The following is a 182,106-nucleotide window of genomic DNA, read 5'->3' on the forward strand; positions in this document are numbered from 1 at the left end:
CCCTCAACCCCGGCCCCGCATCCTCCAGCACCACCCGCGCCCCATGCGACTGGGCAATCTCCGCCACGATGGCCAGCCCCAGCCCGCTGCCGCCGGTCGGCGCATCGGCCACCCGATAGAACCGGTCAAACACGCGCGCCCGCTCCTCAGCGGGGATCCCCGGCCCGTTGTCGCTGACAACCAGCTCAACGGCGCGCCCATCGGCGCTGCGACCCACCAGCACATCGATACGGCTTCCGGCAGGGATATAAGCCAGCGCATTGTCCAGCAGGTTGGTCAGCAGGATGCGCAACGCATCCACATCTCCACGCACCACCACCGGCGACGTGTCCTTGCTGCCGTCCAGCCCAAGGTCGATATTGCGATCCAGCGCTGCCTGCGCCATGTCCGCGACCACGCTTGCGGCCAGTTGATGCAGCTCCACCGGTTCGTGCCGGGGCATGGCTGCGCCCGGCTCCTGCCGTGCCAGCGTCAAAAGCTGGGTGACCAGGTGGGTCAGCCGCTCCAGCCCCTGGCGCAGCTTGCCGATGGCTTCGTCACGCGCTGCGCCGTTGGCGGCGCGCTCCACCAGCTGTGCCTGCAACTGCAGCGCTGCCAGCGGCGTGCGCAGGGCGTGCGCGGCGTCGGCGACGAAGGCACGCTGGGTGTCGATGGCGTGCGAGAGCCGCGCCAGCAGCTGGTTCAGCGCTGCGCTCAGCGGAGCGATCTCGTCCGGCATCTGGCGCACGGCCAGCGGCGCCAGTGTGTTGGCGTCGCGCGCGCGCACTTCGGTGGCAATTTCGCGCAGCGGGCGCAGGCCGCGCCCCACTGCCATCCACACCAGCCAGCCCAGCAACGGCAGCAGCAACAGCAGCGGCGCCACGGTGCGCAGCGCCATGCGCGCGGCCAGCGTGCGCCGGGCGCTCATCGGCTGCGCGATCTGCACCACGGTTGGCCCAAGCTGCATGCTGTACAGGCGCCATTCGCCCTGCTGCGTGGTCACGTTGGAAAAGCCCAACTCCGCACGCGCGGGCAGCGCCGGGTGCGAATGCGACAGGTACAGGCTGCGGCCGGAGCCGTCCCAGATGTGGATGACCACATCCTCGTCGGCGTGCGTCAGGTCGCCGGGCGCGCCCAGAAAAGGCGGCGCCACCGGGTTGGCGAACTGGCTGGGCAATGCCGCGGCCATCTGCTTCATCTGGTAGTCGAACAGCGCGTTGGCTTCCTGCCGTGCCTGCCCGTAGATCAGCGCCGTGGCGACGGCGATGCCGGCAAGCAGGCCCGCGGCCAGCCACCACAGCAGGGTTCGCTGGATGGAGCGCATCAGGGGGTGTCTCCTTCGCCCACGGATGCTGCATCCCCATCGAGGCGCGGCACCACATAGCCCACGCCGCGGATATTGCGAATCAGCGCCGCGCCGAACTTCTTACGCAGCGCGTGGATATAGACCTCGACGGTATTGCTGCCGACTTCATCGTCCCAGCCGTACAGCCGCTCCTGCAGCTGCGGCACCGACCAGACCTTGCCGGGCCGCGCCATCAGCGCGGCCAGCAGCGCGAACTCGCGCGCCGACAGGCGCACCGGCTCGCCGCGGTGGGTGGCCTCGCGGGTAGTGGGGTTGAGCACGATGTCGCCGTAGCTGACCAGCGGTTCCGCCCGGCCGGCGGCACGGCGCGCCAGCGCGTGCATGCGCGCCGCCAGTTCCTGCAGGTCAAAGGGCTTGACCAGGTAATCATCGGCGCCGGCATTGAGCCCCGCGACACGATCCGCGACGGCATCGCGCGCGGTCAGGATCAGCACCGGCGTCGGCACGCCGCGCGCGCGCAAGCTGCGCAGCACGTCGAGGCCCGGGCGCCGCGGCAGGCCGAGGTCGAGCAGGATCAGGTCATAGCACGCCTGGCCGTGCTGCGCGGTGCTGGCCGCGGCCAGGCCCGCGTCGCCGTCGCGCACCCAGTCGACGGTAAAGCCTTCCTGGCGCAGCGCCAGCTTGACGCTGTCGCCGATCATGGCGTCGTCTTCCACCAGCAGCACGCGCATGGCTATGCGTTCCGGCCGCGGCCGTCGAGCTGCTCGGCCAGTGCGCGCGCCAGTCCCGGCAGCGCGGGGTGGCTGGCGGTGATGACGTGGACCGGCACGGCCTCCAGCCAGCCGCGCATGCGGCCCTTGGCGACAAAGCGCTCGGCGAAGGCCGAGGCCTGCAGCGCAGGCACGAAGCGTGGCAGGATGCCGCCGCCCAGGTAGACCCCGCCACGTGCGCCCAGCACCAGGGCGATGTCGGCCGCAACCGAGCCGAGCAGGCCGAAGAACACCGCCATGGCGCGCTGGCACAGCGGGTCGTGGCGCTCGAAGGCGCCGGTGGTGACCTGCTCCGGCAACAGCGGCGCGAGCAAAAGCGTACCCGTTTCTGCGGCCAGCGCGGCATGGATATGCGACAGGCCGCTGCCGCACAGGAGCCGCTCCGCCGACACCCGGCCAACGTTGCGATGGGCGGCGCGCCAGGCGATCCATTCGTCGTCAGTGTCGGGCATCAGCTCGATATGGCCGCCTTCGCCGGCCAGCGCCACGGCTGCTCCGCCCGGCGCCGGCACCAGGCCGGAAACGCCCAGCCCGGTGCCCGGCCCGACCAGCGCGAGCGGCGCGGTGCGCACCGCGGTGCCGGCACGCACGGGCACCAGCCCGTCGGCAGGCAGGTACGGCAGGGCCAGCGCCAGCGCGGTGAAGTCGTTGATGGCCACCAGCGTCTGCAGCCCGAGCGCGCGCCGCATGCCGTCGATCGAGAACGACCAGTTGTGGTTGGTGAGCCGGACCTGGTCGCCGGTCACCGGGTTGGCCAGGCCGATCGCCGCGTGGCGCGGCACCGGCTTGCCCGACGCGGCAAGTCCGTCGAGGTATTGGCGCAGGGCTGCTTCGAGTGACGGGAAATCGGCCACCTTCAGCGCGGTCACCGGGCCGATCCGCATTGGTGCGGTTTCCAGTGCAAAGCGCACGTTGGTGCCGCCCACATCGCCGAGCAGGCGGGGGAAGTCAGCGCAGGAGGATGCAGTGGTGGCCATGGTGTCGGGTAGCGCTCCGCTTGGGAATCAGTCTGTCAGGTCTTGAACACGTCAAGCCCGTGCCGGTGCCGTGACAGCACCAGGCTGACCGGCAACGACGGCACAGGGCCCTGCAGCGCGCGTTCGAGCACCTCGGCCTTGGCCGCGCCCGACACTGACAGGAACACGCGCTCGGTGGCCAGCAGCGCCGCCAGGTTGAGCGTGATGCGGGCATGCGGCGCGGCTGACGGGCGCGTGATCACGTAGCCGGGCTGCGGCTCGCTCAGCGCGCCCTGCAGTTCGGGCGCATCCGGGAACAGCGAGGCGGTATGGCCGTCCTCGCCCATGCCCAGCACCACCACGTCTGGCTGGCGGAATGCGCTGTTGGCGCGCGCCACCGCCTGTGCCGGCGCGGCAGCGTCCTGCGCATCGGCAATCAGCGGCACGAAAGCGGCACTGGCAGCGGCCTCGCGCAGCAGGTGCGCGCGCACCAGGGCGGCGTTGCTGTCGGCGTGCTCGGGCGGCACCACGCGCTCGTCGACCAGCGTGATGGTCACCGCTTCCCAGCGCACGTGCCGGTGGCGCAGCCGCTCGAACATCGCCACCGGCGAGCGTCCGCCCGAGACCGCCAGCACCGCCCAGCCCTTGACGCGGATGGCCAGTTCCAGCGCATTGCCGATGGAGATGGCCAGCGCCTCCGCCTGGTCCATCGGGGTGGGATGCTCAAACACGCGCATGATGGTTTCCTTTGCGATTCTGCGAGCGCATGGCTCAGGCTTCCTCGTGCCACAGCCCGCCGTCGCGCGACATCAGCGCCGACGACGCGGCCGGTCCCCAGGTGCCGGCGGTATAGGGCTTGGGCGGCACGGTGCTGGCATCCCAGGTGTCGATGATGGGTTCGACCCAGCGCCAGGCCTGCACTTGTTCATCGCGGCGCACGAACAGGCCCAGCCGGCCGCGGATCACGTCGAGCAGCAAGCGTTCGTAGGCGCCGGCGCGGCGCACCTTGAACGAGTTGGCAAAGTCCAGGTCGAGCGAGGTCGGCGTCAGCTCCAGCGTGTCGCCAGGCTGCTTGACCAGGCAGTACAGGCGGATGCTTTCTTCCGGCTGCAGCTGGATCACCAGCCGGTTCTGCGGCGACAGCGTCAGCGGCCGCGGGAAGATCGCGTGCGGCACGTCGCGGAAATGGATCACGATCTCGGCCACGCGCGACTGCATACGCTTGCCGGTGCGCAGGTAGAACGGCACGCCTTCCCAGCGCCAGTTGGCGATCTCGGCCTTGATCGCGACAAAGGTCTCGGTGCGGCTGTCGGGCGCGATGCCCGCTTCTTCCAGGTAGCCCGGCACCGGCTTGCCGCCGATGGCACCGGAGCGGTACTGGCCGCGCACGGTCTTCTCGGCCACGTCCTGCGGCGTGATCGGCTTGAGCGCCTTCAGGATCTTGATCTTCTCGTCGCGGATGGCATCTTCGCTGAGGCTGGCCGGCGGCTCCATCGCCACCATGCACAAGAGCTGCAGCAAGTGGTTCTGCACCATGTCGCGCAGCGCGCCGGTGCGGTCGTAGAAGTCGCCGCGCGTTTCCACGCCGAGCTCTTCGGCGATGGTGATCTGCACGTCCTGCACCCACTCGCGCCGCCACAGCGGCTCGAACAGCGCGTTGCCGAAGCGGATCGCCATCAGGTTCTGCACCGACTCCTTGCCGAGGTAATGATCGATGCGGTAGATCTGCTCTTCGGCGAAGAACTTCGCCACTGCCGAGTTGATTGCCTCGTTGGATTCGAGGTCATGCCCCAGCGGTTTTTCCAGCACGATGCGCACGTTGGGCGCCTGGCGCGTGTTCAGGCCGGTGCGTGCCAGCTGCTCGCAGATCGACACGAACAGGTGCGGCGCGGTGGCGAGATAGCACACCACCACTTCAGGCTTGCGTGCCAGCACCTGCTCCGCGAGCGCATCGAAATGCGCGGGCACGCGTGCATCGGCCTGCACGTAGACAACGCGCGCGCAGAACTTGTCCCATGACTCGGGCGGCGCATGGGCTAGCCCGGGGCGCACGGTCTGCTCCAGCGAGGCGAGGTAGTCCGCGGTCGAGAGCAGCTGGCTGCCGGTGGCGAGGATGCGTGCGGCCGGATGCAGCAGGCCGGCGTGGTGGGCATCGAACAGGGACGGCAGCAGCTTGCGCCGCGCCAGGTCGCCGGTGCCGCCGAACAGCACCATGTCGAAATCAGGCATGCTCACCCTGGACTCCTTTAGCGATTTGAGGACCCGCCATGGAAGGCGCGCGGTGTGGCCAGTTTACGTGACTCGCCAGCGCTTGGCGAGGCGCAGGCCGCAGCACTTGCTTGGCAAAGGCATGACCGGAGCGCGAAGCGTACCCGTTTCTGCGTGTGCTGCGCAGTGGATCGTGCGGTACGCGGCAAAGTGCGCTAGGCTGAAAGCTCCCCCGCAGGAGAACCCCATGCCACGTCATCCAGTGCTCGAGCGGGTCACCGCCCGCATCGTCTCCCGCAGCGCCGCCTCGCGCCAGGCGTACCTTGACCGCACCCACGCCATGGCCGGGCAGAAGGTCGAACGCGCGCAGCTTTCCTGTACCAACCTGGCCCATGCGGTGGCTGCCATGCCAGACGCCGCGAAGATCCGGCTGAAGGCCGACGAGCGGCCCAACCTGGCGATCGTCTCGGCCTACAACGACATGCTGTCGGCGCACCAGCCGCTGGCGGCTTTCCCTCAGTGGCTCAAGGAAGCGGCGCTCGAGGCCGGCGGCACCGCGCAGTTTGCCGGCGGCACGCCCGCGATGTGCGACGGCGTCACGCAGGGCCAGGACGGCATGGACCTGTCGCTGTTCTCGCGCGATGTGATTGCGCTGGCCACGGCGGTGGCGCTGTCGCATCAGATGTTCGATGCCGCGCTGTACCTGGGCGTGTGCGACAAGATCGTGCCCGGGCTGGTGATGGGCGCGCTGTCGTTCGGCCACCTGCCGGCCGTGTTCGTGCCGGGCGGGCCGATGACCACCGGCATCAGCAACGACGAAAAGGCGCACACGCGCCAGCTCTACGCCGAAGGCAAGATCGGCCGCAAAGAACTGCTCGAGGCCGAGACCCGCTCCTACCACGGCCCCGGCACCTGCACCTTCTACGGCACCGCCAATTCCAACCAGATGCTGATGGAGATGATGGGCCTGCACCTGCCGGGCACGGCCTTCGTCAACCCCAACACACCGCTGCGCGAGGCGCTCACGCGCGAGGCCGCGCGCCAGGCGCTGAAGCTGGTGCACGGCGGCGAGCGCTATACGCCGGTGGCCGAGGTGCTGGACGAGCGCGCCTTCGTCAACGGCATCGTCGGGCTGCTGGCCACCGGCGGCTCCACCAACCACACGCTGCACCTGATCGCGATGGCGCGCGTGGCCGGCATCGTGCTGGGCTGGGACGACTTTGACGAGCTCTCGGCCGTGGTGCCGCTGCTGGCGCGCGTGTACCCGAACGGCAAGGCCGACGTGAACCAGTTCCAGGCCGCAGGCGGGCTGCCCGTGGTGATCCGCGGGCTGCTGTCGCTGGGCCTGGTGCATGACGACGTGACCACCATCGTCGGCCGCGGGCTGCAGGACTACACGCGCGAACCCGTGCTGCGCGACGGCAAGCTGACCTGGATCGACGGCCCGGCCGCGCCGCTCGACGACAGCATCGTGCGCGCCGCCGACGCGCCCTTTGCGCCGGACGGCGGCATCAAGGTGCTGGACGGCAGGCTGGGCCGCGCGGTGATCAAGACTTCTGCGGTCAAGGCCGAGCACCAGGTGGTGGAGGCACCGGCGATCGTGTTCGAGCATCAGGACGATGTGCTGCACGCATTCAAGCGCGGCGAGCTGGAGCGAGACTTCGTTGCGGTGCTGCCGTGGCAGGGCCCGGCCTCGTGCGGCATGCCCGAGCTGCACAAGCTCACGCCCACGCTGACGGTGCTGCAGGACCGCGGCTTCCATGTGGCGCTGGTGACCGACGGGCGCATGTCGGGCGCGTCGGGCAAGGTGCCGGCGGCTATTCACGTCTGCCCCGAGGCGCTGCGCGGGGGCGCGATCGGGCGCGTGCGCAGCGGCGACATGATGCGCGTGGATGCGCCCGCGGGCGTGCTCGAGGTGCTGGTGCCGGATGACGAATGGCAGGCGCGCGCGCCTGCCCGTCCGGACCTCAGCGCCAATCGCCACGGCGTGGGCCGCGACCTGTTCGCCACCTTCCGCCGCCATGTCAGCACTGCGGAAAGCGGCGCCTGCACGCTGTTTTCGGACGAGGACGACGACAACAACGCACCCGTGCTCGGCTAGCCCAGGTGCTGCACCGGCTGGCGCGGCGCCGCGCCGGCCGGGTGCGGCGCGCTCGCCAATGGCGCACTGTCGGCCACCTTCACCGCACCCGGCACCGAGGCGGCGCCCGGCACGTGCAATTCCTGGATCGGCACCGCCAGCTTGCTGCCGGCTTGTTCCAGCACATGCTTGATGCGCTCGTAGAACGCGAAACGCACGTTCCAGTAGTCGTCATTCGAGGTCCAGTAGCGCACGTTCAGCGTGATGCCCTGCTGCGTGTAGTTGACCACCATGGTCTCGGGCCTGGGTTCGGCCAGCAGGCGCGGCTCGCGCGCGAGCATCGCGCGCAGCGCTTCCAGGCTGCGCTGCACATCGCTGTCGAAGGTCACCGTGGCCTCGATGTCTGCGCGCCGCGTGGCGTTCTCGCTGTAGTTGGTGATGGCGCTTCCCCACAGCTTGCCGTTTGGCACGCGCAGGCAGACGCCATCGAAGGTGGTCAGCTCGGTCATGAAGAGGCCGGTCTCGCGCACGGTGCCGGCCACCCCCTGCGCATCGATGTACTGGCCGACGCGGAACGGCCGCAGCAGCACCAGCATGATGCCGGCGGCAATGTTCTGCAGCGTGCCCTGCAGTGCCAGCCCGATGGCCAGGCCCGCGGCGCCCAGCATGGCGATGATGCTGGCGGTCTGCACCCCGAACTGCGACAGCACCAGCACGATGGTCAGCACGCGCACCATCCATTGCAGCGCGTTGGCCAGCAGCGGGCGCATGGTCTCGTCCACGTGCGTGCCGCTGAGCGCGCGCCGGGCGCCCCGGGCCACGCGGGCCGACAGCCACCAGCCGGCCATCAGGATCAGGATGGCTGCCAGGCAGTTCATTCCCTGGTTGATGGCGAACTGGACCAGGTAAGTCCAGCCCGCCTCCAGCTTGTTCGCATCGATGAAGTTCAGGTCCATGGGAGCGGCTCCGTTTGCGGTTGTTATGGAGGAGACAGGCGGTGCTGCGTACCCGTTTCTGCGTGCGGCAGCGGGCTGCCAGATCGCCCTCAGGCGCCTGGCGGGGAATTTCCCGCTTGACAACTTGCCGCACGTTGCCAGCGCGATGTCGGACGATCACCGACAATGCTGGCACGGCAATACAGTGAAGGGGACAAGCAAGGCGGGATTTGGTTTCCGGCGATTGCGTCACGCGGTTGCGTGCAGGCGCGCCAGCCCTTGTGCAATCAAGGCTGGCGGCGGATCAGAAAAATCCGAGCGAGGGAGGAACCAGGGGCAGCCAGGCCAGGCTCGGCGCGGCGGGCCGGCTGTGCGGCACAACTTTCAGCGACGAAAGTTGGCGAATAGGGGTCGGCGATACCGCCATCCGGGCATCGACAGGGACGCAGAAACGGGTACGCTCCCTGCCCTGCCCCGGCAATGGGTCAGGCCGGATGATCGTGCAGCCGGTCGCGTGCGGCCAGCGCAGGAAAGAACCGCATCCACAGCGCCACCACCAGCAGCGTGCCGACGCCGCCCAGGATCACCGCGCCCACCGGGCCCAGCAATGCCGCGGTGACGCCGGACTCGAACTCGCCCAACTGGTTCGAGGCGCCGATAAACACCGAATTGACGGCGCCCACGCGCCCGCGCATGTCGTCCGGGGTGTCGAGCTGGACCAGCGTGGAGCGCACCACCACGCTGATCATGTCCGACGCCCCCAGCACCACCAGGGCCACCATCGACAACGGCAGCCAGGTCGATACGCCGAACACCACGGTAGCCACCCCGAACAGCGCCACCGCGCCGAACATGATGCGCCCGGCGCGCCGGTTCAGCGGATGGCGCGCCAGCCACAGCGCCATTACCAGCGCGCCGACCGCCGGCGACGAACGCAGCAGCCCCAGGCCCCACGGCCCGGTGTGCAGGATGTCGCGCGCGTAGATCGGCAGCAGCGCCACGGCGCCGCCCAGCAGCACCGCGAACAGGTCCAGCGAAATCGCGCCCAGCAGCACCGGGCGGCTGCGGATATAGGCAAACCCGGCAAACACGGTGCGCACGCTGACCGGCGCGGTCAGGCGCTGCGCGGCCTGGCGCAGCGTGATGCCGCTGACCAGCACGGCGGCAATGGCAAAGAGCGTGGCACTCAGCCCATAGACCACGCCCGGCCCGGCCACGTAGGCAAAGCCACCAATTGCCGGGCCGATGATGATGGCGGCCTGCCCGGCGGAGCTGGCCAGCGCCACCGCGCGCGGCAGCTGGCGCGGCGTCACCACGCTGGGCAGCAGCGCCTGCAGCGTGGGGGTCTCGAACGCGCGCGTGGCGCCGATCAGCGCGACGAAGACAAAGATGTGATGGCTGTCGATCCAGCCGCTCAGGCTGGCCACGGCCATGCCGGCGGCCAGCAGCGCCTCGATCGCCTGGCAGGTGCGCACGATGCGGCGCCGGTCGAAGCGGTCGGCCACGTGCCCCGACATCAGGATCAGCACCACCGACGGCAGGAACTGCACCAGCCCGACCATGCCGAGCATCAGCGGGTCGCGGGTAAGGTCGTACATCTGCCAGCCGACCGCCACCGTAAAGATCTGGTAGCCAATCGTGGTGCACAGGCGCGCGAACCAGTAACGGCGGAAAACGGCGTCGCCGAAGACGCTGTCCGGCGCGGCGGCCTGGACGGTGGCTGGGGAAGACATGGATGCGGGAGGGAGGCGGAGATGGCTGCGCACCGCACAGCGCCGCCGTGCCGTTGAGGACGCCACGACAGCCTTTGCAGTGCACAAAGGCAAGATTCTAAAGCGCCTGCTGAATACCTGCATACAGATGCCCACACGCGCACACCTATCGAAAAAAATGTTAGTAATTCACCTCTTTTAGGTGTCCGGATGTCTGCACATTGATGCACATAAACCACAATTCCGGGCGGCGGGTGCTGGCCGTTTCGCTTCTGAGAATCACTCGCATTTATAATCTCGGCCCATTGGCGCGGCCGCCCACGACGTCCTTCCCCTTGGCTTGCGGAACGCGCTGCTTCTCAGGAATCCATCTTGCAGCCCGCTTTCCGCCTTTCCGGGGGTGCCATCGGCGCCGCCCTGCTGTTCGCCCAGTTTGCCGCCCTGCCGGCCCACGCCGCTGATCCCGCGCCTGCCGCCAACCCCGAAGCCACGCTGAACGCCGTCACCGTGGTCGGCAACTGGCTGGAGAACGCCAACGAGGCCAAGGTGCTGGAGCATCCCGGCGCGCGTACCATCGTCGACCGCGAGACCTTCCAGGAAGCCGGCGCCAACAACGTGCGCGAGGTGCTGCGTCGCATCCCCGGCGTGCAGGTGCAGGAGAACAACGGCACCGGCGGCAGCGATGTCTCGCTCAACGTGGGCGTGCGCGGGCTGACCTCGCGCCTGTCGCCGCGCTCGACCATCCTGATGGACGGCGTGCCGCTGGCAGTGGCGCCCTACGGCCAGCCGCAGCTGTCGATGGCGCCGTTGTCGCTGGGCAACCTGGAAACCATCGACGTGGTGCGCGGCGCCGGCTCGGTGCGCTACGGCCCGCAGAACGTGGGCGGCATCATCAACTTCGTGACGCGCCCGATACCGAAGACCTTCGCGGCCGATGCGTCGGTGTCGACCGACATCTACAGCCACGGCGGCAGCGTCAAGACCAACCCGACCGCATTCATCGGCGGCACCAACGACAACGGCCTGGGCGGCGCGCTGCTGTACTCGGGCATCCATGGCAACGGCTATCGCGAGAGCAACGACCACGTCAATATCGACGACCTGATGCTAAAGGGCGCGTACCGGATCTCGAAGACCGATGAACTGAGCGCGGCCTTCCACTACTACGAGGGCAGGGCCGGCATGCCCGGCGGCCTGACTTCGGCCCAGTATGCGGCCGACCCGTTCCAGTCGGTGCGGCCCTACGACAATTTCGACGGCCGCCGCAGCGACTTCAGCCTGAAGTACAGCCACAACGACAATAACCGCAAGTTCGAGGTGCTGACGTACTACACCGACAGCTTCCGCGGCAGCAACATCGAGCAGCAAGGCACCGGCACGCAGGCCAACCTGCGCCGCCTGACCGCGGCCCCGCGCAATTACCACACGTTCGCGTTCGAGCCGCGCTACTCGCAGCTGTTCCGCGGCGAGAGCATGAGCCACGAGGTCAGCGTCGGCTACCGCTTCCTGCGCGAAGCCAGCGACGAAAAGGCATCGCGCACGCTGTTCTACACCCCGGGCACCATCGATCCGACCACGCTGCGCTCGCCGGTGTACCAGTCGCGCACGGGCGGCACCACCGCCAATGCGGTCTATATCGACGACACCATCAACGTCGGCAGCTGGACCATCACGCCGGGCCTGCGCTATGAGTTCATCCGATCGTATGTGACCGACAACTTCACCGGCGCTCGCAATGACGTCTCGTCCAACGAGCCGCTGCCGTCGCTGGCGGTGATGTACCACGTCAGCGACCAGTGGAAGCTGTTCGCCAACGCCGGCGTTTCGTTCGGCCCGCTGCAGTACTTCCAGATCGCGCAGACCACCAACGGCCTGACGCCCGAGAAGGCCAAGACGTATGAGGTCGGCACGCACTTCAACGCCAACGGCTGGGGCGGCGAGCTGACGCTGTTCAATATCGATTTCGACGACGAGCTGCAACTGCGCGGCGGCACCGGCGGCGCGCCGGACGCGTGGACCAACCTCGGCGCCACCACCCACCGTGGCGTGGAATCGTCGCTGCGCTATGACTTCGGCGCGCTCGACAAGTCGCTGGCCGGCCTGTCGGCATACGCCACCTACACCTTCACCGAAGCCACCTACAACCAGGGCAACTTCGCCGGGCGCGACCTGCCGTTCTATTCGCGCCACGTGGCCACCGTAGGCATGCGCTATGCGCGCAACCGCTGGGCACTCAATGTCGATGGCTTCGCGCAGTCGAAACAGCGTTCGCCGGGCGATCCGAGCACGTCGACCAACTACCAGACGGCGGAAAGCGCAAACGGTGCGCTGGGCGATATCCCGGGTTATGCGCTGCTGAACATGCGGCTGGGCTATGACTTCGGCAAGTCGGCGCAGAATCTGAAGGTGGCGGTTGGGGTGAAGAACGTGTTCGACAAGCGCTATTTCACGCGCTCGACCGACAACAATGCGGGCAAGTATGTGGGGATGCCGCGGACGTTCTATATCCAGGCGTCACTGGCGTATTGAGGCGAAATCAGGCTGAGGGGGTGCTCCCCTCAGGTAGCAAAACGGCTCGCAGTTGCGAGCCGTTTTTGCTTTTGCAGCTTTAGTACGCGATCAAACGATCTCGCGCGTCTCCATGAACTGCAGCTCCGGGAACCGCTCCTGTGTCAGGCGCAGGTTCACCATGCTCGGCGCCAGATAGACATGGTCGCCCGCGCCATCGAGCGCCACGTTATGCCCCGCCTTGGCGATCAGCTTCTCGATCTCCGCGGGCGTGCCCTTGAGCCAGCGCGCGGTCGCGCATTCATGCGATTCGAAAATGGCATCGACGCCGTACTCGTGCTCGAGCCGGTGCGCGACCACGTCGAACTGCAGGATACCGACCGCGCCCAGCACCAGGTCGTTAGAAGCAAGCGGGCGGAACATCTGTGTGGCGCCCTCCTCGGCCAGCTGCTGCAAGCCCTTCTGCAACTGCTTGACCTTGAGCGGGTTGTTCAGGCGCGCGCGGCGGAAGAACTCTGGCGCGAACGACGGGATGCCGGTGAACTTGAGCGGCTCGCCCTCGGTGAAGACATCGCCCAGGCGGATGGTGCCGTGGTTGGGCACGCCGATGATGTCGCCGGCATAGGCTTCTTCGGTGGTGTTGCGGTCCTGCGCCATGAAGGTGATGGCGTTGTTGATCGCCACGGTCTTGCCGGCGGACACGTGCAGCAGCTTCATGCCGCGCTCGAAACGGCCCGAGCACACGCGCACGAAAGCGATGCGGTCGCGGTGGCGCGGGTCCATATTGGCCTGGATCTTGAAGACGAAGCCGGTGAACTTGGGCTCCTGCGGCTCAACCACGCGCGAATCCGTGTTGCGCGCCAGCGGCGGCGGCGACAGCTCGCACAGCGCATCCAGCAGCGACTGCACGCCGAAGTTGTTGATGGCCGAACCAAAGTAGACCGGGGTCTGCTTGCCGTTGAGGAACGCGTCCTTGTCGAAGGTGTGCGAGGCACCGCGCACCAGCTCGATCTCGATGCGCAGCTCTTCGGCCTGGCTGCCCAGGATGCGGTCCAGCTCCGGGTTGTCCAGCCCGTCCAGGATCGCGGCCGTGCCCTTCTCGCCGTGCGGATCGAACAGCTGCACCTTGTCGTTGATCAGGTGGTACACGCCGCGGAAGGCCTTGCCCATGCCGATCGGCCAGGTCATCGGCGCGCACTGGATCTGCAGCACCTCCTCGATTTCGTCAAGCAGCTCGATCGGCGAACGGCCTTCGCGGTCGAGCTTGTTGATGAAGGTGAGGATGGGCGTGTCGCGCAGGCGGCAGACGTTGAGCAGCTTGATGGTCTGCGCTTCCACGCCGTTGACCGAGTCGATCACCATTACCGCGGAGTCCACCGCGGTCAGCGTGCGGTAGGTGTCTTCAGAGAAGTCCTCGTGGCCCGGGGTGTCGAGCAGGTTGACGATGTTCTCCTGGGCCTTGCCATCGGCGGTCTCCCGGCGGTAGGGGAACTGCATCACCGACGAGGTCACCGAGATGCCGCGCTGCTTTTCCAGCTCCATCCAGTCCGAGGTGGCGTGGCGGTCGGCCTTGCGCGCGCGCACTTCGCCCGCGACCTGGATGGCGCCGCCGAACCACAGCAGCTTTTCGGTCAGGGTGGTCTTGCCCGCATCGGGGTGGGAGATGATGGCAAAGGTGCGTCGACGCGCAATTTCAGAAACGAGCGAGCTCACGGCAGCGGAGTTTGACTGGGAAATATTGGATGGCCCGGCGGGCGGCCGGGCCAGGGCCGGCAGCGCCCGCAGGCGATGGCGGGGCCGGGCTCTGCGGGCACGCGAAGGGAATGGGGCGCTATTTTACCGGTTTTGGGCACCGCTCCGGGTTTGTGGCGCCCAGGTGCGGCAAGTTATTCCGCCAGCTTCTCTGCCGGCTTGCCGCGCAGGCTGCCGAACTGCAGCGCGTACTGACGCGTCAGTTCCGCGCCGAAAAAGAAGATCTGTGCCGAGTAATACACCCATAGCATCAGCGCCACCACCGAGCCCGCGGCCCCGTACGAGGAGGCCACGGCGCTGTTGCCCAGGTACAGGCCGATCAGCCGCTTGCCGATCGAGAATAGCAAGGCTGTGATGACCGCGCCCATGGTGACGTCGCGCCAGGCAATGCGCGCATTGGGCAGCATCTTGAAGATCACCGCGAACAGCGCCGTCACCACGGCAAAGGAAAAGGCGGTGGAAAGCACATCGGCCACCGGCGCGAACCACGATTGCGTCCACAACTGGCCCCACAGGCGCTCAACCACGGCCAGCGCCGCATTGACGATCAGAGACACCAGCAGCATGAAGGCCAGCACCAGCACCAGGCTGAATGACAGCAGGCGCGTGCGCAGCAATTGCTGCCAGCCCGCCGTCTCGGGCACCGGCACATGCCAGATGTCGTCCAGGCTGCTCTTGAGCTCGGCAAAGGCACTCGTGGCGCCCACGAGCAGGATGCCCGTCGCCACCAGCGCCGCCATGCCGCTGCCGCCAGCGCGGTGCGTAGCCGCCAGGATTTCCTGGATGGCCGTGGCGCCCTGCTCGCCCACCAGGCCTTCAAGCTGCGAGAAAATCTCGCCGCGTGCGGCCTCGGCGCCGAAGAACAGGCCGGCGATCGAGATCACCAGCACCAGGATGGGCGCCAGCGAGAACAGCATGTAGAAGGAGAGCGCCGCCCCTTTGCTGGCCGCCCGATGCGCGAACCAGGAGTTGATGGCGGCAGCGACCACGCGCAGGGTGCGTGCGCCGGTATGGCGGTCCGGCAGCCAGTGCGGGCGATGCCTGCGGTGATGTGGCGCCGCGCTGCCGGCGGAAGAGGACTGGTGTTCGGTATTGTCGGTCACGGCCAGGTGCTGGCGCGATGCGCCAGGCGGATCGCGTGTGCGTTGCGCATGCCTTCGGGGCGCGGTCTGTGCGGCGAAGGCCCGTGCGTTCATCATACTGCGCATTGCGCGCTGCCCCAAGCCGGCGCAGGGAGGCAACCTGCTACAGTAGGACCAGGCACACCTGCCGGCGCAACCCGTGCCTGCGCGCCGGCGCAAGGAGGCACCGTGACCTGCAACCTCCGCACGCGCCCTGCGGCCGTGCTACTGATCATCGGCATGCTGGGCTGCGCCGGCTGCGAACGCAGCCAGCCGGGCCCCAAGCCCATTTCCGGCGCGGCGGCCAGCGCCACCCCGGCCGCGCCCGCCACGCTCAATCCTCCCGACACACCAGCCGCGCCGGCATCGGGGCAACCACGCTGACGGCACCGCAGGACACTGACCGGGGCGTACCTGTTTCTGCGTGACCTATCGGCGGCCGGTGCAGGTGTTGCCGGGCCGCGTCAACTGCAACGCCGGTTTCAGGCGTGCAACGCGTTGCAAGAGCGCGCCTGCGGGCCTAGCGCAGCGCGTTATCCCGCACCCCGCGTACGCAACGGGCACCCGGCGCCGCACCAGCGCGGCCACCACGCGCGCCGCCGCGCGCATGGCGCGTTGCAGCGGCGAAACCGATTGGTCTGCCACCGCGCCCCAAGGCCTGCCCGCGCTCGCCCCTCATACCGCAAACCCGCGTGGCATAAGCCTTTGCGGCCCTTGGCACACTTGTCGCTCAGGCAAAACAGGGGCACATGGGCCCGTGCCCATGGAACCAGCCATTGCATGCAGGAGAAAACCCAGACATGCGTCATCCGCCATCACGCATGACGGCGCGCCGGCGCTCCTACCGGCTCGCGGGTCCGCCGCCGTCGGTGGTGGACCTGCTGTCGTCGCCACTGCTGCCCCATCCGCGGGCGCGTACGCCGCCCGCCACGCCGGCCGCGCAAGGCGCTGGCTGCGCAGCGACGGCCAGGCACGGAGTTGCCAGGGCTGCCTTCCGGCGCCACGCGGGCAAGCGGCGCGCGTGACCGCAGGCAGCATTGGCAACGCAGGATGTCGCGGCAGGCTGGCGCCGCGAACGGAATGATGGCGGGTACGCGAGCCAGCGTGCCCGCGCGGATTTGGTGCTCCGTCCCCCGGCGGGCACCGTTTTTTCCACAGGGAGGCACCCGCCATGACAGCCGGAATGCTTGCCGCCACGGTGCTGGCGGTGTTCTCAACCAGCGCCGCGGCGGCAAGCTATGCCTGGTTCGACCGCCCCGAAGCGGCCAGCGCCGACAGCCACGCGGCGGTCAGCAATGATGTTTACGTGCGCGGCTTTGGCTGGGCCTGGGGGGAACTGCAGCTATCGCCGGACACGCCGTCCGGTGCCGCCACGTCAACGCCAGGGCGGCAAGCGCGCGACAAGCCGGAGCGCGGCGCGATCGTGCCGTGGCGCCAGCATGACGAGAACGGGCCGCCGCGCCAGCCGCGCGGCAAGCTCAGCATGAACCTTGCCACCGAGCTGATGGATGCGGCCAGCGGCGAGTCCGGGGCCAGGCGGCCCCTGGCAGTGGTGCGCTGACGTGCCGACGGGCACGAGGAAAGGCGGAGCCGGCGGGCGGACGTCGCCTGTTCCCCTTTCCTGCGGCGCCTGGGATTGCGTCCGGCCTCCGGCAACCTGCGCCGGCTTGCCGCTTACTCGCCCGCAGTCGCCTGACTCTCCACGCGGATGTTGTGCTTGTGCATGAGCCGGTACAGCGTCACGCGCGAGACATTGAGTTCGCGCGCGGCCGGCACCACGTGAAAGCCGTGGCTCGCCATCACGGTGCGGATGGCCTCGCGCTCGGCTTCTTCGCGGATCGCGTCAAGGGTCTTGCGCGGCAGCTCCGCCCCGCCGTGCAGCTGCAGGTCTTCGGCGGTGATCTTGCGGTTGTCGGTCATCACGATGGCGCGGCGCACGCGGTTGATCAGTTCGCGCACGTTGCCCGGCCACGCGTACTGCATCATTGCCTGCGTTGCGCAGGCCGAGAACCCGCGAATGCGCCGGTGCGCCTCGTGCCCGTGTTCGGCCAGCACCGCGTTGGCCAGCTGCAGGATGTCCTCGCCGCGCTCGCGCAGCGCCGGGATGGTCAGCGTCAGCACGCATAGCCGGTGGAACAGGTCGGAACGGAAGCGCCCGTCGGCCTGTGCCGCCACCAGGTCCACGTGCGTGGCCGAGATGATGCGCAGGTTCAGCGGGATCGACTGGTGCCCGCCCAGGCGGGTGATCATGCCCTGCTGCAGGAAACGCAGCAGCGCCACCTGGCTTTCCAGCGGCAGGTCGCCGATCTCGTCGAGGAACAGCGTGCCGCCCTGCGCCTGCTCGATCCAGCCGATCTTGCGCTGGTTGGCGCCAGTGAACGCGCCCTTCTCATACCCGAACAGCTCGGACTGCACCAGGTGCGAGGGAATCGCACCGCAGTTGATGGCAATGAACGGTCCCTTGCGCCGGCTCGAGGCATCGTGGATCGCCTGCGCGGCGAGTTCCTTGCCGGTGCCGGACTCTCCGGAAATGAACACCGGTGCCTCGTTGTGCGCCACCTTGGCCAGCGAGCGGAACATCGCCCGCATCGCCGCGCACTCGCCGATCATGGTGCCGCGCGAGGCGGTCTCCTGCGGGCGCGTGCCGTGCAGCGACGCCATGCCCTGCGCATGCTTGAGCGTGTAGAGCAGTTCAGGCATCGAGAACGGCATGCGCACGTAGTCGACGCAGTAGTCGCGGATCAGCCGGCGCACGCGCTCCTGCGCCAGCATTTCATCGGAGGTGATGGCCACCCACGTAATGTGCAGGTACTGCAGTGCCTGTTCGAGTTGCGCGAACTCGGCATCGCTGTAGTCGGACTGCAGGTCGATCACGCCTGCCATGGGCGGGCAGGCCCGCACCACGCGTTCAAGGTCGCGAATCTGCTGGATCCGGCGGATTTCCCATCCCGTGGCTGTGCCAGACGGGTCAAAACCAAAATCTTCATGACGCGACACGACCACGATCTGTGCAGTGCGTGACGCCTTGCACAGTCGGTCCATCACGATCTCCCGGACGTTAGGCTTGTTCTTGGTTCGGGCACCCGTGTCCGCCGTCGCGGCCTGCAGCCGCGGCGGACGGTGGGGCTGAACTGGCTGCGGGCACGCACCCGCGCGCGACGTCGGTATCACGAGCTGGACAGACTGCGGAGTTGCTCATCGGGCGCGGCAAGATCGTCCGCACCCACCTGGAGCTGAGCGCGGATACGCCGCCGCACAGCCTCCTTTTCACGCATCAACTCCAGGCGCGGCGCCTGCTGCGACTGGCCGGAGTATTGGTAGTAGAGCGTCTTGTAGGTCTGTTGGCTCAGGATCCATTCCTGCAACAGCGTGCGCTGGCGTGTCAGTTCGCCTTCGAGCAGGCGATGGCGGCGCAGCAGGTTGGCCACGGCCGCGCGTGCGCTGTCGCTGAGTTCGCTGTCGTCGGCAAGCAGGGCGGCCACCTCGGCCGTCGCGCCATCTTGGACGGTCCGCTTGCTGGGTGCTTCGCCTGCGGCTTCCCCCACGGCAGCCCAGGCATGATGGATGGCTCGGATGGAGCGGTTATTAGTCTCCCTGACAGGCCCGATAGCGGGTCGCCGGATCTCTCCTGCGGTCATGATAATCCCCGTTGAACAACATCCCCCGGCACTACACGTCTGCGGTTACCACTTGTCAGTCTTTGAACTGGTTTTTTGTCTGCGTGGCGCGCGTGTTTCCCGCACGCTCCCGGATGGTGGCTATGCCGCCTTGTTAACGGTCTGGACCGAAATGTCCACCGACTGGCGAACGGCGCTCAAGCGCTCTCGGTTGGCTCCGGCATCCTGCCGCATGCACCGGAGTCAAGAAGGGGCGCCTTGCCGCGCCCCTCTTTGCCACGTCTATAGTTCAGTGCATTTGGGGCACTTTGTCCAGCCCCGAGTGGGTGACTTACAGCCAATCTCATACTTTGGTATGAGGCCGCGCGCACACTGGCCGCCGGCCCGCGACCGCCACATTCCCAGCGGCCGATGTCTGCATGCATGCTACGCAGAAACGGGTACGCTTTGACACCCCCGAACGGGTGATGGCAGCACCGTTGCGCGGGAATGGCAAGCCGTGCCGCATGCCGCGAGGGCGTGGCGGACTGTCACGCAGAAACAGGTACGCCCGGCCGGTGGACCCGCTCGCGCCGCACGCAGAAACGGGTACGGCTGGCGGGTGTCGGACGGCGCTACGGCGCCCGCCCGGCATCACGATGCCAATATCATGACAGCAGCGCACCATGGAAAAAGGGCGGCCCTGGCCGCCCTTCCTTCATCCCATGCCGGCTGGCGCGCTCAATGCCCTGGCAGGTAGTAGAACTTGAAGATGAACACCGCCGCGATGATCCACACCATCACGGGCACGCTGCGTGCGCGGCCGGTCAGCAGCTTGAGCGCCGCGTAGCTGATAAAGCCGAACGCAACGCCGTTGGCGACCGAGTACGTGAACGGCATGCCAAGCGCGGTCATCACCGCGGGCACGACTTCGGTGACGTCATTCCAGTCGATCTCCAGCAGCTCGCGCAACATCAGACAGGACACATACAGCAACGCCGGCGCGGTGGCATAGGCCGGCACCGTGCCGGCCAGCGGCGCGATGAACAACGCCGCGAGGAACAGCACGGCCACCGTCACCGCCGTCAGTCCGGTGCGCCCGCCCGCCTGCACGCCGGATGCGCTTTCAATATACGCCGTGGTGGAAGACGTACCGAGGAACGAGCCCGCCATGATCGCGGTGCTGTCGGACATCAGCGCCTTGTTCAGCCGGTCCATTTTCCCGGCCTTGAGCAGGCCCGCGCGGTTGGCAACGCCCATCAGCGTGCCGGTGGCGTCGAACAACTCCACCAGGAAGAACACCAGCACCACGTTGATGATGCCGATCGACAGCGCGGCGGATATATCTAGCTTGAACAGCGTCGGGCCGAGCGACGGCGGCGCGGAGAACACGCCGTGGAAGGTATTGCCGGCAAACGCAAAGCTCAGCAGCGTGGTGAGCAGGATGCCGATCAGGATCGCGCCCTTCACCCGCAGATGATCCAGTGCCACGATCACGAAGAAACCGATGATCGCCAGCACGGCCGAAGGCTGGTGCAGGTCGCCGATGGTCACCAGCGTGGCCGGGCTGGCGGTGACGATGCCGGCGTTCTTCAGGGCGACAATCGCCAGGAACAGGCCGATGCCCGCGGTGATCGCCACCCGGATCGAATGCGGAATGCCATTGACGATCATCTCGCGCACGCGGAACAGCGTGACCAGCAGGAACAGGCAGCCGGAGATAAAGACCGCGCCGAGTGCCGCCTCCCATGCAAAGCCCATGCCCTTCACCACCGTATAGGCAAAGTACGCGTTCAGGCCCATGCCCGGCGCCATCGCGATCGGGTAGTTCGCGTAGAAACCCATGATCAGCGTGCCGATCGCCGCGGCCAGGCAGGTGGCGACGAACACCGCGTCTTTCGGCATGCCCGCATCGCCCAGGATCGACGGGTTGACGAAGATGATGTACGCCATCGTCAGGAACGTGGTGACGCCGGCGAGGATCTCGGTGCGTACATCGGTCTGGTGTTCGCGCAGCCTGAACAGGCGCTCGATCAGCGAAGGCGCGGCCTGTGGCTTGCCGTGCGGCGGATTGGCGGTTGACGTGCCCGGCTTGGAAGCGGGTTCCGGCATCGACATGACTGGTCTCCTGATATCGTTATCGTGTGCGCGGCGACAACAACGGCGCGGCCGCAGGTGGCTGGCTTCGGCCTGAAGCATCCCGCGACGCCCCGCTGGGCGGCAAGCGTACTCTGGTGCAGGCCGGCCCGCTTCGCCATGGCACAGGCGAATAAGCGATATGCAAAAGGCGTGATGATCCCACAGCGCGAACCGCTGAATCCAGCGCCGCCACGGGGGTGCTCCGGGGCGTCCCCGGCTTGACGCTTGCGGCAATCCCCCGTATAAAGCCGCCTAGATTCAAGCGACGAGGCAACAGTTCATTCGTTAGCCACCGTCTGGTACTTCGGTTGTCCATGGTGTCCTTTCCTTGAGTTCCCCGTGTCGGATGACGTTTTCGTCATGCGATGTTTTTTGTCCTTTTTCTGGAAAGCAAATCATGCAAACCGGTATCGTCAAGTGGTTCAACGACGCCAAGGGCTTCGGCTTCATCAAGCCGGACGCGGGTGGTGACGACCTCTTCGCCCATTTCTCGGAAATCCGCGCCGACGGCTTCAAGTCGCTGCAGGAAAACCAGCGCGTGCAGTTCGAAGTCAAGAATGGCCCGAAGGGCCTGCAGGCCGCGAACATCACCCCGCTGTAAGCATTGACTGCCGGCGCGCCCCGCGCGCGCCGAACAGCGTAGAACCCCGCCCATGGCGGGGTTTTTTGTTTTCAGGCGCGGATAGCGCGATTGGCGGTGCTGGCTGCGCCACCTTCATCACATCCCGGCCCCCCGCCGCTCCCCGCCTGCCCCGGTCATGCAGACCGCCAGGCGCTCCGCTCCAGCCCCCCGCATGCCCATGCCGCCGCCAGCCGGCACGCCTGGCCTTGCGCGGCGCACTTTCCCGCTCACCATCCAGCCTTGCGCTCCACGCAGAATCGGGTACGCCCTGCTGCACCGCACGAGGTCAGGCACGGCCCGTGAGCCTCGCAGAAATGGGTACGGTCTGTCCTGGCAGGCCTGCTTGCGCTGGGCAGCGGGTACGCAGAAACAGGTACGCCCTGCGGCACTGGGGTCTTTCCAGGAGCCTTCTGGCACGCAGAAGCGGGTACGCCCAAAAATTTTTTTCGAATTGGATTCGGCCGATGGCAGCGGTTCTCCGGCCCGCATTCCTCCTACATATCCACAAAGCCGGGCCAGGCCGACGACGCAGAAACGGGTACGGCTAATGTTGCAACGCAATAACCATCGGAAGCCCTGAGGCTGCCGGCACCTCTCGCAGAAACAGGTACGCCCACGGGCACAGGCGCACCACTCAACGCCACGCAGAAACGGGTACGCCAACGACATGCAAGGCGGGTGGCTACCCGGCCGAGCTTCGGCATCCATGATCTGTCTGCGCAGAAACAGGTACGGCGCGTAGCGCCGCGAGTCTCCCGCGTATACGTTGAGTGTGAGTGCTAGCTTTTTCTGCAACTCTCATGTAGAATGGAAACTTGGTGATAGTTCCGTCAGAACAGCGCCATGGGTCTGCGCAGAAACGGGTACGCATGACCCGGAAGAGCCCGGCAGGAGATACGCAGAAACGGGTACGCTTCGCGGCGCACCAGGGTGCCAGGGTCGGCACGCAGAAATGGGTACGCCGCAGAAACAGGTACGCTGGGGCAGCACGGCAGCGGCCTTTCAGGCCAGCGCAGAAACAGGTACGGTTTCAGGTCTCGGAACGCAGAAACGGGTACGCCTGGCGCGCAAAGCGCCCGTCAGCAGCCCGGCAAGTGAACCAGTTTCTGCGGGGATAACCGGGCTCTGGCCGTACTTTCTGCGGGAAAGAGGCACTGGAACCCTCGCAAGCCGCGTATACCTGGCGCTCGCTCGCAGAAACGGGTACGGTTTGAGGAGTGGCCGCTGTGGAAAAGGCTGTGGAACCTGCAAGTTATCCCCGCAGAAACCAGTTCGCCCCACCCGCAGATACAGGTTCGGCTTGCCGCAGATACGGGTTCGGCCCTTCGCAGAATCGAGTACGGTTGCCCGCAGAATCGGGTTCGGCGGGGTTGGTTTTTCCCTTACGAATCAAGGCGCTGAACTTCACGTATACGGTTTACAAGTAGTTAACCCGTATCGGTATCGTTTACTGGTAGTGGATGGCTGGCGAACCGTGGACAACCCTGGCGGGTTGCCCACCGTCCGCCACCATGCGACCAGTCGTGAGATTCCCAGCCGGCAGAAAACAGGGCGAGCAACGCAAAGGCTTTGCGTACCTGTTTCTGCGTGACAACCTTTGCGGCTTCGAGTACAAAGGCGGGTAATCCGAAGCACGCCAATATGCCCATCAAACGCTCCCCGGCCACCACGGGGGATCGAAGCGTCCTCGACCTGGACGCCGAACCCTCCCGCATCATTGTTCCCGGCAACGAGAACAACCTGGTTCCGTCCGAGAAATTCCAGCGTCTGTTCGACGAAGCGCAGGCCATGGAGCGTGAAGACGCCTGGCAAAGCGGTGAAGTCGGCTTCCTGAGCCGCGCCAGCGTCCAGGTAACGCTGCCCTACCGCGCGCCCAAGGGCGCGCCGCCGGTATGGACCCGCACCAGCGGCAATATCTCGCTGATGATCCAGCCTGGCTACTTCACGCAGCAACGTTCCGAACGTGCCACCAACGGCCGCCAGAAGCTGGTGTCCGAGACCGTCTCGCTGGGTTACCCCTATGGCTCCTATCCGCGGCTGATGCTGGCCTGGATCGGCAAGGAGATCATGGCGAAGAAAAAGCGCGGCGAATTCACCGGCACGGTAGAGGACCGGCGCATTTCGCTGGGCAATTCGCTGTCCGAGTTCATGTACAACCTCGGCATTCCGATGGCCACCGGCGGCAAGCGCGGCACGATGACGCTGGTACGCCAGCAGATGATCCGCCTGTTCTCGGCGACCATCGCCATCGTGCAAAACAAGTCGACGCCGAGCCAGAACCAGAACCCCAACCACGAGCCACTGTCGATCGATCGGGTGGGCTACCTGCTGGCCGATCAACTGTCGACCTGGTGGGACCCCATGCAGCCTGGTCAGGGGTCCATGTTCGAGAGCTTCGTGGTGCTGTCCGAGCCGTTCTTCAACGAACTGGTCAACCGCCCCGTACCGGTCGACATGCGCGCGCTCAAGGCGCTGAAACAGTCGCCGTTCGCGCTGGACGTGTATTCGTGGCTGACCTACCGCTTCTTCACCATCCAGCGCCGCACGGAAATCCCGTGGGAAGCGCTGCAGATGCAGTTCGGCACCGAGACCGAAAGCGAGCGCAAGTTCCGTGCGCTGTTCCGCAAGGCCCTGAAGGATGTGCTGGTGGTGTATCCTGGTGCCAAGGTCGATGCGGATTCGTCCAAGGCGCTGATCCTGCAGCCTTCCCGGACCAGCGTGCGCAAGCTGGGCTGATTTGCCAGCTTCCCGCCCGGGGAAATCCGCGCACGCCGTTGCACGTGCTCTCGGGACGGCATCAGCAGGTCCGGGCGCGCCGGAACTGAGGCCGGACACCATGTCCGGCCCCCGAATGCAAAAAAGGCAAGCGTTGAACGCTTGCCTTTTTTGTTTGCCCGCCGCGGACGGATCCGCAACGGGCGGGGTCAGCCGAGGCTGGTCAGGCCGGCTTGATTGCCGAAGCCTGCAGGCCCTTCGGGCCTTGCTTGACTTCAAACGTCACGCGCTGCCCATCCTTCAGGGTCTTGAAGCCCGAGCCCTGGATTTCCGAGAAGTGCGCGAACAGGTCTGCACCACCGTCGTCCGGGGTAATGAAGCCAAAGCCCTTGGTCTCGTTGAACCACTTGACCGTACCGGTTGCCATAGGAATTTCCTTTTCGAAGCAAGTTCTTGTACACAACGCAAACAACCGTTCAAGCACGTTGAGTTCTCGTAGATACCGAACGGAAGCCGACGAGGTTGACACGACTTGACTCGACTGTAGCGCGCATCATAACCACTTTGGATTGCGGTGTCATGTGCGGCGTAATGCGCACTATAGATACTTTAGGCACATCCCGGGCTGTTTTTCAAGCAATTTTACGGTACGGCTCGTTTCCGGCTGCCAAATGGCGGCCTCTGCTCTCTGCATCGGCAACATATATTTTGTAAATTTGGAAAACGGTTGAAGCATCACGTGCTTTTGGCTACAGTTGCGCCTTAAGAATCAACCGCGCTTTCAGCGCTGAAAGAGAGGTCGCAGTGCCAGCCAAAATCATCACAGTCTTTAACCAGAAAGGCGGTTGCGGCAAGACTACGGTCAGCATGCACCTTGCTGGGACGCTTGGCCTGCGCGGCGCGCGCTCGATGCTGGTCGACATGGACGAGCAAGGCACCGCCACTCGCTGGGCGGCGCAGGCCAGCGACGAGCGGCCGTTCCCGGCTTCCGTGATTGGCCTGGCGCCCTCGGGCGGCGCCATGCACCGCGAGGTCCGCAAATTCGTCCAGGATTATGACTACATCGTCGTGGATTGCCCGCCGGCGGTGCATTCGGCAGCGCCCTCGAGCGCGCTGCTGATTTCGGACCTTGCCATTATTCCGGTGGTGCCTTCGCCGCCGGATCTGTGGGCGGCGGTAGCGGCCAAGACGCTGGCGCAGCACGCCCAAGTCCAGAATGAGTCCTTGCTGATCCGTGTGATGGCCAATATGGTCCAGCGCCGCGTCTCGATCGCGCGCCAGGCCATTGAAATCCTTGGCGACGACGGCGACGTACCGCTTTTGAATTCGATGATCGGGTCGCGCTCGGCATTCCGGGAATGCCAGGCGATCGGCTGCACCGTGCACGGCGTTGCCGGCGCACGCGAGGCGGTGCAGGAGGTCGACATGATGGTCGACGAAATACTGTCTTTGATTGAGCACTAGGTATGGCTACCAAACTGAAGAGCCTCAAGGCTGGCATGCTGGCCGGCATGGCGGCCGAAAAGACCCGCAACGATACGCTGGACCGCTTCGCTCGCGCGGAAGCGGCCATTTCCCAGCATCCGAATGGATTGCTGCAGGGCAGGGGAGCCGATGGCGCGCCCGTTTTCAGCGCTGAAAGTCTTGGCGAAGCCGCCGCGGGCCGGCAGCTGATCAGGATTCCGCTGGAGCAACTGCACGACAATCCTCTCAACGCGCGGCGCCTCTACGATCCCGCCGTGGTGCAGGAGCGGGCGGCATCCATTGCCACGCACGGCCAGAAGACCCCCGGCCTGGCCGCGCCCGATCCGGCGCGCCCCGGCCATTACATCCTGATCGACGGTCATTACCGCAAGCGAGCTCTGGCGTCTGCCGGCAAGCTCGAGATGGAATGTTTTGTCGAAAACGACCTGAGCGACCTGGACTTCTACCGGCTGTCGTTCATGCTCAACGAGCAGCGCTCGGACCAGTCAGCGCTGGACAATGCGATCGCCTGGCGCCAGTTGCTGGACGAAGGCAAGGTCCAGAAGGAAGAGGAAATCTGCGAGCTGACCGGCATGTCGGCCGGCACCGTGAACAAGACGCTGGCGCTGCTGCGCCTGCCCGAGTCCGTGCTGGGCGTGATGCGCGAGCGCCCGAGCGCGATCGGCATCGCCGCGGGCTATGAGCTGACGCTGTACTGCAAGCTGGCGGGCGAGGAGCGCACGCGCGAACTGGCGGCGCGCATCATCAATGACGGCCTGTCGAGCCGCGAGGTTGAAGCCATCCGCAAGCACGCGCAGGAAGGCAAGGCGCGCAAGGTCAAGGAAATCAGCCGGCAATACAAGATCCGGACCGACAGCGGCCAGTTGCTGGGCACCATCAAGGAATGGGACTCGGGACGCGTGATGCTGGACGTGCAGCTGAGCGACCGCAGTGCCCGCGAGGCGCTGGTCGAGGCCCTGAAGGCCCGCTTCGGGCTGGACAACACGCTGCTCTGAGCCGGGCAGGCAAGCCATGGCGCCGCTGCGGCAGCATTGCCGCGGCAGCGCTCAAGCCAGCAGGTCGCGCGGCGAGCGCGCGCCAAACTCCGGATCACAGGTCTTGCGGTAGCGCTCAAGCATGCTGGACAGCAGGGCATGCAGGCCACGCACCGAGTAGCCGGCCAGCGGCAATGCCGCCAGCTTGCGCTGCGCGCGCCGGGTCGGCGGCGCGGCCGGTGGACCGATCAGCGAGGCGTCTTCTGTGCCCGCACCGTCCCACTGGAGGTTGCGGTCACGCCAATGCCGGGCCAGCGCGTGCTGCGTGGCCAGGCCAAAGCCGGGCGTTCCGTCTGGCACAATGCTTTCCACACCGTCTTCCGGAACCCGCGCAGGCTGCTGCATCGGCGCCAGCGAACGCCGCGTGACCGAGGTCAGCCGGTCCAGGCTGAGCCGGTGTTCCCGCAACAGCAGGATTGCCGCATGGGCGGTCCGGTAGCGCTGGCCATCGTCGTCGCCGCCCCGGCGTTCCAGCCATGACAGGAAGGGAGCCAGGCTGGCCTCGGGAACCTGCAAGGTGTCCGGCCGCGCCGCCTCCGTTGCCGCCGAGGCATCGGTGCCGTCCGGGATCCGGGCTGGCCAGAGCGCTGCGCCCGGGTAGCCGTTGGCATGCATCCAGCGGAACAGGGCGGCCAGCACCCGCATGCTATGCCGCACGCTTGCCGGACTGAGCGGGCCGGTGAACGGACGCCAGCCGGCCAGGTGGCGCGGTGCCCGCGGTCCGCACCAGCGGCTGCCCGGTTCGGGCTGCGCCAGGAAGCCCAGGTAGGCCCGGCGGTCGTCCAGATCGAGCTGCGACAGGCCCTTGCGCCGCTCCAGTGCTGCCCATAGCAGCAAGCGCTCCGCCTCCTTGCGGTAGGCCGAGAACGTGCTGCCGCTGTCGCCGGCGGCATCGCGCAGCCAGGCCTGGACGACGTCGAGGCCCTGACTGTACGGGCAGCTGGCGTCAGCGGCTAACGCGGGCGACGCGGTCATCCATTCCAGCGGCAACGGCTGGCGCATCCCTGGTCCCAGCCTGCCTCGCTCGAGCAGAGTCCGGTTGCCGACGTGCGCGCCCAGCAGCGGCTTGCCGTCCGGGTCCCGGAAGGCAGCACGGTTCTCGCTGAGCCAGCGGTTGACGGCCGCGCCGGCAAGCGCGCCAATGCGCGGGACGGCCCGCCACCAGGCGCTGCCGCGTCGGTTTGCAAGCTCAAAAAGAGAATTAAGGGTCACAATTTCAGCCTTGCGCAAGCGTCGCGCCAAGGCTGGTGCAAACCACAACTCCACGCCGTGCTGGGGGCGCGGCGCCGCCGTACCCAACCGTTCGAGCTCAGCCAGCGCGTCGACGCGGCGATCCATGCCGCGGTTGGAGCGGCCAGGGCCGGCCAGCAGCAGTTCGGCCAGGTCCGCCCGTCCGTGCAGGTGCGCGAGCTGGACCATCCGGTCGCGCAGGGCAAGCAGGATCCGCAGCGCAGACTCGGCCCCGGCTTCGTCGTCATCGGCTTCGTCGGCCAGGTAGCGGGGCACCACCATGGCCGCCGGCATGCCCTGCACATAGGCGCGTACCGCCGCAAATTCGCTGCGGGTGAGGCTGACCATCATCATTCCAGGAATCATCGGCAGGTATGCGCTGAATGGCTAACTTCTTGATTTATAAGGCACTTGAAGCGAGCGAGAATTCATCCGGCCCGAAATGCATAGATAAATACAATGCCGATAATTTTATGCGCGTTTTCACTGGAAAGTCATCCCCGCTGCCCTTGTGGCATCCGTATGCTGGTGTCAGGCAGTGCTCGGGGAAAACCCGCCGCAGCGCACCATCACCTTGCATTCGACCTACGCGTTTCATATGCTGCAGGTCAGGAGTTATAAATACTTAGATCAGACTTCAGTCGCATCTAAGACTCTTTCTACATAAGCGTCTTAACACGCAAAACGGGGCGATCCGGTATCTCCACGGGAAGGACGGACCTGCAGCCTGACGGGAAGGCTGCCGGGCGGTCTGGAGCGATGGCGGATCGTATGGAAGTGCAACCGCAAGATAGCGGAGCATTTCCGACAAGCAAGCGCGGATTGTCGCAGGGTCCGAACTTGCCGCAATAATAAGAGAGCGGCCATGGCCACCATCCTCTTGATCGAGCCTCACCCCCTCCTGCGCCTGGGTCTGCGCCATCTGCTGGCCCAAGCACATATTCCTGGTGACCTGATCGATATCGATCCCCTCGCCCCAGTCGATTCAGATTTGTGGCTGTACGATGCCGACCTGCTGATCTATGGCCTGCCAGCCGATCACGCCGGCGGCTGGGCCATGCTGGAGGAACTGTGCCAGCGGCTACGCCCGCAGCGCGTGCTGGTCCTCGGCGATCAGGCGGCCCCATTGCTGCCGGATGCAGGCTTGCCTGACCCGGTGCGCGGCTGCGTGGCCAAGAGCTGCAGTGCGGATGCGCTCGATGCCGCGGTGCGCCTGGTGCTGGCCGGCGGCGAGTGCTTCCCGGCGCGTGCCCAGGGCAGCCACCATGCCTGGCAATCGGAACTCGATGCCGGCCATGCCCCGGTGGCAAGCAGCGCAGGGCAGGGCGAGGCCCGGGTCGTGGCGCTGCGCGCAGGCATCGGCGAGGCCGTGCTCGAGCATGCGGTGCCCGCGCCCCAGCGCCATTTCCAGGCGCACGCGACGTACCACGAAACCCCGTCGGCCGGCGCGCACCTGCTGAACATCACCGAACGCCAGTACGAAGTGCTGGCGCTGCTGGCTCGGGGCTATCCCATCAAGACGGTCAGCCGCATGCTGAATATCTCGGTGGCCACCGCGAAGACGCATGCCTGCACGCTGTACCAGCGCCTGCACGTACGCAACAAGGGCGAAGCCGTCTACGTTGCCCTGCAGAAGGGTGCCACGCTCAACTGGGCCGGGCCCGCCACGCCCGTCAATCCGGTGACCCGGGTGCCGGCACCTGATCCCACCTGCCAGGCTGCGTGACGGGTGGCGGCGCGGCGTTCACGGGTCGCGCCTCATCCTTCTGGCGTGCGGCTCTCAGCCAAAAGCATGAGGCAATGGCGGCGGCGGCTTGCTACCTTGTGATGAAAGGCATCTGCAGACACTTTTTCCGGCGGCCGGCGCTGCCCTGATGCCCTGCAAGGCGGGCCGCCCCGCGGCCCGGATCCCGACCCGGTGGCAAGCGCATCTGCGGCCCGGGCCAGCTGCCAGACCGAGTCAATGCCGACCTATCTCATCGCCAGCAATGAAATGATGTGCCGTGTCCTGGCGCGTCGCCTGAACGCACTGGACGTGCCGCAGCCGATCACGTGGCGCACGCCGCAGTGGCTGCATGAATCGGCGCGCGCATCGACGCAGGCTTCGTCATCGGAGCCATCGCCGGACCCGGCCGATATCGCGCTGATCGATTGCAGCGCACTGGAGGGCGACCCGCGTGCGTTGCTGGACCAGCTGCAGGCACGCCTGGCGCCACGGCGCTGGCTGGTGCTGTCCGATCGCCTCGATGCCTCGCTGATGCTGCATGCCGCGCTGCTCGGTGCCAGCGGGTGTCTCGCGCTGCCGGCACCGGTTGAACTGGTCTGCGCCGCCACCGCGCTGGTGTGGGCCGGCGGCCAGTGCTTTCCGCGCATGGCGCTGTCACTGACGGGCGCCAACGGGGCCACCGCCTCCCTCCTTTGAGCGAGCAGACCTACATCCACCGTAGGAGTGCGCATCGCACCTGATTGCCTATGCTTGATTCGCCCGGAGGCAGAAGCCAGCCCAGTTTGCAGGCAGGCCGCCCTGGGGAAGTAAGGGGGTCATATGGAGGCCGGACTGGAATTCCTCGTCGTTCGCGGCTTTGCTGTGCGCGAAGGCAGAGGCAAGTGGGCGTGCTGCTTCGAGATCAGGCTGGCTGCCAGCCTTGACCATGGTTGCCACGCGGGTGCCAACGAGGGCAGCGATGAGCCGCTGCTCTATCGCGGTGAACTGCACGGGCGTCAGTTTGACTGCGAGCTGGCCGCCGCCGACGCGGCCCGCGCGGCCGGCGAGCGCGAAGCGCGGCTGCGTGTGGAAAGCCTGAGGGCGCTGATCATTGCTCAGCATCGGCATCGCGTGCCGCCACCACTCGTGGCCTGAACCAGCAGGCATCCAGCGAGAATCAGGCACAGTGGCACCCGGCGGCCTCGCCGGGTGCCACTGTGCCTTTGTCATTCTCTTCGTCGTCGCGCAGCTTGCCAAAATGAAAATCGCCCAGTTGGGGCGATTTCATGGCAAGGTATTTGCGGAACAGGACACCAGCCGGCGAGCCAAAAAAGAAGCCCGCCGACCGGGGGACCATGCGGGCTTTGAAGGCGTGCGGGCCATACTGCCCGCCCACACGTCTCCTTGACGATAACCAATCAGTTCGCAGTCCTCCATCAACCAGAAGCACCATGCGCGCATATTTGCGGCTGAGTGCCCCCCTGAACCGCCTGAACCCTTTGCGGGTTTGTGCGCCGTCCAACAGACTGGCCAGAACCGCGCGCGCCAAGATCGCCATCATGGCCAATGGCAGCAAGTATCTGGCTCGGGTTCAGGGGGAGACGGAAAAATGACTGGTGTCAGCGCTCGGCCTGCCGTATCGCTCGTCAGGCACGCGCGCGGGCCCGGCATGGGCCGTCCGTACCCGCTCATGAAGCGGCATGGCAGGCGCGGAGGTCACTAGTGCACGGCGACACCAGGATGCGTGGACGGGGCGGACCAGGATTGCGCGGCGGCAATCCGGTGTGGTCGCACGTCAACTGCCATATCGACCTTTGGATCGAGCTGCTGCACGGGCTGGACCTGCCGCCGGTCGCGGCACTGGCCTGCGCGGTGCGGCAGGACTTCGAGGCCGACCACTTCACGCAGTGCCGCTTTCCGGATGCCGACCTGGAGCGGCTGTACGGCCTCACCGTGCACGCCCTGACGTTCTACGACTCGCTCGAGTCGCACGTTGCGGCACAGACCTCGCGCGGCCATATCGTCGTGATGGAGCTGGACAGCAGCCAGCTGCCGCCACCCCGCGGCGCCGGCTACCTGCGCCATTGCATGCCCACCTGCATTGCCATCGATGTGTTGATCCCCGAAGCCGGCGCAGTCGGCTACTACCACTCCGACGGCTACCACACCGCGACCGGCGAGGACTACGCCGCCATCATTCGCCTGGCACCGGGCGTGCGCAGTGCCGACGCGCTGCCCTTCATGCACGCCGATGTGGTCCGCCGCAACGGACATCCGCACGCTGCCGAGACGCTGCTCGAGGCCTCGCTGGCATTGCTGCGCTTTCACCTGGGCAACCGTCCGCGCGAGAACCCCGTCACAATGTTTCGCGCGGTATTTCCCCAGCATCTCGAGCGGCTGATGGCGCGCGGGGAACCGGGCTTTCACCACTACGCGTCGGGCGTGCTGCGCCAGCTCGGCGCCAATTTCGAGCTGCTGGCGCGCTACCTGCGCTGGCTGGTGATGCACGGGCAGGAGGTGCCCGAGAAGGCGGCACAAGCCTGCTACACCATGGCCTCGGAGGCGATGGTGATGCAGTTCCGCCTGATGCGCGCGGTCATCAGCCGCAAGCCGGACCGTTGCGAAGACTGCCTGGACCAGCTCGAAGCCTCATACCTGGCCAGCGTGCCGTTGCTGGCCGCGCATTTCGGCGAGTTCAAGCCATGAGTCGGCAGATCCTGCCTGCAGCGGGCAACACTTGGCTGGTGTGCCGCCTCCGGCGTCTGGCACAGAACCGGTTCGATCCGGCGCCGGGGGCAACCCGGTGCATCCGCCTTTTGCACGATATCCCGGGTCTCATGCCGACAGCGGAGGGCATGCCATGCATCCAGCCTTGCGTGCCTGCCGTGACTGACTAGCCCGTAACAGCTTCCATCTGCCGTGCCGCCTCGCCTCGTATGGCGGCGGCGGACATCGCAGCCGCCGCGGCGCATGGCGCCCTTGTCAGCGCCCGCTTCACTCTCGCCTTTCCGTCCAACCTCCCGATGGATGACCGTTCCCCAGCCGTTCGCCTACTGTCGGAGCGCGCTGCCATGACGCTAAATAGAGGCACTGGCTTGCAAAGAGCGCCGCACCTGGGTCGGCGGCGCAGCCAGCCGGTTCTCGGAAAGCAGTCGTGCCGAGCCAGGCCGGCAGAGCGTTGTTCCCGGACTCGGGATTGGACAGGGGGTACGAAAATGATTACGCATCGATCGGATCTGCATGTCAATCACCTGCTCAGCGCGCTGCCGCGCGGCGAGTGGGAGACGCTGGCGCAGCACTTCGAGCTGGTCCGTCTGCGCGCCGGCGAACTCCTGACTGATTCCGGCCAGCGCATCGTCCATGTCTATTTCCCGACCACCGCGGTGGTATCGCTGCTGTCGCTGCTGGAGGACGGCGCGACGGTCGAGATCGCCGCGGTCGGAAACGAAGGGCTGGTCGGCATCCCGGTGGTCACCGGCGGCGACACCATGCCCAGCCGGGTGGAAGTGCGCAGCCCCGGAATGGCCTATCGCATTCCCGCGCGCCTGCTGCGCGGCGACCTGCCGCGCCTGCCCACGCTGCAGCGCGTGACGCTGCTGTACGTGCAGGCCATGCTCACGCAGATCGCACAGACCGCGGCCTGCAACCGCCACCACTCCCTGAACAAGCAACTGTGCCGCTGGCTGCTGCTGGCCATCGACCGGCTCAGCTCCAACGAGCTGGTGATTACCCAGCAGGTCATCGCCAACATGCTCGGCGTGCGCCGCGAAGGCGTGACCGAAGCGGCCGGCAAGCTGGAAGACCTGGGCCTGATCCACCACAGCCGCGGCCATATCACCGTGCTTGACCGCTGCGGGCTGGAGAAGCATTCGTGCGAGTGCTACAAGCTGGTCAAGCGCGAGTATGACCGCCTGCTGCCCGCGCTGGCCAGCGCCTGAGCGGCACGCTTCGGCGCGTGTGGCCTGCGAAGCGCGGCGTGCATACGCCGCGCCGATCCCATTTGAGGAGCTGTAGTCGTGAGCAGACTGTCATATGCCGGTGGCCCGGCTGAGAGCGCCACCCCGCGCCGTGAGGCCCAGCCGGGCGTCACGCAGGCGCGCGCGCTGATGGACCACCTCGGCTGGATTGCCGCGGCTGGCGTGGCCGGTGCGGCCGCAGGCTTGCTGGTGGCGCTGTCGGCGCCGCCGCAGTATCGCGCGCAGGCGCTGGTGCAGGTTGAGGGGCGCGATGGCGGCATGCGCAGCGTCGCCCAGATGCAGGGCCCGGCGGCCTTCGACGCAGGCCTGCTCAAGAGCCGCGCCGTGGTCGGTCCGGTGGTGGAGCGGCTGCGGCTCGATATCACCGCGCAGCCGCTGCGTGCGCCGCTGCTGGGCGCGCTGGTCCAGCGCTTTTCCACACCCGGCCAGCCGCGCGGCACCTGGCCTGCCAGCCTGGGCTATGCCTGGGGCGGCGAGCGTCTGGTAATCGCCAGCATGACCGTGCCCGAGGCGCTGGTAGACCAGCCACTCACCTTCGAGGTGCGCAGCGACGGCCGCTACCGCCTGATGCAGCAGGACACCTTGCTGCTGGAAGGGCGGGCCGGCGAGACTGCGATGGCCAACGGCATTGTGCTGCGCGTGGACAAGATCGAGGCCGGGCCCGGTACGCGCTTCCAGCTCACGCGGCACGACCTGGCCCGCACCGCCGAGTCCGTGCGCCGCGGGCTCACGGTGGAAAGCGAACGCAGTGAAACCCCGGCGAGCCTGGGCGGCGCGGCCGACCCCCTGACCGCGCCGGGCGGCACCGTGCGCGTGAGCTGGCAATACCCGGACCGCCAGCTTGCCGCCCAACTTGTCAACGGGGTCACGCGCGCCTATATCGACGGCCAGACCGACAAGCGCCGCCAGGACGCGGCCGGCACGCTCGCGTTCCTCTCGGGCGAGCTGCCGCGCGTGCAGAGCGAACTCACGCGCGCCGAAGAGGCGCTCACGCGCTACCGCGCGCGCACGGGTTCGCTGCAGCCCAGCCGCGACGCGCAGTCGTTCCTCAGCAACAGCATGGAGTACCAGCGCCAGATCGCAGCGCTCAAGCTTGAGCGCACGCGGCTGCTCCAGCGCTTCACGCCCGAGGCCAACGAGGTCCGCACCGTCGACAGCCAGATCCAGCAGATGACTCGCGAGCGCGCGGAGATCGACGCGCGTATGCAGACCCTGTCGGCCTCCGAGCGCGAATCGGTGGCGCTCACGCGTGACGTCAAGGTGGCCGAGGACATGTACATGTCCTTGCGCAGCAAGGTCGAGCAGCTGTCGCTGATGCTGTCCGACAGCTCTACCCAGATGCGCGTGGTCGATGCCGCGATCGCGCCGGTCACACCGGTCGGTCTCGGCGCGTGGCCGTTCGCCTCCGCCGGCGCCTTGCTCGGCCTGTGCCTGGGCGTGGCCGCGATCAACCTGCGCCAGCGCATGCGCCCGTCGGTGGCCAGCGCCGCCGATGCGGAACAGCGCCTGGGCATGGCCATGCTGGGCGATATCGCCTTCAGCAACGAGCAGACCGAGCTGGAACGGCTGGTCGAAGCCAAGCGCCGCCTGGGCATCGCCTCCGGCTTTGTGCTGCCGCCCAATGTACGCCTCGGCCGGCCGGAGTCTGTCACCAGCGTGATCGACGCCGCCACGGCCGCCGCGCCCGAGGACGAACGCGCGCGCGCCGAACGGCTGCTGCGCCAGGGCCTGCACGACCAGTTCCTGCTGGCGCGGCGCGCCCCGCATTCGCTTGCCGTGGAAGGCCTGCGCACGCTGCGGGCGGCGCTGCATTTCGCGTTGCGCGATGCACCCAACTGCGTGGTTGCGGTGACCAGCCCCGCCGCCAGCGCCGGCAAGACCTTCGCCGCGGTTAACCTCGCGGTGCTGTTCGCCGAAGCCGGCCAGCGCGTGCTGCTGGTCGACGCCGACCTGCGCCGCGGCCGCGTGGCGGACTGGTTCGACCTGCCTGCCGAGCCCGGGCTGGCAGAAGTGCTCGCTGGCCGCAGCGCGATCGCCGAAGCGGTCAAGCCGAGCGTGGTCAATGGCCTGTTCCTGCTCAGCCGCGGCGCGGTGCCGGCCAATCCGTCCGAGCTGCTGATGCTGCCCGCGCTGGCGGAATCCCTGCGGCTGTGCGCGGGGCGCTTCGACCTGGTGCTGGTGGACACGCCGCCGGTGATGGCGGTGGCCGATGCCACGCTGGTGGCCAACCTGGCGGGTTCCACGCTGGTGGTGGTGCGCGCCGATGTCACGGCGACGGCGCAGGTCGATGAAACCCTCAAGCGCCTGGCGCACGCCAATGCCAGGCTGGCCGGTGGCATCCTCAACGGTGTCATGCCCCGGCGCAGCAACCGGGCGGACTTCAATACCATCAATCCTTATCTGGGGATGCCGTTGCCACGAGCGGTAGCGAAGCCTCCCGCATTGGCCGGTCAAGCCGATCGGGTAGGGAAAAACTGACGCATGCCAAAGCACGCCAGAAACCGCACCGCCATTTGTGTGGGTGTACCTGTTTCTGCGAGCGTTTGGCGGACGTTCTGAGCACACGCATTGGTGTGAAAACGCACTGATGCGCGTGCGACGTTCAGGCTCAATAGGTCACCAAGGCGTTGTACCTCAACCTGGAGCCCACCATGCGAGCAGCGATACGCACCATACTTTTGGAAGTGGCCCGACTTGACGTACCAGTTGAATCGCTGGACGACCAGGCCGATCTATACGAAGCGGGACTGTCATCACTGGCAACGGTGCAAGTCATGCTCGCGATCGAAAATACCTTCGGCATCGAGATACCTGACCGCATGCTGACTCGCCAGCTGTTCCGCAGCATCAGCACACTGGCTGCGGCGACCGAGCAGATCAAACAAGAGCAGGAGGCGGCATGAGCCCGGTCCTCGCCAGCGTCGAGCAGGCCTTTCCGCGCGCGGAGACTGCTGACGCCGCACACTTGCTGGCCGGAGCGCGCCTGGCCGCGGCAGAAGCAGCCAGGCATGCAGACCAGGTCGACGCCGATGCGTGTTTTCCGCACCAGGCGTTTGCAGTCTTGCGTGAGCAGAGGTTGCTGGGCGCCATGGTGCCGCCAGCCTGTGGCGGTGATGGCGCGTCGCTGGAAACGATCGCAGCGGTCTGCCGCGTGCTGGGCGGTGCCTGTGCCTCGACGGGAATGATCTACGCCATGCACCAGATACAGGTGGCATGCCTGGTCAATCATGCGAGCACCAGCTCGTGGCACGCGCAGCTATTGCAGCGCCTGGCCAGCGAACAATTGCTGCTGGCTTCGGCCACGTCCGAAGAGGCGATTGGCGGTGCCTTGCGCAGCAGCGGCTGCGCGGTCAACGCCGATGGCGGCAACCTGTACTTGCTCAAGATGGCTCCGACCATTTCCTATGGCGCCCATGCCGACGGGATCCTCGTCACGGCACGCCGCCATCCCGATGCCTCGCCATCGGACCAGGTCATGGTAAGCGTGCTCAAGCCAGACTACGTACTGGAAAGTCTCTCCACCTGGGATACCCTGGGCATGCGCGGCACCTGCAGCAATGGATTCCGGCTGGAAGCCCGCGGGCATACCGATCAGATCCTGCCCGTGTCGTTCGGCGAGATTGCCGACGTCACCATGACCCCCGTGTCGCACATCTTGTGGTCTGCCCTGTGGACCGGTATCGCCGCGGATGCGGTTCAGCGCGCCAAGGTGCTGTTCCAGGGCCAGGCGCGCGCCCGGCCTGGCACGCTTCCGCCCTCGGCTACGCGCGTGGCCGAAGCGGTTGCCATTATCCAGATGCTGGAGGGGCGGCTGGAACTGGCGTTGGCTCACCAACGCCAGCGTCATGCAAGCCAGAGTGTGTCGGCAATTTTCAACCTGGCGGCGGAAATGAACGGGCTCAAGACCAGCGTGTCGTCGCTGGCGCTCGAAGCGGTGCAAATCGCGATGCTGGTCTGCGGCATGGCGGGCTACAAGCATGGCACGCCGTTCAGCCTGGGACGCCACCTGCGGGATCTGTGGTCCGCCCCCTTGATGATCAACAACGATCGCATATTGACCAATACCGCCAATCTGCTACTGGCCGACCGGTCCGCCTGAGGAGCCGTCCATGGACGATACCAGCAACGCTTACGTGCCAGGCGACGACGCATCCGTTGCCCCGGGTGACCATTCTGCCATGGCCAGGCCGGCGCAGGATCCTGACACGGGCCGCCGTGCTTACCGGCAGGCGCTGATTGACGCCCGCGTGCTCTTCCCCACGACGGTCGACGGCATTTATGGTCGTAGCGGACTGTTCGAGAGTATTGCCGACGGCTTGAACTACGCGATCAGCAAACTGGGCGCCGACCAGGACGCGGAGGTGATGCGATTTCCTCCTGCCATGCCGCGCAAGGACTTTGAAGCGAGTGAGTATCTCAAGAGCTTTCCCCAGCTGGCAGGGACGGTGCATTGCTTCTGTGGCGGCGATCGCGAGCATCACCGTCTGCTGGCGCGCCTGGAGCACGGTGAGGAATGGGCCGATCAGCAGCAGCCCACCGATGTGGTGCTGGCGCCGGCGGCGTGCTATCCCGTCTACCCCGTGGTGGCCAGCCGCGGTCCGATGCCTCGGGAAGGGCTGGTGGTTGACGTGTTGACGTATTGCTTCCGCCATGAGCCTTCGATCGACCCTGCACGCATGCAGATGTTCCGCCAGCGCGAATATGTCCGGCTCGGCACGGCCGAGCAGATCGTGGAATTCCGTCGACGATGGATGGAGCGTGGTACGCAACTGGCCAGGCTGCTTGGCTTGCCGCATGAGGTTGACGTGGCGAACGATCCGTTCTTTGGGCGTGGCGGCAAGATCGTGGCCGACAGCCAGCGCGAGCTAAAGCTTAAGTTCGAGTTGCTGGTGCCGATCAATGATGGCGCGCCACCCACGGCTTGCATGAGTTTCAACTACCACATGGACCATTTCGCGCACGCGTGGCCGTTGCGTACTGTGGACGGCGCGCCGGCGCACACCGGCTGCGTGGGCTTTGGCATCGAGCGCCTGACGCTGGCACTGCTGCGTCATCACGGCTTCAAGCTGGCGAACTGGCCCCAGCGGGTGCGTGACGTGCTCGGAGGTATCTAGTACGTGCCAGCACGGCGCGACTGGACGACTTTACGTGCCGCATCCGTTCGGCCAATGAGGTGCCGTGACGGCGGATGCGGCCGGGGCCTTGCCCGGCGCGGCCGTCCCGGGCTGTCACGCGTGCTCTGCCATGCTGGCGTTCCGGTCCTGTCAGGTTTTCTCAGGGAAGGCAGTCCATGAAGGCGCAAACTAACGCGGACACGGGCACTTCGGCGTCCGCTCGGCAGGCATCGCCTGGCAGCCGTCCCGGCGTCGCCATCGGCAGTGCCGCGCTCGGCGGCGAGTGGGCCTGGGTGCAAATGCCCGCCGGCGTAGCCGATAGCCCCGCCGCACTGGATCCCGCCGCAGCCTGGTTGCCAGCACCCGTGCCCGGCACGGTAGCCAGCGCCCTGCGCGCTGCCGGGCGCTGGGACGACTCGGCGCCGCCGCCACTGCACCTGCATGATCATTGGTATCGCGTCAGCTTTGCCGGCCGTGGCCGCCGCGTGCTGCGCTTTAACGGGCTCGCCACGGTGGCCGAAGCCTGGCTTAACGGAAAGCTCGTGCTGAGCGCGCAGCATATGTTCGTCGCGCATGAGGTCGAGGCCGATCTGGATGACGACAACCTGCTGTACCTTTGCTTTCGCGCGCTCTATCCATGGTTGCGCAAGCAGCGCGGGCCCGTGCGCTGGAAGCCGCGAATGATCGTGCCGCCGACGCTGCGCACCGTCCGCACGACGCTGCTTGGCCACATGCCGGGGTGGTGCCCGCCGGTGCATGCGGTGGGTCCCTGGCGCTCGGTGGAATTGCTCGACCCGGCCAGCGACGACATCCTGCATGGGGTGCGCGCTGACCTGTGGGGACAGGTGCAGGGCGATCTCGGTGTCATCACGCTGCGCCTGCATTTTCCAGCGTCCGCGCCGGCTTCGGGATCGTTCGAAGCCAGGGACGCGGAGGGTTGCGGCTATCCCGGCTCGCTGTCGCGCGTTGACGATCACACCTTGGTGGGCACGGTGCGCATGGAACACCCCAGGCTGTGGTGGCCGCACACGCATGGCGAACCTTGCCTCTACGGCGTCGATGCGAACATCGAGGGGCGCGCCATCGACTGCGGCCGGGTGGGCTTCCGCACGGTATCGTCGGATCGTGCTGGCGAGTCCGGGCACTTCGCACTGTGCATCAACGGCGAGCGGGTGTTTTGCCGCGGAGCCTGCATCTCAAGCCATGACCTGCCCGGCCTGGCAGACACCGATGAAGCGTCCAGGCGTTGGCTGGCGCTGGCACGCCAGGGCGGTATGAACATGGTGCGAATCAGCGGCGTCACCTGCTATCCGGGCGAAGCGTTTTACCGAATTTGTGACGAACTTGGCTTGCTGGTATGGCACGATTTCATGTTCGCCAATTTTGACTATGGCGGCATCGGGCCTGGCATTGGCCTTACCGATGACATCACGCGTGAAGTCAGCGACTGGCTGACATCAACCCGGGCGCATCCGAGTCTCGCGGTGCTGTGTGGCGGGAGCGAGGCGGAGCAGCAGGCCGCGATGCTGGGCGCGTCGCGCAGCAACTGGAAGCAACCGCTGTTCGATGAACTGATTCCGGGCCTGGTTGCAGCCCATCGGCCGGACGTGGTGTATGTCAGCAATTCGCCGACCGGCGGCAGCTGGCCGTTCCAGCCCGACACGGGCGTTAGCCACTACTACGGCGTCGGCGCCTACCAGCGACCGTTGGCCGACGCACGCCTGGCGCAAGTGCGCTTCGCTTCAGAATGCCTGGCCTTTGCCAATGTGCCCGGTGACCGCACGTTGACGGAGTACGGCTTGTCTGCGCCGCTGCACGCGCCGCGCTGGAAAGCCGCGGTGCCGCGCGACGCCGGCACGCCGTGGGACTTCGAGGATGTGCGCGAGCACTACTTGCGTGTGCTGTATGACGTGGATCCGCCGCGCCTGCGGTATGAGCAGCCCCGGCGCTACCTGATGCTGTCGCGCGCCGTGGTCGCGGACGTCATGACCGAAGTCTTCAGCGAATGGCGGCGTGTCGGGTCGAGTTGCTCGGGTGGTCTGGTCTGGCAATTGCAGGACCTGATGCCTGGCGCCGGCTGGGGTATTGTCGACGCGTGCGGCCGTCCCAAATCGGCCTGGTATGCCTTGAGGCAAGTCTGGCAGCCGCTGCAGGTACTGATTACGGACGAAGGGCTCAACGGACTGCACTTGCACGTGCTCAACGAAACGCCGCAGCCACGTGCATTGTGGCTGGAGCTGGATTGCCTGCGCGATGGCGAGGCGGTGGTGGCGCAGGCTCGGCACAGCCTGTGCCTGCCGGCCCGCAGTGCCGAGCGTGTGGAGGCCGCTGCGTTGCTTGACCGCTTCTTCGACCTGACTTATGCCTACCGCTTCGGCCCCCCGACTCATGATGTCGTGGTGGCGACACTGTTTGCCGTTGACAGTGGCGAGCCACTGAGCCAGGCCGTCTATTTGCCCGACCGCCGTGCCGCGGCGCTCAAGGCGCCCAGCTTGCGGGCACAGCTTGAGCAAGCGGAAGGTGAGTGGTGGCTGACCGTGTCAACCCAGCGCTTCGCTCGCTGGGTGCACATCGAGGATCATGCCTACATTGCCGCCGAGAACTGGTTCCACCTTGCGCCGGGCAGCAGCCGGCGTGTCCGCCTCGTGCATGAAGGCAAGGTGGGGGGGCATGCTGTTCCGCCGCCTTCAGGCGAGATTTACGCTGTCAACGCGGAACATTCGCTTGGTTATGATGGTTGATTTTGGCCAATCGGATCATTGTCGACGCCACCGAAGGCAGTGATCAGGCCTTCCATGGTCCTGTCATGGCAGGTTTCCAGTGTATCCAGGCAGTCCGTGCATGGATCGGCGCGGCGGCGTGCCACCGCACGCGCCAGTCGGAACTGCAATACCTTGCTTTCTGTCGCGATGGTCCGTGCGGCGTTGATAGCGACCATGGGCACCTCGCGTCCCTGCTCGCGCAGCCAGCACAGCCAGTGGTGCAGCATCTCGAAATTGGCGCCGAGCTGACGCGGGAAATTGAAGGTGTACAAGTGGAAATACGCCTCGTCACGTGCCAGCAGCGCGTCCATATGCTTGCCGAACACTTGTCGCCAGCGTCCCACCGGATTGGCTGCAGGGCGCCGGGCCAGGTGGTAGTGCATCAACGCGACCGAGGCGTCGACCAGCGCGGACGACTCGAGCGATGGCCGCGCGCGCTTCGCGCATTCGGCATAAGGGAACAGGATATTGCCATTGCCGCTGAGTTCAGGCAAAAGCCGCAGCAGGCCGCGATAGTCTTCATCCTGCGCGCTGTGATAGCCGAGACTGTGGTAGTACCAGAGGCGCTGGACCTGGCTGTCGATACGGTCGATGGCCACGGTGGTCTTGACGTGCTCGCGCCGGTACGCGGTGGCGTGCGTGTCGGGCAGGTAATAGCTGTCGACCTCAAGCAGTACGGTGTGACCGCGTTCGACCTGGGCCAGGACGTGCGCCTGGAGCGTGTCGTAGACGGCCATTTCCTGCACGACGGTTCCGTACAGCGTCTCCAGATCCATCTGCGGGTACTTGAAGAAGGTGAAGTGATCCCCTTCAAAGTCCTGGGCAACCGTGAACGGAAGTCCCGCGCGCGGATCGAGCCCCCAGCCATGCAGCAGTTCCACCCAGAGGTCGATATAGCAATTGGTTTCCTGCCAGATGGCATCGGCGCCATGCAGCAGGTGGCGATGCGCGATCGCCGCGGGGGTAGCGTCGACTCCGCCGCCACCCTCGCCGCATGCTGTGGTTGCTTTCATTTCGGTTCTCCGGACCTGTCTCGCCCCAAGGCATCGCCTGCTTGCCTGCGCGTCGACGTTTACTCTAGCGGGAGGGCTCCCATCTCTCGGTGCGCTCTCCAACAGAATCGGAGGCTTGCCCCGTACTCCAGTGTATGGTGGCGAGGCGCCAGAGCAACGTGACCGGGGCCTGTAGCACAGGCCACTCGCACCGGCAATTTGCGTTCCGTGCCCGCCATCACATAGCCGCGCTACGCATGCTTCTCACCTTGACTATATTGAGCCAGTGGAGGCGTGCAGTCAGCGCTCGCGTGCATGGCCGAAAACCAGGCCAAGGCGCGGGCGCGGGATGCGGCCTCTGCCTGCAATGTTCACACCTTCCCCGGGCATCCCTCCATGCGGCGACGCGGTGCCCACCTTCATCGTCTGAGGCCGGATTTCAACGGCAGGATGAACCATCATGAAGCGCATCTTTGACGTCTGCCTGGCCTCGCTGGGCCTCCTGCTGCTTGCCGTTCCACTACTGTTCCTGGCTTGCGCAATCCGCCTGAAGCTGGGCAAGCCGGTCTTCTTCCGGCACGTGCGGCCAGGGCTTCACGGCGAGCCATTCGAGCTCCTCAAGTTCCGCACCATGACTGACGCCCGCGGCGAGGATGGCGAGCTGCTGTCGGATCCCGAACGGCTGACGAAATTCGGCGCATTCCTGCGCGCCACGAGCCTTGACGAGCTGCCGGAGCTCTGGAACGTCCTCAAGGGTGACATGAGCCTGGTGGGCCCGCGTCCGCTGTTGGTGGAATACCTGCCGCTCTACTCAGCCGAGCAGGCGCGCCGGCATGACGTTCGTCCTGGCATCACCGGGCTGGCGCAGATCAGCGGACGCAACGCCATCAGCTGGGAGGAGAAATTCAGGCTGGACGTTTGGTACGTCGACCACGTATCGGTGTGGCTGGACGTGGTGATCCTGTGGAAGACGGTCATCAAAGTGCTGGCACGCGACGGTATCAGCGCCGCGGGAGAATTCTCCGCACCCCGGTTCCGGGGCAGCAAGCGCAGCATGCCGGATGTCGATGCCGCCTGACATCGCGGTAACCGACATGCCTGGAGACGCAAGGGGCATCGGCGCTTCCATGAGCCGGCCGACGGTGCAGAAGCCCTGGTGCAATGCCGCTTGCCTGCTGGCTTGCCGGGGTTCATCCGAACGCCTCTGCGTCGCGACGCGGCTACCCCTCATCACTGGTCGCGAATGCGGCGTGAGGTAATCTGCTGAGCCCCGTTAGTGATGAACTGCCGGTCTTTGGTGTTGACCGAAACGCCGGTATGGGAGTCCACGACGCATTCCGCGCCGATTCTTATGCCCGGGTATAGCGTCGCACGTGTACCCAGGAAGCAACCAGGTCCGATCGCGGTGTTGCCATTGAGCACGGCGTGCGGAGAAAGCACCGAGCATGCGCCCACGCGAGCACCGTGGCCGATCCCCGAGAAGACATTGGCGAGCACGCCGTCTTCCACCACCGCGCCCCGGCTGACGACGGTGAAAGGAAAGATCAGAACCCCGATGCCCAAACGGGAGGAAGGCGAGATCAAGGCTTTGTCATGCACATAGAGCGGGACCGTGATCCCGTTCTGCAAGAGCCACGACAGTACCTCCTGCCGCGCTTGCGGGGAACCGATCGCGACCAGCACAGCCTGACCCGGTGCCGGGCGGAACTGACGAACCGGCCCCAGATTGGGCGCATTGACGCCGTCCGGAACTTTGCCCGGGCTGTCGTCAATGAAGCCCGCTACCGTTGGCCCGCCGCGCAGTGCTTCGTCGTGCAGATAATCATAGAGTTCCACCCCAAGGCCGCCAGAACCGGCAATCACGACGGAGGAGATGGCAGGCGCGTCAACAAGTGGCATGGCTGATTGAATCCTGGAAAAGCTAAGCTGATGCCGATGATGGTGGCCGAGGCGGCTGAAGGGAACGGTGGCGCCAGTACGGAGGCAGCCAGTACCGGCTGCCACCTTTATCTAAGCTTGCTTGGTCGGTGCATTGCCGTACTCGGCGAGATAGCGATACTTGCCGAAGTAGTTGTGGGCCCGATACCAGCGTCCCTCGATCACGAGCCCATTGAACAGCACGCCCTTGACCTCGGCGCCTGCCTGCTGGATGGTTCGTTGCGCCGCGACCAGCTCGCCGACGGTAGTCTTCTCGGCGCGCGCCACGAGGAACACGGCGCCTGCCTTGCCAGCCAGGATGCCGGCGTCAGCGGCCGCGAGCACGGGCGGCGTATCGATCACCACCAAGTCATAGCGCGATTTGAGTTGCGCAAGCAGGGAATCCATGCCCGGGCTCAGCAGCACGTCCGCCGCGTGTGTGGGGGGCGCGCCAGTCGGGATAAAATCCAGGCCCGGCGCCACCTGCCGCTGTAACACCCGATCCAGTGGGGCGCCCATCAGCAGTTCGGTCAGGCCTGGGCCGCGCTTGGCATCGAAGGGGTAGTGCAGTCCGCCCCGGCGCAGGTCTGCATCGATGAGCACCACGCGGTGCCCGGCGGCGGCAACCGCGGCGAAATTCGCGCAGATGAAAGACTTGCCGACGTCCGGCGCGGGGCCGGTGATCACTACCGTTTGGTTGCTGCTACTAGCCAGGGCGAATCGCAACGCTGTGCGGAAGCTGCGCAGACTCTCTACGGTCGGGTCGCCCGGCTGTTGGTTAGCCAGCAGCCCTCCGCCTCCGGACGGCTCCAGTGACTGATGCTTGCTGAAGGGGATAGTCGAGTAGACGGTCATGCCGGTCCGTCGCTCGATTTCGTCCGCATCAGCGACGCCGCCATCGAGCAAGTGGCGCAGGATGACCGCCAGCAGGCCGGCGAGCAGGCCAATGACCAACGATACTCCCGACATCAGCGCCCGATTTGGATATGCTGGCTTGAGCGGTACCTCTGCCGGGTCGACCATTCGCGCGGTTCCCACCTTGCTAGCCTTGATCAACTTAAGCTGCTGGACTTCGTTAAGAAGCGACTGGAGCAACTCGGTGCTGACCCGGACGTCGCGCATCAGGCGCAACACGTTCTGCTCCACACCCGGCAGCTGCTGGATTCGTCCTGATACGCCATTATGCTGGGCGGTCAGGCTGGCAATCTGGTTATCGATGAGTTCGATGGCCGGATGGTGAGCGGTAAAGCGCGAAGCCAGTTCCTGCCGCTTCTGCCGCAATTCCTGCAGCTTCGTCTGGATCTGTACCGATTGCGCCAGAATCAGCTTGGACTCCTCGGTCAGGTCGATCGTGCCGCCCTGGTTGCGCACTGCGTTGTATCGGGTCTCGGCCGCATCGACCTGCCGCCTGAGCTCCGGCAACTGCTGCTCCAGAAATGCCAGCGACTTCTCAGCTTCCGCGGCCTTGCGGCGGGCGTTTTGGTCGACATAGGCATTGCCAATCTCGTTGAGGATAGCTGCAGTCATGGCCGGTGAGCTGCCTTCCAGCGACACCCCAATCACGCCGCTTTCCTTGCCACGCTCGCTGATCATCAGCCGCTCCTGGAGCTGGTTGATGGCGGCACTGCGGGGCAAGCGACGGAGTACGAACCTGCTGCCGGGGCGTCCATCGAGCTGGCTGACCAGCAGGGTAACCGGGCCGTTTCCGGTGGCGATCGTCAGTGTCGTTCCGACGTTGCCGGTGGCTTCTGCACTGTCGCCAGCGAACCGCACCCGATACTGGTTGTCACCCAGCGCGGTCAGCGTGATCTTGCGTTCCTCCATGGGGATTGGCACATCGAGCCGGGGTACCGTGATCGACTCGCGTCCCCAGGTGAAGCCGCCCCATCCAAACAGCCCCGGGTTCGACAGTTCCGGATTCAAATTGGCGATTGCAGCGCCAATCAGGGGGAAGTAGCGCGGTGCGGCGTCGATATATAGGTGCAGGCTGTCAACCGCCCTGCCGACCACCATACGTGAGCGCAAGAGCTCGATCTCCGCAGAAGCAGCGGCCTTGACGTCTAACACCGGTGAGATGCTGGCCGCCAGTTTGCTGGCGGCGTTTCCGCTGGATTCCTCTACTTGCACCATCATGTCGGGGCGATAGACCGGCTTGGCCAGAAGGGCAAACATGAGGCCCCCCCAGATGACTAGTCCGGCCACAGTCAGAAAGGTACGGCGATAGCGCACCAGCACATCGAGATAGGCCGTCAGATCCACCGCCATACCGCGATCGTCCGCGTCAGCGATGACATTGTCCCGCGTACTGACCGTCTTCATGATGCCTCTCCTTGACTATCGGCCGACGCTTTTTCCCCCAGCCGCGTAGACCACGACGCGATGCCCTGCATGATCAGTTCCAGCACGATAACGAATATGCCCGGCGAAGAACCGTATGGATCCGGCACGTCCGTGTGCATGGATTCGCAGCTCTTGTGCGTTCTTCCGCATGCCTGCGGGTACATCCGCGCGAGCTCGTCGCGTTGCGCGCTTTCCATCACCGGAATCGGATCTGCCGCCACGAGCGCCTCATCGAGGCGCGGGCGCGATAACTGGCGAAATCGTATCCATCGCACGCAAGCAACCAGATAGCGCGGGTGCGCCAACCGGCGGCGCGAGCCACGCAGCAGCCGGATCGCATGCGAGCCGAACGCGCGCGGCAGGCAAGCCGCCATCGGGCTGAGGCAGACGTTGCCGGTGCAGACGACCAAGATTGAGCGAGCCATCTCGCGCCCCGCTATCTCAGCGCGCTCGTAGCACTGAACACTGGCTGCGTACTCGGAATCAGCTGGTTGATCACGCGGCTCCAGCGGACCACCTGACGTGCGTCTACATAGACCACGTCCTTCGGTTCCAGCTCGAAACCCTCGGCGATGGCCAGCGCTGCAGGCGAATTGCCGTCCAGGTGGAAGATATTGGGTTCGCCATCGCCGGCCTTGCGGATCACGTAAATCTGCTCCGCATTGGCCGAACTCGGATTGACCCCCCCGGCATCGCCAAGCGCCTCGTTTAGTGTCATCCGCCCATTGCGCATCAGCAGGGAGGTTGGGCGCACCACTTCGCCGGTGACGAAGATCTTGTTGTCCTCGCGCTGTTCCACGCGGACGATATCGCCGGAGCGCAGCAGGATGCGGGCCGGATCGATACCCTTGGCCAGCAGCGCAGGGATATTGACATACCAGCTGCGCTCGCCACGGGTAACACGAATGCGGCTGTTGTCGCCAGTCTGATTCAGCACGCCGCCCGCGCGGTTGAGCGCTTCCACCAGCGTCATGGGCGCATCGTCAATGGCCTGCATGCCAGGCGTCTTGACCTCGCCGTCGACATAGACGCGCTGGCTGCGGAAGCCGAGCACGCGAACCGTCATCTGCGGATCCCTGACCACCCGCGAAAGCACACGCGCCATCTGGTTGCGAACATCGTTTGCCGTTCTGCCGGCCACCTTCATGACGCCCGCGTAGGGGAACTGAATATCGCCCTGCGCGCTGACCACATAGCCAGGCACATTGGAGCCACCGCTCGACGTCGGGATCTCAAAGGCGGCGCCGATGCTGTAGGTCTGGGTGGGAAAGACCAGTTCCGGGTGATCCCATACCACGACCGAGATGATGTCGCCAGGGCCGATCCGATAAGGCTGCGGCGTCGCGAACAGTTCCGCGACTCCCTCGTTGTCCGTACGAGCCTTATTGCGCTGAGCTTTCACCAGATCGAGGGTGATCGGTGTCACCGTGGGTACGACATCGGGCCCGATCGCACTCACTACCGCGTTGTTGTCGAAGTACATCCCCGGCGATGCGGCGCAAGCCGTCAGCAGACCTGTAGCAACAACGATCGCCAGACTGGAAAAGACACTGTGGCGATGGCTAGCAAAGGTCAGGGAATGCATGCGCCAATTGACTGTTCTCACGGCGGTCTCCTTGCTGATAGCAGTGGACATCGCACCGGATATGCCATGTCCCCCGACGATTGCATCATAGGTAGGGCTGCTGCCCGGGTTCGGTGCGTTGTCGCACACTGAATGCGACAGCGGATCACGCTAATCCTCGCAGTGGGGAGCCGGCTAAACAGACAGACCCATCCATCCCTGGCAAACTCGCCCGGGGGAAAGCGTGGAAACCCCTGCTAAACGAAGAGGGGTCAGGCCAAAGAGCCGATATCGGTTGACTAGCCTGACCGTGGCAGTATCTGATGCCGCCGGCGCTGTTCGAGGCATTGCACGGTTTCGATGAGCGTTTCTTCGTCTATAAATCCGCGCCCCGGGCACCTGGAAGGCCACTGGAGACTTCGCCCAGCGCGGGACATGCGAAGGTAAAGCAGCACGTGCTGGGGCATCTTTGCCACATGGAATCCTGGTGCTCAGGCTCGCTTCGTATTTGTGCTGTACTTGCTGATGTAGCGATACTTGCCGAAATAATAGTGCGACCGATACCAACGGCCTTCGACGTTCAGACCGTTAAACAGAACGCCCTTGACGTCGGCTCCCGCCCGCCGGATCTCCCTCCGGGAGGCGAGCAGCTCATCGATGGTCGTACTGTCGGCACGGGCGACAAGGAACACCGTGCTGGCCTTGCCCGCCAGGATGCCGGCATCGGACGCCGCCAGTACGGGCGGCGTATCAAGCAGCACGAGGTCGTAGCGCGACGTTAGTTCCTCGAGCAGCGCGTCCATTCCCGGGCTCGACAAGAGGTCGGCGGCGTGGGGCGGCTCCGTGCCGGTGGAGATGAAGTCCAGCCCTGGTGCCACCTCGCGCCGCAGCACGCGGTCCACTGATGCGCCCATCAGCAATTCTGTCAGTCCGGGGCTGCGAACTTCGTTGAAGCGTTGGTGCAATCCTCCGCGGCGCAAGTCGGCATCGACCAGCACCACGCGGCGGCCTGCGGAGGCAACGGCCGCGAAGTTCGAGCAGACGAAGGATTTTCCGACACCGGGCGCCGGCCCCGTGAATACCACCACCCGATTGTTCCTGCCGGCCAGCGCAAACTGCAATGCGGTGCGGAAGCTGCGCAAGCTTTCTGAAGCGGGGTCATCCGGAAACTCGCACGCCAGCAGGCTGGTTGCCTCCTTGCCGGTTGGCTCCAGGCGTGCCTGCTGCGCGCTGAAAGGAATGGTGGAGTATACGGTCATGCCGGTCCTTTCCTCGATCTCGTCCGCATCTGCCACGCCACCATCCAGAGCCTGGCGCACGATGACCAGCAGCACACCCGCCACCAGACCCAGCACCAGCGAAATCATCACGATCATTTCCCGGTTCGGTCGTACCGGCTTGACCGGAACCTCCGCCGGATCGATCAGGCGCGCATTGCCTACCTTGCTGGCCTTCATCAGCCGAAGCTGCTGCACATCGTTGAGCAACGACTGGAGCATCTCCGTGCTGACCTTGACGTCACGCATCAGTCGCAGCACGTTTTGTTCGACGTCCGGCAGCTTCTGAATACGGCCGGAAACGCCGTTGAGCTGAGCGGTCAGGCTGGCAATCTGGTTGCCGATCAGCGCGATGGAAGGGTGCCTGGGCGTAAAGCGCGAAGCTAGTTCCTGACGGCGTTGCCTGAGCTCCTCTAGCTTGGTCTGGATCTGCACCGATTGCGACAGGATCAGCTTGGATTCCTCGCTCAGGTCAATGGTGCCCAGCCGATTGCGCAGGGCGTTGTACCGGCTTTCCGCGGTTTCCACCTGTTGCTTGAGTTGAGGAAGCTGCTGCTCGAGGAAGGCCAGTGACTTTTCGGCTTCTTCACCCATGCGGCGAACGTTTTGATCCACATAGGCGTTTCCGATCTCGTTAAGGATGGCCGCCGTCATCTCCGGTGAGCTGCCATCCAGAGACACGCCAATGACGCCGCTTTGCTTGCCGCGTTCGTTGATGATCAACCTGTCCTGCAGTTGCGCGATGGCGTCGTCGCGGGGCAGCCTGCGCAGCACGTAGCGGCAGCCGGGCTTGCCGTCCAGCTCGCTGACGAGGATCGTGACAGGGCCTGCCGCAGTCTCTATCGACAACGCCTGCCCCACCGTGCCCGTCGCTGACGGGCTGTCGCTTGCAAATGCCACCCGATATTTTCCACCGCCCAGCGCAGTCAGCATGATCTTGCTGCCTTCCATCCTGGCAGGCACTTCGAGGTGCGAAACCGTGATCGACTCTTGGCCCCAGGGGAAGCCTCCCCAGCCGAACAGGCCTGGGTCTGACAACCCGTGATTGAAACTGGCAACAGCGGCGCCCACCAGCGGGAAGTAGCGCGGAGTTGCCTCGATATAGAGCCGCAGGCTGTCGACGGCCTTGGCCACCACCATGCGCGAGCGCAGCAGCTCGACTTCGGTGCTGGCCGCGGGCTTGGGATCGAGCGCCGGTAATGGGCTGGCACTGAGCGTGGCAGCGGCGGTAGCGCCATTGGACTCCTCCACCTGCACCACGAAGTCGCTGCGATAGATCGGGCGCGCAAAGATTGCATAGACGATGCCGGCGCCGGCCACCACCACCACCGCTATCGCTAACGTCCAGCGGTAGCGCACCAACACATCAAGATAGGCCGTCAGGTCAACCGGCTTGCCATAGGCGTCCTGACCGTCGGGCATGGTATTGCGTGTACCGGTCGTCATGGTGCCTCTCCATCGGCCTGTGCGGATGTTGCAGCCTCAATCTGTGCCGACCACGCTTCGATGCCTAGCTTGATCAGCCCCAGGACGATGTTGAACATACTGAGGGAGCAGCCGTACGGATCCGGCACATCCGCAGGCACAAATTCGCAGAGGCGGTATGTCTTTCCCCGGGCTTGCGGAAAGAGCAAGCCCAGTTCCGTGCGCTGTTCGTTGTCCATCACGAGGACCAGGTCAGCAGCTGCCACCATGATCGCGTCGACGGCGCGCGCACGATGGCTGGCGAGATCACAGCCTTCATTTGCCAGCAGCCTGATTGCATGCGGGTCGGCACTCGCGCCAAGCGGCGGCGCGAGTCCTGCCGAGGCGATCTTGCAGCCCGGCAAGGCGCGCTGGAGCAGGCACGCTGCCATCGGGCTGCGGCAAACGTTGCCGACGCAGATGACAAGGATGGACTTGATCATGCTATCGCGCCTGTTAGACGAGACGACCGGATGATGTGGCATGGCAGAGCCATCTAGTCCTATCTCACTTGAGTCCTTCCCTGCTGGGATGGGTCTCATAGCAGTCTCCCTTATGGGGACACGACTGGACATGGTGTCCCATGCATGTCTGTGCCATTGCATCGTAGGGAGGCGCGGACCATTATTCGGTGCGCTCTCACACACTCATTCGCCGCCAACGGATGGAGCAGACAGGCTGCATTTTGGCACCTGATGGGAAGCTCAGCCCAAAGGATGAGAGCGTAGTGGGCGGGGCATGTACATGCGCTCTTCCGCAGGCGTGCAGCATCGCATTCAGCCTGTAGAACAACAGCCAAGGGAGGTGTCGTTATCAGACTCCAGTTTGGCGGTCAGGCCTCAAGTTGTGCTACCAGCCGATTGTCCTCGCTGGCTGGCTCGGGAATCTGCGGCCGGACGGTGCTGATGAGGCGCCCTAGGCCATGATTTCCCGAATTCACTGAAACAGCCCGAGCTGCGGACGCATCGGCCGATTTGCGATTCGCCCGGTCCAATTAAAGGCGCGGCGCGCCCGCCATCCATCTGGTGTTCTGTACGCCAAGACACGAAGCCCCGCGCACAGAGCGCTGCCTGCCCTGGATAATCCTTCAAAAGTCCGCTCCTCCATGCCACCCCCGTCAGGCTCACTCACCCAGGAGATTACGGTCATGGACCTCAGTCACGCCCAAATCGCCATCATCGGCCTGGGTTACGTCGGCCTGCCGCTTGCGGTGGAGTTTGGCAAGCAGCGACCTGTCCTGGGCTTCGACATCAATACCGTGCGCATCGATGAACTGCGCAGCGGCCGGGATGCCACGCTGGAGGTCAATCCGGATGCCCTGCGCAGCGCACGCCACCTGCGTTACAGCAGCGACCCTGCGGCCCTGAAGGACTGCCAGGTCTTTGTCGTCACCGTACCGACGCCGGTGGACAAGGCCAAGCGCCCGGATCTGACACCGCTGATCCTGGCGAGCGAGGCAGTAGGCCGCGCCATGGCACCCGGCGCCGTGGTGATCTACGAATCGACCGTCTATCCAGGCGCCACCGAGGAAATCTGTGTGCCGGTGCTGGAACGCCACAGCGGCCTGAAGTTCAACGTGGACTTTTTCTGCGGATACAGCCCGGAACGCATTAACCCGGGCGACAAGGAGCACCGGCTGCCGGATATCCGCAAGGTTACCAGCGGCAGCACGTCCGAGGTCAGCGAGGCGATCGACGAGCTCTACCGAAAGATCATTGTGGCCGGCACGCACCGGGCGAGCAGCATCCGCGTGGCGGAGGCTGCCAAGGTCATTGAGAACACACAGCGCGACGTGAACATCGCACTGATGAACGAGCTCAGCCTGCTCTTCCACAAGTTGGGAATCGACACCCTCGAAGTGCTGAAGGCTGCCGGCACGAAGTGGAACTTCCTGCCGTTCCGCCCAGGCCTGGTTGGCGGGCACTGCATCGGCGTCGATCCCTACTATCTCACGCATAAGGCGCAGGAGGTCGGCTATCACCCTCAGGTGATCCTTGCCGGAAGGCGCATCAACGACCGGATGGCCATCCACGTCGCCGACGAGGTGGTGAAGCTCATGTTGCGCCGGGGTATTCCGGTGCTCGGCAGCCGCGTCCTTGTGCTTGGCCTGACTTTCAAGGAGAACTGTCCGGACGTGCGCAACACCAAGGCGGTGGACATCGTGACGACGCTGCGCGGCTACAACGCCGAGATCGATGTCTACGATCCCTGGATCAACGTCGAGGAAGCCGAGCAGGAATACGGCCTTGCGTGCCTGCGCGAGCCCCCTCGGCACGACCAGTACGACGCCATTGTGCTGGCTGTCCCCCACCACCAGTTCGTCACCATGGGCGTGAGGGAAATCAGGGCCTTTGGCAAGCCTCATGCAGTGCTGTTCGACGTGAAAGGGATTCTGCCGAGGAGCGAAGTCGACGCACGCCTGTAGGAACACCTGGCAAGCCGCCGGAACCGGTGCAGCAGAAGAACAGCCTATGGAAGCCGACACCTATACGCAACTCAAGGTCCGCCTGGCTGCCACGCCATGTACGTGGCTTGTCACCGGCGTCGCCGGATTCATCGGCAGCAACCTGCTGGAAACACTGTTGCGGCTAGACCAGCGCGTTGTGGGCCTGGACAACTTCTCCACCGGCCACCGGCGCAATCTCTGCGAGGTCGAGGCGCTGGTGTCGCCCAGGCAGTGGGCCAAATTCCAGTTCATTGAAGGCGATATCCGCAACTTCGAGCATTGCCGCAGCGCCATGCTATTTCGCGAGCCCCAACCCAAGGGGGCTGCCGCCGACCTGTACCCGGTGGATTTCGTGTTGCATCAGGCGGCTCTCGGCTCCGTGCCTCGCAGCGTGGAAGATCCTATCTCCACTCACAGCGTCAACATCAGCGGCTTCCTGAACATGCTGGTCGCCGCCCGCGATGCCCGGGTCAAAGCCTTCGTCTACGCGGCAAGCAGCAGCACTTACGGCGACCACGCGGGCCTGCCGAAGGTCGAAGACTGCATTGGCAAGCCATTGAGCCCCTATGCCGTCACCAAGTATGCGAACGAGCTGTATGCCGACGTCTTTAGCCGCTGCTACGGCGTGCATGCCGTCGGACTGCGCTACTTCAATGTGTTCGGGCCGCGCCAGGACCCCAACGGCGCCTATGCGGCCGTGATCCCGAGATGGATCGCGGCGCTGCTGCGGCGTGAAACTGTCTACATCAATGGCGACGGGGAAACGAGCCGCGACTTCTGCTACGTCGCTAACGCCGTGCAGGCCAACCTGCTGGCCGCCACCAGCGAAAGCCGGGAGGGCGACAGCCAGGTCTACAACATCGCCGTCGGCGACCGCACCACGCTGAGCACGCTGTTCCAGCTTCTTCGCGACGGGCTCGGCCCCTACGGCATCGCCGCCGACACCGAACCGGTCTATCGTGCCTTCCGGGCGGGCGATGTGCGCCACAGCCAGGCGGACATTGGCAAGGCGCAACGGCTGCTGGGATACCGGCCCACTCACCGCATCCGCGACGGCTTGGCCGAGGCGATGCATTGGTATGTGCAGATGCATCAGTCGCTGGACGTCTGAGCGTAACATAAAGACAGGGGAAAAACGATGTGCGGATTTGCAGGAATTCTCGGCGGCCTGCCTGCCGCTCCGCCAGCCCGTGCGGCCATGCTGTCCAGGATGGCACACCGGATTCGTCACCGTGGGCCGGACCACGGCGACCTCTGGTGCGATCCGAATGCGCCGTTCGCCTTCGCCCACCGGCGCCTGGCGATCATTGATCTTTCTCCCGCCGGCCAGCAGCCGATGATGGCGGCCAGTGGCCGCTACGTCATTGTGTTCAATGGCGAGATCTACAACCATCTCGAAATCCGGGCCGAGCTGGAAGGAGCCGGCGCCGCGCCTCTGTGGCGAGGGCATTCGGACACGGAGACGCTGCTCGCCGGTATCGATGCCTGGGGCGCCGATGCCACCGTCCGACGCGCCGCAGGGATGTTCGCCTTTGCACTGTGGGACCGGCAGACACGCACGCTGACGCTGGCGCGTGACCGGCTAGGCGAGAAGCCGCTCTACTACGGCTGGCAGGGGACGGGCCGGACCCGTACTTTTCTCTTCGGGTCGGAACTCAAGGCACTGCGCTCGCACCCGGCATTCGAGGGCCGCATCGACCGCGACGCGCTGAGCCTGTACGTGCGCTACGGCAACGTGAGCGGCGCCCATTCAATCTACCACGGCATCGCCAAGCTGCCGCCGGCGCACCTGTTGACCGTCTCCATCCAGGCACCCGAGCCGGTGTTGCACGCTTACTGGTCTGGGGCCGAGGCGGCGCTGAAAGGCAGGCAGGACCCCTTCCCCGGTGACCCAGAACAGGCGGTGGACTGGCTGGAGGCGCTGCTGCGCAAGGCAGTGCGCCGCCAGATGATGTCGGATGTGCCGCTGGGCGCTTTTCTCTCCGGCGGCATCGACTCCTCGACCGTGGTGGCGCTGATGCAGTCCCAGTCGTCACAGCCGATCCGCACATTCACCATCGGGCGTGCTGGCTCGGATGACGAAGCCGCGCACGCGAAGGCCGTCGCCCGGCATCTGGGCACTAGCCATACCGAGCTGTACGTCACGCCGGAGCATGCAATGGCGGTCATCCCAGAGCTGCCCGAAATCTACGACGAGCCGTTCGCCGACTCCTCGCAGATCCCGACGCTGCTTGTCAGCGAACTGGCCAGGCAGCACGTGAAGGTCTCGCTCTCGGGCGACGCCGGCGATGAGTTGTTCGGCGGGTATAGCCGCTACCAGATTACGGCCGAACTGTGGCATCGGCTTGCGCGCATTCCCCGTCCGATTCGCGCAGCAGCGGCATGGGGACTGACCCGCTTCTCTCCGCGCCGGATCGATCAGATCGCAGCATCGCTTCACATGGCTTCGCGCTGGGCCGACGTGGGCGAAAAGGTCCACAAAGGTGCCGGCGTCATGGCCGCGCGCTCTGCAACCGAGCTGTACCGTGGCATGGTTTCCCAGTGGCCATTCCCCGAGGCGATCGTGGTGGGTGGGAGGGAGCCGGCCACTGTGCTGGACAGCGCCATGGGTTTGCTCCAGACGCTGAGCGACGTGGAACGCATGATGGCGGCCGACATGCTGACCTATCTGCCCGACGACATTCTCGCCAAAGTCGACCGCGCGGCTATGGCGCGAAGCATCGAGACACGCGTGCCATTCCTCGATCACCACGTGGTCGAGTTCGCCTGGCGCCTGCCCTTGGCTTACAAGATCCGCCGGGAAGACGGCGGCTACACCACCAAGTGGGCGCTCAGGCGCGTGCTTGACCGCTACGTGCCCCGTGAACTGATCGAGCGGCCGAAGATGGGATTTGGCGTCCCGATCGACGCCTGGCTGCGTGGGCCGCTGCGCGACTGGGCTGAAGACCTTCTTGACGGGCAGCGCCTGCGTCGAGAGGGCTATCTGAATCCGGAACCGGTTCGCAGGCGGTGGACGGAACATCTTTCCGGGCGGCGCAATTGGCAGCATTCGCTGTGGTGTGTGCTCATGTTCCAGGCCTGGTTGGCACACGAAAGCGTACAGCAGACTTCCGTCGAGCACGCCAGTGGGGTTGAATTCAATTGGAGGCCCGCATGCGCTTCCTGATGATCGCGAGCTTTGCGGAGTCGCTGATCGCATTTCGCGGCCCGCTCATGGAGGCATTGCAGGAAAAGGGGCTGGAAATGCATGTCGCCGCGCCGGACTTGCCGGCGGGACACCCGATCCGCGCCGCGCTGGAGTCGCGCGGCGTGGTCGTGCATAGCATTTCCCTCGAACGTAGCGGCAAGAACCCGCTGGCTGACGCGCGCACGCTGCTTGCACTGCATCGCCTAATGCGGCGGCTTAGGCCTGACTGCGTCATGAGCTATACGATCAAGCCCGTCATCTACGGCATGCTGGCGGCCTGGCTGGCCCGTGTGCCGCGCCGCTTCGCGTTGATCACCGGGCTGGGCTACGCCTTTGGCGACGACAAGAGCAGGAGCAGCCTGCGTGCCCTGGTGCAGCGGCTGTACGCGCTGGCACTCCGCCGGGCACATATCACCTTCTTCCAGAATCCGGACGATGAGGCGCTGTTCCGCCGCTCCGAGATCCTGCCGCGCGACAAGCGTTCGTGTATTGTGAACGGCTCCGGCGTCGATGTCGCCAGCTTCGGGGTCGCGCCCTTGCCCGACGACGGCCCGCGCTTCCTGCTGATCGCGCGCCTGCTGGGCGACAAAGGCGTGCGAGAGTATGCCGAGGCCGCGCGGCGCATCCGGGCGCGGGGCGCCAGAGCGCGCTTCAGCTTGGTCGGCTGGATCGACACCAGCCAAGACGCCATCGCGCAGCAGGAGCTGGACGCATGGGTGGCCGACGGAACCGTCGACTACCTCGGGCGGCTCTCCGACGTCCGCCCGGCCATTGCTGGCTGCAACATCTACGTGCTGCCATCCTACGGAGAAGGCACGCCGCGTTCCGTGCTGGAAGCCATGGCGATGGGCCGCCCCATTATCACCACCGATGCACCGGGCTGCCGCGAGACGGTGGTCGACGGAGACAACGGCCTGCTGGTGCCGGTCAGGTCCGTCGGCGCGCTGGAGCAGGCCATGATGCAGCTGATAGAGGACTGGGAAACAGTCGTGCGCATGGGCCAGCGCTCGCGCCAGATCGCCGAAAGCAAGTACGACGTGCGCAAGGTCAACGCGGCAATGCTGCGCGAGATGGGGTTCGAGTAGGCGCCGGCAGGCGCAGGCACGTGGAACATCGCTTGCCCGGATCGCACATCTCTGGAATGAGTCTTGAGTTGCCCGGCCTGAGGTGAAGAAGATCATGAGGTGGGCTGTCGTGACGCCGTTGCAGGCGCTTCGGGATATCAACAGGGTGGAGCAATCATGAGCGAACCGAGGCGCAGTTTTCTGGCAGGGCTAGCCGTAAGTGCAGGCACCATGCTGGCAGCAAGGTCGGGAGCGGTTTCCGGTCAGACTGAGGCAAGCAGGCCGCGAAAGCCGACGGATGTCGTCAGCGTGACGGATTTTGGCGCGAAGATGGATGGCTCGGATGAAACCAGAATCCTTCAGGCCGCCATCAATTCCAGCCGAGGCAAGACGCTCGTCATCCCCGACGGGCAGATCATGGCGGCGGGCGTCACGATGCCGGACGCGTCATACAGCAATACGACAATCATCTTTTACGGTGAACTGCTGCTGAAGCCAATGCCACCAGGAAGCCCCAACTTTGGCGGCGCATGGGTCGGTCTGATCATAGGTCGTTGCGATGGGGTAAGGCTGGTGTTTCGCGGTCACGGCAACAGGGTCCGGCAGCCTGCCCGCGAGCATATACATCTGGTGGGTATCGCGGGCGCGACGAATCTGGAGATCCCCAGCTTTCGCGCGCGTGAGGTTCGTGGCGATGGCTTGTATATCAGCCAATCCGACTGGATGGCCAGCAGCGCCAATCCGGTTGGGATCAACATCGGGGTATTCGAGGCCTACAACTCCGAGGACGACGGACGCAACGGCTTGTCGATTATCAGTGGCGACAATATCAGCATCGGAACATTCCGATCATTCCGGGTCGGAGGGACCATCAACGGCATCGTGATGCCTGGCGGCTTTGACGTCGAACTCGACCATCCTTACCAGTCGGTCACCAATCTCAGCATTGGATCCCTCTCAGTGGTGACCAGTGGCACGTCGGGCCTGCAGTTCACTGGAAAAGGCGACGCAAAGTCAGCCAATGTGGTGGGTGTCTCGGTGGGATCATTCGTGGTCAAGAATACCTCAGCTGCAACGATTGCAGACGAGTTCGGTGCCGTGACACAAACCAACAACCATTGCCTGGTGATCGGCGATGCAGTGCGGAACCTGATGGCGAAAGGATCCACCGTCTATACAAGGGCGCGGGGCGATGCAGTCATTGTGACGGATTGCCAGTCCGTTCATATCCAGGCCAATGTGCAACATGTGCGGGAAGGGGCCAGGATCGGCAGCGACACCGGTACGAGAACGGGGCCGGTCAACAGCACTATCCATATCAACGCCGACGACATCGGGCAGCGTGGAATCCGCATAGGCAAGGCGGTGAGCACCAAGATCAGCGGCAGCGTGTCCGGTCCGGTAAAGAAGCACTATTCCACTGTATCCGGCGTGTACCTGCTGAACCCGGCGATGAAGGATGTCGTCATTTCCGTCGACGTTGAATACAGTGCTGCCTGGACGCGCACCTACCGGCAGGAGGGAGCGGCGACATACGAGAACTGTGCCATTCGAGATTGCGCGGTCTACGGACCGTATTCCAACTGGACCACCTGGGTGGGTGATACCCAGCTGCCCCGCATCAACGTGCAAGGCGTCACCGAGCAAAGCACGCTGCCAAAAGGCGGCACTTGGGCCCGCGGCACTTTTGTCCGAAATACGGTACCTTCTGCGCAGTCGGGCAGGGTGCTGTTGGGCTGGGTGCGTCTGAGCGATGGCAATGGGACCACGCTTGGTGTTGACTGGTCCGCGGCTTATGCGGCCGTCAGTTGAAAGCTGGCGGCGATGCGGTTGCCTGGCTGAGTCAGATTCCCGCCCCTGCCGGCATGTGGCTCAGCCTTCGCGCGGTCCGATGGCGCGCTGGCGTGACCATCTTTGAATCAAGTCACTCTCCGCTGCGATCACCAACAGGATTGCATCCATTGAGTGGCGCAAGACCCACGCATAGGCTGCCCCAACGATGCCGAATCGCACGATCAGCAGGTATGTCAGCAAAAGGAAAACCGGGAACTCGACAATATTAATTTTCGCGGTCACCTCGGTACGGCCATCGGAGTGCAAAAAGGCGATGTACATCGATGCCACTGTATAGGGCAGCAATCCCAGACTCAGGATGCGAACAATATCTTCGGCACCTGCAGGGATCGCCTTTCCCAGCCACAGCGAGATGATCGAGTGGCCAAGGAAGCCGAGCGTCGCTGCGACAACCGACATGGCAATCAGTGCAAGCGACAGTACCAGGTAGAACATCCGCTTGGCATCGTCGGGCGCGCTGATTCTGCGTTGGCTCAGATAGGGAAATGCCACGGTCGTCACAGCGCCAAGGAGGATCAGGCTTTGTGCCACCATTTCATACGGAATGACGTAGGCCGCTGCCGCGGCCGAGGAGACAATGGAAGCAACAATGAACCTGTCGGCCGACGACACTATAGGATTGAGCACCCCGCTAAGCGTGAACCACCCTCCGAACCCGGCGAGCTTCCTGGCCACATCGCGCGAATACGGAGGCACTCGCGTGCCTCGCTTCAAGCCGATGCAGCGCCTTGCCAGCCATCGGTACATCAAGGCGGCAAGGGCTCTCGATAGCACCAGGCTGAGGATCAGCCAGTACAATTTCGGGCTGAGGAACGCAACCAGGCAGGGCACCCCGAAGTTCGCGGCTCCAAGCAGCATGCGTACGATGCAGATGCCCTTGAAGTTGAGGTAGGCTTCATTCACGCCCCGATAGGTTGCCGAAATTGCCTGCAAAGGGAGCGCAAGCGCCAGCAGGGCTATGGACCACTGGATCTCGGATCTTGGTACTTGCTCCACCTTCAGCAGGGAGTCGGCGCCAAGTGCAAGAGCAATCAGTACGGCGAGGGCGCCGATCATGCCCGTGACAAACGTGGTTCGCTCCGCGGTCGTCAGGACGCCGACGATAGAATCATTCTGCTCAGCCGAGCTGCCGCGCAGGGCCGCAATCTGGTGCGTCGCTGCCCGGCCGATGCCGAAATCAAGGGTCGTGGCATAGCCGATCAGCCCCCAGGCGAGGGTCAACAGTCCGAACCGTTGGACGCCAAGAGCGTGTAGCAACTCCGGCACCGTCAGGGCTGCAATGACGACAGGGACGCCGAGCCCCACCAAATTCCAGGAAATGTGAGAAGTCCTCATACGCCGGCACCGCGACTGGTGGCAAGCGACGCAAAAAAAGGCCGCGACCGGCGTTTCGCCTGCTCTCGGAGCCTGTTGTCAGGAGGGCATGGCACAGTAGCCGCGATCAGGAGCCCGGCACGGTGGCCGTATTCCCTTTCGTATCCGGCGGCATTGTGGGGAATGAGTCTGGATGTCATCGTGTTGATGTTGCGGCCTGCGCAAGCATTGTCGCCATTTTCGGGGCTACCTTTTGTACGCAGTAGTGGTTCTCAACGAGCCCGCGTCCCGCGCTTCCCATCCCGCGTCGAAGTTCGGCGCTGGTGAGCAATTGCGAGAATTTCGAGATCCAGTCCGCCTCGCCCCGCGCCAGAAAGCCATTAAAAGCATCCCGCACAATTTCCTGGTTGACCCCAATTGGCGAGGCGATCACGGGCAGGCCGCATGCCATGTACTGGATCAGCTTGTACCCGCATTTGCCTTGTTCCCATGGAGAATCGGCGAGCGGCATGATGCCGACGTCGCAATCCGCAATGGAGGCAGCCTCCGTGTCTTCGGTCCATGGGATGGATTCGACCTTCACGCCCGGGATGCTGAACTGGCTGCCTATCACGCGCAGGATAAATTCATGGCGATCGGCCAGGGAAGCTAGCGCTGATTTCAGGACACCCAGGTACCTGACAGTGGAGGGCGAGCCGATCCAGACAATACGCAACGGCGTGGCCGGATTCTCGCTCAGTCGACGCTGGATGGTGTAGCGGCTCAGGTCGACGACGGTCGGGACAATCTCGACCCAACTCGCGCCTGCGCGCCTTGCGCGCTGCGCCAGGTAGTCGTTCCCGGCCATGACCAGGCGGGCGCCTGACATCAGGGTGTCCAGACGACGACCGTACAAGGATCGCACCAATGCCGAACGATGGAGATCGTAGACATGGAACTGCGCGTCGTCGTAGTCCAGAATGTATGGCACGCCCTTTAGCAGGCCACTTTCCAGCCAGACCGGAAACCAGGGGAGTGCCTCTTTCTCGATCCAGACGAGGTCAAAGTTTCGCCGGCTGGCTAGAGCGAGCAAACGTCGCGCGTAGGAATGAAGCAGCGCTGTGAAGACGTAACGGGCACGGCTGTAGCGCTGGCTGAGAGCCGCATCGGATAAGAGCGGCTGCACCGTCAGCGACAGGCCGGCGCGCTCCAGCCATGGCAGAAATTGCAGGCTGCGCAGACGAGACGATGCGCCAAGCCGTCCATACCTTGTCAGTACCAGGATACGAGTTCCTGTCATTGCCGACTCACCTTGACAGGGATCTGCCTGTTCACGAGATAAACCACGGGGAGGATGTAAATCCATTGGAAGGTGAAAGCTTCGATATAGGGGTTGGTGTTGGACGCCAGGAAGGCGGTCACAAAGCCGCTGAACATGAAAACATCCAACTCCGCTACGCGCCGGCGAGCCCACTGATTCAGGAAAATGATGATGTACATCAGGAACGGGAGCAGGTAGATGAGGCTCCCTATCGCGCCGACTCGCAGGAAGCTTGCAACCCATACGAGTTCGTATCGCCAGGGATAGTCCTCGTTTCTCACATAGCTCACGCCGATTCCGTGGCCGGAACCCAACGCCCAGTGGCGGGCCACACCCTCCATCAGGGCATCAAACTGTTCCGCCCTTTCCGTTCCGCCTCCGGTTGTGAGTTTCTCGATAACTATGCCGAATATGCGGCTAAGGCTAACGTTGTCAAAAGCCATCGCTATGCCGAGCAGGATTGCACCGACGACGAGGCCCGTGTGAAAGACAGACCGGGCGCCTCGGCCCTGGGACGACCTGGCGCTTGGGGGGGGGGTGCGGGAGTTCAGCGCGAGCCCGAGCAACATGCCAGCGGGTATCGAGAGCATGAGCGCCGAGCGGCCAGATGTGAGTGCAACAACTGCCAAGGCGGACAGAAGAAGCATTCTGGAAAGATAGCCCCGCACCAATCCGGGCGCTGCGAACAGGCCTCCCGACAGGAAAATGAGAGAGGCATAAACGTGGATTGTTGCAGCAACGTTGCCGTCATTCATGTCGACGTTGGCGTCCCTGATAAAGAAATGCGCGGCTTCCGTATAGCCCTGAAGATACAGGAAAAAAAACAGCGGGACACTCGCAACGCACAAGGTCGTGAAGCGGATCGTCCAGCGCCGGAAGGTTTCCTCGTCCAGGAGGCGCGTCACGCCGGAGATGACCAATATCCAGAGCAGCGGGGAAATAATGTAGATCACGACCGTTTGCTGTACTGCTTCGCGGCTTGCGCCTGCGCTGGTCCCTACCAGGATGTAGAAGACGGTCACCAAGCAACCAAGGAGATAGAGAATCAGGAGCAGGTTGAGCCTTCGGCTAGGACGGATATATGGCAGGGCCAGCGTGGCGCAGAGAATCATGGCGGCAGCAGTGGCGCCTTGCAGGGCATTAGGTATGACAGTCGACAGGAAGAACAGGACGACCGAGCTTAACAACAGGAGGTTCTTGAACATTTCGTGTTGCCATCATGTGGACGTCGGGCGCTGCGTGCCACTTCTATTATTGCAATTATCGTCCGGCGTTATCCGTCTTCAACGCCGGTTGGTGGGTCAGGGCACATCGCCACGACTCACGGCACTTGCCGGTTTGAGCTCATCCGGACTGTCGCCAAGCAGGCCACGTGCCGTGATTTTCCGGATCGTTGCGTGCAACGGCTCGCGGGCCTCTTCCGCTGACTTCGGATTTCGTTCACCAGAGCGGGTTGCATCCAGCGAGCTGTAGGGAGCGTATTCCGGCACGATCAACTGCACCGCCGTCTGGATCGCGACTTCGTCGCGCATTTCGCAGGCGGCGAATAGCCGGTCCAGCCTGCTGTGCAGATCGGCCTCTTCCAGGCATGGCTCTTGCGAGCACATGATGCGTTCGTGCACGCTCGGCGTGACGTCACCGCCGATCAGCAGTTCTTCGTAAAGCTTTTCGCCCGGTCGCAGCCCGACGAACTTGATCTCAATGTCGCCACTTGGATTCTTGCGTGTACGCTCGACCAGCCCGGACATCTCGATCATCGTGCGCGCCAGATCAACAATGCGTACCGGCTTGCCCATGTCCAGCACGAAAACCTCGCCGCCCTTGGCGATGGCGCCGGCCTGGATGACGAGCTGGGCCGCCTCCGGGATCAGCATGAAGAAGCGGATCACATCTGGATGCGTGATCGTGATGGGCCCGCCCTCGCGGATCTGCTTGCGGAACAGCGGTACCACGGAGCCGGATGAGCCCAGCACATTGCCGAAGCGAACCATCGAGAAGGTAGTGCGCGTGCTCGGGCGCGCGGCGGCGGCCTGGAACACGAGCTCGGCAATGCGCTTGCTGGCCCCCATCACGTTGGTGGGCCGTACAGCCTTGTCGGTGGACACCAGCACGCAGGTTTGTACGCCGAAATGGTCCGAAAGATTGGCGACCGTGCACGACCCTAGCACGTTGTTGCGTATGCCTTCCGGCATGTTCGCTTCCACCAGCGGCACATGCTTGTAGGCCGCGGCGTGGTAGATCGTGTCCACACGCTGGCCGCGCAGCGCAGCGGAGACTGCCGTGGCATCGCAGACGGAGCCGATCCGTGCGGTGATCTCCAACTCGGGGTAACGCAGCCTGAGTTCTTGCTCGATCGCGTAGAGCGCGTACTCCGAGTGTTCGAACAGGATCAGGCGCTGGGGATCCTGGGTCGCGATCTGGCGGCACAGCTCCTTGCCGATGGACCCGCCTGCGCCGGTGACCATGACCGTCTTGCGATGGATGCATTTGGCGAACAGTTCTTCGCGAGGTCGGACACTGTCGCGGCCCAGCAGGTCCTCGATGCTGACGTCGCGGATGGACTGCACGCTGATTTTTCGATCTACCAGTTCCAACAGGCTGGGCAGCGTGCGCACGCTGACTGAATAGCGGTGCAGTCTGTCGATAATCTGCCGGCGGCGCTCGACAGACAGTGACGGCACCGCCAGTACGACCTCATGGATGCCGTGCTGCTGAATCTGCTCGCGCATTTGGTTGCTGTGATAGACCGGCAGGTCAGCGAAGATATTGCGGTTGAGTGAAATATCGTCGTCGAAGAAGCATACCGCCTTGTGGTCAACGCTTGATCGCATGGCAATGGCTAGCTGGAATCCTGCTTCGCCAGCACCGAAGATGCCAACACGCAACGCCGAGCGTTCGCGCTGAGCCTGGCGATTTTTTTCTTGGGAGAACGTCAGCAACGAGCGTGCGACGAAGCGTGACGTCACAAGATAGGCAAATGCAATGAACCAGTAGATGAGCAGACCGCTACGAGGCAGCCGGTCGAGATGCACAAGGAACGAGAGTGCATAGGTGAGTCCGACCAGGCAGGCCAGGCTGATGCCGGTGGTCCAGAGAACCTTGAGATCGAAATATCTGATCACAGTCCGATACAGCCCGCTCAGCGAGAAGACGGGGATCGTGCATGCGGCAATGATGAGCGGCGGCGCCATGCCGTACTGCACCAGCAGTTCGGGATTGCCCGCGCGCAGGAACAACGCCAGCGCGAAGCACAGGGGCAACGCCAGCAGGTCCGCCGACAACATGAGTGCCACCTTATGGCGTCTTGGTAGCGCTATAAGCCACTGCGACAGGAGATTTCTCATTTGCCAAGGCCTCACGTCATCACAGCTGAGGTCCGGCTGCGACCAGACCATGACCCAGGTGCGCCCCATGGCGGGACACACAACAGCGGTTTCGCGGCGTTCTCCATTTTGTTTTGAGTTTTTTTAGGCAAAGGCTGTGGCGGCAACCGGCATCTTGCTGCCGGCATTGACGCCCGACTTGCCTTTAATGCCGTGCGGGCGACGGAATGCCTTCGACACTGGTGCAGATGGAAGCCATTATGGGTTCTGCCCGGCGACGCGTAATGTCGCAAGGTGCGTTCGCGTACGAAAGTGCATAGGTCCGGGAGAGCGCACATGAGTCTCAACTGTGCGAACTAGTCCATCTGGCCGGCTTCACGCCCGAAGTCGGGTCTGGTTAGATAAACGCAGCTTCCATGAGCAAAGCGGGCGGCATCGTGCAACGAGTCCCCCATATGTTTGTTCGGCTTTGTGGCGGATGCCATGGAGACTGCGACGCCCGTGCCGACTTCGATTGCTGAGGTGGATGACCATGTTAGACAGCGGTTTCTCTCCCTGGCCGAGCTTTACTACCGAGGAGGCAGCCGCCGTGCAGCGGGTACTGCTTTCGAACCGGGTGAACTATTGGACCGGCGCCGAATGCAGGGCGTTCGAGAAGGAGTTTGCCGAGTGGACCGGCTCGTCCTACGCGGTCGCGCTGGCAAACGGTACGCTCGCGCTGGACCTTGCCCTCAAGGCGCTGGACGTCGGCCCCGGGGATGAGGTGGTGGTCACGCCGCGGACATTCATCGCCAGTATTTCGTGCGTGGTCAATGCCGGTGCGATTCCGGTGTTTGCCGATGTCGATGCCGATAGCGGCAATCTGACGGCGAATACCATCGCGCGCGTGCTGACGACAAGAACGCGTGCGATCATCTGCGTGCATCTCGCGGGCTATCCGTGCGACATGGACCCGATCATGGAACTGGCGCGATCGAGAGGGCTGAAGGTCATCGAAGATTGTGCGCAGGCGCATGGGGCTCGTTATCGCGGGCGTGCTGTTGGCACAGTCGGACATGTCGGTGCCTGGTCTTTCTGTCAGGACAAGATCATGACCACCGGCGGCGAAGGTGGCATGGTGACCACCAACGACGAGGCGCTCTGGTCGCGCATGTGGTCTTACAAGGATCACGGAAAGAGCTGGGAGGCCGTGTACCGGCGCCCCCATCCGCCTGGATTCCGTTGGCTGCACGAGTCTTTCGGCACCAACTGGCGCATGCTGGAGCTGCAGGCCACGATCGGCCGCCTGCAGCTCAGGCGCATGGAGCAATGGACCCGGCAGCGCACTGCCAACGCGATGGCGCTGATCCAGGCGCTCGCTTGCTGTCCGGCGTTGCACGTGCCGCTGCCACCTGCCGACTGCCAGCACGCCTGGTACAAGCTTTACGCCTACGTCCGGCCGCATGCGCTGAACGCTGGCTGGGACCGCGACCGCATCATGGCCGAAATCAACGCCGGCGGCGTGCCCTGCTACGCGGGAACGTGCTCAGAGGTCTACTTGGAGAAGGCCTTCGAGGATACCGGCTGGCGCCCGGCTGAGCGGCTGTCTGTGGCGCGCATGCTGGGTGCGACCAGCCTGATGTTTCTGGTGCACCCGACCCTGACCGCGGCCGAGATCGAGAGGACTGGTGCGATGGCTGGTGCTGTGATGCGGTCTGCCACGCGAGCGGTTGCATGATCGGATGGATATGTCGTAGCCGCGCCGGCCGGCGGCGGGGGCAACGATGAGTCCCTGGATGCCAATAATCTTGCTTGGGGACAGCAGGTTGGTTTTGCCGCTGGCGGCCGCTATTGCGCTATGGCTGACCGGCGCTGGGCAATGGCGCTACGCCTTGCGTTGGCTGGCCTGGTTCGGATCGGGGGCGGCCCTGGTTGCCGCGGACAAGCTCGCGTTCGCGTCCAGTGGCTGGTCCTGGCCCGCGATTGACTTGTACGTTGTCAGCGGCCATGCCATGCTGACAACAGCGACCTACCCGGTATTGCTGATGCTGATGGGCGCGCGAATCAGCGTGCGTGGGGCGCGCTGCGGGTGGTTGGCGGGGCTTGGGATGTCGGCGCTGATGTGCGTCGTGCTGGTGGTGGGACACTACCATACCATTGCGGAGACCCTGGCAGGTGCCGTCATCGGGTTGGCAATTTGCACGTTCAATGCCGGTATGACGACGCGCCTGCAAAGCAGGTGCATTCCGATAATGTTGGCATTGCTATTTTGTTTGGCCTGTGCGGCCGCGATTCCGGCCGGGCTCAAGACAGCCAGGCACGCTGTCCAGTTGCTCGGTACGGAGCGGCTGGGCATATCACTGCAGTACTTGCGGCACATTCATGTGAACCCTGATACGGGAAAGACGGTAGTGACCGTCTTGCGGTCCTGTGGGTAGTGCGACGTGACGGCCTACCAAAATAATGACGCTTGGGGGAAGACCTGGTGCATGCCAATCTGTTTAATTCGGATGATGCCGAATGGCGCGATCTTCTGAAGCGTTGCTGGCACGACTGCCACCAAAAACCGGGCTGGCTGCGAGCCGCTGAGCATGCTGATGGCGGGATTGCACTGGCGGTGCATGTGAGTGATGGTGAACACGAGTTGCTGGTGCCGATCTTGCGTCGTGAGCTCGGCGCAGGCATCTGGGATGCAACGTCGCCCTATGGCTATGCCGGCCCTGTTGTTACCGGGACGGCGCGGGATGGCTTTGTCGACGAGGCCATGCAGGCTGCAGTTTCGTTCCTGCGCGAGCAAGGCTGCGTGTCATGGTTTATCCGGCTGCATCCGATCCTCAACGCGGACTGGCGGAGCAGACTTGGCTTGGTGGTAGTGCACGGTCTAACCGTTTCGATCGATCTCTGCAAAACGCCGGAGCAACACTGGCGCGAAACCCAGTCCCGTCATAGGCGCGGCATCGACCGTGCTCGGCGCGCCGGTGTCACCGTACGGCTGGACACGAAATTCGAGACCCTTCCGTGTTTTGTCGATGTCTACAACCGCGCCATGGACAGGCTTGGTGCCTCGAGTTACTACTATTTCGGGCAGTCCTACTATGAGGCCCTGATCGAGCAGCTCGGCGACGAGTTGCTACTGTTCGTCGCCGAGGAAGAAGGCCGCATCATCGGTGGCGCGATGTTCACAGTGGCACCAGAGGCCGGCATCATGCAATATCACCTGTCCGCGGCCGACAACAAATTCCGCCACCGTCAGCCGGCCAAGCTGATCATCCACACGGCCCGAGAATGGGGGCGCCAGAATGGTTACAAGCGCCTTCATTTGGGTGGAGGCCTGGGCTCGCAGCAGGATTCGCTGTTCGAGTTCAAGGCCGGCTTTTCCGCTGATACCCATGTGTTTCGCAGCCAACGGGTGGTGGTCGATCCGCAACGATATGTGGCGCTGGCGGGCAATACGGCATCGGTACTGGACGACCTGAGCGGCTTCTTCCCCGCCTACCGGAGCGATGCGCAGAGGCCCACCCGCCCGCCTGCCCACCAGCCTGACACGAAGGCTCGTCTCTAGGGGCAGCTTCGGTTCGGCGTTGCCAATGCCTTCGCCGCATGGAGTGAAAAGCCACCATCATGCGGACATACGTTGTTCACCACGGTTCGCAGAAACGGGTACGCGATAGCGCTATTCGCGCGGCACAGGCGTGCGCAGGCCAGCAGCGGGCCCAGTTCCCAAGCGCTCATCGGCATAATGGTTGCGCAGCAGCCACCACAGGTAGCCCGCTGTAGCGTAGAAGAGGCCGATTCCGTGCGGACCTGCTGCGCGCAGATTGCGCCCAAGGTCATGAGGAAGCGCCATCAGCAGGAACAGGACTTTGGACGGACGTTGCCTGCCGTGGCCATTGCGACGGCACGCCACAAACAGGCGAGAGGCTTCACTGGCGGGGCAAGACAGGCCTCCAGGCAGCGACGGCAAGCGTTGGTTGACAGCACTCGCGACCATCTCGATGCGGTAGCCGTGTTCCTGTACTGCGCAGCCAGACAGTTCGAGCTCGTCATATCCTCCGGCCAGTTGCTCGTCAAACACCACACTCGCGAACAGTTCCCGCGGGAACACGGCGCTGCGCAGCAGCACTGTGCACAACCGCTCGCCATGGCGGTAGTTCTGCGTCGGATACCCGAGGAAGGCCGGCTTGCGTGGATCGCAGCGCTGCCCCTGGCAGAGTTCGGCTCCGGTCAGGATGAGCGGCGTCGCACAGCCGGCGGTGGCCCGGCGGATATGGTCGTCGGCAATACACTCGGCCATCTGCTGCAGAAAGGTCGCACCCAGCAGCGTCTGATCATCCAGGAACAGCACATGCGAGCCGGTGGCCGCGCGCAGAGCGCGGTTGCGGTTGGCCGCCGGGGTGCGGCGCGGGCCTTCCAGGTAAGTGATGTCCGGATAGTCCCGGCGCATCATCTCGCGCGTGTCGTAGCCGCTGCTGTCATCCGTGACGATGAGCTGGTGCGCCGGCATGGTGGAATCAGCGACCGATTGCAGCGTGTGCCGCAGCTGCTCGGGATGGTCGCACGTGTAGATGCACACCGAAACGGTGGGCAGGAACGAGCTTGCCGGCATGGTGACCCCTCCAATGTTCGGCAGATGGCAGACACCTGCGCCGGCCCGTCTGGTGCGGGCGCGGCGCAAGGTCCTGAACTACAGCACCGGGCTGGCGGCCTGGAGCGCGGCTTCGCCGGTGCGGGGCGCAACCACAGGGCGCGCGGTGCTGCCGCGCGTGAAGCGTTCATCGCCGCTGACCCACTCGAGCGTCGCGCCACGTTGCAGGGCGGCATAGACGGCCTCGCCCTTGTTGCGTACCTTCAGGCGCTGGTACAGCGTGCAGGCGTGACTCTTGACAGTTGCCACCGAGATATTGAGCATGCGGCTGACGGTCTTGATCGGGTAGCCGCGTGCCAGCAGCACCAGCACCTCGTACTGGCGCGGCGTGATCTTCAGCATTTCGGCTTCGTCGTAGCTGGGCTCTTCCTCGACCAGCGGGGCTGCGTTGGTGGCAGCCGGGGCCGACAGCGGCTGCCCCGGCCGGAGGCCGGTGAGGTCGCGCACCGCCACGGTGGTGCGTGCGGCACCGGGCGTGCCGGCGCATGCCACCAGCGACAGTTGCTCGCCTGTGAGCGCGTGCGCAGGGTTCAGCGGAAGCGGCGCGGCCGAGGCCAGCGACTGCACGGCCGGCATGGCCGAACGCGACGCCGACGGCATCGAGCCGGTTTCGGCCGAGAACAGCAGCCCCTGCACGCCTGACACCGCCAGCCGGATGGCCGCCTCGATCACCGCCAGCGAAGCGGATTTCGGCAGGCAGCCGCAGACGCCGCGGGCGCTGTCCGCGTTGGGCACATGCAATGGCAAGATGTCTGCCAGGATCAGGATGCGTTGCGGCGACAGTGCTTCGCGGGCCTGTTCGAGCTGCGGCCAGCCAGACCCCACATCGGCGGGCATGCCGAATACGAGCAGGTCTGCGTTGTGGTGCCGGGTGTCCAGCCTGGCGATGTCCGCGGGCGCAATGGCGGCAACCTGGGCAGACTCCTGGATGTTCTCGAGCATCTGCAACAGCCCGAGCCGGAGCAGTGGATGCTCCTCGATCAGCAACGCGTTCATTGACTTCACTCCCCGTTACTCGGGGGCGGAATGCGGGGCGCTTTGCGTATGGAGGGCATTGCAGGACAGCAGTCACCTGCGGCGACTGGCTGCTTGTCTGACCCCCATGCTTCCATGCTCCGGCAGTCCCGTTTTTCTGGATGGAACTTGTCGGTGGCTGGAAGGTTGACCCGAACCCGAACCCGAAAGATTCTCGCTCCTAAATCGGCTTAAATTCATCTTATGGGCTGGTTGAATGGAATGCAAGCGAGCCGGTCTGGTACGAGTGTGGGTGGGAATGAAAGGACATACATAATCCTTTCAAAAATCATCCGAACGCACCGGTCCAGGTTCCGCAAACGCCGCGCTGATGCGGGGTCCAGGAGGTTTCACGGATGTGACATCGGGATTTAATTTGGTTGCAGCATTGAAACAGATAGCATTATCTGTACCCCCTGAAAGTAGTATTCTTAACCCCATCGTGGGGTATCGGTAATATATCTGCGGCGGATTGCTCCAATCATGAAACGCCGCTTTCATATGTGTTTTCGAAATAGACCTGCCTGATTTTCAGGCAGGTCGGGCGCATGGCCTAGTGCTTCTGGATGAGAGACGTCTCCCACCTCGGGATGAGCGCTGCGGCGCCGGCTGCACCGACCTGCGCCGGACTTGCCACCGCCTGCCGGGAGGACAGGGTGGCGGGCCCGGGGCCGGCCGGCAGGTTCGTCCGCGCAGGCGTCAGCGGGCCCAGTGGCCGGGACGCATGACCCAGCCGTGCGGACCGCGCACCCAGCGCTCGGGCACATAACGGTAGCCTGGACGCTGCGCCTTCCAGTAGCCGGCGCGCCAGTCGTAGCGCCCGCCGGTGGCGGTCCAGTGGCCCGGCACCCAGACCTGGCCGCGGCGCGCGGCGGGGTGCGGTTCATAGCGCGGCGGCGGGGGCGGACGGTCATAGCCGTGGGCGACCGCCACCGGATGAGCCTCGGCGGGGGCGGTCAGTCCGAAGGTGCCGCCCGTGGCGAGGACGGCTGCGGCAATCAGGAGCTGGCGTTTCATGTGGATTCTCCTTGGGGCGGTTGGAAGCGGTTCGAAGCCGCTGGCTCGGTCAATAGCGGTCGTAGTGGTGGTGGCGCGGCGGCGGGCCGCCGCGCGGTGGCACTACGATGCAGGCGGACAGCAGTGCGGCCGTGGTGGACAGCAGCACCAGCAGCGAGAGGGCGCGTTTCATATGGGCTCCTGGCGGGTTCGCGTTGGACATGGCTTCAATGTAGCGAGCCAGCCCCGCTGCGCGTGCTTGCACTTGTAAGGCTGTCTCACAAGGGGTTTTGCAGCGGGCGCAGCCCCGCACCGGGCGCGCGGCATCCCGGAAGCCCTTGCGTATCAAGGCGTTGCGCGCATGGCGGCAGGTCCATGGCGTGGCCTGCGCGTGCCGGGTTGGAGGTAATGTGACGTTACACGGGAAATGATTCTCGCAAGGCAACGGATCCCGGAGCAGGCGCCGCACCCTTTGTGGGCGGCCTGGCCGGGCACGCAGAAACGGGTACGCTGCAACGGTGCGCGATGCCTCGGCATGGCCCGGTTGGGGGCGCACTGGTGGCGTCGCGGCGCCATCACGGTGCGTTCAGTCGCGCAAATCGGTGGGGCGGAAATGGCATGAAGCTTGCGCCATGGGCTATACCAGTCGGAAGTGGCCTCGTGTGCTTGAAGGAGGCGTCATGCCGGTCATGCTCATCGTGCTTGCCCTGCAATGGCTGCAGGGGCTGTCGCCGCCCGCCGCGGCGTTGTTCGCGCTGCCGCAGGAGATGGCGCCCGCGGATGCCGCGGCCATCGTCGAACCCGCGCTGACACGCTGACATGGGCTGACGCCGGGGTGGTATGACTACCCTGCCGCCGTGGCAGTCCGAGTGGTTCCATCCAACCTACCACTGTCATGGAGTCAGCATGAACCGCAGCGACGTCACCGACCTCATCATCGAAGCCAAGGTCACCCGCGGCATTGCCTGGGCGCAGGTGGCCGAACGCGTCGGCCGCAGCAAGGAATGGACAACCGCGGCGTGCCTGGGCCAGATGGCATTCGACGCCGCCGGCGCGCGCGCGGTGATGGAGCTGTTCGGGCTGCCGCCCGAGGCCGAGCCCTGGCTGCGCGAGGTGCCGTACAAGGGCTCGCTGCCGACGCAGGTGCCGGCCGATCCGCTGATCTACCGCTTCTACGAACTCATCAGCGTGTACGGCACCACGTTCAAGGCGCTGATCCATGAAGAGTTTGGCGACGGCATCATGAGCGCGATCGACTTCCGCATGGACCTGCAGCGCGAGCCCGATCCCAACGGGGACCGGGTGCGCATCGAGATGTCGGGCAAGTTCCTGCCCTACAAGACTTACTGATGGGCGACCGCGCGCACGGGCGGCAGCGCAAGCGACACGCCATAGCGCGCCGGATCCAGGCGCATGGTCAGCACGCCCACCAGCGCGGCGCAGGCCAGGTGGTACCACCAGCCGGCGGCGAAGCCGCCGGTGCGTTCGTGCAGCATGGCGGTGATCCAGGGCGCCAGCGACGCCAGCAGGAAGCCGCCGCCTTGCATCAGGGCGCTCAGCGCGCCGGCGCTGTCGGGGTCCGGCAGGTGGTCCAGTGCCACCACCAGGTATAAGGCAAAGCAGCCACCGAGGCCGGCGCCGCCGATCACGGCCCACGCGTGCGGCGCGGCGTCGGGCCACAGCGCCAGTCCACCGAAGCCCGCCACCTGCATGACCAGTGCCAGCGCCATCCAGGCGCGGCGGTCCAGGCTGCGCGCGGCCAGCACCGGCAGCAGCAGCGCCGCGGCGGCCTGCGCCACCGCCATCAGCGCCACCAGCGACCCGCTCGCCGAAGCGCTCCAGCCGTGGTCCTGGTAGAACGGTGCGAGCCACGCCACCAGCGACGCATAGCCGCCGTTCATCACGCCAAAGCAGGCCATCAGCAGCCAGGTGCGCGGACGCCGCAACAGCGCGCGCGTTGCCCTCGCCGGGCGGCTTGCCGGCACCGCGGGGCCGCGCGCCGCGGTGCGCGGCAATGCCACCCAGGCCAGCGCCAATGCTGCCAGCGCAGGCACGGCCCACAGCGCCAGCGCATCGCGCCAGCTGCCGGCCAATGCCGTCACGTAGGGCGACAGCTGCGCGCCGAGCGCACCGCCGCCCATCAGCGCGGCGGAGTACAGCCCCATCACCGGCGCCACGCGCCCCGGGAATTCCTGCTTGACCAGGCCCGGGCAGGCGGCCTGCACCACGGCCACGCCCAGCCCGCACAGCGCGGCCGAGGCGATCAGCCAGGTGCCGTCCGCCACGCCCAGCCGCAGCGCGCAGCCGGCACCGAGCAAGGCCAGCGCGCCCAGCACCGCGGTGCGCGCACCCAGCCGCTCGCGGATGGCCGGCCCGAAGAATGCGCCCGCGCCCATCAGCAGCATCGGCAGCAAGGTCAGCCAGGCCATGCCCTGGTAGCTCAGGCCGGTGCCACTGCGGATGGCCGGGGCCAGCGGCCCCACCGCGGTCAGGAACGGCCGCAGGTTCAGGCCGATGCCCGCGACCGCGGCCAGCACCAGCCAGCGCGGGCCGTAGAGCTGCGCCGCAGAGAGGTCGACCGCCACCCGCGTGAGCGGCAGCGGCGGCGGGTTCAGCGACAGGCGCAGTGCCTGGTAGGCGGCCTCGCTCGACATGCCGTAGGGCGCGGCATCGTGGTTGTCGAAGGCGTAGTAGACCGCCTGCACGCCGGCCATGGTCATCGCCGCCAGGCACATCGGGCAGGGGTGGCCGCTGGCATAGACCACGCTGCCGCGCAGGTCGGGGCGGCCCAGCTTGCGCGCGGCGGCGCGCACCGCCTCCATCTCGGCATGGGTGGTGGGGTCGTGGCTGTGGACGATGTCGTTGACGCCGGTGGCGACGGCCTCGCCGTCGAGCACCAGCACGGCACCGAAAGGGCGCGCGCCACGGTCACGGTTGGCCGCGGCAAGGCGAACCGCCTCGCGCATGAATTCCTGGTGAGTGGTCATGGTTGGCAAAGAAGTGAGTGCATGCTCGCGAGTCGGGCGGCATGGGTCTTCGTGGGGCTTGCCCGGCAGTTGTGGGACGCGGGCCGGGGCAGCGTGCAACTGTACGCCGGGGCTTGGTAATTGGGAAATTAAATGATGAAATCGCCGGCAGTGGAGAAACTAATGGATAACCGGCCATGCAGGACCCTCGCCTCGATCCCGTACTGCTGCAGAGCTTTGTCGCCGTGGCCGAAAGCGGCAGTTTTACCCGCGCCGCGCAGCGCGTGCACCTGACTCAGTCAACGGTCAGCCAGCAGGTGCGCCGGCTGGAAGACCAGTTCGGCTGCGTGCTGCTGGACCGCGGCGGCCGCTATGTCACCACCACGCCCGAGGGCGAGCGCCTGCTGGGCTACGCGCGCCGCCTGCAGCAGCTGATGGCCGAGGCGGTGGGGCAGCTGCGCCAGAGCGCCGGCCAGGGCGAGATCCGCATCGGCGTGCCCGAGGACTTTGCCGCGCGGCCGCTGACGCCGGTGCTGGCCGGGTTTGCCGATGACTGGCCTGGCATGCGGCTGGAGGTGACCAGTGGCATGAGCCATGAGCTGTGGCAGCGCTTCCAGGACCGGGAACTGGACCTGGTGCTGGTCAAGCAGCGGGTCGGGCAGGCGCCGGGGCTGGCCAGCTGGCCCGAGCCGCTGTGCTGGATCGACAGCCGCAGCCGTCCGGCGGTGGCGCGCGACCCGGTGCCGCTGGTGGCGTTTCCGGTGGGCGGGCTGTACCGCGGCGAGATGACGCACGCGCTCGACGCCGGCGGACGGCGCTGGCGTGTGGCCTTTGTCAGTGCCAGCCTGGCCAGCATCCTGGCCGCGGTGGCCGACGGCCTGGGCGTCACCCTGCTGCCGCGGCGCCTGGCCACGGCTCAGCACCAGGTGCTGGAGGACGGCGGCTGGCCCGCCGCGGTGCCCGACGTCGAGCTCAGCCTGCACGCGCAGCCGGACCTGCCGGCCGCGGCGCGCGACATGGCCGCGCGGCTGGCCGCGCTATGCGAGACCGTGATGGGGTCGGGCGCGCCGCCCGCGGATCAGCCGAAGAACTCGTTGTAGTAGCGGGTGCAGGTGCCGGCCGGGCGGAAGGTGTATGGCAGCTCGGCCATTGCCGCGGCTTCCAGCGAGCCGAACGGGATGTCGGGCGCGGCCAGGGGGCCGGCTTCGGGGGCGGACTGATGGTCGGGGCGCGCAAGCTCGGCGCGGGTGTTGGATGGCGAAGTCATGTCAGGCTCATTCTCAAGGGTCGGGCACTGCACCCGGCAACTGCGGATCGGCGTTGTCAACGCGTGCAGCCATCCTAATGCTGCAGCGCGGCGCAGTCAGCCACCCCAGCCTGAACACACTGTTGCGCAATCGCGCCCAATCGGGGCGACTTGCCCGGCGTTGCGAGCGCCTGGCTGCCGCCGGCGACTTGCGCCAACGCCGTCCGCGGCAGGGTCTATATTGGCTGAGGGTTGCCTGCGCCGCTTGCTTTGCGGGCAGCGCGGGCCTGAGTGCCGCTGACCTTCCGGAGCGTGCCATGTCGTTGCCTCCATGCTTTACCGATCGCCGCGAGGCTGGCCAGTACCTGGGCCGCCGCCTGGCCGAACTGGGTTTTGGCGCCGCACAACTGGGCCAGCCCGCGCTGGTGCTGGCGCTGCCGCGCGGCGGGGTGCCGGTGGCGTTCGAGGTGGCGCGCGCGCTCGACGCGCAGCTGGACGTGCTGCTGGTGCGCAAGATCGGCGCTGCCGGCTATCCCGAGCTGGCGCTGGGCGCGGTGGTGGAGGGCGATGCCGGCGGCGGCGGCCCGCACACGGTGGTCAATGACGATCCCTGGGCGCGCCGCGCCGTGGAAAGCGGCAGCTTCGATGCCGAGCGCGGCCGCCAGCTCGACGAGATCGCGCGGCGCCAGCGGCGCTATCGCGGCGGTGCGCCGGTGCCGGAGCGCGCCGGGCGCACGGTGATCGTGGTCGATGACGGCGTGGCCACCGGCGCCACCATGCGCGCCGCGCTTGAAGGCGTGCGCATGGCCGGGGCGGCGCGGGTGGTGGCGGCCACGCCGGTGGGGTCGGAGCAGGGGCTGGCCAGCCTGTCGGCCGCGGCCGACGAGGTGATCTGCCTGAACACGCCCCCCAGCTTCGGCGCGGTTGGCGCCTTCTACCTGGATTTCTCCCAGACCAGCGATGAAGAGGCGCTGGCCCTGCTGCGCGCGGCGGCGCCGCCGCCTGCGCGCTGAGGTTCGCTCAGCCCTTGCCCAGGCGCGCCTTCAGGTGCGGCACCAGCCCGCCGGCGGCCAGGATCGCGCGCAGGAAGTCGGGGATGGGTTCGCACGCGACCAGGCTGCCGTCGTCCAGGCGCAGCTGTGCCGTCGCCAGGTCCAGCACCGCGTGCGCGCCGTCGGCCAGGCGGCAGGTGTCGGCGCAGACCAGCACCGGCAGGCCCAGGTTGATGGCATTGCGATAGAACAGCCCGCCGAAGGACTGCGCCACCACGGCGCCCACGCCGAGCGCGCGCAGCGCCTGCGGCGCCTGCTCGCGCGAGGAGCCGATGCCGAAGTTGGCACCCGCCACCAGCACGTCGCCGGGGCGCACGCTGCCGGGGAACTCCGGGCGCAGCGAGGCCAGGCAATGCCGGGCCAGCACGGGCAGCGGCGATTTCATCAGCACGGCGGGGGCCATGGCATCGGTGTCGATGTTGTCGCCGAAGCGCCAGAGGCGGCCAGTGGGGTCGGGGGCGATAGCAGGGGTCATGCAAGAAGTCTGTCCCGCCAGGCGGGCACGAAGTCAGGTCCGCAGCGTTACTCCAGCAGGGTGCGCGGATCGGTAATGCGGCCGGTGACGGCGCTGGCGGCCACGGTCATCGGCGAGCCCAGCCACACCGCGCTGCCGGCATCGCCCATGCGCCCGGAGAAGTTGCGCGCCGTCGACGCAATCGCGCGGCTGCCCGCCGGGAAGCGCGCCGCGCCATAGCCGGCGCAGGCGCCGCAGGCGTTGGGCAGCAGCGTGGCGCCGGCGTCGGTCAGGATGCCAAGCGTGCCCTCCTGCTCGGCCAGCAGCTGGTCGCGGCGCGAGGCCGGCGCCACCTGCAGGGTCACGCCCGCTGCCACGCGGCGCCTGCGCAGCACGCGCGCGGCCATGCGCAGGTCTTCCAGCTTGGCGCCAGTGCAGGCACCCAGGTAGGCGATCTGCACGGGCTCGCCGGCGGCCTGGTCTACCGGCGCGCTGTTGGCCGGAGAGTGCGGCGCCGCCACCTGCGGCACCAGTGCCGCGGCGTCGAAGCGGTGTGTGGCCAGCACCGGCGCATCGGGGTCCGTGCGCCAGTGGGCCAGGTCGATTGCGGCCAGCGTCTGCGCCGGCACGCCGGCCTCGGCCAGCCAGCCGAGCGTGACCGCGTCGGGCGCCACCAGGCCGGTCTGCGCGCCCAGCTCGGCGCTCATGTTGGCCAGCGTCATGCGCTCCTGCATCGGCAGCGCGGCGACGGCGCTGCCGGTGTACTCCAGCGCCTCATAGCGGCCGCCGCCCATGCCGAGCGTCGCGCACAGGAACAGCATCATGTCCTTGGCGCAGACGCCCGCTGCAAGCTGGCCGTCCCATTGCAGCCGGATGGTATTGGGCACGCGCAGCCAGATCTCGCCGGTGGCCAGCACGCCGGCCATCTCAGTCGCGCCCACGCCGAACATATAGGCGCCGAAGGCACCGCCGGTGGGGCTGTGGCTGTCGCCGCCGACAATCAGGCGGCCCGGCAGCACATGGCCGCGCTCGGGCAGCACCACATGGCAGATGCCTTCGGCGTCGATGAAGTGGGCGCCGGACTGGCGCGTCCAGTCGCGCGTGAAGCGCAGAATCGACTCGGCCTGGGCATCGCCGCCCGGCACGAAATGGTCGGTCACCACCACATAGCGCGACGGGTCCCAGACCCCGGTGCCAAGCTCTTCCAACAGCGGCGCCACGCGGCGCGGGCCGCTGGAGTCGTGCGACATCGCCAGGTCGACCCGGCAGATCACCACCGTGCCGATCTCCGCATGCGCCAGCCCGGCGGCGCGCGCAACCAGTTTCTGCGCCAGCGTGGCGGGAGTGTGGCTCATTCCGGCGAGGCTCCCGAATACTTGACCACGGCGGCCCAGCGCCTGACGTCCTGCTTCACGAAGGCGGCGAAGGCGTCGGGCGGCGTGCCCATCGGCTGCGCCCCGTCGTTCTCCAGGCGCTTGCGCACCGCGGGCGTTTCCAGCCCCTTGCGCGCGGCCTGGTACAGCGCCTGCGTGACTTCGTGCGGCATGCCGGCCGGACCGAACAGGCCGAACCACGCGCTCGATTCAAAGCCCTTCACGGTGGCGCCGATCGGCGCCGCGCCCGGGAACTGCGGCAGGGCCGCGGGGCTGGTCACGCCCAGCACCTTGAGCTTGCCCGCGCGCACATGCGGCAGCACGTTGATGGTGCTGGCGAACATCAGGTCGCACTGGCCCGCCAGCACGTCGGTGAGCGCGGGCGAGGTGCCCTTGTACGGAATGTTGACGATATAGGTGCCGGTCATCATCTTGAACATGTCGCCGGCCATATGCAGCGACGACCCCACCGAGCCGATGGCAAAGTTCAGCTTGCCCGGTTCGGAACGCGCCAGGCGGATCAGCTCGGGCACATTGCTGGCCGCCAGCTTAGGCGTGGCCACCAGCACGCTCGGCACGGTGGCCACCAGCGTGATCGGGGTGAAGTCCTGCACCGGGTCGAACGGCAGCTTCTTGTACAGGGTGGCGTTGATGGTGTGGCTGGTGAAGCTCATCAGCAGCGTGCTGCCGTCCGGCGCGCTTTTGGCGACCAGGTCGGCGGCGATATTGCCGCCGGCGCCGGGGCGGTTCTCGACCACCACCGGCTGGCCGAGCTCCTGGGACATTTCCTGGGCGATGGTGCGCGCCAGCGTGTCGGTGGTGCCGCCGGCGGGCGCGCCCACCAGGATCCGGATCGGCTTGCCGCCGGCCACCTGGGGTTGCCCCTGGGCCGCGGCGGACAGCGGCAGGGCCAGCGCGCACACGGCCAGGCTGGCCATGGCCAGGCGCTGCACTGCGGCGCGGCGGGGGATCGAAGGCAGACGGGTCGGGCTGGACGGGACCAGGCAGAACACGGGCATGGCGACGGCTCCTCGCTTGATGTGATCAGAGATGCGCAGTATCGCCCGGAACGTTACGTGGCGCATCCCTGGCTGCGCCGCCTGCGGGAAGTCGGCGGCGGTCCGCGGGGTCAGTCGCGCAGGCCCGGGCGGGTTTCGCTTTCCACCCAGACGTTGGCGCTGTCGACGCCGGCCGGCGACAACTCCATGCGGTATTCATAGCGGTCCGGGCGGTACTGGCCGAGCAGCAACTGGACCGGGCGCCCGGCCGCGTCCTTGACCACGCGGCGCACCGCCAGCAGCGCGCCGCCTACCGGCACGTCCAGCAGCGGCGCCACCACCACGTCGGCCAGGCGCGCGGACAGCACCTGGCTGGCACGGCCCAGCTTCACGCCGCCGGCCTCCAGCAGCCGCAGCACCGGCCGCTCTTCCAGGGACTGGCGCGTGATCGGCCGGCCCAGGTCGGCGGGCAGGTAGACCGTGATATGCGACAGCGGCCGGTTGCGGTAGTGGCGCACGCGCACGATCTTCACCACCGGATCGCCCGGCTCGATCTGCAGCGATTCGGCCACATCGGGCGTGGCATGGACTTCGTCGATCGAGATCACCTTCACCGACGTCTTCTGGCCCATGTCGATGATGTTGTCGAGCAGGCTGGTGCCGCGTTCCTCGCCGGCCGCCGTCGCCGGGCGCACCGGATGCGGGTTGACGAAGGTGCCAAGCCCGCGGTGGCGGCGCACCAGGCCTTCTTGCACCAGGCGGTCGAACACGCGCCGCATGGTCACGCGCGAGGCGTGGAACTGCTTGGCCAGGTCGATCTCGCCCGGCAAGGGGCCCTGGCCGAAGCGGCCTTCCACGATCTGCTGGCGCAATACCACGTAAATCTGGTGATACAGGGGAACGACGGCTTCACTCATGGTTTCCCTTGCGGAGAGATGACAAGTCTGTAATGCCTCTAATGTACTTTAAATCAGACATAGAGCCTAGCATGGTTAGCCGCAGTGGCGCTTGCGGGACAACGCCGCCGGCGCAGTGTTGCAGCGACGCATCCCGTTTCCGCCAAGGCCCCTTGGCTGATTGCGCCAGTGCGGGTGAAGTCGGTTTGGCGCCGCTGCATGCGGTGAAGGGGCGGACAACGCCGGTGCGGTGGAGCGGGTTTGCGCCGGGCGGCGAGAACATGACATCGGGGCGCCGCTGCTGCAATGTGGGATGCCCCGCACGGGCGGCGGTGACGGCACCCTCGGTGTCGTGTTTCAGTCCCGATACGTAAGGTCGCGCCTCGGGTAAGTCCTGACTGCCTGCATAAGGTATTGAAAAATAAAGCGTTTTCCGACCACCCCGGACCCCCCTCAGGTGGGCTGGGAGTGGCCGTGTCACAGCGATGTGACATGTCGTCTGCCGTGCACAGCGGCGAGGGCGGTAGTGGTCGCGCAAAGCCGCGGAAAGTTCCCGTCAGGGTGCCGGGCAGGCCTTGTAATACAAGGAGTTGGCGCCGCAGGTGGCGAAGCTGGCACCGAATATGCGCAGGGGGAGTCTGGTTTGGCTGGGTGCCGGACCTGAACCTCCAGCCGTTGTTCCTCGCAAGAGCGCCGGCCAGAGGCTGAGCCGCTGTGACACTGTGCAATTCTCCTGGGAGCTTTGTATGAAAAAGACACTTCTTGCGTCGGCCATCGCGCTCGCATTTGGCGGGCAGGCATGGGCAAATCCGACCAACAATAATCACAAGGTCTGGGATGGCAACAACAACCAGACGGCGACAGCCACCTCGACGCAGAGTGGCAGCGGTGCAGCGGCGAACGAATATTCGACCGCAGTGCAGGCCAATGACAGCAGCACCAACACGAAGGTCACCACCAAGACCAAGACCACGACCAACTCGCACAACAAGAGCAAGATCGACTTTGACCATGGCGTAGGCAACGCAGGCGCCAACGGTGGCAGCGCCACCTCCAGCGTCAACAACGCCTTCAACACCAGCAAGGCACTGGCCATCAGCAAGCTGAACGGCACGGTTTCCAACAACAGCATTGGCCCGATCGGCAACTATGCCAATAACTGGGGTAACGCCAATGGTGCAGCCGGCGGTCGGGGCGGCAACGGCTATGGCGGTACCGGCGAAGGCGGGCGCGGCGGCAATGGCGGCAACGGCGGCGGCGGCGGCAGCGGCGGCTCCGGTGGCAATGCTACCAACGGCAGCGCAACCAATGGCTCCGCTACCAACTACGGCGCCCAGGCTGGTGATGGCGGCAACGGCGGCAAGGCGATTGGCTGGGCCGGCGATGGCGGTGACGGCAAGGCACGTGGCGGCAGCGCGCTCTCCGCAGCGGGGAGCAAGGGCGGCAGCGGCGGCGATGGCTATGGCAAGGGCGGCGGCGCTCTGAGCGCATCGCTCGGCGCAGGCGGCCGTGGCGGCAGTGCCGGCGCGATCGGCGGTGGTGGCCTGGGTGCCAGCGGCGCCCTGGGCGGCTTTGCGGGCTCCGCCGGTGGTTCGGGTGGCAGCAGTGGCAATGCCAACGGTGCGGGTGCCGACGCCACAACTGGCGGCGCGGGCGGCGCAGGCGGTGCCGCGACCGGTACCAACACGGCTGGTGCAGGCACCGGTTCGGGCGGCGCAGGTACCGCGAGTGGCGGTGCGGGCGGTGCCGGAACCGCGGCTGCAGGCGCAAACGGCGGTGCCGGCAGTGGCCCCGGCGGTGCCGGTGGCGCGGGCGGCGCGGCGACCTCGACGGCAACGGCGGGCGCGGCAACCGGCACTGGCGGTGCAGGCGGCTCGCAAGCCAGCGTTGGCGGCGCGGGTGGTGCTGGCGGTTCGGCCTCGAACGGCAGCGCAACGAGCTCGGCATCCAACGGCAGCTCCACGGCTGGCAACGGTGCGGTGGGTGCTGCTGGCGGAGCCGGCGGCGCGGGCGGCACCGGCAATGGCGGCACTGGCGGCACCGGTAACGGCGCAGTCGGCGGCGCGGGTGGTGCTGGCGGCTACAACCTTGTCGACGCGGGCACCTTCAATATGTCCAACACCATGACCAGCGTTGGTCAGACGGCGGCGGGCATCATGATGGCCAACCAGAACAGCGGCGCTGCTTCGCTGGTGCAGCAAAGCGTGAACGTACAGGCCAACTTGCAGGTCGGCGGCAGCCGGTAAGGCGCGCAGCCACGGTCCGGCCCGGGCCTTGTGCCCGGGGCGGACCGGCAGCTCGCACTCATGCCGGCAGGACCGGCGCCCGCATCCTGTGTGCGGGCGCGCGGGTCCTGTCATGCCTAAGCAAGCCTGATTGCCGTGCAGCCGCCCGGATGGGGACGGCCCGCAGGCAAGGGGAGACGACATCATGCAATCGGCCCGCTTCGCCGTCGGGGCATTCGCGACGGTCTTACTCGCCTGGCCAGTGCTGCAGGCACACGCCGAGCCGCCAGGGCTGGACGCCACCATGACCGCGGCGCGCGCTGCCTCTGGCACGGCGCCGGACACGGCGGCAACCACCACCGCGCAGCCGGCGGCCGCAACTTCCTTGTTCGGAGGGGTGGCGAAAGCCGTACCCGTGTCTAAACTGGATGACATCCGTGGCGGCGCCGAGATCACGGTCAACGATATGCGCCTGCACGGTACCGTGGCCGACAACGCCGCGGTCAATATTCTGTCCGGCACCAACAACATCGCGGACGGGGCCTTCTCGAATGCGGCAGGGATTCCCACCGCGATCCAGAACTCGGGCTCCAACGTACTGATCCAGAACGCCACTATCGTCAACGTCCAGTTCAAGCAATGAAGCCGCTGCGAAACCTGTGGGCGTCTGTACCGTTCTTGCTGGCCGCGGGGGGCGTTCCATGTGCCCAGGCTGCCGACACCCTGATATACGGGCCGGTCGGCGAATCCTACAACGTCCGGGTCACGAGCGTGCGCGAGGCTCGCTTCAAGTCCACGATCCGGCAGCAGTTCGACTTCAGCTGCGGCTCGGCCGCGGTGGCCACGCTGCTGAGCTACCAGTATGGCCATCCGATGAACGAGGCTACGGTCTTCCAGAACATGTACCTCAACGGCGACCAGCAGAAGATCCGCGCCGAGGGGTTCTCGCTGCTCGACATGAAGCGCTTCCTGGGAGCGCTCGGCTATGAGGCCGACGGCTACGAGCTGCCACTGTCCAAGCTGGAAGAGACGCAGGTGCCGGCCATCGTGCTGATCGTGGAGAATGGTTACCACCATTTCGTGGTGGTCAAGGGCGTGAAGGGCGACCGCGTGCTGATCGGCGATCCCGCACGCGGCACGCGCGCGATGTCACGCGAGCATTTCGAGCAGATCTGGGACAGCCAGCTGCTGTTCGTGATCCATAACCGCACCGAACGGGCGCGGTTCAACCTTGCAGCCGACTGGCGCGTTGCGCCGAGCGGTCCTTACTGGATGGGAGTCAACCGGGATAGCTTGTTCTTCACCGTCATGCCCAAGCATGGCGCGGGCGATTTTTGAGGAACGCATCATGTTGCAGACTTCCTTCCCGACCCCAGCAGCCCCTCGCAGCGCCGGTCATGCGGCCGCGGCGATGCTGCTCGGGGCCGGTTTGGCCTGTGCCGGCACGGCGCAGGCCACCATGCTGCCACAGCCCGACGCCCTCGACGCGTCGGCGCTTCCATTGCAGGGGGCCATGCCCTCGAGCGACGGGCAGGACCAAAACCCTCTGGCTGCCGCACGCGGCAGCATGGCCGGCTGGAAACCGGTAGCACACGAAAAACTCGACGACATGCGGGGCGGCTTCGAAGTGCCGGGCCTGCAGGTTTCGTTCGGTATCGAACGCGCGGTGTACATCAACGGGGCCCTGGTGGTTGCCACCAGCATTAACATCCCCGATGTCAGCCGTATCACCGCCGACCAGGCTGCGCGGCTTGCCTCGACGCTGGGCCCGGCCATCGTTGCCAGCACCAATGCGGCGGTCGCCAACGCGCTGGCGGCGGCGGGCGCGGCCGGTTCGGATGGGAGCGCCACCTCGGCGGCCAATGGCGCCTCGGCCAGCAGCACCGGCACGTCCGGGGCCGGTTCGGGCGCCAGCGGTGCGGCGGGCTTGCCGGCGGCGGTGGTGAATACGGCCACCGGTCAGGTCGTGAGCAATGGGCTGTTGAACGTGATCCAGAACGGCCCGGGCAATGCGGCATCGGTGGGATCGCTGGCGGGGACGCCAACGACCGTGATCCAGAACACCTTGAACAACCAGAGCATCCGGAGCCTGATGACAATCGACGCAAGCGTAAATACGCTGCAGGCATTCCGGTCGCAGTTGGCCAACACCACGCTGAACAACGCGCTGATGCGGGCCGCAAGCATGAGGTAGTCGTAGCGAGGCATCGGGCAGTACAGGTCGCAGGCTCCTGCAAGAACAGCCTGCCGTCCCGGGGGAGGAAGACGTCATGAAGAAGCGGTCGATGCAGGGCATTCGCAATGCGGGATGCTCGACGTTACTGTTGCTCGGCGGCCTGGCGCAGGCCCAGACGCCGCCGGATGCGGGACCACCCGCAGCCGGACTGGAAGCACTGCAGAAGGAGCTTGCCGAACAGGCCACCCAGCTCGACGCCATGAAGCGGGCGCTGGCCGAACAGGAGGCGCTGATCCGCGAACTGCGTAACGTGATCGGCACCGAGGTGCTGGCCAACAAGCGCGGCGGCCAGCGCGCGGGGCCAGGCGTGTCGCCGTCCGACAATGCCACCAACGCCGCTACCGCGGCGGCCGCTGCCAGCGCCACCCAGTCAGCGCCCAACGCGGTCAACAACCCGCAGCAGATCATTCTCCAGCCACCGCAGGACATGGCCCAGGGTCCGCAGGCGGGCGAGTCCGCCGACCGGCAGACCGTGGCCCTGGAAGAACCCGTGGGCCGCCCGCCGGAGGAAGACCGCCGTCCGCCTGAGATCGCGCCGATCATCGACCAGCCCGGCGTGCTGACCGCCCAGGGCAAGCTGGTGATCGAGCCCGGCTTCCAGTACGGCTATTCGTCCAATAACCGCGTCGCGCTGGTCGGCTACACGGTCATCCCGGCCATCCTGATCGGCCTGGTCGATGTGCGCGAAGTCAAGACCTCGACCTACATCCCGTCGGTAGCGTTTCGCTACGGCCTGACCAAGCGGCTGGAAATCGAAGCCAAGGTGCCTTACGTGCACTCATCGGGCCAGACAGTCAGCCGCGAGGTCTTCACCGGCACGGCCGTCGACCGCGTGTTCAATGCGAGCGGCAGCGGTATCGGCGACGTCGAGGCGACGGTGCGCTACCAGCTCAACTACGGCAACGAGAAGATTCCGTACTTCGTCGGCTGGCTGCGCTACAAGTCCAATACCGGCACCGACCCGTTCGAGGTCGTGACCGACTGCGTGACGCGCTGCGTGGGCAATGCCACCGGCACCGGCCTGCCGCTCGGGTTGCCCACCGGCACCGGCTTCCAGGCGATCCAGCCCGGCATCACCTGGCTGCTGCCGACCGACCCGGCGGTGTTCTTCGGCACCTTCAGCTACCTGCACAACTTTGCGCGCGACAACGTGAGCCGCACCGTGCTGAACGGCGAGAAGGAGAATCTCGGCAAGATCGCCCCCGGCGACATTTTCGAGTTCAGCTTCGGCATGGGCCTGTCGCTCAATGAGAAGGCGTCGTTCAGCATCGGCTATGACCAGGCCATCATCTGGCCGACCAAGCAGAACGGCCAGACCGTGCCGGGCTCGGTGCGCGTGACCCAGGGCACCTTGCTGGTGGGCTATTCGTACCGCTTCAACAACCGCTACACGGTGAACCTTTCAGTGGGTGCGGGGCTGACGCGCGACACCCCCGACCTGCAGGTGAACCTGCGCCTGCCAATCACTTTCTGACGCGCTTTGCTGCGAATTTCCGCCTGACGTGACGCGTGCCCCGCATGTGCGGGGGCACGTGCGCATCACATCCGCGGCGAGGGTGTGCAGGCACGGAAACGCGCCTTGCGCTGGCCCCTTGAACGGCGTACAAAGAAATAACCCCGCGCCGCCAGCGGTACTTTCTGACCAGGCTCAAACTCACCGGCGGTGCGGCCTGAAAAAGGAGAGAGACATGCGCAAACGCATCTTCTGGTTGTTGCCCGACCTGGCGAGTGCCCGTCGCACCATGGACGACCTGCTGCTTGCCCGGCTCGAGAACCGCCACATCCACTTCGTGGCGCGCGACGGCTCCGACATGACCGGCCTGCATGAAGCCAACCTGTTCCAGACCTCCGACATCGTGCATGCCGCCGAGATGGGCTTGATGGTCGGCGGCGGCGTGGGCGTCGTGGCCGGCGTCGTGGTGGCGATGTTCCCGATCGTCAGCGACACCCCGCAGTGGGGCCTCGTCGGCGTGCTGGCGGTGCTGGGCGCGGTGTTTGGCGCGTGGGCCTCGAGCATGATCGGCAGTTCGGCACCCAACAGCCGGCTGCGTGCATTCGAGAAGGACATCGAGGCCGGCAAGATCCTGCTGATGGTCGACGTGCCGCGCAGCCGTGTCGAGGAAATCGAAACCCTGCTCGCGAACGCGCATCCGGAAGCCAGCTTTGCGGGGTTGGACCCGGCTGTGCCGGCTTTCCCCTGAGCCGTCGGCGTATCGTCGCTTATTGTCGTTCAACGCGGTCGCATGTCTTTCCGCGCGCCCTTGCGGCGCGCCCTGACGCGCATCCTTTAGCGCGCCCCGGCTCGCACCGGAACCGCCTTCGCGGTTCCGGTGTGATGCCGCTGCAACACTCCGATCTTTCCCGGTTTGCCCCCATGAGACGCATGCGGTAACTTGCGTAACGGCGCGCGGCCGTGCATGCCGCGCCGCCATACACAATGAAGGACAGCCGCACAGGCGCAAGGGGTCGAGACAATGAAAGCGAAATGGATCGCGTGCGGCATGCTGGCCGCCACGCTGGGATGGGCCGCACAGACGGCCCTGGCGGAACCGGGCGTGACCCGCAACACCATCCGCATCGGCCAGTCGGCCGGCGTCACCGGTCCGGTGGCCGGTTCGGTCAAGGAGCAGATCGCCGGCGCGCAGGTGTACCTGCGCACCATCAACGCCAGCGGCGGCGTGGCCGGGCGGCGCATCGAGCTGGTGACCCACGATGACGGCTTCGATGCCAAGCGCACGCCCGACAATGTGCGCAAGCTGATCGACGAGGACAAGGTGTTCGCGCTCTTCATGGTGCGCGGCACGCCGCAGAACGAAAGCATCCTGCCCATCATCGCCGCGCAGAAGGTGCCGCTGGTGGCGCCGCTGACCGGCGCCATCACGCTGCACCGGCCGGTCAACCGCTACGTGTTCAATGTGCGCGCCAAGTACCAGGACGAGGTGGCGCGCGCGATCAACCACCTGGCCACCTCGGGCATGAGCCGCATCGGCATCTTCTACGCCAACGACGGTTTTGGCCGGGACGTGCTCGAAGGCTACAGCGCCGCGCTGCAGGCGCGTGGGGTGCAGCCGGCGGCGACGGCAAGCTTTGCCCGGCCCATGGGCGATATCACCCAGAGCGTGGCCGCCATGAACAAGGCCAACCCGCAGGCGGTACTGGTGATCGGCTCGGGCTCCGAGGCGGCGCGCATCATCCGCGAGCTGCGCCGCGCAGGCAGCGAGGCACAGTTCGTCACGCTGTCCAACAACGCCGCCGATTCCTTTATCCGTGAACTGGGCGACGATGCGCGCGGGCTGATCATCACGCAGGTGGTGCCGGGCACCAACTCCAGCCAGATGACGCTGGCCAGCGAATACCGCAGCCTGGCCAAGCAGCAGGGCGTGGAGCCGTCCAACGCCGGCATGGAGGGCTTCATGTCGGCCAAGGTGCTGGTCGAAGGGCTGCGCCGCGCCGGCCCCGACCTGACGCGCGAGCGCCTGGTCACGGCGCTGGAAGGCATGCGCGACTACGACCTTGGCGGCATCCTGATCAGCTACAGCGCCGAGCGCCATACCGGCTCGTCGTTCGTGGAAATGTCGATCGTCTCGTCCACCGGCAAGCTGATCCGCTGAAAGCCGCGGATAGGGGGGCTGCGGTATAGTCCCCCGCATGGCTACTCCTACCCTCTCCCCCGATTTCCGTACCCCGTTCTCGCTGCACGGCCGCGTGGCGCTGGTTACCGGCGGCGCGCAGGGCCTGGGCCTGGCGATTGCCGCCGGGCTGGCCGACGCCGGCGCCCATGTGCTGGTGGTGGCGCGCAATGCGCAGCGCGTGCAAGCGGCCGTCGCCGCGCTGGCCGCGCGCGGCGGCAGCGCCGAGGCGCTGGTGCTCGATATCACCGATGAAGCCGCCGTGGCTGCCGCGTTCGACCGCATCGACGCCGCCCATGGCCGGCTCGACATCCTCGTCAACAATGCCGGCGCGCGCAACCGCAGCACCATGGCGCAGCTCGATGCCGGCGACCTGCGCGCCATGCTCGAGACCAACCTGGTGGCGCCCTACGCGCTGTGCCGGCTCGCCGCGCAGCGCATGCGCGGCGGCGATTACGGGCGCATCGTCAATGTGAGCTCGATTGCGGGCCAGGTCGCGCGTGCCGGCGACGTGCTCTACCCCGCCACCAAGGGCGGCCTGGATGCGCTCACGCGCGCCATGGCGGCCGACCTGGGGCGGCACGGCGTCACCGTCAATGCGATCGCCCCGGGCTACTTCGCTACCGAGCCCAACCAGCCCATGGTCGAGGACGAGAGCGTGGCCGAGTGGCTGCGCCAGCGCACCTCGCTGGGCCGCTGGGGCCAGCCGGAGGAAGTGGCGGGGGCGGTGGTGTTCCTGGCGTCGCCGGCCGCGTCCTATGTCACCGGGCAGGTGCTGGCCGTGGACGGCGGCTATCTCGGGCACTTCTGAGCCGTCGTCGGCGGCAAGGCGTACCCAATTCTGCGTGCCGCTCCTGGCGGGTTTTCAGCGCCGCGCGGGCGGCTTGCCGCCGCGGTAGAACGCCTGCAGGCAGTCGATCATCGCGGCTGCAGCGGCCGAGTCGCCGCGGTCCTTGAGCCGCACCAGGCAGATATCGCGCACCAGCGACGGCAGCTGCAGTGGCCGGATCGCCAGCCCCTCGCGCCGGAACTGAAACAGCGCCAGCGACGGCACCGCGCTCACGCCCAGCCCCGCCTGCACCAGCGCCGCCACCGTCGCCAGGTGCTCCACCTCCATCACGCTGGTCAGGCGCAACGGATGCAGCGCGGCGTCCAGGTGCTGGCGCACGCTGGTCGTGCGCGACAGCTGGATAAACGGCAGGCCCGCCAGCATCTGCGGCGTGATGCGGCGCTTGCGCGCCAGCGCATGGTCCGCCGGGCACACCAGGTGGAAGGTGTCGCGCACCAGCGGCTCCACGCGCAGGTCTTCGTCCTGGGCCGGTGCCGGGGCCAGCGCAAAGTCGGCGCGGCCCTGGCGGACCAGTTCGATGCAGCCGTCGGCGAGCTGGTCGAACAGCTCCAGCGCGATGCCCGGATACAGCGCGCGGAACTGCGCCAGCAGCGGCGGCAAGTCGCCGCCGGCCAGCGACGGCAGCGCCGCGATCGACACCCGCCCCTTGCGCCGCTCGGCGTGCGCGCGCAGGTCCTCGAACGCGGTTTCGAAATCGGCCAGCAGCCGGCGCGCAGTCTGCTCGAAGCGCACGCCGTCGCTGCTCAGCTCCACATGCCGCGTGGTGCGTTCGAACAGCCGGCTGCCGGCTTGTTCCTCCAGTGTCTGCACCAGCGCGCTGAAGGCCGATTGCGACAGGTGGCAGGCGCGCGCCGCGCGCGTGAAGTTGCGGTAGGTGGCCAGCGCCACGAAGGCGCGCAGGTGCTTGACCGAGAGGTTCATGGGCTGGCGGATTTATCCACTAAGTCGATAGATTAATCCAAATAATCCGTTTTTTGGCTGGACGTACCAGCCCTAGAATGGGATCGACCCCACCAACGACCTGCCCCCGACCATGACTGCTCCCTTGCTGATCGGCTCCGGCGCCGGCTTCTCCGGCGACCGCACCGATGCCGCGCTGCCGGTGGTGCGCACGCTGATTGCCTCCGGCCAGCCGGCCGCGCTGATCTTCGAGACCCTGGCCGAGCGCACACTCGCGCTGGCGCAGCTGGCGCGGCGCAACGATCCCGCGCAGGGCTACGAGCCGCTGCTCGATGCGCTGCTGGTGCCGGTGCTGGGCCTGTGCCTGCAACACCGCATTCCCATCGTCGGCAATTTCGGCGCCGCCAATCCGCGCGCCGCGGCGCGGCGCGTGCTGCAGCTGGCGCAGGAACTGTGCCTGCCCGCGCCGCGTGTTGCGGTAGTGGAGGGCGATGACCTGTCCGACGATGCGGGACGCGCGCGCTTGCACGGCATTCTTGGCGATGCATTCGACGCCGATCGCTTCGTCTGCGCCAACGCCTATATCGGCGCGCAAGGCATCGCCGAGGCGATCTCCGCCGGCGCCCAGGTGGTGGTGTGCGGACGCGTGGCCGATCCGGCGCTGGCCGTGGGGCCGGCGATGGCGCACTTTGGCTGGTCGTGGGACGACTGGGACCGCCTGGCCGCCGCGACCATGGCCGGCCACCTGCTTGAATGCGGGGCGCAGGTCAGCGGCGGCTACTTTGCCGATCCCGGCATGAAGGACGTACCCGATGTGCATGCGGTGGGCTTCCCGATCGCGCAGCTGGCCGAGGACGGCGGCATCGAGATCTTCAAGGCCGCCGGCACCGGCGGCTGCGTCGACCTGCGCACGGTCAAGGAGCAGCTGCTGTACGAGGTCCACGATCCGGCCGCGTACCTGACGCCTGACGTGGTCGCAGATATTGGTACGGTCACGGTCACGCAACTGGCCCCCGACCGTGTGGCGGTGCGCAATGTGCGCGGCCATCCCCGCCCGGCGCAGCTCAAGGCCAATGTGTTCAGCCACGGCGGCTGGCTGGCCGAGGGCGAAATCTCGTACGCCGGCCCCAATGCCGCCGCCCGCGCGCGGCTGGCCGCCGACATCCTGCGCCGGCGCATGCAGCTGCTGGGCCATGACGCGCCCATCCGCTTCGACCTGATCGGCGTGCTCAGCGTGCTGGCCGACGATGGCGGCGCCATGTTCGCCCAGCGCCAGCCGCATGAGCAAGCGGCGCAGGACGTGCGCCTGCGCGCCGCGTTGGCGCACGACGACCTGACGGTGGCGCAGGCCCTGCAGCGCGAGGTCAATGCGCTCTATACCTGTGGCCCGGCCGGCGGCGGCGGCGTGCGCACCGCGCAGCGCGCGCGCCTGAATGCGGTGTCGTGCCTGGTACCGCGCGAGGCCGTGACGGCCACGCATAGCTTCATCGCCTGAGGAGGTCCGACCATGACTGACACTGCCGCGCTCTACCAGTTCGCACACGGCCGCACCGGCGACAAGGGCAACCGTTCCAACATCAGCGTGATCGCCTACGACGCGCGCGACTACGACCACCTGGTCGAGCACGTGACCGAGGACGCCGTGCGCGCGCTGTTCCGCGAGCGCCGGCCCACGGCCGTCACGCGCTACCTGGTGCCGTCGCTGCAGGCGATGAACTTCGTCCTCGATGGCGTGCTCGATGGCGGCGTCAACGACGCGCTCAACCTCGACACGCATGGCAAGGCGCTGTCGTTCCGCCTGCTGCAGCTTGAGATCCCCGTGCCGCCGCGGCTCGTGTCCGGCACCGCTGCTAGCCACTGATCCACCGCTTCACACCGACAACGACTTCTACAGGAGACCACGATGTACCCATTTCTCAAGCCACTGGCCGTCGCCGCGCTTGCGCTGATCCTGCCCGCGGGGCAGGCCTGGGCCGAGTTCCCGGACAAACCGATTCGCTTCGTGGTGCCGTTCGCCGCCGGCAGCGCCACCGACCAGCTGGCGCGTGCCATTGGCCAGGCCATCACCGTGGACAGCAAGGTCACCGTGGTGGTCGACAACAAGCCGGGCGCGAATGGCTTCATCGCCGCGTCGGACGTGGCCAAGGCCGCGCCGGACGGCTACACCGTGCTGATCAGCACCAACACCACGCATGCGGCCAACGAGCACCTGTTCAAGAAGCTGCCCTACGACCCGGTCAAGGACTACGCGCCGATCACCGCGCTGGGCCGCGGCGGCCAGATCATGGTGGTCAACCCGCAGGTGCCGGCCAAGACCGTGGGCGAGTTCATCGCGCTGGCAAAACAGCAGCCGGGCAAGCTCAGCTTCGGCAGCGGCAGCTCGTCGTCGCGCATTGCCGGCGAGCTGTTCCAGCAGATGGCGCATGTGGAGTTGCTGCACGTGCCGTACAAGAGCAACCCGCTGGCCATCACCGACCTGCTCGGCAACCAGATCCAGATGATGATCACGGACACGGCCACCGGCCTGCCGCAGGTCAAGAGCGGCAAGCTGCGCGCGCTGGGGGTGTCGGGCAAGACGCGCTCGCCGCTGGCGCCGGACGTGCCCACCATCGACGAAGCCGGCGTCAAGGGCTACGAGATGAGCTACTGGTTCGCGGCCTATGCGCCCGCCGGCACGCCGCAGCCGGTGGTGGCGAAGCTCAATGCGATGATGGTCAAGGCCGCGCGCGGCGATAGCGCGGCTGGCTTCTACAAGTCGACCGGCACTGAGGTGTTCACCAGCACGCCCGCGGAGCTGGCGAAGTTCCAGTTGCAAGAGTCCGGCAAGTGGGGACGCATCATCAAGGCGGCGAATATCCAGCCGGAGTGAACGCAGGGCAGCGCAAGCTCCCATGCATGGAAAACGGGGCCAAACGGCCCCGTTTTTTACGCAGAAGTAGGTACGCTTTGGTGCTTGCGGCCTTGATGGACAAGGGCCGGCTAAGATATGCCTGGCCGCGCGGCCTTGCCGCTCCGGCCTACTCCTCGACAATACCAACCAGAACAGGAACAGGATATGAAGCAGCAGTCCGTGGTGTGCCATGCAACCTTACATCCCGGCCGTCCCCCGGGGCTGCGCCAGGCCGTATTCCGTGCCGCCATCGCCGTCACCATGGGGGCCGCCGTGCTTCCCGCCATCGCCACTGCGCAGACCGCCACGCCGCCGGCGCAGCAGAAGACCCAGGTGCCGGGCTACTACCGCATGATGGTCGGCCAGCTCGAGGTCACGGCGCTCTATGACGGCTACATCGACCTGGACCCGAAGATCCTCAGGTACACCAGCGCGCGCGAGGTGCAGAGCCTGCTGGCGCGGGTGTTCGTCGAATCGACGCCAGGCATGCAGACCGCGGTCAACGCCTACCTGATCCATACCGGCAGCCACCTGGTGCTGGTCGATACGGGCGCGGCAGCCTGCTTCGGGCCCACGCTCGGGCGCATCGGCGAAAACCTGCGCGCGGCGGGCTACGCGCCGGAACAGATCGACACCGTGCTGCTGACCCACCTGCACGGCGACCACGCCTGCGGCCTGGCCGCCAACGGCAAGGCGGCCTTCCCGAACGCAACCGTCTATGTCGACAAGGCCGATGCCGACTACTGGCTCAGCGAAGCCAATGCCGCCGCCGCGCCGAAGGAGGCGCAGGGCCTGTTCGCCATGGCGCGCGCCGCGGTCGCGCCGTACCAGGCGGCGCAGCGCTTCCGGCCCTTCAACGGCGGCGCCGGTGTCGAGCCCGTTTCCGGTGTGCGCGCGGTGCCGGCCAATGGCCATACTCCGGGCCACAGTGGCTACCTGTTCACCTCGGGCAAGGACAGCCTGCTGCTGTGGGGCGACATCGTGCACAGCCATGCGGTGCAGTTCCGCCGCCCGCAAGTGGCGATCGAGTTTGACGTGGACAGCAAACAGGCCGTGATCACGCGCCAGCGCATCCTGGCCGATGCCGCCAAGGGCCGGCTGTGGGTGGGGGGCGCGCATATGCCTTTCCCGGGCCTTGGCCATGTGCGCCGCGATGCGGCCGGGTATGCATGGGTGCCGGCCGAATTCGGTCCGATCCGCAACGACCGCTAGCCGTCCACGCACGGCCGTCGCTTTTCGCCTAGAGTCATCCCAGCGGCCCGTATGACGTACGGGACGGGTGGTCGTGTCTACTGCGGAGGATTTGCGATGAACGCCAAGGCATCCCGCTTCGATCCTGCCCGCCGCCGCTGGCTTGGTGCCGGCGCCGCGGCCCTGGTGCTGGCCGTGCCCCTGCCGCGCGCCGCGCGCGCCCAGCCTGGGCCGGCGGCCAGCCGCGAGGCCGCCGCGCAGCGCATCGGCGTGATCGGCTCGGGCCGCATCGGCGGCACGGTGGGCGGGCTGTGGGTCAAGGCCGGACACCCGGTCCTGTTCTCGTCGCGGCACCCGGAGGCACTCAAGCCGCTGGTGGAAGAATTGGGTACGCTGGCGCGCGCCGGCACCGTGGCCGAGGCGATTGCGTTCTCTGACGTGCTGTTCCTGGCCACGCCCTACGGCGCGCTGCCGCAGCTCAGCCGCGACCATGCCGATGCCTGGCGCGGCAAGATCGTGCTCGATGCCACCAATGCCTATGAGCACCGCGATGGCCCGATCACCGAGGAGGCCAGGCGTGACGGCATCGGCATCACCACCGCGCGCTACCTGCGCGGCGCGCGCGTGGTGCGGGCCTTCAACTTCATGGGGGCGGCACAGTTTGCCAGCGAGCACCACCGGGCGGGCGGCCTGGTGGCGGTGCCCATTGCCGGCGACGACAAGGCCGCGCTCGATGTGGCCGCGCAGCTGGTGCGCGATGCGGGATTCGAACCGGTGGTGGTGGGGCCGCTGGCGAGCGCGGATCGCTTCGCACCGGGCGGGCCGCTGTTCCGGCAGGTGGGTACGGCCGAAGAGTTCCGGCGCAAGATGGGCGCCCGCTGACGCTGCGCCGGGCGCGCTGGCGCATCAGGGCCGGCGCCGCTCCATTGCCACCATCGACGGCGTAAAGCCGAGCTGGCCGAAGAATGCGGCTTCGGAGGAACGCGCCGCGCGCAGCATCCAGGTGATGTCGGGGTCGTTGCCCACGATGTGCCGCACCAGGGCGCGGCCGATGCCGCGCCGGCGGTGGCTGGGCGCGACGGCAACCATCGACAGGAAGCCGTCGCAGACGTCGTCGCACAGTGCGCGGGCAAAGCCGACGATCTCGCCGTGCTCCACCGCCACGACCACCCGTTGGGAGTTGGCCACCAGCCGTGCGAATTTCTCCGGGCCGCCCACCCGGTGGGCCCAGCCGTTGGCGATCAGTAGTTGTCTGGCTGCCTCGATGTCGTCAGGCAACAGGTTACGGATTTCCATCGGCGGCTCTCCCAGTAAAGCGTGTACGGCCCCTCGCCGCCCCCTGCCACGAGGGGCGCCGCGAGTCGAGAACGGCACGGGAACCCGTGCCGCGCAATTGGCGGAGTGTAGCGAGCGGGCGCGGGCGCGTCAATTTGGCTTCCGGCGGGGTCGGGTGCTGCTCACGCCGGCGCGCCGGCGCGGTATCATGGCCTCCATGAACGCCCCCGTCTTTTCCTCCGCACATCCGGCCGATCAGCTTGCCGAGTTCACCGACGCGGATGCGGCGATCGCGCGCATCCGCGACATCTACGAAGCTTCTGTCGGCGCCGTGCGCGCGCGCTTCGATGCCTTCGCCAGCGGCAAGCCGCTGCCCTCGGCCGCGCATGCGTGCTATCCGTACCTGGGCATCTCGGTCAATATCGAGACCATGGTCACCGACAGCCGGCCGTCATGGGGCACGGTGGCCTACCCGGGCGTGTATGGCACCACCGTGACCCGCCCCGACCTGCTGGCGGACTACTACCGCGACCAGATCGAGCGGCTGATGCGCTATCACCGCGTGCCTGTGGTGGTAGGGCTGAGCCGGCGCCCGATCCCGCTGCCGTTCGTGATCGAGGCTTCGACCACCGACATCAGCTACACCCAGGCGCGCGAGCTGGAGGCATCGTTCGTGCTGCCCGAGCTGAGCCGCATCGACGACGGCATCGCCAACGGCACCTATGAGCCGATCCCGGGCGAGGCCTGGCCGCTGTCGCTGTTCCCGGCCGAGCGCGTGGACCTGGCCCTGCAGCGGCTGTACCACTACACCGGCACGGCACCGCAGCATTTCCAGCGCTTCGTGCTGTTCACCAACTACCAGCGCTATGTCGACGAGTTTGTCGAGCTGGGCCGGGGCCTGATGGCCAGCAGCGACGGCGGCGGCTACACCCGCTTTGTCGAACCCGGCGACGTGATGCAGGAACTGGGCGGCGCGGAACCCGACGACGCCTCGCGCCCGCGCGCGCTGCCGCAGATGCCGGCCTATCACCTGGTGCGCGAAGACAAGCTGGGGGTGACGCTGGTCAATATCGGCGTGGGACCGTCCAACGCCAAGACCATGACCGACCACCTGGCCGTGCTGCGCCCGCATTGCTGGCTGATGGTGGGCCACTGCGGCGGCTTGCGCCGCTCGCAGCAGCTCGGCGACTACGTGCTGGCGCACGCCTATGTGCGCGACGACCACGTGCTCGACCACGACTTGCCGCCGTGGGTGCCGGTGCCGCCAATCGCCGAGATCCAGGTGGCCTTGCAGGAGGCCGTTGCGCGCGTGACCGGGCTGTCCGGCAACGAGATGAAGACCCGCATGCGCACCGGCACGGTGGTCTCGACCGACGACCGCAACTGGGAGCTCAAGTCCAAGTCGCTGTATGCGCGCTTCAACCAGTCGCGCGCGATTGCCATCGATATGGAAAGCGCGGCGGTGGCGGCCAACGGCTTCCGGCTGCGCGTGCCCTATGGCACCTTGCTATGCGTGTCGGACAAGCCGCTGCATGGCGAGCTCAAGCTGCGCGGCATGGCCAACGCCTTCTATCGCCAGCGTGTCAGCCAGCATATGACCATCGGGCTGGAGGCGATCCGCATCCTGCGTGAGAACGGGGTGGAGCAGCTGCATTCGCGCAAGCTGCGCAGTTTCGACGAGCCGGCGTTCCGGTAGGTCGGCACCCGCGCTCATCCGGAAAAGCAGAAGGCCGGCGCCTGATTGGCGCCGGCCTTTTGCATGGCACTGCAGGATCAGAAGCGGTAACCCACCCCCATGCTGAACAGCCACGGATCCAGGTTCACCTTGGATACCTTGACATCCCCCGCCTTCACATCGCTCGACAGCCAGATCTTCTTGATGTCGGCGTTGAGAAACCAGTTTTTGGTCAGCTTGTAGTCCATGCCGATCTGCAGCGCGGGACCGACGCTCCAGCTATCGAGCTGCAGCGAGTTGTTGGCGATGTCCGCGCCCCAGATGCGGGTGAAGTTCAGGCCCGCGCCGATATACGGGCGGAAGGTGCCGTTGGGGATGAAGTGGTACTGCACCAGCAGCGTCGGCGGCAGATGCTTGAAGGTGCCGACCTTGTTGCCGTCCAGGTAGACGTCCTGCTTCTGCGGCACTGTCAGCACCAGTTCGGCGGCGATGTTCGGCGTGAAGAAGTAGGTGACGTCGAACTCGGGAATCCACTTGTTGTTGACCGTGATGCGGTCCGACGGGCCGACGCCGCCGACGGGGTCGGAGCTGTTGGCCATGTCGAGATAGGTGCCGCGCAGGCGCACCATCCAGTTGCCCTGGGCATCGTCCGCGGCGGCGGCAGGGGTGGCGAAGGCGCCGAGCATGGCGCAGGCGGCGATGGCGGAACAGGTGACCCGGGTGCGGAGAGAGAGTGTTTTCATGAGGTTCTGCTTGGTCTGGTATCAAATCCGGACCCAGTTTGGCCGAGCAGGCCGGGTTGGGCTTTGACCCAAGACAAGTAGAAGGGAACGTGGGCTGGCTGCGTCGCGCAGGCGCTACAGCGAGGAAGGCGCCGTGGTGTGCCAGCTGCGCCGACGCTTCTAAACACATGCGGAATTATTCGTGGCGCGGTGCGATGCTGCCCCTTACGCTGTGCGAAAGATCCGAGCACGCATGCAGCGTGTGCGGATCGGCACCGAGCATGTCGTGGGCGTCCGCAAGGGCGTCTTTCCGGGTGTGCCCCGTGGGGGCGGGGCACACCGGTTTTCTTGCGGCGGCTTGCGGTGTCAGGCGTCGGCGGCCTCGGCGGACTGCGGGGCCTGCGCCGCGCCAAAGCCGGCCTGCAGGTGCCGGTTCACGCCCGAGATCACCGCGCGCAGCGATGCCGTGACCAGGTTGGCGTCGATGCCGGCGCCGAACCCTGTCGGCGAATCGCCCACGCGCACTTCCACGTAGCAGGCCGCGCGTGCATCCGCGCCGACGGTCATCGCATGCTCGTGGTAATCCATCACGCGTACCGGCAAGTCCAGCGCATTGACGAAGGCATCGATGGGCCCGTTGCCGGTGCCGCGCACGCTGCACGGCTTGCCGTCGCGCACCATCTGCACTTCGATCTCCGTGGCGCCGCCGCTGTCAGACACCAGCTGGTGCGATACATAGCGCAGCGGTGTCTGCTGCGCGAGGTACTCGCGCTGGAACAAACCATGAAGATCATCGGCACTCGCCTCGAGCCCGGTGTCGTCGGTCATGGCCTGCACCGCGCGGCTGAATTCGATCTGCAGGCGGCGCGGCATGTAGATGCCATGCACCTGCTCCAGCAGGTAGGCCATGCCGCCCTTGCCGGACTGGCTGTTGACGCGGATCACCGCGTCATAGCTGCGGCCCAGGTCGGCCGGGTCGATCGGCAGGTAGGGCACTTCCCAGATGCCGTCCGGCTGCTGCTGTGCAAAGCCCTTGCGGATCGCATCCTGGTGCGAGCCCGAGAACGCGGTGAATACCAGGTCGCCCACATACGGGTGGCGCGGATGCACCGGCAGCTGGTTGCAGTGCTCAACGCACTGGCGCACCGCGTCGATATCGGAGAAGTCCAGCCCGGGTGCCACGCCCTGCGTATAGAGGTTGAGCGCCAGCGTCACCAGGTCGACATTGCCGGTGCGCTCGCCGTTGCCGAACAGGCAGCCTTCGACGCGGTCCGCGCCCGCCATCAGCGCCAGCTCCGCGGCGGCCACCGCGGTGCCGCGGTCGTTGTGCGGGTGCACTGACAGCGCGATGTGTTCGCGCCGTGCCAGGCGGCGGTGCATCCATTCGACCTGGTCGGCGAACACGTTGGGCGTGCTGCATTCGACCGTGGTTGGCAGGTTCAGGATCATTGGCCGGTCCGGGCCGGCCTGCCAGGCGGCAGAGACGGCGTCGCTGACTTCCAGCGAGAAGTCGAGCTCGGCCAGGCTGAAAGTCTCGGGCGAATATTCATAGGCCCATGCCGTGCCAGGCATGGCATCGGTCAGCGACCTGATCAGGCGCGTGCCCGAGACCGCGACCTCCTTGATCTCTTCACGCGAGGCATTGAAGACGATGCGCCGCCAGGCTGGCGCGATCGGGTTGTACAGGTGCACCGTGGCCCGCGCTGCGCCGCGCACGGACTCGACGGTGCGGCGGATCAGGTCTTCGCGCGATTGCGTCAGCACCACGATGTTGACGTCTTCGGGGATGCGCTGCTCGTCGATCAGCATGCGCACGAAGTCGAAATCGGTCTGCGAGGCGGCGGGGAACGCCACTTCGATTTCCTTCAGGCCGATTTTCACCAGCTGCTCGAAGAAGCGCAGCTTGCGCGCCGGGTTCATCGGCTCGATCAGGGCCTGGTTGCCGTCGCGCAGGTCGGTGCTCATCCAGCGCGGTGCGCGCGTGATGGTGCGGGCGGGCCAGGTGCGGTCAGGGATGTCGACGGTGGCGGCGGGGTGGTACTTGGTGGCGGGATTGCTGAGCATACGGGGTCTCCTTCCTCGCTAAGGGAAGTAAAGGAAAAACGGAAGAAACGGTGGCGAAAGGCTGCCGAACTGCCACGGGGCACTAGGCCCGGCAACCGGTCGATAGGCTTAGCAGTAGCGAGGAAGCGCGCAGGGCGCGGCCCGATGCCAGGGCAGCCAGCACGCGCGCGCGGGCAGCGATGCGGGACGCATCGGCAGCCTGGCTGAGTGTGCTGGTGTAACGGTTCATCGTGCCTGGAGGAGGAGGGCCGGGGCCGCTCGTGGTTGGTGCGCATCCGGCAGGAGCCGGATGACTGGCAAAGGTTAGTCGACAAGGCCGGCCCCGGTCAAGCGTGGGGGAGCGCCGGGTGCGAACGTGGCCCGATCGGGGGACTGCCATGCGCGGGTTGCGCCAAACGGCTGGGGCGAGGTTGCGGCCGGGATCCTGCCGGTCATGTTTGCCTCGCCCGAATGGCGGTGCCGCTGCGCTGAAAGGATGAATCACGCGCATGCTCTGTGCGCTGCGCCTCAGTCCTCTGGCCGGTATTGCGCTGGCACCTTTGTGCCTAGGCTGGTAGCGCGGGAAAAAACACATGACTGGGGGGGAACATCATGAGACTGAGAACGTGGGCATCCTGGCTGGCGGGCGCTGCCATGACCATGCTGCTGGCAGCGTGCGGTGGCGGCGGTGGTTCGAGCACGCCCGCCACGCCAAACGCAGGCGGTTCCACGCCGCTGACCTATACGGTGAAGATGAGCGTGACCTCGGGCGAGGTCGGCGTCGGCCGCACGATCACCATCAGCGCGCTGGCAGTGGACAGCAACGGCATCGACGTCTCCGGCAACACCACCTTCAGCTGGACCAGTACCGACAGCGGCATTGCCACCGTGGAGCCGAGTGCCACCACGCCGGGCAGCGCCGTGGTCAAGGGCATTGCAACCGGGACGACCACCGTCCAGGTGGTGGCGAGCGTCAAGGGCGCCGACAACACCACGGTGCAGCTGCCCGCGCAATCCGCCACCATCACCGTGGTGCCGGCCTCGGCGCTGAGCTACAGCCTGTCGATCCCGAACAGCAGCCTGTCGATGAGCGACGGGCAGACGCTGCCGGTCAAGGTATCGCTGGTCGACAGCAACGGCGCCGATGTATCCGCCAGCGTCAACAGCTGGGCATGGTCCAGCAGCGGCTCCGCGGTCCAGGTCACTGCCAGCCAGAACAGCGCCACGCTGAAGGCGAGCAACAGCTCACCCACTGCCGTGGCCACGGCCGGTGTCTCGGTATCGGTGACCGCACCGGACGGGCATGCCATTGCCGGGCTGATCGCGGTGACAGTGCAGAAGAACGGCGCCGCCGCCTATCGCGTGGTGACGACCAAGGGCGGCCGCGAGGTGAATGCGCTGCAGGTCTTCAGCAACCGTCCGGAAACCTTCACCTCGCGTGTGCTGCGTCACGATGGCCAGGACGTGACCGCGGAGTTCGACGGCGCCTGGACCTACACGGCGACCTCGGCCACGCTGTCCGCATCGGAAGCGGCGGGTACGCATGACGCCACGGTCAGCACCAGCCTGGCCAACGACAAGGGTCCGGTCCAGAGCAGCCTGACGGTGATGGCTGTCAGCACCAGGCTCGGCGAACGCCGCAGCGCCACGCTGACGGTGACCGAGAACCCGGTCTGGGCGCTGGTTGGCGACAACCAGGATCCGATGACGCTGCTGCTGATGCCGCCGATGAGTATCCCGGTGACCGCGCGCATGAAGCACCTTGGCGACGATGCGCAGTACACCGCGTGCATCAACTGGGCGTGGACCAGCACCGGCCCGGTGGAGTTGTCGCCCGGCGTCGCGGATCATCAGAAGAACGTCACTGGCACAGCGCAGGGCGACTTCACTCTTACCGTGACCTGTAATGCCGTCGCCGACAATACGCCGCTGAAGCTGGTCTTCTACGGTACGGTCAAGTAGGCAGCAGGCTCCCGCGCCTGGCGAAACGCCCTCCATCCGGAGGGCGTTTCGCTTTGTGGGCAAATTGCAGGCTGCCGGTTTGCTCCCCTCTCCCGCAAGCGGGAGAGGGGGCAAACAAGCGGCCGTCGGGAGGGATGCCGGCAAAGCGTACCCGTTTCTGCGTGACCGGCGCCAAGCGTTTCAGGTGCTGCCGGGGCAGGCCAGCATAGGCGTCGGGACAAGGCTGAGCCTGCCTTTGCGGGACGTCCCCTATATGCGCACCAGGCAAGCCAGTGCGCAAAGCGTACCCGTTTCTGCGTGCGAAAGTGCCAGCCCTTCCAGGCACGTTTTATCGCCGCTGGACAGCCTGCAGGCGAGCGCAAAGCGCTGCCTCCGCGCCGGGCGGAAGCAGCGGGCGTACCCGTTTCTGCGTAGATCTGTGGAGGAGGAAATCGCGCCGTTCAGCGCTTGCGCACGAAGCGAATCACCTGTTCGGCAGGCTTGTCCTGCGTGCCGGAGGTGGTACCGGCGGTGTTGGATCCGCAGGTATTGCAGCCGCCGTCGTCGCAGCCGCTGGCGCAGCCCGCTGCGGCTTTCGGGGCCAGCCAGCGCACCAGCCGGGCACGCCAGCCGGTGGCGGCGCCGCCGCCCAGGCGCGCGGCCAGCGCCGCCTTGACGCGCTCGCGCGTGCGCGGCGCGTAGCGCGCGATCACCGACACCGCGCATGCCAGCACGATCAGCGGGACCAGCAGCGTTTCGATGGCGTGGTAGAGGGTCATGGCGGCGCGGTGCCTCAGCTGAACATCAGCGCGACGCGGTAGGTCACGAAGGCCGCCAGGTAGGCCAGCCCGGTCAGATAGGCCGCCGACAGCGCCATCACCTTCCACGAGTCGGTCTCGCGCCGGATCACTGCCAGCGTGGAGATGCACTGCGGTGCGAACACGTACCAGGCCAGCAGCGACAGCGCGGTGGCCAGCGACCATTGCGCGGCGATCATCGGCGCCAGCTGCGTGGCCACGGTCTCTTCGCTGCCCGACAGCGCATAGACGGTAGCCAGCGCGCCCACGGCCACTTCGCGCGCGGCCAGGCCCGGCACCAGCGCAATGCAGATCTGCCAGTTGAAGCCCACCGGTGCGAACACCTTCTGCAGCGCATGGCCGATCATGCCGGCAAAGCTGTAGTCGATGGCCGGCGCGGTCGCGCCCACGGGCGCGGACGGGAAGGTCGACAGGAACCACAGCAGCACCGTCAGCGCCAGGATCACCTTGCCCACCCGCGACAGGAAGATGCGGGCACGCTCCCACAGGCCGATGGCCACATCGCGCGGATTGGGGATGCGGTACGACGGCAGCTCCATCAGCAGCGGATGGTCGGTGCGGTCGCGGCGGAAGAACTTGAGCGCGTAGGCCACCACCAGCGCGCTGACGATGCCGGCCACGTACAGCGCGAACAGCACCAGCCCCTGCAGGTTGAACAGGCCCATCACGGTGCGCTCGGGGATGAAGGCGCCGATCAGCAGCGCATACACCGGCAGCCGTGCCGAGCAGGTCATCAGCGGCGCCACCAGGATGGTGGTGAGCCGGTCGCGCGGGTCCTGGATGGTGCGCGTGGCCATGATGCCGGGGATGGCGCAGGCAAAGCTGGACAGCAGCGGGATAAACGAGCGCCCCGACAGCCCCGCGCCCATCATCAGGCGGTCCAGCAGGAAGGCCGCGCGCGGCAGGTAGCCGGATTCCTCCAGCGTCAGGATGAACAGAAACAGGATCAGGATCTGCGGCAGGAACACCACCACGCTGCCCAGGCCTGCGACCAGGCCGTCGACCAGCAGGCTCTTGAGCATGCCGTCGGGCAGGTAGGCGCCCAGCATCTCGCCGGCCCAGTGCACACCGCCCTCGATGCCGTCGATCAACGGCTCGGCCCACGAGAACACCGCCTGGAACATCAGGAACAGCAGCACCGCCAGCAGCAGCAGGCCGATCACCGGATGCAGCACGATGCGGTCGAGGCGGTCATCCAGCGCGGCGGTGCGCGCCGGCATGCTGACCGCGGCCGCCAGCAGGCGGTTGACCTCGGCATGCACGTCAATGTCGTTGGCGGGTTCCGGCGTGACCGGCGGGGCCGGCGGCAGGGTGTCGTCAAGCAGGCTGACCAGTGTCGCGGCGCCGTCGCGCTTCACCGCCACGGTGCTGACCACCGGCACGCCCAGCGCGGCCGACAGCTTGTCGCGATCGATCTGGATGCCGCGCCGCGCGGCGGCGTCGCTCATATTGAGCACGACCACCATGGGCAGGCCCAGGCGGCGCAGTTCCAGCACGAAGCGCAGGTGCAGGCGCAGGTTGGTCGCATCGACCACCGACACCAGCAGGTCCGGGCGCTGCTCGCCGGCACGCCTGCCCAGGCAGACATCGCGCGTGATGGCTTCATCGAGGCTGGCCGCGTGCAGGCTGTAGGCGCCCGGCAGGTCCAGGATGCGCACCTGGCGCCCGGCCGGCGACACGAAGTAGCCTTCCTTGCGCTCGACGGTCACGCCCGCATAGTTGGCCACCTTCTGGCGGCTGCCGGTCAGGCGGTTGAACAGTGCGGTCTTGCCGCAATTGGGATTGCCGACCAGCGCAATGCGCAGGGCGGAAGTGGAAGGAGCTGCAGACATAATCCGGGGGAAGGCTCAGGCAGTCCGTTTTGCGGACGGTTTGGCGGTCTGGTCGCCGCCCTGCGTGGCGGGGGCGATGCTGGTGACCGAGGCGCTGGCGACCGCTACGCCGATGCGTGCCGCTTCCGAGCGGCGCAGCGCAAAGCGGGTGAAGCCTACCTGTGCCACCAGCGGGTCCATGCCGAAGGGGCCGTAGGCGATGATCTGTACGGCTTCACCGGGGACGAAGCCCAGTTCGCGCAGGCGGCGCGCGACCGGGTCTCCCGGGGTGGCGTCGTCCACCGATTGCACAACGGCGGGCGTGCGCCGTGGAAGTTCAGACAACCGCATCATGCTTCCAGTCCGTGGCGCGGTCTGCCGCCAAGCGGTCAGCGCGACCACGCCGGGGTGTGTAAATGAAAATCGTTTTCATTGTATCGTAATTGAGGCATGGCGTTGCCCCTCAAAGGGCGGGCACGCCGGCCTGCTGCCGCCGTCATTGCGCCGCAGGAGGCAAATGATAACCGTTCGGGGTATGGGTGGCTGGGGGGCGCGGGCGGCCTTGGCAACGTTTCCCGGGCCTGACGTCACGCGCGACCGGTGCCGCAGGGCGCGGGTAGAAGTGTAGAAGGCTGCGCATGAATTCAGCCTGATGCAGCACAGTTCGGCTTTGCGAAGCCGAATGCAACCAGCCTCATGCAGCGCCAATCAATTACTGCATTTGCGTTATTGGATGCCGTAAGCGGGCAGGGTTAAGCTTCAAGCACGCTGAACACCCCGTTCCACGCGTACTTCACAAGCCATCGGTCTATGGACCGGTGGCTTTTTCTTTGGGGCTGCCGTGGGCGGCGGCTGTCATCTCCCGCACCATGCCGACGAAATGGTCGCGCGCCGGATGGTCCGGCGCCGTCTTCCACGCGCAGTAGACCTCCGAGCGTACCGACGAGTCGGCCAGTGGCCGGAACGCGGCCCCGGCCATGCCGGAGCGCGCCAGCGCCGCCGGCACCACCGCCACGCCCATTCCCTGCGACACCAGCGACACCACCGACAGCCAGTGCCGGACTTCATGCCGGATCTGCGGGTAGAAGCCCTGCGCCGCGCACATGTCGAAGATGCGGCTGTAGTAGTCCGGCGAGGCCTTGCGCGAGAACAGCACGAATGGCTTGCCGCGCAATGCCGCCAGCGGCAACTCCGGCAGCGCGGCCAGCGCATGGTCGGCCGGCAGGCAGCAGACAAAGGGCTCGCTGTGCACCAGCGTAGCCTGCAGCGTGTCCGGCACGCGGCCGGTGTGGATAAAGGCGACGTCGAGTTCGTCGTGCAGCAGCGCGTCGATCTGCTCCTGCGAGTTGAGCTCGGTCAGCGCCACCTGGATGCCGGGATAGGCCGCCTGGAACGCGCGCAGCGTCTGTGGCAAGCCGCGATACAGCATCGAGCCGACAAAGCCCACCCGCAGCCGCCCGATCGCGCCCGCCTCGATCTCGCGTGCCAGCACCCGCGCCGCCTCGGCCTGCGCCAGCAGCGCCGTGGCCGATTCGCGGAAGGCCCGTCCGGCCGCGGTCAGCCGCACGCCGCGGCTGTCGCGGTCGAACAGCCGCGCCCCGACCGAGGCCTCCAGCTGCTGGATATTGAGCGACAGCGGCGGCTGGGAAATGGCAAGCCGGCGCGCGGCACGCCCGAAGTGCAGTTCCTCGGCCAGCACGAGGAAGTAACGCAGGTGGCGGAATTCCATGGCGATACAGAATTTATATTGATCAAGCCAATTTTAGAATTAGACGCGAATCCTTGGGGTTTCAATAATGGAGGCCAAAGGGGCCGCAAGCCGGCACCGTCCAATCCCAGGAGACCCGCCATGCCATCCAGCGCCGTGCGCGACACCACACTTCAAGCCCCTTGCGCCGCACCGGCCGCTGCCCACCCGGTACCGGACCGCCAGGGCGGCAGCCTGTTTGCCGCCGACCCCGACCTGCGCGCGCTGCTGCCGCTCTACCTGCCGCCCGACCTGTTCAACCACCTGCTGCCGCACCTGGAGCGCATGGGTGCGCTGGCCGGCGGCGTGCTCGACGAACTGGCCGGCGTGGCCGACCGTCATCCCCCCGAACTGACCTACCGTACCCGCGCGGGCGTGGATGCGCAGCGCATCGACAAGCATCCGGCCTATGTGGAGATGGAGCGCGTGGCCTTTGCCGAATTCGGCCTGGCGGCGGCGTCGCACCGCGGCGGGGTGCTGGGCTGGGACAAGCCCATGCCGCCAGCGGCTAAGTATGCACTCACATATCTGTTTGTGCAGGCCGAGTTCGGCCTGTGCTGCCCGCTCTCGATGACCGATTCGCTGACGCGCACGCTGCGCAAGTTCGGCGACCCGGCGCTGGTCGGGCGCTACCTGCCCAACCTGACCACCCAGGTGTTCGATGATCTGCACCAGGGCGCGATGTTCATGACCGAGCAGGGCGCCGGCTCCGACGTCGCCGCCACTGCCACCCGCGCGGTGCGCGACGCTTCGGCCGAGGGCGGCTGGCGCCTGCTGGGCGACAAGTGGTTCTGCTCCAACCCCGATGCCGCGCTGGCGATGGTGCTGGCGCGCGTGGAGGATGAGGCCGGCAACGCCGTGCCGGGCCACAAGGGCGTGTCGCTGTTCCTGCTGCCGCGCAAGCTGGCCGATGGCAGCGACAACCACTACCGCATCATCCGCCTGAAGGACAAGCTGGGCACGCGCTCGATGGCCAGCGGCGAGATCCGGCTGGAAGGCGCGCATGCCTGGCTGGTCGGCGAACCCGGCCGCGGCTTCGTGCAGATGGCCGACATGATCAACAACTCGCGCCTGTCCAACGGCGTGCGCGCCGCCGGCCTGATGCGCCGCGCGCTGACCGAGGGCCTGTTCATCGCACGCGAGCGCCAGGCGTTCGGCAAGCGCCTGCAGGACATGCCGCTGATGCGCCGCCAGCTGCTCAAGCTGACCCTGCCCACCGAGCAGGCGCGCACCATGGTGTTCCAGACCGCCGAAGCGCTGCGCCGCGCAGATGCCGGCGAGGCCGACGCCTACCCGCTGATGCGCATCCTGACGCCGCTGATCAAGTTCCGCGCCTGCCGCGATGCGCGCAAGGTCACCGGCGACGCCATGGAGATCCGCGGCGGCTGCGGCTATATCGAGGAATGGAGCGATCCGCGCCTGGTGCGCGACGCCCACCTTGGCTCGATCTGGGAGGGCACCAGCAATATCGTTGCGCTCGACGTGCTGCGCGCGGTCCGCCGCGAAGGCGCGCTGCCGGTGCTGCAGGCACACCTGGCTGGCCTGCTGGCCGATACGCCGATGCATGCGGCGGCGCGTGCCGTGTTCGAACGCGCCATCGCCGCCGCTGCGAATCTGGCCGCGCAAGCCGCCGATGCCGGCGCCGACGGCGAACTGATGGCGCGCCAGGCGGCCTCGGCGCTGTACCACGTCACCAGCGCGGTGGCGATGGCCTGGGAGGCCGGGCGCATCGGCTCGGTGCGCCGCATGCGGCTGGCGCAGCTGGTGCTGCGCCATCGTGTGCTGCCGCAGGACCCGCTGGCCGCGCAGGCCGAGCCCGAATGGCTGGCCGAGACCGTCGCGCCGGTTGACGGCACCGTGCGTGCCGCCGGCGCGGTCGACCAGGTCAACGTGTTCTGACCGGATCCACGTCCGGCACCAATCCCCCGCAAAACCATCCTGCCCCGAGGCGGGAGACGTCCTATACCCAGGAGACAACGCCATGAAACTCTGGCACCGCGTAGCGGCCATCGCCGCCTGCTCGCTCTTTATCGCCCCCGCCTTCGCGCAGAAGGACTTTCCGTCCAAGCCGATCATGATGGTCGTCACCTACCCGCCGGGCGGCCCCACCGATGCCATGGCGCGCACGCTTGCCGCTGCGCTCAAGACCAGCCTTGGCCAGCCGGTGGTGGTGGAAAACCGCGCCGGCGCCGGCGGCAACATCGGTGCCGAGGTGGTGGCGCGCGCCGAGCCCGACGGCTACACGCTGATGTTCGGCACCTCGGCGCCGCTGGCGATCAACGTCAGCCTGTACCGCAAGATCAACTACGACCCGGTCAAGAGCTTCGCGCCGGTGATCCAGATCGGCCAGCTGCCCAATGTACTGGTGGTCAATCCGTCCGTGCCGGCGAAGAACGTCGCGGAGCTGATCGCCTATGGCAAGGCGCACCCGGGCAAGCTGACCTATGCCTCGTCCGGCAACGGCGCCTCGTCGCACCTGGCGGGGGTGCTGTTCAACAACGTCACCGGCACCGATTTCCAGCACATCCCGTACAAGGGCACCGGTCCCGCGCTGAACGACCTGCTGGGCGGGCAGGTCAGCATGACCTTCACCGATGTGCTGACCGCGATGCCCTTCATCAAGAGCGGCAAAGTGCGCGCACTGGGCGTCACCACCAAGGCGCGCTCGCAGGCGCTGCCGGATGTGCCGACCGTGGCCGAGCAGGGCGTGCCAGGTTTCGATGTATCGGTGTTCTTCGGCGTGGTCGCGCCCGCCGGCACGCCGCCCGAAGTGATCGGCAAGCTCAACCGTGCCTTTGCCGATGCGCTCAAGCAGCCCGAGGTGCGCAAGACCCTGCAGGCGCAGGGCCTGGAGTTCGCGCCGTCGACCACGCCCGAGCAGCTTGGCGGCTTCGTCAAGGCCGAGGTCGGCAAGTGGCGCGCCGTGGTGCAGAAGTCCGGCGCCCAGCTTGACTGAACCGCACAGGAAAACCAGCCATGACCCAAACCAGCCCCGGCGCGCTCGCCGGCATCCGCGTGGTCGACCTGTCGCGCATCCTGGGCGGCCCGTACTGCGGCCAGATCCTGGGCGACCACGGCGCCGACGTGCTCAAGATCGAACCGCCGCAGGGCGACGACACCCGCACCTGGGGGCCGCCGTTCAAGGACGGCGTGGCCTCTTACTACTTCGGCCTGAACCGCAACAAGCGCGTGATGCGGCTGGACCTGACCGCCGAGGCGGATCGTGAAGTCCTGCTTGCGCTGCTGGCCGAGGCCGACGTGCTGGTCGAGAACTTCAAGACCGGCACCATGGAGAAGTGGGGGCTGGGCTACGACACGCTGTCCGCGCGCTTCCCGCGGCTGGTCCATTGCCGCGTGTCCGGCTTCGGCGCGGATGGCCCGCTGGGCGGCCTGCCCGGCTACGACGCCGCCATCCAGGCCATGTCCGGCATCATGAGCATCAACGGCGAGGCCGATGGCGATCCGCTGCGCGTGGGTTTGCCGGTGGTGGACATGGTGACCGGCCTGAACGCCGTGATCGGCGTACTGCTGGCACTGCAGGAGCGCGCGCGCAGCGGGCGCGGCCAGTTCGTCGAGGCCGCGCTCTATGACTCCGGCCTGTCGCTGCTGCATCCGCATGCGGCCAACTGGTTCATGAGCGGCAAGACGCCGCAGCGCACCGGCAATGCGCATCCCAACATCTACCCGTACGACACGGTGGCGACCGCCACCGACCCGATCTTCCTGGCGGTGGGCAACGACCGGCAGTTCCGCATCCTGTGCGAGCACCTGCGGCTGCCTGCACTGGCCGATGACGAGCGCTATGCCACGGCGGGCGCGCGCTCGGTGAACCGCGTGGCGCTGAAGGCGGAACTGGAAGCCAGGCTGTGCGAGTTCGATGGCAAGGTGCTGGCCGACGAGCTGGTGGCCGCGGGCGTGCCCTGCGCGCCGGTGCTGTCCGTGGCCGACGCCTTGCAGCATCCGCATACGCAGCACCGCGAGATGGTGGTGGAGATGGAGGGTGGCTACAAAGGGCTGGGTGCGCCGGTCAAGCTGAGCCGGACGCCGGCGACGTACCGGTATGCGCCGCTCACCGAAGGGGACGAGTTCCTGGATTAGACGCGACGTTGCCGCGCGGCAAACGAAAAGGCGGCCATATGGCCGCCTTTCTTCATTGATTCCGGCTAGCTCATCACCCCGGGATCATCCCCGGCAACAGGTAAGCCTGCACCACCGTCATGATGCCGATGATCACGGCAAACAGCAGGCTGTGCTTGACCGTGAAGCGGAACAGCTCCGACTCCTTGCCCACCAGCCCGGTCGCCGCGCAGGCCACGGCGATCGATTGCGGCGAGATCATCTTGGCCGTGACGCCGCCGGTGGTGTTGGCGGCGACCAGCAGCGTGTCCGACACGCCGATCTGATGCGCCGTGGTGTTCTGCAGCGCGCAGAACAGCGCATTGGACGAAGTGTCCGAACCGGTCAGGAACACCCCCAGCCAGCCCAGGAACGGCGAGAAGAACGGGAAGGCCGCGCCGGTGCCGGCCAGCAGCAGCGCCAGTGTCGACGACATGCCGGAGTAGTTGGCGACAAAGGCGAATGCCAGCACCAGGCCGATCGACAGCACCGGGCGCGCCAGTTCCACCAGGGTCTCGGCAAAGGTGGCCAGCAGCGTGCGCGGCTTCATGCGCAGCAGCACCGCCGAGATCAGAGCGGTCAGCAGGATGGCGGTGCCGACGGCGGAGAGCAGGTCGAGCTTCAGCACCGCGTCATAGGCCTTGGGCGTGGCCACGATCGGCGCGGCCTTGATCACCATCTGGTCCAGCCCGGGGATCTTGAACTTCAGCACCGTTCCCGCCAGCGCGCCATTGGCCGCGAACAGCGCCTTGAACGGCTGCAGGCTCCACACCGTGACGATGGCGGTCAGGATGCCGAACGGCGCCCACGCGCGCAGCGTCTGCGCCAGGGTGTAGGGCGAAGCCTTGCGGCTGGACATCGCACCGCCGAAGCCGCCGCCGAAGCCAGCCAGCGCGACGGTGCCGCCGCTGACATTGCCGCCGGCACGCTGCGACGCGCTGCGCGGCTGCCATACCTTCAGGAACGCGGCCAGCGACACCAGGCTGACCAGTGCCGAAGTGATGTCCGGCAGTTCGGGCCCGATATGGTTGGAGGTGAAGTACTGCGTCACGGCAAAGCTGCCGCCGCACACCAGCGCCGCCGGCCACGTCTCGCGCACGCCCTTGGCGCCGTCCATCATGAACACCAGCCAGAACGGCACCAGCAGCGACAGCAGCGGCAGCTGGCGGCCGGCCATGGCGCCGATATGGAAGGGATCGATGCCCGTGACCTGACCGGCCACGATGATGGGGATGCCCATCGCGCCGAACGCCACCGGCGCGGTATTGGCGATCAGGCACAGGCCCGCCGCATACAGCGGGTTGAAGCCCAGGCCCACCAGCAGCGCCGCGGTGATCGCCACCGGCGCGCCGAAGCCCGCCGCGCCTTCCAGAAAGGCGCCGAAGGCAAAGCCGATCAGCAGCATCTGCAGGCGCTGGTCGTCGGTAATCGACAGCACCGAGGCGCGGATCACGTCGAACTGGCCGGTCTTGACCACGATCTTGTAGAGGAACACCGCGGTCACGATGATCCATGCAATCGGCCACAGCCCATAGGCAAAGCCGAAGCCGGCCGAGGCCAGCGCCTGCTGCGCAGGCATGCCGTAGGCGAAGATCGCCACGGCCAGCGCCAATAGCAGCGTCACGGCCGCGGCGACATGGCCCTTCATGCGCCAGACGGCCAGCGCAATGAAGAAGAACAGTATGGGAATGGCTGCCGCCAGCGACGACAGCCACAGGCTGCCCAGCGGTGTATAGAGTTGGGTCCAGGGTTGCACGGTTTAGTCTCCTGCTTCGGTGGTGTTTCGGGAAATCTTTGTTTTGTTGGTGAACACAGCCGCGAGCGGTTCCGCTCGCGCCCGTGATGACGGATTACTCCGGCTGCCCCTTCTCCTTCAGCAAGTCCGCCAGGCTCTTCGCCGCCGGCTTCAGCGGCGTGCGGTGCTGCGTCCATCCCATCTGCTTCGACGGCGTCAGCGCGCGCAGCCGCGTGGCGGCCCAGCGGAACAGCCGGTACGTCGCCGGGTGCGAATACGCGCCGCTCCAGAAACGCCACACCAGGTGCTCGCCGCGGCTGTACTTGGCGCCTTGGCCGCGCAGCGGGTTGACGACCTGCTCTGCGGGATCACGGTTGGCCTCGGTGCGCAGGCGCACCAGCAATTGCGGAATCGGAATGCGCACCGGGCAAACTTCGCCGCAGGCGCCGCACAGGCTCGAGGCGGTGGCCAGGTCGGCGGTGGCGTCCAGCCCCAGCAGGTGCGGCGAGATGATCTTGCCGATGGGGCCGGGATAGGTCGTGCCGTAGGCGTGGCCGCCGATGCGCGTGTAGACCGGGCAGTGGTTCATGCATGCGCCGCAGCGGATGCATTGCAGCGTGGCGCGCAGCTGCGTGTCGGCATAGGCCTGGGTGCGGCCGTTGTCGAGCAGCACCAGGTGGACCTCGCGCGGGCCGTCGCGCTCGCCGGCGCGGCGCGGCCCGGAGATCAGGTTGAAGTAGGTGGTGATGGCCTGCCCGGTGGCCGAGCGCGTCAGCAGCGTGGACAGCGGCACGATATGCTCCAGCCGGGCCACGACCTTCTCCATGCCCATGATGGCGATATGCACGTCGGGCACGGTGGTGGAAAGCCGGCCGTTGCCTTCGTTCTCCACCAGCCACAGCGTGCCGGTGTCCGCGGCTGCGAAGTTCACGCCGGACAAGCCGATATCCGCTTCGACAAAGGCCTGGCGCAGCGCACGGCGGCCGGTCTGGATCAGCGCGTCGACATCCTCGGTATAGGGCGTGTCGGGGATATGCGCCTGGAACAGCTGCGCGATATCGCCCTTGGTCTTGTGGATCGCCGGCATCACGATATGCGAGGGCTTTTCGCCGGCCAGCTGGACGATGTACTCGCCCATGTCCGACTCGATGCAGTCCACGCCGCGCTCGGCCAGGTAATGGTTCAGCTCGATCTCCTCGCTGGCCATCGACTTGCCCTTGATCACGCGCTGCGCCTGCTTCGATGCCGCGATGCGGTGGATGATCGCGTTGGCTTCGTCGGCGTTCTCGGCCCAGTGCACCTGCACGCCGGCGGCGGTGAGCTTTGCCTCCAGCTGCACCAGCAGGTCCGGCAGGTTGGCCAGCGCGTGCTGGCGCACCGCCTCGCCCAGGTCGCGCAAGCGTTCCAGCTCATCCGCGTCGGGGAACTGCGCCAGGCGCTTGCCCTGCAGGAAGTCCATCGCGCCGCGGAAACTCTGGCGCAGCTTGGGATCGTCCAGCGCTTCGCGGGCGCGTGCCTTGAAGTCCTGCGGCGGAACAAAATTCAGTGCGTGCTGGCTCATTGCCCGGCCTCCGCAGTGTCGGTCTCGATCACGACCCACAGCCGGCGCGGACCATGCGCGCCGTAGGCCAGCGTCTGCTGGATGTCGGAGGTCTTGGAGGGGCCGGAGATCAGCACCAGGTTGGCCGGCATGCCGTCGGACCAGCGCTCGGTGCGCACGGCCATATGCAGGTCGGCGTGCAGCGTCGAGGCGCGCACCAGCGCGACATGCAGCGGCGGCACCAGCGACACCGTGCGTGGCGAGCCTGCATCGGGCGCGACCACCAGCGTGCCGGTGGCGGCAATGCCGGAGCGCGCCACGGTGAAGCCGGCATCGATGGTGTCGAACAGCTCCGCCTTCCACGCTTCGATCGGGCGGTCGTAGCCGATGGCTTCGATGTGGGCCGACAAGGCGGCCGCCAGTGCGGCACCGGCCTGGCTGGCGGGATCAAGCAGCAGGCGCTTCACCCCGGCATTGGCCAGCTCAGTGGCCAGCAATGCCGGCCAGGCCGCTTCGCTGGCGCACCAGACCTCGGCATGCAGCCCTTGCAGTGCCGCCTGCATCGCGCCGGCCAGTTCGCCAACGGCTGGCGTGCCATGGCGGCGTGCCTCGAAATGGCCGTCGATGCGGCGGTCGAGTTCCGCGGTGCCTGGGGACGGTGCAGGCGCGGCGGCGCGCAGCCGGCCGAGCATGCGTTCGCGGGCGCCGGGCGTGCTCATGCGGCACCTCCGCTACGGCGCCACAGGAAGGTGGCCAGGTGCTCCACCTGCAGCGGGGCGCGGTCATGCGTCGCGGTATGGCCGATATTGAGCAGGCAGCCGCAGTCGGCCGAGACCAGCCGGTCGCAGCCGGTGGCGCAGGCCGAGGCCACCTTGTCGCGCACCATGGCGCCGGAGATATCGGGATGCTTGAGCGAGAAGGTGCCGCCGAAGCCGCAGCATTCTGATTCGCGTTCATGCTCCACGCGGGTCACGCCCGGCAGCGCGTCGACCAGGGCCACGCCGTGCTGGCGCGTACCCATTTCTCGACGGGCGCCGCACGAGGTATGCAGCACGATGCGCTCCTGCGCCTGGCCCGCCGCTGCGGCATCGCCAAAGTCCACCTTCAGCACATGCAGCAGGAATTCGCCCAGTTCATAAATGCGTCCGGCCAGTTCCAGTGCCTTGGGGCCGGCCACCGGATCGTCGGCAAAGAGCTGCGGCCAGTGGTGGCGCATCATGCCCGCGCATGAGCCCGATGGCACGATCACCGGCCAGGGCTGGCTGAACAGGTCGAGTTGGGCGCGCGCCACCGCACGGGCCGCGTCGGGGTTGCCGCTGCTGTAGGCGGGCTGGCCGCAGCAACTCTGGCCGCGCGGGAAGTGCACGGTGAGCCCTTCGCGTTCAAGCAACCGCACGGCGTCAAGGCCGGCCTGCGGCACGAACATGTCGACGAGGCAGGTGGCAAACAGGTAGGCCTGCGTGGGGGCAGGGCCGGTGGGGTACTGACGATCCTTCATGTCTCGCTCCGGACGTGCTGGGGTCGCACGTTTCGGCGCATAATTCCCGCTTCCGCGCGGCGGTACAAATTGGTTGGACCAATCTGCCCGACGACGCGCGCAAGCTCAGGAGCGAGGACACACGGCATGACGGCAGCGGCAGCAAGGCACGGGCGCACCCGCGGACGCGTGGAGTCGGTCATGCGCCGGATCGAGACCGCGCTGCTCGACGGCACCTGGCCGCCCGGCACGCGGCTGCCGGCCGAGCGGGTGCTGGCCGGGCAATACGAGGTGGCGCGCAACACCGTGCGCGAGGCGATCCAGCGCCTGGCCGCGCGCGGCCTGCTGCAGAGCCGGCGCGGTGCCGGGGTCTACGCCACCGACCAGCTGCGCGCCGGCATTGCCTCGCCCTGGGGCCAGCTGGTGGCCGACCACCCCGCGCTGCGCGACGACATCCTGGAGTTCCGCCGCGTGCTGGAGGGCGCGACCGCGTATTTTGCGGCGCTGCGCGCGGATGCCGCTGACGTGAAGCGGATCCGCGCCCTGATGGCCGAGCTGGAACGCGCGCGCGCCGCCGACGACAAGCAGGCAGAGGCCGATGCCGATGCGCAGCTGCACGACGCCATTGCCCAGGCCTCGCACAACACCATGTTCCTGCACCTGCATACCAGCGTGATCGGCATGCTGCGCGAGCACATCACCATCAATGGCACCGGCCTGCGCGAACAGGACGACGGCGCGTCAGACCTGTTGCTGCTGCAGCATCGCACGCTGTGCGATGCGATTTGCGCGCGCCGCCCGGAAGAGGCGCGCACCGCCATGCAGACCCATATCGACTTCGTGCGCAGCCGGGTGGAGCAGGACGGCGCCTGAGCAGGCATTGGTCCTACCACCGCCGCGGCGAGCCGGCTGCGGCACTCAGATCAGTCCGGCGCCGGCCAGCTCCCGCTTCAGGTAGGCATAGAAGATAGGTCCGGCGATCACGCCCGGGATGCCGAACAGCGTTTCCATCAGCAGCATCACCATCAGCAGTTCCCACGCCGCGGCCTGGATGCGCGCACCGATGATGCGCGCGTTCAGGAAGTACTCCAGCTTGTGGATCACCACCAGGAACACCAGCGACGCCACCGCGATCGGCAGCGACACCGACAGCGAGGCCACCACGATGGCCGTATTGGAAATCAGGTTGCCCAGCACCGGCAGCAGCCCGGCAACGAAGGTGATCACCACCAGCGTCTTGGTCAGCGGCAGGTGCACACCAAAGAGCGGCAGCATCAGCAGCAGGTAGATCGCCGTCAGCACGGTGTTGATGGTGGAGATCTGGATCTGCGCGAAGATGAACTGCGAGAACGCCTGCTGCAGCGTGCGTGCGCGCGCCACCAGCGCCGCGGCCAGCGGCCGGCGATTGGGCCGAACCACCGCGCGGTACAGCGCCACCATCGCGCCGATCACCAGCCCGATCAGGATATGCACCAGCGTGCGCAGCACCTCGGCGCCCAGCTTCTGCGCCATCGCGGCATGCTCGCGCAGCGTCTCGATCAGCGTGTTGGCCAGCTCGTCCACGCCCTTGGGCAGCGCATCGCTAAGCCACGGCGGCATCTGCCCGCGCGAGCGGTCGATGATGTCGGCCACATGGTTGAGCAGCCCGTCCAGGGTATTGCCTTCGCCACTGACAAAGCGCACCAGCAGCCAGCCCGCCAGCGTCAGCCCCAGCAGGATCAGCGCCGACAGGATGGCCACGGCCAGGGCGTCGTGGCGCTGGTGCAGGCGCTGCAGGCGCGGCGCCAGCACGTCCACCAGCGAGTACAGCAGCAGGCCGGACAGCAATGCCGCCACCAGGTTGGCGTGGAGCACGGTCCACAGCGCCAGGGCGGTCAGCAGGTAGGCGACGGTGCCGACGCTGTACCACGCGGCCGGCAGCAGGCGCGGGGTGGCGGTCGGGTCTGGGTCTTTCATCGGGGTCTCCGGCATGCAATTTGCTCAAAATTTATTCTGGATTCTCGCCGATCCAGATGTTGTTCCTGAGTCAGGCCGTGTGCGCTGAGGCGATGTTGGCATCACGGCACACGCAAAGGCTGTCTATATTAGGGGGAATCGCGCCCGGCAAGGCGCCCGGCGCACCGCTGTCATCGTTTTCTCCAGAGTCCAGGAACGGAACGCATGGCCTACACCCACACCATCGGCACCCACCGCCACGTCTTTGCCGACCTGCGCACGCTACTGGCCCGGGCCAGCCCGGCGCGTTCCGGCGACGCGCTGGCGGGCGTTGCCGCGGCCAGCGAGCAGGAGCGGATGGCCGCGCGGCTGGCGCTGGCCGAGGTGCCGCTCAAGCAGTTCCTGACCGAGGCGCTGGTGCCGTACGAGGACGACGAGGTCACGCGCCTGATCCTGGACCGGCACGATGGCGCGGCCTTTGCCGCCATCGGCGCCACTACCGTGGGCGACCTGCGCAACTGGTTGCTGCTGCATGAAACCGACAGCGCCATGCTGGCGCGGGTGGCGCCGGGCATCACCCCGGAGATGGCCGCCGCGGTCAGCAAGCTGATGCGCAACCAGGACCTGGTGGCGGTGGCGCGCAAGTGCCAGGTGGTGACGCGCTTTCGCAGCACGGTGGGGCTGCCGGGCCGGCTCTCGGTGCGGCTGCAGCCCAACCACCCGACCGACGATCCCAAGGGCATTGCCGCGTCGATCATCGACGGGCTGCTCTATGGCTGCGGCGATGCCACCATCGGCGTCAACCCGGCTTCGGACAACCTGGGCGCCATTGTCTCGCTGCTGCGCATGATCGACGAGCTGCGCAGCCGCTTCGACATCCCCACGCAATCCTGCGTGCTGACCCACGTCACCAATACCCTGCGCGCGATCGGGCAGGGCGCGCCGGTGGATCTGGTGTTCCAGTCGGTGGCCGGCAGCGAGCGCGCCAATGCGGCCTTCGGCATCAGCCTGGCGCTGCTGGCCGAGGCGCACGACGCCGCGCAGGCGCTGGCGCGCGGCACCGTTGGCGACAACCTGATGTACTTCGAGACCGGGCAGGGCAGCGCGCTGTCGGCCAATGCGCACCACGGCGTCGACCAGCAGACCATGGAGGCGCGCGCCTACGCGGTGGCGCGCGCGTTCGCGCCGCTGCTGGTCAATACGGTGGTGGGCTTTATCGGTCCCGAATACCTGTACGACGGCAAGCAGATCATCCGCGCCGGTCTGGAAGACCACTTCTGCGGCAAGCTGATGGGGGTGCCGATGGGCTGCGACGTCTGCTACACCAACCATGCCGAGGCCGACCAGGACGACATGGACACGCTGCTGACGCTGTTCGGCGTGGCCGGAATCAATTTCATCATGGGCGTGCCCGGCGCCGACGACATCATGCTCAACTACCAGAGCACTTCGTTCCACGATGCGCTGTACCTGCGCGAGGTGCTGGGGCTGCGCCCCGCGCCGGAGTTCGAGGCCTGGCTGCAGCGCATGGGCATTGCCGATGCCAGCGGCAGGCTGCTCGAGCCCGCCGCGCGCCAGCCGCTGCTGCAGATGGCCCACAGCCTGTAAGGTACAGCCGATGACGGCCAGACGCCCGCCTCCCGCCGATCCTGCCAACACCGATGCCGATCCCTGGCAACGCCTGCGCCAGTTCACGCGCGCGCGTGTAGCGCTGGGCCGTACCGGCCACAGCCAGACCACCGATGCGGTGCTGGCCTTCGGGCTGGCCCATGCGCAGGCGCGCGATGCGGTGCACCTGCCGCTGGACGTGGGCGCGGTCACCGCGGCGCTGGATGCGGCGGGGGTGCCGAACCTTGCCGTGCACAGCGCCGCGCCGGACCGCGCGCACTACCTGCGGCGCCCAGACCTGGGCCGGCGCCTGGACGATGCCAGCCGCGCGCGGCTGGCCGCGGCACGCCCTGGCGAGGCGCCCGATGTGGTGTTCGTGGTTGCCGACGGTCTGTCCGCGCTGGCCACGCAGACGCACGCGCTGCCGTTGCTCGATGCCACCCGCCCGCGCCTGCCGCTGACATGGCGCATCGGCCCGGTGGTGGTGGCCGAGCAGTCGCGCGTGGCGTTGGGCGACGAGATCGGCGAGCTGCTGGGCGCGCGCCAGGTGGTGATGCTGATCGGCGAACGGCCGGGCCTGAGTTCGCCCGACAGCCTTGGCATCTACCTGACCCATGCGCCGCGCACGGGCCGCACCGATGCCGAGCGCAACTGCATCTCCAACGTGCGCCCCGAAGGCCTGCCGTATGCGCAGGCCGCCGACCGGCTGGCCTTCCTGCTGCGCGGCGCGGCGGCTTTGGGCCGCTCGGGCGTGGACCTGAAGGACGACAGCGTGCCGGCGTTGCCTGAAGGCTGAAGCGTCTCCCTCGCTCACCCGCCCGCCAGCAGCAAAACGGCCACCACGCGGGTTAGCAACCCGCGTGGCGGCCGTCCAGTGGCCAATAAAAGGCGCCGCTTACATCATGCGGCGCGAAAACTGCCCGTGCCCAGCGTCCGACATCAACTTCGAGAACTGCTCGCCGCTCATGTGCACCAGTTCCTGGTGGTCGCCGCCTTCGAAATACACGTCGGGCTGCGCCATCAGGCTGTCGTCCACATAGGTCTGCATGCCGTAGGCCATCGCCACCGGCGGGATCGCGCCGAGGTCGCAATCCTTGAAGATCTCGCGGATCTCGTCCTCATGCGCCAGCACCAGGTTGCGCCCGGTCTGTTCGCAGATGGCGGCCATGTGCAGATGGTGGCTTGAAGGAATCACGGCAGCCACATAGCCGCGGTCATCCTCCAGCAACAGCGTCTTGGCCAGCCGGTCCCCGGGAACATGCGCTGCCTCGGCAGTGGCCATGCTGCTGAGGGTATAAGGGTGGCGGATGATGTCGTACTGGGTGTTCTTGCTGCTCAGGCAGCTTGCAAGCGTGCTAGCCAGGGCCATGGTAGCTCCTCAGGTGCGGATGCGCCGACGGTTATCCTTGTGCTCCTACTATAGTCCGTGGCGACCGCTGCCGGAGGCACCGCTAGCGGTGCAGCCGCGGCCACACTGCCTGCAGTTCGGTCTTCAGGAAGTTCAGCAGGTAGCGCGTCGCCAGCGTCTGGTAGCGGTTGGGCATGGTCAGCATGTAGAGCTTGCTGCCGAACACGCTGATGCGGTAGTCGCACAGCAGCGGCACCAGGGCGCCGCTGTCCAGTTCCGCGCCGATCGCATAGATCGGGAAGATGCCGATGCCCAGGCCCGCCAGCACCGCCTCTTTCAGGAAGGCAAAGTTCTCGGAGGTGAGCGTTGGCTCCAGCACCACCTGCTCACGGATCTCACCGCCGTCGCCGCCGCCACTGTGCCGGATGCCCGTTGCCTTGAGCTTCTGCCCCTCGGGCGACGCGCACACGAACGCATGCCCCTGCAGCTCGGACAGCGCTTGCGGCGCCAGGTGGCCGGCCAGGTAGGCTGGCGACGCGCACACGATCCAGTCGACTTCGCCGATCTCGGTGGCGACCACTGAATCCGGCGGGGTGGAGATGATGCGCAGGGCCACTTCGACGTCCTCGGACACCAGGTTGTGCACACGGTTGTCGAAGACCACGTCGAGCGTGATATCGGGATAGCGCTGCTTGAACAGCACCAGCAGCGGCGACAGCAGTGAATGGCCCAGGCCAGTAGGCACCGAGAGCCGCACATGGCCCTTCAGGCTCTTGCCCATATTGCTGATCAGCGCATTGGCGGCGGCTACCTCGCCCAGGATGTTGCGGCCGTGCTCGTACAAGCCGGCACCGACCGGAGTCGGCTCGACATGGCGCGTGGTCCGGCGCAGCAGCTGCACGCCCAGCTCTTCTTCGAGCGCCTTGAGCCGGTAGCTGACATTGGCGCGCGTCATCTTGAGCTTGCGCGCGGCCGCGCTCAGGTTGCCCGCATCGACGATGTCGACGAACAGGCGCAGGGCGTTCAGGTCCATGGGGTGATCAATGAAAGAGGGGGGCGATTACGGCCCCCGTATATTGCCATGCTCTTGGCGGCGTCCCGCGGCATAGCACCGCGGGGTGCGCATCAATGCTCGTGATGCAGGTATGGTTTGCGCGCGATTGTCCATGTGGCTGGACACTGAATCTGGCTGCGGCCCGTCTGGCGCCCAAACGCAACAGGGTATTGCGTGCGCTGCGGCTTGCACTGTGCGCGGGGATGGGCAATGATGCGAGCCGGACCTTCAACTGGCCTACTGCGCCCCCCGTTTGCCATGCACCGCTCGTTGCGTCGATGGCTGTGCCTGCCTTTGCTCTTTGCCGGCGCCAGCGCCCCTGCCCAGGACCTGGTCGAATGCAAGCGGATCGAGCACGACCAGCTGATCACCGCCTCGCAGGAAACGCTGCTGTTCCTGCGCTGCCGTGCGCGCCAGGTCGCGTATGAAGCGCCGCGCCTGAAGGGTGTTTCGCAGCGCGTAAAGGACGACCTGGTGTTCGCCTGCCTGGACCAGGCCGACGCCGTAGAGCACCAGCTGCGCGTGCGCCACGGCTACTCGCGCGACACGCTGGCGCGCCAGCGCTGCGAACTATCCTTGCCGGCGCCCGGGGGCTGACTTCTGCCCCGGCGGGCAACGGCTCAGGCAAAGCCCCCGTTCACCCGCACCACCTGCGCATTGATCCACGCCCCATCCGGCCCGGCCAGGAACGACACTGCTGCGGCAATGTCCTCGGGCGTGCCCAGCCGCTCCAGCGGCGCCACTTTGGACAGCTGCGCCACCTGCTCTTCCGATTTGCCATCGAGGAACAGCTCGGTCGCGACCGGCCCCGGCGCCACCGCGTTGGCGGTGATGCCGCGCCCGCGCAGCTCGTTGGCCAGGACCCGCACCAGCCCTTCCACGCCTGCCTTGGCCGCGATATAGGGACCGTAACCGGGGAAGGAACGCGCGATCACGCTGGTCGACAGCGCGATGATGCGTCCGCCCTGGCCCAGCCGTGCGGCGGCCTCGCCCAGCACCAGGAAGGCGCCGCGCAGGTTGGTGGCGATGGTCTGGTCGAAGGCGTCCAGGCTGGCGGGCGCGACCGACGCCATCTGCATGATGCCGGCGCTGTTGACGACCACGTCGAGCCGGCCGAAGGCCTGCTGCGCGGTGTCGAGCAGGCGTGCCACGTCTGGCGCCTGCGCCACATCGCCCTGGATGGCGATGGCATTGCTGCCGGCCTCGCGCGCCGCCGCCACCGTCTCTTCGGCCCGGGCGGCGCTGCCGGCGTAGCCAATGGCCACGTCGAAGCCGTCGGCGGCCAGCCGCAGCGCGATGGCGCGGCCGATGCCGCGGGAGGCGCCGGTGACGAGCGCGGCGCGGCGGGAGATAGCTGGGGTGGAGGTCATGGCAGTTTCCTTGGGAGCAAAGGGAAGATGACCTCATGTTGGATGTTGGCTGTCTTTGGATAAATGTGCAGAAATCAAATTGATTAGACGGAATTTATCAACAATATCGGGCGTGCCGCATAGGCCGCACCGCATGCACATCCCGGAAATCCCGCGCTGGCGTTGCAGGCTCCGCCTGCGCCGCCCCCAAGCATGCGTTAAGATTCTTGCTTTCCAGCCGTCTTTGGCGCTGCATCCTGCCGCTGTATCCCGCGTTTCGCCATGAGCAACCTGAACCAGCAATCCATCCTCTCCGTCCATCACTGGACCGACACCCTTTTCAGCTTTACCTGCACGCGCGACCCTGGTTTTCGCTTTGAAAATGGCCAGTTCGCCATGGTCGGGCTGGAGGTGAACGGTCGCCCGCTGCTGCGCGCCTACAGCATTGCCAGCGCCAACTATGAGGAAACGCTGGAATTCTTCAGCATCAAGGTGCCCGACGGCCCGCTGACCTCGCGCCTGCAGCACCTGCGCGAGGGCGACCAGATCTTCGTCGGCAAGAAGCCGACCGGCACGCTGCTGGTGGACAACCTGCTGCCCGGCAAGACGCTGTGGCTGCTGGCCACCGGCACCGGCCTGGCGCCGTTCCTGTCGATCATCCGCGATCCGGAGGTCTACGAGCGCTACGACAAGGTCGTGCTGACCCACACCTGCCGCTTCGTTGAAGAACTGGCCTACCGCGAGCTGATCCAGGAACACCTGCCGCAGCACGAGCACCTGGGCGATCTGGTGCGCGAAAAGCTGGTGTACTTTCCGACGGTGACGCGCGAAGAGTTCGACAACCGCGGCCGCATCACCGACCTGATCGCCTCGGGCGAGCTATTCGAGCGCCTGGGCGTGGAGCCGTTCTCGCTGGAGAACGACCGCATCATGCTGTGCGGCAGCCCTGACATGCTCAAGGACGTCCGCGCCATCCTGGAAGAGCGCGGCTTTGCCGAAGGCAATATGAGCCATCCCGGCCATTTCGTGCTGGAAAAGGCCTTCGTCGGCTAAGGCCGGCCTGCCCCGGCGCGGATCGGTTCCGTGCCGGGGCGCACCCCTGCTGTACCCCCGCTATACCTCCCGCTATACCTCCCGCGTCATCCCCTTCAGGTCGATCCACTCGGCAAACTGCGCCTCAGTGACATGCCCGGACGCGATCGCCGCCTCGCGCAGCGACAGGTTGCGCTTGACCGCCAGCTTGGCGATCTCCGCGGCCTTGTCGTAGCCGATATGCGGATTGAGCGCGGTCACCGGCATCAGCGAACGCTCCAGCAGTTCGGCGATGCGTTCGCGGTCGGCCTCGACGCCTTCGACCATATGCTCGGCAAAGCTCGACGCGGCCCCTGCCAGCAGGCTCACCGACTGCAGCAGGCTGTAGATGATCACTGGCTTGTAGGCGTTCAGCTCAAGCGTGCCCAGCCCGTTGGCCAGCGTCACCGTGGTGTGGTTGCCGATCACGCGGCAGCACACCATCGCCAGTGCCTCGGCCTGGGTCGGGTTGACCTTGCCCGGCATGATCGATGAGCCTGGCTCGTTGGCCGGCAGCACCAGCTCGGCAAAGCCGGCGCGCGGGCCTGAGCCCAGCAGCATGAAGTCGCGCGCGATCTTCAGGAACGACGAGGCCGTGGTGCTGAGCGCGCCGGACAGGTCGGCCAGCGCATCGTGCGAGGCCTGCAGCGCATAGCGGTTGGGCGCGGGCTCGAACGGCAGGCCGGTGTAGTCGGCCAGCGCGCGCGCGAAGGCCGCGGCGAAGCCGTGCGGGGCGTTCAGGCCGGTGCCCACCGCGGTGCCGCCCTGTGCCACCGGCATCGCGCGCAGCATGGCCTGCTGCAGGCGCGACTGCGCATCGGCCACCTGCGTCATGTAGCCCGAGAACTCCTGCCCCAGCGTCAGCGGCACCGCATCCTGCAGGTGGGTGCGGCCGACCTTGACGATATCGGCAAAGGCTTCCACCTTGCGCGCGAAGGTCTGCTGCAGCTGCTCCAGCGCCGGCAGCAGTTGCTGCTGAATCGCGCGCGTGGCGGCGATATGCATCGCGGTGGGGAAGCTGTCGTTGGAGGACTGGCTGGCGTTGACGTGGTCGTTGGGATGCACCGGCGTCTTGCTGCCGACCTTGCCGCCCAGCAACTGAATCGCGCGGTTCGCGATGACCTCGTTCAGGTTCATGTTGGTCTGCGTGCCGGATCCGGTCTGCCAGACCGACAGCGGGAACTCGTCGGGCCAGCGGCCTTCGATGACTTCGGTCGCGGCCTGTTCGATCGCGTGTGCCAGTTCGGGCTTGAGCACGCCAAGCTCGCCATTGGCGCGCGCCGCGCACAGCTTCAGGACGGCAAAGGCCTCGATCAGCGCCGGCGGCATTTTCTCGTTGCCGATGCGGAAGTTCTGGCGCGAGCGCTCGGTCTGCGCGCCCCACAGGTGGTCGGCGGGCACGGGCACGTCGCCCAGGCTGTCTTTCTCGATGCGGGTGGCGGCGGTGGACGGGTCAGACATGGGCAGACTCCTATGCAAGGCAGCGGACGGTTGGACCGGGTGGCTTGGTGCAGTCCATTAGAATACCGCTTCACCGCGGCCGGCGCCCAGGCGCCCGCCGCCTTGCCTTGCCCTTAGCGACATCCCTCGGCCGCATGCTCATCGCCCAGCTCAAGTCCTTCTTCATGGTGGCCCGCATCGGCAGCGTCACGCAGGCCGCCAAGCGCCTGGGCCTGTCGCAGCCCACCATCACCGCGCAGATCCGCGCGCTGGAAGAAGCCTACGGGGTCGAGCTGTTCCACCGCGGCGGGCGCCGCCTGGCGCTGTCAGACGCGGGGCTGGCATTGCTGCCGCGCGTCGAGGCGCTGGTGCAGCAGGAAACCGAGATCGACTTCTTCCTGCGCCATTCGGGCGACCTGCGCACCGGCAGCCTGCGCGTGGGCGCGACCGCGCCCTACTATGTGCTGGAGCTGATCCGCGGCTTCAGCGAGCGCTTTCCCGCCATCGATGTCAGCGTGGTGACGGGCAATTCGCAGGAGGTGCTGGAAGCGCTGCAGGAATACCGCGTCGATATCGCCACCTCGTCGCAGCGGGTGGACGATGCGCGCCTGTCGCGCGTGCTGCTGGGCGTGGACCCGCTGATGCTGGTGGTGCATCGCACCCATGCGCTGGCCGGGCACACCGAAGTGGCCGTCAGTGCGCTGGCGGGCTGCCGCCTGCTGATGCGCGAGCTCGGGTCGACCACGCGCATCGCAACCGAAGACATGCTGGCGCAGGCGCGCGTGAGCCCCGCCGCGCAGATGGAGATCGGCAGCCGGGAGTCGATCCGCGAGGCGGTGATCCGCAACCTGGGCGTATCGGTGATCGCCCGGCACGAGGTGCCGAGCCATCCGGACCTGCGCGTGCTGGGCTTCACCGATGCCTCGCCCTGCCTGCACGAGTATCTCTACTGCCTGCGCGAGCGGCGCGGCGCCAGGCTGATCGATGCCTTCGTCGCACTGGCCGAGCCGCCGCAGGGGCGGCAGGAATCGGGCGCGGACCGCTAAGCCGTCATCTTCAGGCACTGCTCCATGCAGGCTGCGCAGGCGCGGGCGCATTCCTGGCAGTGCTCGTTGTCATGGTGCTCGCATTCCTCCTTGCACCACTTGCAGACTTCGGCGCAGTCTTCGCACACCAGCGTCGCGAACTCGCTGTTGCGCAGCATATAGGACGCGGCCAGCTGGGCGATGCCGGCGCAATCCATGTCCAGCGCGATGCAGCGCGCCATCTTGCGCACGTCCTGTTCTTCCAGGCAGGCCGCGGCGCACTTGAGTGCGGCAGCGGATGCGGCATTGCAGGCGGCAATGCAGTCGGCGTAGCGGGCGGCGTTTTCCTGCACGGTGGGTCGGATCATGGAACGTCCTCCTTCGGGGTAGGTGGATGGGGACCAGCATGCCCACGGTGGCGGAAGCGGCGCATCCGCACGCGCACGGGGCATCGTTATCCACAATAGCAGGCGCTGCCGGTTCCTGTCGGCCCGGTATTTGCTGCGCGCCGCTGGTTACAATGCCAACTGAGCGCAGCAGATCGGCGACGGCGCGCACGCAGCGCCGCCGTCACCTGCGACCATGGCCGGGCACCACCGGCCCGCATTGCGCATCTAACAGGCACGGGTCCGGCCGCACTGGCGGGGCCGATGCAAACACACACCGGCAGCACGGGGAAGGAAGGCACATCATGGGCGAGGCAAAACGGCGGGGAACCCCCGAGGAGCGTGCGGCACAGGCACGCGCAAAGATCGAGGCCTTGCGCCCCGCCCAGTTGGTCTGCGGGCACTGCAAGACCGCGTTCGCGCAATTCGACGCGCTCGACGTGCCGGGCCTGCCCGGCATCGATGCCGTGTTCGGCGGCGAATGCCCCGGCTGCGGCAACGACGTGGTGGTGTTCAAGGGCGCGCCCGATGCGGTGGCCCAGGCCATGATCGCGTGGGAGAAGATGCTGGGCGCCGATGCGCAGCTGGGCTACCAGTCCAGCGATGGCCGCCACGTGCCGTTCGAGCCCGAGGGGGCCGGCGGCGCGGCGTCGGACAAGCCCGGCGGCACTATCCACTGAGCCCCCGGCCGGGGCCGCCTACTGCGGGCTGAGCTCGCCCGCCAGTTCCGGCGGGCCGATCTCATAGCGCCCGCGGCCCGCGCCCTTGGCGCGGTATAGCAGCACGTCCGCCAGCCGCATCAGTTCGCGGTCCTGCGCCGGGCCGCCGTGGTAGAGCGCCACGCCGATGCTGACGTCAACGTCGGCGGATATGCCCTCGAAGTAGAAGGGCTCGTCCATCGCCTGCAGGATGGCCTGCGCCACGCGGCGTGCCGCGGCGGGCTGGGTCATGTCTTCGAGCACCACCGCGAACTCGTCGCCACCCAGCCTGGCGACGGTGTCGCGCTCGCGCACGCAGCGGCGCACGCGCTGGGCAAAGGTCTGCAGCAGCTGGTCGCCGGCGGCGTGGCCGTGGATATCGTTGACGGCCTTGAAGCGGTCCATGTCCAGGTACAGCAGGGCCATCAGCGTGCCATGCTCGCGGCTGCGCACCATCGCCGCATGCAGCTGGCCCTCGAAGGCGCTGCGGTTCATCAGCTGTGTCAGGTGGTCGGTGCGCGACATGCGCGCCAGGCGCTGTGTCTCCAGCTTGCGCTGCGTGATGTCTTGCACGTGGATATGCACGCCCACCACCTCGCTGCCGTCGGCGCTCCATTCCGGGCGCAGGCTGCTCTCCATGCAGTGGTATTCGGGGTCGCTGTCTTCGGTTTCGAAGGTCACCGCAGTGCCCGCCAGCGCGCGCTGCATGAAGGGCTGCACGCGCGCGTAGCGGGCCTCGCCCAGGATTTCGCGCACGTGCCTGCCGCGCAGTTCCTCCGGCTTCAGGCCGAAGACACGTTCGTAGGCCTGGTTGTTGAACACATAGCGCTCATCGGTGTCGATAAAGGCCAGCAGCGACGGCAGCGTGTCGGTCACCGCGCGCAGGCGCCGTTCGCTGCGGTCCAGCGCCTGGCGGCGCTCGCGCACGTCGCGCATCAGCTTGATGAAGGCGCGCGTCAGGTCGCCGATCTCGTCGCGCTGCTGCCGTGTCGGCAGCCGCTCGAACGCGGACAGATCGTTGGCGCTGGCCTGTACCACCTTGTGCAGGCGCGCCAGCGGCGCCAGCTGGCGCCGCACCGCCAGCCAGATCAGCAGGGCTACCGCCGCCATGGCCACCCCGGCCATGCCCAGGAAGCGCTGCTGCATCTGGTGCAGCGGTGCGTAGGCCTCGCGCGCGGGCAGCAGCGCCACCAGTTCCCAGCCGGTGCTCGACATCAGGTAGCGCGCGATCACCGGCCGCGCCGGCGTGAGGAATTCCAGCGGCGCGGGGCTGTCATCCTCGCCGCAGGTATCGGCCACGGCCAGCGCCGGCTGGCGCGCCTGCGCGGGATCGGGATGGCGGATATAGACCGGCTTGGGGCCGGCCGATACCAGGCAGTAGTAGCCGGTGGTGCCAAGGCGGTTGTGCAGGATCTCGACCAGGAAGTTGGCGCTGGACAGGTCCAGCCAGCCGCCCACCAGGCCGACGAAGGTCCGGTTCGGCGTCAGCACCGGCACCGCCACCATCACCCCCATCTGGCCGTTGGTGCGCGAGCGGATGGGCGGCGACACTACGGGCGCGAGCGAGCGGGCGGCCTCGCGGAAATAGCTGCGGTCGCCAATGTCCGCCCCGGCGCCGCGGTGGGTGACGATGTTGCCCTGCATGTCGGCGACCAGCAGCGCGTTGAACGCGGCCGGCACCGGGATCGCTGCGGACAGCGTATCCAGTGCCCGCTCGCGCGCCGCGGCGGCTTGCGCGCCGTGTGCCTGCACCAGCAGGCCGCTGAGCTGCGCAGCCTGGTGCGACAGCAGCACAATGCGGTCGTTCATGGCGGTGTCGAGCTGGTTGGCGGTCAGCTTGACGACGGAATCCTGCTGGACCTGCAGCGCATCGTGCAGGTCGCGGTGGGCATCGTACAGGGCGGTCAGTACGATGCCGGTGCCGAACACCGCGGCCAGCACGGTGGTGATGATCGCAATGCGCGCTTTCAGCGTGGGTGTGTAGACGGGCATGTAGGGCGCAGTTGGAGTGCCAGTGGCGCAGACCGCGTACTTGGGGGCATCTCCGGTGCAACCCTACCATACCCCGCCATGGGGGGCATGCGGTCTTTCCCCCGAACGGGTCCATCCCCGGCGGGGGTGTGCGCGCTGCCCGTGCCACGGTATAGTCCCCCGTTAATGCGAAGGCACGTCCACGCAGACGGCATGCCCCTGCTGCATGCCGGAACCGATCGACCATGAGACTGACTTCGCTTTCCCCTGCCTTGTTGTCATTGCTGGTCGCGGCCGGCGGCGCGCTGTTGACGGCAGGGGCATGGCTGCAGGCGGAGCGGCTCGAGCGCCGCGAGGCGCAGCAGCATTTCGACGCGCTGCTGGGACAGGCCGGCAGCGCGCTGCGCGAGCGCATGCTGGAGAACGAACGCCTGCTGCGCGGCGTGGCCGCCGTGCTGACCGCCAACCCCGACACCTCGCGCACGCAGTGGCGCGACTATCTCTATACTGCCCAGCTCGACGACCTGCCCGCCGGCACCCAGTCGATCGGCTACGCGCCGCTCACGCCGTTGCAGCGGGTGCCGCGGCTGGTGCAGGCCGCCCGTGCCGACGGCCTTGCCGACTACGACATTCATCCCGGCGGCAGGCGCGACCTGTACGCACCGATCCTCTATATCGAACCGCTGGACGGGCGCAACACGCGCGCCGCCGGCTTTGACATGCTGTCCGAGCCGGCGCGCCGGGCGGCGCTGGAAGCCGCCCGCGACAGCGGCGAACCGCGGCTCACGCCCGGCCTGGCACTGGTCCGCGAAACCGAGGCGGCGCAGCACCAGCACGGCGCGCTGGTATTCCTGCCGGTCTACGCCGGCGAGGCGCCGGTCAGCACGGTGGCGCAGCGGCGCCAGGCGGTGCTTGGCTATGTCTACGTGTCGCTGCGCCTGGGCGACCTGATGCGCGCGGTCGGTGCCCCGGCGGCGGCGGAACTGGAGCTCTCGCTGCACGAGGGCTCCCCGGCCGCGCCCGGGCCGATGCTGTCCGGCGGGCCGACCGAGGGCGAGCGCCGCGAGGACGGCAGTGCGGCGCTGCTGCACGGCGAGCGCCAGTTCCAGTATGGCGGTGTCAGCTGGACGCTGCGCGCCGCCACGCGCCCCGCCTTCGAAGCCGCGCATGGCCCGCGGCAGGCGTACCTGGTGCTGGCCGCGGGCACGCTGGCCACGCTGCTGCTGGCGTGGCTCACCCATGCGCTGGCACGCCAGGGCCGTGCCGCATGCCAGCGCGAAGCGCAGGCCGTGCATGCCTGGGAAGATGACAGCGCGATGCTGCAGGCGTGCCTGGCGCAGTCGGCCGACGGCTTTATCCTGATCGATGCGCAGGGCGTGGTGGTGCGCGCGAGCGAGCGGGCGGGACAACTGTTCGGCGCTGATCCGCAGCGGCTGGCCGGACGCAGCCTGGACACCCTGGTCCCCGGCGCCACCGGCGTTGTCCCCGGCGATGCTGCGCCGGGGTCCGAAGTCCACCGTGAACTGGCGGGCGTGCGCGCAGACGGCAGCCGCTTCACGCTGCGCGCCAGCGCCGCGCGCCTGCCTGCGGCCGACGGCGGCGCGGCGCACTGGCTGTGGGCGGTCACGGACCTGGAACCGGAACGGCGCGCCCAGCAGGCCGCCGCGGTGCAGGCCGCGCGCTATGCCGGGCTGCTCGACCATGCCGCCTTCTGCGTGATCACGTTCGATGAGGACGGGCTGATCACCGGCATCAACGCGGCTGGCCAGCGCATGCTCTGGTACAACGCCGCGGAACTGGTCGGCCACATGCACATGACCGGCCTGCATGTTGCCGACGAACTGGCCGACCATGCCCGCATGCTCAGTGGCGAACTGGGCGAGCCGGTGCCGCCGGGGCTGCCCGCCCTGGTGGCCAAGGCACGGCTTGCCCTGACCGACGAGCGCGAATGGACCTGGGTGCGCAAGGGCGGCTCGCGCATGCCGGTGCAGCTGGCGGTGTTCGCCCTGCCGGCGCCCATCGAGGCTCCAGCCGCTGACGCAGCGCCAGCCGGTCCCGCCGATGGTGCCGATCGTGCCGATGTGCCCCGGTCCGCGCCGTCGCCTGGCTACCAGGCCATCGGCTACGACCTGACCGAGCGCCTCCGCGTCGACGAGTACATCCGACACCTCGCGCTGCATGACCCGCTGACCGGCCTGCCCAACCGCGCCGAGCTGAGCGAGCGCGCGCAGGCGCTGCTGCTGTACGCGCGCAGCCACGGCGAGCGCGTGGCGCTGCTGCTGCTTGACCTGGACCATTTCAAGCACATCAACGACTCGCTCGGCCACCCCGTCGGCGACGACGTGCTGCGCACCATGGCCGACCGCCTCAAGGGCGCGGTACGACAGGGCGACCTGGTGGCGCGCATGGGCGGCGATGAATTCGGCGTGGTGCTGGGCGGCCTGCGCCACGACAGCGAAGCCGAGCTGATTGCCGCCAAGATCCAGGCGCGCGTCAATGAAGAACTGCAGGCCGGCGGCCAGCGCCTGCGCGTGACGCCATCGATCGGCATGGCGATCTACCCGGACGATGGCGATAGCCTGACCGAGCTGCTCAAGGCTGCCGATTCGGCCGTCTACGCGGCCAAGCACGACGGGCGCGCACAGTTGTGCCGCTTTGCCAGCGCCATGGCCGAGGCCTCGCTGGCGCGCTTCACCATCGAAGGGCTGCTGCGGCGCGCGCTCGCCGGCGATGAGTTCCGGCTGCGCTACCAGCCGATCGTCGATGCCGCGACCCTGGCTATAACCGGCGTCGAGGCGCTGATTACCTGGAACACCCCGGAACGCGGCGCCATGCAGCCGGCCGAGTTCATCCCCATCGCCGAGCAGAGCGGCCTGGTGGCGCCGCTGGGCGAATGGACCCTGGCCACCGCCTGCCGCGAAATCCAGGCCCTGCGCCAGGCGCTGGGCAGCGAGATCGAGGTCGCGGTCAATATCTCGCCGCTGCAGCTGCGCCAGGCCAACTTCCCCGATACCGTGGCGCACTGCCTGCAGCAGGCCGGCCTGCCGCCGCAGGGGCTGGTGATCGAAGTCACCGAAGGCATCCTGGTCGACGGCGGCGAGACCACCATCGAGACCTTCCGCCGGCTGCGCGAGCTGGGCGTGGGGCTGTCGATCGACGATTTCGGCACCGGCTACTCCGGGCTCAATTACCTGACCCGGCTGCCGATCAGCCGGCTCAAGATCGACAAGTCCTTTGTCGACGACGTGGCCACGCCCGGCCACGACCAGGCGGTGGCAGCGGCGATCATCGCGCTGGGCCACCAGCTGCACCTCAAGGTGATTGCCGAAGGGGTGGAGACGGCGGCGCAGTTCGAGTTCCTGCGGGCGCAGGGGTGCGACGGGCTGCAGGGGTTCCTGTTCAGCCAGGCGGTGCCGCAGCAGGTGCTGCGGGAGATCCTGGAACAGGGGATTCGGGTGCCGACCCCCACGTCTGCGGGCGCCACTGCGCTGCGCGAGTCATAATCGTCCAGGGGCACCATTCATAACTTGCCGGCGTGCCCGCGCCGCTGCCCCATCCCAAATCCCCCGATACCTCCATCGAAATACTTTGCCGATCTGCCACACGGCTGGCATCTGCGCTGCCTATGCTGGCGACCGATTCAATTGAGATTGCGGAGATTCGGTGATGCAGGCAGGCAAGTCCGGGGAGGGCCGGGCGTTCCTGGCGGTGGAGCAGGTCAGCAAGCGCTTTGGCAGCTTCGTGGCGCTGGACGGCGTGTCGATGTCGGTCGGGCAGGGCGAGCTGCTGTGCCTGCTGGGCCCGTCCGGGTGCGGCAAGACCACGCTGCTGCGCATCATCGCGGGACTTGAGCGCGAGGACGCAGGACGCATCCATGCCGGCGCGCGTGAACTGACCGGGTTGCCGCCGCAGGCACGCGACTACGGCATCCTGTTCCAGTCCTATGCACTGTTTCCCAACCTGACCGTGGCGCAGAACGTGGCCTATGGACTGCACGGGCGCGGCATGGGACGCACGCACCGCGACGCGCGCGTGGCCGAGATGCTCGACCTGGTCGGCCTGGCCGGCAGCGAGCGCAAGTTCCCGGGCCAGCTCTCCGGTGGCCAGCAGCAGCGCGTGGCGATGGCCCGCGCGCTGGCGCCGGCGCCTTCGCTGCTGCTGCTTGATGAGCCGATGTCGGCACTCGACGCCCGCGTGCGCGAACACCTGCGGCTGGAGCTGCGCCAGCTGCAGCGCAGGCTGAATATCACCACCGTGATGGTCACCCACGACCAGGAAGAGGCCATGACCATGGCCGACCGCATTGCCGTGATGGACGGCGGGCGCATCGTGCAGGCCGGCACTCCCGCCGAAATCTATGAGCAGCCGGCGTCGGCCTTTGTCGCCGGTTTTGTCGGGCAGGCCAACTGGCTGCCGGGGCGCAGCGTGCAGGCCGGGCGCTTCACCGTCGGCGAGGGCAGCCAGGCCGTCGATTTCCTGGTCGACTCGCCGCAGCCGGCGGCATCCGCCGGCCGGCTGTGCTGCCGCCCGGAAGCGGTGCGGCTGGACCCGGATCCTGCCGAGCCCAACCGGCTGCTGGCGCGCGTGGTCGACCAGACCTACCTCGGCAACCGCTACCGGCTGGCGCTGGAAGCGGATCGCCTGCCGGGGCTGACCCTGTTTGCCGACGTGGCGCGCGAGGCGCGGCACCGGCTGCCCGACGCGGGCGGCCACAAGTTCTGGATTGCGCTGCCCGCGCAGGCGTTGCGGGTGTTTGCATGATGCGCGCGGTCACTGCCGTCCTGCCCGAGGCTACGCAGGCAGCATCGCCGCGCGGCACCGGCCTGGCCTCCCGGCTGGCGCACGGTGCCCCGGCCGCGATGAAGTGGCTCTGGCTGGCCGGGCTGGCCGTCGGCCTGCTGCTGCCGTTGCTGGCGCTGTTCCGCCAGGCGTGGTTCGATGCGGCGGGGCAATGGGCGCTGGGCGCGCGCATGGCGGCGCTGGTGACCAGCTCCAACTTCCTGCCGATGCTCGGCCGCAGCGTGGCGGTGTCGCTGGCGGTGGTGGCGCTGGTGGTGCCGCTGGCATTTGGCTTTGCCTATGCGCTGCAGCGTTCCTGCATCGCACTGCGGCCGCTGTGGCGCGGCATCGCGCTGCTGCCGCTGTTTGCGCCGTCGCTGCTGCCGGCGATCGCGCTGGTCTACCTGTTCGGCAACCAGGGCATCTTTCGCGGCGCCTTCGGGCCGGGTGGCATCTATGGCTTCTGGGGCATCGTGCTGGGCGAGGCCTTCTACACCTTCCCGCATGCGCTGATGGTGCTGGTGGCGACGCTGTCGCTGGCCGATGCGCGCCTCTATGAGGCGGCGCGCGCGATGGGCGCCAGCCCGTGGCGTACCTTCTGCACGGTCACGCTGCCGGGCGCGCGCCAGGGCCTGTTCGCCGCCGCCTGCCTGGTGCTGACGCTGGTGATCACGGACTTTGGCGTACCCAAGGTGGTGGGCGGCGGTTATCCGGTGCTGGCGCTGGAAGCGTACAAGGCGGTGGTCGGGCAGCAGCAGTTCGACCGCGGCGCGCTGATCGGCATGCTGCTGCTGGCGCCCGCGCTGCTGACCTTTGCCGTGGACATGGCAATGCAGCAGCGCCAGCGCACACAGATGGGCAGCCGCGCGCAGGTGTATGTGCCGGCGCCCGAGCGCGGCCGCGACGGCGCGTGCCTGCTGCTGGTGGCGCTGGTCAGTGCCGCGCTGCTGGCAGTGATCGCCACCGCGCTGGGCGCGTCGCTGGTCAAGCTGTGGCCGTACAACCTGGGCCTGACGCTGGCGCATTACGACTTCGACAATATGGACGGCGGCGGCTGGCTGGCCTACCGCAACAGCCTGAAGCTGTCGGCACTGACCGCGCTGGCGGGCACGGCGGCGATCTTCCTGGGCGCCTGGCTGACGCTGCGCACGCGCGGCCCGGCCTGGCTGCACGGCGTGCTGCGCGCGGGCTTCCTGTTGCCGATGGCGGTGCCGGGGCTGGTGCTGGGCCTGGGCTATGTGTTCTTCTTCAACGCGCCCGGCAATCCGCTGCACGCGCTGTACGGCACCATGGCGCTGCTGGTGCTGTGCAACGTGGCGCACTGCTACACCACCGGCCACCTGACCGCGGCCGCGGCGCTGCGCCAGCTCGACAACGAGTTCGAGGCCGCGGCGCTGTCGCTCGGGGTGGCGCCGCTGGTGACGTGCTGGCGCGTGACCGTGCCGGTGTGCCTGCCGGCACTGCTCGATATCTTCCGCTACCTCTTCGTGTCGTCGATGACCACGGTCTCGGCGGTGATTTTCCTGTACAGCCCCGACACCGTGCTGGCGGCGATCTCGGTGCTGAACATGGACGATGCCGGCGACACCGCGCCCGCTGCCGCGATGTCGACGCTGATCCTGCTGACCTCGGTGCTGGCGGCCTTGCTGCTGCACGCGGTCTCGGCCGGCTGGCTGCGCCGCGCACAACGCTGGCGCGCCGGCTGACCTTTGCCCGATTCGCCATACCCCTGCATTCCGGAACACTCACCGAACCCAAGGAGAAACCATGTCCCGCATCACCAACCTTGTCGCGGCGCTTGCCGCCGCGGCCGCCCTGCCGATGCTGGCCGGCAACGCCAGCGCCGCCACCGTGCTGACGGTCTATACCGCGCTCGAAGCCGACCAGATCGCCGCCTACAAGTCCGCGTTCGAGAAGGTGCATCCCGATATCGAAATCAAGTGGGTGCGCGATTCCACCGGCATCGTCACCGCCAAGCTGCTGGCGGAAAGGGCCGCGCCGCGCGCCGATGCGGTGTGGGGCCTGGCCGGCTCCAGCCTGGCGATCCTGGACAAGGAAGGCATGCTCGACCCGTATGCGCCGAAGAACCTGGCCGCGATCGATGCCAAGTACCGCAGCCCGGCCAATCCGCCGGCATGGGTCGGCATGGACGTGTGGGGCGCGGCGATCTGCTTCAACACCGTAGAGGCGCAGAAGCAGGGCCTGCCCAAGCCGGCCTCGTGGGCCGACCTGACCAAGCCGATCTACGCGGGCAAGGTGGTGATGCCGCACCCGGCCTCGTCGGGCACGGGCTTCCTCGATGTCAGCGCCTGGCTGCAGATGATGGGCGAGCAGAAGGGCTGGCAGTACATGGATGCCCTGCACAAGAACATCGGCCTGTACACGCACTCGGGCTCCAAGCCGTGCAAGATGGCCGCGCAGGGCGAGTTCCCGATCGGCATTGCGTTCGAGTACCGTGCCATGAAGTCGAAGAAGGAAGGCGCGCCGATCGATATCGTGCTGCCGAGCGAAGGCCTGGGCTGGGACATCGAGGCCACCGCCATCGTCAAGGGCACCAGGAACCTGGACGCCGCGCGCAAGCTGGCTGACTTCTCGGCCTCGCGTGAAGCGATGGCGCTGTATGAGAAGAACTTTGCCGTGCTGGCTGTGCCCGGCATTGCCAGGCCCGACGCGCTGCTGCCCGCCGACTACGAGAAGCGCCTGATCAAGAACGACTTCCGCTGGGCGAGCGACAACCGCGACCGCATCCTGGCTGAATGGAGCAAGCGCTACGAAGGGAAGGCGGAGAAGAAGTAAGGCACACGGCGCGCCCGGCGGCGAGGAGATGGCCCGCAGAAACGGGTACGCTCCCCGCGCCGCGGCGGCCGCCCTGGCCGGATCAGGCCTGGTGCGGCACTTCGTCGGTGGCCGGCTGGCCGGCGTGCAGGCGGCGGTAGAGATCGTCGATGCGCTGGCGGCTGGCCTGGAGCTCTTCGCGGCCGCGCTCGGTCAGCAGATAGACCCGGCCGATGCCGTCGCGCAGCACGCTTTCCAGATAGCCTTCCATTTGCAGGGCACGCAGCAACGGGCGCACTGAGCCGATATCGACCTGGAAGCCGTATTCCAGCAACATGTCGGCAAGCATGGCCACCGTAGCCGGGACTTCAAGCGCGAATTGCAGGACGTAGACGCGGGCCAGCAGGCCCAGGAACTGTCGTTTCATGTGGACTGGCAACGCGGCAGACGCCGCGCCGGTTGACGCAGGCGCCGTCCGGAACTCGGGGTTTGCAGGCGTTGTGATGCCTGTGGCGCGGCACCTGTCATCCTGCTCGACTGGCAGTGCTCATGCGCCGGGCAAGGCGCATTTTACCCGTTCGGACAAAAAAGAAGCCGCCAGGAGCCCTGGCGGCTTGTCGGGAATGCGTCGGAGGGGTCAATTAACTCTGGCGCAGACCAGAGTTTAATTTAATCGAAGGCGGCTTGTCACGCGCCGGTAACAGCCCCCCTCCAGCGTGGGGTGATGATGAAAGCTTTTGATTGGAAAAGTGACGAGTTGGCGTGACATTGTGCAGGGAGCGGCGCTCGAAAATGTCGTAAATCAGTCAACATCACCTAAATTTCTGGCGGAAAGCGGATCGCCATCGTGGCGACGGCGGGGCACAGGTCCGAATCCGGCTTGCGGCATGCGCTGCACAGGCGTCAAATCGCGGCAACCTCCAACCCGCGCCTCCCGGTTCCCCTGATGAAACCCGCCGATCTCGCCCGCTTGCTTGCCCTGGCCGCCATCTGGGGCGCCAGTTTCCTGTTTATCCGCATCGGCGTGCCGGCGCTGGGACCGATGCCGACCGCGTTCGTCCGGGTGCTGATCGGCGCGCTCACGCTGGCGGCATGCCTGCCGCTGCTGAAGCTGCGCTGGGATATGCAGGGCAAATGGCCGGCGGTGCTGGCGCTGGGTGTGGTCAATTCCGGTATCCCGTTTGTCATGTACGCCATCGCCGCGCTGTGGCTGCCGGCCGGTTATTCGGCCGTGTTCAATGCCATGACCCCGCTGATGGGCGTGCTGATCGGCGCGCTGGCGTTTTCCGAACGGCTCACGCGCGCCAAGGCCCTGGGCGTGCTGCTGGGCGTGGCGGGCGTCGCGGTGCTGACCCGCACCGGACCGGTGGCGTTCTCGACCGACGTGCTGCTGGGCGCGCTGGCCTGCCTGGCGGCCACCGCCTGCTACGGCCTCTCCGGCTTTCTCGCGCGGCGCTGGATCACGCGGCGCGGCGGGCTAGACAGCCGGCTGGTCGCCGCCGGCAGCATGGTCGGTGCCACCGTGTTCCTGCTGCCCTTCTGCCTCGCCGCGCTGTGGCGCCACAACACGCTGCCCGCTGCCGGCGCCGGCGTGTGGGCGGCCATGCTGGGGCTGGGCGTGCTATGCACGGCGCTGGCCTACATCCTGTATTACCGACTGATTGCCGACCTGGGCCCGGTGCGCTCGCTGAGCGTCACCTTCCTGATCCCGCCGTTCGGCGTCGTCTGGGGCGCGCTGTTCCTGGGCGAGGCACTGTCGTGGGCGCACGCGGCGGGTGGCGTGCTGATCGGGGTGGCGGTATGGCTGGTGTTGCGGCCGGTGGCGGGGGTGGAGCACGGCGCCAGTCCGGCAGGTGGTGTAGCGGTCAAACGTTGAGCGCCTCTGGATAAGAATAAACTTATATTCATTGCCATAACGCCTTTATTGCTTTTAATTTTCTTATATTCGAGTGATGAACTCGATATATTGGGCAACGAAGGCCACGAGGCAAGTCCGAAAGCTCGACAAGCCAATGCGCGCCACGATCCTTGATGCGATTGAGGACTTGGGGCATATGCCGAACTGCCAACATGTCAAAGCGCTAGCCAACCATGCCTATGGCTATCGGCTCGGAGTCGGCAACTACCGGGTGCTGTTCGACGGGGACGGAGCGATACGAATCGTGGAAATACAGGAAGTGAGAAAGCGGGATGAACGCACCTACTAACATCCAGACGATCATCGGGCCGGATGGCAAGCCGGCGTTTGTCGTGATTCCCTATGGGGACTACCTCTCGCAATATGCGCGCGCCAGTGATCTGGTTCCGCATGCGGTCGTGCGTCGCGTGCTAGCCGATGACGTGCCGCCTCTGCGCGCCTGGCGCGAGCATCTTGGCCTGACCCAGGCAGACGTCGCAGTGCGCCTCGGCATTTCACAGCCAGCCTATGCGCAGCAGGAGAACAGCACCCGCCTGCGCAAGACCTCGCGTGAGCGCATTGCCGCCGCACTCGGCATCACTGCAGCGCAACTCGATATCTGAGCCAGGACGCGAGGTCCCTGACTCAGGCCTGTGCCGCCGTGCCCGCCGCCACGTTGTACTGCTCGCGCACCATCATCACCACGCGGCGTGCCTGGCGCAGGTGGCGCACGGCGTCGGCTTCGCTGCGTTCGGGGAAATCGACTTCGGCGCTCCAGTTACAGCCGGTGTGGTCGGGCCGGTGCACGCAGACCGCGCGCAGCTGGCAGTCGTGGCAGCCGGGCTCCTGCCGCAGGCACAGGTTGATCAGGCGCTTCAGTTCGGACAGGGGCTTGTTCAGGCGCTCCATGGATGGCTCCGTCGGTGCGCGGCGAGCTTACGCCCGGGCGGGCAGCTCCGGCGTGGGCTCGGCCTCGGTGGCGCCGGCCCGGCATTGCGGGCAGACGCCGTACAGCACCAGCATGTGCTCGCGCAAAACAAAGGCGTTGTCGGCGGCTACCTGGCGCTGGCGCTGCTCGATGCTTTCATCGCGGAATTCCTCCACGCGGCCGCAGGCGACGCAGATCAGGTGGTCATGGTGGCCGCCTTCGTTGAGTTCGAACACGGCGTGGTCGGACTCGAAGCTGTGTCGCAGCAGGATGTCGGCCTGCACCAGCTGGTTGAGCACGCGATACACCGTGGACAGTCCCGCGTCCTCGTCCTGCGTCAGCAGGATGCGGTAGACGTCTTCGGCGCTCAGGTGGCGCCGGGCGCTGGTGCGGAACACTTCAAGGATCCGCATGCGCGGCGAGGTGGCCTTCAGGCCGGCGCGCTTGAGATGGATCGGGTTTGTGCTCTCGAATGACATGGCGGAAGGCATTGGCATGCGGCTGGCGCCCCGCGCGCAGGGCGGCGCCCGGCCTGGCGCCGCGCACGGGCGGCGTCGATGGCTTGGCGGGATTTCAGGCTGAAGCGCCAGGGCCGGACCAGTGCTGGCGCCCCCGTCCCTGGCGGCGCGCCGTGCCTGCACGACGCGCGGAATAAAAAGATGGCCTGGCTTGTCACCGGAAGACGCGATCGGGAAAGCGGGGTCTGGTTGCTTTCCCGATCTTCCGAAGACTGGCTACTGCCAAACGCTCCGCGTGACGGAGCGGTCCCCACAAAAGTCGGTATCGAATGCCGCAGCGGCGGCATCCGGAAATCCTGTCGTTCCTGCCAGCTTCGGTTGCTGCCGCGTGCCGCGGCGCGCCGGACCTGGCCGGTCTGCCTGTCGGGAGGTGCGTCGTGCGTCAGGCAGTGATCGGATAGTAAATGGGAATCGATCTCATTACAAGGAAAATTTTACGGGTGCCTCATTTTTTTTGAGGGTGGCCCGGTGGCGCAATGTACGACCTTGAGGGTAATAATGCGAATTGTTATCATTCGTAACGATTTCTTGCCCCGGTCCTGCGCCATGTATCGACTTTCCTCCCGCCATCGCCGCCCCGTCTCTGGCATGCCGCTGCAGTCAGCCCCAGCCGTGACGGCCGGCCTGGCCTGCGGCGCAGTACTGCGCGTGCCGGCATGAGCCAGGCCCACGCTTCCGGCTGGCGCTATCGCGCCGGGGTGGCCTCGCGCGCGGTCGCGGCCATTGCTGGCGGCTACGCGCTGGCGGCGCTGGCCACCGCGGCCCTGTCCGTGTGGCTGCCGATGGCGCGGCCCGATGCCGTGACGACGGCCACGCTGCTGTCCTTCGCGGTCTATGCCGCGGCGGTGGTCTGGGTCTTCGCGGTGCGCAGCGCGTGGCGAGCCTGGGCCGGGCTGGCGCTGCCGGCCGCGCTGCTGTTGGCGTTGCTGGCCGTGGGACGGGGCGGCTGATGCGGGCAGGTTTCAGGCAGTCGATGGCATGGCTCCATACCTGGAGCGGCCTGCTGGTGTGCTGGGTGTTGCTGCTGATGTTCTGCGGCGGCAGCGCCAGCTATTTCAAGGAAGAGATCTCGCTGTGGATGCGGCCCGAGCTGCATCGCACCGCGCCCGCCGCCGAGGTGCCGGCCACGCAGGTGGCGCAGAACGCGGTGCGCTACCTCAGCCGGCAGGCACCCGATGCCGCGCGCTGGTTCATCACGCTGCCCGACGATCGGCGCCAGGCCGCCACCGTGCGGTGGGTCTACAAGCCGGGCCAGGCGCCGCGCGATGCCGACGGCAAGCCGCGCCGGTTCGACAGCCGCTTGCTCGACCCGGCCACCGGCGCGCCGCTGCAGGCCGCGCGCGAGACCCGCGGCGGCGAGTTCCTGTACCGGCTGCATTTCGACCTGCACTACATGCCGGCCAGGTGGGCGCGCTGGATCGCCGGCTTCTGCGCCATGTTCATGCTGGTTGCCATCGTCAGCGGCGTCATCACGCACCGGCGCATCTTTGCCGACTTCTTCACGTTCCGGCGCGGCAAGGGCCAGCGATCCTGGCTCGATGCGCACAATGCGCTGGCGGTGCTGGCGCTGCCATTCCACCTGATGATCACCTACACGGGGCTGGTCACGCTGCTGTTCATGTATATGCCCTGGGGCATCGAGGCCGCCTATCGCGGCGGCGAGCGCGCTTTCCAGGCCGAGGCGATGCTGCGTCCGCGGCCAGCCAGCGCAGCGGGCACGCCCGCCGCGCTGGCAAGCGTGGCAGACATGGTGGCGCAGGCGGAGCGCCGCTGGCAGGGGGCCGCGCCGCGGCGCATCACCGTGAACCTGCCGGGCGATGCCAATGCCACCGTGGCGCTGACCCGTGCCGAGCCGACCACGCTGGCACACGATGCGTCCACGCTTGAATTCTCCGGCACCAGCGGCGCCATGCTGCGCGCGTACGCGGAAGACAAGTCAGCGGCAGAGCTGACGCGCAGCGTCATGACCGGCCTGCATATCGCCGGCTTTGCTTCACCAGGCCTGCGCGCGCTGTTCTTCCTGTGCGGCCTTGCCGGATCCGCCATGGTGGCTACCGGGGCGATCCTGTGGGCGGTACGCACGCGCCAGCAGCAGGCCAAGGCGCTGGCTGCAGGTGCTCGGCCCGGCGTTGGCCTGCGCCTGGTCGAGGCGCTGAACATCGGCGCCATCGCCGGCCTGCCGATTGCCTTTGCCAGCTACTTCTGGGCCAACCGCCTGTTGCCGGTGGAACTGGCGCAGCGGCCTGAAGCGGAGATCCGCTGGTTCTTCATCGCCTGGGCCGCCTGCGCGCTGCTGGCGCTGCTGCGTCCCGCGCGTGGCATGTGGCGCGCGCAGTTGTGGGTGGGTGCGGCGCTGTTCGGGGGCGTCCCGGTGCTCAACGCCCTGACCACCGGATCGCACCTGGGCGTGACCTTGCTGCAGGGGCGCGGGCCGGCGGCGGTGGCTGGCTTCGACCTGGTGACGCTGACGCTCGGTATCGCGCTGGCAGCCGCGGCCTGGATGGTCGGACGCGGGCAGCCGGCACCGCGGCGCACGTCACGCCAGCCGCAGAAGGTGGCCGAAGTGGCTGCCGTCACACAGGAGCCCGCATGAGCATGAATATGCTGGCTGCCTTCGCACTGTCGCTGTCAGGATTCGCCGCACTGGCGCTGTCGCTTGACCGCCACCATGCCGATATCCATGGCCGCGGCAGCATGCCGTCGCGGCGCGCGGTGGCTGGGCTGCGCGCGGCGGGTGCCGGCGCGCTCGCGCTAACCTGGTCGCTCCACGTTGCTGCCGACGGCGGGCCGCTGGGAACGGTGTCGTGGCTTGGCACGCTGACCGCCAGCGCGTTTGCCGTGGCGCTGGGCCTGTCCTATGCGCCACGCGCGGTGCAGCGCCTGCTGCCGGGCGTGGCGGGTATCGGCCTGGCCGCGCTGGCCGCGCGCTGGCTGCTTGCAACCTGGATGTAGCCCCTGCGCAGCCTTACAGCGGCGGGGGCACCCAGTACGGATCGCGGCCGTAGTACTCGTGCAGCGACTTGCCCCACTGGGGATCGGCCATGCTCGGCCAGCTGTCCTTGTTGAAGCCCGGTGCGGATTTGAGCCGGTCTGCCGTCACCGCAATCCGGAAGCATTTCTCGTCGGTGTCCATGACCAGTGCATTCCATGGGATGGCGTGCAGCGTGTCGCCAATGCCGAGGAAGCCGCCGGTGGTCAGCACCGCGTAGGCGATGCGGCCGTGCGGCACATCCAGCATGATCTCGGAAATCTTGCCGACGTGTTCGCCATCGGATGAATAGGCCTTGGTGCCGTCAAGGCTCGATGCCGCCATCACTTCAGGGCCCGGGCCTTCGCCCACGCCTGAACCGATGATGGCCGCGCCTTCACTGGTGGGAGGTTGGTTCGGCATGCTGTGCTCCTTGTCGCAGGACGTTGGAATGCATGGCATGCGCAATGACCATGCCTGCGCCGTTTGTGGCGCCGTACGCATGGGGCTGAAGTTGCCGGCTGCCGCCGTGGTAATTCTTTCGCGCGGCATGGAAAAAAAGGCGCGTCAGCATGGCGCCGCGTGCCTTCCTGCAGCGGCACCCGGTGGTGCCGCCGCGATCCTCAGAAGTGATGCCGCATGCCGAGCATGACGCCCACGCGCGTGGTCCTGTCCACGCCCGCGGCGGGCGCGCCGGCCCAGTATTCGGTCTCGCGTCCGACCGCGCCGCCGCGCGCGTGCACGGCATCGGCTTCCAGGTATACGCTGGTGCGCTTGGACAACGCATAGTCGGCCACCACGGCGATGCTGTCGGCGTTGCCGCTGCCCAGCAGCGCCGGCACGTCCTGGAACTGCGTGGTCACGTTGCCGCCCTGCCAGTAGCGGTAGTAGGCGCCCGAGACGTGCAGCGCCGGCGTGAGCTGGTAGCCGAGGCCGGCAAAGGCAATATTGAAGCGAGCGTCGCCCGCCGATTCGCGCCGGCCCATGTGCCCGAGGTAGGCCGTGGCCTTGCCGAAAGCGTAGGAGCCGCCCACCGAGTAGTTGCGCACGGTGTTGCCGCCGTCGGCGCTCTTGCGCTGGTCATAGGCCGCGCCCAGCGCCAGTGCGCCCTGCTGGAACATCAGCCCGCCCCCCAGCGTGATGCCGCGCGCCAGGCTGCCGGGCTGCTCGCCGGTGCCATAGTCCAACTGCAGCGTGAACGGTCCTGCGGTCTTCTTGTAGACCATGCTGTTGTTGATGCGGTAGTCCTGGAAGAAGATGTCGCCGCCGATATACAGCGGGTCGGACCAGAAATTGCCCCAGCCCTGGTCCAGCGGATTGAAGGCCCAGCCAATATTGTTCAGCGCGTTGTACTGGCGCCCGAAGGTCAGGCTGCCCCAGTCGCCGGAAAGTCCCGCATAGGCCTGGCGCCCGAACAGCGTGTTGTAGCTGGAGCGGCCGTCGTCGCTGCCGATGCCGGCCTCGAGCCGGAAGATGGCGTGGTTGCCGCCGCCCAGGTCTTCATCGCCCTTCAGGCCGAAGCGGCTGCCGACCATGCCGCCGGAGACCAGTGCGGCCTGGCCGTTGTGGTGGCCATCCAGGTTGGAGGTGTAGCGCACGGCGGAGCTGGCGATGCCGTACAGGGTCACGCCTGGCTCGGCGTGGGCGTTGGTGCCGGCGAGGGCGGCAAGGGCGACGAAAGGCAAAAGCCCGGCCGCCAGCAGCCAGTGGCTGGCTGTCTGGTTCATGGATTTCCTCCGGAAGTCCGACCCGCCCCGGTGCTTGCAGCGCGCCGGCGCGGATCCGTCAGGCCGATGGCCTGCGGGTTCCAGTCCCGCGCGGGGGCGCGCGGGTCGTCATCGGGCGCAGCGCAACGGATGCGCAGGGCCCGGGCGAAGGTCGAAGTGGGCGGCGATGCCTGGTTGGCGGCGAATGCCGGCAGTGTTGCCGGGCAAGCCTTGGGCAGCGCCGGTTGCCGGCGCCACGGGAGCGGCCCGAAGGCCATTGAGCGGGTTCGCCGGCGCCCACTTCGGCAGTCATGGCGGCCTGGGCCGATATGACTGGGGAGGCATGTTCCGGGTCGTCCCGGGTGCGGCGAACAGGCGCTAGTTTACCTGCATTGCGCAAATGCCCCCGGAAAGTGCGTCATCGGGCGCAGCGAGGCGGCGCGATCAGTTGCCGGCAGCGGTGGCCGGCGCATCGCGCGACAGGCCCAGGATCCAGTTGCGGAAGGCCGCCAGCGCTTCGGATTCGGGCCGGCCCTCCGGATAGGCGAAGTAGTAGCCCTGCTGTTCGTCCAGCATGCCCGCCAGCGGGATTACCAGCTGGCCGGTCTGCAGCTCGCGCTCGATCAGCAGGCGCGGCGCCAGGCCGATGCCAAGCCCGGCCGTAGCGGCGGCCGTCATCATCGTGAACAGCTCGTAGCGCGGCCCGCGCGAGGCGGCCAGGTCATAGGCCCAGCCCTGTGCCGCGTACCAGTCGCGCCAGGCGTTGGCGCGCGTGCTCAGGTGCAGGTGGCGGCAGCGCGCCAGGCTGGCGGCGTCGGTCACGGGATGCCCGGCCAGGAAGGCGGGGCTGCACACCGGCACCATGCCGCCTTCGCGGAAGATCACGCCGCCGCGCGTGCCGGGCCAGAACTGGTCGCCGAAATAAATCGCCGCGTCATAGGCGCATTCCTGGAACGAGAACGGCTGCGAGCGCGCCGCCAGGTTGACCGTCACATTGGGATGGCGCCGCGCAAAGTCCGGCAGGCGCGGGATCAGCCATTGGGTGGCAAAGGTGGGCACCACCGCCAGCTCCAGCGTGTAGCCCATGGCCCGGCCGGTGGTGATTTCCAGCGTGTCGCGCTGCAGGTGGTCCAGGTGCCGGCGAATGCGCGCGGCGTATTCGCGCCCGGGATCGGTCAGCTCCAGGCGCCGGCGCACGCGTGTGAACAGCGCCACGCCCAGGCGCTGCTCCAGCTGCGCCACCTGCCGCCCCACCGCGCTGTGCGTCAGCGCCAGCTCTGCCGCGGCGCGGGTAAAGCTGCCCAGCCGCGCCGAGGCCTCGAAGGCCTGCAGCGCGCCCAGGTTGGGGATGTCGTTTCTCATGGGACTGCGAGGGAAGGAAGGCTGACAGTATAAACAGCGGCGCCAGGCCGCACCGCTACCGCGGTCGTGCGCCGCACGCACAACGTTGTGCGCAATGCGCGCTTGTGCGCGCCATGGGGTGCCCCTATCCTGCCCCGCGTATCGTCGCCAGCCCGGCTGCCATCCCAGTGCTCACCTGTTTGTGCCCATGACCTCCAATCTCTCCACGCTTCTCACCGCCAACGTCGGCGCCGCCCGCGCCGCGCAACTGCTCGCGCTGGTCACCTTGCCCGCGGATTTGCCGCAGGCCCCGCAGGGCCGTGCCAGCCGCGCGGAAATCGCCCAGGCCCTGAACATGGTGCTGTTCGGCGGCATCCTCGAGCGCGTGCCGAGCGGCCGCGCCTACACCGACGACGTTGCCGCCGCCGGCGGCAAGGTCACTTTCGACCACGGCGCGCTGCGCACGGTCAAGTGGCGCGACAACGGCGCGCTGCCCGAAGGCGAGGCCGCCTTCACCCGCATCCTGCGCCCGCTCGGCTACGTGCTCAACGGCACCTATCCGCTGGACCGCATCGGCATGACCGGTCGCTCATACGCGCATGCCGACGCGCCCGAGGGCATCGCCCAGTTCTTCCTCAGCGAATTCCATCCGGAACGCTTCAGCGACGCCTTCCGCGCCGCCGTCAGCCGCGTCACCGGCACCTCCGCCGACCCGCTCACGCCGCGCGCGCAGACCCTGCTGTGGCAACTGGAGCGCGACGGCGCGCTGGACCTGGCCGACGGCGCCGAGCTGGTCGGCCTGCTGGTGCCATGCTTCGAGCGCCAGCACGCCACCCCGAGCCTGGCCGACTATGAAACGCTGCTCAGTGAATCGGCCGAGATGGCCTGGGTCGCCACCGAAGGCAACGCCTTCAACCACGCCACCGACCGCGTCGACGACGTGTTCGCGCTCGCCGAGCAGCAGAAGCAGCTGGGCCGGCCGATGAAGGACAAGGTCGAAGTATCGCGCAGCGGCCGCGTCAAGCAGACCGCGTTCCGCGCGGATACGGTGCGCCGCGCCTTCGTCGGCGCGCACGGCGAGACGGTGGAGCGGGACGTGCCGGGATCGTTCTACGAGTTCATCACGCGCGATCGCTTTGCCGATGAAGCGGCAGCGCCGCAGCGTTATGACCTGGGGTTTGATGCCGGAAATGCGCAGGGGATCTTCAAGATGACGGCGGCGGCCTGCTGATTGCGATGAAGGAGGAGGGCGCGGGCGCGTGGATGCGCCGGCCCTTTCCCTCGGCCCCTCTCCCGCACGCGGGGGAGGGGAGCAAACCATTGTTACCCCCGCTTCGTCGATATCACCGCCTCAGCCACATTGGCCGGCGCCTCGGCATAGTGCTTGAACTCCATCGTGTACGTCGCGCGCCCCTGCGTCAGCGAGCGCAGCGTGGTGGAGTAGCCGAACATGGTTGCCAGCGGCACCTCGGCGCGCACGATCTTGCCGCCGCCACCGGCGATGTCTTCCATGCCGTGCACCATGCCGCGTCGTGACGACAGATCGCCCATCACGTTGCCGGTGAATTCCTCAGGCGTTTCCACCTCGACGGCCATCATCGGCTCCAGCAGGACGGGCCTGGCCCGGCGCATGCCTTCCTTGAACGCCATCGAGCCGGCCATGCGGAATGCGTTCTCGTTCGAGTCGACGTCATGGTAGGAGCCGAACACCAGCGTGGCCTTGATGTCGACGATCGGGTAGCCGGCCAGCACGCCTGACTGCAGGGTCTCGCGGATGCCCTTGTCCACCGCGGGGATGAACTCGCGCGGCACCACGCCGCCCTTGATGGCATCGACGAACTCATAGCCGCCGCCGTGCGGCATCGGCTCGAGGTTGAGCACCACGTGGCCGTACTGGCCGCGTCCGCCCGATTGCTTGATGAACTTGCCTTCCACGTCCTTGACCGGCTGGCGGATGGTCTCGCGGTAGGCCACCTGGGGCTTGCCGACCGATGCCTCCACGCCGAACTCGCGCCGCATGCGGTCGACCAGGATTTCCAGGTGCAGCTCGCCCATGCCGGAGATGATGGTCTGGCCGGATTCCTCGTCCGTGGTCACGCGGAAGGACGGGTCTTCCTGCGCAAGGCGGTTCAGCGCAATGCCCATCTTTTCCTGGTCGGCCTTGGTCCTGGGTTCCACTGCCTGCGAGATCACCGGTTCCGGGAAGCTCATGCGCTCCAGGATGATGACCTTGTCGGGGTCGCACAGGGTGTCGCCGGTGGTCGCTTCTTTCAGGCCGACGGCCGCGGCGATGTCGCCGGCGCGCACTTCCTTGATCTCCTGGCGCACGTTGGCGTGCATCTGCAGGATGCGGCCCAGGCGCTCGCGCTTGGCCTTGACCGGGTTGTAGACGGTGTCGCCGGATTTGACCACGCCGGAATAGACGCGGAAGAAGATCAGCTGGCCGACAAAGGGGTCGGTCATGATCTTGAACGCCAGCGCGGCAAACGGCTCGTCGTCGTTGGGATGGCGTTCGGCTTCGCGGTCGTCTTCGGTGTGGCCCAGGATGGCCGGCACGTCGGCGGGCGAGGGCAGGTAGTCGATGACCGCGTCCAGCATGCTCTGCACGCCCTTGTTCTTGAAGGCGCTGCCGCACAGCATCGGCACGATCTCGTTGGCGATGGTGCGCTTGCGCAGGCCGCGCTTGATCTGCTCCTCGGTCAGCGGCTCGCCCGACAGGTACTGGTTGAGCAGCGTCTCGTCGGCCTCGGCGGCGGCTTCGACCATCTTGTCGCGCCATTCCTGTGCGGTCGCCAGCAGGTCCGCCGGGATGTCCTGGTAGGCAAAGCGCACGCCCTGGCTGGCATCGTCCCAGACGATGGCCTTCATCTTGACCAGGTCGACCACGCCCTGGAAATGGTCCTCGGCGCCCAGCGGGATCTGGATCGGCACGGCGCGGCCCTTGAGGCGGTCGGCGATCTGCGTCTGCACGCGGAAGAAGTCGGCGCCGACGCGGTCCATCTTATTGACGAAGGCAATGCGCGGCACCGCGTACTTGTTGGCCTGGCGCCAGACCGTCTCGGACTGTGGCTGCACGCCGCCGACGGCGTCGTAGACCATGCAGGCGCCGTCAAGCACGCGCATGGAGCGCTCGACTTCGATGGTGAAGTCGACGTGTCCCGGCGTATCGATGATGTTGATGCGGTGTTCGGGGTAGTTGCCGGCCATGCCCTTCCAGAAGGCAGTGGTGGCGGCCGACGTGATGGTGATGCCGCGCTCCTGCTCCTGCTCCATCCAGTCCATGGTGGCCGCGCCATCGTGCACTTCGCCCAGCTTGTGGTTGACGCCCGTGTAGAACAGGATCCGTTCGGTCGTCGTGGTCTTGCCGGCGTCGATATGCGCGCTGATGCCGATGTTGCGGTAGCGCTCGATGGGGGTCTTGCGAGGCACAGTGTTCTCCATGGATGAAACACGCTTGAATAGAGTAGCACCACTGGCTGTTTGCCGTTGTCCCTGCCGTGCGCAGGGGCAACACCGCCACGGCCCCGTGCTCCGGCATGAGCGCGTGTCTGAGGCGGGCCTAGGATTCGGCCTCATGCGAAACCGATTTCTCCCATCCTGCCAGCGTCCGCGGCTCCCTATACTGGCGCAGCATCGCGCCCCGCGTGTCAATCGCCCTGCCATCCCATGCCCGGGCAGAATGCGCGCCGTCGCCGATGCGTTCCCGGACTACGAAGCCACGCATGACAACCATCCTGATCGTTGACGACCATCCGGCGATGCGGCTGGTGCTCAGGCACCATCTGCTGCAGCTGCTTGGCGTAGACGAGGTGATCGAAGCAGACAACGGACAGTGCGCCATCGAGCTGGTGCGCGCGCGCACGCCGGACCTCGTGCTGCTCGACCTGGACATCCCGCGCTCCAGCGGGCTGGATGTGGCGCCGCGCCTGCGCGCGATCCATCCGCAGGTGCGCATTCTGGTGGTGACGGCGCTGGACCCGGCGGTGTTCATCAGCCGGTCATGGCAGGCCGGTGCGCAGGGCTTCGTCAGCAAGACCCAGGACATCAAGGAAATCCTGCGTGCGGTCGAGGCGGTGCTGGCGGGCTATACCGTGTTCCCGGTGCTCAGCCGCGGCGGCGCGCCGCGCCAGGCCATGTCGGCGGATGAGGAGATCCTGCGGCGCCTTTCCGACAAGGAACTGGTGGTGCTGCAGATGCTGGCGCGCGGCATGTCCTACAAGGCCATCAGCGCCAGCCTCTTTATCAGCAACAAGACCGTGAGCAGCTACAAGGCACGCATCATGGGCAAGCTGCAGGTCTCGTCCCTGGTGGAGCTGGTGGACTTTGCGCGGCGTTGCCGGCTGACCCCCTGATCTCGGTCCATATCATTAGACATCGTATGACTTGGCGGCCGCACCCACCCAGTGCGCGCGCGTCGCTCAGCCTTGGGCGCCGGCCGGCGCCGAGGCCTTGCGCAGCCGTTCGCGGCTGTTGGTCAGGTGCATGCGCATGGCGGCCTTGGCCCCGTCCGGGTCGCGGCGCTCGATCGCGTCGTAGATGTTCTCGTGCTCGATGCTGACGCGGTCCAGGTACTGCTCGCGCTCGGGCGTGCTGACCTGCAGGCGGCTGCGCGGGATCACCATGGTGCCCAGGTGGCCCATGATGTCGGTGAAATAGCGGTTGCCGGTGGCGCGTGCAATCGCCAGGTGGAAGGCAAAATCGCTCTCCACGGCGTCGTTACCGGCGCCGGCACTGCGCTTGAGCTCGTCCAGCGCCTGGCGCATCGCGGCCAGCTGCGCGTCGGTGCGGCGCGACGCGGCCAGGCCCGCGGCCTCGGCCTCAAGGCTGACGCGGAATTCCAGCATCGCCATCACATCCATGGCCGTGCCCAGCGCGTCCGGCCCGATGCGGAAGGGCGAGGGCGCCTCGGCCGCGCGCGCCAGCACGAAGGTGCCGATGCCGTGGCGCGTCTCGACCAGGCCGCTGGCCTGCAGCCGCGACAGTGCCTCGCGCACCACGGTGCGGCTGACCCCCATCGACGCCATGATCTCCGACTCGGTCGGCAGCTTGTTGCCGGGCTTGAGCTGGCCCTGGCGGATTTCTTCGCCAAGGGCTTGCACCACTTCTTCGGCAAGCGTGCGGCCGCGGCGGCGCAGCGGCGCAGGAACGGGCGGAACGGACTGGGCGGAGGTGGAGTTCGGCATGGTGGATACGGGCGGGGTTTCCCGGACTTGACCGGTTCGAGATGGCCTCATTATACTGGGTTATCAGTCATACGATGACAGATAACATACGCGAAGTGATGGTCCAGTGAACGATACTGCGCCCGCCATCGGAAATGCCGGAGACAACCCTGAGATGACCCCAACCGCCGCCCCCATGGCGTCCGCCCACACCCCGGTCGTGACCGAACTGACCGTGGTGCCCGTGGCCGGGCATGACAGCATGCTGATGAACCTGTCCGGCGCCCATGGCCCGTACTTCACTCGCAATATCGTGATCGTGCGCGACAGCGCCGGCCACACCGGCGTGGGCGAGGTCCCGGGCGGCGAGGGCATCCGCCAGACGCTGGAAGACGCGCGGCCGCTGCTGGTGGGCCAGCCCATCGGCCAGTACCAGTCCATCCTGAACCGCGTGCGCGCGGCATTCGCCAGCCGCGATGCCGGCGGCCGCGGCCTGCAGACCTTTGACCTGCGCATCACCATCCATGCGGTGACGGCGCTCGAGGCGGCGCTGCTCGACCTGCTCGGCCAGCACCTCGAGGTGCCGGTGGCCGCACTGCTCGGCGAAGGCCAGCAGCGCGACGCCGTGGAGATGCTCGGCTACCTGTTCTATATCGGCGATCGCCAGCGCACCACGCTGGACTACCGCACCGAGCCCGATGCCGACAACGCGTGGTTCCGCCTGCGCAATGAAGGGGCGATGACGCCCGAGGGCGTGGTGCGCCTGGCCGAAGCCGCTTACGAGCGCTATGGATTCAACGACTTCAAGCTCAAGGGCGGCGTGCTGAGCGGCGACGAAGAGATGGAAGCGATCCTGGCGCTGGCCGAACGCTTCCCGAAGGCGCGCATAACGCTGGATCCCAACGGCGCCTGGTCGCTGGCAGAGGCCGTGCGCCTGTGCCGCGACAAGCGCGGCGTGCTGGCCTATGCCGAAGACCCGTGCGGCGCCGAAGACGGCTATTCCGGGCGCGAGATCATGGCCGAATTCCGCACTGCCACCGGCCTGCCCACCGCCACCAACATGATCGCCACCGACTGGCGCCAGATGGGGCACGCCGTGCGGCTGCAGTCGGTCGACATCCCGCTGGCCGACCCGCACTTCTGGACCATGCAGGGCTCGGTGCGCGTGGCGCAGATGTGCGCCGAATGGGGCCTGACCTGGGGCTCGCACTCGAACAACCACTTCGATATTTCGCTGGCGATGTTCACCCACGTGGCCGCCGCCGCGCCGGGGCGCGTCACTGCCATCGACACGCACTGGATCTGGCAGGACGGCGAAAACCTGACCCGCAACCCGCTGCGGATCGAAGGCGGCCTGGTGCAGGTGCCCAAGACCCCGGGCCTGGGCGTGGAGCTCGACATGGATGCCCTGGCGCGCGCGCACGAGCTGTACCAGCGCAAGGGCCTGGGCGCACGCGACGATGCCGCGGCGATGCAATTCCTGATCCCCGGCTGGAAGTTCAACAACAAGGCGCCCTGCATGGTGCGCTGACGCAGTACCGGCAACGCCCAACCGGCCGCTGCCGTGATCGGCACGGCTGGCTGATCTGATAAAGACACTGCAGGAGACAACGATGTACACGTTCCAACGCCAGCGCGCCCTGCGCCTGCCTCACTGGCTGCGCGCCTTTGCGCTCGGCTCTGTCGTCACGGTGGCGGCCCTGACCGTGAGCGCCGCCGCATACGCCGCGCCACAGGAGTGGCCGCAACGCCCGGTATCGGTGGTGGTGCCGTTCCCGCCGGGTGGCTCCAGCGACGCCATCGCGCGCATGCTGACCGTGCCGCTCAATGAAAAGCTGGGCCAGCCCTTCGTCATCGACAACCGCCCCGGCGCGACCGGCGCCATCGGCGCCACCTTCGTCAAGCGCGCGCCGGCGGACGGCTACACCATGATGGTGGCGTCGATCGGCGTGTATGCTGTGAACCCGTTCCTGCAGAAGAACCTGGCCTATGACCCGGCCAAGGACTTCGACCTGCTGACCGTGGCGGTGCGCGCGCCCAACGTGCTGGTGGCCAATCCACAGTTCCCGGCCAATACGCTGCAGGAACTGGTGGCCTACATGAAGAAGAATCCGGGCAAGGTCAGCTTTGCCTCGTCCGGCGCGGGCTCGTCCGACCACCTGACTGCTGCGCTGTTCTGGCAGAAGAGCGCCACCGACGGCCTGCACGTGCCCTACAAGGGCGGCGGCCCGGCCATCTCCGACCTGCTTGCCGGCCAGGTCGACGTGTCGTTCCAGAACGTCAACGCCGTGCTGCAGCACATCCGCACCGGCAAGCTCAAGGCCATGGCGGTGACCTCCGACAAGCGCTCGCCGGTGCTGCCCAATGTGCCGACCATGGCCGAGGCCGGCGTTAAGGACGTCGAGGTGTACTCGTGGCAGGGCGTTGCTGCGCCGCGCGGCCTGCCGCCCGAGGTGAAGAGCCGCCTGCACGGCGCGCTGGTGTCGTCGCTGAACGACCCGAAGATGCGCCAGAAGCTGTCCGAGAGCGGCTTCGAGGTGGTGGCCAACACGCCCGAGCAGTTCAACCAGTTCGAGGCGCAGGAACTGCTGCGCTGGAAGACCGTGATCGAGAAGGGCAAGATCGCGCTGGACTGAAGCCATCGCACTGAACCCCAGACACTGCAGCACAGAACGCGCCGGGCATGCACGCATAGCGTGCCGCGCCGGCGCTCGCGTCATCGACAGGAGACAACAGCATGACCCAGGGACGCCGCACCTTCCTCAAGCAATCCTCCGCACTGGCCGCCGGCCTGGCAGCCGGTCCGCTCGCGGGCCTGTCCTCGGCGGCGCACGCCGGACCGGACTGGCCCACCCGCCCGATCCGCCTGGTGGTGCCGTACACCGCCGGTGGCTCGTCAGACATCATCGCGCGCCTGATCAGCAAGCAGCTGGGCGAGGCGCTGGGCCAGTCAGTGGTGGTGGACAACCGCCCCGGTGCCAACGGCAACGTCGGCGCGGCACTGGTCGCGCAGGCCACCGACAACCACACGCTGATGCTGTGCGATATCGGCGCGCTGGCGATCAGCCCGTCGGTCTATACCAAGCTGACCTTCAATATCGCCAAGGACCTCAAGCCGGTGTCGATGCTGGCCTACTCGCCGCACCTGCTGGTGGTGCATCCGTCGGTGCAGGCGGCCAGCGTGAAGGAACTGGTGGCGCTGTCGCAGCGCAGCCAGCTCAACTTCGCCGTGACCGCCATCGGCAGCGCGCCGCACCTGGCCGGCGTGGCGGTGGAGCAGACCACCGGCGCCAAGTGGCAATACGTACCCTACAAGGGCGGCTCGCAGGCCATTGCCGATACCGTGGGCGGCAGCGCCCAGGTGCTGATGAACGGCATGCTGGCCACGCTGCCGCACGTGCAGTCGGGCAAGCTCAAGCTGATCGCCCAGTCCAAGCGCACGCGCATGCCGCTGCTGCAGAACGTGCCGACCATCGCCGAGCAGGGCGTGCCGAATTTTGAATCCGGGACGTGGCAGGGCGTGATGGCTCCGGCCAGCATGCCCGATGCGATGGTGGCGCGCCTCAGCGGCGAGCTGATCCGCATCATCCGTGCGCCGGATCTGCGCGCGCAGCTGGTGGCCCAGGGGGCGGAGGTGGTGACGATGACGCCCGGGGAGACCGGGAAGTTCTTTGTTGCCGAGCAGGCGCGATGGGCGGGGGTGGTGAAGCAGGCGGGGATCAAGCTGGAGGCTTGATCTGGGCTCGCGGGCCGTAGCTGGTTCTTCGCAGATTTGCGGGGTGTTTTTGTTGTTGCCAAGGGCGACAACCGACCGCATGGCAACAAGCCAAAGCAGGGCTTCCCAAATCTAGCGAAGACCCCCCAATAAGAAAAAAGCCCCGCGCACTGCGGGGCCTGCGCAATCAACCCTTCACCGCTTCCGGCAACAACGCCTGCGGCAGGTTCTGATAACAAACCGGCCGCAAGAACCGGTCAATCGCCGTCGCTCCCACCGAAGTCGAACGCGCATCCGAAGTCGCCGGGAACGGCCCGCCATGCACCATCGCATAGGCAACCTCGACCCCAGTCGGATAGCCATTGCACAGCACCCGCCCGGCCTTGCGTTCCAGCACCGGCAGCAGGCGCCGCGCGGCCGCGTGGTCGGCATCGTCGAGCTGCATCGTCGCCGTCAGCTGGCCTTCAAGCTGTCGCGCCACCGCCAGCATCTCTTCGAGATCGCGGCATACCACCAGCAACGTCGACGGCCCGAACACCTCGGCCTGCATCCGGTGATCCGCCATGAACTGCGCCGCGGTGGTCTCGAACATTACTGGCCGCGCCTGGTTGGCCCCGTTGCCGTCGACGCCATCGCCAATGCGTTGCAGGCCGTCGAGCGACGACAGCTGCGCCACGCCTTGCTCAAAGGCGGCATGGATGCCGGGCGTCAGCATGGTCGCCGCCGGCTTGCCTTGCAGCGCGCCGAGCGCCGCGGCGCGGAACTTGTCGAGCGCGGGGCCTTCAATGCCGATCACCAGCCCGGGGTTGGTACAGAACTGGCCGACGCCCATCACCAGCGAATCCACCAGCTGGCGGCCGATGTCTTCGCCGCGCGCATCGAGCGCCGCGGGCAGCAGGAACACCGGATTGATGCTGCTCATCTCCGCATACACCGGGATCGGCTGCGGGCGGCGCTGGGCGGCCTGCATCAGCGCCAGGCCGCCGGCGCGCGAGCCGGTGAAGCCCACCGCCTGGATTGCCGGATGCGTGACCAGTGCCGTGCCGATGGCATTGCCCGCCCCGACCAGCAGCGAGAACACGCCTTCGGGCAGGCCCGCGTCCTGCACGGCCTGCTGGATCACGCGCCCCACCAGTTCCGACGTGCCCAGGTGCGCCGGGTGCGCCTTGACCACGACCGGGCAGCCCGCGGCCAGCGCCGAGGCAGTGTCGCCGCCGGCCACGGAGAACGCCAGCGGGAAGTTGCTGGCGCCGAACACTGCTACCGGACCGATGGCGATGCGCTGCATGCGCAGGTCCGGGCGCGGCGGGTTGCGCTCGGGCAGTGCGGGGTCGAAGGTGGCCTGCTGCCAGCGGCCTTCGCGCAGCACGGTGGCGAACAGGCGCAGCTGGCCGGCGGTGCGGCCGCGCTCGCCCTGCAGGCGCGCGACCGGCAGCGCGCTTTCCAGGTGGGCGCGTTCGATCAGCGTGTCGCCGAGCGCCTCGATGCCGGTGGCGATGGCTTCGAGCAAGGCCGCGCGCTGCTCTGGCGTGGTGTTGCGGTAGGTGTCGAAAGCGGCTTCGGCCAGCGCACAGGCGCGCTCGACCTCGGCCTGGCCGCCGCCATGGAAGTCAGGGCCCAGGGCTTCGCCGGTGGCGGGATTGATGGCCTGCAGCAGGGCTTCGGTGCCGCGCACGGCTTGCGCGCCGATCAGCATGTCGCCGGTGATGTGCATGGAAGGATTCCTTGTCAGCGTTTGGAACGGGAACGCCGGCCGGAGGGCAAGTGCCCCGCGGCCGGCCTGTCGATATGCAATGCGAGGGCGGCTTGCTTGCCGCTTACTGCGGGCCGAGCTTGTTGATCAGCGCGCCCAGCATCTCCATCTCCTCGCCGGTCAGGTCGGTCAGCGGCGCGCGCACCGGGCCGCCGTCGTGGCCGACCAGTCGGGCGCCGGCCTTGACGATGCTCACGGCATAGCCGGCCTTGCGGTTGCGGATGGCCAGGTAGGGCAGGAAGAAGTTGTCGAGCAGGCGGCCCACGGTGTCGTGGTCATCCGCGGCGATGGCGCGGTAGAAGTCCATCGCGGTCTCGGGGATGAAGTTGAACACTGCCGACGAATACACCGGCACGCCCAGCGCCTTGTAGGCCGCGGCATAGACCTCGGCCGTGGGCAGGCCGCCGAGGTAGGAGAAGCGGTCGCCCAGCTTGCGGCGGATGCTGACCATGGCCTCGATGTCGCCCACGCCGTCCTTGAAGCCGACCAGGTTGGGGCAGCGCTCGGCCAGGCGCGCGAGTTGCGTCGCATCCAGCTTCGAGTTGGCGCGGTTGTAGACGATCACGCCGATATCGACCGACTTGCAGACCTGCTCCACGTGGGCGGCGATGCCGTCCTGGCTGGCTTCGGTCAGGTAGTGCGGCAGCAACAGCACGCCGGCCGCGCCCAGGCGCTGGGCTTCCTGCGCGTAGGCGATGGCGGTGCGGGTCGGGCCGCCGGCGCCGGCCAGGATCGGCACCTTGCCGGCGCAGGTGCGCACGGCGGTGTCGACCACGGCCGAGTAGTCCTGCGGTGTCAGCGAGAAGAACTCGCCGGTGCCGCCCGCAGCGAACAGCGCGGTGGCGCCGTAGGGGGCCAGCCACTCCAGCCGCGCGGCGTAGGACTGCGGTGCGAAGTCGCCCTGGGCGTCGAAGTCGGTGATGGGGAAGGACAGCAGGCCTTCGGAGACGATTTGCTTGAGTTCGTTGGGTGCGAGCATTGCGGCAATCCTGAGCGGGCCAGTGGCCCCGGGTGGCAGTGGCGGCTGACTGCGGCGGTGCAGATCATCCGAGTTATCAGTCATCGTATGACAAGGCTCTGGCGAAGGCAATAGGGCTTGTGATCATTCGGGGTTAACCGGGATGCGGCCGGTGTTTTCGCTGGAAAGCCCTGCCGGCTAGCAAAAAAGGACAGAAACATGCCGTCTGGGGCACTTCAAGCATGGATGGCGGCCGTCGTACCGTGGGTGAGCTCCGGTGGGGCAGGCATGTAATGTTGTAGGACAACGTAAGTCGGAGTGGTTTCTGCCAGCGCGCCTGCCACTCAGGAAATTTGAAACACCCATGCAAAGCTGCCGGTGCACGAGCCCCCGGCGACTGGCACACTGGCATCCTGGACTGACGGGGAGAACATGGTGGGAGAGTTACAGGCCTTGCTGGAAAACCACGGGCTGATGCTGGTGTTCCTGAACGTGCTGGTCGAGCAGGCCGGGCTGCCGGTGCCGGCCTACCCGATGCTGTTCGTCGCCGGCGCGCTGGGCATGCAGGAGACCGGGCCGTCGATCGGCGCGGTGCTGGCTGCGGTGATCTTTGCCTGCCTGATTGCCGATACCGGCTGGTACTTCGCCGGGCGCCGGCTGGGGCAGCCGATGCTGCGCACGATCTGCCGGGTATCGATTTCGCAGGACTCGTGCATCCGCCAGACCCAGTCGCTCTACCTGCGCGTGGGGCCGCGCTCGCTGGTGATCGCCAAGCTGCTGCCCGGTGCCGGGGCCTTGTCCACCGCGATGGCGGGCATGACCGGCACGCCGTTGCCGGTGTTCCTGTTCTATGACGCCATCGGCGCGCTGGTCTGGGCTGGCAGCGCCTTGCTGATCGGCGTGGTGTTCAGTGATTTTATCGATGCCATCCTGGAGGCGTTCAGCGCCTACGGGCATATGGCCGTGGTGGGGCTGTTGGTGGCGTTCGCGCTGTTCCTGGCGTGGCGCTGGTGGCGCCGCTTCCGGCTGCTGCGCCGCACGCGGCGCGTGCCGCGCATGACGGTGGATGAGCTGGAAGCGCGCCGGCTCGCCGGCAGCCTGCCGGTGGTGATCGACGTGCGCGCCCACGGGGACACGCCGATGGAGCGCATCCCCGGCTCGGTGGTGCTCGACATGCAGGGCGCGCTGGACAGCCTGGACGCGTTAGGCGTGCCGCACGCCGGGGCCGACATCGTGGTCTATTGCGCCTGCCCCAATGAACTGTCCGCCGCGCTGCTGGCCGAGCGCCTGCGCGTGGCCGGCTACCCGAAGACCTGGGCGCTGGCCGGCGGCTTCGACGAATGGAAGCGGCGCCACGGCGGCACCGCCCCGACCGAGGCGGCCAACCAGCCAGGGCCGGCCGAAGCCGCCTGAACCTGCCAGGCCGCCGGCGCTGCGCTCAGCGCTTGCCCGCGGTCTGGAATACCGACAGGTCCGGGTAGACGGCGCGGATCTTCTCCCATTCGGCGGCATTGAAGAACTGACACTTGCCGGCGCCGAAGCGCTTGGACACCTCCACGCAGAAGCGCACGGCTTCAGCGATGTCGATCTCATGGTTGGCCGAGGTCGCGCTGCCCGATACCACCGACTGCGCCGTCACCGCCACGCCGACCACCGGCGCCCGGGTGGCCACGTGCGGCTGCATGATGCTGTTGAAGTGGTACAGGCCGTTGTGGTACGGCGTGATGTCCTGCTGCGAGATCGGGAAGGTCACCGCCGGGCAGCCGGTGGTGGACTCCATGGTCGCCACCAGGTCCGGCGCCACGCGCAGGATGTAGCCCTGCATCGCCGTCGGCGAAATCGCAAAGCCGCGGTGCTTGATGATGCTGTTGCCCTTGGAGGCATCGATCGACAGGATCGCGTCCATCTCCGGCAGCACCTGGTAGTCGTTCATGGTGTCGGACGAGACCGGCATGCCCATGAACGGCACCGGGTCGTGCGGCTGCATCGAGACATTGGTCGACAGGTGCGTGGTCACGATCACGTCGCCCGCCAGGTGGTCGTCGCGCGCCTTCATCTGCGCCAGCTTGAGCGCCACCGCCAGGCAGCCGATCGGGCCGTCGGCGTCAGACACCAGCCCCACCAGTTCCGGGCGCGCGCCAATCGCGCCGTTGCGGCCGATCACGCCCAGCGTCGGCGCACTGCCGCCGCTACGCTTGCCCGTGGTGCCGGGGATCACGATGGTGATGAAGTCGGTGGTGTTGGCCGTGTTCTCGGGCGGGGCGTTGTGGATCGTGGTCACTTCCACGCTCACGCCGGCGCCGGCATAGGGCGCGAACAGTTCGCTGACGACCGCACCGTTGGCGTGCGGGCTGTCCAGGGCTTCATGAATGACCAGCGTCTGCTGCAGGGCCATGGCTTTCTCCAAAGGATGTGCCATGCCCGCTCGGCGCGGGCATGGCGTCTACGAAAAGTCAGAACTGGTGACGCAGGCCGGCCATGACCGTGGTCTGGTTGTCGCGCCCGTCCAGCGGCTTGCCGCTGCCGCCGGTCCAGTTGGTGGTGTTGTTGCCGAACAGGCCCGACCAGCCGCCGCGCACCCAGTCATAGGCCACCGCCAGGTAGGCATCGGTGCGCTTGCTGAAGGCATAGCCGGCCACGCCGTATGCCGTGGTGCGGTTGCCGCTGAAGTTGTCGGCGCGGGTGCGGTTGTGCATCATGCTGGCGGTCAGCGTGACGTTGCCCGTGACGGCGTAGTTGGCGCCCAGCGTGAAGAAGTCGTCGCGCCGGCTGCTGCCGAAGACCGAGTTGATGGCGGCGCGGTTGGTGGCCGTGGCGGCGGTCGACATGCTGGTGATGGTGGCCGTGTCGGTGCCGCCCTTCGATGAATCGAAGGCGGCGTCGCGGTCGCTGTAGATGTAGTTGGCAAACAGGTTGGCGCGTCCGACCGCGGCCTTCAGGCCGGCCATGTAGATGCGCGCGGCGCGGCTCTGGCTGTCGCGGGTCTGCTGGAAGTCGCCGATGGCGGTGATCGGGCCGGCGGCGTACTTCAGGCCCAGCGACATCGACGAGGTCGCCTTGCTGTTGCCCGGGGTTTCGCCCAGCGCGTATTCGGCGATGACGGACACCGGGCCGAAGTTGCCGGTATAGCTGACGGCATTGTCATAGCGCTGGCCGGTCAGGTAAACCATCCAGGAGTTCGACGGCGCCGCGCCCACGCCGAGCGGATCGACGTAGTACAGCATGGTGTTGGCCGTGGTGTACTGCCGGCCCAGTGCCAGATCGCCCCACTGGTTGCCGATCTTCACGTAGGCCTGGCGCCCGAACAGCTGGCCCTGCTGGTCCAGCCTGCCGGTGTCGGCCAGGAAGCCGTTTTCCAGCACGAAGCCGGCTTTCACGCCGCCGCCCAGGTCCTCGGTGCCCTTCAGGCCGAAGCGGCTGCCCGACAGGAAGCCTTCGCCGCCCTGCTGCAGCCCGATCTGGGCATCGCCCGCCGGGTTCGAATGGGTCTGGTAGGTCAGCGCGGTGTCGATCACGCCGTACAGCGTCACCCCGGACCGCGCCATCGCGGCGGCCGGCAGGCCCAGCAGCAACGGCAGTGCCAGGCGGGCGGCGTGGCGAATAGTGTGGCTCATGTTGTTTTCTCCTCCAAAAGGCAAAAGGGAGCCCGCGCGGGCGGCACTGCGCGGCCCGCGGGGCGGTTTTCTCTTTGTTGTGCCCGGGACCGGCCCGGGTCAGTGCGTCAGCGGCTCAGGGCAGTGCCGCCGGCTCAGGCAGCAAATCCCGGCCAGTCCTGCATCCCGGCCGGACCGGTGATCTGCGACAGCGGGAAGATCTCGCCCTCGCGAATCGTTTCGACCTTGCCTTCGGCCGGAAACCACAGCGCATGGCGCTCGCCCAGCACGGTGCCGCGGGTGCCGTCCGAGAACAGCGCCGAACCCTCCGGCAGCGCAAACACCTGCTCCGGCGCGTTGATGTGCAGGAACTCGGCCAGGCGATCTTCGCGGCTTTCGCCGTTGTGGCCGGCGGGCTTGCCGCTGATGAAGTGCGGGTTGATCTGGAACGGCACCAGCCCCAGCGCGCGCAGCGACGGCGGCTGCACGATGGGCATGTCGTTGGTGGTGCGGATGGTCGGGCAGGCGACGTTGCTGCCGGCGCTCCAGCCCACGTATGGCGTGCCCGCGCGCACCCTGGCGCGGATTGCGTCGACGATGCCGGCGTCGTACATGCGCTTGAGCAGCGCAAAGGTGTTGCCGCCGCCCACCGCGATGGCCTCGGCCTGCTCCACGGCGCGCAGCGGATCGGCGCTGTGGTGGATCGATTCGAGCGCGTAGCCCAGCGTCTCGAACACCGGCTTGACCATGCCTTCATAGGTGTCGAAGCTGAAGGTCACGCCGGCGAACGGCACGAACAGCACCTTGCGCGGCTCGCGCCTGAGCAGCGTGTGGATCTGCTCGCCGGCGTGCTCGAGGTAGCCGAGGTTGTCCTTGCGCGAGCTGCTCATCAGGAGGATGCGTTGGGTCATGTCTTGGTTTCCGTCAGGAGAGTCTGGTGAAGTTCAATGCGCGATCAGGCGATCGCGGCGCGGATCAGCGCGGCGACGCGGTCGATCTCTTCATGCGTGTTGAAGTAGTGCAGCGAGACGCGCGCCATGGTGGACACGCCATAGCGCGCCAGGATGGCGTCGGCCATGAAGTTGCCGGCCTCGATGATGCATTGCTGCGTTTCCAGCGCGGCGACGATGCGCGCCGGGTCCACGCCGCGCACATTGAACGGCACGATGCCTATGCGGTTGGCCACGTCGGCCGGGCCGTACAGCTCGAAGCCGGGGGTCGACGAGAACTTCGCCACCGCGTACTCGGTCAGGTCGCGCACACGCGCTTCGATGGCGTCGATGCCGATGGCGGCGGCGTAATCGATGGCGGTGCCCATGCCGAGGATCGCCGGCACGATCGGGCAGCCTGCCTCGAAGCGCCTGGCGCCAGCGACAAGGGACAGCGCGCCCGTGGCACGGTCATAGGCGCCGTTCCACCAGCCCACCAGCGCGGGCTCGACCTGCTCGATCAGCGCGCGGCGCACATACAGGAAGCCCGAGCCCTCGGTCGCGCGCAGCGCCTTGCGGCCGCAGCCTGCCAGGAAATCGCAGTCCAGCTCGGCCACGTCCGAGCGCAGCATGCCCACGCTCTGTGCCGCATTGACCAGCGACAGCACGCCATGGCGGCGCGCCAGCGCGCAGATCTGCGCGGCCGGCTGCACCGCACCCGTCGAATTGGGCAGGTGCGAGAAGGTGAGCAGGCGCGTGCGCGAGGTCACGGCGGCCTCGAACGCCGCGGGCGACAGCAGTCCTTCGGCATTGGCCGCGACCATCTTCACGACGATGCCGTGCGATTGCTCCAGCCGGCGCCAGGGCAGCAGGTTGCTCAGCATCTCGGTGTCAGCCACCAGCACTTCGTCACCGGCCTTCCAGGCGATGCCGCGCGCGACGATCGAGATGCTCTCGGTGGCGTTCTTGGTGAAGGCGACTTCGTCGGCGGCGCAGTTGAGCAGTCCGGCCAGCTTGCCGCGCACCGCTTCCACGCGCGCATAGGTCTCTTTGCGGAAGGCCGGCAGGTAGATGCCGACGTGGCCGGTATCGAGCAGGTAGCTGCGCACGGTATCGAGCACCGCGTCGGGCGGCAACGAGGCCGCGGCGGTGTCGAGATAGATGGTGGAGGCCGTCAGCGGGGTGTCGGCGCGGATCGCCTGGATGGCTTGGATATCCATGGAACGTCTCGGGTAATGGCAGGCGGGACGCGGCGACCGCGCCCCGAGGTAAGACTCAGTTGCGCACTTACTTGCGCAGCTTGGTGACGGAGCCGAAGAAGCTGAACAGGGCGTCGCCGGCAATCACGCCGCCGGCGAAGGCGCTCATCTCGGCCACGTGCTTGTCGCCGCGCAGGCGCTGCAGCACGAAGCGGATCGCGAGGCCTGCCAGCACTGCCCAGCCGGCCAGCGGCGAGGCAATCAGCATGCCGGTGGAGAGCAGGATGCCAAGCTGGCGCCTGGAGCCGCCGATCAGCTGCAGCAGCGCGCCGGGGATGGCCCAGATCACCAGGTTGCGGGCAATCTCCGCCGACGAGCCCGCCTTGATCGAGGCCGCGTAGACGCGGTCCACCGGCGGGATCATGTTCTGCGCGAAGAAGGTGCCGTGGAACACCAGCACTACCATCGCGGCCACGGCAAAGCCGATCATCGCGGCCAGGAACTGCTGCTTGCGCCCGGCCAGCTCGGCCTCCATGTCGCGGCCTTCGCCGCGCAGCAGGTAGCCGGTCTTGAGGTCGTAGCCCATGTCGGCAAAGGCCGGGCCGGTGGCGGCGGAGAAACCCACCAGCACCGCCAGCGCCGTCGGCGGGAAGCCGATCAGGATGCCGATGGTCAGCGTGATCAGTGCCACCGCGAAGGCCGGGAACCAGCCCGAATGCATCGCCGCGATGCCGACGATCAGCTCATGCACATAGGCGGCAAAGGCGGCATAGAGCACGAACACCACCAGCATGCCCAGCGACATGTCCGAGACATGGCCGGCCAGCACCGAGATCAGCAGCGCAATCGCCAGGTAGATCAGGAAGCCGCCCGACAGGATGCGGCTGGCGCGCGAGGCCGGGACTTCGATGGTGCGCGCGTCAGCGGCCGGGGCATGGCGCGCGCGCCGGATCTCATTGGCGACCTGGAACAGCGCGACGATGCCCGCGCCGATCATCAGCCCGTGCGGGATATAGGCCTTGGCGATGTCGATGCCGGTCAGCGCCACCGAATAGCCGCGCACCAGCAGGCCAATGCCGAACATGGTCAGTGCCGCCAGGTTGCCCAGGAAGGCCGCGCCGAACGCGGACATCGGCACGCCCAGCCAGGCGCCGCCCACGCCCACGGCAATGCCCAGCCCCAGGAACGCGGCCTTGCGCCCGCCGCGGTCGCCGGCCCAGATGGCCTCGGCCGTGGCGATGCCGGCCGGCCAGGTGCCGGTGGCGGGAAAGATCCTGCTGCCGAAGAGGAAGTACAGCATGGCGCCGTCAACGAACATGGCGATCACCGCGCCGATCAGCATCGGCGTGGCCAGTTCCGGCATGCCCATCGCGTATGGCACGCCGATCGGGATCATCAGCGAGTTGGCGGCGCCGAAGGTGGCCGACGAGATTGCCGTCTGCACCAGGTTCTGCCGCTCCAGCACGCGGAAGCGCCGCGTGATCTCCAGCGGGATGCGCGAGAACACGATCGCGATCAGCGCGCCGATGATCGAGGTGTTGGCCGAGATCCCCAGCGACACGATCAGCTGCATCCCGATCATGGCGCCGAACACCGACAGCCCCACGGAGACCAGCAGCAGCAAGGGCTCCATGAAGCGTGTCCGTGTTGCAGGCTGCGCCGCCATCGGCGCGTTCAGTTGTGTTGGCATGGTCATTTGTCCACTGCTCCCCGTAGTGTTGTCTGGTTTTGTCTGTTGTGTGTGATGCCTTGCGCGCGCTCAGCGCATGAAACCCGCCACCGGGCCGATGGTGTTGCGCGCGGTGCGCAGCGCCTCCAGCAAGCGCGGCACAGCCTCAGGCGTCAGGCGCTGCAGCGGGCCGGCGATGGCCAGCGATCCCACCACTGCCCGGGTGTCGCGGTGGCGCAGCGGCAGCGCCAGCCCAGCCACCGTGGCGGCGGATTCCTCGCAGGTGTAGGCCCAGCCGTCGGCGCGGATCTGCGCCAGCCGTGCTTCCGGCTCGGGCGCGTCGCCCGTTACCTGGCGCCGGAACGCTTCCGGCTGGAATGCCAGGATGGCCTTGGCGTGCGCGCCCGCGTCCAGCGAGAAGCGCTGGCCCACTTCGATCGAAAAGCGCAGCTGGTGCTGGCTCTGGGCGATATCCGTGCACAAGCCCTCGCCACCGTCCAGCCACGACAGGAACACGGTCTCGCCGCATTCGCGCGTCAGCGCTTCCAGCGCCGGTTGCACCACCTCGGCCGGCGAAAACGTCTTGCGCATCACTTGTCCCAGCTCGAACCAGCGCAACCCCAGGCCGTAGCGGCCAAGCGCGTCCTGCACCAGGAAGCCGTTGGCGGCAAAGGTCGCCAGCGCGCGGTGCACCACGGCGTGGTGCATGCCGCTGTAGCGCGCCAGTTCGCGCACGCCCCAGGTGGGCTGGCGGGCGGTGAAGTGGGTCAACAGCGCCAGGGCGCCGTCCAGGGTCTTGAGCATGGCGGGTGGTTGCGTCGACTGTTTGTGTCTCTATATAAGAGACAACGTCTCTGATACAGAGAAATGCTAGGCTTGGGCCCGGCTCTCAACAATCAGGGTTAACGCGGGGCCGGCTGGCCGCGCCGGGCGAATGACGGCGGCGGCAACGGCGGAGCGCCGCCGCCTATACTTGGCGCAGACCGACTGTTACCGGGAGGACGCGCATGGCCGCGGAACACCACGGAACCGGCGGATCCGGCGACGAGGCCACCCGCATCGCCCAGCGCCGCCGCCAGCTCGGCATTGCGCCGCGCGCCGGCGATGGCCAGCGCAACTGGGCCCTGGCGCTGTCCGGCGGCGGCATCCGCAGCGCCACCTTCTGCCTGGGCGTGATGCAGGCGATGGCGGGCACCGCGATGCCCGCCAAGGCGGCAGCGCCGGCCCCCGCGCCGGAAGCCGCGACGCCGGCGGCCGCCGCCGCGGCGCAGACCGTGCCGGGCCTGGCCTCGCTGCTGGCGCAGTTCGACTACCTCTCCACCGTCAGCGGCGGCGGCTACCTCGGCGCCTTCTTCGTCAGCCTGTTCGTGCCCGGCCGCCTGCGTCGGGGCGCGGGCCCGGTCCAGGCCGCCACCGACGCCTATCACACGCTGCAATGCGAGCCGCCGGGGCGCATCCATACCTCGGTGTCCTATGCCGCGGACCCCGGCCGCGGCGCGGTCGCATGGCTGCGCGAGAACGGCCGCTACCTGTCGCCCACCGGTGCCGGCGACAACCTCTATGCCGCCGCGCTGGTGGTGCGCAACTGGCTGGCCATGCATTTCGTGATCGGCAGCGCGCTGCTGGTGCTGCTGGCTGTGCTGGCGCTCGGGCAACACATCGCGGTGGGGGTTTCCTACGGATTGGGGCGCTATGAGATGGACCTGCTGCACGACGCGCGCCAGGCCTTCAACCAGGGCGAATGCGCGATCTGGTGGAGCACGCTGCTGTGGCTGCCGCTGGCCACCGCGCTGGCTGGCGCGGTGCCGCCCGGGCTGGCCTACTGGCTGATCTACCCGCGCGCCAACGATCCGCAGGCGACGGCCCGCTTCCTGAGCCCCGCGCCGCTGCTCGCCACGCTGCTGGGCCTGATGCTGCTGGCCGCGGCGCGCTGGTCGGAATGGCTCGGTCCGGGGCTGGTCATCGGCAAGCTCTTTGCCGCGCTGGGCGTGCTGACGCTGATAGGTGTGCTGTGGTGCCTGGCGCTGCTGCAGGGCGAGCCGCGCACCGTGGCCGCCTACCGCGTGCGCGCCACGCGCGCACTGCGTGGCGCGCTGACGCTGACCCTGTGGCTGGCGGCGCTGGGCATTGCCGACACCATCGCACGCACCGCTTACCTGTTTGCCCACCAGGCCCACCACCAGTGGGGCGCGGCGCGGCCCGCAACCGTGCTGGGCGTGCTGGTCTGGCTGGTGCGCTACGGTTCGCGCTGGCGCGACGCCGGCCGCCAGGGCAGCACCGACACGCCATGGCGCGCGCTGTGTGCCCGGCTGCCGGTATCGCTGCTGGCGGGCGCGGTGGCGGCGGTGCTGGCCCTGCTGCTGTTCGTGCTGTGGTCGTGGCTGGTGCTGTGGGTGCGCTGGGACGGGCGCGAGCCGGTCGACTGGCTGGTGTTCGGCAACGCCTATACCGGCCCGGCGCTGGCCACGTTCACTGTGGTGAGCCTGGTGCTGGCGCTGGTGGCGGGGCGCTTCTCCGGCTTCCTGAACCTGTCGACGCTGCAGCCGTTCTACGCGGCGCGGCTCACGCGCGCGTTCCTGGGCGCATCCAACGGGGAGCGCTTCGCGGCTCCCGACCCGAGTGCCGGCCGCGACGGCAGCCAGCGCGCCCGCTTCAGCGTGGCCGAGCCCGTGCCCGGCGACCAGCTCAGCCTGAACACCTACTACGATCCGCGCGTGCTGGCGCCGCTGCACCTGATCAACGTCACGCTGAATCTCACCGTCGACCCGGCCGAGCAACTGGTGCAGCGCGACCGCAAGGGTAAGCCGCTGTGCCTGGCGCCCGGCCCCTGCGTGGTGCTGTCCGGCGTGGCGGCGGCGATCCCGCCGGACGCCTACGCGCGCTTTACCATCGACGGCCGGGGTTGCTGCCCCGACGTTTCATGGCCGTCGTCGGGCAAACTGGCCGAATCGCGCACGGTGGGAGATTGGATGGCGATCTCGGGCGCGGCCGTCTCCACCAGGCTGGGGCGCGCGACCACGCTGGGCACATCCATGCTGCTTGGCCTGGCGAACCTGCGTCTGGGCATATGGTGGCCGTCGTATCCGGCCAGCCACGCGCGCGAAGGCGGGCGCCGGGGCCGCGCGCGGCGCCATCCGGAACGCGCCGCGCATCCATGGCTGGCCGCGGGCATCGCGCTTTTCCGCACGCAGTACTACCTGGGCTGCGAACTGAGCGCGCGCTTCCACGGCACGCGGCGCGGCTGGCAGTACCTGTCCGATGGCGGGCATTTCGACAACACCGGCGTGTACGAGCTGCTGCGCCCGGGCCGCGATGTCTCGCTGATCGTGCTGTGTGATTGCGGGGGCGACCCCGACTACCGCTTCGGCGACCTGGCCAACCTGATCCGGCTGGTGCGCATCGACCATGGGCTGGAGATCGTGGTCGATACCGAGGCTGCCACCACGCACCCGGTGCTGAGCCGTGTCTTCGGCGTGCCGGATGATTTCCTGCCGGGCGCGCCGACTGGCGACAAATGCGCGGTGCTGCTCAATGTCTTTCGCACCGGCCCGGAGTGCGGGGCGCCACGCGCACGCACCTGCCGCATCGTGCTGCTCAAGCCGCGGCTGGTGTCATGGGCGCCGGCCGACGTGCGCCACTACGGCGCGACCCATCCCGCGTTTCCGCAGGAGGCCACCGGCGACCAGTTCTTCGATGAGGCGCAATGGGAGAGCTATCGCGCGCTGGGCCATGCGATCGGCCAGCGCGTGCTGGGCGGGGCCGTGGGCAAGGCCCTGCTGGTGTGAAGAGACAGCGCGTCAGCGCACGAAGCCGATGACGTCTTCCAGCCGGCCGCTGGCATCGCGCAGCGCCTCCAGCAGGCGCGGTACCGCGGCTTGGTCCAGCCGCTGCTGCGGCCCGGCGATGGCGACCGAGCCCACCACCGCGCTGCGGTCGCGCGACCACAGCGGCAACGCCAGGCCGGCCACGCTGGCGGCGGCTTCCTCGCGCGTATGGGCCCAGCCGCGCTCGCGCACCTCGGCCAGCTGCTGCTCGATGCGCTCGCGGTCCAGCGTCGTGTGGGGGGCGATGCGCGCCAGTCCCTGGCGGTAGACCTCATCGCGGAAGGCATCGTCCTGGAAGGCCAGCATCGCCTTGGCATGCGCGCCCGCATAGAGCGGGAAGCGCTCGCCCAGCTCGATCGAAAAGCGCAGCTGGTGCTGGCTCTGCACCAGTCCCACGCACAGGCCCTCATGGCCATCGAGCCACGACAGGAACACGGTCTCGCCGCTTTGCGCGGCGAGCTTTTCCAGCACCGGGCGCACGATCTCGTCGGGCGAGAAGCTCTTGCGCACCACCTGTCCCAGCTCGAACAACCGCAGTCCCAGCGAATACTTGCCGGTGGCCGCGTCCTGCACCAGGAAGCCATTGGCGGCAAACGTCGCCAGCACGCGGTGCACCACGGCGTAGTGCACGCCGCTGTGCTTGGCCAGCTCGCGCACGCCCCAGGTCGGCTGGCGCACGGTGAAGTGCGTCAGCAGGGCCAGCGCACCGTCCAGTGTCTTGAGTGTCATCGCTTGTTCCTTGGCATCGGGCTGCATGGTACGGGCAAGCGCGGCGCGACTCAATCCTTCCCGCGCCCCCGTGATACCCACGCCGCCCGAAGGGCCGCGATCAGGCCGCCAGCACGATCGCGCCATGGTCTCTAAGATAGCGGGCCATACGCATTGCCCGCGTGCGGCATCGGCCGCCCGCCATCCACCACATGAATCACGACTCTATTCCCAACGGCGCAGGCGTGGCCTGGTCCGTGCTGGACCTGGCCCCCATCCCTGAAGGCAGCGATGCCGGCCAGGCCATGCGCAACTCGCTCGACCTGGCCCGCCATGCCGAGCGGCTGGGCTACCACCGCTACTGGCTGGCCGAGCATCACAACATGCCCGGCATTGCCAGCGCCGCCACCGCCGTGCTGATCGGCTATGTCGCCAACGGCACCAGGACCATCCGCGTGGGCTCGGGCGGCGTGATGCTGCCCAACCATTCGCCGCTGGTGATCGCCGAGCAGTTCGGCACGCTGGCCTCGCTCTACCCGGGCCGCATCGACCTGGGCCTGGGCCGCGCGCCCGGCACCGACCAGGCCACCGCGCGCGCCTTGCGCCGCCACCTGTCGGCCGACAGCGCCGATACCTTCCCGCAGGACGTGGAAGAACTGCAGGCCTATTTCGACGACGTGCGCCCCGGCCAGCGCCTGCGCGCGGTGCCCGGCGCCGGGCTCAAGGTGCCCATCTGGCTGCTGGGTTCGAGCCTGTTCAGCGCGCAGCTGGCGGCGGCGATGGGCCTGCCGTTCGCCTTTGCCTCGCACTTTGCGCCGGGCTTCATGCGCCAGGCGGTGGACCTGTACCGGCGCACCTTCCGGCCCTCCGAAGCGCTGGACCGGCCCTATGTGATGCTGGGCCTGAACGTGTTCGCGGCCGAGACCGGCGACCAGGCGCGCCGCCTGTTCAGCTCGCTGCAGCAGCAGTTCCTGGCACTGGTGCGCGGCACTCCGGGGCAGCTGCGCGCACCGGTGGACGATATCGAAGCGCTGTGGACCGAGAGCGAGGCCGACCATATCCGCCGCTCGCTGGCGTGCTCGGTAGTGGGCGATCCCGACGCCGTGCGTGCCGGCATGCAGCGCTTTGTCGGTGACCTGCGCCCGGATGAGCTGATGCTGACCGGGCAGATCCATGACCACCAGGCACGCCTGCGCTCGTTCGCCATCGCTGCCGATGCGGCGCGCAGCCTGAAGACCTCATCAGCGCTCTGAGCGCCTGCGATGCTCCGGTATGGCGTGCGCCGCACTTGCGGCGTGTGCCCGCCGGCGCGCCGCGAATCCTGTTTGCGCCCGGCCGATCCGCTCGGATACATTAGAAGGCCCGAGACCGAGAGAGGCGCGGCTCCCGCAGCACGCGCCCGACAGTTCGCACGATCCACCGCCCCATCCGAAACATGGGGCCGACGGCAGCGACGACAGGAGACAGCGATGGACCTGCGGCAACGCGAGCACATCGAGACGGTGGTCCAGGCCACCACATACCTTGCCCCGCCGGCCGTGCTTGCGGACCGGATCGCGCACGACGCCATCATCCAGAACTCATGGCGCCGCTGCGTGCACCAGTACGGCCTGGATCCGTCGCGCATGCAGGAGGCGCGCATCCTGCCGCAGCCGCGCCTGCGCGAACACCAGGAACGCATCGACGACTTCGCGCGCATCGCGCGCCACGGCCTGCAGAGCCTGTATGGGCAAGTGGCGGGCCTGGGCTATGTGGTGCTGCTGACCGATGCGCAGGGCGTGACCGTCGACTATATCGGCGAGGCCCGCAGCGATGCCGCGCTGCGCCACGCGGGCCTGTACCTGGGCGCCGAGTGGAGCGAGAGCGGCGCCGGCACCTGCGCGGTCGGCACCGCCCTGGCCACGGGCCAGGCGCTGACGGTGCACCAGGCCGACCATTTCGACGCCACCCATATCCCACTGACCTGCACCGCCGCGCCGCTGTTCGACACGCACGGCAACCTGCACGCCATCCTCGACATCTCCGCGCTGACCTCGCCGCAGGCCAAGGACAGCCAGGGGCTGGCGCTGCAGATGGTGCGCATCTACGCCGCGCATATCGAGAACGCCAACTTCCTGCGCGCGCACCGCCGCGACTGGATCCTGAAGCTGAATGTGGCGCCGGAGTTCGTCGACGTCAATCCCGAATACCTGCTGGCGCTGGACGAGGCGGGCCGCATCGTCGGCCATAACCACCGCGCCAGGCTGATGCTGGAAGGCGAGCTGGGTGGCGCACCGGGCGCCACCGTGCTGGGCCAGCGGTTCGAGACGCTGTTCGACGCGCGCCTGGAGGACCTGGGCCACTATGTCTATTCGCGCCCGAGCGAGCAGCGCCTGGTGGCGCTGACCCGCAGTGGCGGCCTGCTGTACCTGAGCGTGCTGCCGCCCGCGCTGCGCTGGCAGGCGCCGCCCGCCGAAACGCAGGTGGCGATGCCGGATGCCCTGGCGGCGCTGACCGGCGGCGATGCCGCGCTGCAGCTGCAGTTGCAGCGCGCGGCGCGCCTGGTCGATTCGCCGATCAACCTGCTGATCCACGGCGAGACCGGCAGCGGCAAGGAGTTCCTGGCCAAGGCGCTGCATCTTGCCAGCGCGCGCCGCGGCGGGCCGTTCGTAGCGGTGAACTGCGCGGCGATCCCTGAAACACTGATTGAAAGCGAATTGTTCGGGCACCTGCCCAACAGCTTCTCCGGCGCAGGCCCGCGCGGCAAGCGCGGCCTGATCCAGGAGGCCGACGGCGGCACGCTGTTCCTGGACGAGATCGGCGACATGCCGCGCGAGCTGCAGTCGCGGCTGCTGCGCGTGCTGGCCGAGGGCGAAGTGCTGCCTGTTGGCGCCGCGCGGCCGGTGCCGGTGCGGCTGCGGGTCATTTCCGCCACGCACCACAGCCTGGAGCAACTGGTGGCCGACGGGCGCTTCCGCGAGGACCTGTACTACCGCCTCAACGGCGCGCGCTTTACGCTGCCGCCGCTGCGTGCGCGTACCGACCTGGACTGGCTGGTCCGCAAGCTGCTGCAGGAAGGGAGCGCAGAGGGCAGCGAGATCACGCTGTCGCCCGCGGCACGCGAGCGGCTGCACCGCCACCGCTGGCCTGGCAACCTGCGCGAACTGCGCAACGTGCTGGAGTACGCGCGCGCGGTCTGCGCCGACGGCTATATCGATGTGCCGGACCTGCCTGACAGCCTGGCGGGACCCGCACCGTCCGCCGCCCTGCCGCAGCCAGGGCCCGCCCAGTCACCCGCTGCCGCACCGTTCGACCCGCACCAGTTGCCGCCGGAAGGCATGCTGCTGATGCAATACCTGCGCGCGTCCGGCTGGAACCTGAGCGCCGTGGCGCGGCAGATCGGCGTCAGCCGCATGACGCTGTACCGGCGCATGGAGCGCTACGGCATCCAGTCGCCCAACCGGCGCGACGGCGGCCCGGAGCCCACCGACGCATAAGCCGGCAGGCAGCACGGCGCACGCGCGCCGTCTGTGCGATACGGTTGTCCATCCCCTGTACACCTGCGCTGTGACACCTGTCACAGCGCAGCGTTGTTTTTGCCCTGCCGTCTCGGGGTAATCCCTCGGATCCGACCGGCTGATACCCCTGTTTCCGCTGTTTTCACTGCCTGCGCGCACTGGCACAGCCATTGCAAATACGCCTGGCAAGACAACGACAACAGGAGACAGGCAATGGGGCACGCAGCAGGCGCCAGCGCGCAGATCGCGCCAGTGGTCGGCATCATCGCCAACCCGATTTCCGCGCGCGACATCCGTCGTGTGATCGCCAACGCCAACAGCCTGCAGCTGGCCGACCGCGTCAATATCGTGCTGCGCCTGCTGGCCGCGCTGGCCTCCTGCGGCGTGGAGCGCGTGCTGATGATGCCCGACCGCGAAGGCCTGCGCGTCATGCTGGCGCGGCACCTGGCACGCCGGCAGGGGCCGGACTCGGGCCTGCCCGCGGTCGACTACCTCGACATGCCGGTCACCGCGCGCGTCGACGACACCCTGCGCGCCGCGCGCTGCATGGCCGATGCGGGCGTGGCCGCGATCATCGTGCTGGGCGGCGACGGCACCCACCGCGCGGTGGTGCGCGAGTGCGGCGCGGTGCCGATCGCGGGCCTGTCGACCGGCACCAACAATGCCTACCCCGAAATGCGCGAGCCCACCATCATCGGGCTGGCAACCGGCCTCTATGCCACGGGCCGCATTCCTCCTGCGCAGGCGCTGGCGTCGAACAAGCGGCTCGACATCGTCATCCGTGACGGCAACGGCGGCTTTCGCCGCGATATTGCGCTGGTGGATGCGGTGATCTCGCACGAGCACTTCATCGGCGCGCGCGCCCTGTGGAAGACCGACACGCTTGCCGCCGTCTACGTGTCCTTTGCCGACCCCGAGGCCATCGGCCTGTCATCCATCGCCGGGCTGCTGGAGCCGGTGGGCCGGCGTGAGGAGGGCGGCCTCGCGATCGAACTGGCCGCGCCCGGCGAAGGCGAATTCGACCTGTGCGCGCCGATCGCACCCGGCCTGATGTGCACCGTGCCGGTGGCCGGCTGGCAGCGGCTCGAACACGGCCGGCCCCATCGCGTGCGCCAGCGCAGCGGCATTGTCGCGCTGGACGGAGAGCGCGAGCTGGCCTTCGGCCCGGACGACGAAGTCACGGTCACCCTGCATGACCACGCCTTTCGCAGCATCGACGTCGCGGCCTGCATGCGCCATGCCGCGCGCCACCACCTGATGCGCAGCCTGCCGCAGCCCGCCGCGGTGGGATGACGCGCGGGCACCGCGTCCGCCCGCTTTTCCCCTTTCTTGAAGTGCAACACCTGAAAACGAAGGAGACAGACATGACAGCCAGAGCTTCTCAAGATTCCGCCGCGCTGCCGCTCGACAAGGAGACGTTGCTGACGGTGTACCGGAAGATGCGCACCATCCGCGATTTCGAAGAACGCCTGCACGTGGACTTCGGGCGCGGCGACATCCCGGGCTTCGTCCATCTATACGCGGGCGAGGAAGCCGCGGGCGTCGGCATTCTGCACCACCTGAACGATGGCGACCGCATCGCCAGCACACACCGCGGCCACGGCCATTGCATTGCCAAGGGCGTCGATCCGGTGGCGATGATGAAGGAGATCTACGGCAAGAAGGGCGGCTCGTGCAATGGCAAGGGTGGCTCGATGCATATCGCCGACCTGTCCAAGGGCATGATGGGCGCCAACGGCATCCTGGGCGCAGGCGCGCCGCTGATCTGCGGCGCCGCGCTGGCTGCCAAGTTCCGCGGCAAGGGCGAGGTCGGCATCACCTTCTGCGGCGACGGCGCCTCCAACCAGGGCACTTTCCTGGAAAGCCTGAACCTGGCCGCGGTCTGGAACCTGCCGGTGATCTTCGTGATCGAGAACAACGGCTATGCCGAATCGACCTCGCGCGATTACGGCACCGCGGTGGACAGCTACGTGGACCGCGCCGCCGGCTTCGGCATCCCGGGCGTGACGGTGGACGGCACCGATTTCTTCGCCGTCCATGAAGCGGCCGGCGAAGTGATCCGGCGCGCGCGCGAAGGCGGCGGGCCGTCGCTGCTCGAATGCAAGATGGTCCGCTTCTATGGCCACTTCGAGGGCGATGCGCAGACCTACCGCGCCGCCGGCGAACTCGACGACATCCGCGCCAACAAGGATTGCCTGAAGCTGTTTGGCCGCGCCGTGACCCAGGCGGGAGTGGTCGCTCGCGAAGAACTCGACACCATCGACCGCGAGGTCGCCGCGCTGATCGAGCATGCCGTGCAGGAAGCCAAGGCCGCGCCGCAGCCGGGTCCCGAAGACCTGCTCACCGACGTCTACGTCAGCTACTGATCCGCCACGCGCTAACCCAATATCAGGAGACAAATCATGGCTCGCAAACTGAGCATCAAGCTGGCGATCAACGAGGCGATCGACCAGGAAATGACCCGCGACCCCAGCGTCATCATGCTGGGCGAAGATATCGTCGGCGGCGCCGGCGCGGACGGCGAGAAGGACGCCTGGGGCGGCGTGCTGGGCGTGACCAAGGGCCTTTACGCCAAGCACGGCGACCGGCTGCTGGACACGCCGCTGTCTGAATCCGCTTACGTGGGCGCCGCCATCGGCGCCGCGGCCTGCGGCATGCGCCCGATCGCCGAGCTGATGTTTATCGATTTCATGGGCGTTTGCTTCGACCAGATCTTCAACCAGGCGGCCAAGTTCCGCTACATGTTCGGCGGCAAGGCGGAGACGCCGGTGGTGATCCGCGCGATGGTCGGCGCGGGCTTTCGCGCAGCCGCGCAGCACAGCCAGATGCTGACGCCGCTGTTCACGCATATCCCCGGCCTGAAGGTGGTGTGCCCGTCCACGCCGTACGACACAAAGGGCCTGCTGATCCAGGCGATCCGCGACAACGACCCGGTGATCTTCTGCGAGCACAAGAACCTGTACGGCCTGGAAGGCGAGGTGCCCGAAGGCGCCTACGCGATCCCGTTCGGCGAGGCCAATATCGTGCGCGACGGCAAGGACGTGTCGATCGTCACCTACGGGTTGATGGTGCATCGCGCGCTCGAAGCGGCGGCAACGCTGGCCAAGGAGGGCATCGAGGCCGAGATCGTGGACCTGCGCACGCTCTCGCCACTGGACATGGACACGGTGCTGGAGTCGGTCGAGAACACCGGCCGCCTGGTGGTGGTGGACGAGGCCAGCCCGCGCTGCAATATCGCCACCGATATCTCCGCGCAGGTTGCGCAGCAAGCCTTCGGCGCGCTCAAGGCCGGCATCGAGATGGTGTGCCCGCCGCACACGCCGGTGCCGTTCTCGCCGACGCTGGAGGACCTGTACATCCCCAGCGCCGCGCAGATCGCGGCCGCCGCGCGCAAGACCATGAAGGGAGGCAAGCACTGATGGCAACCGAAATTTCCCCCACGATTATCCCGATCGTGATGCCCAAGTGGGGCCTGTCGATGAAGGAAGGCACGGTCAATGCGTGGCTGGTCGACGAAGGCACCGAGATTACCGTGGGCCTGCCGATCCTGGATGTGGAAACCGACAAGATCGCCAATGCGGTGGAGGCGCCCGACGCCGGCACGCTGCGCCGCAAGGTGGCGCAGGCCGGCGACGTGCTGCCGGTGAAGGCGCTGCTGGGCGTGCTGGCACCTGCGGAGGTGAGCGATGCGCAAATCGATGACTATGTCGCGGCTTATGAAACGCCGGCGGACGACGCTGGCGAAGAGGACGCCGCTGCCGCGTACCAGTTTGCCGACGTCGACGGCATCCGGGTCCGCTATGCCCGCAAGGGTGGCGGCGCCGAAACCGTGCTCTTCATCCACGGATTTGGCGGAGACCTGGACAACTGGCTGTTCAACCTCGATCCCCTGGCCGACGCGTACACCGTGGTGGCGCTCGACCTGCCCGGCCACGGACAGTCGTCGCCGCGGCTCGCGGGCACGACGCTGGCGCAGATGGCCGGCTTTGTAGCGCGCTTCATGGACGAGACCGGGATCGAGGCGGCGCATGTGGTCGGCCATTCGATGGGCGGCGGCGTGGCGGCGCAACTGGCCGTGGATGCACCGCAGCGGGTGCTGTCGGTGGCGCTGGTGTCGCCGGTGGGCTTTGGCGACGCCGTCAACAGCGGCTATACCGAAGGCTTCGTCAGTGCCCAGTCCCGGCGCGAGCTCAAGCCCGTGGTCGAACTGCTGTTCGCCGACGCGGGGCTGGTCAGCCGCCAGATGCTGGACGACCTGCTGCGCTACAAGCGGCTGGACGGCGTCACCGAGGCGCTGACGGCGCTGGGGCAGGGACTCTTCGGCGGCGGCCGCCAGAGCGAGCAGCCTGGCCAGCGGCTGGCCAACAGCGGCAAGCGCGTGCTGGTGGTGTGGGGCGGTCAGGACCAGATCATCCCGGCCGCGCACGCTGAAGCCGCGCCGCCGGGAGCAACCGTCAAGGTCTTTGCCGATGCTGGCCACATGAGCCAGATGGAGAAGGCCAATGACTTCAACGCGCTGCTGAAGAAGCATCTGGGCGGCTGATGCCGCGCGCGGATGGCGCCGCCCAGGGCGCCATCCGCTCGGCCAGCTCGCCTTGTTCCAATTCAAGACAGGAGACCTCATGACCACAGACCTGAAGACCCGCCTGACCGAGATCAACAGGCAATTCGGTGCGCTCGGCCAGGCCCAGCCCGCCGCCATGAGCGCCTTCCAGGGCGTGATGAAGGCCGCCACGCAGGACGGCAGCCTGCCCGCCGCCGTCAAGGAACTGATTGCCGTCGCGCTGGCGGTGCAGAAGGGCTGCGACGACTGCGTGCTGTTCCACACCAGCCAGGCGCTGCGCCATCGCGCCACGCGCGAGCAGCTCGCCGAAGTGCTGGCCATCAATATCGAGATGGGTGGCGGACCCGGCGCCATGTACGCGTCGAAGGCGCTGGCGTACTTCGATGCGCTCAATGCCTAGTGTTGCTAGACTCGGCACGTTGCTATCCGGAGGTTGGTGCCATCCCATGCCGTTTGAATTTATTGATGCGGCCCATGCCGGGCAGGCGGGCAGCGACCCGCTGCAGGATGAGCTGGCCTTGCTCGACCTCGCGGCACAAGGCCGGCAGGTGGCGCAGCTGTGGGAGGCGCCGCTGTCGCTGGTGGTGCCGCGCACCTACCTGCGCCATGCCGCGCTGGAAACCGCGCGCGCCGACTTCGCGCAGCAGGGATGTCCGGTATTCCTGCGCATGTCCGGCGGCGGGCTGGTGCCGCAGGGCCCCGGCATCCTCAACCTGAGCCTGGCCTACACAGTGGAACAGCCGCCGGGCGCGCGCAGCGACGCGGTCTACCTGCACTTGTGCGAGGTCATCGGCGACGCGCTGCAATCGCTGGGCGTCGACACGCACTGGCAGGCGGTGGCCGGTTCCTTCTGCGACGGCCGCTACAACCTGGCCTGGGGCCCGCCCGAAGCCGCGCGCAAGATCGCCGGCACGGCGCAGTACTGGCGGCGCGCACCCGCGGCCATGCAAACGGCCGACGGGCAGCGCCACCTGGTGCTGGCCCATGCGGTGCTGCTGGTCAGCGCCGGCCCCGTGCAGATCAACGCGCGCGCCAATGCGTTCGAAGCGGCCATCGACAGCGGCCGGCACTATGACGCGGGCAAGGTCATCAGTGTGCGCGAGGCATTGTTGGCCAGCGGCCGCGCGGTCGATGACGACGCCGCGCTGATGGCGCAGGTATCGGATGCGCTGCGGCGAAGCGTGGGGCAGACGCCGCCACCGGCGTAGCTGCTTGACCGGGCGACGCCATTTGGCGATCCCCAAAAAAATCGCGGCCCACGCGGGGCCGCCAAAAATCGGGAATGCGAGGCGTGTCAGATGCCTCAGGAGACGTTATCGGCACAGCATGGATCGCCGAGACCCCACTTCGGTGGGGTCTGTCGAGCACAATCATTGATGCGAGTGATCGCTTACGCGATCAGGTAGGCAGAGTGCGGGTCCGGCCGGATGGCAGCGCGCAGCTTGCGCACGCTGGCTTCCAGCTCGGCATGGGCGGCATCGAGCCAGGCCACGCGATGGCGCACCGGATCCTTGGCCGACAGGTCGCTGGCGGCGATCTCGCGCAGGAAGTAGCGCACCATGCTGCCGGCGCGCGCTGGCACTGGCATCATCCCCAGCAGTTGGTGCTTTGCCAGCAGCCGGCGGCTGACTGCATGCCGCAGCCCTGCCCAGGCGGTACGGCCCAGCGCGATGTACAGCGCATCCGTGCGCATCTGGCGCACGGCGCCCAGGAACCGCGCTTCGAATACCTCGCGCAGCATCGGGGTCTCCAGCAGTTCTTCCAGCGGTCCGTCGAACGCCAGACCGCGCCGCGTGGTGGCATGCGGCAGCAAGGCAAGCGGTTGCAGGCGCTCGAACCCATCGTTCCACAATGCCGCGGCGTGCGGCAGGCCAACCAGTTCGGGCACCCGGAAGTGGTCGAGCATGCGGATCAGGTTGGGCCGCACCAGCTTGCCGCCCAGTTCGACGCGCCGCTTGTTCTCGCGCTGGATCACGCGGCCGGGTGCATGGGCGCGCATCAGTTCTTCGGTGACGGCGGCGGCCAGCCGCACATGGGCGTGGCCGGGCGTGGTGCTGACCAGCACCAGGGGTGCCTGGGGGTTCAGGTATTCGCAGGGCACGTAGTGCATGGCGTAGGTGCCGTCCTGTGCCACCACAACCGGTTTGGCGATCACGCCGACTGCGCCCGCAAGCCGAACCTGCGCGCAATACGCTTCGATGAAGTTGGTCAAGGAATCCCCCCGCTCGCTTCGATGTATCGGCGCTTTCTGTTGGCGCCTTCTACTTGTTCTGCTTTCCGTTCATGGTAAGCCTGCGGTGCATGGCAGATAAAGCGTACGGCGCCGGTTTGCCCGGAAAGCGACGAAACCTTGGTGGGCCAGCCAACACACCGGGGCAGGATGCCCCTCGAACGGGTGGGGCACGCGCCTGGTCCACGCCAGGTACGGTATCGCACCACGTGCGTCAGGACGATGACATCGGGCAGGAGGGAATCGGCCGGAACGGGGCCGCCGCGACGGTAGGTCGCCGGAAAGAAAAGACCGGACACGTCCGTGTCCGGTGAACCCATTTGCTGACTCAGGACGTGTCACAGCCTGAGTCAGCAAATGATAACGATTATCATTTGAGGTGACAATAGCAGCGTGATCTTGCCAGGGTGGGTCAGGCAATCGACGTCTGGATGGAAAACTGTCCCGACAAGGTCTTGTGCACCGGGCAGCGATTCGCCACGCGGAGCAGGTCATCCAGGATCTGGGGCGTGAGCTCGCCGCTGACCTTGACCTCCCGGTTCATGGTGTAGGTCCCGTTGGCCTCTTCATGACCGACCGATACATGGACTTCGGTGATGGCGTAGCCCTTGCGTTTGGCGTACAGCTGCAAAGTCAGCGTGGTGCAGGCGGCCAGGGCCGAATCCAGCAGGTCATGCGGGTTCGGGTATTGGGTGTCGCCGCCGGCGGATGCATCCAGGTCGGCTTGCCACTCGGCAGTCCCGTTGGTCAGGTGGCAGATGCTGTTGCCCTGGCTTGGTTGCCAGGTCGCTTGGATAGTCATCAAACGTCCCCATCTATAAAGAGCGGCCCGGTGGGCCGGAACAGCCATTCTATAAGTAGCGCCCGCCGAGAGCTGAAGTGGCTTGGAGTGCCTTTTTCAGGTGGGTTGGCTTTTTTTCGAAATACCCCTTGCCAACCCCGCTGCGGTCACTTAATATTCGCCCCCTCGCAACACAACGCAGCGCTGCAAAGCAGATGCAGCAAGGGTTGCGGGGTCGACCGGAAGGGTTGGCGCAGCGAAGTTGGCGCGCTGGCCGCAGCAAAAAAAGATGCTGAAACGGTTGACGAAACGAAGAAAGCTCTGCATAATCTCGTTTCTCTGCTGCAGACAACGCAGCGGCGCTGAACGGCAAAGCCGGCGGCGAAGTTCTTTAACAACCAAACAACCGATAAGTGTGGGCGCTGGGTAGCGGACGCCACTGTCTTCGGACAGTGTTGCTTCACAAGTTATACAGTGCTCGCACAGCAAAACGTGACTGGGTCTTCGGATCTGGTCAGTCAGTTTTCTGAGAGTGAGCG

General features: G+C 67.1%; 157 protein-coding genes and 1 pseudogene. 82 read left to right on the top strand and 76 right to left on the bottom strand.

From position 1 onward, the window contains the following. The 5 genes from AC3WRR_RS07460 to zwf all read right to left on the bottom strand — a co-directional run. Window positions 1-1,303: ATP-binding protein (locus tag AC3WRR_RS07460; RefSeq protein ID WP_492296560.1), on the bottom strand; the 1,303-nt coding region annotated here is incomplete at its 3' end. Further along, on the bottom strand, window positions 1,303-2,016 hold the full coding sequence (locus AC3WRR_RS07465) for a response regulator transcription factor (protein WP_492296562.1): 714 nt from the start codon (window positions 2,014-2,016) through the stop codon (window positions 1,303-1,305). The genes AC3WRR_RS07460 and AC3WRR_RS07465, both read right to left, overlap by 1 nt. Window positions 2,017-2,018: 2 nt before the next feature. Beyond that, window positions 2,019-3,032 (bottom strand): glucokinase, encoded by a 1,014-nt coding sequence (gene glk / locus AC3WRR_RS07470; RefSeq protein ID WP_439672230.1) that lies wholly within the window; start codon window positions 3,030-3,032, stop codon window positions 2,019-2,021. Window positions 3,033-3,067: 35 nt separating this feature from the next. Further along, window positions 3,068-3,748, bottom strand: a complete 681-nt coding sequence (gene pgl, locus AC3WRR_RS07475; RefSeq protein ID WP_011617961.1) for a 6-phosphogluconolactonase — start codon at window positions 3,746-3,748, stop codon at window positions 3,068-3,070. Between the two features lie 34 nt (window positions 3,749-3,782). Further along, entirely contained in the window at window positions 3,783-5,240 is a 1,458-nt protein-coding gene (gene zwf, locus AC3WRR_RS07480) for a glucose-6-phosphate dehydrogenase (RefSeq protein WP_492296646.1), read from the bottom strand. Window positions 5,241-5,466: 226 nt separating this feature from the next. On the opposite strand from zwf, the gene edd reads away from it, so the two are divergent. Beyond that, window positions 5,467-7,320, top strand: coding sequence for a phosphogluconate dehydratase (edd, locus tag AC3WRR_RS07485; protein ID WP_439669511.1), 1,854 nt, complete (start codon window positions 5,467-5,469; stop codon window positions 7,318-7,320). On the opposite strand, the gene AC3WRR_RS07490 is transcribed toward edd, so the two are convergent. Beyond that, window positions 7,317-8,255, bottom strand: coding sequence for a mechanosensitive ion channel family protein (locus AC3WRR_RS07490; protein WP_439669513.1), 939 nt, complete (start codon window positions 8,253-8,255; stop codon window positions 7,317-7,319). The two genes, edd and AC3WRR_RS07490, sit on opposite strands and share 4 nt — an antisense overlap. Window positions 8,256-8,719: 464 nt before the next feature. Next, on the bottom strand, window positions 8,720-9,967 hold the full coding sequence (locus AC3WRR_RS07495; protein ID WP_010811158.1) for an MFS transporter: 1,248 nt from the start codon (window positions 9,965-9,967) through the stop codon (window positions 8,720-8,722). Window positions 9,968-10,318: 351 nt separating this feature from the next. Between AC3WRR_RS07495 and AC3WRR_RS07500 the strand changes: the two genes are divergently transcribed. Then, window positions 10,319-12,475 carry a TonB-dependent receptor family protein gene (locus AC3WRR_RS07500; protein WP_492296565.1) on the top strand — a complete coding sequence of 719 codons (2,157 nt, stop codon included), beginning with the start codon at window positions 10,319-10,321 and terminating at the stop codon, window positions 12,473-12,475. Between the two features lie 90 nt (window positions 12,476-12,565). On the opposite strand, the gene AC3WRR_RS07505 is transcribed toward AC3WRR_RS07500, so the two are convergent. Together AC3WRR_RS07505 and AC3WRR_RS07510 are read right to left on the bottom strand one after the other, a co-directional pair. Then, window positions 12,566-14,167 (bottom strand): peptide chain release factor 3, encoded by a 1,602-nt coding sequence (locus AC3WRR_RS07505; RefSeq protein WP_010811156.1) that lies wholly within the window; start codon window positions 14,165-14,167, stop codon window positions 12,566-12,568. A 173-nt stretch (window positions 14,168-14,340) separates the two neighbouring features. Continuing rightward, window positions 14,341-15,414 carry a YihY/virulence factor BrkB family protein gene (locus AC3WRR_RS07510; RefSeq protein WP_011617967.1) on the bottom strand — a complete coding sequence of 358 codons (1,074 nt, stop codon included), beginning with the start codon at window positions 15,412-15,414 and terminating at the stop codon, window positions 14,341-14,343. 102 nt (window positions 15,415-15,516) lie between these two features. Between AC3WRR_RS07510 and AC3WRR_RS07515 the strand changes: the two genes are divergently transcribed. From AC3WRR_RS07515 to AC3WRR_RS07525, 3 genes are all read left to right on the top strand, one after another. Next, window positions 15,517-15,711, top strand: a complete 195-nt coding sequence (locus tag AC3WRR_RS07515; RefSeq protein ID WP_010811154.1) for a hypothetical protein — start codon at window positions 15,517-15,519, stop codon at window positions 15,709-15,711. Window positions 15,712-16,127: 416 nt separating this feature from the next. Next, window positions 16,128-16,352, top strand: coding sequence for a hypothetical protein (locus AC3WRR_RS07520; RefSeq protein WP_231881471.1), 225 nt, complete (start codon window positions 16,128-16,130; stop codon window positions 16,350-16,352). Window positions 16,353-16,498: 146 nt separating this feature from the next. Beyond that, complete coding sequence (locus AC3WRR_RS07525; protein WP_058697706.1) at window positions 16,499-16,888, top strand: hypothetical protein; 390 nt, start codon at window positions 16,499-16,501, stop codon at window positions 16,886-16,888. Window positions 16,889-17,001: 113 nt separating this feature from the next. Here the strand turns inward: AC3WRR_RS07525 and AC3WRR_RS07530 are convergent, their stop codons facing one another. The 3 genes from AC3WRR_RS07530 to AC3WRR_RS07540 all read right to left on the bottom strand — a co-directional run bounded on the left by AC3WRR_RS07530 (window position 17,002) and on the right by AC3WRR_RS07540 (window position 21,041). Further along, complete coding sequence (locus AC3WRR_RS07530; protein ID WP_010811152.1) at window positions 17,002-18,369, bottom strand: sigma-54 dependent transcriptional regulator; 1,368 nt, start codon at window positions 18,367-18,369, stop codon at window positions 17,002-17,004. Window positions 18,370-18,494: 125 nt separating this feature from the next. Continuing rightward, complete coding sequence (locus AC3WRR_RS07535; protein ID WP_011617970.1) at window positions 18,495-18,965, bottom strand: hypothetical protein; 471 nt, start codon at window positions 18,963-18,965, stop codon at window positions 18,495-18,497. A 699-nt stretch (window positions 18,966-19,664) separates the two neighbouring features. Beyond that, window positions 19,665-21,041: an NCS2 family permease gene (locus tag AC3WRR_RS07540; RefSeq protein WP_010811150.1), complete on the bottom strand. Its 1,377-nt coding sequence runs from the start codon at window positions 21,039-21,041 to the stop codon at window positions 19,665-19,667. A gap of 418 nt (window positions 21,042-21,459) precedes the next feature. Between AC3WRR_RS07540 and AC3WRR_RS07545 the strand changes: the two genes are divergently transcribed. Next, window positions 21,460-21,663, top strand: a complete 204-nt coding sequence (locus AC3WRR_RS07545) for a cold-shock protein (protein ID WP_010811149.1) — start codon at window positions 21,460-21,462, stop codon at window positions 21,661-21,663. Between the two features lie 1,662 nt (window positions 21,664-23,325). Beyond that, entirely contained in the window at window positions 23,326-24,420 is a 1,095-nt protein-coding gene (locus AC3WRR_RS07550) for a replication protein RepA (protein WP_011616296.1), read from the top strand. 202 nt (window positions 24,421-24,622) lie between these two features. Here the strand turns inward: AC3WRR_RS07550 and AC3WRR_RS07555 are convergent, their stop codons facing one another. Next, window positions 24,623-24,826: a cold-shock protein gene (locus AC3WRR_RS07555; RefSeq protein ID WP_006159056.1), complete on the bottom strand. Its 204-nt coding sequence runs from the start codon at window positions 24,824-24,826 to the stop codon at window positions 24,623-24,625. Between the two features lie 377 nt (window positions 24,827-25,203). Between AC3WRR_RS07555 and AC3WRR_RS07560 the strand changes: the two genes are divergently transcribed. Then, a complete protein-coding gene (locus tag AC3WRR_RS07560) occupies window positions 25,204-25,863 on the top strand; it encodes an AAA family ATPase (protein WP_010811147.1) in 660 nt (219 codons plus the stop codon). A gap of 2 nt (window positions 25,864-25,865) precedes the next feature. Next, window positions 25,866-26,879, top strand: a complete 1,014-nt coding sequence (locus AC3WRR_RS07565; protein ID WP_010811146.1) for a ParB/RepB/Spo0J family partition protein — start codon at window positions 25,866-25,868, stop codon at window positions 26,877-26,879. A gap of 51 nt (window positions 26,880-26,930) precedes the next feature. Here the strand turns inward: AC3WRR_RS07565 and AC3WRR_RS07570 are convergent, their stop codons facing one another. Then, on the bottom strand, window positions 26,931-28,502 hold the full coding sequence (locus AC3WRR_RS07570) for a phage integrase family protein (protein ID WP_492296568.1): 1,572 nt from the start codon (window positions 28,500-28,502) through the stop codon (window positions 26,931-26,933). A gap of 511 nt (window positions 28,503-29,013) precedes the next feature. On the opposite strand from AC3WRR_RS07570, the gene AC3WRR_RS07575 reads away from it, so the two are divergent. The 3 genes from AC3WRR_RS07575 (at window position 29,014) to AC3WRR_RS07585 (ending at window position 31,008) form a co-directional block, all read left to right on the top strand. Continuing rightward, window positions 29,014-29,874 carry a helix-turn-helix transcriptional regulator gene (locus tag AC3WRR_RS07575; RefSeq protein ID WP_492296570.1) on the top strand — a complete coding sequence of 287 codons (861 nt, stop codon included), beginning with the start codon at window positions 29,014-29,016 and terminating at the stop codon, window positions 29,872-29,874. 237 nt (window positions 29,875-30,111) lie between these two features. Continuing rightward, window positions 30,112-30,570 (top strand): response regulator transcription factor, encoded by a 459-nt coding sequence (locus AC3WRR_RS07580; protein WP_010811143.1) that lies wholly within the window; start codon window positions 30,112-30,114, stop codon window positions 30,568-30,570. Between the two features lie 123 nt (window positions 30,571-30,693). Continuing rightward, window positions 30,694-31,008: a hypothetical protein gene (locus AC3WRR_RS07585; RefSeq protein WP_010811142.1), complete on the top strand. Its 315-nt coding sequence runs from the start codon at window positions 30,694-30,696 to the stop codon at window positions 31,006-31,008. Between the two features lie 22 nt (window positions 31,009-31,030). On the opposite strand, the gene AC3WRR_RS07590 is transcribed toward AC3WRR_RS07585, so the two are convergent. Then, window positions 31,031-31,414, bottom strand: a complete 384-nt coding sequence (locus AC3WRR_RS07590; RefSeq protein WP_136227837.1) for a hypothetical protein — start codon at window positions 31,412-31,414, stop codon at window positions 31,031-31,033. 161 nt (window positions 31,415-31,575) lie between these two features. Between AC3WRR_RS07590 and AC3WRR_RS07595 the strand changes: the two genes are divergently transcribed. The 7 genes from AC3WRR_RS07595 to AC3WRR_RS07625 all read left to right on the top strand — a co-directional run bounded on the left by AC3WRR_RS07595 (window position 31,576) and on the right by AC3WRR_RS07625 (window position 41,685). After that, the gene (locus AC3WRR_RS07595) at window positions 31,576-32,559 is read left to right on the top strand and encodes a DUF1839 family protein (RefSeq protein WP_011616301.1); all 984 of its coding nucleotides are present in this window, start codon (window positions 31,576-31,578) and stop codon (window positions 32,557-32,559) included. A 509-nt stretch (window positions 32,560-33,068) separates the two neighbouring features. Beyond that, window positions 33,069-33,791, top strand: coding sequence for a Crp/Fnr family transcriptional regulator (locus AC3WRR_RS07600; protein ID WP_010811139.1), 723 nt, complete (start codon window positions 33,069-33,071; stop codon window positions 33,789-33,791). A 78-nt stretch (window positions 33,792-33,869) separates the two neighbouring features. Further along, window positions 33,870-36,308 carry a polysaccharide biosynthesis tyrosine autokinase gene (locus AC3WRR_RS07605; RefSeq protein ID WP_011616302.1) on the top strand — a complete coding sequence of 813 codons (2,439 nt, stop codon included), beginning with the start codon at window positions 33,870-33,872 and terminating at the stop codon, window positions 36,306-36,308. A gap of 173 nt (window positions 36,309-36,481) precedes the next feature. Continuing rightward, on the top strand, window positions 36,482-36,733 hold the full coding sequence (locus tag AC3WRR_RS07610) for an acyl carrier protein (protein ID WP_010811137.1): 252 nt from the start codon (window positions 36,482-36,484) through the stop codon (window positions 36,731-36,733). After that, a complete protein-coding gene (locus tag AC3WRR_RS07615; RefSeq protein WP_010811136.1) occupies window positions 36,730-37,929 on the top strand; it encodes an acyl-CoA dehydrogenase family protein in 1,200 nt (399 codons plus the stop codon). The genes AC3WRR_RS07610 and AC3WRR_RS07615 overlap by 4 nt, the downstream gene beginning before the upstream one ends. A gap of 10 nt (window positions 37,930-37,939) precedes the next feature. Beyond that, window positions 37,940-38,944, top strand: a complete 1,005-nt coding sequence (locus tag AC3WRR_RS07620; RefSeq protein WP_058697713.1) for an amino acid--[acyl-carrier-protein] ligase — start codon at window positions 37,940-37,942, stop codon at window positions 38,942-38,944. A 176-nt stretch (window positions 38,945-39,120) separates the two neighbouring features. After that, the gene (locus AC3WRR_RS07625) at window positions 39,121-41,685 is read left to right on the top strand and encodes a glycosyl hydrolase 2 galactose-binding domain-containing protein (RefSeq protein ID WP_058697714.1); all 2,565 of its coding nucleotides are present in this window, start codon (window positions 39,121-39,123) and stop codon (window positions 41,683-41,685) included. On the opposite strand, the gene AC3WRR_RS07630 is transcribed toward AC3WRR_RS07625, so the two are convergent. Beyond that, complete coding sequence (locus AC3WRR_RS07630) at window positions 41,673-42,719, bottom strand: DUF1839 family protein (RefSeq protein WP_058697715.1); 1,047 nt, start codon at window positions 42,717-42,719, stop codon at window positions 41,673-41,675. The genes AC3WRR_RS07625 and AC3WRR_RS07630 overlap by 13 nt on opposite strands. 439 nt (window positions 42,720-43,158) lie before the next feature. On the opposite strand from AC3WRR_RS07630, the gene AC3WRR_RS07635 reads away from it, so the two are divergent. Beyond that, window positions 43,159-43,776 carry a sugar transferase gene (locus tag AC3WRR_RS07635; protein WP_492296572.1) on the top strand — a complete coding sequence of 206 codons (618 nt, stop codon included), beginning with the start codon at window positions 43,159-43,161 and terminating at the stop codon, window positions 43,774-43,776. Window positions 43,777-43,928: 152 nt separating this feature from the next. Here the strand turns inward: AC3WRR_RS07635 and AC3WRR_RS07640 are convergent, their stop codons facing one another. The 6 genes from AC3WRR_RS07640 to AC3WRR_RS07665 form a co-directional block, all read right to left on the bottom strand. Beyond that, complete coding sequence (locus AC3WRR_RS07640; RefSeq protein ID WP_492296573.1) at window positions 43,929-44,597, bottom strand: acetyltransferase; 669 nt, start codon at window positions 44,595-44,597, stop codon at window positions 43,929-43,931. A 111-nt stretch (window positions 44,598-44,708) separates the two neighbouring features. Next, on the bottom strand, window positions 44,709-46,934 hold the full coding sequence (locus AC3WRR_RS07645) for a polysaccharide biosynthesis tyrosine autokinase (RefSeq protein ID WP_492296575.1): 2,226 nt from the start codon (window positions 46,932-46,934) through the stop codon (window positions 44,709-44,711). Then, window positions 46,931-47,380 (bottom strand): arsenate reductase/protein-tyrosine-phosphatase family protein, encoded by a 450-nt coding sequence (locus tag AC3WRR_RS07650; RefSeq protein ID WP_492296577.1) that lies wholly within the window; start codon window positions 47,378-47,380, stop codon window positions 46,931-46,933. The genes AC3WRR_RS07645 and AC3WRR_RS07650 overlap by 4 nt, the downstream gene beginning before the upstream one ends. Before the next feature lie 11 nt (window positions 47,381-47,391). Then, on the bottom strand, window positions 47,392-48,540 hold the full coding sequence (locus AC3WRR_RS07655; RefSeq protein WP_492296648.1) for a polysaccharide biosynthesis/export family protein: 1,149 nt from the start codon (window positions 48,538-48,540) through the stop codon (window positions 47,392-47,394). A gap of 470 nt (window positions 48,541-49,010) precedes the next feature. Then, window positions 49,011-51,242 (bottom strand): polysaccharide biosynthesis tyrosine autokinase, encoded by a 2,232-nt coding sequence (locus AC3WRR_RS07660; RefSeq protein ID WP_492296579.1) that lies wholly within the window; start codon window positions 51,240-51,242, stop codon window positions 49,011-49,013. Continuing rightward, the gene (locus AC3WRR_RS07665) at window positions 51,239-51,703 is read right to left on the bottom strand and encodes a low molecular weight protein-tyrosine-phosphatase (RefSeq protein WP_492296581.1); all 465 of its coding nucleotides are present in this window, start codon (window positions 51,701-51,703) and stop codon (window positions 51,239-51,241) included. Before AC3WRR_RS07665 ends, AC3WRR_RS07660 begins: the two co-directional genes overlap by 4 nt. A gap of 704 nt (window positions 51,704-52,407) precedes the next feature. Here AC3WRR_RS07665 and tviB point away from each other — a divergent pair. From tviB to AC3WRR_RS07690, 5 genes are all read left to right on the top strand, one after another. Then, window positions 52,408-53,685 carry a Vi polysaccharide biosynthesis UDP-N-acetylglucosamine C-6 dehydrogenase TviB gene (gene tviB / locus AC3WRR_RS07670; protein WP_492296583.1) on the top strand — a complete coding sequence of 426 codons (1,278 nt, stop codon included), beginning with the start codon at window positions 52,408-52,410 and terminating at the stop codon, window positions 53,683-53,685. Window positions 53,686-53,731: 46 nt separating this feature from the next. Beyond that, on the top strand, window positions 53,732-54,817 hold the full coding sequence (locus AC3WRR_RS07675; protein WP_492296585.1) for an SDR family oxidoreductase: 1,086 nt from the start codon (window positions 53,732-53,734) through the stop codon (window positions 54,815-54,817). Window positions 54,818-54,844: 27 nt separating this feature from the next. Next, window positions 54,845-56,872, top strand: coding sequence for an asparagine synthase (glutamine-hydrolyzing) (gene asnB, locus AC3WRR_RS07680; protein ID WP_492296587.1), 2,028 nt, complete (start codon window positions 54,845-54,847; stop codon window positions 56,870-56,872). After that, window positions 56,860-57,978, top strand: a complete 1,119-nt coding sequence (locus tag AC3WRR_RS07685; protein ID WP_492296589.1) for a glycosyltransferase family 4 protein — start codon at window positions 56,860-56,862, stop codon at window positions 57,976-57,978. The genes asnB and AC3WRR_RS07685 overlap by 13 nt, the downstream gene beginning before the upstream one ends. A 156-nt stretch (window positions 57,979-58,134) precedes the next feature. Continuing rightward, complete coding sequence (locus AC3WRR_RS07690) at window positions 58,135-59,769, top strand: hypothetical protein (RefSeq protein WP_492296591.1); 1,635 nt, start codon at window positions 58,135-58,137, stop codon at window positions 59,767-59,769. Between the two features lie 60 nt (window positions 59,770-59,829). Here the strand turns inward: AC3WRR_RS07690 and AC3WRR_RS07695 are convergent, their stop codons facing one another. From AC3WRR_RS07695 to AC3WRR_RS07710, 4 genes are all read right to left on the bottom strand, one after another. Further along, window positions 59,830-61,146, bottom strand: coding sequence for an oligosaccharide flippase family protein (locus AC3WRR_RS07695; protein ID WP_492296592.1), 1,317 nt, complete (start codon window positions 61,144-61,146; stop codon window positions 59,830-59,832). A gap of 175 nt (window positions 61,147-61,321) precedes the next feature. Further along, window positions 61,322-62,404 (bottom strand): glycosyltransferase family 4 protein, encoded by a 1,083-nt coding sequence (locus AC3WRR_RS07700; protein WP_492296594.1) that lies wholly within the window; start codon window positions 62,402-62,404, stop codon window positions 61,322-61,324. Then, window positions 62,401-63,630: a hypothetical protein gene (locus AC3WRR_RS07705; RefSeq protein WP_492296596.1), complete on the bottom strand. Its 1,230-nt coding sequence runs from the start codon at window positions 63,628-63,630 to the stop codon at window positions 62,401-62,403. Before AC3WRR_RS07705 ends, AC3WRR_RS07700 begins: the two co-directional genes overlap by 4 nt. A 96-nt stretch (window positions 63,631-63,726) precedes the next feature. Then, entirely contained in the window at window positions 63,727-65,769 is a 2,043-nt protein-coding gene (locus AC3WRR_RS07710) for a polysaccharide biosynthesis protein (protein WP_492296597.1), read from the bottom strand. A 511-nt stretch (window positions 65,770-66,280) separates the two neighbouring features. On the opposite strand from AC3WRR_RS07710, the gene AC3WRR_RS07715 reads away from it, so the two are divergent. The 3 genes from AC3WRR_RS07715 to AC3WRR_RS07725 all read left to right on the top strand — a co-directional run bounded on the left by AC3WRR_RS07715 (window position 66,281) and on the right by AC3WRR_RS07725 (window position 69,289). Next, window positions 66,281-67,465, top strand: a complete 1,185-nt coding sequence (locus tag AC3WRR_RS07715) for a DegT/DnrJ/EryC1/StrS family aminotransferase (protein WP_492296650.1) — start codon at window positions 66,281-66,283, stop codon at window positions 67,463-67,465. An 88-nt stretch (window positions 67,466-67,553) separates the two neighbouring features. Continuing rightward, the gene (locus AC3WRR_RS07720) at window positions 67,554-68,165 is read left to right on the top strand and encodes a hypothetical protein (protein ID WP_492296599.1); all 612 of its coding nucleotides are present in this window, start codon (window positions 67,554-67,556) and stop codon (window positions 68,163-68,165) included. 47 nt (window positions 68,166-68,212) lie between these two features. Then, window positions 68,213-69,289 carry a lipid II:glycine glycyltransferase FemX gene (locus AC3WRR_RS07725; protein WP_492296601.1) on the top strand — a complete coding sequence of 359 codons (1,077 nt, stop codon included), beginning with the start codon at window positions 68,213-68,215 and terminating at the stop codon, window positions 69,287-69,289. Window positions 69,290-69,400: 111 nt separating this feature from the next. Here the strand turns inward: AC3WRR_RS07725 and AC3WRR_RS07730 are convergent, their stop codons facing one another. From AC3WRR_RS07730 to AC3WRR_RS07745, 4 genes are all read right to left on the bottom strand, one after another. Then, complete coding sequence (locus AC3WRR_RS07730) at window positions 69,401-70,333, bottom strand: glycosyltransferase family 2 protein (protein WP_492296602.1); 933 nt, start codon at window positions 70,331-70,333, stop codon at window positions 69,401-69,403. A 78-nt stretch (window positions 70,334-70,411) separates the two neighbouring features. After that, the gene (locus AC3WRR_RS07735; protein ID WP_058697733.1) at window positions 70,412-71,368 is read right to left on the bottom strand and encodes a LuxR C-terminal-related transcriptional regulator; all 957 of its coding nucleotides are present in this window, start codon (window positions 71,366-71,368) and stop codon (window positions 70,412-70,414) included. Between the two features lie 717 nt (window positions 71,369-72,085). Then, on the bottom strand, window positions 72,086-72,403 hold the full coding sequence (locus AC3WRR_RS07740; RefSeq protein ID WP_492293496.1) for a hypothetical protein: 318 nt from the start codon (window positions 72,401-72,403) through the stop codon (window positions 72,086-72,088). A gap of 49 nt (window positions 72,404-72,452) precedes the next feature. Further along, window positions 72,453-72,575, bottom strand: a complete 123-nt coding sequence (locus tag AC3WRR_RS07745) for a hypothetical protein (protein ID WP_010811106.1) — start codon at window positions 72,573-72,575, stop codon at window positions 72,453-72,455. A gap of 487 nt (window positions 72,576-73,062) precedes the next feature. Here AC3WRR_RS07745 and AC3WRR_RS07750 point away from each other — a divergent pair, with 487 nt between their 5' ends. Beyond that, window positions 73,063-73,200 (top strand): hypothetical protein, encoded by a 138-nt coding sequence (locus AC3WRR_RS07750; protein ID WP_010811105.1) that lies wholly within the window; start codon window positions 73,063-73,065, stop codon window positions 73,198-73,200. An 88-nt stretch (window positions 73,201-73,288) separates the two neighbouring features. After that, window positions 73,289-73,732: a cyanase gene (cynS, locus tag AC3WRR_RS07755; RefSeq protein WP_010811104.1), complete on the top strand. Its 444-nt coding sequence runs from the start codon at window positions 73,289-73,291 to the stop codon at window positions 73,730-73,732. On the opposite strand, the gene AC3WRR_RS07760 is transcribed toward cynS, so the two are convergent. Both AC3WRR_RS07760 and AC3WRR_RS07765 read right to left on the bottom strand, forming a co-directional pair. Next, complete coding sequence (locus AC3WRR_RS07760) at window positions 73,726-74,919, bottom strand: cyanate transporter (RefSeq protein ID WP_492296652.1); 1,194 nt, start codon at window positions 74,917-74,919, stop codon at window positions 73,726-73,728. The genes cynS and AC3WRR_RS07760 overlap by 7 nt on opposite strands. 6 nt (window positions 74,920-74,925) lie before the next feature. Then, a pseudogene (locus AC3WRR_RS07765) lies at window positions 74,926-75,369 on the bottom strand (nucleoside deaminase); the annotation flags it as partial. A gap of 176 nt (window positions 75,370-75,545) precedes the next feature. Here AC3WRR_RS07765 and AC3WRR_RS07770 point away from each other — a divergent pair. Continuing rightward, window positions 75,546-76,448 (top strand): LysR family transcriptional regulator, encoded by a 903-nt coding sequence (locus AC3WRR_RS07770; protein ID WP_492296604.1) that lies wholly within the window; start codon window positions 75,546-75,548, stop codon window positions 76,446-76,448. Here the strand turns inward: AC3WRR_RS07770 and AC3WRR_RS07775 are convergent. Then, window positions 76,427-76,615 (bottom strand): hypothetical protein, encoded by a 189-nt coding sequence (locus AC3WRR_RS07775; RefSeq protein WP_010811100.1) that lies wholly within the window; start codon window positions 76,613-76,615, stop codon window positions 76,427-76,429. The two genes, AC3WRR_RS07770 and AC3WRR_RS07775, sit on opposite strands and share 22 nt — an antisense overlap. A 296-nt stretch (window positions 76,616-76,911) precedes the next feature. Here AC3WRR_RS07775 and AC3WRR_RS07780 point away from each other — a divergent pair, with 296 nt between their 5' ends. Beyond that, window positions 76,912-77,607 (top strand): phosphoribosyltransferase, encoded by a 696-nt coding sequence (locus tag AC3WRR_RS07780; protein ID WP_011616326.1) that lies wholly within the window; start codon window positions 76,912-76,914, stop codon window positions 77,605-77,607. A 7-nt stretch (window positions 77,608-77,614) separates the two neighbouring features. Here the strand turns inward: AC3WRR_RS07780 and AC3WRR_RS07785 are convergent, their stop codons facing one another. From AC3WRR_RS07785 to AC3WRR_RS07800, 4 genes are all read right to left on the bottom strand, one after another. Continuing rightward, a complete protein-coding gene (locus AC3WRR_RS07785; RefSeq protein WP_010811098.1) occupies window positions 77,615-78,121 on the bottom strand; it encodes a LeuD/DmdB family oxidoreductase small subunit in 507 nt (168 codons plus the stop codon). 47 nt (window positions 78,122-78,168) lie between these two features. Beyond that, complete coding sequence (locus tag AC3WRR_RS07790) at window positions 78,169-79,455, bottom strand: 3-isopropylmalate dehydratase large subunit (RefSeq protein WP_011616328.1); 1,287 nt, start codon at window positions 79,453-79,455, stop codon at window positions 78,169-78,171. Next, window positions 79,452-80,492, bottom strand: coding sequence for a tripartite tricarboxylate transporter substrate binding protein (locus AC3WRR_RS07795; protein ID WP_011616329.1), 1,041 nt, complete (start codon window positions 80,490-80,492; stop codon window positions 79,452-79,454). Before AC3WRR_RS07795 ends, AC3WRR_RS07790 begins: the two co-directional genes overlap by 4 nt. Window positions 80,493-80,602: 110 nt before the next feature. Continuing rightward, a complete protein-coding gene (locus AC3WRR_RS07800; protein WP_010811095.1) occupies window positions 80,603-81,388 on the bottom strand; it encodes a GntR family transcriptional regulator in 786 nt (261 codons plus the stop codon). A 725-nt stretch (window positions 81,389-82,113) separates the two neighbouring features. Here AC3WRR_RS07800 and AC3WRR_RS07805 point away from each other — a divergent pair. From AC3WRR_RS07805 to AC3WRR_RS07840, 8 genes are all read left to right on the top strand, one after another. After that, on the top strand, window positions 82,114-83,613 hold the full coding sequence (locus AC3WRR_RS07805) for a hypothetical protein (RefSeq protein ID WP_439672758.1): 1,500 nt from the start codon (window positions 82,114-82,116) through the stop codon (window positions 83,611-83,613). Between the two features lie 184 nt (window positions 83,614-83,797). Then, window positions 83,798-84,235, top strand: a complete 438-nt coding sequence (locus AC3WRR_RS07810) for a hypothetical protein (protein WP_439672265.1) — start codon at window positions 83,798-83,800, stop codon at window positions 84,233-84,235. Continuing rightward, entirely contained in the window at window positions 84,232-84,930 is a 699-nt protein-coding gene (locus AC3WRR_RS07815) for a C39 family peptidase (protein ID WP_058697738.1), read from the top strand. The genes AC3WRR_RS07810 and AC3WRR_RS07815 overlap by 4 nt, the downstream gene beginning before the upstream one ends. Before the next feature lie 10 nt (window positions 84,931-84,940). Then, on the top strand, window positions 84,941-85,786 hold the full coding sequence (locus AC3WRR_RS07820) for a hypothetical protein (RefSeq protein WP_011616331.1): 846 nt from the start codon (window positions 84,941-84,943) through the stop codon (window positions 85,784-85,786). A 76-nt stretch (window positions 85,787-85,862) separates the two neighbouring features. Further along, window positions 85,863-87,302, top strand: a complete 1,440-nt coding sequence (locus tag AC3WRR_RS07825; protein WP_010810452.1) for an acetate kinase — start codon at window positions 85,863-85,865, stop codon at window positions 87,300-87,302. Window positions 87,303-87,516: 214 nt separating this feature from the next. After that, window positions 87,517-88,029, top strand: a complete 513-nt coding sequence (locus tag AC3WRR_RS07830) for a hypothetical protein (protein ID WP_010810451.1) — start codon at window positions 87,517-87,519, stop codon at window positions 88,027-88,029. Between the two features lie 273 nt (window positions 88,030-88,302). Then, complete coding sequence (locus AC3WRR_RS07835) at window positions 88,303-89,439, top strand: ABC transporter substrate-binding protein (RefSeq protein WP_010810450.1); 1,137 nt, start codon at window positions 88,303-88,305, stop codon at window positions 89,437-89,439. A gap of 37 nt (window positions 89,440-89,476) precedes the next feature. Continuing rightward, window positions 89,477-90,268 carry an SDR family oxidoreductase gene (locus tag AC3WRR_RS07840; RefSeq protein WP_492296606.1) on the top strand — a complete coding sequence of 264 codons (792 nt, stop codon included), beginning with the start codon at window positions 89,477-89,479 and terminating at the stop codon, window positions 90,266-90,268. A gap of 54 nt (window positions 90,269-90,322) precedes the next feature. Here AC3WRR_RS07840 and AC3WRR_RS07845 read toward each other — a convergent pair whose 3' ends face one another. Next, window positions 90,323-91,228: a LysR family transcriptional regulator gene (locus AC3WRR_RS07845; protein WP_010810448.1), complete on the bottom strand. Its 906-nt coding sequence runs from the start codon at window positions 91,226-91,228 to the stop codon at window positions 90,323-90,325. A 112-nt stretch (window positions 91,229-91,340) separates the two neighbouring features. On the opposite strand from AC3WRR_RS07845, the gene AC3WRR_RS07850 reads away from it, so the two are divergent. From AC3WRR_RS07850 to AC3WRR_RS07870, 5 genes are all read left to right on the top strand, one after another. After that, window positions 91,341-92,702: an acyclic terpene utilization AtuA family protein gene (locus AC3WRR_RS07850; protein ID WP_011616333.1), complete on the top strand. Its 1,362-nt coding sequence runs from the start codon at window positions 91,341-91,343 to the stop codon at window positions 92,700-92,702. Between the two features lie 12 nt (window positions 92,703-92,714). Next, entirely contained in the window at window positions 92,715-93,068 is a 354-nt protein-coding gene (locus AC3WRR_RS07855) for an AtuA-related protein (protein ID WP_010810446.1), read from the top strand. A 42-nt stretch (window positions 93,069-93,110) separates the two neighbouring features. Next, the gene (locus AC3WRR_RS07860) at window positions 93,111-94,076 is read left to right on the top strand and encodes a Bug family tripartite tricarboxylate transporter substrate binding protein (protein WP_010810445.1); all 966 of its coding nucleotides are present in this window, start codon (window positions 93,111-93,113) and stop codon (window positions 94,074-94,076) included. 186 nt (window positions 94,077-94,262) lie between these two features. After that, a complete protein-coding gene (locus AC3WRR_RS07865) occupies window positions 94,263-95,309 on the top strand; it encodes an MBL fold metallo-hydrolase (protein WP_492296608.1) in 1,047 nt (348 codons plus the stop codon). A gap of 96 nt (window positions 95,310-95,405) precedes the next feature. After that, window positions 95,406-96,170, top strand: coding sequence for an NADPH-dependent F420 reductase (locus tag AC3WRR_RS07870; RefSeq protein WP_492293500.1), 765 nt, complete (start codon window positions 95,406-95,408; stop codon window positions 96,168-96,170). Between the two features lie 24 nt (window positions 96,171-96,194). Here AC3WRR_RS07870 and AC3WRR_RS07875 read toward each other — a convergent pair whose 3' ends face one another. Further along, complete coding sequence (locus tag AC3WRR_RS07875; RefSeq protein ID WP_010814084.1) at window positions 96,195-96,584, bottom strand: GNAT family N-acetyltransferase; 390 nt, start codon at window positions 96,582-96,584, stop codon at window positions 96,195-96,197. Between the two features lie 187 nt (window positions 96,585-96,771). Here AC3WRR_RS07875 and AC3WRR_RS07880 point away from each other — a divergent pair, with 187 nt between their 5' ends. Continuing rightward, entirely contained in the window at window positions 96,772-98,259 is a 1,488-nt protein-coding gene (locus AC3WRR_RS07880; protein ID WP_011616336.1) for an AMP nucleosidase, read from the top strand. 77 nt (window positions 98,260-98,336) lie between these two features. Here the strand turns inward: AC3WRR_RS07880 and AC3WRR_RS07885 are convergent, their stop codons facing one another. Both AC3WRR_RS07885 and leuA read right to left on the bottom strand, forming a co-directional pair. Beyond that, complete coding sequence (locus AC3WRR_RS07885; RefSeq protein ID WP_011616341.1) at window positions 98,337-98,981, bottom strand: OmpW/AlkL family protein; 645 nt, start codon at window positions 98,979-98,981, stop codon at window positions 98,337-98,339. Window positions 98,982-99,326: 345 nt separating this feature from the next. Then, window positions 99,327-101,024 (bottom strand): 2-isopropylmalate synthase, encoded by a 1,698-nt coding sequence (gene leuA, locus AC3WRR_RS07890; protein WP_492296610.1) that lies wholly within the window; start codon window positions 101,022-101,024, stop codon window positions 99,327-99,329. Window positions 101,025-101,615: 591 nt separating this feature from the next. Here leuA and AC3WRR_RS07895 point away from each other — a divergent pair. After that, entirely contained in the window at window positions 101,616-102,965 is a 1,350-nt protein-coding gene (locus tag AC3WRR_RS07895) for a hypothetical protein (protein ID WP_492296612.1), read from the top strand. Between the two features lie 440 nt (window positions 102,966-103,405). Here AC3WRR_RS07895 and AC3WRR_RS07900 read toward each other — a convergent pair whose 3' ends face one another. The 4 genes from AC3WRR_RS07900 to AC3WRR_RS07915 all read right to left on the bottom strand — a co-directional run bounded on the left by AC3WRR_RS07900 (window position 103,406) and on the right by AC3WRR_RS07915 (window position 107,302). After that, complete coding sequence (locus tag AC3WRR_RS07900) at window positions 103,406-103,723, bottom strand: DUF6587 family protein (RefSeq protein ID WP_492296614.1); 318 nt, start codon at window positions 103,721-103,723, stop codon at window positions 103,406-103,408. Between the two features lie 14 nt (window positions 103,724-103,737). Further along, a complete protein-coding gene (gene feoB / locus AC3WRR_RS07905) occupies window positions 103,738-105,594 on the bottom strand; it encodes a ferrous iron transport protein B (RefSeq protein WP_492296616.1) in 1,857 nt (618 codons plus the stop codon). Window positions 105,595-105,609: 15 nt separating this feature from the next. Next, window positions 105,610-105,924: a FeoA family protein gene (locus AC3WRR_RS07910; protein WP_041687895.1), complete on the bottom strand. Its 315-nt coding sequence runs from the start codon at window positions 105,922-105,924 to the stop codon at window positions 105,610-105,612. 457 nt (window positions 105,925-106,381) lie between these two features. Then, on the bottom strand, window positions 106,382-107,302 hold the full coding sequence (locus tag AC3WRR_RS07915) for a LysR family transcriptional regulator (RefSeq protein WP_439669568.1): 921 nt from the start codon (window positions 107,300-107,302) through the stop codon (window positions 106,382-106,384). 120 nt (window positions 107,303-107,422) lie between these two features. On the opposite strand from AC3WRR_RS07915, the gene AC3WRR_RS07920 reads away from it, so the two are divergent. From AC3WRR_RS07920 to AC3WRR_RS07930, 3 genes are all read left to right on the top strand, one after another. Continuing rightward, window positions 107,423-109,219, top strand: a complete 1,797-nt coding sequence (locus AC3WRR_RS07920; RefSeq protein WP_010814066.1) for an acyl-CoA dehydrogenase family protein — start codon at window positions 107,423-107,425, stop codon at window positions 109,217-109,219. Window positions 109,220-109,301: 82 nt separating this feature from the next. After that, window positions 109,302-110,276, top strand: coding sequence for a Bug family tripartite tricarboxylate transporter substrate binding protein (locus tag AC3WRR_RS07925; protein WP_010814065.1), 975 nt, complete (start codon window positions 109,302-109,304; stop codon window positions 110,274-110,276). Window positions 110,277-110,296: 20 nt separating this feature from the next. Further along, entirely contained in the window at window positions 110,297-111,418 is a 1,122-nt protein-coding gene (locus tag AC3WRR_RS07930) for a CaiB/BaiF CoA transferase family protein (RefSeq protein ID WP_011616346.1), read from the top strand. A gap of 73 nt (window positions 111,419-111,491) precedes the next feature. On the opposite strand, the gene AC3WRR_RS07935 is transcribed toward AC3WRR_RS07930, so the two are convergent. The 4 genes from AC3WRR_RS07935 to AC3WRR_RS07950 form a co-directional block, all read right to left on the bottom strand. Next, window positions 111,492-113,192, bottom strand: a complete 1,701-nt coding sequence (locus AC3WRR_RS07935) for a lactate permease LctP family transporter (RefSeq protein WP_010814063.1) — start codon at window positions 113,190-113,192, stop codon at window positions 111,492-111,494. A gap of 94 nt (window positions 113,193-113,286) precedes the next feature. After that, the gene (locus tag AC3WRR_RS07940; RefSeq protein WP_010814062.1) at window positions 113,287-114,732 is read right to left on the bottom strand and encodes a LutB/LldF family L-lactate oxidation iron-sulfur protein; all 1,446 of its coding nucleotides are present in this window, start codon (window positions 114,730-114,732) and stop codon (window positions 113,287-113,289) included. After that, entirely contained in the window at window positions 114,729-115,430 is a 702-nt protein-coding gene (locus AC3WRR_RS07945) for a LutC/YkgG family protein (protein ID WP_492296618.1), read from the bottom strand. The genes AC3WRR_RS07940 and AC3WRR_RS07945 overlap by 4 nt, the downstream gene beginning before the upstream one ends. Then, a complete protein-coding gene (locus AC3WRR_RS07950; protein ID WP_011616347.1) occupies window positions 115,427-116,209 on the bottom strand; it encodes a (Fe-S)-binding protein in 783 nt (260 codons plus the stop codon). The genes AC3WRR_RS07945 and AC3WRR_RS07950 overlap by 4 nt, the downstream gene beginning before the upstream one ends. 180 nt (window positions 116,210-116,389) lie before the next feature. On the opposite strand from AC3WRR_RS07950, the gene AC3WRR_RS07955 reads away from it, so the two are divergent. After that, window positions 116,390-117,061, top strand: a complete 672-nt coding sequence (locus tag AC3WRR_RS07955) for a FadR/GntR family transcriptional regulator (RefSeq protein ID WP_010814059.1) — start codon at window positions 116,390-116,392, stop codon at window positions 117,059-117,061. A 45-nt stretch (window positions 117,062-117,106) separates the two neighbouring features. On the opposite strand, the gene AC3WRR_RS07960 is transcribed toward AC3WRR_RS07955, so the two are convergent. Next, window positions 117,107-118,144 (bottom strand): AI-2E family transporter, encoded by a 1,038-nt coding sequence (locus AC3WRR_RS07960; RefSeq protein ID WP_010814058.1) that lies wholly within the window; start codon window positions 118,142-118,144, stop codon window positions 117,107-117,109. A gap of 204 nt (window positions 118,145-118,348) precedes the next feature. Here AC3WRR_RS07960 and AC3WRR_RS07965 point away from each other — a divergent pair, with 204 nt between their 5' ends. After that, on the top strand, window positions 118,349-119,731 hold the full coding sequence (locus tag AC3WRR_RS07965; protein ID WP_010814057.1) for an ethanolamine ammonia-lyase subunit EutB: 1,383 nt from the start codon (window positions 118,349-118,351) through the stop codon (window positions 119,729-119,731). A 10-nt stretch (window positions 119,732-119,741) separates the two neighbouring features. After that, window positions 119,742-120,527: an ethanolamine ammonia-lyase subunit EutC gene (eutC, locus tag AC3WRR_RS07970; protein ID WP_010814056.1), complete on the top strand. Its 786-nt coding sequence runs from the start codon at window positions 119,742-119,744 to the stop codon at window positions 120,525-120,527. Between the two features lie 99 nt (window positions 120,528-120,626). Here eutC and AC3WRR_RS07975 read toward each other — a convergent pair whose 3' ends face one another. Beyond that, on the bottom strand, window positions 120,627-121,100 hold the full coding sequence (locus AC3WRR_RS07975; RefSeq protein WP_010814055.1) for an aminoacyl-tRNA deacylase: 474 nt from the start codon (window positions 121,098-121,100) through the stop codon (window positions 120,627-120,629). A gap of 82 nt (window positions 121,101-121,182) precedes the next feature. After that, complete coding sequence (locus tag AC3WRR_RS07980) at window positions 121,183-122,112, bottom strand: LysR family transcriptional regulator (protein WP_010814054.1); 930 nt, start codon at window positions 122,110-122,112, stop codon at window positions 121,183-121,185. A 279-nt stretch (window positions 122,113-122,391) separates the two neighbouring features. Here AC3WRR_RS07980 and AC3WRR_RS07985 point away from each other — a divergent pair, with 279 nt between their 5' ends. Further along, window positions 122,392-122,730: a hypothetical protein gene (locus AC3WRR_RS07985; protein WP_051398545.1), complete on the top strand. Its 339-nt coding sequence runs from the start codon at window positions 122,392-122,394 to the stop codon at window positions 122,728-122,730. Window positions 122,731-122,753: 23 nt separating this feature from the next. Here the strand turns inward: AC3WRR_RS07985 and AC3WRR_RS07990 are convergent, their stop codons facing one another. Beyond that, a complete protein-coding gene (locus AC3WRR_RS07990) occupies window positions 122,754-123,503 on the bottom strand; it encodes an SDR family oxidoreductase (protein ID WP_058697752.1) in 750 nt (249 codons plus the stop codon). A gap of 261 nt (window positions 123,504-123,764) precedes the next feature. Here AC3WRR_RS07990 and AC3WRR_RS07995 point away from each other — a divergent pair, with 261 nt between their 5' ends. Next, window positions 123,765-124,535 carry a ferredoxin--NADP reductase gene (locus AC3WRR_RS07995; RefSeq protein WP_010814051.1) on the top strand — a complete coding sequence of 257 codons (771 nt, stop codon included), beginning with the start codon at window positions 123,765-123,767 and terminating at the stop codon, window positions 124,533-124,535. Between the two features lie 72 nt (window positions 124,536-124,607). Here AC3WRR_RS07995 and fumC read toward each other — a convergent pair whose 3' ends face one another. Beyond that, window positions 124,608-126,014, bottom strand: a complete 1,407-nt coding sequence (fumC, locus tag AC3WRR_RS08000; protein WP_010814050.1) for a class II fumarate hydratase — start codon at window positions 126,012-126,014, stop codon at window positions 124,608-124,610. Window positions 126,015-126,148: 134 nt separating this feature from the next. Between fumC and AC3WRR_RS08005 the strand changes: the two genes are divergently transcribed. After that, window positions 126,149-127,039 carry a LysR family transcriptional regulator gene (locus tag AC3WRR_RS08005; RefSeq protein ID WP_010814049.1) on the top strand — a complete coding sequence of 297 codons (891 nt, stop codon included), beginning with the start codon at window positions 126,149-126,151 and terminating at the stop codon, window positions 127,037-127,039. Here AC3WRR_RS08005 and AC3WRR_RS08010 read toward each other — a convergent pair. Next, window positions 127,036-127,386 (bottom strand): four-helix bundle copper-binding protein, encoded by a 351-nt coding sequence (locus AC3WRR_RS08010; RefSeq protein ID WP_010814048.1) that lies wholly within the window; start codon window positions 127,384-127,386, stop codon window positions 127,036-127,038. The two genes, AC3WRR_RS08005 and AC3WRR_RS08010, sit on opposite strands and share 4 nt — an antisense overlap. A gap of 323 nt (window positions 127,387-127,709) precedes the next feature. On the opposite strand from AC3WRR_RS08010, the gene AC3WRR_RS08015 reads away from it, so the two are divergent. Continuing rightward, window positions 127,710-128,084 carry a hypothetical protein gene (locus AC3WRR_RS08015; protein ID WP_010814047.1) on the top strand — a complete coding sequence of 125 codons (375 nt, stop codon included), beginning with the start codon at window positions 127,710-127,712 and terminating at the stop codon, window positions 128,082-128,084. A gap of 18 nt (window positions 128,085-128,102) precedes the next feature. Here AC3WRR_RS08015 and AC3WRR_RS08020 read toward each other — a convergent pair whose 3' ends face one another. Next, window positions 128,103-130,094, bottom strand: coding sequence for a sensor domain-containing diguanylate cyclase (locus AC3WRR_RS08020; protein WP_492296621.1), 1,992 nt, complete (start codon window positions 130,092-130,094; stop codon window positions 128,103-128,105). Between the two features lie 224 nt (window positions 130,095-130,318). Here AC3WRR_RS08020 and AC3WRR_RS08025 point away from each other — a divergent pair, with 224 nt between their 5' ends. From AC3WRR_RS08025 to AC3WRR_RS08040, 4 genes are all read left to right on the top strand, one after another. Further along, window positions 130,319-133,576 (top strand): bifunctional diguanylate cyclase/phosphodiesterase, encoded by a 3,258-nt coding sequence (locus AC3WRR_RS08025; RefSeq protein WP_492296623.1) that lies wholly within the window; start codon window positions 130,319-130,321, stop codon window positions 133,574-133,576. Window positions 133,577-133,739: 163 nt separating this feature from the next. Continuing rightward, window positions 133,740-134,834 carry a putative 2-aminoethylphosphonate ABC transporter ATP-binding protein gene (locus AC3WRR_RS08030; RefSeq protein WP_439669572.1) on the top strand — a complete coding sequence of 365 codons (1,095 nt, stop codon included), beginning with the start codon at window positions 133,740-133,742 and terminating at the stop codon, window positions 134,832-134,834. After that, a complete protein-coding gene (locus tag AC3WRR_RS08035; RefSeq protein WP_037025812.1) occupies window positions 134,831-136,558 on the top strand; it encodes a putative 2-aminoethylphosphonate ABC transporter permease subunit in 1,728 nt (575 codons plus the stop codon). Before AC3WRR_RS08030 ends, AC3WRR_RS08035 begins: the two co-directional genes overlap by 4 nt. A 61-nt stretch (window positions 136,559-136,619) precedes the next feature. Then, complete coding sequence (locus tag AC3WRR_RS08040) at window positions 136,620-137,648, top strand: putative 2-aminoethylphosphonate ABC transporter substrate-binding protein (protein ID WP_011616355.1); 1,029 nt, start codon at window positions 136,620-136,622, stop codon at window positions 137,646-137,648. Window positions 137,649-137,730: 82 nt separating this feature from the next. On the opposite strand, the gene AC3WRR_RS08045 is transcribed toward AC3WRR_RS08040, so the two are convergent. After that, window positions 137,731-138,054 carry a PadR family transcriptional regulator gene (locus tag AC3WRR_RS08045; RefSeq protein ID WP_010814041.1) on the bottom strand — a complete coding sequence of 108 codons (324 nt, stop codon included), beginning with the start codon at window positions 138,052-138,054 and terminating at the stop codon, window positions 137,731-137,733. A gap of 519 nt (window positions 138,055-138,573) precedes the next feature. On the opposite strand from AC3WRR_RS08045, the gene AC3WRR_RS08050 reads away from it, so the two are divergent. The 3 genes from AC3WRR_RS08050 to AC3WRR_RS08060 all read left to right on the top strand — a co-directional run bounded on the left by AC3WRR_RS08050 (window position 138,574) and on the right by AC3WRR_RS08060 (window position 140,147). Beyond that, window positions 138,574-139,503 carry a DMT family transporter gene (locus tag AC3WRR_RS08050; protein WP_492296626.1) on the top strand — a complete coding sequence of 310 codons (930 nt, stop codon included), beginning with the start codon at window positions 138,574-138,576 and terminating at the stop codon, window positions 139,501-139,503. A 76-nt stretch (window positions 139,504-139,579) separates the two neighbouring features. Beyond that, the gene (locus AC3WRR_RS08055; protein WP_058697758.1) at window positions 139,580-139,834 is read left to right on the top strand and encodes a type II toxin-antitoxin system RelE family toxin; all 255 of its coding nucleotides are present in this window, start codon (window positions 139,580-139,582) and stop codon (window positions 139,832-139,834) included. Then, entirely contained in the window at window positions 139,818-140,147 is a 330-nt protein-coding gene (locus AC3WRR_RS08060) for a helix-turn-helix domain-containing protein (RefSeq protein ID WP_010814038.1), read from the top strand. Before AC3WRR_RS08055 ends, AC3WRR_RS08060 begins: the two co-directional genes overlap by 17 nt. 22 nt (window positions 140,148-140,169) lie before the next feature. Here the strand turns inward: AC3WRR_RS08060 and AC3WRR_RS08065 are convergent, their stop codons facing one another. Next, window positions 140,170-140,433: a hypothetical protein gene (locus tag AC3WRR_RS08065; protein WP_010814037.1), complete on the bottom strand. Its 264-nt coding sequence runs from the start codon at window positions 140,431-140,433 to the stop codon at window positions 140,170-140,172. A 27-nt stretch (window positions 140,434-140,460) separates the two neighbouring features. Then, the gene (gene fur / locus AC3WRR_RS08070; RefSeq protein WP_011616358.1) at window positions 140,461-140,949 is read right to left on the bottom strand and encodes a ferric iron uptake transcriptional regulator; all 489 of its coding nucleotides are present in this window, start codon (window positions 140,947-140,949) and stop codon (window positions 140,461-140,463) included. A gap of 677 nt (window positions 140,950-141,626) precedes the next feature. Here fur and AC3WRR_RS08075 point away from each other — a divergent pair. Genes AC3WRR_RS08075 through AC3WRR_RS08085 form a run of 3 tightly spaced genes read left to right on the top strand, consistent with a single transcriptional unit; the run spans window position 141,627 to window position 143,922 of the window. Further along, complete coding sequence (locus AC3WRR_RS08075; RefSeq protein ID WP_010814035.1) at window positions 141,627-141,920, top strand: DUF3649 domain-containing protein; 294 nt, start codon at window positions 141,627-141,629, stop codon at window positions 141,918-141,920. After that, entirely contained in the window at window positions 141,920-143,563 is a 1,644-nt protein-coding gene (locus AC3WRR_RS08080; protein WP_454750641.1) for a PepSY-associated TM helix domain-containing protein, read from the top strand. The genes AC3WRR_RS08075 and AC3WRR_RS08080 overlap by 1 nt, the downstream gene beginning before the upstream one ends. Next, on the top strand, window positions 143,560-143,922 hold the full coding sequence (locus AC3WRR_RS08085; RefSeq protein WP_010814033.1) for a DUF3325 domain-containing protein: 363 nt from the start codon (window positions 143,560-143,562) through the stop codon (window positions 143,920-143,922). The genes AC3WRR_RS08080 and AC3WRR_RS08085 overlap by 4 nt, the downstream gene beginning before the upstream one ends. Window positions 143,923-143,935: 13 nt before the next feature. On the opposite strand, the gene AC3WRR_RS08090 is transcribed toward AC3WRR_RS08085, so the two are convergent. From AC3WRR_RS08090 to AC3WRR_RS08100, 3 genes are all read right to left on the bottom strand, one after another. After that, on the bottom strand, window positions 143,936-144,361 hold the full coding sequence (locus AC3WRR_RS08090; RefSeq protein WP_010814032.1) for a PRC-barrel domain-containing protein: 426 nt from the start codon (window positions 144,359-144,361) through the stop codon (window positions 143,936-143,938). Window positions 144,362-144,561: 200 nt separating this feature from the next. Then, on the bottom strand, window positions 144,562-145,665 hold the full coding sequence (locus AC3WRR_RS08095) for a porin (protein WP_010814031.1): 1,104 nt from the start codon (window positions 145,663-145,665) through the stop codon (window positions 144,562-144,564). A 423-nt stretch (window positions 145,666-146,088) separates the two neighbouring features. After that, window positions 146,089-147,006 (bottom strand): LysR substrate-binding domain-containing protein, encoded by a 918-nt coding sequence (locus AC3WRR_RS08100; RefSeq protein ID WP_492296628.1) that lies wholly within the window; start codon window positions 147,004-147,006, stop codon window positions 146,089-146,091. Window positions 147,007-147,193: 187 nt separating this feature from the next. On the opposite strand from AC3WRR_RS08100, the gene AC3WRR_RS08105 reads away from it, so the two are divergent. Beyond that, complete coding sequence (locus AC3WRR_RS08105) at window positions 147,194-148,216, top strand: DUF1338 domain-containing protein (RefSeq protein WP_010814029.1); 1,023 nt, start codon at window positions 147,194-147,196, stop codon at window positions 148,214-148,216. Between the two features lie 92 nt (window positions 148,217-148,308). On the opposite strand, the gene fusA is transcribed toward AC3WRR_RS08105, so the two are convergent. Next, window positions 148,309-150,414, bottom strand: a complete 2,106-nt coding sequence (gene fusA / locus AC3WRR_RS08110) for an elongation factor G (RefSeq protein WP_010814028.1) — start codon at window positions 150,412-150,414, stop codon at window positions 148,309-148,311. A 293-nt stretch (window positions 150,415-150,707) separates the two neighbouring features. Here fusA and AC3WRR_RS08115 point away from each other — a divergent pair, with 293 nt between their 5' ends. Beyond that, on the top strand, window positions 150,708-151,337 hold the full coding sequence (locus AC3WRR_RS08115; protein WP_010814027.1) for a response regulator transcription factor: 630 nt from the start codon (window positions 150,708-150,710) through the stop codon (window positions 151,335-151,337). Window positions 151,338-151,403: 66 nt separating this feature from the next. Here the strand turns inward: AC3WRR_RS08115 and AC3WRR_RS08120 are convergent, their stop codons facing one another. Then, the gene (locus AC3WRR_RS08120) at window positions 151,404-152,168 is read right to left on the bottom strand and encodes a FadR/GntR family transcriptional regulator (RefSeq protein ID WP_010814026.1); all 765 of its coding nucleotides are present in this window, start codon (window positions 152,166-152,168) and stop codon (window positions 151,404-151,406) included. A gap of 154 nt (window positions 152,169-152,322) precedes the next feature. Between AC3WRR_RS08120 and gudD the strand changes: the two genes are divergently transcribed. The 3 genes from gudD to AC3WRR_RS08135 all read left to right on the top strand — a co-directional run bounded on the left by gudD (window position 152,323) and on the right by AC3WRR_RS08135 (window position 155,883). Beyond that, window positions 152,323-153,678: a glucarate dehydratase gene (gene gudD, locus AC3WRR_RS08125; protein ID WP_439669580.1), complete on the top strand. Its 1,356-nt coding sequence runs from the start codon at window positions 152,323-152,325 to the stop codon at window positions 153,676-153,678. Between the two features lie 82 nt (window positions 153,679-153,760). Continuing rightward, window positions 153,761-154,783 carry a Bug family tripartite tricarboxylate transporter substrate binding protein gene (locus AC3WRR_RS08130; protein WP_010814024.1) on the top strand — a complete coding sequence of 341 codons (1,023 nt, stop codon included), beginning with the start codon at window positions 153,761-153,763 and terminating at the stop codon, window positions 154,781-154,783. 101 nt (window positions 154,784-154,884) lie between these two features. Beyond that, window positions 154,885-155,883, top strand: a complete 999-nt coding sequence (locus AC3WRR_RS08135; RefSeq protein ID WP_010814023.1) for a Bug family tripartite tricarboxylate transporter substrate binding protein — start codon at window positions 154,885-154,887, stop codon at window positions 155,881-155,883. 166 nt (window positions 155,884-156,049) lie between these two features. On the opposite strand, the gene AC3WRR_RS08140 is transcribed toward AC3WRR_RS08135, so the two are convergent. Next, window positions 156,050-157,576 carry an aldehyde dehydrogenase (NADP(+)) gene (locus AC3WRR_RS08140; RefSeq protein WP_439672298.1) on the bottom strand — a complete coding sequence of 509 codons (1,527 nt, stop codon included), beginning with the start codon at window positions 157,574-157,576 and terminating at the stop codon, window positions 156,050-156,052. Between the two features lie 103 nt (window positions 157,577-157,679). Then, window positions 157,680-158,594, bottom strand: a complete 915-nt coding sequence (kdgD, locus tag AC3WRR_RS08145; RefSeq protein WP_439669584.1) for a 5-dehydro-4-deoxyglucarate dehydratase — start codon at window positions 158,592-158,594, stop codon at window positions 157,680-157,682. 411 nt (window positions 158,595-159,005) lie between these two features. Between kdgD and AC3WRR_RS08150 the strand changes: the two genes are divergently transcribed. Continuing rightward, window positions 159,006-159,986, top strand: a complete 981-nt coding sequence (locus tag AC3WRR_RS08150; protein WP_011616368.1) for a DedA family protein/thiosulfate sulfurtransferase GlpE — start codon at window positions 159,006-159,008, stop codon at window positions 159,984-159,986. Window positions 159,987-160,011: 25 nt separating this feature from the next. On the opposite strand, the gene AC3WRR_RS08155 is transcribed toward AC3WRR_RS08150, so the two are convergent. The 6 genes from AC3WRR_RS08155 to AC3WRR_RS08180 form a co-directional block, all read right to left on the bottom strand. Beyond that, on the bottom strand, window positions 160,012-160,968 hold the full coding sequence (locus AC3WRR_RS08155; RefSeq protein WP_492296631.1) for a DUF1177 domain-containing protein: 957 nt from the start codon (window positions 160,966-160,968) through the stop codon (window positions 160,012-160,014). Between the two features lie 58 nt (window positions 160,969-161,026). Continuing rightward, window positions 161,027-162,187: a porin gene (locus AC3WRR_RS08160; RefSeq protein ID WP_058697761.1), complete on the bottom strand. Its 1,161-nt coding sequence runs from the start codon at window positions 162,185-162,187 to the stop codon at window positions 161,027-161,029. A 134-nt stretch (window positions 162,188-162,321) separates the two neighbouring features. After that, window positions 162,322-163,077, bottom strand: coding sequence for a dipeptidase PepE (gene pepE / locus AC3WRR_RS08165; RefSeq protein WP_492296633.1), 756 nt, complete (start codon window positions 163,075-163,077; stop codon window positions 162,322-162,324). 44 nt (window positions 163,078-163,121) lie between these two features. Beyond that, the gene (locus AC3WRR_RS08170; protein WP_010813520.1) at window positions 163,122-164,315 is read right to left on the bottom strand and encodes an aminotransferase class V-fold PLP-dependent enzyme; all 1,194 of its coding nucleotides are present in this window, start codon (window positions 164,313-164,315) and stop codon (window positions 163,122-163,124) included. A gap of 67 nt (window positions 164,316-164,382) precedes the next feature. Further along, on the bottom strand, window positions 164,383-165,990 hold the full coding sequence (locus tag AC3WRR_RS08175) for an OPT/YSL family transporter (protein WP_492296635.1): 1,608 nt from the start codon (window positions 165,988-165,990) through the stop codon (window positions 164,383-164,385). A 63-nt stretch (window positions 165,991-166,053) separates the two neighbouring features. Next, a complete protein-coding gene (locus AC3WRR_RS08180; RefSeq protein WP_492296637.1) occupies window positions 166,054-166,767 on the bottom strand; it encodes an IclR family transcriptional regulator in 714 nt (237 codons plus the stop codon). Between the two features lie 203 nt (window positions 166,768-166,970). Here AC3WRR_RS08180 and AC3WRR_RS08185 point away from each other — a divergent pair, with 203 nt between their 5' ends. Continuing rightward, complete coding sequence (locus AC3WRR_RS08185) at window positions 166,971-169,748, top strand: hypothetical protein (protein ID WP_492296639.1); 2,778 nt, start codon at window positions 166,971-166,973, stop codon at window positions 169,746-169,748. A gap of 12 nt (window positions 169,749-169,760) precedes the next feature. Here AC3WRR_RS08185 and AC3WRR_RS08190 read toward each other — a convergent pair whose 3' ends face one another. Then, window positions 169,761-170,516 carry an IclR family transcriptional regulator gene (locus AC3WRR_RS08190; RefSeq protein WP_037025844.1) on the bottom strand — a complete coding sequence of 252 codons (756 nt, stop codon included), beginning with the start codon at window positions 170,514-170,516 and terminating at the stop codon, window positions 169,761-169,763. A 191-nt stretch (window positions 170,517-170,707) separates the two neighbouring features. On the opposite strand from AC3WRR_RS08190, the gene AC3WRR_RS08195 reads away from it, so the two are divergent. The 8 genes from AC3WRR_RS08195 to AC3WRR_RS08230 all read left to right on the top strand — a co-directional run bounded on the left by AC3WRR_RS08195 (window position 170,708) and on the right by AC3WRR_RS08230 (window position 179,764). After that, on the top strand, window positions 170,708-171,748 hold the full coding sequence (locus tag AC3WRR_RS08195; protein ID WP_492296641.1) for an LLM class flavin-dependent oxidoreductase: 1,041 nt from the start codon (window positions 170,708-170,710) through the stop codon (window positions 171,746-171,748). 216 nt (window positions 171,749-171,964) lie between these two features. Then, window positions 171,965-173,971 carry a sigma-54-dependent Fis family transcriptional regulator gene (locus AC3WRR_RS08200; protein WP_011616377.1) on the top strand — a complete coding sequence of 669 codons (2,007 nt, stop codon included), beginning with the start codon at window positions 171,965-171,967 and terminating at the stop codon, window positions 173,969-173,971. A gap of 234 nt (window positions 173,972-174,205) precedes the next feature. After that, window positions 174,206-175,285: an ATP-NAD kinase family protein gene (locus AC3WRR_RS08205; RefSeq protein ID WP_010813527.1), complete on the top strand. Its 1,080-nt coding sequence runs from the start codon at window positions 174,206-174,208 to the stop codon at window positions 175,283-175,285. 71 nt (window positions 175,286-175,356) lie between these two features. Beyond that, window positions 175,357-176,358 carry a thiamine pyrophosphate-dependent dehydrogenase E1 component subunit alpha gene (locus tag AC3WRR_RS08210; protein WP_011616379.1) on the top strand — a complete coding sequence of 334 codons (1,002 nt, stop codon included), beginning with the start codon at window positions 175,357-175,359 and terminating at the stop codon, window positions 176,356-176,358. 36 nt (window positions 176,359-176,394) lie between these two features. After that, window positions 176,395-177,411: an alpha-ketoacid dehydrogenase subunit beta gene (locus AC3WRR_RS08215; RefSeq protein WP_010813529.1), complete on the top strand. Its 1,017-nt coding sequence runs from the start codon at window positions 176,395-176,397 to the stop codon at window positions 177,409-177,411. Then, window positions 177,411-178,535: an acetoin dehydrogenase dihydrolipoyllysine-residue acetyltransferase subunit gene (locus AC3WRR_RS08220; protein WP_010813530.1), complete on the top strand. Its 1,125-nt coding sequence runs from the start codon at window positions 177,411-177,413 to the stop codon at window positions 178,533-178,535. The genes AC3WRR_RS08215 and AC3WRR_RS08220 overlap by 1 nt, the downstream gene beginning before the upstream one ends. A 79-nt stretch (window positions 178,536-178,614) precedes the next feature. Further along, the gene (locus AC3WRR_RS08225; protein ID WP_010813531.1) at window positions 178,615-178,956 is read left to right on the top strand and encodes a carboxymuconolactone decarboxylase family protein; all 342 of its coding nucleotides are present in this window, start codon (window positions 178,615-178,617) and stop codon (window positions 178,954-178,956) included. Window positions 178,957-179,002: 46 nt separating this feature from the next. Beyond that, on the top strand, window positions 179,003-179,764 hold the full coding sequence (locus AC3WRR_RS08230; protein WP_492296643.1) for a lipoate--protein ligase family protein: 762 nt from the start codon (window positions 179,003-179,005) through the stop codon (window positions 179,762-179,764). A gap of 182 nt (window positions 179,765-179,946) precedes the next feature. Here the strand turns inward: AC3WRR_RS08230 and AC3WRR_RS08235 are convergent, their stop codons facing one another. From AC3WRR_RS08235 to AC3WRR_RS08245, 3 genes are all read right to left on the bottom strand, one after another. Further along, window positions 179,947-180,768 carry a hypothetical protein gene (locus AC3WRR_RS08235; RefSeq protein ID WP_010813533.1) on the bottom strand — a complete coding sequence of 274 codons (822 nt, stop codon included), beginning with the start codon at window positions 180,766-180,768 and terminating at the stop codon, window positions 179,947-179,949. 430 nt (window positions 180,769-181,198) lie between these two features. Continuing rightward, window positions 181,199-181,588 (bottom strand): OsmC family protein, encoded by a 390-nt coding sequence (locus tag AC3WRR_RS08240; RefSeq protein ID WP_010813534.1) that lies wholly within the window; start codon window positions 181,586-181,588, stop codon window positions 181,199-181,201. 150 nt (window positions 181,589-181,738) lie between these two features. Continuing rightward, window positions 181,739-182,106 (bottom strand): hypothetical protein (locus AC3WRR_RS08245; protein ID WP_492296644.1); only part of this gene is annotated, 368 nt, incomplete at its 5' end.

The sequence above is a fragment of the Cupriavidus sp. FW305-3-2-15-C-LB2 genome (assembly GCF_058787575.1).

What these genes read in the sequence shown, in the direction of transcription:
- AC3WRR_RS07465 (WP_492296562.1), bottom strand. Translation starts at nt 2,016, where the DNA reads ATGCGCGTGCTGCTGGTGGAAGACGACGCCATGATCGGCGACAGCGTC.
- glk (WP_439672230.1), bottom strand. Translation starts at nt 3,032, where the DNA reads ATGGCCACCACTGCATCCTCCTGCGCTGACTTCCCCCGCCTGCTCGGC.
- pgl (WP_011617961.1), bottom strand. Translation starts at nt 3,748, where the DNA reads ATGCGCGTGTTTGAGCATCCCACCCCGATGGACCAGGCGGAGGCGCTG.
- zwf (WP_492296646.1), bottom strand. Translation starts at nt 5,240, where the DNA reads ATGCCTGATTTCGACATGGTGCTGTTCGGCGGCACCGGCGACCTGGCG.
- edd (WP_439669511.1), top strand. Translation starts at nt 5,467, where the DNA reads ATGCCACGTCATCCAGTGCTCGAGCGGGTCACCGCCCGCATCGTCTCC.
- AC3WRR_RS07490 (WP_439669513.1), bottom strand. Translation starts at nt 8,255, where the DNA reads ATGGACCTGAACTTCATCGATGCGAACAAGCTGGAGGCGGGCTGGACT.
- AC3WRR_RS07495 (WP_010811158.1), bottom strand. Translation starts at nt 9,967, where the DNA reads ATGTCTTCCCCAGCCACCGTCCAGGCCGCCGCGCCGGACAGCGTCTTC.
- AC3WRR_RS07510 (WP_011617967.1), bottom strand. Translation starts at nt 15,414, where the DNA reads ATGCGCAGTATGATGAACGCACGGGCCTTCGCCGCACAGACCGCGCCC.
- AC3WRR_RS07520 (WP_231881471.1), top strand. Translation starts at nt 16,128, where the DNA reads ATGCGTCATCCGCCATCACGCATGACGGCGCGCCGGCGCTCCTACCGG.
- AC3WRR_RS07525 (WP_058697706.1), top strand. Translation starts at nt 16,499, where the DNA reads ATGACAGCCGGAATGCTTGCCGCCACGGTGCTGGCGGTGTTCTCAACC.
- AC3WRR_RS07530 (WP_010811152.1), bottom strand. Translation starts at nt 18,369, where the DNA reads ATGGACCGACTGTGCAAGGCGTCACGCACTGCACAGATCGTGGTCGTG.
- AC3WRR_RS07535 (WP_011617970.1), bottom strand. Translation starts at nt 18,965, where the DNA reads ATGACCGCAGGAGAGATCCGGCGACCCGCTATCGGGCCTGTCAGGGAG.
- AC3WRR_RS07540 (WP_010811150.1), bottom strand. Translation starts at nt 21,041, where the DNA reads ATGTCGATGCCGGAACCCGCTTCCAAGCCGGGCACGTCAACCGCCAAT.
- AC3WRR_RS07545 (WP_010811149.1), top strand. Translation starts at nt 21,460, where the DNA reads ATGCAAACCGGTATCGTCAAGTGGTTCAACGACGCCAAGGGCTTCGGC.
- AC3WRR_RS07550 (WP_011616296.1), top strand. Translation starts at nt 23,326, where the DNA reads ATGCCCATCAAACGCTCCCCGGCCACCACGGGGGATCGAAGCGTCCTC.
- AC3WRR_RS07555 (WP_006159056.1), bottom strand. Translation starts at nt 24,826, where the DNA reads ATGGCAACCGGTACGGTCAAGTGGTTCAACGAGACCAAGGGCTTTGGC.
- AC3WRR_RS07565 (WP_010811146.1), top strand. Translation starts at nt 25,866, where the DNA reads ATGGCTACCAAACTGAAGAGCCTCAAGGCTGGCATGCTGGCCGGCATG.
- AC3WRR_RS07570 (WP_492296568.1), bottom strand. Translation starts at nt 28,502, where the DNA reads ATGATGATGGTCAGCCTCACCCGCAGCGAATTTGCGGCGGTACGCGCC.
- AC3WRR_RS07575 (WP_492296570.1), top strand. Translation starts at nt 29,014, where the DNA reads ATGGCCACCATCCTCTTGATCGAGCCTCACCCCCTCCTGCGCCTGGGT.
- AC3WRR_RS07580 (WP_010811143.1), top strand. Translation starts at nt 30,112, where the DNA reads ATGCCGACCTATCTCATCGCCAGCAATGAAATGATGTGCCGTGTCCTG.
- AC3WRR_RS07585 (WP_010811142.1), top strand. Translation starts at nt 30,694, where the DNA reads ATGGAGGCCGGACTGGAATTCCTCGTCGTTCGCGGCTTTGCTGTGCGC.
- AC3WRR_RS07590 (WP_136227837.1), bottom strand. Translation starts at nt 31,414, where the DNA reads ATGATGGCGATCTTGGCGCGCGCGGTTCTGGCCAGTCTGTTGGACGGC.
- AC3WRR_RS07600 (WP_010811139.1), top strand. Translation starts at nt 33,069, where the DNA reads ATGATTACGCATCGATCGGATCTGCATGTCAATCACCTGCTCAGCGCG.
- AC3WRR_RS07610 (WP_010811137.1), top strand. Translation starts at nt 36,482, where the DNA reads ATGCGAGCAGCGATACGCACCATACTTTTGGAAGTGGCCCGACTTGAC.
- AC3WRR_RS07615 (WP_010811136.1), top strand. Translation starts at nt 36,730, where the DNA reads ATGAGCCCGGTCCTCGCCAGCGTCGAGCAGGCCTTTCCGCGCGCGGAG.
- AC3WRR_RS07620 (WP_058697713.1), top strand. Translation starts at nt 37,940, where the DNA reads ATGGACGATACCAGCAACGCTTACGTGCCAGGCGACGACGCATCCGTT.
- AC3WRR_RS07625 (WP_058697714.1), top strand. Translation starts at nt 39,121, where the DNA reads ATGAAGGCGCAAACTAACGCGGACACGGGCACTTCGGCGTCCGCTCGG.
- AC3WRR_RS07630 (WP_058697715.1), bottom strand. Translation starts at nt 42,719, where the DNA reads ATGAAAGCAACCACAGCATGCGGCGAGGGTGGCGGCGGAGTCGACGCT.
- AC3WRR_RS07635 (WP_492296572.1), top strand. Translation starts at nt 43,159, where the DNA reads ATGAAGCGCATCTTTGACGTCTGCCTGGCCTCGCTGGGCCTCCTGCTG.
- AC3WRR_RS07640 (WP_492296573.1), bottom strand. Translation starts at nt 44,597, where the DNA reads ATGCCACTTGTTGACGCGCCTGCCATCTCCTCCGTCGTGATTGCCGGT.
- AC3WRR_RS07645 (WP_492296575.1), bottom strand. Translation starts at nt 46,934, where the DNA reads ATGAAGACGGTCAGTACGCGGGACAATGTCATCGCTGACGCGGACGAT.
- AC3WRR_RS07650 (WP_492296577.1), bottom strand. Translation starts at nt 47,380, where the DNA reads ATGGCTCGCTCAATCTTGGTCGTCTGCACCGGCAACGTCTGCCTCAGC.
- AC3WRR_RS07655 (WP_492296648.1), bottom strand. Translation starts at nt 48,540, where the DNA reads ATGCATTCCCTGACCTTTGCTAGCCATCGCCACAGTGTCTTTTCCAGT.
- AC3WRR_RS07660 (WP_492296579.1), bottom strand. Translation starts at nt 51,242, where the DNA reads ATGACGACCGGTACACGCAATACCATGCCCGACGGTCAGGACGCCTAT.
- AC3WRR_RS07665 (WP_492296581.1), bottom strand. Translation starts at nt 51,703, where the DNA reads ATGATCAAGTCCATCCTTGTCATCTGCGTCGGCAACGTTTGCCGCAGC.
- tviB (WP_492296583.1), top strand. Translation starts at nt 52,408, where the DNA reads ATGGACCTCAGTCACGCCCAAATCGCCATCATCGGCCTGGGTTACGTC.
- AC3WRR_RS07675 (WP_492296585.1), top strand. Translation starts at nt 53,732, where the DNA reads ATGGAAGCCGACACCTATACGCAACTCAAGGTCCGCCTGGCTGCCACG.
- asnB (WP_492296587.1), top strand. Translation starts at nt 54,845, where the DNA reads ATGTGCGGATTTGCAGGAATTCTCGGCGGCCTGCCTGCCGCTCCGCCA.
- AC3WRR_RS07685 (WP_492296589.1), top strand. Translation starts at nt 56,860, where the DNA reads ATGCGCTTCCTGATGATCGCGAGCTTTGCGGAGTCGCTGATCGCATTT.
- AC3WRR_RS07690 (WP_492296591.1), top strand. Translation starts at nt 58,135, where the DNA reads ATGAGCGAACCGAGGCGCAGTTTTCTGGCAGGGCTAGCCGTAAGTGCA.
- AC3WRR_RS07695 (WP_492296592.1), bottom strand. Translation starts at nt 61,146, where the DNA reads ATGAGGACTTCTCACATTTCCTGGAATTTGGTGGGGCTCGGCGTCCCT.
- AC3WRR_RS07700 (WP_492296594.1), bottom strand. Translation starts at nt 62,404, where the DNA reads ATGACAGGAACTCGTATCCTGGTACTGACAAGGTATGGACGGCTTGGC.
- AC3WRR_RS07705 (WP_492296596.1), bottom strand. Translation starts at nt 63,630, where the DNA reads ATGTTCAAGAACCTCCTGTTGTTAAGCTCGGTCGTCCTGTTCTTCCTG.
- AC3WRR_RS07710 (WP_492296597.1), bottom strand. Translation starts at nt 65,769, where the DNA reads ATGAGAAATCTCCTGTCGCAGTGGCTTATAGCGCTACCAAGACGCCAT.
- AC3WRR_RS07715 (WP_492296650.1), top strand. Translation starts at nt 66,281, where the DNA reads ATGTTAGACAGCGGTTTCTCTCCCTGGCCGAGCTTTACTACCGAGGAG.
- AC3WRR_RS07730 (WP_492296602.1), bottom strand. Translation starts at nt 70,333, where the DNA reads ATGCCGGCAAGCTCGTTCCTGCCCACCGTTTCGGTGTGCATCTACACG.
- AC3WRR_RS07735 (WP_058697733.1), bottom strand. Translation starts at nt 71,368, where the DNA reads ATGAACGCGTTGCTGATCGAGGAGCATCCACTGCTCCGGCTCGGGCTG.
- AC3WRR_RS07740 (WP_492293496.1), bottom strand. Translation starts at nt 72,403, where the DNA reads ATGAAACGCCAGCTCCTGATTGCCGCAGCCGTCCTCGCCACGGGCGGC.
- AC3WRR_RS07745 (WP_010811106.1), bottom strand. Translation starts at nt 72,575, where the DNA reads ATGAAACGCGCCCTCTCGCTGCTGGTGCTGCTGTCCACCACGGCCGCA.
- AC3WRR_RS07750 (WP_010811105.1), top strand. Translation starts at nt 73,063, where the DNA reads ATGCCGGTCATGCTCATCGTGCTTGCCCTGCAATGGCTGCAGGGGCTG.
- cynS (WP_010811104.1), top strand. Translation starts at nt 73,289, where the DNA reads ATGAACCGCAGCGACGTCACCGACCTCATCATCGAAGCCAAGGTCACC.
- AC3WRR_RS07770 (WP_492296604.1), top strand. Translation starts at nt 75,546, where the DNA reads ATGCAGGACCCTCGCCTCGATCCCGTACTGCTGCAGAGCTTTGTCGCC.
- AC3WRR_RS07775 (WP_010811100.1), bottom strand. Translation starts at nt 76,615, where the DNA reads ATGACTTCGCCATCCAACACCCGCGCCGAGCTTGCGCGCCCCGACCAT.
- AC3WRR_RS07780 (WP_011616326.1), top strand. Translation starts at nt 76,912, where the DNA reads ATGTCGTTGCCTCCATGCTTTACCGATCGCCGCGAGGCTGGCCAGTAC.
- AC3WRR_RS07785 (WP_010811098.1), bottom strand. Translation starts at nt 78,121, where the DNA reads ATGACCCCTGCTATCGCCCCCGACCCCACTGGCCGCCTCTGGCGCTTC.
- AC3WRR_RS07790 (WP_011616328.1), bottom strand. Translation starts at nt 79,455, where the DNA reads ATGAGCCACACTCCCGCCACGCTGGCGCAGAAACTGGTTGCGCGCGCC.
- AC3WRR_RS07795 (WP_011616329.1), bottom strand. Translation starts at nt 80,492, where the DNA reads ATGCCCGTGTTCTGCCTGGTCCCGTCCAGCCCGACCCGTCTGCCTTCG.
- AC3WRR_RS07800 (WP_010811095.1), bottom strand. Translation starts at nt 81,388, where the DNA reads ATGAGTGAAGCCGTCGTTCCCCTGTATCACCAGATTTACGTGGTATTG.
- AC3WRR_RS07805 (WP_439672758.1), top strand. Translation starts at nt 82,114, where the DNA reads ATGAAAAAGACACTTCTTGCGTCGGCCATCGCGCTCGCATTTGGCGGG.
- AC3WRR_RS07810 (WP_439672265.1), top strand. Translation starts at nt 83,798, where the DNA reads ATGCAATCGGCCCGCTTCGCCGTCGGGGCATTCGCGACGGTCTTACTC.
- AC3WRR_RS07815 (WP_058697738.1), top strand. Translation starts at nt 84,232, where the DNA reads ATGAAGCCGCTGCGAAACCTGTGGGCGTCTGTACCGTTCTTGCTGGCC.
- AC3WRR_RS07820 (WP_011616331.1), top strand. Translation starts at nt 84,941, where the DNA reads ATGTTGCAGACTTCCTTCCCGACCCCAGCAGCCCCTCGCAGCGCCGGT.
- AC3WRR_RS07825 (WP_010810452.1), top strand. Translation starts at nt 85,863, where the DNA reads ATGAAGAAGCGGTCGATGCAGGGCATTCGCAATGCGGGATGCTCGACG.
- AC3WRR_RS07830 (WP_010810451.1), top strand. Translation starts at nt 87,517, where the DNA reads ATGCGCAAACGCATCTTCTGGTTGTTGCCCGACCTGGCGAGTGCCCGT.
- AC3WRR_RS07835 (WP_010810450.1), top strand. Translation starts at nt 88,303, where the DNA reads ATGAAAGCGAAATGGATCGCGTGCGGCATGCTGGCCGCCACGCTGGGA.
- AC3WRR_RS07840 (WP_492296606.1), top strand. Translation starts at nt 89,477, where the DNA reads ATGGCTACTCCTACCCTCTCCCCCGATTTCCGTACCCCGTTCTCGCTG.
- AC3WRR_RS07845 (WP_010810448.1), bottom strand. Translation starts at nt 91,228, where the DNA reads ATGAACCTCTCGGTCAAGCACCTGCGCGCCTTCGTGGCGCTGGCCACC.
- AC3WRR_RS07850 (WP_011616333.1), top strand. Translation starts at nt 91,341, where the DNA reads ATGACTGCTCCCTTGCTGATCGGCTCCGGCGCCGGCTTCTCCGGCGAC.
- AC3WRR_RS07855 (WP_010810446.1), top strand. Translation starts at nt 92,715, where the DNA reads ATGACTGACACTGCCGCGCTCTACCAGTTCGCACACGGCCGCACCGGC.
- AC3WRR_RS07860 (WP_010810445.1), top strand. Translation starts at nt 93,111, where the DNA reads ATGTACCCATTTCTCAAGCCACTGGCCGTCGCCGCGCTTGCGCTGATC.
- AC3WRR_RS07865 (WP_492296608.1), top strand. Translation starts at nt 94,263, where the DNA reads ATGAAGCAGCAGTCCGTGGTGTGCCATGCAACCTTACATCCCGGCCGT.
- AC3WRR_RS07870 (WP_492293500.1), top strand. Translation starts at nt 95,406, where the DNA reads ATGAACGCCAAGGCATCCCGCTTCGATCCTGCCCGCCGCCGCTGGCTT.
- AC3WRR_RS07875 (WP_010814084.1), bottom strand. Translation starts at nt 96,584, where the DNA reads ATGGAAATCCGTAACCTGTTGCCTGACGACATCGAGGCAGCCAGACAA.
- AC3WRR_RS07880 (WP_011616336.1), top strand. Translation starts at nt 96,772, where the DNA reads ATGGCCTCCATGAACGCCCCCGTCTTTTCCTCCGCACATCCGGCCGAT.
- AC3WRR_RS07885 (WP_011616341.1), bottom strand. Translation starts at nt 98,981, where the DNA reads ATGAAAACACTCTCTCTCCGCACCCGGGTCACCTGTTCCGCCATCGCC.
- leuA (WP_492296610.1), bottom strand. Translation starts at nt 101,024, where the DNA reads ATGCTCAGCAATCCCGCCACCAAGTACCACCCCGCCGCCACCGTCGAC.
- AC3WRR_RS07895 (WP_492296612.1), top strand. Translation starts at nt 101,616, where the DNA reads ATGAGACTGAGAACGTGGGCATCCTGGCTGGCGGGCGCTGCCATGACC.
- AC3WRR_RS07900 (WP_492296614.1), bottom strand. Translation starts at nt 103,723, where the DNA reads ATGACCCTCTACCACGCCATCGAAACGCTGCTGGTCCCGCTGATCGTG.
- feoB (WP_492296616.1), bottom strand. Translation starts at nt 105,594, where the DNA reads ATGTCTGCAGCTCCTTCCACTTCCGCCCTGCGCATTGCGCTGGTCGGC.
- AC3WRR_RS07910 (WP_041687895.1), bottom strand. Translation starts at nt 105,924, where the DNA reads ATGCGGTTGTCTGAACTTCCACGGCGCACGCCCGCCGTTGTGCAATCG.
- AC3WRR_RS07915 (WP_439669568.1), bottom strand. Translation starts at nt 107,302, where the DNA reads ATGGAATTCCGCCACCTGCGTTACTTCCTCGTGCTGGCCGAGGAACTG.
- AC3WRR_RS07920 (WP_010814066.1), top strand. Translation starts at nt 107,423, where the DNA reads ATGCCATCCAGCGCCGTGCGCGACACCACACTTCAAGCCCCTTGCGCC.
- AC3WRR_RS07925 (WP_010814065.1), top strand. Translation starts at nt 109,302, where the DNA reads ATGAAACTCTGGCACCGCGTAGCGGCCATCGCCGCCTGCTCGCTCTTT.
- AC3WRR_RS07930 (WP_011616346.1), top strand. Translation starts at nt 110,297, where the DNA reads ATGACCCAAACCAGCCCCGGCGCGCTCGCCGGCATCCGCGTGGTCGAC.
- AC3WRR_RS07940 (WP_010814062.1), bottom strand. Translation starts at nt 114,732, where the DNA reads ATGAGCCAGCACGCACTGAATTTTGTTCCGCCGCAGGACTTCAAGGCA.
- AC3WRR_RS07945 (WP_492296618.1), bottom strand. Translation starts at nt 115,430, where the DNA reads ATGAGCACGCCCGGCGCCCGCGAACGCATGCTCGGCCGGCTGCGCGCC.
- AC3WRR_RS07950 (WP_011616347.1), bottom strand. Translation starts at nt 116,209, where the DNA reads ATGAAGGATCGTCAGTACCCCACCGGCCCTGCCCCCACGCAGGCCTAC.
- AC3WRR_RS07955 (WP_010814059.1), top strand. Translation starts at nt 116,390, where the DNA reads ATGCGCCGGATCGAGACCGCGCTGCTCGACGGCACCTGGCCGCCCGGC.
- AC3WRR_RS07960 (WP_010814058.1), bottom strand. Translation starts at nt 118,144, where the DNA reads ATGAAAGACCCAGACCCGACCGCCACCCCGCGCCTGCTGCCGGCCGCG.
- AC3WRR_RS07965 (WP_010814057.1), top strand. Translation starts at nt 118,349, where the DNA reads ATGGCCTACACCCACACCATCGGCACCCACCGCCACGTCTTTGCCGAC.
- eutC (WP_010814056.1), top strand. Translation starts at nt 119,742, where the DNA reads ATGACGGCCAGACGCCCGCCTCCCGCCGATCCTGCCAACACCGATGCC.
- AC3WRR_RS07975 (WP_010814055.1), bottom strand. Translation starts at nt 121,100, where the DNA reads ATGGCCCTGGCTAGCACGCTTGCAAGCTGCCTGAGCAGCAAGAACACC.
- AC3WRR_RS07980 (WP_010814054.1), bottom strand. Translation starts at nt 122,112, where the DNA reads ATGGACCTGAACGCCCTGCGCCTGTTCGTCGACATCGTCGATGCGGGC.
- AC3WRR_RS07985 (WP_051398545.1), top strand. Translation starts at nt 122,392, where the DNA reads ATGCACCGCTCGTTGCGTCGATGGCTGTGCCTGCCTTTGCTCTTTGCC.
- AC3WRR_RS07990 (WP_058697752.1), bottom strand. Translation starts at nt 123,503, where the DNA reads ATGACCTCCACCCCAGCTATCTCCCGCCGCGCCGCGCTCGTCACCGGC.
- AC3WRR_RS07995 (WP_010814051.1), top strand. Translation starts at nt 123,765, where the DNA reads ATGAGCAACCTGAACCAGCAATCCATCCTCTCCGTCCATCACTGGACC.
- fumC (WP_010814050.1), bottom strand. Translation starts at nt 126,014, where the DNA reads ATGTCTGACCCGTCCACCGCCGCCACCCGCATCGAGAAAGACAGCCTG.
- AC3WRR_RS08005 (WP_010814049.1), top strand. Translation starts at nt 126,149, where the DNA reads ATGCTCATCGCCCAGCTCAAGTCCTTCTTCATGGTGGCCCGCATCGGC.
- AC3WRR_RS08010 (WP_010814048.1), bottom strand. Translation starts at nt 127,386, where the DNA reads ATGATCCGACCCACCGTGCAGGAAAACGCCGCCCGCTACGCCGACTGC.
- AC3WRR_RS08015 (WP_010814047.1), top strand. Translation starts at nt 127,710, where the DNA reads ATGGGCGAGGCAAAACGGCGGGGAACCCCCGAGGAGCGTGCGGCACAG.
- AC3WRR_RS08020 (WP_492296621.1), bottom strand. Translation starts at nt 130,094, where the DNA reads ATGCCCGTCTACACACCCACGCTGAAAGCGCGCATTGCGATCATCACC.
- AC3WRR_RS08025 (WP_492296623.1), top strand. Translation starts at nt 130,319, where the DNA reads ATGAGACTGACTTCGCTTTCCCCTGCCTTGTTGTCATTGCTGGTCGCG.
- AC3WRR_RS08030 (WP_439669572.1), top strand. Translation starts at nt 133,740, where the DNA reads ATGCAGGCAGGCAAGTCCGGGGAGGGCCGGGCGTTCCTGGCGGTGGAG.
- AC3WRR_RS08035 (WP_037025812.1), top strand. Translation starts at nt 134,831, where the DNA reads ATGATGCGCGCGGTCACTGCCGTCCTGCCCGAGGCTACGCAGGCAGCA.
- AC3WRR_RS08040 (WP_011616355.1), top strand. Translation starts at nt 136,620, where the DNA reads ATGTCCCGCATCACCAACCTTGTCGCGGCGCTTGCCGCCGCGGCCGCC.
- AC3WRR_RS08045 (WP_010814041.1), bottom strand. Translation starts at nt 138,054, where the DNA reads ATGAAACGACAGTTCCTGGGCCTGCTGGCCCGCGTCTACGTCCTGCAA.
- AC3WRR_RS08050 (WP_492296626.1), top strand. Translation starts at nt 138,574, where the DNA reads ATGAAACCCGCCGATCTCGCCCGCTTGCTTGCCCTGGCCGCCATCTGG.
- AC3WRR_RS08055 (WP_058697758.1), top strand. Translation starts at nt 139,580, where the DNA reads ATGAACTCGATATATTGGGCAACGAAGGCCACGAGGCAAGTCCGAAAG.
- AC3WRR_RS08060 (WP_010814038.1), top strand. Translation starts at nt 139,818, where the DNA reads ATGAACGCACCTACTAACATCCAGACGATCATCGGGCCGGATGGCAAG.
- AC3WRR_RS08065 (WP_010814037.1), bottom strand. Translation starts at nt 140,433, where the DNA reads ATGGAGCGCCTGAACAAGCCCCTGTCCGAACTGAAGCGCCTGATCAAC.
- fur (WP_011616358.1), bottom strand. Translation starts at nt 140,949, where the DNA reads ATGCCAATGCCTTCCGCCATGTCATTCGAGAGCACAAACCCGATCCAT.
- AC3WRR_RS08075 (WP_010814035.1), top strand. Translation starts at nt 141,627, where the DNA reads ATGAGCCAGGCCCACGCTTCCGGCTGGCGCTATCGCGCCGGGGTGGCC.
- AC3WRR_RS08080 (WP_454750641.1), top strand. Translation starts at nt 141,920, where the DNA reads ATGCGGGCAGGTTTCAGGCAGTCGATGGCATGGCTCCATACCTGGAGC.
- AC3WRR_RS08085 (WP_010814033.1), top strand. Translation starts at nt 143,560, where the DNA reads ATGAGCATGAATATGCTGGCTGCCTTCGCACTGTCGCTGTCAGGATTC.
- AC3WRR_RS08090 (WP_010814032.1), bottom strand. Translation starts at nt 144,361, where the DNA reads ATGCCGAACCAACCTCCCACCAGTGAAGGCGCGGCCATCATCGGTTCA.
- AC3WRR_RS08095 (WP_010814031.1), bottom strand. Translation starts at nt 145,665, where the DNA reads ATGAACCAGACAGCCAGCCACTGGCTGCTGGCGGCCGGGCTTTTGCCT.
- AC3WRR_RS08100 (WP_492296628.1), bottom strand. Translation starts at nt 147,006, where the DNA reads ATGAGAAACGACATCCCCAACCTGGGCGCGCTGCAGGCCTTCGAGGCC.
- AC3WRR_RS08105 (WP_010814029.1), top strand. Translation starts at nt 147,194, where the DNA reads ATGACCTCCAATCTCTCCACGCTTCTCACCGCCAACGTCGGCGCCGCC.
- AC3WRR_RS08115 (WP_010814027.1), top strand. Translation starts at nt 150,708, where the DNA reads ATGACAACCATCCTGATCGTTGACGACCATCCGGCGATGCGGCTGGTG.
- AC3WRR_RS08120 (WP_010814026.1), bottom strand. Translation starts at nt 152,168, where the DNA reads ATGCCGAACTCCACCTCCGCCCAGTCCGTTCCGCCCGTTCCTGCGCCG.
- gudD (WP_439669580.1), top strand. Translation starts at nt 152,323, where the DNA reads ATGACCCCAACCGCCGCCCCCATGGCGTCCGCCCACACCCCGGTCGTG.
- AC3WRR_RS08130 (WP_010814024.1), top strand. Translation starts at nt 153,761, where the DNA reads ATGTACACGTTCCAACGCCAGCGCGCCCTGCGCCTGCCTCACTGGCTG.
- AC3WRR_RS08135 (WP_010814023.1), top strand. Translation starts at nt 154,885, where the DNA reads ATGACCCAGGGACGCCGCACCTTCCTCAAGCAATCCTCCGCACTGGCC.
- AC3WRR_RS08140 (WP_439672298.1), bottom strand. Translation starts at nt 157,576, where the DNA reads ATGCACATCACCGGCGACATGCTGATCGGCGCGCAAGCCGTGCGCGGC.
- kdgD (WP_439669584.1), bottom strand. Translation starts at nt 158,594, where the DNA reads ATGCTCGCACCCAACGAACTCAAGCAAATCGTCTCCGAAGGCCTGCTG.
- AC3WRR_RS08150 (WP_011616368.1), top strand. Translation starts at nt 159,006, where the DNA reads ATGGTGGGAGAGTTACAGGCCTTGCTGGAAAACCACGGGCTGATGCTG.
- AC3WRR_RS08155 (WP_492296631.1), bottom strand. Translation starts at nt 160,968, where the DNA reads ATGGCCCTGCAGCAGACGCTGGTCATTCATGAAGCCCTGGACAGCCCG.
- AC3WRR_RS08160 (WP_058697761.1), bottom strand. Translation starts at nt 162,187, where the DNA reads ATGAGCCACACTATTCGCCACGCCGCCCGCCTGGCACTGCCGTTGCTG.
- pepE (WP_492296633.1), bottom strand. Translation starts at nt 163,077, where the DNA reads ATGACCCAACGCATCCTCCTGATGAGCAGCTCGCGCAAGGACAACCTC.
- AC3WRR_RS08170 (WP_010813520.1), bottom strand. Translation starts at nt 164,315, where the DNA reads ATGGATATCCAAGCCATCCAGGCGATCCGCGCCGACACCCCGCTGACG.
- AC3WRR_RS08175 (WP_492296635.1), bottom strand. Translation starts at nt 165,990, where the DNA reads ATGACCATGCCAACACAACTGAACGCGCCGATGGCGGCGCAGCCTGCA.
- AC3WRR_RS08180 (WP_492296637.1), bottom strand. Translation starts at nt 166,767, where the DNA reads ATGCTCAAGACCCTGGACGGCGCCCTGGCGCTGTTGACCCACTTCACC.
- AC3WRR_RS08185 (WP_492296639.1), top strand. Translation starts at nt 166,971, where the DNA reads ATGGCCGCGGAACACCACGGAACCGGCGGATCCGGCGACGAGGCCACC.
- AC3WRR_RS08190 (WP_037025844.1), bottom strand. Translation starts at nt 170,516, where the DNA reads ATGACACTCAAGACACTGGACGGTGCGCTGGCCCTGCTGACGCACTTC.
- AC3WRR_RS08195 (WP_492296641.1), top strand. Translation starts at nt 170,708, where the DNA reads ATGAATCACGACTCTATTCCCAACGGCGCAGGCGTGGCCTGGTCCGTG.
- AC3WRR_RS08200 (WP_011616377.1), top strand. Translation starts at nt 171,965, where the DNA reads ATGGACCTGCGGCAACGCGAGCACATCGAGACGGTGGTCCAGGCCACC.
- AC3WRR_RS08205 (WP_010813527.1), top strand. Translation starts at nt 174,206, where the DNA reads ATGGGGCACGCAGCAGGCGCCAGCGCGCAGATCGCGCCAGTGGTCGGC.
- AC3WRR_RS08210 (WP_011616379.1), top strand. Translation starts at nt 175,357, where the DNA reads ATGACAGCCAGAGCTTCTCAAGATTCCGCCGCGCTGCCGCTCGACAAG.
- AC3WRR_RS08215 (WP_010813529.1), top strand. Translation starts at nt 176,395, where the DNA reads ATGGCTCGCAAACTGAGCATCAAGCTGGCGATCAACGAGGCGATCGAC.
- AC3WRR_RS08220 (WP_010813530.1), top strand. Translation starts at nt 177,411, where the DNA reads ATGGCAACCGAAATTTCCCCCACGATTATCCCGATCGTGATGCCCAAG.
- AC3WRR_RS08225 (WP_010813531.1), top strand. Translation starts at nt 178,615, where the DNA reads ATGACCACAGACCTGAAGACCCGCCTGACCGAGATCAACAGGCAATTC.
- AC3WRR_RS08230 (WP_492296643.1), top strand. Translation starts at nt 179,003, where the DNA reads ATGCCGTTTGAATTTATTGATGCGGCCCATGCCGGGCAGGCGGGCAGC.
- AC3WRR_RS08240 (WP_010813534.1), bottom strand. Translation starts at nt 181,588, where the DNA reads ATGACTATCCAAGCGACCTGGCAACCAAGCCAGGGCAACAGCATCTGC.